Genomic DNA, 227,358 nt, shown 5'->3' with positions numbered 1-227,358 from the left:
GTCGCCCAGCTGGAGCCGCGGATGCTGGCGGCGATGGCGCACGATGAGGCGATGGCCAGAGCGGCGCGGGGGACCGACCTGTATGCCGGTGTCGTCGAGTCCGGTGCCGTCAGCACGCGCGAAGAGGCGAAGTACGCGGTGCTCGGGGCGATGTACGGTGCGACGACCGGAGACAGCGGTCGCCTCGTTCCGCGGTTGCGCAAGGTCTACCCGCGGGCGATGGGGCTCGTCGACGAGGCAGCGCGTGTCGGGGAGGACGGCGGCGTCGTGTCGACCTGGCTGGGCCGCTCGTCGCCGCGTCCGTCCGCCGAGTGGGCGACGCTGCAGTCGCGTGCCACCGCCGCGGATGCCGATGCAGCGGAGGTGAACGTGGCCCGACGGCGTGCGAGGGACTGGGGGCGGTTCACCAGGAACTTCGTCGTGCAGGGCACCGCAGCGGAGTGGTCGCTGATCTGGCTCGCCGAGCTGCGCCACCGGCTGCAGCGCCTTCCCGCTGCGCGGACGCCGGCCCCGGCATCCGGGCCCTTCGCCCACGAGGCTCATCTGGCGTTCTTCCTGCACGACGAGGTGATCCTGCATGTTCCCGAGGAGTGCGCGGATGCCGCCGCCGAGGCCGTCCGTGAGGCCGCGGCCGCCGCGACCCGCCGTCTGTTCGGAGCGTTCCCGATCGATGTGCCGCTTGATCTGCGGATCGCGCGCTCGGCCGAGAAGTAGACTGGGCCTGCGAATGGGTCGACTGGACGGTCGCGTGGCGGGAAACCGCACCGAGGAACGTCCGGGCTCCACAGGGCAGGGCGGTGGGTAACACCCACCCGGAGCAATCCGCGAGAAAGTGCCACAGAGAGTAGACCGCCGGAACCTCGCTCGTCGAGGATCCGGTAAGGGTGAAAGGGTGGTGTAAGAGACCACCGGGGGCCGTGGTGACACGGCCCGCCAGGTAAACCTCGCCCGGAGCAAGGTCAGACAGAGGATGTTGACGCGGCTCGCCGAGTCCTCGGGTAGACCGCTGGAGCGGCACGGCAACGTGTCGCCGAGAGAGATGGCCGTCGAAGGGGCGAAGAACCCCGGAACAGAACCCGGCGTACAGGTCGGCCCATTCGCCTACACACGCAGAAGGCCCCGCTGGATCAGCGGGGCCTTCGTGCGTTCGGATTCGTCTGAGGTCAGTCGCCGGCCAGGGATGCCGCGCCGATGATGCCCGAGTTGTTGCGGTGGATCGCGGGAACGATCGGGGTCTTGAGCTCGAGCAGCGGGAGGAAGTCGCCGGCGTTCTTCGATACGCCGCCGCCGACGACGAACAGGTCGGGGCTGAAGAGGAACTCGATGTGCGAGTAGAACGCCTGCAGGCGCTCGGCCCATGCGGCCCAGCTGAGGCCCTCGCGTTCGCGTGCCGAGGTCGCTGCCCACTTCTCCACGGAGTCGAAGGTGCCGAAATTCAGGTGCCCGAGTTCGGTGTTGGGGATCAGGACGCCGTCATAGAGGAACGCCGAGCCGATGCCGGTGCCGAGGGTGGTCATCAGGGTCAGGCCGCGAACGTCCCTGGCGGCGCCATGACGAGCTTCAGCGACGCCGGCGGCGTCGGCGTCGTTCACGAAGACGATGTTGCGTCCGAGACCGTCGCGGAAGAACCGCTCGGCGTCGAAGTCCACCCATTCCTTGGAGACGTTCGCTGCCGACAGCGTCTTCCCGCGCTTGACGATCGCCGGGAAGGCGACGCCGAGAGGAAGAGTCGAGTCGTGCACGTCAAGGGTCTTGAGGACCGTCTGCACCGCCACGAGGACATCCTGCGGTGATGCGCCTTCGGGGGTGGGGACGCGCACCCTGTCGGATGCCATGGTCCCGTGGTCGAGATTGACGATTCCTGCCTTGATGCCAGTGCCGCCGATGTCGACGCCGATTGCTTGAGCCATGGCCGATAGCTTAGCGAGCGGTGGTACTCCCAGTAGGATCGATGACAGTTGATGAAGGGACTTGGACCATGTCAGACGGCGATCAGAAGTACTGGTACAACCTCAAGACCGCGCAGGTCGAGTTCGGGATGATCTCGCCGGCGGTTGACCGCGTCGGCCCGTTCGACACCGAGGCTGAGGCGGCTCGCGCACCGGAGACGCTGGAGGCGCGTTCGCGCGCCTGGGCCGAAGACGACGCAGCAGACGACGGCTGGGCTCCCGGCAAGGGCGCTGGCGGAAAGTAACCATGGACAAGCAGAGGGATTTCGTGCTCCGCACGATCGAAGAGCGCGGCGTGAAGTTCGTCCGGCTGTGGTTCACGGACGTCATCGGCACTCTCAAGTCGGTCGCCATCGCGCCGGCCGAGGTCGAAGGCGCGTTCGCGGAGGGCATCGGTTTCGACGGCTCCGCCATCGAAGGCCTGACCCGCAGCTTCGAGTCCGATCTGCTTGCGCAGCCGGATCCGACCACTTTCCAGACCCTGCCGTGGCGCGGTGAGATCGACCCGACCGCGCGGATGTTCTGCGACCTCACGACTCCCGACGGCCAGCCGGCAGTGGCCGACCCGCGTCACGTGCTCAAGCGTGCGCTGGCGAAGGCTGCGGACGCCGGTTTCACGTTCTACACGCATCCGGAGATCGAGTTCTACCTGCTCAAGTCTTCCTCGTTCGGTCCTGAGGGGCCGGTCCCCGTCGATTCCGCCGGCTACTTCGACAACGTTCCCGGCGGTACGGCACACGACTTCCGCCGCCGCTCCGTGCGGATGCTCGAAGACCTCGGCATCTCTGTGGAATTCAGCCACCATGAGGGCGGGCCAGGTCAGAACGAGATCGATCTGCGCTACGCCGACGCGCTCACGACTGCAGACAACGTGATGACCTTCCGTACCGTCATCAAGGAGGTCGCGATCGAGCAGGGCGTGTATGCGACGTTCATGCCGAAGCCGCTCGGCGGCCAGCCGGGCAGCGGTATGCACACGCACATGTCGCTGTTCGAGGGCGACCAGAACGCCTTCTACGAAGAGGGCGCGAAGTACCAGCTCTCCAAGACCGGTCGACACTTCATCGCGGGACTTCTCAAGCACGCCAATGAGATGGCTGCTGTCACGAACCAGTTCGTGAACTCGTACAAGCGTCTCTGGGGCGGAGATGAAGCGCCGAGCTTCGTCACCTGGGGGCACAACAACCGCTCGGCTCTGGTGCGCGTGCCGATGTACAAGCCGAACAAGGGCCAGTCATCCCGCGTCGAGTACCGCGGACTGGACTCCGCCGCCAACCCGTATCTCGCATACGCACTCATGCTCGCTGCGGGCCTCAAGGGCATCGAGGAGGGCTACGAGCTGCCACCGGAGGCCGAGAACAACGTCTGGTCGCTCAGCGAATCGGAGCGACGGGCCCTGGGTTACTCGGCGCTGCCGACCAGCCTGGACCACGCCCTGGAATTCATGGAGGGGTCGGAACTCGTCGCCGAGACGCTGGGGGAGCAGGTGTTCAACTACGTGCTGCTCAACAAGCGCAAAGAGGTCGAGGCCTACCGCAGCCAGGTGACGCCGTTCGAGCTGAAGAGCAACCTCGAGCTGCTCTGAGCCCGTATGGCACGCCTGGACGATTCCGTCTCGCTCTCCGCGCTCGCACGCCTCGGATTCGCTGAACTCAGCGCGGCTGCAGAATCCCTCGCTGAACTGGCGACGCTGCTCGGCCGTGAGCGCGCGCTGCTGCTCGAAGATGTCGGAGCCGCCGATCCCGATGCCGCGGTTCTCGGGATGCTGCGTGTCGCTCGCCGCGACCCTGCGCCGCTGCGGGCGCTGAGCGACGACCCGGCTGCCCGGCGCAGAATCTGGCGCGTATTCGGGGCGTCGCAGGGGCTTGCGGACTTCTTCCTGCGTCACCCGGGGGAGATCTCTGTCCTCGGTGAGGCGACGGACGAGCTGCCGACGGCGGAGCAGCTGCGCGACGACCTGCTCGCCTCGGTCGGGGCCCGCGACGGGTTCGCTGAAACCGGCGACGATGCGGCTCTGGTCGCGTTGCGCGTCGCCTACCGCCGCAGCATCGCGGCGATCGCGGCCGTCGACCTCGCGCATCCGGATCCGACCGCCTTGGTGGCTGCGGTGTCGGCCGCCCTGGCCGATGCGGCAGGTGCAGCACTGGAGGCGTCACTCGCCGTCGCCCGTACGCGCCTGCTGGACACGACCGGCCGCGAAGAGATCGCGGCGACGCAGCTCGCGATCATCGGGATGGGCAAGGCCGGTGCGCGGGAGCTGAACTACGTCAGCGACGTCGACGTGATCTTCGTCGGAGGAACCGCGGACGAAGATGTCGTCGCGGAGCCCAAGGCCATCGACATCGCGACCCGCCTCGCCCGGGAGACGATGCGTGGACTCAGCGGCATCGAGGTCGAGCCCCCGCTCTGGGAGGTCGACGCGGCGCTGCGCCCCGAGGGCAAGCAGGGCGCGCTCGTGCGGTCGCTGGCCTCGCATCTGGCATACTACGACCGCTGGGCGAAGAGCTGGGAGTTCCAGGCGCTGCTGAAGGCTCGGCCTCTTGCGGGGGACCAGGCGCTCGGCATCGAGTACATCGCCGCCGTGCAGCCAAAGATCTGGTCCAGCGCGGCCCGTGAGGACTTCGTCGACAGCGTGCAGCGGATGCGCGAGCGCGTTATGGAGCACATCGACCCGGAGGACGCGCCGTACCAGCTCAAGCTCGGCTCCGGCGGCCTGCGCGACATCGAGTTCACGGTGCAGCTGCTGCAGCTCGTGCACGGGCTCACCGACGCCACTCTGCGAACACGCGGGACCCTGGAGAGTCTCGACGCGCTCGTCGAGGGCGGGTACATCGGTCGAGCCGAGGCGGCGACGTTCGCCGACGACTACTGCGTCCTTCGGCTCATGGAGCACCGGCTGCAATTGCGAGAACTCAGCAGAACGCACCTCATGCCGCGCACGCCGGCCGGGCTGCGCATCCTTGCCCGGGGCAGCGGCCTCGCCGAAACGGGCGACGGCATCTGGGAGCGTTGGGAACATGTCCGCCGTGAGGTCCGAGACATCCATACGCGCCTCTTCTACCGGCCGCTGCTGAGCGCTGTCGCCTCACTGCCGGAGGAGGAGCGCACTCTCTCCACGGAGCAGGCGCGCGATCGACTCGCCGCCATCGGATTCCGCGACCCGGCAGGCGCTCTCCGTCACATCGGCGCCCTCACGACCGGTCTCAGCCGCAAGGCGACGATCCAGCGTCATCTGATGCCGATCATGGTGCGCTGGTTCGCGGACGGCAGCGACCCCGACTACGGCTTGTTGGCCTTCCGCCGGATCAGCGAGCGTCTGGGCGACACCCCGTGGTTCCTCCGGATGCTGAGGGACTCATCCGGAGCGGCCGAGAGCCTGACACGACTGCTGTCGTCGTCACGCTACGTCGGCGAGCTCATGGACGGGTTCCCGGAGTCCGTCGCCTGGCTCGACAGTGCAGAGCTTCTCACGCCGCGCGGACAGTCGGCCCTCGACGAGGAAGCCAGGGCCATCCAGACCCGGCATGGCACGACCGGGGATGCGCTGCGCGCGGTGCGTGCGCTGCGCCGCCGCGAGCTGCTGCGCACTGCGATGGGCGGCGTGCTCGACGTCCTCTCGATCGAGCAGATCGCCACCGCGCTCACCGAGATCACGGACGCGACGATCCAGTCCGCCTTGCGCGCCGTTCGTCGTGAGATCGTCCCGCCCGAAGACGATGCGCTGGACTTCGCCGTGATCGGGATGGGTCGATTCGGCGGTGCCGAGCTCGGGTTCGGCTCGGATGCGGACATCCTGTACGTCTATGACGCGAACGGGGTCGATCCCCAGCGTGCGCAGACCCTCGCCGCTCGTCTCGTCGCAGCACTCCGCGAGCACCTCACCGATCATCGTGTGCCTCTCGATCTCGATGCCGACCTCCGACCCGAGGGTCGCAACGGGCCTGTCGTGCGTTCGATCGAGGCGTACGCGGAGTACTACCGCCGCTGGTCGCTCTCCTGGGAGGCGCAGGCGCTCCTCCGGGCGCGCGGCGTCGCCGGAAGCCTCAAGCTGATCGCGAAGTTCACCGCGATGGCCGACGCCATCCGATACCCGGCGACGGTCGATCTCCAGGGCCTCCGCGAGATCAAGCGCATCAAAGCCCGCGTCGAGGGGGAGCGGCTGCCGCAGGGCGCCGATCCTCGACGGCATCTGAAGCTCGGACCAGGGTCGCTCAGCGACGTCGAGTGGCTGGTGCAACTCGTGCAGCTGCAGCACGCCCACGACGTGCCAGGGCTGCGGACGACCTCGACGCTCGGTGCGCTCGATGCCGCTGTCGCATCAGATCTGATCCCGGAGCAGGCCGCGGAGCTTCTTCGGGAAGCTTGGCGCCTCTCCAGTCGGCTGCGTTCCGCGATCACGCTGCTCACCGGGCAGACCAGCGACGTGCTCCCCACGGACCGCAGGCAGCTCGACGCCATCGGCCGTCTGCTCGGATATCCCGATCGCTCGGCCACCGAGGTGGAGGAGGACTACCTCGCCGTCACTCGTCGCGCACGGCGTGCCTTCGAGCAGCTGTTCTACGGCTGATACGGCCGAGTTGCACGGATCGTCATCGTCGCGCAGAGTGGCCTCATGACGAACTCCACCATCGGCGTGATCTGGAATCCCTCGAAGATCGACGAGGAGAAGCTGCGCGCGGCTGTAGCGGATGCCTTCGCCGCAGACGCCGACGTGCAGTGGTGGGAGACGAGCGTCGATGATCCCGGGCGGGGAATGGCGCGGGAGGCCGTGGATGCCGGATGCGACGCCGTGCTCGCCGTCGGCGGCGACGGCACCGTCAGAGCGGTCGCCGAGACGCTCGCCGGCACGGACGTCGCTCTCGGCATCGTTCCTCAGGGCACCGGCAATCTCCTCGCCCGCAACCTCGAGCTTCCGCTCGACGACATCCCTGCAGCACTCGCCCGCGTCGTAGCGGGCAAGACCCGGACCATCGATCTCGGCTGGGTGGAGGTCAACGGCGAGGAACACGCCTTCGCCGTCATGGTGGGCTTCGGCATCGACGCGCAGATGCTGGTCGAGACCAATGATGACCTGAAGGATCGTGCAGGCTGGCTCGCTTACGTCGAGGCGATGGGCCGGGCTCTCGCCGGTACGGAGATGACGCCGATCACGTTGACCCTCGATGACCAGGAACCGCAGACGGTCAAGGGGCATACGCTGCTGATCGGGAACTGCGGGATGGTTCAGGGCGGAATCCGCCTGCTGCCGGATGCGACCCTCGATGACGGGCTGCTCGATCTCCTCCTGATCAGCTCGGACGGAGCCCTGCAGTGGCTCGACACGGTGCGCTCGGTCGTCTGGGACAACGGCATCCGTCGGTTGTTCACCCCTGGCCAGGAGGCGGTGAGCACGGACTCGACCCGCCATCTCTCCGCGAAGCGGATCGTGGTCGAACTGGAGAAGCCTCAGGCGTTCGAAGTCGACGGGGAAGAGCTCGGCGAAGTGTCGGCGTTCACCGTGCGCGTGCAGCCCGCTGCCGTCAGGGTGTACTGACGATCAGATCGCCGTCCGGCGGCACGGTCTTGCTGTCCTGAGCGGGGAACGTCACCTTCTGGATGATGATGATGACGCTCGCGGCGATGGGAATCGCCACGAGTGCGCCGAGGATTCCTCCCAGCGCGCCGCCGCCCACGGCGGCGATCACCACGACAGCACCGGGCACCGCGACAGCCTTGCTCATGATTCTCGGGCTGAGGAAGTATGCCTCGATCTGCATGTAGACGAGGTAGTAGATCGCAGCGATCAGCGCCATCTGCGGGTCGGTGATCAGGCAGACGAGCGAGATGATCACGGATGCGGTGAGCGTGCCCACGAGCGGGATCAGCGAGCCGATGAAGGCCAGGAGGGCGAGCAACGCCGGAACCGGGGCTCCGATGATGCTGAGGAAGAACAGGCTGAGGACGCCGTTGATCAGAGCGAGACTCGCCTGGCCGATGACGTACCGACCGACAGCGCCGGACACGTCCTCGAGGAGTCCGCTGAACCGTTCCCGCTGGTACGCGGGGACGAAGCGGACCGCTGTGCGCTTGATGCTGCGAAGAGACGCCATGAAGTACAGGGTGAGGATCAGGACGATCGTGACGGCGGTGAAACCACCGGCAATGCCGGCGCCGACAGCGAAGACGCCCCCGCTGATGTTCGCGAAGTTGCCCGGATCCTTGAAGAATTCGAGGATGCCGTCCGCGGCGTCCTGGAACACCGAGCCGAACTGGGCGCTCATGTCCTTGAACCAGGCGCTGGCCGTGATGTCGGCGACCATCTGGGGCCCGTCATCGATCAGGTTCGTGATCTGCTCGACGACGATGGGAACGATGGCGACGATGATTCCCGCGAACACGAGCAGCACGGACGCGACGACGATCGTGACGGCGGCCGGGCGGGGCAGCTTGGCTTCGATGAGAGTGACGATCGGGTCGAGACCCAAGGCGAGGAAGAGCGCAACGCCGATGTAGACGAGCACGGTCGCGAGCTGACCGACCATGCTCCCGATGAGCAGCGCGACGAGGACCCCGAGGGCACCGAGCAGACCGAACAGGAACGGGTTGATCTTCCACGCTCCCGAAGGACTGGTCTTTCCGGGCGCGTGAAGGTGATGTTCGACCGTCGTGACGGCAGCCTTGCGTCGACGCATGATTATCCCCCTGGTGTTTCCGATCCCGATGCAACAGTTGAACTCTATGTCGATCCGCGGTCAAACCCCTTGACGAAGCGCCGGGTGCAACGGCGAGAGCCCGCCCCAGCAGGCGCTGGGGCGGGCTCTCTCGGTGCTGCAGTGGATCAGACCCCGAAGTACAGCTCGTACTCGAACGGGTGCGGGCGCTGGGCCATCGGCAGGATCTCGTTCTCGTACTTGTAGGAGATCCAGGTCTCGATGAGCTCCTTGGTGAAGACGCCGCCCTCGAGCAGGAAGTCGTGGTCCTCCTCGAGCGCCGTCAGCGAGTCCAGCAGCGAGTTCGGCACCTGGGGGATGTTCTTCGCCTCCTCGGGGGGAAGCTCGTACAGGTCCTTGTCGATCGGCTCGAGCGGCTCGATGCGGTTCTTGATGCCGTCGAGGCCGGCCATCAGCTGTGCGGCGAATGCCAGGTACGGGTTGCCAGAGGCATCCGGCACGCGGAACTCGATGCGCTTCGCCTTCGGGTTGGAGCCCGTCAGCGGGATGCGGATCGCTGCCGAGCGGTTTCCGGCGGAGTACGCCAGGTTGACCGGAGCCTCGAAGTGCTTCACCAGGCGGTGGTAGCTGTTCAGCGAGGGGTTGGTGAACGCGAGCACGGCGTGAGCGTGCTTCAGCAGACCGCCGATGTACCAGCGCGCGACGTCGCTGAGCTGGCCGTAGCCGGTCTCGTCGTAGAACAGCGGCTTGCCTTCGCTCCACAGCGACTGGTGCGTGTGCATGCCCGAGCCGTTGTCGCCGTACAGCGGCTTCGGCATGAAGGTGGCAGCCTTGCCCCACAGCTCAGCGGTGTTCTTGACGATGTACTTGAACTTCAGGATGTCGTCTGCCGCGTGCACCATGGTGTCGAAGCGGTAGTTGATCTCCTGCTGCCCGGCGGTGCCCACCTCGTGGTGCGAGCGCTCGAGGATGAAGCCGGCGTCGATGAGCTTCAGGGTGATGTCGTCGCGCAGGTCGGCGGTCTTGTCGACCGGCGAGACGGGGAAGTAGCCGCCCTTGTACGGGGTCTTGTTGGCGAGGTTTCCGCCCTCTTCCTCACGACCGGTGTTCCACGCGGCCTCCTCGGAGTCGACCTGGTAGAAGCTCTTGCCTGCCGAGACCTCGTAGCGGACGTCGTCGAAGAGGTAGAACTCGGCCTCGGGGGCGAAGTACGCGGTGTCGGCGATGCCGGTGGAGGCGAGGTACTTCTCGGCCTTCTTGGCCACCTGACGCGGGTCCTTCGAGTAGATCTCGCCGGTGCGCGGGTTGTAGATGTCGAAGAGCATCACGATGGTGCTCGCCTCGCGGAACGGGTCGACATAGGCCGTGGAGACGTCCGGGATGAGCTGCATGTCGGACTCGTGGATGCTCGCGAAGCCGCGGATCGAGGAGCCGTCGAACAGCTGGCCGTTGACGAAGAAGTCCTCGTCGACCGTGCTCGCGGGAATGTTGAAGTGCTGCTGAACGCCAGGCAGATCGGTGAAACGGATGTCAAGGAACTTGACGTCGTTCTCCTTGATGTAGCTCAGCACCTCAGATGAATCTTTGAACATGTGTAACGACTCCTGAATAGCGGATCGGGGTTCACGGCCACTCTGCACAGTACGGCGAGGGGGTTACCTCCCAGTATCCACTTTGTTTCGGGCGTGTTACAGACGCTGGGTAGGCTGGGGAGGTGACGGATGCTGTGAACGCGTACCCCGGTGAACGACTCGGACTCCCGCGAACGGGCAGTGGCAGCGTCGCCCGCGTCGGTCGCCGGATCGGCGCCCTGCTGATCGACTACACAGCCGCGACCATCATCGCGACCGCTTTCCTCGGCTTCAATCAGTTCGCGCTGCCGTCAGAGGCCGGACTCACGCAGTTCACCCCGCTCGTGGTGTTCGCACTGCTGCAGATCCTCTTCATCCCGACTGCGGGTGGCAGCCCGGGTCACCGCATCCTCGGGATGCGTCTGGTCAGTCTCGACGGCGGCTGGGTGGGCCTGTGGCGCCCGATCGTGCGGACATTCCTGCTGATCGTGGTGATCCCCGCCGTGATCTGGGATGAGGATCAGCGCGGCCTGCACGACAAGGCCGTGCGGACCGTACTCGTCCGGACCTGAGACTCAGTCGCGTCCGCGGTTGCGGCGGCGTGCCTCGCGCGGCGCGCGGCCGCCGAGGAACGACCGAGCGGGGTCGACGATGTAGCCGCCGCGGAGTGCCTCCCGGCCGATGAGCATCCGGAATCCCATCTCGTCGCGGTTGCTGAGCGTCACTTCCGCGAGAACCTCGCGGTCGACCAGACGGACCAGCAACTTCACGACGAGCCGCTGCTGCGCGTGGCCGGAGGAGCTGCGGATGGCGCGGCGGTCATGCACCGGGCACTCGACGACCACGGCATCCTCTTGGCTGTCCTGCCAGGGCTTGACCTTGAAGCGCACCCAGGCGACATCGTCGCGTTCGAATTCGTGGATGTCGAAAGCGTGCAGCGACGAGGTGCGTGCGCCGGTGTCGATCTTCGCTTTGAGCCAATCGACACGGAGATCGGGCAGGCTCACCCACTCGCGCCAGCCCGTAAGGGTGTTTGAATGGGTTGACCTACTCACCTGATACATCCTGGCAGGAAAACTTCGTGAAGATCGCCGTGCTCTCCCGTGCCCCGCAGGCATACTCGACTCAACGACTGCGAGCCGCCGCCTTGCAGCGCGGCCACACCGTTAAAGTCCTCAACACCCTGCGCTTCGCCATCGACCTCACCGCTGACGAACCCGACCTGCACTACCGTGGCCGGCAGCTCAGCGACTACGACGCGATCCTGCCCAGGATCGGCAACTCGATCACCTACTTCGGCACCGCTGTGGTCCGGCAGTTCGAGCAGATGGACGTGTACACGCCCAATACGGCGAACGGCATCTCCAGCGCGCGCGACAAGCTCCGTGCCAACCAGATCCTGTCCCGCCACAACATCGCCATGCCGCCGACCGCCTTCGTGCGCAACCGCGCCGATGTGCGGCCGGCGATCGAACGCGTCGGGGGAGCGCCCGTCGTCATCAAGCTGCTCGAAGGCACCCAGGGGATCGGCGTCATCCTCGCCCCGCAGGTGAAGGTCGCCGAGGCGATCATCGAGACGCTGCATTCGACGAAGCAGAACGTGTTGATCCAGAAGTTCATCTCCGAGAGCCGCGGCCGCGACATCCGCGCCCTGGTCGTGGGCGACCGCGTCGTCGCCGCGATGCGCCGATCCGCCGCCGGTGACGAGTTCCGTTCGAACGTCCATCGCGGCGGATCCGTGGAGCGGGTCGAGCTCGACCCGGTGTACGAGCGCACCGCAGTGCGCTCAGCCCAGATCATGGGACTGCGCGTCGCCGGCGTCGACATGCTCGAGGGCGAAGACGGTCCGTTGGTGATGGAGGTCAACTCCTCGCCGGGCCTGCAGGGCATCGAGACCGCGACGAACCTCGACGTCGCCGGAGCGATCATCGACTACATCGCCGGCCAGGTGGCGTTCCCCGAGATCGACGTGCGTCAGCGGCTGACGGTGTCGACCGGATACGGCGTCGCCGAGCTGCTCGTGCACGGTGCGGCCGACCTCGTGGGCAAGACGCTGGGAGAGGCGGGGCTCTGGGAGAGGGACATCACCGTGCTGACTCTGCACCGTGGCGTATCGGTGATCCCGAACCCCCGAAAGCACGTCGTGCTGGAGGCAGAAGACCGGTTGTTCTGCTTCGGCAAGCTGGATGAGATGCGTTCGATGATTCCTGAGCGTCGTCGACGCCGGGCGAAGGTGCGCCGGCTCCCGCGCGAGCCGCTCTCGGAGTGATGCCCTGAGAATGCAGAAGCGCGGCCGCCCTCGAAAGGGGCGGCCGCGCTTCTCTGTCTGCGGGTGAGCGTCAGCGCGGACGCTGCGCCCGGGCCTTGGTCGGGTCGATCCCCTTGGGGATGGGCAACGAAGACAGCGACTGCGAGACGGATTCGATCCGCCGGATGACCGCGGCCATCGTCGTCTTGTCGATCGCCTTGGGCAGCTTCTTGATGGTCTTGGCGAGTTGGCTGATCGGCACATCGTCTTCGCCGTGACCGACGTAGAGCACCGTCACCGGGACGCCCTGCGCGACGCGCTGCACCTTCTGGCGCTCTTCGTTGATGAGGCGGGTGAGGCGGCCACGGGAACCCTCGCCGACGACGACGACCCCGCCGCGCCCGACGGTGCGGTAGACCGCCTCCTGGGTCTTGGGGTTGATGCCGACGGGGGAGTCCGATGCCTGCCAGCTGCGACCGAGGCTGCTGCTGAGCACGTGACCGGTGGCACCGGGCATGCCGTCGATCTTCTTGTACATCGCGTTCGTCGACAGACGCGTCATCAGGAAGAGCGCACCGAGCACACCGAGCATGAGGCCGGTGATGCCCCAGAGGACCAGCGTCCACACCTGGAAGGGCGGAATCACATAGCCGACCACCAGGCCGACGAGGATGCCTCCGAGGAGGATCGCGATCTGGGCCCAGGGCAGCCAGGCATAAGCCTCACGCGTGAACCGGAAGAGGGACTTGATCTGGGAGAAGAACCCAGGACGCTTCTCGGGGTCAGGAGCACGCTTTGCCATAGGTATCAGCCTACCGAGTCCGGGATGCTGCGGATGTCGGCGTTCGCGTCGGGCGGATTCGAATTTCTCTGCACGATCCCGGGACGATCTCTCCGCCACCACTTCTCCTGCACAATGGCGGGTTCGACGGAGTTCGTCCACATCGGGCTCCCGGGCCCCCATCGGATGCGTCGCTGCGCTCTCATGGATCCATGGCAGATCGTGAAACGGACGGCGGCGACCGGACGCTCGTGACCGGCGCGCATCGCGTGATCCGGACGTTGGACGCGCAGGAGGGGCCCTATCCCGGTGCTCTCGTCACGCACGGGGACGGCGTCGCGGTGCAGGCCGATGCCGCCTCGCTCAGTGGATGGGACGGGTGGGCGTATGCCGGCGCAGAGCACGTGGCCGGCCCTGTGGACATGGTGCGCCGTGTCGACGGCCAGGATGTCCTCCTGCCATGGTGTTCCGAGCGGCTCGCGGCCTTCCTGGGGCGGCGTGCAGCCGCCGGCGTCGCCGTGTCGGCCGGGGAGACGGCCACGCTCGTCGGCAGCCTTCTGCGCGGCCTCGACGAGCTCGGCGGCGGGGCGACTGTCGGCGGCAGCTGGTGGCTGACCGACGAAGGACGGCCGGTCTTCGTTCTCGGCGATGGTGAGAGTGCTCGGGAGTCCGCAGCGCGGATCGTCGGACGACTGCAGGAGAGCACCACGGATCGGGCGCTGGGGCGCACGCTCACCACCGTGCAGCAGGGACTTGTACAGCCGCGGGTGCCGCGACGCGTGCAGGACGATTGGGAGCGCGAGCTGTTCGAGAACGCGGCGCCCAAGCCGTTGCGCCGTGAAGTCTTCCCGCCGGAGCGGGCGCGTGACATCGCTCCGCAACACGCCGCTCTCGACGACTTCTCCGAACCGGTTCACGGCCATGGACCGGCGGTGTTCGTCGAGGGGCTGCGCAGCCGCATTCTCGAGCGATGGCGGATGCTGGTGGCTGAGCGTCCGCAGAAGGACCGGGGTCGGAGATCGACGGTTTCTGAGGGTGCGCCGCGACGACGCAGAACTCTGGTCGTGGCGGGTGCGGCTGCCGCTGCGGTGCTCGCAATCGGCCTGCTCTGGCCCACCGGCGGGTCGGACGAGGCCGGTGCGCAGACCGACGGGGCATCGGAAGCGGCGACGCGTGCGCAGGACGACGCGGTGCCGCCCGCCGAGAGCTCGACTCCGAGTTCGGAGACGCACGAGCCGACGGACGAGACGGATGCTGCACCGACCGCGGAGACCAGCGACCCGCTGTACGCCGCCACAGCGCTGCTGGCGGTCATCCGAGCCTGCGCGGAGGCGGAGGACGGGACGTGTGGCGCAGCGGTCGCTGACGGAGCCGCCGGTGTCGTGGAGCGCCTGGGGGCGGTTGCGCAGGATCGGGAACTGGCGCTCGTCGACGAATACGGCGATGTCGCGGTGATCCGACTGACCCCGACGGCGTCGACTTCCGAGCCGGGCGGAGCGGACGAAGAGGAGAAGCCGATGTCAGAGCTGATGATCGTGCTCGTGCGCCTCAACCAGAACTGGCTGGTCCGCGACGTGTACGACGTCGCGGACCAGCCAGGCTGATCGGTTCAGATGTCTGTCGGATCAGGCGCCGAGAGCGGCAGCGAAGTCCGCGGACTCCAGGCGAGCCTTGACCGCGCCGAGATAACGCGCGGCATCCGAGCCATCGATGATGCGGTGATCGTACGAGAGCGCGAGGTACACGTACGAGCGGATGGCGATCGCGTCGGCGCCGTCGACCTTGACCAGACCGGGACGCTTCACGACCGTTCCGGTTCCGAGGATCGCCGACTGCGGCAGGAACACGACAGGCGTGTCGAACAGCGCGCCGCGGGAGCCGGTGTTGGTCAGCGTGAACGTGCCGCCGCCCAGCTCGTCGGGCTTCAGCTTGTTGTCGCGGGTGCGCGCGGCGAGGTCAGCGATCTCATGTGCGATCTGCGCGATGTTCTTCGACGCGGCATCCCGCAGCACCGGAGTCAGCAGGCCGCGCTCGGTGTCGACGGCGATCGAGAGGTTCTCGGTCGCCGGGTACACGATGTCGGTGCCGTCGACCGTCGCGTTGACGATCGGGAACGCCTGCAGCGCCTCGGCGGCCGCAAGAGCGAAGAACGGCAGGAACGACAGCTTGTCGCCGGTCTTCTGCAGGAAGGACGCCTTCACGCTGTCGCGGTACTCGGCGAGCTTCGTGACATCGACCTCGACGACCGTGGTCAGCTGAGCGGTCTGCTGCATCGAGGCGACGGCACGCTCGGCCAGCACCTTGCGCAGGCGCGACATCGGCTGCGTGGTTCCGCGCAGCGGCGAGACCTCGAGCGGCGCGGGAGCCGCAGCGGCGGGAGCAGCGGCCGGGGCGGCGGATGCCGTCTCCGCTGCCTTCAGCACGTCTTCCTTGCGGATACGGCCACCGACACCCGTGCCGGTCACCGAGGCGAGGTCGACGCCCTGCTGAGAGGCCAGACGGCGCACCAGCGGGGTGACGTAGAGGCTGTCGCTCTCGGTCGGCAGCGTGAGCTTCGGAGCAGCAGGCTCGGCCGCGGCGGGAGCCGCCGGAGCGGGAGCCGGGGCAGCAGGGGCGGGAGCCGCAGGAGCAGCGGCTGCCGGTGCCGGCGCGGCAGGGGCAGCAGGAGCTTCAGCGGCCGGCGCGGCAGGAGCTGCGGGCGCGGCTGCCGGAGCGGCACCCGATCCGACTCGGGCGAGGACAGCGCCGACGGCGACGGTCTCGTCTTCGCCGGCGACGATCTCCTGCAGGATGCCGGCGACCGGCGAAGGGATCTCCGTGTCGACCTTGTCGGTCGAGATCTCGAGCAGAGCCTCGTCGACGGCGATGGTGTCACCGACCTGCTTGAGCCAACGGGTGACCGTGCCCTCGGTGACGCTCTCGCCGAGCTCAGGGAGCACGATGTCGGTGGCGTCGCCGGCCGGAGCGGAGGGAGCGGCTTCTGCCGTAGCCGCGGGGGCTGGGGCTTCGGCGGCCGGCGCCGCGGGGGCGGCCGGTGCTGCTGCTTCGGCCGCAGGCGCTTCCTCTGCTGCCGGAGCGGCGGCTTCCGGAGCATCCGCTGCCGGTGCCGCATTCGAACCATCACCGATACGGGCGAGCAGAGCGCCCACCTCGACGGTCTCATCCTCGGCGACGAGGATCTCCTCGATCACACCGCTGACGGGGGAGGGGATCTCGGTGTCGACCTTGTCGGTCGAGATCTCGAGCAGGCCCTCGTCCGCCTGAACGGTGTCTCCCACCTGCTTGAGCCAACGGGTGACCGTACCCTCGGTGACGCTCTCACCGAGAGCGGGGAGGACCACGGATGTGCTCATGACGGAGTCTCCTTCAAGAAGTTGTATAACGCTTGTCTAGCTTAGTGACCTGGTTGGCCGATTGGTGTTCAGAGGGCGTGCAGCGGTTTGCCGGCGAGGGCGAGGAACGCCTCGCCCAGTGCCTCGCTCTGCGTGGGGTGGGCGTGGATCAGAGGAGCGATGTCCTCCGGGTGCGCTTCCCAGGCGACAGCGAGCTGGCCCTCGGTGATGAGCTCGCCGACGCGATCTCCGAGCAGGTGGACGCCGAGCACCGGCCCGTCCTTGAGGCGGACGACCTTCACCAGGCCGCCGGTGCCGATGATCTCGCTCTTGCCATTACCGGCCAGGTTGTACTCGTAGGCGACGACGCTGTCCGCGCCGTGCTCGGCGACGGCGGCTTCCTCGGTGACACCGACGGAGGCGACCTCCGGGCTGGAGTACGTGACCTTGGGGATCTGCACATCGGGGATGTTCGCGGGCGAGAGTCCGGCGATCCGCTCGGCGACGGCGATGCCCTGCTGGAAGCCGCGGTGGGCGAGCTGCAGTCCGGGAACGATGTCGCCGACGGCCCAGACGCCGGCTGCGGAGGTCCGGAGGTCCTGATCGACGGTGACGAAGCCACGGTCCAGGGTCACGCCTGCCTCTTCGAAGCCGAGATCCGCGGTCACCGGACCACGGCCGACGGCCACGAGCAGGTAGTCGGCGGTGAACTCGGTGCCGTCTTCCAGCGTGACCGTGACGGACGCGTCGTCCTGCGCGGCGGTCTGGAATCGCTTGCCCAGCGAGTACTGGATGCCGCGGCGGCGGAAGGCGCGCTCGAGGCCCTTGCTGAGCGCGATGTCCTCGTTCGGGACCAGGTGCGGCAGAGCCTCGATGATGGTGACTTCGGCGCCGAACGAGCGCCACACACTGGCGAACTCGACGCCGATGACGCCGCCGCCGAGAATGAGGACGCGCTCGGGGATGACATCGAGCGCCAGAGCCTGCTCGCTCGTGAGGAGGCGTCCGCCGATCTCCAGACCGGGGAGGGTGCGGCTGTAGGAGCCGGTCGCGAGGATCACGTCGGCACCGACGTACACGTCGTCCCCGACAACGATGCTCCGGTCAGCCTGCAGTCGTCCGAGACCGGGGACCGTCGTGATGCCGCGTGCTTTGACCAGGCCTTCCAGGCCCTTGTACTTCTTGGCGACGATGCCCTCGCGGTACGCCCGGACGCCCGCGGGGTCGATGCCCTCGAGAGTGGCGGTGATGCCGACGTGCGCGGCGTCACGCACGTGCTCGGCGACCTCCGCCGCGTGCAGCAGCGCTTTGGTGGGGATGCATCCGCGGTGCAGGCAGGTCCCGCCGACCTTGTCCTTCTCGATGAGCGCGACGGATTTGCCGAGCTCGCTGGCGCGGATGGCTGCGGCGTACCCGCCGCTGCCGCCGCCGAGAATGACGACGTCGAAGTTGTGAGTGGTCATGTGTCATGCCTCCGTGTGGGATGCTTCGGCGAAGGCGATGATCGATCGGACCATCGCCCCGGTGGGGCCCTTCTCAGTGAAACCGTACGGCGCGCCGTTGTGCTCGCTGGAGCCGGCGATGTCGAGATGCACCCAGGGGATGCGGGGTGCATCGTCCTCGGTCGATGTGCGTCCGACGAACCGGCGCAGGAACAGACCGGCGTACGAGGCTCCGCCCATGCGATCGCTCATGTTGACGTTCTGCAGGTCGGCGATCGGGGAATCCATCGCCTCCTCCATGTGCGCGGGCAGCGGCATGTGCCAGGCCGGCTCGTCCGCGGCGTCGGCCGCGGCGAGGAACCGGGCGACGGTCTCGTCGTCCCCGAAGACTCCGGTGAGGCGGTGTCCGAGCGCGGCGACGATGGCACCGGTGAGGGTTGCGACGTCGATGATGACATCGGGGTTCTCGCGGCTGGCGGCCACGAGCGCGTCGGCGAGGACCAGTCGGCCCTCGGCATCCGTGTTCAGCACCTCGACGGTCGTGCCGTCGAGGATCCGCACCACGTCGCCGGGGCGGATGGCCCCGCCCGACGGCATGTTGTCGGTGATGCCCAGCCACGCGGTCACCCGCACCGGAAGCTGCAGGGTGGCGATCGCGCGCAGCGCGGCGAGACTGGTAGCGGCACCCGCCATGTCGAATTTCATGCCGACCATCGAGGCGGCGGGCTTCAGAGACAGGCCGCCGGTGTCGAAGGTGATGCCCTTGCCGACGAGGGCGATGTGCTGAACGGCGTCGGCGGGGGAGTAGTCGAGTCGGACCAGGCGCGGCGGGCGCTCCGAGCCCTGAGCGACGCCGAGGATGCCGCCGAAGCCCTGCTTCGCGAGCGCCTTCTCGTCGAGGATCTCGACGGTCACGTCGAGATCAGCCACGCTGTCTGCGGCGCTCTGCGCCAGCTGGGCCGGGCTCTGCCATTCAGCGGGGACGAAGACCAGATCCTTCACCAGTGATACGGCGTCGCCCACCGCATTGGCGCGAGCGGCGGCCGCGTCGTCGAGGTCGGCGTGCAGGATGACCGCTGCGGCCCGCGGCTTGCCCTTCTCGGCCTTGTAGTTCTCGAAGCGGTAGCCGCCGAGGACGGCGCCCTCAGCGGCGGCGCCCGCGAACTCATCCACACCGGGCGCAAGCGCCACGGAGACGGTCTCGAACCCGGTCAGAGTGCGAAGCGCTGCTCCGACGGCGTTCCGCACCGCAGCGGCGTTCGGCGTCTTACCGGCGCCGACGACCGCGAACGGGAGAGAGGTCACCTCCGGGGCGTACACGCGTGCGAAAGCGGATGCAGCGCCGGTGAAGCCGATGCCGTTCAAGGCCTCAGCGAGACCGCTGAACGCGCCGATCGACTCTGTCGAATCGGAGAGATCGGGAACGACGAGCACTGCGGCATCTGCGGTGCTTCCGGGAAACGGGTCAGTCGTGTGCGACAGCACGGGAAGCGTCATGCCTCCATCCTAGGTATTCGCGCACCCGTCGGCGCGCGAGCGGCACGAGCTGCGTGTTCGCTCTCAGCATGACCCGGCCAACCCCCGGATGGATGGTGCCTCGTAGCATGGTCATATGCCGTTTTCCGGAGACCTCTACGAACGCGTCGCCAACGCACCGACTGTGCCGCGCGGACTCCCGCTGGTGATGCTCCTGACCGGCTTCACAGATGCCGGGAGCGCTGTTTCCGGCCTGATCGACCACCTCCGCGAGACGACTTCACCGCAGCCGATCGTGGTGTTCGACAACGACGTACTGCTCGATTACCGCGCCCGGCGTCCGGTGATCGTGTTCGAGCAGGATCACCTCACGGAGTTCCGTCCGGCGCGGCTCGAGCTCTCCCTCGCCACGGACGCGCTCGGTCAGCCGTTCCTTCTGCTGGCCGGTTACGAGCCGGACTTCGCCTGGAACGCATTCGCGCAGACGATCCTCCAATTGGCCGCAGACCTCGAAGTGTCCGGGCTCAACTGGGTGCACTCGATCGCGATGCCGGTGCCGCATACCCGTCCGATCGGGACCACAGTCAGCGGCAACCGTCGCGAGCTGACCGTCGCGCATTCGGTCTGGCGTCCCCGCACTCAGGTTCCTGCGACAGCGGGCCACCTGCTGGAGTTCCGCTTCGCCGAGCGCGGCGACCGGGCCGTCGGTTTCGTGCTGCTGGTGCCGCATTACCTCGCCGAGACCGAGAACCCGGATGCGGTGATCACGGCGGCCGAACGCCTGATGGCCGCGACCGGGCTCGTGCTGGTGATGGATGACGTGCAGGAGCGGCGAGACGACTACCTGGCGCGCGTCGACGAGCAGGTCCTCGGCAACGAGGAACTGCAGCAGATGGTGCACACCCTCGAACGGCGCTACGACGCGTACATGGCCGGTCGGAACCCCGACGACGACTCATATGACGATGGTGGCTTCAGCGAGCGCGATCTCCCGAGCGCGGACGAACTCGCCGCTGAACTCGAGCGCTACCTCGCGTCACGGCCCTCCAGTGATGACGAGAAACCGGGCCGGGGCTGACCCGATCTCGACGAACTTCGACGGAATGCGCTCGCTCGGTCTCCCGTGTGCGATACTAGGACTCTGACCCGTTGTCAATCGTTCTTTCCGGAGAACGGACTTGACAAGGGTCTTACTAGTGTCCGAAATGTCCCGGGGCGTATCTGTGGCCCCGTGAAAGGCGAAACGTGACTCCTGCCACGACCAACAGTTCCCGGACGAAGAAGACCGCTGACGAGCCCGCGCTCGACGCGCAGCCCGAGGTTGCAGCGGAGAAGGCTCCGGCGGCGAAGGCTGCTGCCGAGAAGCCCGTCGCCCAGACTGCCGCGAAGCGCGCGGCGGCGAAGCGAGCGCCCGTCAAGAAGAAGAAGGCCGACGACATCGTCGAAGACGATGAGGTTCCCCCTGCTGCAGCCATCGACGTCGATGATGACGACGAGGACAGCAAGCCGAAGTTCACCGAGCCGCTGCCCACGGGCGCGATCGTCATCTCGTCGAACGACGATGAAGACGTCCCGGTCTACTCGACGCAGATCACCGGGGCCACTGCCGACCCCGTCAAGGACTACCTGAAGCAGATCGGTAAGGTCGCACTGCTGAACGCGGCCGAAGAGGTCGAGCTCGCGATGCGCATCGAGGCGGGTCTCTTCGCCGAGGAGAAGCTGTCGACGATGTCCGGCGCAGAACGGACCGGCCAGCTCGGACTCGACCTGCAGTGGGTCGCCCGCGACGGCCAGCGCGCGAAGAGCCACCTGCTGGGTGCCAACCTGCGCCTCGTGGTCTCGCTCGCGAAGCGTTACACCGGCCGCGGCATGCAGTTCCTCGACCTCATCCAGGAAGGCAACCTGGGCCTGATCCGTGCTGTCGAGAAGTTCGACTACACCAAGGGCTTCAAGTTCTCCACGTACGCCACCTGGTGGATCCGTCAGGCGATCACCCGGGCCATGGCCGACCAGGCCCGCACCATCCGCATTCCCGTGCACATGGTCGAGGTCATCAACAAGCTGGCGCGTGTGCAGCGTCAGATGCTGCAGGACCTCGGTCGCGAACCCACTCCGGAAGAGCTCAGCCGCGAGCTGGACATGACGCCGGAGAAGGTCGTGGAGGTGCAGAAGTACGGCCGCGAGCCGATCTCGCTGCACACTCCGCTCGGCGAAGACGGCGACAGCGAGTTCGGTGACCTCATCGAGGACACCGAAGCCGTGGTTCCGGCTGACGCCGTGGGCTTCACGATGCTGCAGCGTCAGCTCGAGCAGTTGCTGGATTCCCTCTCCGAGCGCGAGGCCGGCGTGATCCGCATGCGCTTCGGACTGGGCGACGGTCAGCCCAAGACGCTCGACCAGATCGGCGACACGTTCGGTGTGACGCGTGAGCGCATCCGCCAGATCGAGTCCAAGACCATGGCGAAGCTGCGTCACCCGAGCCGCTCGCAGTCGCTCCGGGACTACCTCGAATGATGACGGGCGCACCTCAGGCGCGCTCCGCAGGCATCCGCTACGTCTTCCCGGTTCTGGCTGGGAAGCTGGCTCGATTCGCGACGCGTCTGCGGGGCGGCGGTTCGGCGTTTCCCGGGTACCTGACGAACAAGCTGTCTCCGTCACTGCTGCCCACTCTGGCTGATCAGTTCCGGTACGGGGTCGTGTTCGTGCTGGGCTCGAACGGCAAGACGACGACGACGCACATGATCAGCGAAGTGCTGCGCGCACACGGGCTGACCGTGTTCACGAACCCCACGGGGGCGAACCTGCCTCAGGGGGTCACGAGCGCGCTGCTGGCCGATGCGACGCTCACCGGTCGCATCCGCGCCGATGTCGCAGTGCTCGAGGTCGACGAGGGCTACGCCGCCGATCTCGCGGATCAGCTGTCGCCCGCGGTGATCCTGTCGTTGAACGTGCAGGTCGACCAGCTGTACCGGTTCTACGAGACCGAGCGCGTCGCCGACATGATGCTCGATGCCTCGACTCGCGCCTCGGGGCATGTCGTCGTCAACCGCGACGATCCCTATCTGAGCAAGATCGACACTGACGCGATGCGCGGCGAGGTCTCGTTCTTCGGCGTCTCGCCGGAACTCGTCGCCGCATCCGCGCACGGTCTCGCCAACGCGGCGGACACCCGCAGCGGCAACACGGGCACGCGTGCCCGCGACGCGTACTCCGAGGTGCTCAGAGCCCAGGGACGCGAGATCGCGGTGCGCGTCGGCGACGTGGAGGCGGAGATCTCGCTTCCGGCCCGCGGCCTGCACTACGCCGCCGACGCCGCCGCCGCGCTCACGGTCGCAGCCCGCGTGCTCGGCTCTGACTTCTCCGCCGCGAAGGCGGCGACCGGATTCGCCAGGATGGCTCCGGCCTACGGCCGTGGCGAAGTCATTCCGCTGCGCCGGGATCCGGCGGGCGAACAGGTCGAATTCGTGATGTTCAAGAACGCGCCGAGCCTGCAGATGAATCTCGATGCACTGGACGGAGCGCCCGAGCGCGCGCTCATGGCGATCGACGAGGGAACTCCCGACGTCTCCTGGCTCTACGATGTCGATTTCGATGCGCTCCCGCGGGTGGATGTCGTCACCGGTGAGAAAGCCAGTCAGCTCGCGTTGAGTCTCGAGCACGCCGGCGTCGAGATCGGCGTCGTCGAACCGGACATGGAGAAGGCTGTCGCGCTGATGCGCGCGCTGGATCCGGCGGCGTCCGGACGTCAGACCTGGTTCGTCAACTACGAGCTGATGATGATCGGCCGCAAGCTGCTCGGTCACGGAGACCAGGAGGTTGCACGCCGATGAGCGAGTCAGTGCGAATCGTCCAGCTGTATCCGGTGGAGCTCGGCATCACCGGAGATCGCGGGAACGTGCGCGCCCTGCAGGTGCGCCTGGAGCGCGGCGGCGTCGCCACGGACGTGCAGACGGTGGGCATCGGAGAGGCGATTCCTGCCGACACCGACGTCCTGGTTCTCGGAAACGGTCCGCTGTCGGCGATGCGCGGCGTGATCGACGACCTGCGCGGTCGTGCCGCAGAGCTGGAGACCTTCGTCGATGGCGGCGGTACGCTGCTCGCCGTCGGCGGCTCGGCCGAACTTCTGAGCGAGGGTGTGGAACCGCTCGAAGGCGCGCCCCTCACGGGACTCGGCATCTTCCCCTTCCGCGTCGTGCGCACGCGCGAGCGCAAGGTGGGATACATCATCGTCGATACGCCGGACGGCCGGGTCATCGGGTTCGAGGATCACGCGTCGCAGTGGTCGCTGGGCAACGGCGCGCTCCCGTACGGAACGGTGGCCGCCGGCCGCGGCAGCTTCGAGCATGCCGGTTCGCGCGGCGAGATCGTCCGTCGTGGCCAGGCTTTCGCGACCAACGTGCAGGGTCCGGTGCTGCCGTTGAATCCACGCTGGACCGATGCGATGCTCACCGCCGTGACGAACCGTCGCGGCATCGATTGGGCTCCTGGCACGGCGCATGCGCCGCTGGACGAGCACGCGGACGGCGCCCGCGCCGCGATCGAGCGGCTCGTGCACGGCAAGGACATCAGCTCGATCGGACTCTGAGGTGACGGGCAGCAGTGCGCTTCCGCGGGCGGTGATCTCACGCTCCGCTCTCACCGCTGCAGCCGCGGCGGCCGTTGCCGCCGGCGGGAGCATCGCGGATCTCCGGCGTGACGCCTGGGGCCACGGGATCCTGTCGGTCGCACACGTCGCCCTGGCGGCGGGCGCAGAGGCCGTTCTCGTCGACTCGTCGGACGAGGTGGACGCGCTCGGAGCCGAGGGGATCACGGCGACCGCGGATGCGGAGGCAGACATCGACTCCCGCATCCTGTACGGCCTGCCGGATGCGGACGGGCAGCTGAGCACGGCCCCCGTGCTGCGTCTGGTCGGACGGGTGCTCTCCACCAAGCGCCTCCTCGCGGGTGAGGCCGTCTCCTACGGGTACACGCACCGTGCCACGACCGACACGACAGTGGCACTGGTCTCGGGCGGGTACGCGCAGGGGATCGTGCGCGCGCTGGGCAATCAGGTCCACGTCGCGGTCGACGGGGAGCAGCGGCCGATCGTCGGGCGGGTCGCAATGGATGTCTGCGTCGTCGACCTCGGGGGGCGCGATGTGCCGGTCAGCACCGAGGTGACCTACTTCGGCGGGTCCGGATCCGCCGCGCCTGCCCTGGCACGATGGGCCGCAGTGACCGGGTTCACCGTCGCTGAGCTCGTGGCCGTGACGGGGATGCACGCCGAGCGGGAGTGGGAAGCATGATTCGACCGACCCTGCAGATCTCGCGTGACCAGTTCCGTACGAACATCGCGGCGGTGGAACGGCGGATCGCCCCCTCCGCGCTGATGCTCGTGATGAAGGACGACGCCTATGGCCACGGTCTGGGCTGGGCAGTGGAGGAAGCCGCCGACGCAGGCGTGACCTGGTTCGGCGGCTACGACATCCGCACGGCGCTGCGTATCCGCCGGCTGTTGGTCGGCTCGCAACGGGTTCTGGCGTGGGCGACGTCCACCGACGAGGAGATCGCCGAAGCGCTTCTGCACGATATCGATCTCGGCATCGGCACGTCCGAGTACCTTCGCCGAGTGATCGCCCAGGCGCAATCGCTGGGTCGACGGGCGCACGTGCATCTGAAGATCGACACCGGGCTGCGCCGCAACGGCGTGCTCCCCACGGAGTGGGACGGCTTCGTCGCCGAAGCCCGCGCGGCGGAGGGCGCCGGCACGCTGGAGGTCGTCGGCGTGTGGAGCCATCTCGCCGAGGCGAGTGACCCGGAGGACGATGAGGCGCAGCAGGTGTTCCTCACCGCGGTCGACGCGGTTCGTCGCGCCGGGAGTTCACCGGAGCTGTTGCATCTGACGGCGTCAGCCGCGTCGTGGTGGCGGCCGGAGCTGCGCGGCTCACTGTCTCGGGTCGGTGCGTTCTGCTATGGCATCCGATCTGCAGACGGCCCGGAGCTCGACGGCATCCGTCCGATCGCCACCCTGAGCGTGCCGGTGGTTCACGTCGACGACGGTGACGCCGTGATCGCGATCGGCAGTTTCGACGGCCTGCCGTCGACGCTCGCCGGCATCGAGGTCGGAACCCCTGCCGGTCTCCGGCTTCTGCGCGAGGTCGATGCGACGACGTCCATCGTCGCGGGGTGGCCGGGGATGCAGTCGGGCGATCAGGTCCGCGTGTTCGGTCCGGGGGACCAGGGTGAGCAGAGCGCGACGACGCTCGCCGAGCGCATCGGCACGGTCGGCGAGGAGATCCTCACCCGACTCACGCCGCGCGTGCGGCGAACGATCGTCTGAGCGGTCAGACCGCGTCGATCAGGCGAGCGGTCTCATCGTGCCAGCTGGTCGCGATGCTGCGCAGCTTCTCTTCGTACTTGCGGCCGTGGTGGGCGCAGAAGAGCAGTTCGGAGCCGTTGACCTCGGCAGCGATGTAGGCCTGAGCGCCGCATGAATCGCATCGATCCATCGCGGTCAGTCGGAACTCGATAACGGAGGCCTCACGTTCGGTCGTAGCGTTCATCTCGGTGCCTCCTCGGGTGTCAGGCTCATTGCTTGAGTGTGCTCAATACAACCACGCCACAGCTGTATGCATGCCCGGATCACGGCGTGTTTCGCTCAGCGCGTACGGCGATGGGCTCGGCCGCATCACGATGGGGAGTGTCTGCGGGGCTGCGGGGCGCCCCGGGAATAGAATTGTTGATTGTGACCGCCGAGTATTCCGCCCATCATCTCCAGGTGCTCGAAGGGCTCGAAGCGGTCCGCAAGCGCCCCGGTATGTACATCGGGTCGAACGGCTCGCCCGGGCTCATGCACTGCCTCTGGGAGATCATCGACAACGCCGTCGACGAGGCCGTCGACGGCAACGGCAATCGGATCGACATCATCCTGCATGCGGACGGCAGCGTCGAGGTACACGACCGCGGCCGCGGCATCCCGGTCGATGTCGAACCGCGCACCGGTCTCAGCGGTGTCGAGGTCGTCTTCACCAAGCTGCATGCCGGCGGCAAATTCGGCGGTGGCTCGTATGCGGCATCCGGAGGACTGCACGGTGTCGGCGCCTCCGTCGTGAACGCGCTCTCGGAGCGTCTGGACGTCGAGGTCGATCGCGGCGGCAAGACCTATGCGATGTCCTTCCATCGCGGCGAGCCCGGCAACTTCAAGGACACCGGCGAGAAGCGTCCGGATGCTCCTTTCTCGCCGTTCGAGGAGAAGAGCGAGTTGCGGATCGCCGGCAAGGCGCCGCGCGGTGTCACCGGCACGCGTGTGCGCTACTGGGCGGATCGCCAGATCTTCACGAAGGATGCCGCGTTCCAGCTCGCCGATCTCGAGACTCGCGCCCGTCAGACGGCGTTCCTCGTTCCCGGTCTCGAAATCGTCATCAAGGACGAGCGCGGCGAGGGATCGAACGAGACCTCGTACCGCTACGACGGCGGCATCGCGGAGTTCGTCGAGTACCTGGCCACGGATGCGCCGGTGACCGACACCTGGCGGATCCAGGGTGAGGGCTCCTTCAAAGAGACCGTGCCGGTACTGCAGGCCGATGGCCACATGATCGCCACCGAGGTCGAGCGCGCATGCGTCGTCGACATCGCGCTGCGCTGGGGAACCGGCTACGACACCACGTTCCGCTCGTTCGTCAACATCATCGCCACGCCCAAGGGCGGCACTCATCAGCAGGGCTTCGAGCAGGAGATGCTCAAGGTGCTCCGCGCACAGGTCGAGCAGAACGCGCGCCGACTCAAGGTCGGCAACGACAAGCTGGAGAAGGACGACGTCCTCGCCGGTCTCACGGCGGTGCTGACGGTGAACGTGCCTGAGCCCCAGTTCGAAGGGCAGACCAAGGAGATCCTCGGAACTCCGGCCGTGCGCCAGATCGTCGCGCAGGTGGTGCGCAAGGAGCTGGGCGAGCGTTTCAGCTCGACCAAGCGCGATGACAAGAGCCAGGCGACGCAGCTGCTCGACAAGATCGTCGCCGAGATGAAGGCCCGCGTCTCTGCGCGGGCCCATAAGGAGACCCAGCGCCGCAAGAACGCGCTCGAATCGTCGACGCTGCCCACCAAGCTCGTCGACTGCCGTACCAACGAGGTCGATCGCAGCGAACTCTTCATCGTCGAGGGCGACTCGGCGCTCGGCACGGCGAAGAATGCCCGCAACAGCGAGTTCCAGGCACTGCTTCCGATCCGGGGCAAGATCCTCAACGTGCAGAAGGCCTCTGTCGGCGACATGCTCAACAACACCGAGTGCGCGTCGATCATCCAGGTGATCGGCGCGGGCTCAGGACGCAGCTTCGACATCAGCGCCGCGCGCTACGGCAAAGTCATCCTGATGAGCGACGCCGATGTCGACGGCGCGCACATCCGCACGCTGCTGCTCACCCTGTTCTTCCGCTACATGCGGCCCCTCATCGAACACGGCCGCGTCTATGCCGCGGTTCCGCCGCTGCATCGTGTGATCGTGATGAATCCCGGCTCGAAGCCGAACGAGACGATCTACACGTACAGCGAGCAGGAGATGCACGCGCTGCTGGCGAAGCTCCGCAAGGCCGGCAAGCGGTGGCACGAGCCGCTTCAGCGCTACAAGGGCCTCGGCGAGATGGATGCCGAGCAGCTGGCGAACACGACCATGGACCGCGGCGGGCGCCTGCTCCGCCGGGTGCGCATGGAGGACGCCGAGGCGGCAGGTCGGGTCTTCGAACTGCTGATGGGCAACGAGGTCGCCCCGCGCCGTGAGTTCATCATCGAGTCATCCGATCGGCTCTCCCGCGAGGCGATCGACGCCTGACCCGTCCGACGGCCCGGGGCGAGCCGCTGCCTCGTAGACCGCGAGCAGGGCCTCGAGATGTGTGTTCTGGGTGACCAGCGGGCGGTGCGCGATCGCAGCGGCGCTCATCTCTCGGATGCGGGCGGGGGAGTCTCGCAGCTGCGACAGGGCGGACGCCACACCGGCGGCATCCGGGGTGTCGGTGACGATGCATCCGTGTTCCGGGAGCGTCTCGGCCAGATCGGGGTCCGTGACCACCACAGGGAGCCCGGACGCGATCGCCTCGAGCAGCACCATCGGCTGGTTGTCGAAATCGAGCGAACTCGAGACCAGGACATGCGCGTCGCGCATCGCCTGCAGGACCGCTGACTGCGGCACGGCGCCGTGCACGGTGAGCCGCTCACGGGGCAGCGCATCGACGCGTTTCGCGATTGCCGCGCGTGCGATGCCGTCGCCGAACATGCCAGCGACGATTCCCGACACCTCAGCTACGGCGTCGACGAACACGTCGGGCCTCTTCTCGGGCGACACTCGACCGCACCACATCACCCGCAGCGCCTCTCCCGGTGTGACGGATCGGGGCATCGGATCGCCGACCGCATCCAGCACGGAATTCTCCAGCCCGTTCGAGATCACGGTGACGGGTGTGGTCACGCCTTGTGCGAGCAGTTTCGCGGCGAAGTGCCCCGAGGGCACGATCACCTGATCCGCGTGGTTGGCCTGACTGACCATCAACCGCCAGATCCGGCGAGCCATCCGGGTCCGGGTGTACGGGGTGTCCGCACCGATCCGCACCTCGCCGTGGCTCAGCTGTCGCCGGTGCAGAGCGGCCAGCAGCACTGTCGTCACCGCCGGCACCGGGAGCACGGAGCGGGTGTAGACGTCGACGCGGCCGTGCATGGTCTGCACGATCGGGATGCCGAGATCCTTGGCCGCGCGGAATCCGGCGAGCGCAGCGAACATCTCGGAGTGCACGTGCACCACCTCGATGCCGCGCACTCTCAGCTCGGTCCGGAGGGTCGCCGCCGCCGCGGACGGGGTCCAGGTGAACGGATATCCATCGGGTGCGAAGCCGCGCGCGGTCGGCAATTCCACCACGGTGGGGTCGCTGCTCGGCGATGTCAGCGGTGAGAACACGGTCACCTCGTGGCCGGCGTGTTCGAGAGCCTCCTTGTGGGCCTTGATCACCGTCTGCACGCCGCCCAGAGTCGGCAGGTAGTAGTCGGTGACCATTGCGATGCGCACCCCACCACATTAGGGGGAGAGGCTCGTGCTGCCCGGCCGACGCCGAACCGTGCCCTAGCATCGGGGATATGTCGATGGCCGCCTCCCGCGTGCTCGTGACGGGGGCCAGCGGGTTCCTCGGCGGGTATGTCGTGCGCGATCTCCGCGCCCACGGACACGAGGTCTTCGCCGCGGGGCGCAACGCGAAGGCCCTCGGCGCAGTGGCCGATTCCGAGCACCGTGTGATCGGCGACCTCGCGTCGTTCGCCGATCTGCGTCTGGACGTGGATGCCGTGATCCATTGCGCCGCGCTCTCTACGCCCTGGGGGCGGTGGCGGGCCTTTCAGGAGGCGAACATCGAGGGTACCGGGCACGTGGTGGAGTTCGCGCGCCGCAACGGCGTGCGACGGATCGTGCACGTCTCGTCGCCGAGCATCTACTCGGCTGCGCGGGATCGGCTGAAGATCAGCGAGGAAGACGTCGATTCGAAGAACCGGCTCAACGGATACATCCGCTCGAAGATCGCCGCCGAGGAGCTGCTGCAGCGCGCCCGGCGTGAAGGAGCCGTCGACGAGCTGATCATCATCCGCCCGCGCGGTCTGATCGGAGTCGGCGATCCGAGTCTGATGCCGCGGCTGCTGGACGTGCACCGCCGTGTCGGCGTTCCGCTGTTCGACGGCGGCGAGAACGTCATCGACGTCACCGCGGTCGAGAACGTGGCGACGGCGCTGCGGCTCGCGCTGACAGCGGGGGACGCCGCGGGCGGCGTCTACAACATCACCAATGACGACCCTCGACCGTTCCGGGAACTGCTCGGCACGCTGTTGCCGCTGCTGGGGGAGACCCCGCGGCTGCGGCCGATGAACCGGCGCGCGGCGTGGGTTCTGGCGGCTGCGCTCGAAGGCGCGTGCAAAGCCCTTCCCGGACAACCGGAGCCCCCGTTCACCCGCTACACCCTCAGCACCATCGCCTACTCGCAGACGCTCGACGTGACGCGGGCGAAGGCGGAGCTCGGTTACCGCCCCGAGGTCGCCCTGGATGATGCGCTCCGCCGTGTCGCCGAGCATCTGCGGGTGGCCGCGTGAACGGGCGGCTCCGCCACTACGGGTGCGGCAGCACGACGCACGACGCCGCCCGGATGTTCCGCGGTGCGCAGCCGGGTGTCCGCACCTTTCCGTCAGGAGCCTTCCTCTACGATGGCGGCGAGGGGCGCCGCGTGCTGTTCGATACCGGATACGCGACCGGGCACTGGGACACCGGCTGGCGAGGCGCCGCGTACCGGCGCTTGCTCCCACCGCAGGTGTCCGAAGAGGATGACATTGCTGCGCGCCTTCGCGAAGACGGTGTGGATCCGGCATCCGTCACCCATGTCGTCCTCTCGCACTTGCATCCGGACCACGTCGGCGGAGCCCGCCGTTTCCCGGACGCGACCTTCGTGCTGACGGCGGGGCACCTGCGCACGCTCGCCTCGCCGCGCCTCACAGCAGGCGTCCTGCCTGGGCTGCTGCCCGCGTGGTTCCCGGGGGCGGCGCGCATCATCGGCGATGACGATTTCGAACAGGTGACGCATGCGGGCACCGTGCTGCGCGCGGTCGACCTCTTCGACGACGGCTCCTACCTCGTGATCGATCTGCCCGGTCACGCCGACGGTCATATCGGCGCCCTCGTCGAGGGCCAGGTGCTGCTGGCCGGCGACGGGGCGTGGGGGTGCGACCTCCTCGACGCCGCACCGCGCATGAAGGCGCTGCCGCGGGCCGTGCAGTACGACTTCGATGCGTACCGACGCACGGGTGACCTTCTCACGGAACTCGCAGCCGCCGGGACCCGCGTGGTGTGCAGTCACGACGCGGTCGGAGAGACGGAGCTGCTGACCTGATGTCGAAGATTCGAATCATCGGCGAGTTCGCCGCCGTGCGGTGGTTCCGGCCGTTGCGCAGCCGCCGTGCCGTCGAGCGGCGTCAGCACCGCCTGTTGAAGCGGCACCTCCGATTCCTGCGCAGGCATTCCGCGTACTTCCGTGATCTCCTCGCGGCGCACGGCGGCTTCGCGGACCTCCCGCTCATGGACAAGAGCGTCATGATGGGGCGATTCGACGAGATCAACACCGTCGGCGCGCACCGTGACGAGGCCCTGGCTTTGGCGATCGCGAACGAACGTTCACGGGAGTTCGACGCCGATCTCGGGACGAATTCGGTCGGACTCTCCAGCGGCACCAGTGGTCATCGCGGACTGTTCGTCGTCAGCGCTGAAGAACGGGACGCCTGGGTCGGCACGGTCCTCGCTCGCACCCTTCCCAAGGGCCGCCTCTTCGGCCACCGCATCGCGCTGTTCCTGCGCGCCGACAACACTCTCTACGAGTCGGTCGGCTCGAAAGCGGTGTCGTTCTCATATTTCGATGTGCACGCCGACATGGCCGCGAACATCGCCCGCCTTCAGGAGTACCGCCCCACGATCCTGGTCGCCCCGGCCTCGGTGCTGCGCCTGATCGCCCGCGCCGCTGACGACGGACGCTTCGACGCGCTTCCGGAGAAGGTCTACGCCGTCGCCGAGGTGCTGGAGATCTCGGACTCCCAGCGCATCCAGGCGTCGCTGCGCCAGCCGCTGCTGCATCAGCTCTACCAGTGCACCGAGGGGTTCCTCGCCCATACCTGCGAGCGCGGCACCTTGCACCTGAATGAGGACAACATCCTCGTCGAGCGCGAGCCGCTCGGCGACGGACGATTCACCCCGATCATCACCGACCTTCGGCGCCGTGCGCAGCCGATCGTGCGGTATCGACTGGGGGATGTCCTTCTCGAACGTGCCGAGCCGTGCCCTTGCGGGAGCGCCCTCGCCGCCATCGAGCGGATCGAGGGCCGGGAAGGGGACACGCTCGTCTTCCGTACGGCCGAGGGCCTCCCGGTGCCGGTGTTCGCCGACGTCGTCACCCGTGCGCTGCTGTACGCGGACGGTTTCGACGAGTACCGCATCGCGCAGACGGGCCCGATGAGACTCGAGGTGTCGCTCGATGTTCTCGATGCGCACACCAGGCAGAGCGTGACCGAGGAACTGCACACGCTGGCGGATCGGGTGGGGAGTCTGCGGCCAGAGGTTTTTTTCACGGCTTATCGGCACGACGGAACGGTGAAGCTGCGCCGCGTGACGCGGACCTGGAGGGGACCTGATGACGAGAAGCTGTGAGATCGCGGGCTGGGGCACGGTGCTGCCGGAGCAGGTCGTGCGTTTCGGTGACGAGGTGCGTTACCGGATCGAGGATGACGTCTCCCACCTCGACATGCTCACGCGAGCGTGCGAACGGGCGCTGGCGCACGCGGGTCTCACTGCTGACGACGTGGATCTCGTGCTCGGTGCCTCTGCAGCCGGCATCCAGCCCATTCCGTGCACGGCAGCCCTCGTGCTCGAACGGCTGACTCTGACCGGACACGCTGCGGCCTTCGACGTGAACTCCACCTGCACGAGCTTCATCACCGCCGTCGACGTCGCTTCCCGCTACCTCGACGCCGGAGATTACGAGACGATCCTGGTGTTCTCCGGCGATGTCGGCACCCGGTTCCTGAACCCGGAGCAGCGTGAGAGCTACGAGCTTTTCAGCGATGCCGCGGCGGCCGTCGTTCTCCGCCGTTCGAAGGACCCGGACCGAGGCGTGATCGGCAGCCTGCAGCAGACCTGGCCGGCGTACGCGCACGACACCGAGATCCGTGGCGGGCTGTCGCGCTCTCCCGCGCAGGTCTATGCCGCATCCGACCCCGCCGACTACCTCTTCGACATGAACGGGCGGCGCGCGCTGCTCGGAATGATGCGGGTGCTCCCCGACTTCTTCGACCGCTTCCACCGGCGTTTCGGGCTCTCCCATGACGATGTCGCGCTGTGGATCCCGCACCAGGCGTCCGCCGCCCTCGGTCCGATGCTCGACCGACTCGGGATCCCCGCCGACCGGCGCATCGATGAGGTCGCCGCCTTCGGGAACATGGTGTCGGCATCCGTACCGTTCATGCTCGCCAGAGCGCTGGATTCCGGCAGGGTGGCTCGCGGTGACACGGTCGTCCTGTGCGGCACGGCGGCCGGACTCACGGCGAACGTGCTGGCGCTCCGGCTCTGAGCACGCCTGACTGCGATGATGGATCGATGATCGCGCTCGTTTCCGCACCGTCGAACCTGGGTCTGCAACCACCGATCGCCGGGGCGGTTCCCGGCACGGCCAAGGCGCCGGAGGCACTTCGTGAAGCCGGCCTCTACGAGGCCTTCCATGTGCGTGGGGCCGTCGACGGTGGAGTGGTCCTCCCCGCGCGATACATCGATGACGTTCGCCGTCGCGAGGGTACGGTGCGCAACCAGGACGCGATCATCGACCACGCCAGGCGTCTGGCGCACCGCTTGGTCGCGCTCCGCACTGCCGGTGATTCACCGCTCGTTCTCGGCGGAGACTGCAGTCTCGTGATCGCCGCGGGCCTGGCCACCAGGGTCACCGGCGGTGGCGGCCTCGTGCACGTGGACGGCCACACAGACTTCCGGCATCCCGGCAACAGCGCGTCCATCGGCGCACTGGCAGGCGAGGACCTCGCCGCCGCGATCGGCCGTCATATCCCCGAGGTCGCTGACATCGACGGGCTCGGTCCGTACTTCGACGCCGCCGCGACCGCGCACGTCGGCTGCCGCTACGACGATCCGCATCTGGCTGAGGTCGATCAGGCGATCGCTCTCGCCGTCCCGGCAGATCAGATCATCCTGCACGGCGCGTCTCGCGCTGCCGCCCGGGTGCTCGCCACTGCCGGCCTCGATCGAGGATTCTGGCTCCAGGTGGACGTGGATGTGCTCGATCCGGCACACATGCCCGCTGTCGACAGCTCGCATTCTGGTGGATTGTCGCCGGAGGAGCTGACGATCTTCCTCGAGATCGTCGCGCCGCGCGCCTGGGGCGCGTCGATCACGGTCTTCGATCCGGACCTCGATCCGGACGGGACCCACGCTCGGACCGTCTCGGACATCGTTTCACAGGGTCTGGTTCGCCTCGGGGAGGATGCCTCGGACCCGGCTGCTGACCAAGCGGATGCCTGGTCGGTCGGAAGGAGAGCGTCCGACCAGCCGTCCCTGATGGCGGACAGCGTCTCGTCCAGGGACAAGGTGCTGGTATCGAGGCGCAGTCCTGGGGAATCCCAGGAATCCTGATCGGCACGCAGATGCGACCAGGATTCCGCGACGTGCTTGTCACGGTCGCCGTCGCGGGAGGCGATCGTCTCGGGCGAGGCGGTGAGAAGGACGAAACGCAGCCCGGTCGCCAGGCTCGCGGCGTAGCGGGCCAGCAGGTCTGCCCAGAGCACGACGTCGGAGATCACGACGTGGAAATCCGCCGCGACGAAGTTCCGCGCGAGGGCGATGATGTTGTCGCGCCGCAGGACGAGTTGCCGTTCGGACTCGTCCTCGGACTCCTCGCCGGGGAGCACGAGACCCGAGACGATGAAGTTCTCGCCGATATCGTCCGTGTCGAGGTGCACTCCGCGGGGGAACGTCGAGGCCAGCGCTCTGGCCACCGTCGTCTTCCCCACCCCGGGGAGCCCGGAGACGAGCGTGACAGACCCGGTCATCAGATCAGGGTTCGGCCGATGGAGCCGATCACCGCGTCGACCGGCTGACCGGAAGCGTCACGGCGCGCGCCGGGTTCCGGCAGCTTGCGTACCGCTCCGGTCGGATCGACGGCCTGTGCGGGAGCGGGGCCGACCCAGGCGACGGTGAGACGATCCTCGCCCTTCAGGAACGAGTGGGCGCGCACGCCGCCGGTCGCGCGGCCCTTGGCCGGGTACTCGGAGAAGGCGCTGATCTTGGCCCGGCCGGCGTCGGTTCCCGGCAGGATGCTCTCGGCGCCCGACACTGTGGCGACCACCGCATCCGAGTCGGCGGGCACCGCACTGAAGAACAGCACGGATGCTCCGGAGCCGAGCTTGATACCCGCCATACCGCCGGCCGCCGCACCCTGCGGACGAACGGAAGAGGCCGAGAACCGCAGCAGCTGGGCGTCGGTCGTCACGAAGACGAGCTCGGCGTCGTCGGCTGCCTCGGCGGCGCCGATGACCGCGTCGCCCGGCTTCATGCCGATGACCTCGAGGTCGGGTCGGACGGGGAGAGCCGTGGGGATGATGCGCTTCACGGTGCCCTGCGCGGTGCCGAGCGCGATCGGGATCTCACTGTCGAAGCGGACGAACGCGACGATCCGTTCGCCGCGGGTCGTGATGCCGAGGTAGTCGCGCAGCGGCGTGCCTGCGGCGAGCTGCACGGAGCTCGCCGGCACCGATGGGAGATCGACAGGGGAGAAGCGCACGACGCGGCCGGTGCTGGTGAGGGCGCCGATCTCGGCGCGCACTGTCGCCTCGATAGTCGTGAGGATCGCATCGTGCTTGCTGCGCCGGGCCGGAACAGTCAGTTCCTGCCCTTCGGCGAGGTCCACGCGCACGGCGCGTCCCGTCGTCGACAGCACCAGCACGGTCGGCGCGTCCGCGATCTGCAGGTCGACGGCGCCCTTCGTGGCGCGCGGCTTCGGGGGAGCAGCGTTCATCAGCAGCGTGCGCCGCGGCGTGCCGTAGGCGTCTGCTGCGGCGTCCAGCTCCTTTGCGACGACGGCTCGCAGCAGCACCGGGCTGCCGAGCAGTTCGCGGAGGGCAGCGATCTCGGCCTTCAACGCATCGCGCTCGGTCTCGAGCTCGATGCGGGAGAACCGCGTCAGGCGGCGCAGGCGCAGTTCGAGGATGTACTCGGCCTGCAGCTCGCTGAGATCGAACACCTCGCGCAGGCGCATGCGCGCCTGCTCCGAGTCGTCGGAGGAGCGGATGACCTGGATGACCTCGTCGATGTCGAGGATCGCGATGAGCAGTCCCTCGACGAGGTGCAGTCTCTCCTCACGACGGGCCAGGCGGTAGCGGCTGCGGCGCGTGATGACCTCGAGGCGGTGCGCGACGTATACGCGCAGCATCTCCTTGAGGCCGAGGGTGCGCGGCTGGCCATCGACGAGGGCGACGTTGTTGATGCTGAAGGAATCCTCCAGCGGCGTCAGCCGGTACAGCTGCTCCAGCACCGCGTTCGGGTCGAATCCGGTCTTGATGCCGATCGCGACGCGCAGCCCGTGGTTGCGGTCGGTGAGGTCGGTGACGTCGCTGATGCCCTGCAGCTTCTTGGCCTGCACAGCATCGCGGATCTTCTCGATGAGCCGCTCAGGACCGACCATGTACGGGAGCTCGGAGACGATGATGCCGGTGCGGCGGGGGCCGAGCGGTTCGACCGAGACCTTGCCGCGCACCTTGAAGGCTCCGCGCCCGGTCGTGTACGCATCCTTGACGCCGTCCAGTCCCATGATCACGGCACCGGAGGGGAAGTCCGGACCAGGGACGAACTCCATGAGCTCTTCGGTGGTGGCATCCGGGTTCTCAAGGAGATGCGTCGCGGCGGCGACGACCTCGATGAGGTTGTGCGGAGCCATGTTCGTCGCCATGCCGACGGCGATGCCGCTGGCACCGTTCACCAGGAGGTTCGGGAACGCGGCCGGCAGCACGGAGGGCTGCTGGAACTGGCCGTCGTAGTTCGGGACGAAGTCCACGACGTCCTCGTCGAGGTTCTCGGTCAGCGCGAGTGCGGCCGGCGCGAGTCGTACCTCGGTGTAACGCGCGGCGGCCGGGCCGTCGTCGAGCGAGCCGAAGTTTCCGTGGCCGTCGATCAGCGGGACGCGCAGTGCGAAGTCCTGCGACAGTCGTACCAGGGCGTCGTAGATCGCAGTGTCGCCGTGCGGGTGCAGCTTGCCCATCACCTCGCCGACGACGCGGGCGCTCTTCACGTGTCCGCGGTCGGGGCGCAGCCCCATCTCGGCCATCTGGTAGAGGATGCGCCGTTGTACGGGCTTGAGCCCATCGCGCGCGTCGGGAAGTGCGCGCGAGTAGATGACCGAGTACGCGTACTCGAGGAACGAGCCCTGCATCTCATGGGACAGGTCTATGTCCTGGATGCGCTCCTCGACGGGCTCGGGCGGCGGGGTTTTCGGCATGTACTTCCTGAGGGCGTGCTGGTGGCCTGTGTCAGACTGGCTCGGATGTCCCTCATGTTACCGTCCGGCTCCGCGACAGCCCGGAGCGTCGTCGGGGTGGCGGATGACCTGTTCTCCTCACTTCGCGGCGAATCGCTCACGCTGCCTCGCGCGGAATCCGTTGTGCTCGTCCTCGTCGACGGGCTGGGGGCCATCAATCTGCGCGCTCACGCCGGTCATGCCCGCACGCTCACCGGGAGCATGGCGAAGAAGGATGTCGCTCGTTCCGTCTTCCCGTCGACCACGGCCGCGGCGCTGACCAGCATCCTCACCGGCGTCTGGCCGGGGGAGCACGGACTCGTCGGATATCGAGTGCTCGACCCGACGCGGGATGTGCTCGTGAACCAGCTGACCGGATGGGAATCCGAAGGAGTCGACCCGGAGAGTTGGCAGGCATCGCCCACCATCTTCGAGCGGGCCAGCGCCGCGAGCAGGGAGAGCTTCGCCATCGGCGTCGCCGCCTACGCGAACAGCGGGTTCACCAGGGCGACCCTGCGCGGTGCGCAGTTCGTCGCTGCAGCCACACCTGCCGAAAGGGTCGCCGCCGCGTACGAGCTCGCCGCACGGCATCCGGGATCATTCGTGTACTGCTACCTGCCCGAAGCGGACAAGGCCGGCCACAAGCACGGCGTCGCGTCCGGGGAATGGGTTTCTGCGCTGGAGGACATCGACGCCGCGCTGTCGGTGCGGGTGCCGCCAGGCGTCGGCGTGCTGGTGACGTCGGATCATGGGATGGTCGATGTGCCGCCGCACCGGCAGGTCGTGCTGGACGACACCGGCGGGCGCTACGCGGGGGTCCGGCACATCGGCGGGGAGCCGCGGATGCTGCACGTCTATCTGGAGTCGGACGCCGACGCAGCCGGTGTTCTCGCCCGCTGGCGGAGCGAACTGGAGGGCACGGCAGACGTCGTGTCGAAGGCGGATGCGATGGCTGCCGGTCTGTTCGGACCGTCTGTGACGGATGCCGCTGCCGCTCGCATCGGCGATCTGATGGTGATCGCTCGCGGCGTCTGGGCAGTGTACGACGGCACGGCCGCCGATCAGCGAGGTCGCACCATGGTCGGCCAGCACGGTGCGCTCACGCCGGAGGAGCAGAACGTGCCGCTGATCAGACTCGGAACGTTCGCGCGCTGAGTGGCGCAGCACGCACTCACTCGTCCGTGCGCGCTCCGAATACGATCTCGTCCCAGGAGGGCATCGCGTTGCGACGTCGTCGGCGCGCCGGGCTGTCAGCGGGCGGTTCGACTGCCGGGGGTGTGTCCGAGCCCTGTTCGCCCGCCTCGGAGTCCTGCTCGAACGCGTCGAACAGTGCGATCGGACTCGAGCCGCGTTCCGGTGCGTCGATGGCGACGTCGTCGGCATCGATGAGGGGTGCGGTCTCACGCTGACCGCGACGGCGGCGCAGCGCCTCGAGCAGGTCGGCGGTCTCCGGATTGGTCGTCGACGTCTCCGGTGCACGATTGATGGCGGCAGCCTGTGCCGCGGCATTCGAGCGCTGGGGAGCCGTGTGGTCGGTGTCGGTGTCGGCATCCGCAGCCGGTGCCGGCAGCAGCCGAGGCCCGAATGCTCCCGAGTCGAAGCGACTCTCGTCCTTGTACGGCGACGTGGGACGATCGGCCTCCACAGCACGCAGTCGGGGGATCAGGCCCTCGGGCAGCGAGCCCTGGCGTGAGAGCTGGGTGGCGTCGGCATTGAGCGGCGACAGCGCACTGCGACGCGGGTCGAAGCTCCATCGCGCGTCGTGCTCGACGTCGCTGGCGGAGAACTCCAGCTTCACGATCCAGCCGGACTCGTCCTTCCAGCTCGCCCAGCGTTCCGCGGTGGCGGACACCTCGGCCAGCTTCGCGCGGATGGCGACGCCGAAGGTCGGCTGCGCGTCCGGCTCCACTTCGCTGCCGATGAGCACGGGGACTGCGAGGGCCTGGTCGATGATGTGCTCGCGTTCGGCGAGCACAGGACTTTCGAAGCGCGCGACGTCTTCGAGACTGATGCCGAGGAGTTCGGCGACCTCTGCGGCAGTGAGACCGGCGCGGATCTGCGCCTGGATGTCGCGGGGACTGGCCGCGAGGCGCTGCGTCGCAGGTTCGCTCTGCCGGGTGGCACGACGGATCTCCCGCTGCAGAACGTCGTCGATGGAGAGCGCGAAGCGCTCGCCCGACTCGGTCGCGAGCACGAGGACTCCTGCTTCGGTGCCGACGATGGTGACGTTTTCCATGCGAATGCCCCTCTGATGGGTGTGGATTCATGGTGTCACGCGTCAGCCCTCAGAGCCGGGAATACCCTGGGCGTGCCGTGAGTTTGCTCTGTCGCACGCCACGGCATTTGCTTATTGCTCCCACGTCGTGCAAACTATGGCCGCCGATCCCTGCGGCACACCACCCACTCGCACCATGAAAGTGGAGATCTACAGCATGGCCACCGATTACGACGCTCCGCGCAAGAGTGAAGACGACTCCGAGTCGATCGAAGCCCTCAAGGAGCGTGTGCCGGACAAGCTCTCCGGCTCCACCGGGGACGAGGACGCCGACAACCCGTCGAGCTTCGACCTCCCGGGTGCCGACCTTTCCGACCTCGACCTCGACGTCGTCGTGCTGCCAGCGCAGCAGGACGAGTTCACCTGCATGAGCTGCTTCCTGGTGAAGCACCGCTCGCAGTTGGACCACGAGGACGCTTCGGGTCCGATCTGCAAGGAGTGCGCTGCCTGAGCGCAGCTTCGCGATACAACGCGCCCCCGACCGCATGGTCGGGGGCGCGTTGTCGTCAAGGCCGGCGTCGGCGTCGAACGTCGGCGTCGAATCGTCGTCAGGGGCGGGCGGCGCGAATGGCGGCGGCCAGACGGTCGGGCGTCCGTGAAGAGATCGTCCAGGTTTCGACCGGATCATCCGGGTCGATGTTCGGAACCACGACGATGCCGTCGATTCCTCCGCGGATGAGGTGCCAGCCGTTCGCCGGAAGTCCTGGCCCGCGCGCGTGTCTCGCCTCTTCGCCCGTCAACGCGACCGGCTCGCCCAGGTGGTGGGCCTCGATGTGCGCGCGGCCGGCGCGGAGCACGGTTCCCTCCACGAGGACGACGGGTGTCATCGCGATGAAACCCAGGACGAGGATGGCCGAGACGGCGCCGCCGATCACGAGTGCGACGGTCGATCCGACCGGAACGAAGATCAGCGAGACCATGGGGCCGGCGAGGGCCACCGTGGCGAGCAGGCGCAGACTCGGCGCCAGGCGTTCGCGGTAGAGCGGACGTGCGTCTGTGCGGGGGTTCTGCATTAGCCTCATGGGGTGACCGATTCCGTTGATGTCCCCATTATCGCTCCTGTCTTGGCCGGCGACGTCGTGATGCCCGGATACGCGCACCCGGGAGACGCCGGTGCGGATCTCGTCGCAGCCGAGGCTGTTCACCTCGCCCCGGGCGAGCGGGCGCTGGTCGGCACCGGCCTGCGGATCGCCCTCCCCGAGGGTTTCGCAGCATTCGTCGTCCCGCGCAGCGGACTCGCCGCGAAGCACGGAATCTCGATCGTGAACTCGCCGGGGACCGTCGATGCCGGCTACCGCGGTGAGATCAAGGTGAGTCTGATCAACACCGATATCCACAGCGCGTACGATGTGGCCGTCGGAGACCGCATCGCACAATTGATCGTCATGCCGGTGACGCGCGCCGTCTTCCTTCCGGTCGAAGAGCTGTCGGACAGCGTCCGCGGCGTTGGCGGATTCGGATCCACCGGATACCAGGCAGAACAAAACCAAACCCCAGCAGGGCAGGGCAATGACTGACAACACCCCCCACACTCAGAAGTCGGCACCGCTGAACCGGGCCACCGACGGCCCCTTCGACGACTCCGAGGCGAACCCGGTTCGCCCGTACATCGATCTCGGCGGCATCAAGATCCTCCCGAGGGAGGGCCTGAACCTGCGCCTCGAGGTCGAGGAGCAGACCAAGCGGATCGTCGCGGTCGGACTCGACTACGCCGACTCGTCGCTCCAGGTGCAGCCGTTCGCCGCTCCCCGCTCCGGTGGGCTCTGGGACGAGACCCGCGTGCAGCTGCGCGATCAGGTCCGCACGCAGGGCGGCCGTGTCGAGGAGCGCGACGGCCCACTGGGCAAGGAGCTTCTCGCTGAGGTCCCCGCCCCGGCGAGCGAGGGCTCCGGACTCCGGCTCGCCCGATTCATCGGCATCGACGGTCCGCGCTGGTTCCTCCGCGGCGTCATCGGCGGAGCCGCCGCATCCGACCCGGAAGCGGCGGAGAAGGTCGAGGACCTCTTCCGTTCGATCGTCGTCGTCCGCGGTGGTTCGCCGATGCCTCCCCGCGACCTGATTCCGCTGAAGATGCCGGCTACTCCGGGTTCCGCGTGAGCGCGAGCGCACCCGATCCCGACGCCGAGCGCGAGCAGAGCGCGACGGAGATCTTCGGCGCGGCGCTCGGCGGTGCTGCACGTCGCGCGGGGCTCGACCCCGCAGACAGCTCGTCGACGCACAAGGTCGTGTGGTCAGCGATGGGCGGATGGCGCGGCATCCTCGAATCCGTCCTGCCCAGCCTCGCCTTCGTCGTTCTCTTCACGGTGAAGCCGGATCCACTGATCCTGGCGCTCGGCGTCTCTGTCGGCATCGCTGCGGTGTTCACGATCGTGCGGCTGCTGCAGAAGTCGCCACCGGCTGCCGCACTGGGCGGGCTCGTCGCGGCCGGCGCCGCGGCTGCCCTTGCGCTGTGGACGGGGCGTGGCGAGGACAACTTCGTTCCCGGATTCATCACGAACTCGTTGTACGGCTCGGTTCTTCTCATCTCCGCGCTCGTCGGGTGGTCGCTGATCGGGCTCGCCGTCGGCTTCCTGATGGGGGAGGGCACGGCGTGGCGCAGCGATCGGCGCAAGCGTCGGGCGTTCTTCTGGCTCGGCATCGCATGGGCCGCGCTGTTCTTCGCGCGTCTCGGCGTGCAGCTGCCGTTGTACTTCGCCGGTGACGTCACGGCGCTCGGCACGTTGAAGTTGATCATGGGATTGCCGCTGTTCGCGCCGATGATCGCTGTCACCTGGCTCGTGGTGCGGGCACTCTATCCCCGCACGCCGTCGGAGGACGTCGCCGTCGAATCGTGATAGATTTATCTTGACGTCAAGATAAATTGAAAGCTTCTGCCGAGAGGCCGAAACGCGCAGACTGGTTAGGTCCGCCTTGCTAGCCGCCGGACCTCAGAGGCGAGCAAGATGGAGACGCCTGCCGCTCCCATCCGATCAGAAGGAGACGCACTCGTGTCGACGGTGAACAGCTTCGGTGCCAAGAGCACCCTGACGGTCGGCAGCACCGACTACGAGATCTTCCGCATCGACACGGTGCCCGGTTTCGACAACCTCCCCTTCAGTCTCAAGGTCCTCCTGGAGAACCTGCTCCGCACCGAAGACGGCGCGAACGTGACGAAGGCGCAGATCGAGGCGCTCGGATCGTGGGATGCCGCCGCTGAGCCGAACACCGAGATCCAGTTCACGCCGGCGCGCGTGGTCATGCAGGACTTCACCGGCGTGCCGTGCATCGTCGACCTCGCCACCATGCGTGAGGCCGTCACGGCTCTCGGCGGCGACGCGAACAAGATCAACCCGCTCTCTCCCGCCGAGATGGTCATCGACCACTCGGTGATCGCCGACCTCTTCGGCAGCGAGAACGCGCTCGAGCGCAACGTCGAGATCGAGTACGAGCGCAACGGTGAGCGTTACCAGTTCCTGCGCTGGGGCCAGACGGCGTTCAGCGACTTCAAGGTGGTGCCTCCCGGCACCGGCATCGTGCACCAGGTGAACATCGAGCACCTGGCCAAGGTCATCTACGACCGTGATGTCAACGGTGTCCTCCGCGCCTACCCGGACACCTGCGTCGGCACCGACTCGCACACGACGATGGTCAACGGCCTCGGCGTGCTCGGCTGGGGCGTCGGCGGCATCGAAGCCGAGGCTGCGATGCTCGGCCAGCCCGTGTCGATGCTCATCCCGCGCGTCGTCGGCTTCAAGCTCTCCGGTGAGATCCCGGCCGGTGTGACGGCGACCGACGTCGTCCTCACGATCACCGACCTGCTGCGCAAGCACGGGGTCGTCGGAAAGTTCGTCGAGTTCTACGGCGCCGGCGTGGCATCGGTCCCGCTTGCGAACCGCGCCACCATCGGCAACATGAGCCCGGAGTTCGGCTCCACGGCGGCGATCTTCCCGATCGACGACGTCACGCTCGACTACCTGCGCCTCACCGGCCGCAGCGACGAGGCCGTCGCGCTCGTCGAGGCTTACGCCAAGGAGCAGAAGCTCTGGCACGACGCCTCGCACGAGCCGACCTTCAGCGAGTACCTCGAGCTCGATCTCGGAACCGTCGTGCCGTCGATCGCCGGACCGAAGCGCCCGCAGGACCGCATTCTCCTCTCCGAGGCGAAGGCGCAGTTCGAGCAGGACATCCTCAGCTACGCGTCGGCATCGACGTCGGATGACATCGTCGATCTCGACTCGAAGCACTCGTTCCCGGCATCCGACCCCGGCTCCGTCCCCGGTGAGGAGGAGACGACCACCCGTCCCGTGCACATCAACAGCGGTGCACCGGCGAATGCCTCGAAGCCGGTGCCGGTGACCACGCCGTCGGGGGAGAAGTACATCCTCGACAACGGCGCTGTCACGCTTGCCGCGATCACGTCGTGCACGAACACCTCGAACCCGTCGGTGATGATCGCCGCCGGACTCGTCGCGCGGAAGGCCCTCCAGAAGGGTCTGAAGCAGAAGCCATGGGTGAAGACCACGCTCGGCCCGGGATCGAAGGTCGTCACCGACTACTACGAGAAGTCCGGTCTCGACAAGGATCTCGAAGGCCTCGGCTTCTACACCGTCGGCTACGGCTGCACGATCTGCATCGGCAACTCCGGTCCGCTGATCGAGGAGGTGTCCGAGGCGATCAACTCTCACGATCTCGCCGTCACCGCAGTCCTCTCCGGGAACCGCAACTTCGAGGGTCGCATCAGCCCCGACGTGAAGATGAACTACCTTGCCAGCCCGCCGCTGGTCATCGCGTACGCGCTGGCCGGTTCGATGCACTTCGACTTCGAGAACGATGCGCTCGGAAAGGGCACCGACGGCGAAGACGTCTTCCTGCGGGACATCTGGCCGACGCCCGACGAGGTGCAGAACCTCGTCGACTCGTCGATCTCCCGTGAGCAGTTCATCAAGCAGTACTCGACCGTCTTCGAGGGCGACGAGCGCTGGAAGAGCCTGCCGACTCCGGATGACGCGATCTTCCAGTGGGATGAGAACTCGACGTACGTCCGCAAGGCTCCGTACTTCGACGGTATGACGATGGAGCTCACCCCGGTGCGCGACATCCAGGGCGCGCGCGTGATGGCGACGCTCGGCGATTCGGTCACCACCGACCACATCTCGCCGGCCGGAAACATCAAGACGGGCACGCCGGCCGCGGAGTACCTCACCGCGCACGGTGTGGACCGCAAGGACTTCAACTCCTTCGGCTCGCGCCGCGGCAACCACGAGGTGATGATCCGTGGCACGTTCGCGAACATCCGTCTGAAGAACGTCATGGTCTCGGCTGTCAACGACGGTCAGGTCGTCGAAGGCGGCTTCACGCGCGACTTCACGAAGCCGGGCGGACCGCAGTCGTACATCTACGACGCCTGCATGAACTACGCCGAGCAGGGCACCCCGCTCGTCGTGTTCGGCGGCAAGGAGTACGGTTCTGGATCATCGCGTGACTGGGCGGCCAAGGGCACCAGCCTGCTGGGCGTCAAGGCGGTCATCACCGAGAGCTTCGAGCGCATCCACCGCTCCAACCTGATCGGCATGGGCGTCGTCCCGCTGCAGTTCCCGGCTGGGGAGAGCTGGGAGTCGCTCGGACTCGACGGCACCGAGATCGTGTCGATCGCGGGCCTCGAAGAGCTGAACTCGGGCGTGACCCCCAAGACGGTGCGCGTCACGGCGACCCCGAGCGAGAACTCGGCCGAGGGCAAGCAGCCGATCGAGTTCGACGCGGTCGTGCGCATCGACACCCCCGGTGAGGCGGACTACTACCGCAACGGCGGCATCCTGCAGTACGTGCTGCGTTCGCTGGTGTAATTTCTCACGACAACGTCACAGCGCCCGCTCCGGTATTCCGGGGCGGGCGCTTCGTCGTCGCGCGGCGCGATGATGGGCGCACCGCGGAAGGCGAGGCTGCTCGCCGCCGTGCGGGAAGACCGTCCGCAATGGCCCGCTCTCCGGGGATTCCCGGAGAGCCGCGATAGGATCGAAGGGTTCTCGTCCGTCCGATCGGACGAGCCGCACAACGCCTGTGAGGAGGTGCAGATGCCCATTCTTCCGAGCATCTCAGGACCCCGGGATCTGGACGCGCTGTCTACCGAGCAGCTGGTGGAACTGGCCGAGGAGATCCGCGCTTTCCTTGTCGAGAACGTTTCGCGGACGGGCGGCCATCTCGGCCCGAACCTGGGTGTCGTCGAGCTGACCATCGCCCTGCACCGGGTCTTCTCCTCGCCGGACGACCCCTTCATCTTCGACACCGGGCATCAGTCGTATGTGCACAAGCTGCTCACCGGGCGTCAGGACTTCTCTGATCTGCGTGTGCGCGGGGGCCTCGCCGGTTACCCGCAGCGCAGCGAGAGCCCGCACGACGTGGTCGAGTCTTCGCACGCCTCGAGCTCGCTCAGCTGGGCGGACGGGATCTCACGTGCGCTGACTGCGACCGGCCGTTCGGACCGTCATGTCGTGGCCGTCGTGGGCGATGGGGCGCTCACCGGCGGGATGACGTGGGAGGCGTTGAACAACATCTCCGATGACAATGACCGCAACCTCGTCATCGTCGTGAATGACAACGGCCGATCCTACGCGCCGACGATCGGCGGCATGTCGCGGTACCTGAACAGGGTGCGCACCGCCGCCGCGTATAAGGACCTGCACCGCAAATCGGATCGCCTGTTCCGCGCCTTCGGGCCCGTCGGGCGTGCCGTGTTCCGGGGTGTGCGTGGCGGAACGCATGGGTTCCTCTCGCGCTTCACGAACAATGAGGCGCTGTACTCGAATCTCGACATCAAGTATCTCGGGCCGGTCGACGGGCATGACCTGGGCGCGCTCCTGGAGACTCTCGAGCTCGCCAAGTCCTATGGCGCTCCCGTGATCGTGCACGCGATCACCGAGAAGGGGCGCGGGTACCAGCCGGCGCGCGACGATGAGGCCGACCAGTTCCATGCTGTCGGGCGCATCGACCCGACCACAGGCGAAACCCTGTCCAGCGGTGGCCAGGGGTGGACGGATGTCTTCTCCGATGCGCTCGTCGACGCAGGTCAGCGTGATCCGAAGATCATCGCGATGACGGCAGCCATGCTCCGCCCGACCGGACTCGCGCCGTTCGCCGAACGCTTCCCCGACCGGGTCTACGACGTGGGGATCGCCGAGCAGCACGCGGTGGCCTCTGCTGCCGGTCTCGCCTATGGCGGCTTGCACCCGGTTGTCGCCGTCTACGCCACGTTCATGGGTCGAGCTTTCGACCAGGTGCTGATGGATGTCGCCCTGCACCGCGCAGGCGTCACGTTCGTTCTTGATCGGGCCGGCGTCACCGGTCCCGACGGGCCGAGTCATCACGGCATGTGGGATCTGGCGATGCTGCAGATCGTCCCGAACATCCGCATCGCGGCTCCCCGTGACGGTGCCCGGCTGCGCGAGGCGCTGGACGAGGCCGTCACCATCGACGACGGTCCCACCGTCATCCGCTTCCCGAAGGGCGAGGTGGCCCCGGAACTTCCCGCGATAGAGCGTCTCGATGACGGCGTCGATGTGCTCGCCCGTGGCGAGTCCGAGGATGTGCTTCTGGTCGGGATCGGCCCCTTCGCCGCATTGGCGATGGACGTCGCTGCGCGATTGCGCGCGCAGGGGATCGGGGCGACCGTGATCGATCCGCGCTGGGCGATTCCGGTGCAAGCATCCGTCGTGACCCTGGCCGCTCGGCATCGTCTGGTGATCACGCTCGAGGATGGCATTCGCGTCGGCGGAATCGGCACTCGCGTTCGGCAGGTGCTCCGGGAATCCGGCATCGATACGGCCGTCGATGAACTGGGCCTCCCGGATCAGTTCATCGACCACGCGTCGCGCGAGCAGATCCTCGCGGATGCCGGCCTCACAGCCTCGAAGATCGCGCAGGACGTCGTGTCTCAGGTCCTCGGCACCCGGATCCCGGTCGCGCGCAACGCCGGCGAGACCGGCGCGATCGACCTCCCGCTGCACGAACGGCGCTGAACGGGCTCAACGGCTCGCCAAGACGTTCTTCGCTTTGCCCTCAGTTCAGGGCGTGCAGCGATGCGACCGCCTGGGCGCCGCGGTCGGTGTCGCGCAGGGCCGTCGACAGCAGGTAGCCGTCCGTCAGCGAGTCGCCGGTGACCATCACGCGGACGAGCTCCACGCCGCAGGCGCGGCGCACTTCCTCAGCGCTGGCAGCGATCACCCGGGTGTTGATCTCGTCGTTGTGCGGGAGCTCTGCGTCATCGAATCCGCGGATCACGTCTCTCAGGGCCGCGCCGACGATGTTCGACGCGCGCTCTTTGACGTTGACGACATCGAGTTCGAAGACGCGCAGATCACGGCCGGTCGGAATGGGTCGCCACTCGAAGGAGGCATGCACCCGGAACTGTCGCCCGGTGGCGCCGCTCATCTCGCGTGCGGGGAGGTCAGTCGCCCGGCACCGCACGTCGATGAGTCGGTACCAGTAGAAGAGCGGGAAGGCGCCGTGCGACCCCGGATCGAGGACGACGACTTCTCCGACTGCGCCGCCGCGGTTCGTGGGACGCCGCTGCGGACGGTTGCGGATGATCGGCTTGCCGTTTCGCGTGCGGATCGCCGCCCAGCCCTCGTCGACGGTCACGATGAAGATCTTCAGGAGAGCCGGAACGACCAGCAGAATCGTGAGGATCGCGGTGCCTGTCTTGAACAGACCCGATATTCCCTTGCCGCCCAGCATCGAGAGGAGCATGTCCATGACACCACTGTGCACGCTCCGCCGCCCTCGCGCGGCGTCCTGAGGCACCACAGCGGTGGTGTTCACACGCTGTTCCGTGCCTGTTCCCTGCCGAGTCGTGCGGTGGAAACGCAACGACAGGCGCCGGTGCTCGATCGTTCAGGTGAGCTGCGCCAGAGTCTCCGCGAGCACGGCTTCCACCGTCGCCGTCGCGCGGACTCGATCGACGGCGACGAGACCCACACGGGAACGTCGATCGAGGATGTCATCGACCGTCATGGCGCCTTCGGCGCGGACGGCGAACTCGATCTCTGCACGTGTGAGTTCAGCATGGGAGGCCGCGCCCGACGTCGGAATCACGGCGCTGTCCACGAGTCGGAGGGATGCCGTCCGGCTCGGGGGTGCGCCAAGTGCGCCGGTGCTCGAGGCGAGGTCGACGGCGTCCTCGGCCATCCGACGGTATGTCGTGAGTTTGCCGCCGAGCACGTTGACGAAGCCGGATTCCGAGACGGCGACGAGATGGCGGCGAGAGATGTCTGCTGTCGAGTCTGCTCCCGTGTCCACCAGCGGGCGGAGCCCGGCGAAAGCGCCGCGGACCTGATCCCTGCGGATGGGGACAGACAGCACCCGGTTGAGATTCGACAGCAGAAACGTGATCTCGCCCTCCGTCGGGACGGCGACCCGAGGCACTGGGCCCGGAGCGTCTTCGTCCGTGAGACCGACGATGACGCGCCCATTCACCTGTGGCAAGGCGAAGACGTAGCGACTGATCGAGCCCTCGTGCGGGATGGTGAGCGCCGCGGATGGGTGACCGAGGTCGGCGGCATCGAGCACGATGTGCGTTCCCCGGCTGGGACGGACCGTGATCGACTCGTCCAGAGTGCCCGCCCAGACGCCGGTGGCGTTGACGACGCTGCGCGCTCGGATCTCGAGGCGTTCGCCGGTCAGCGCATCCTCAGCCTTCGCCCCGCCACCGTGGAGCTCGAGTGCCCTCACCCGAGTGAGGATGCGGGCGCCGAGACCTGCGGCGGTGCGCGCCACCGTCACGACCAGCCTGGCGTCATCCACGAGCTGACCGTCGTACGACAGCATCCCTCCTCGAAGACCGCGCGGGTTGAGGGCGGGAACGAGAGCGTTGGCGGTGCGGGCCGAGACGAGACGTGGCGCAGGCAGTGCCTTTCGCGGGGTGCGCGCCCGCATCCGAAGCAGGTCGCCCATGCCCATGCCGGCTACGCCGGCGGCGCGCTGTCGTGCCGTCACGCCGGGAGCGAAGGGGAGCAGCTGACCGAGGGGCCGAATGAGATGCGGTGCGATGACCGTCATCAGCAGGTGGCGTTCGAAGGCGCTCTCCTTCGCGGTGGCGATGTCGCCGGTCGCAAGATAACGAAGACCGCCGTGCACGAGCTTGGAGCTGAATCTGCTGGTGCCGAACGCCAGGTCGTCCGCTTCGAGAAGAGTGACGCTCAGTCCACGTGACGCGGCGTCGAGCGCGACTCCGACTCCCGTGATGCCGCCTCCGACCACGAGCACGTCGACCATCTCCTGAGCCGAGCGGCGGAGTTCTTCGGCCCGACGCGCGACATTGAGGTCGGGGGAGGGAGAGGTCATGGTCGGAGCAGCCCATCGAGCGCGGCGCGAAGCTCGCGCTCCCACGCCTCCGGGGAGATCAGCTCGGACACTGTGCCGTGCGACAGCACTGCCGATTGCGCGATGAGAAGCAGCATCACTGCGATCTCGTTCGGCTCGCCATCACGAACGGTGCCACCCTGTTGCGCCTCGCGGATGGCGATCGTCAGCCACTGCAGGATCATCCGCTGACTCGATCCGACGCGCTGCAACGTGTAGCGGGTGAAGACCTCGGGCTCGTCCTCGAGCAGTCGCCCGTAGACGGCATCGTTGCGAAAGAGCGAAGAGAACCGAAGCACGTCGTCGACCAGGTTCTGACGCGACCCGGCCTGGGTGGGGAACTGCTCGACGATTCCCGCCACGCGCCGGAGCAGAGCCGCGCGGACCACGTCGTCGGCATCGCTCCAGCTTCGATAGATGGTCGGTCGGCTATGGCCTGCTCGCCGTGCCAACTCTGCGATGGTGACGCCGTGGACCCCGCGGCGGCTGATCAGCGCGTCGGCCGCGTCGAGGATGCGCGATTGCGTGGCATCCCATTGCGGCGACGGGACGATCGGCGGATCGGCGATGACTTGACGTTCTTCCATGATGTGTCACACTGTAACGCATGACGCAGGAGAACGGCAGCGACGCCGCACAGTCGGAGATGCGGTGGAACGGTTGGGGCGACCCGGCCAAGGCGCAGGAACTCCCGCGAGCGGTGCGCGCTCTTCTTCCGTTGCTGCTCGGGCGGATCCGCAAGCCGGATGCACCGGTCGTCCTGGGCGATGTGCACCTCGAACCCTCGGCGCTTCAGTCGGACGATCTCGAGGCGTTCGTCGCGGTCGTCGGGATCGCGCACGTGGATGACTCCGCAGAGGCGCGGATCCGTCACGCCGGGGGGCGCTCGACTCCCGACCTGCTGAGGCGACGCAGACAGCACCAGGCCGCGCCGGATGCCGTGATCCTCCCGGGCAGTCACACCGAGGTCGCTGCCGTGCTCGGCGTCGCGGCCGAGCGTGGTGTCGCGGTGATCCCGTTCGGCGGCGGAACGAGCGTCGTGGGAGCTCTCGCACCTGAGCGCGGCGCGCATCGGGGCGTCATCAGCTTGGATCTGCGGCGGCTCACCGGCCTCATCCATCTCGATGAGGTCAGCGGTGAGGCGCTCCTGGCCGCCGGCACGACGGGCCCGGACGCCGAGGCTCTGCTGACCGCACGCGGATACGAACTGGGTCACTATCCCCAGAGTTTCCGCTATGCCACGATCGGCGGATTCGCGGCTGCGCGCTCATCGGGGCAGAACTCTGCGGGCCTCGGGCGATTCGACGCGATGGTCACGGGGATCCGCGTGGCCACCCCGACCGGCGACATCGAACTCGGTCGTTCACCGGGGTCGGCAGCAGGCCCGGATCTCATCCGCGTGTTCCTGGGGTCGGAGGGCATCTTCGGGGTGATCACGGAAGTCCGCGTGCGCGTGCATCCGGTACCTCGTGATCGCATTCTCGAGTCCTGGAGCTTTCCGGACTTCGCCCGAGGCGCCGACGGACTGAGGCAGGTCGCACAGCACGGCGGAGGACCGACGGTCATCCGCCTGTCCGACGAAGCGGAGACCGCTGTCAGTCTCGCGCAGGTGGGCAGGATCGGGAAGGCGCTCGCGAAGGGCGCCAGCATCGTCACGGTGTACGAGGGGGAGGGCATCTCCGATCGTCGCGCTCGTACGTCAGCACTGCTCACCGCCGCAGGAGGAACGTCATCCGGTGAGGGGGCGGCCGAGGAGTGGCTGGATGGACGCTTCGACGGTCCCTACCTGCGTGACGCGCTGCTGGACGCGGGCGTCTTCTGCGAGACGCTGGAAACGGCGACCACGTGGTCGAACCTGCACGCGTTGCGGTCGGCGGTGACCGCCTCCCTGCACGAAGGAATCACGGATGCAGGTGCGAGGCCGTACGTGATGTGCCACGTCTCGCACATCTACCCGACGGGCGCGTCGCTGTACTTCACGGTCCTGGCCAGCATCCGATCGGATCCTCTCGAAGCCTGGGAGGTGATCAAGGGGCGTGTGAACGATGCGATCATCGCGACGGGCGGCACCATAAGCCACCATCACGCCGTCGGACGCGATCACGCGCCGTGGCTCGAACAGGAGATCGGTGAGACGGGGGTGCGGATCCTCGCCGCGATCAAGCGCGAACTCGACCCCTCTGGGATCCTCAACCCCGGTGCCGTGATCTCGATGGATCGAGCGCGCTGACGTGGCCGAGCACATCGCGGTGCTGTCGAATCCGTTCGCGGGCAAGGGGCGAGGGCGCAGAGAGGCCGACGCCGCCGTTGCCCACCTTCGAGCTGGTGGCGCCGAAGTGAAGGTCTACACAGGGGATTCGGCGGCGTCGAGCCTGGTGCTGGCGGCGCAGGCGCTCGGCGCGAATCCCCGGGTACTCGTGGTCGTGGGCGGCGACGGAACCCTGTCCGGCATCCTCGACCTCGTCTGTGCCGCTTCCGTCCCCGTCGCGCTGGTGCCGGCCGGAACCGGCAATGACCTCGCTCGGGCGCTCGGCCTGCCACGACACGACCCGATCGCCGCGGCGGAACTTGCGCGGACCGGTGTGCGCAGAGCTGTCGACGTCGGCACGATCCGCACGGCGGAGCGCACTGCCTCTTTTCTCACTATCGCAGCTCTCGGGTTCGACGCGAAGGTCAGCGACCGCACGAATCGGCTCCGTTGGCCGCATGGCGCGCTGCGGTACTACGTGGCGTTGCTCATCGAGCTCGCGCGGCTGCGTCCGATGGAGTTCTCGGTCGGATTCGACGGCGCCGCTCCGACGAACGCCGCCGGGACACTGATCGCCGTCGGCAACACCGCCAGCTACGGAGGCGGGATGCCTGTGTGCGTCGGGGCAGCACCCGATGACGGGATGCTCGACGTCGTCCGGGTCGCGCCGCTCTCGCGCATCCGTCTCCTGACTCTCTTCCCCCTGCTCCTGCGCGGGACGCACTTCACGCGCCCGGAGGTACGACACGACCGCGTGCGCGAGGTCACCGTGAGCGCCCCCGGACTCGTCGTCTACGCCGACGGCGAGCGCATCGGCGAGGATGCATGCACCATTAGTGTGCGCCCGGCCGCGCTGACCGTGATGGTGCCAGCGGCACCGGAGGTTTCTGCATGATCGAGTACGACGAAGACGTCGTTGTCATCGGATCGGGTTTCGGCGGCTCGGTCGCGGCTCTCCGACTCGTCGAGAAGGGCTACCGCGTCCTGGTGTACGAGGCGGGACGGCGCTTCGAGGACGACGACTTCGCCAAGACCAATTGGAACGTACGTCGCTACCTGTGGGCGCCTGCGCTCGGCTGCTTCGGGATCCAGCGCATCCATCGCCTCCCGCACGTGATGATCCTCGCGGGCGCCGGCGTGGGCGGCGGATCGTTGAACTACGCCAACACCCTGTACCAGCCCGGCGGCGCGTTCTTCGCGGATCCGCAGTGGGGCTCGCTGGCGGATTGGGAGACGGAACTCGCCCCGCACTACGCGACGGCGAAGAGGATGCTCGGCGTGGTCGAGCGCTACCCGCACACGGGTCCTGTCGAGCGCATCATGGCCGGTGCCGCCGAGGATCTCGGTGTGGGGAGCACTTTCCGCCACGCACCGGTCGGCGTGTGGTTCGGCAGGCCGGGCGAGCGCACGGCTGATCCCTACTTCGGCGGTGAGGGCCCGGCGCGCACCGGCTGCACGCTCTGCGGCAACTGCATGGTCGGATGCCGGGTGGGCGCGAAGAACACGCTGATGAAGAACTACCTGGCTCTCGCCGAGCGCCGAGGTGCGGTCATCGAGCCGTTGCGAACGGTGACGGACGTCCGCGAGCTCGCGGACGGCGGATTCGCCGTCACGACGCAGCGCAGCGGTGCCTGGCTGCGCCGCGGGCAGCGGACAGTGCACGCCCGCCAGGTGGTGCTGGCGGCGGGCACCTGGGGTACCCAGCAGCTTCTGCACCGGATGAAGCAATCCGGTGCTCTCCCGGGAGTCTCGGATGCCGTCGGACGTCTCACGAGGACGAACTCCGAGGCCCTCGACGGAGCGGTCGCGGTCGCCGTACCGGAATCCCTCGAGCTCGCTCGCGGCGTGGCGATCACGACATCGTTCCATGTCGACGAACGTACGCACGTCGAGAACGTGCGGTACGGCCCCGGATCGAACCTGATGGGCGCGCTCGCGTCGGTCATGGTGCCTGGTGACCAGCGACTCGGACGACGTCTTCTCGGGCTCGTCGGCCGGGTTCTTCGTGCGCCGATTCGTCAGTTCCGGCTGGGATCACTCCACCGCTGGAGTGAACGCGGGATCATCGCGCTGGTCATGCAGACCGCAGACAATTCGCTCACGTTGTCGCTGCGGCGACGGTTCGGGCGGTTGGTGATGACGAGTGCGCAAGGACACGGTGAGCCGAACCCGAGCTATCTCCCGCAAGCGCATCGCGCAGCAGCGGCGATCGCCGCGCGGGTGCAGCAGGAAGGTGGCGTGCCCACCGAGGCCAGAGGGTCATGGCCGGAGGTCTTCGGCATCCCGCTGACCGCCCATTTTCTGGGTGGTGCGGTGATCTCGGAGACGCCGGAGACCGGGGTCGTCGACCGCTACCACCGTGTGTGGGGTCATCCGAGGCTGCACGTCGTCGACGGTGCCGCTGTGCCGGCGAACCCGGGCGTGAATCCTTCGTTGACGATCACCGCGCTCGCGGAGAGGGCGATGTCCTTCTGGCCGCGCTCCGGTGAAGAGGACGAGCGCCCCGCGCAGTAGACGCACAGAAGGGGGCCGCGCTCAGCGCGGCCCCCTTCTTCTCAAGCGATCAGCGGTGATCGATCCCGCGGATCTGCGGAGTGTGGAAGGAGCCGCCGAAGGCCCTCTCCGACGCGCCCTCGCGGTCCAGGTACGGCGATGCACCACCGTCGATGAACGGCCAGCCTGCTCCGAGGATCAGGCAGAGGTCGATGTCTTCGACCTCGGGGACGACGCCCTCGTCCAGCATCAGCTTGATCTCCTGCGCGAGCCCATCCTGCACGCGGCCGAGGATCGTCGCGGCGGATGCGGGAGTGGAGCCCACAGCCGACTTGATGACCTTCTCGGCCTGCTTGGTCCAACCGGTCACTCGACCGCCCCTGTCCTTCTCGACGACCGCATCGAGCTGGGCGAGCGCGTGGAAGTTCTCGTTGGCGTAGAAGCGATCCGGGAACGCGTGCACCATGGTGTCCTGCACGTGAGCGGCGACCTTCCAGCCGACGAGGTCGATGAGCTGGAACGGCCCCATCGGCAGGCCGAGCGGTGCGAACGCCTTCTCGACGTCGGCCACCGGCGTGCCCTCGTAGACGGCACGCGCAGCCTCGCCCATGACCTTGGCCAGCAGGCGGTTCACGACGAATCCGGGAGCGTCGGCCGTGAGCACGGCGTTCTTTCCGAGGTTCTTCGCGACGACGAACGCAGTGGCGAGCGCGGCCTCCGAGGTCGCCGGCGTCTTCACGATCTCGATCAACGGCATCACCGCGACCGGGTTGAAGAAATGGAACCCGACCAGACGCTCGGGGTGAGCGAGCTTCGAGCCGATCTCTTCGACGGACAGCGACGAGGTGTTGGTCGCGAGGATGGCGTCCTCCGCGATGATCTTCTCGATCTCTCCGAACACCTGCTGCTTGACGCCGACCTCCTCGAACACGGCTTCGATGACGAAGTCGCAGTCCGCGTAGAGGCTCTTGTCGGTCGTGCCGGTGACCAGCGCACGCAGCTTGTTCGCTGCGTCGGCATCCAGACGACCCTTGGCCTCGAGCTTGCCGATCTCCTCGTGGATGTATGCCACGCCCTTGTCGACGCGGGCCTGATCCAGGTCGGTGATCAGAACCGGCACCTGCAGCTTGCGCACGAACAGCAGAGCGAACTGGCTCGCCATGAGACCGGCGCCGATGATGCCGACCTTGGCGACCTTCTTCGCCAGTTCCTTCGGCGGAGCACCGACAGGGCGCTTCGCCCGCTTCTGCACGAGATCGAAGGCGTACATGGATGCCGCGAACTGATCGCCGGCGACGAGATCGGCGAGCGCTTCGTCTTCACGTGCGAACCCGTCCGCCTTCGTTCCGCTCTTCGCCTTGTCCAGAAGGTCGAGGGCGACGTAGGGGGACTTCGGCACGGTGCCGATCTTCGACTCCAGCATGCCGCGGGCCATCTTGATCGCGATCGGCCACTTCGTCAGCCGCTCGATCTTGCCTGGCTCGTTCTTGCGATCGACCTTCTTGCCGCCGAGGACGGCGTCCGCCCAGGCGAGCGAGTTCTCGAGGTAGTTCGCCGCGGGGAAGATCGCGTCGACGATCCCGAGGTCGAATGCCTGCTGCGGCTTGAGCATCCGGTTCTGCTTGAGAGGGTTCGAGATGACGACCTCGAGAGCGTTCTCGATGCCGATCAGGTTCGGCAGCAGGTACGCGCCGCCCCAGCCGGGGATGATGCCGAGGAACACCTCGGGCAGTGCGATCGCGGCCGCCGAGGAATCGACCGTGCGGTAGGTCGAGTTCAGCGCGATCTCCAGACCTCCGCCGAGGGCGAGGCCGTTGACGAAGGCGAAGGAGGGAACACCCAGATCCGACAACTTGCCGAGAACCTTGTGACCGAGCTGCGCGATCAGGCGTGCGTTGTCGCGCGAGCCGACCTTGCTGATGTCGGACAGATCGGCGCCGGCGGCCAGGATGTACTGCTTTCCGGTGACGCCGACCGCCTGGATCTCGCCAGCGGCGGCGCGCACCTTGAGAGCATCCAGCGTCTCGCCGAGCTCGGTGAGGGTCGCCGGGCCGAGGGTGTTCGGGCGGTTGTGATCGCGGCCGTTGTCGAGCGTGACCAGCGCGAGCACCTTGCCGGAGGCGAGACGGACGTCGCGCACGGGAGAGTGCGTGACGACCTCACCCTCGGTGAGGGCCTGGATGGGGGAGAAGTCGATCTCTTCGTAGTTCGTCATCGCGACTACTTCCTCTTCTTGCCGTTGTAGTGCGGGTTCTCCCAGATGACCGAGCCGCCCTGGCCGAGGCCGACGCACATCGCGGTCAGGCCGTACCGGACGTCCGGACGCTCGGCGAACTGCGCGGCGAGCTGGATCATCAGACGTACGCCGGACGCGGCGAGCGGATGTCCGAGCGCGATCGCCCCACCCCACTGGTTCACGCGGGGGTCATCGTCGGCGATCCCGAAGTGGTCGAGGAGCGAGATGACCTGAATCGCGAAAGCCTCGTTCAGTTCGAAGAGGCCGATGTCGGAGATGTCGAGACCGGCCTTCTTCAGAGCCTTCTCCGTGGAGGGGATCGGACCGATGCCCATGATCTCCGGCTGAACGCCCGCGAATGCGAACGAGACCATGCGCATCTTCGGTGCCAGGCCGAACTCCTTGACTGCGCCGCCGCCGGCCAGCAGCGACATCGTCGCGCCATCCGTGAGCGGCGAGGAGGTACCGGCGGTGACGCGTCCATGCGGACGGAACGGTGTCTTCAGCGCGGCGAGGTCATCCATCGTGGTCTGCGGGCGGCGGCCCTCGTCCTCGGTGGCGAGGCCCCAGGCGCCGTCGGCCGTCTTCGTCGCGACCGAGACGAGATCAGGCTGGATCTTTCCGGCGTCGTACGCAGCCTGCACCTTGTGCTGGCTGAGCATCCCGAAGCGGTCCGAACGCTCCTTGGTGAGGTGCGGGAAGCGGTCGAAGATGCGCTCAGCGGTGACTCCCATGTTGAGGGCGCCGGGGTCGACCATCTTCTCCGCGACGAAGCGGGGGTTCGGGTCGGCATTGCCGCCGATCGGGTGGTGTCCCATGTGCTCGACACCGCCGGCGAGGGCGAAGTCGTACATGCCGATGCCGATCGATGCGCCCATCGTCGTGACGCTGGTCATCGCGCCGGCGCACATGCGCTCGACGGCGAGGCCGGGAACGGTCTGCGGGAGCCCGGCGAGCAGTGCCACCGAGCGCCCGAGCGTGAGGCCCTGGTCTCCGGTCTGCGAGGTCGCGGCGATCGCCACATCATCGATGCGGTCGGTCGGAACCGCCGCGTTCCGCTCCAACAGGCCGATGGTCGCCTTGACGGCGAGGTCATCAGCGCGGGTGTTCCAGTACATGCCTTTTTCGCCGGCGCGCCCGAAGGGCGTGCGCATTCCATCGACGAAGAAGACGTCCGAGATCTCGGCCACTCTGCCTCCAAGTTTGTGCGGAGCCCTCAGTCTATGGAGGCCCGAAAAACCGGGAGGAATCGCTTGGATCGAACCTACGAAGCGGGTGCGTCGGGCTCGGGGGCCGGTTGCGCAGCTTCTACAAAGGCAGCCGCGATCTTCTGTGCAGTCTGTGCAATCTGCCAGGGGCGAGCGCCGAGCGCTGTGAGCGCTTCGCCGATCTCCTCGGCGCTGGATCCCGGCGGCTCCCATGCCACCCGACGGAGGAACTCCGGGGTCAACAGGTTCTCGGTGGGCATTCCGAGTTCCTCCGCGACAGCTTCGACGACGGGTCGTGCAGCCTTCAGCCGAGCATCGGCTTCGGGATTGCGATCCGACCACGCGCGAGGCGGGGGCAGGGCATCGCTGGGCACGCGCTCACGGGGGATCTCGGTCGTCTCCCGACCCGTCGTGATGGCCTGCCACCAGCGATCGAGCTGAGAGCGGCTTGCGCGCCCCTGGAAATCCTTGAGCGCGGCGAGAGCCTGTTTGCTCTGCGGGTTCGCCATCACGGCTGCGACGAGGGAACGGTCAGGAACGAGGCGGCCAGGGGAGACATCCTGATCCTGCGCGAACGTCTCGCGCGCGACCCAGAGCTCCCGCGCGACGGCGAGGTTACGTGCTCCACGGACCTGGTGCAGGCCGCTCAGCCGGCGCCACGGATCTTCCCGCGGCGGCTTCGGAAGGCGGGTGAGCGTCGCCGCGAACTCCTCGGCAGCGAACTCCGTCTTGCTCTGCTCCGCGAGTTCGGCAGCGAGGGCATCACGCACATCGACCAGGTGAAGGACGTCGAGTGCGGCGTACTCGAGCCACGAAGCGGGGAGCGGCCTCGTCGACCAGTCCGCGGCCGAATGCTCCTTCTTCAGCGTGATGCCGAGCGTGGATTCGACGACAGCGGCGAGTCCTACCCGCTCGTGGCCGAGCAGGCGAGCGGCGAGCTCCGTGTCGAAGATCGAGGCGGGGGAGAGTTCGAGTTCCCGGAGGGAGGGGAGATCCTGACTGGCAGCGTGGAAGACCCACTCCTCATCGCCGATCGCCTCTTGCAGCGGCGCGAAGTCGCCGAGCGGCGGCGGGTCGAAGAGGAACACGCCCGCATCTCGGCGGAAGACCTGAACCAGGTAGGCGCGCTGGGAGTAACGGAAGCCGGAGGCGCGCTCCACGTCGACTGCAACCGGTCCGGTGCCTGCGGCGAGTGCGGAACAGGCCGCACGGAACTCCCCGGCATCCGTGATCACGGAGTAATCAGTCACGTGCAGCCTTTCGCGCGCCGATCACGGCGATGTCCTCGGAACCGGGCGGAAGTCCCGCCAGCATCCCGACCAACTCGGCCCATGCTTCGACGTGCGGTCGGAACGGGCCATCCGGTGTCCAGGACGCCCGCAATTCTATCTGTGCACCGTCTCCTTCGACCGCGAGGCCGCCGAAACCCTTCGAGAGGGTCTTCGTGGACGTGCCGGATGCCGAATGGTAGATCGCATCCCTCGAGTCGAGCGCATCGACCAGCCACGACCAGGTGACGTCGGCCAGCAGCGGGTCTGTGCCGATCTCCGTCTCCAGCGGAGCCTGGGCGAACGTGACGATGCGCCAGGCGCCGCCCCACGCATCTGGAGCGTCAGGGTCGTGCAGCAGCACGAAGCGGCCGGTGCCGTACACCGATTCACCATCGCTGCCCGGTCGCACGTCCGCGGCGAGCGCGATCGCGAACGGCGCGAGTCCTTGCGGAGTGGGAATCTCGCGCACGGTGATGTCGGCACGGAAGACGGTCTCACGCAGTTCGGTCGTCGCCGCTTCGAAAAGGGCCCCGGCATCGGGATGTGCGGTCACAGCGACAGGCTAGAGTCAGGAAGCGATGAAGAGTCTCAGGCACGCCGTTGCGCTCCTTGTCCCCGCTCTCCTTGCGCTCGGGGCGGCGCTGGCGTTCATCGTGTTCGGCGTGGCCCGACGTGTCGTCACGCCCATTCGCCGCGCTCCCGACACCGCGATCCTCGCCGTCGACACCGGAGCGCAGACGATCGAACTCACCCGCACCCCCGACACCGAGCTGCCCGGCCGCTACGGCCTGTTCACGACCGGCACCTACGGCTATGTGAAGCTCGGCGCGGTCCTCAGCGCCGACGCGACCACCGTGCGTCGCAAGTTGCTCACGCAGATCGAGTCCGGCGCGCGGGTCGACCGCGATGCAGGGTTCAGCGGGTGGTACTACTCGTCGCCGAGCGAACTGCACCTGCGCTGGGAGAGCGTGCTCATCGGTTCACCGGCTGGTCCGTGCCCTGCGTGGTTCTTCCCCGCGACGTCGTCGACCTGGGTGATCCAGGTGCACGGTCGCGGCGTCACCCGTGCCGAATGCCTGCGCGCCGTTCCGGTGCTGCACGCTCTCGGGCTGCCGAATCTCGTCGTCTCCTACCGGAACGACGGCGAGGCTCCGCGCAGCCGCGGGGGAGCCTATGCCCTGGGCGCCGCCGAATGGCGTGACGTCGACGCGGCAATCGGCTACGCACTGCGTCACGGCGCTGACCGCGTGCTGCTGATGGGCTGGTCGATGGGCGGCGCGGTGTCTCTTCAGGTAGCGGTGAACTCCGGCAATCGCGATCGCATCGCCGGCCTCATCCTGGACTCCCCGGTGATCGACTGGCGCACCGTGCTGCGATTCCAGGCGCGAGAGGCGGGGATGCGTGCGCCGCTGCCCGACCTCGCGATGAGTGCGCTGTCGCTTCCGCTGACGGCGCGCCTGAGCGGTGCGGAGGAGGCGATTCCTTTCGACCGCCTCGACATGGTTGCCCGTGCCGATGAGCTCACCATGCCGATCCTGATCCTGCACAGCGATGACGACGGTTTCGTGCCCTCCGACGCGTCCCACGCCCTGCAGGAGGCGCGGCCGGACCTCGTCACGATGCCGCACTTCTCCGTCGCACGGCACACGAAGCTGTGGAACTACGACCAGGTGAGCTGGACCAGGGCGATCACCGACTGGGTGACCGAGCAGGGCTTCAGCGCTTCTGCCTGACCTGCTTCTTCGCCCGCATGAGCATCCCGGTCATGCCGCCGATGCGAAGCGGGGACACAGCCTTGGTCAAGCCGATGGACTGCGGGTAGTCGTCGGGGATCGCGAGCACCTCGTCGGCTGTCAGACCGGTGAGGCCCTGCACGAGGATGCTGGCGAAGCCGCGTGTCGTCGGCGCCTCGGGCGGTGCGGTCGCGTGCATGGTCACGACGTCGTCGGTGACCTCCACGTAGATGTACACGGGGGACTGGCATTCGGCCACGCGCTCGTACATCTCGGGATGCTGCGCGACCTCGTCCGAGACCGGTGGGAGCTCGTCGGAGAACTCCAGCAGGAGCAGCAGGCGATCGGTCTCCGGGGTCTCCAGGAACGCGTCGCGGATCTCCGCGAGAGAGTCAGGAACGGCGGTGGTACTCATCCCTGACATTCTCCCACGGCCAGCGACTCACATGCTCAGAGTGCGCCAGGCTCCGTGCCCGTGACGATCGGCACGCGCACGGCACTGCCCCACTCCGTCCAGGAGCCGTCGTAGTTGCGGACGTTCTCGAAGCCGAGGAGATGCGTGAGTACGAACCATGTGTGGCTCGAGCGCTCACCGATACGGCAGTACGCCACCACGTCGTCCCCATCGCGGAGGCCGGCACCGTCGCGGTAGATGGCCTCGAGTTCGGCGCGGTTCTTGAAACCGCCGTCCTCAGCCACTGCCTTCGCCCAGGGGACGCTCTGCGCGGTGGGGATGTGACCGGCACGCAGCGCTCCCTCGTCGGGGTAGGCGGGAGCCGTGGTGCGCTCACCGCTGTATTCCTCGGGCGAGCGCACATCGATCAGGGGATTGCCGATGTGCGCGAGAACGTCTTCCTTGTAGGCGCGGATGATCGAATCGTCGCGTTCGACCACCGGGTAGACGGTCGCCGTCGGAGTCGGGTTGTCGCGCGTGATCTCCCGTCCCTCCGAGATCCAGCGGTCGCGGCCACCGTCGAGCAGTCGCACATCCTCGTGTCCGAAGAGGGAGAAGACCCAGAGCGCGTATGCCGCCCACCAATTGTTCTTGTCGCCGTAGATCACGACCGTGTCGTCGCGTGAGATGCCCTTGCGGCTGAGGAGAGCGGCAAAGCCCTCGCCGTCGACGTAGTCGCGCACGACGGGGTCGTTGAGCTCGGTGTGCCAGTCGACCTTCACCGCACCGGGAATGTGGCCGGTCTCATAGAGAAGGACGTCTTCATCGGACTCGACCACGACGAGGCCGGGTGTTCCGAGGCGCTCCGCGAGCCAATCGGTGGTCACGAGTCGGCCGGGTTCGGCGTATTCGGCGAACTTGGCGGAAGTCGTATCGAACTCGATGGCCACGGGGGTCTCCTCAAAGGGTGGGCGAGCGATGGTGCGGATGCCGACGGCGTAAGGTTGGAGCCGTCCCTTCGACGATAGATCCCCGCTGTGTGCGCTGCACCCGATTCGTAAGACTTCGACACAGCCAGCCCCCGATTCAGGAACCGAATGACTGAGACGACGAGCCGCCCAGGCATCGTGCACCTGACCGAGCGCCAGCCCAATGTGACGGGTCCCGAGATGCTGGCGAGCCTCGTGCCGCCCCCGCAGTTCGATACCGCGACGTTCGACAGCTACCGTGTCGATGCTGCCTACCCCTCCCAGGAAGAGGCGAAGGAAACCCTGGCCCGCTTCGCGGGGCGTGGAACGCCTGCGAAGCGAGGCGGCTTCTTCAGCCGGGCGAAGAAGGAACCGGAGCTGAAGCCCGGCGTCTACCTGGACGGCGGGTTCGGGGTCGGAAAGACTCACCTCCTCGCATCGATCTATCACGCGATGCCGGCCCGTCGGAAGTACTTCGGATCCTTCATCGAGTACACCGCACTGGTCGGAGCTCTCGGCTACAAGAACACCGTCGACCTCCTCAAGGGCGCAGACCTGATCTGCATCGACGAATTCGAGCTCGACGATCCGGGCGACACGATGGTGATGACGCGGCTGCTCGGCGAGCTCGTTCCGACCGGCACTCGGCTCGCGGCGACCTCGAACACCCCGCCCAACGCCCTCGGTGAGGGGCGCTTCGCCGCACAGGACTTCCTCCGCGAGATCCACGCGATGTCGGACAGCTTCCAGACGCTGCGCATCGACGGCGTGGACTTCCGCCAACGCGCCCTCGACGGACATGCCGTGGTCAGCGATCAGGAGCAGTACGCCCGCGCGGTGACGGATGCCGGCAGTACGGGGACCGCATCCGACGACGTGTTCGGTGATGTCATCCGCCACCTCGCTCGCGTGCACCCGTCGCGGTACCTGCGGGTGATCGACGGACTGGACCTCGTCGGGCTGCGTGACGTGCATGTGCTCACCGATCAGTCCGAGGCGCTGCGTTTCGTGGCCTTCGTGGACCGCGTGTACGACGCGCAGATCCCGATCGTCGCGACGGGGGTCAGCCTGGAGCAGGTGTTCGCGGACGAGATGCTCGGTGGTGGTTACCGCAAGAAGTACCTGCGCGCCATCTCCCGCCTCAACGCGTTGACGCATTCTGCGCAGGACAGCAGCCCCGCGTAACACGAAGTTCACACGCCGCCGCACGGCGTAACGTTCCCGAAACACACCTCGCTCACATCGGTAACCGGGCATCTCCACACTGAAGCTCTCAGTTACCCGAATGTGAGGTTTGACATGGATTCACCCGGCAACATCTCCTGGGCGATCACCGCGACCGCCCTTGTCCTGCTGATGACGCCCGGCGTCGCCTTCTTCTACGGCGGCCTGGTCAAGGCGAAGAGCGTCGTCAGCATGATGATGATGAGCTTCGGCTCGATCGGGCTGGTGGCCGTGCTCTGGGTGCTCTTCGGATTCTCGATGAGCGCGGTCGAGAGCCCCGGCCAGTTCGCGGGCAATCCCTTCGCCGACTTCGGGCTGAACGGCCTCGCCAGCGGTGAAGGCTCCAACGTCGCACTCATCGGCGTCGCGTACGGCGCGACCTTCGCGATCATCACGGTCGCCCTGATCTCAGGAGCCATCGCGGACCGCGCGCGCTTCGGCCCGTGGCTCATCTTCGCCGGCGTGTTCGCCACTGTCGGCTACTTCCCGGTCGCCGCATGGGTCTGGGGCGGCGGCTGGATCATGAACCTCGGCACCACCCTGTTCGGTGAGGACAGCGGCATCGCCGTGATCGACTACGCCGGTGGCACCGCGGTGCACATCAATGCCGGTGCCGCCGCTCTGGCGCTCGCGCTCGTGCTCGGCAAGCGCATCGGGTTCCAGAAGGGCATCCTCAAGCCGCACAACGTCCCGCTGACGCTGCTCGGTGCGGCGCTCCTCTGGTTCGGCTGGTTCGGGTTCAATGCGGGCGCCGAATGGCTCTCCGAGGACATGGGCAAGGTCGGACTCATCGGCATCAACACCCTGGGTGCCACGGCCGCCGCGATCCTCGGCTGGATCCTGGTCGAGCGCATCAAGGATGGCAAGGCCACCTCGGTCGGTGCCGCCTCCGGTGCGGTCGCGGGTCTGGTCGCGATCACGCCTGCCTGCGCGAACCTCAGCCCCGGCTGGGCGCTGCTGCTCGGCGCGCTCTCCGGTATCGCCTGCGCTCTGGCGGTCGAGCTGAAGTTCCGTCTCGGCTTCGACGACTCGCTCGACGTCGTCGGCATCCACCTCGTCGGCGGTCTTCTCGGGACGCTCTACCTGGGATTCTTCGCCACGGAGCAGGGCCTGTTCACCGGCGGTGATCTGCGGCTGCTCACGGTGCAGGCGATCGCAGCCGGCGGGGTGCTGCTCTACTCGTTCATCGTGTCCTTCATCATCGGCTTCGCCATCGAGAAGACGATCGGCTTCCGAGTCACGAACGAGGACGAGATCGCCGGCGTCGACCTGGTCGTGCACGGCGAAGAGGGCTACGCCCTCGCGGAGTAGGGACCTGCGGCTAGGGTGGCCGGGTGACTTCCTCGAAGAGCATCCTGGCCACCCTCGCCGAGATCCTGCTCAAGGCACTCGGATCTGAGCGGCCGTCTCGGACGCCTGTGCGTCCGAGACGGCCGGATGCGCGTCTGCGGTCGGTCGGCGAGGAGGGCGCTGATCGCGGAAGTGACGGCGACACCGCGACGGTACGCGTCGACCCCGACGGCGTCCGTGATCTGCGGATCGCCTATGCGCCGGACCAGGACGGCGCCCCGGATGCCGGAGAGATCGTCTGGACCTGGGTGCCCTATGAGGAGAATGACGGTCGCGGCAAGGATCGTCCTGTGCTGGTGATCGCTCGCGCGTCAGCGGAGCGCGTGTACGCCGTCCGCATGACCAGTCGCTCGCATGACGGTGACCGCGACTACCTGTCCATCGGTTCAGGTTCCTGGGATGCGCAAGGTCGCGAATCCTGGGTCGACATCGAGCAGCTGTACAGCGTGCACGAGGACGGGTTGCGCCGAGAGGCCGCTGTGCTCGATCCTCAGCGCTACGGTCGTGTGACCGCAGCGCTCAGGAATCGCTACGGGTGGCGAGCGGGGGAGTAGGGGCCTCGCCCCTGGCGCCGGCGCTCAGCCGCGCGTCGCAAGCGGCGCGTGCGCGAGCTGCGGGAAGGCCTGCAGCACCATCTCGACGAGATCGTTCAGGGGCCTGGTCAGCGGATCCGTGGCCGGAAGGCCGAGTTCGAGTTCGATGGCGTCGATGGCCTCGCCGATCTCGTCGGCGGCCATGCCCTCGTGATTGACGGTGATGCCGATGACCTTCGTGTCGGCGAACGCCTCGATCAATGCGACCTCGCTGGCGACTGTGGGCATCTTGACCATGGGGAAGTCGCCGAGCGTGCGCCGTTTCGGAGCGTGCTGGACGATGACGCCTGCGGGCTGGCTGCCGCGGAGGATGTGTGCCGAAGTGATGTAGGCAGGGTGGCTGAGCGCGCCCTGGCCCTCGACGATGATGATGTCGGGATTCTCGCCTTCGAACGCGGCGACGACCTGGTTCTCCACCTCACCCGAGCAGTACTGCGGCACGAGTGCGTCGAGGGCCACGCCGTACTTGCCGCCCTGGATGATCGTCGTCTGCCCGGTGCCGACCATCACGGCGTGGATGCCGCGCGCATTCAGCGCCTGCACCAGGAGAGTCGAGGTCGTGCGCTTGCCGATCGCGCCGTCGGTGCCGAGCACCGCGATGCGCGGGCAGGTGACATCGAAGATCCGACCGGAGAACAGGTGGAGTTCGTGCATGCTGCGCGGGCGACGGACGTCGGTGATGGTGACGCCGGCCAGCAATGCGGCGGCAGCGAACTCGGCATCGTCGTTGAGGAACTCATGCAGCCCGTTGATGATGTGCATGCCGCGGGCGATCCCGTCGAGCAGGACGACGCGCTGCGCGGGCGAGAGGAGACCGTCGGCCGGGGCAACGCCGCAGATCAGGTAGTCCGGGACGCGGTCGGCGTGAACGACGGACTGTGCGAGGTTCGCGAGGATCGGGATGCCGTTGGGGGTGCCGTCGAGGAACATCCCGGCGTCGGCGCCTGCCCGCGTGCTGTCGATCACGCTGAGGATGTCGTACTTCTCGGAGTGGCGGATGAGACCGTTCGCGGTCTTGCCGTCCTGCTCGCCGAACTGGCCTTCGCAGTAGACCACTGCGGTGGCGCCGACGGGAAGGATTGCCGCGTCACTGAGCACGGTCGTATGGACTGGGGACGACGAATTCATCGGGTTCCTCAACGGTCGCACAGAGGAGGCGACAAGAAACGGAGGGCCGTTGAAAGCTGTCGGTCGACGAGAAGTCTTCCCTGATGATCGGCAAAATGCCGACTACTGCACCGTAGCAGGCGCGTATCCGCAGCGGCTGTGAATCACGGACGCACGATCGCGATCCAATCCGATGGGCCTCGCACGCCGAACTCTCTGTGAGTCGCTTCCGCGGCCGCATCCCAAGGAGGAATCATGCGTTTCATCCCGACCAAGGTCCACGGCATTCTCGACTACATCGTCGGCGTCGCTCTCATCGCCGCCCCCTGGGTCTTCGGATTCGCGTCCGTCGGCGGCGCGGCCGTCGTCATCCCGATCGTCCTCGGCGTCGGCCTCATCGTCTACAGCCTGTTCACGAAGTACGAGTGGGGACCGTTCGGGTTCATCCCGATGCCGGTGCACCTCGTCTTCGACGTCGCTGCCAGTCTGTTTCTCGCCCTTTCGCCGTGGATCTTCGGGTTCGCCGGCGAAGCATTGAACGTCTGGCTGCCGCACGTGGTCGTCGGCGCCGCCGTCATCGTCGTCGTGCTGTTCTCACAGTCGCAGCCGGCAGGTGCTCGCACGCGCGTCGCTACTGCTTGAGGGTGGCTTCCCCGGGGCCTCACGGCCCCGGGAGGCCATCCTTTCGCGTGAACTTTGATCGGGTGAGGATCACGATCGCAGCGCTTCGCTCAACCACCGTGCGTAGAGCGACCAGGGGTCGCCGCGTTTCCGAAGGGTACTGATGTGGGCACGGAGGTCGGCGGTGAGCGTGAACCACTCGCCGCCTTCGCGAGCCGCCGCGAACTCCCGATGCCGCCGCTGTTCGACAGGACGACCCCCGCGCTCGAACGCGAGCAGCTCTTCATGCCGGATGCTCGCTAGTCGCTGACGGGGACGTCGACTCGTTCCGATCTTCACCCTGCGGTCGTAGCGGATGTAGTAGACGACCTCGATCACGGGTCGGGGGAGATCGTGGTCGGGAACGTCGCCGTATCGCCAGCCGCATACCGCGCATATCCAGGCCCCGCCAATGCGCGCCCCGAACTCGTTGGCGCAGAGGTTGCAGGGACCGGGTAGTCGGCTGTTCGTCACCACGGGTCGACGGTACGCGCGGGTTGCGACACTGCGTTGACCTGACAGAGTCCTGGACAGCGGAAACCCCCGAAGATCGATGATCTCGGGGGTAGTGGTGGGCGATACCGGACTCGAACCGATGACCTCTTCCGTGTGAAGGAAGCGCGCTACCAACTGCGCCAATCGCCCATGACCCAGGGGGTCGACAACCGATATTACCTGACTCGAACTCGTCTCGCTGACCACTCTGAGAGACACGCGCGAGATACGCGGCCGGTTTGGCCATGCGGCGATCTTCGGCTAATGTTTCATAAGTGCCCGGGACAACCGGGAACAAAATGCGGATGTAGCGCAGTGGTAGCGCATCACCTTGCCAAGGTGAGGGTCGCGAGTTCGAATCTCGTCATCCGCTCGAGTGCAGTGAGTTTCTCTTGGAGACTCGAAGCACGTGGGGTCAATCCACACGGTGGCGTGGCCGAGCGGCTAGGCACCGGCCTGCAAAGCCGTTTACACGGGTTCGAATCCCGTCGCCACCTCGTCGCAAAAATGAATAGCCCAAACGGGCGCGATTGGCGCAGCGGTAGCGCGCTTCCCTGACACGGAAGAGGTCACTGGTTCGATCCCAGTATCGCGCACAGACAAAACCCCCGGTTTTCCGGGGGTTTTTGCGTTTCCGGCGAGAGACCACCTTCGAGTCCTAGCGGTTCGCGCGGCGCGCCCGATGAGATGCGATGAGACCCGAGATCACCGCGCCGATCAACGAGTTGATGGCGAACACAAGGCCGAATGCGAGGCCAAACACCGCGACCACTGCGCCGGCGGCCAGGCCGAGCCAGAACGGCACGGCGATGAACGCGAAGAGAAACGACCCGTTGTCCATGCGCCCAGAGTAAACCCGCGACTGAACTATGCACGCCGCGCCGGTCACCCGTTGTCGCGCGCCGCCCGTTTCACGACGTCGTAGGCGTCGAGCGCCGCATTTCGAGTCTCGCGCAGATCCACGATCGCCTCAGCGCCGGAGTCCGGGGCCCATCGGGAGACATACAGGCTCTGGGCGTCGAACTTCTTCGCCTGCAGCTCAGGGTTGAAGATACGGAAGTACGGTGCGGCATCCGCACCGGAACCTGCCACCCACTGCCAATTGAACGGATTGTTCGCCCCATCGGCGTCGACCAGGGTGTCCCAGAACCACTCTTCACCGCGTCGCCAGTCGATGAGAAGGACAAATCTTCCTCTCTTTACCCATCTCCTCCCGTAATATCCATAATCTTATCTCCTATACAACACAAACCCTTACTCCTATTTTTTCTCCTTATCTACCTTCTTCATTTCAACACTAATCTCCATTAAACCCTCTTTCTTCACTTTAAATCACTCCACATACTCATAAACACTATTCCATTCTTTCCTTATTACCTCTATATCCTTCTCAACCTCCACCCTCTCAACTCCCTTACCCCACTTCTCTACTACTTCTTATTCAAACTATCCATCACCTATCATTTTCACCTCATCCCCCCCACCTCCCTATTTTATCCTCCCTCTACTCATTACTCACTACCTCTTCTTTACTTTTCTTACAATCTACACTCTCTACTACTACTACTCTCTCCTTACTCCTTTCACCCTACACTCCTACCAAACATCCATACTTTACTATTTTCCTTAACCTATACATTCTACTTCATTCACCTCACTCCCATACCTCAACTTCTTACCTCCCTTTTTAACCTTTTACTTCCATTCTCTTCCTCTCCTCCTACTTTTATCACCTACACTATCTACTTCTTACTACCTTACTTCACTATCTCTTCTTCCTTTCCTTCTCTCCCACTCATCCTACCTCCCTCCTCTCTCACATAACTACTCAATTCTAACTTCCCTACTTACCTTAATCCCCCCTCTCTTCCCTCCACTATCTTCAACCTCCTTCATTAATTTCCCACTCTCCTTCACCCTAATATTCCTTAATCTCTCCTCATTCTTTCATCTCCTTCTATCATCTCCCCCTCTCTCCCCTCCTTCTCTCCATTTATCTATATACTCTTCTACTCTCCCTCCATCCCTTCATCCTATCACCTATCTATCCTTTATTAATACTTTCACCTCCTAATTTCCCCCTCTCATCTTTTCATACCCGACTTTACGCCACTCTCTTGATATACTGTGTCCCTCTACTACGCTCCATCAGCGTCTCATCGCACTCGCTCTCATAATCCCCACAAAATAGAATATCCCCCCCCTACGCCGCACTTGTCATCCTGTGTGTTCTCACTCACCTCTATAGATCATTTATCTATTTACTCTTCACCCAACCTCTAAAAACATTCCCTCATCTTTTCCCCTTCCTCACACGCGCACTCTCCTTCTCATATATTCTAACTCAAAAAAAAAAAAAAATATATAAATTTATATCTCCTCCCCTTTCTCTATCTCCACTCTTATATCTTTCATTCTATTTCAAGGGTCAGTCTTAGAAGACGTTTTGTGCGTCACACTCTACCTCCCTCACAAGATAGATATTTCTTTCTTTTTCCCTCCTCTCCCTCCCCTCCACTATCTCTCTCATTTTACTAGCTTGTGAGAGATAGTAGTCATAGTGTCCATACCAATATACACCATGAGAGATATATACCCTCTCACTCTCACATCGCATCGCTGTGTAACCAACAATAACAACCTTCTCTCCTCATATCGTCACTCTCATCTATCTATTTGACGCTCAACGCGTCGCCGATAGAGGTGTGATATTCATTCATCAGACCCAGCAACGTCATTGTTGATAGTGTGTGTGTGTTGTGTGTGTGTGTGATTCTTGGCATCCGCCTCGCCTCGCCACACCCTCGCCCCCTCCCTGCCCCATTGGTGTGTTCGCGCTCACTCTCGCGCTCACATCGCTCGCGCACGCACAGCTCTGCTCAGTCTGACGGCTTTATAGAGATGTGTGTGAGATATGATGGTGGACACACTCCCCCCCCCCTCCCTCTCGCCCGCTCTCAGCCTGTTGTCGTGGGGCACTCGTTCGGAGGCTTCACCGCTCCGCTGGTGGCCGCGCTCCGGCCGGTGGAGCAGATCGTCTTCCTCGCGGGCATGGTGCCGCGGCCCGGCGAATCGCCGGAGGAGTGGTGGGGGAACACCGGCTCCGCCGAGGCGGTGACCGCGCAAGCCGCCGTCGATGGCGGGCTCACGGGCAACAGCGATCCGTTCATCAGCTTCTATCACGACGTTCCTCGTGTGCTTGCCGAAGAGGCGATGTCGCGCGAGCGGGCGCATCCTTCGGCGGCGGCCATGTCGACGCCGTGGCCGCGGGATGCGCTACCGGACGTGCCGGCGGCCTTTCTCCTCTGTCGCGATGACCGGTTCTTCCCTGCCGCTTTCATGCGTCGCATGGTGCGGGGCCGATTGGGTATCGAGCCGGAGGAGATTCCAGGAAGCCATTGCGCTCCGCTGAGCCACCCCGAAGAGGTGGCCGATGCGCTCGAACGGGTATCGGAACGACGAGAATAGGCGTCGGAGTTCCCGGCCTGCATCGCCGCTGCGCAATCGCCCCCATACCCGGGTAGGACGGAGAGTTGATACCCGCGTAGCTGTCGAGGCATCGGAGCGCGAGCCTAGGCTGACGCCCATGCGATCACGTCTTCTCGTCCTCTCTGCTGCCGTCCTTCTCATCGGGTCGGCGCTCACCGGATGCACGTCGTTCGGCGCAGGCCCCAGAGTCACCGAGAGCCTGACGATCGACGATGTGTCCGCTGTCGAGCTGGATACGGGCGGCAGCCTTCACATCACGCTGGGGAACGCACCATCGCTGACGGTGACTGCCGGAGCGAAGGTGATCGATCTGCTCACCGCGGAAGTGTCCGCCGGTGTGCTACGCCTCGGCACGCAAGGGGAGTTCTTCGAGTACCTCGGCGAGATCCGTTACGACCTCACCGTGACCTCGCTGACCTCACTCTCCGTGCTGGGCTCGGGCGACGCCACGGCCGACTTCGCCGGGGCGTCCGACCCGATCATCCTCGTCAAAGGATCAGGGAGCGTCGATGCCACCGGAATCGACGGACAGACTGCCTCGCTCACCGTCGACGGCTCGGGTTCGATAGCCGCGGAAGCGGCAGTCCGCGCACTCACCGCGCGGATCGACGGTTCGGGCGGCATCAGCATCAACGGCAGCACCACGGATCAGATCGTCGAGATCCGAGGGGCAGGCGGTTACGAGGCCCTCGAGTTGCAGAGCGCCAATACGCGGATCGTCACGCGCGGCGCCGGCGATGCCGAGCTGCTCGTCTCCGACACGCTCGACGTGATCATCGACGGGAGCGGCGACGTCGAGTACGCCGGCGATCCGCGCGTGACGAAGAGCATCTCCGGCTCGGGCGACCTCGTGCGGCGCTGAGGCGGGTTCGCGAGGCGAGCCGGCACCGCGCGGGCGAGTAACCTGGAGATGACCCTCTAGATGGAGATTCTCTGTGCCTGAAGATGCCCAGCCGAAAGACGGCTTCGCCCTGTTCTCTGATCGATCCGTCGTCGCCATGCGCGTCAACGGCACTCTCAAGGACCTCGCGACGACACTGACCGACGGCGACGAAGTCGAGCCGGTCACGATCGACAGCCCAGACGGACTGAACATCCTCCGTCACTCGGCGGCGCACGTGCTCGCGCAGGCGGTGCAGCGGATCAACCCGCAGGCGAATCTCGGCATCGGCCCGCCCATCACCGACGGCTTCTACTACGACTTCGGCGTCGAGCATCCGTTCACCCCGGAAGATCTCAAGGCCGTCACCAAGGAGATGCAGCGCATCGTCCGCGAGGGACAGCGGTTCGTCCGTCGCGTCGTCACGGACGACGAGGCCCGCGCGGAACTCGCCGATGAGCCCTTCAAGCTCGAGTTGATCGGACTCAAGGGCGGTAAGGAAGCAGCAGAAGGCGCCTCCGTCGAGGTCGGCGAGGGCGAACTCACGATCTACGACAACACCACCCGCGACGGCGAGGTCGTCTGGAAGGACCTCTGCCGAGGGCCGCACCTGCCAAACACTCGCATGATCGGCAACGGCTGGGACCTCACTCGCATCGCCGCCGCCTACTGGCGCGGCAGCGAGAAGAACCCGCAGCTGCAGCGCATCTACGGCACGGCCTGGCCGTCGAAGGACGAGCTGCGCGCCTACCAGCACCGGCTGGAGGAGGCCGCCAAGCGCGATCACCGTCGCCTGGGCAAGGAACTCGACCTGTTCTCCTTCCCCGAGGAGATCGGTTCGGGCCTGAGCGTCTGGCATCCGCGTGGCGGCATGATCCGCGGCGAGATGGAGCAGCACGCGCGGAAGCGCCACATCGAGGGCGGCTACACCTACGTCTACACGCCGCACATCTCGAAGGAAGACCTCTTCCTGACCTCGAACCACCTCGTCACGTACAAGGAGGGCATGTTCCCGCCGATCGTCATGGACGAGGAGCGCGACGAGAACGGTGAGATCACCAAGCAGGGCCAGGACTACTACCTGAAGCCGATGAACTGCCCGATGCACATCCTGATCTACAAGGAACGTGCGCGCAGTTACCGCGACCTGCCTCTGCGTTTCGCCGAGAACGGCACGGTCTACCGCAATGAGCTCTCCGGGGCGCTGCACGGTCTGACCCGCGTGCGCGGTTTCACCCAGGACGACTCGCACCTCTTCGTCACCCCCGATCAGCTCGAAGAAGAGGTCGCCAAGGTCCTCGAGTTCATCCTCTCGATGCTGCGCGACTTCGGCCTCACCGATTTCGAGCTCGAGCTGTCGATGAAGGACGACGAGAAGTCGAAGTGGATCGGCTCCGACGAGTTCTGGGAGAGCTCGACGGATGCCCTGCGACGCGTCGCCGTGGCGTCCGGTCTGAAGCTGACAGAAGTTCCCGGCGAAGCAGCCTTCTACGGCCCGAAGATCGACCTGAAGACGCGCGACGCCATCGGTCGTGTGTGGCAGCTGTCGACGGTTCAGGTCGACCCGAACCTGCCGGAGCGCTTCGACCTCGAGTTCATGGACAAGGACGGGCAGAGGAAGCGCCCGATCATGATCCACCGTGCGCTGTTCGGCTCGATCGAGCGATTCTTCGCCATCCTGCTCGAGCACTACGCCGGTGACTTCCCGGTGTGGCTCTCGCCGCTGCAGGTGGTCGGCATCCCGATCGCAGACGACTACGCCGACTACCTCGGCGAGGTCATCGATACCCTGCGATCCCACGGCGTCCGTGCGGAACTCGACGTCTCCGACGACCGGATGCAGAAGAAGATCCGCACGCACACCACTGGCAAGGTCCCGCTGCTGCTGATCGCGGGGGAGCAGGATCGGAACGCGGGGACGGTCTCGTTCCGCTACCGTGACGGCACTCAGGAGAACGGAGTGCCGATCGCGGATGCCGTGGCTCGCATCCGTGCCGCCATCGACGCGCACACGCTCGTGCAGACAGTAGGGGATCTGGCGTGACAGATACGCCGGAGCAGCCGCTGGAGGCGTCCGGGCACCTCGCCGGTGTCCCGGACGAGTTCCAGCGGTTGTGGACCCCGCACCGGATGGCGTACATCCAGGCGGGGCCCGAGCCGTTGCGCGAGGAGTGCCCGTTCTGCGAGGCTCCGAAGCACGACGATGTCGACCGGCTCATCGTGGCCCGCGGAGAGACGGCGTACGTGCTGCTGAACCTCTTCCCGTACAACTCAGGTCATCTGCTGGTGTGCCCGTACCGGCACATCGCGACGTACGACCAGGCCACGGCGGAAGAGGTCGCCGAGATCGGCGCGCTGACGCAGACGGCGATGCGGGTCCTCCGCGAGGTCTCGCGTTGCGACGGCTTCAACCTCGGCATGAATCAGGGCGCCGTCGCCGGCGCGGGAGTCGACGGTCATCTGCACCAGCACGTGGTGCCGCGGTGGACATCCGATGCCAACTTCTTCCCGATCATCGCGAAGACCAAGGCGCTGCCCCAGCTGCTCGGCGAAGTGCGGCACGCGGTGGCTGCGGCCTGGCCGCAGTAGCCTCAGCGCACCTGGCGGGCGGTGAACTGCATCTGCGGGTTCGCGTAGAACTCCTGCGCTTCGATGAGCTGGAGTTCCCGTTCGCCGGATTCGAGGGTCGCCTTGAGCAGATCGTAGACGCTGGACGCCGTGCGCTCAAGCGCTGTCTGGGCACTGCCGGTCTGCACGTAGTGCGCTGTGAACAGCGCTGCGGTGACGTCACCTGACCCATTCGCCTTCATCGGCAGATGCGGTGTCTGCACGATCCAGGCGCCCTCATCGTCGACCGCGAGCATCTCGATGGTGCCCTCTTCTCGATCGGGACGCTCGACGCTCGTCACGAGGACGGTCCGCGGCCCCATCGCCCGCGCGACGTCCACCGAGGCAAGGGTGGATTCGAGCGTGTCCGGCTCGGTGCCGGTGAGGAAGCCGAGTTCGAACTGGTTCGGCGTGATGATGTCGGCGACCGGCACGACGCGCTCACGGAGCAGAACGGGGATCGCCGGTGCCACGAAGCACCCCGACTTCGCGTTCCCCATCACCGGATCGCACGCGTAGACGGCCTTCGGATTCGCGGCCTTCACGCGAGATACGGCGTCGATGATCACGTCTCCGATGCCCTCGCCACCCTGATACCCGGAAAGCACCGCATCGATCTCGCCGAAGACGCCGCGCTCCTCGATGCCGGTGATGACCTCGCGAACGTCATCCGGCGCGATCAGCGGACCCCGCCAGGCGCCGTAGCCGGTGTGGTTCGAGAAGTTCACCGTGTAGACCGGCAGCACCTCCACGCCGATGCGCTGCAGCGGGAAGACCGCGGCCGAGTTGCCGACGTGGCCGTAGGCGACGGCCGACTGGATGGAGAGGATCTTCATCCTTCGATCCTGCCATCAGACAGTGCCGGATGACGTCAGCGGATCGCCGCTGCCAGATCGGACACGAGCGTGGCCGTGTCGTCGTCCGACAGGTCATGCACGGTCAGACGAATATGGTGAGATGGTTCTGCGCGGTCGTCGAGAGCGAAGTCGTCGCCGGTGCGCACCAGCCACCCACGGCGCATCAGCCGTTCCGACACGAGCCGGGCCGGTTGCGGAAGCTCCACCCAGAGACTCAGCCCGTCCGTCGACGGGACGCGGAGGCCGAGCTCACGCAGCCGCACCGCGAACGCCTCGTTGCGCTCGGCGTAGTGGCGTCCGGCGGCGGCGATGCGTGCCATCACATCGGCATCGGTCACCTGAGCGAGCGTGAGCCGCTGCAGCAGGTGACTCACCCACGTGGTGCCGGGGCTCAGCCGCATGGCCAGCCGTTCGGCCGTCTCCGGGTCGGTCGCGGCGACGGCGAGGCACATGTCGGGGCCGAGGAACTTCGATACCGACCGCACCAGCGCGTAACGACGATGACCGGGTCCGATCAGGGATTCATGCGGGCGCTGCGACAGCATCGAGAAATGATCGTCCTCGATGATCAGGACGTAGGGGTGATCCGCCAGCACGGCGCGCAGGTCGGCCGCACGCTGCGCGGACATGCTCGCCCCGGTCGGATTCTGCGCGCGTGGCGTGCAGATCACCGCACGGATTCCGGCATCCAGTGCCGCGCGCAGACCGTCGACCGTCATCCCCTCATCGTCCACCGGCACGGCGATCGCTCGGTAGCCGCCGAGGCGCACGGTGTGGATGCTGGCCAGGAAGCAGGGATCCTCCAGTGCCACGGCGTCGTCGCGCATCAACGCCTGCGCGAGAAGTCGTTCGACGGCATCCACCGCCCCGCTGGTGATCGTGATGCGGAAGTCGGACTCGCCGAGGTCGGACGCCACCCAGTTCCGCGCCCACGTCTCGAGCGCGCCGTCGATGACCGGTTCACCGTAGAGCACGGGGCGGCCGGTGACGGTGGCAAGGGCAGGGGAGGGATCGGGGATGAGTCGGGCATCCGGGTTGCCGGTGCCGACATCGCGCAGCACGTTGTCTGCGGCGTATCCCTCCTGGGCGACGGCGTCGACGCCGGCGATCACGGTGCCTGCGCGTCCGCGCGAGATGACCAGCCCGGCTTGCGCCAGCTGTCGATATGCGGCGACGGCGGTGTTGCGATTGACTCCGAGGGTGGCGGCGAGCTCCCGAACCGGCGGCAGCGGGCTCCCCGGACGCAGCGCCCCGCGCTCCCTGAGCCCGCGCACGCTGGCGGCGATATCGGCCGCAGTCGAGCCTGTGATCTCGTGGTTCATGTCACCCCTCGTCATCCGATTCTAGATTGTCGGGACCGGTGCTATCTTTTGACATAGATCAAACACCATCATTGGTTCACCCGAGAGGACCGCAATGACTGACACTGCCCCCACCACCGGTTCCGCACGCGTGAAGCGCGGCCTTGCAGAGATGCTCAAGGGCGGCGTCATCATGGACGTCGTCACCGCGGATCAGGCCAAGATCGCCGAGGATGCCGGCGCTGTCGCCGTCATGGCCCTCGAGCGTGTGCCCGCAGACATCCGCGCCCAGGGCGGCGTCTCGCGGATGAGCGACCCCGACATGATCGACAGCATCATCGCCTCGGTCTCGATCCCGGTGATGGCCAAGGCGCGCATCGGCCACTTCGTCGAGGCGCAGGTGCTGCAGGAGCTCGGTGTCGACTACATCGACGAGTCCGAGGTGCTGTCGCCGGCCGACTACGTCAACCACATCGACAAGTTCGGCTTCACGGTGCCTTTCGTCTGCGGTGCCACCAACCTGGGCGAGGCGCTGCGTCGCATCAACGAGGGCGCGGCGATGATCCGTTCGAAGGGCGAGGCCGGCACCGGTGACGTCTCCGAGGCCACGAAGCACATCCGCAAGATCAAGAGCGAGATCAACGTGCTCCGCTCGATGACGAAGGACGAACTGTTCGTCGCGGCCAAGGAACTGCAGGCGCCGTACGAGCTCGTCGCCGAGATCGCCGAGACCGGCAAGCTCCCCGTCGTCCTGTTCGTCGCCGGCGGAGTCGCCACACCGGCGGATGCCGCGATGATGATGCAGCTGGGCGCGGACGGCGTGTTCGTCGGCTCCGGCATCTTCAAGTCGGGCAACCCCGCGGAGCGGGCGAAGGCGATCGTCAAGGCCACGACGTTCTTCGACGACGCCAAGATCGTCGCCGAGGTCTCCCGTGGACTCGGTGAGGCGATGGTCGGCATCAACGTGACCGATCTCCCGGCGCCGCACCGCCTGTCCGAGCGTGGCTGGTGACCCGCTGAGCGCGTCGAAAGCCCTGAGGGTCGGCGTTCTGGCATTGCAGGGCGACGTGCGTGAGCACGCCACCCTGCTCACCGGGCTCGGTGCCGAGGTGCGTCTGGTTCGCCGACCCGAAGAACTCGCGCTCGTCGACGGCCTCGTGATCCCCGGCGGGGAATCGAGCGTCATCGACAAGCTCTCCCGAAGCTTCGGGATGCAGGAGCCGGTCCGCGCCGCGATCACGGAGGGGATGCCGATGCTCGGCACCTGCGCCGGGCTCATCATGCTCGCCGATCGGCTCGTCGACGCGATCGACGGCCAGGAATCCTTCGGGGGACTGGACGTCACCGTGCGCCGGAACGCGTTCGGGCGGCAGACGGAGTCGTTCGAGGCCCAGCTCGACGTTCCTGCGCTGGGCGCGGAGCCGGTGCGGGTCGCGTTCATCCGGGGTCCGGTCGTCGAAGCCGTCGGCGACGCCGCCTCGGTTCTGGCGAGCCTCGACGACGGCCGGGTGGTCGCGGTCGAGCAGGGAAACCTGCTCGGCATCAGCTTTCACCCGGAGATCACCGGCGAGACCCGCTTCCATGAGCGGTTCCTCGCACGCGTTCGCGCGGCCGCCTAGTCCGTCACGAGCCTCCGGATCGCGGCGACGGTGCGATCGACGTCTTCTGCGGTGGTCACCCACGATGACATCGAGCAGCGCAGCGCCGCGCGTCCGCGCCATTCCGCACCGGTGACGACCGCCGTGCCGTCGCGGAGAATCGCCGCGCCGAGATCACGGGTCGCCTCATCCGATCCGAGGCCGAACATCACCTGCGTGTAGTGGACGTCGTTGCGCACCTCCACGCCCTCGATGGCCGCGAGGCCGGCGGCCATCGACACGGCGTTGGCGTGCAGCCTCTCGATGAGCTCTGCGATTCCCGTGCGACCGAGGCTGCGCATCGCCGCCCAGGCGGGCACCCCGCGGGCGCGGCGCGAGAGCTCCGGCGTGACGTCCCACGGGTCCAACCCGGAGTAGATCAGGTAATCGCCGCCGGTACGGAACGCGGCGATCGAGTGGGCCGGATCGCGGACGATCGCCATGCCGCAGTCATAGGGGACGTTGAGCGTCTTGTGTGCATCCGTCGCCCAGGAGTCCGCCTGTTCGATGCCGGCAGTCAGCGATCGAAGAGACGGGGACGCCGCTGCCCAGAGCCCGAAAGCGCCGTCGACGTGCACCCATGCGCCGTGGTCCCGCGCGATCGGGATCAGGGTCGAGAAGTCATCGAACGCGCCGGTGTGAACCTCGCCCGCCTGCAGGCAGACGATCAGCGGACCCTCGCCGCCGTGGAGCGTCCGCTCCAGCGCATCCGCCCGCATTCGACCTTGGGCGTCGGAATCGACGACGATCATCTCGGCGCGTCCGATCCCGAGGAAGCGTGCCGCGCGGTCCACCGAGCCGTGTCGATCGGCCCCGACGACGAAGCGCAACGACGGGGCGGAGCGCAGACCGTCCTCGGCGAGGTCCCACCCTGCGCGACGCAGGACCTCGTTGCGCGCAGCCGCGAGGCAGGTGAAGTTGGCGATCTGTCCGCCGGTCACGAACCCGACGCTGGCCGATTCCGGAAGTCCGAAGAGAGCGAGCATCCACTGTCCGGCGATGCGCTCCATCGCGACGGTCGCCGGCGTCAGCGTGGACGAGCCGGAATTCTGATCCCACGCCGACACGAGCCAGTCGGCTGCGAGAGCAGCCGGAAGGGTCGACCCGATCACGAAACCGAAGAAGCGCCCACCGGGGATCGCGACCAGTCCCGGCTCGGCGCGTCGAGCGATCTCCTCGATCACCGCAGCAGGGTCGGCGCCCTGCGCTGCCAAGGGTCCGCCGAACGCCTCCAGCATGTCGTCGAGGCTCGCGCGCGGCCAGACGGGCCTGTCATCGAGCGTGCGGAAGAAGTCCGTCGCGCGATCGTGGGCGGCATCGAGAGCACGCTCTCGTTCATCCATGGGCGCAAGTCTTCCACCGAGCGAACGGCCCGACAAGACCGATCCATGCGAGGCTGGCGGACGGGTTCGTTAGAATGGACGACGCCCTGGGCACTGCTCCCGGGCGTGACGACGAGCGGAGAACTATGTCCGGGCATTCCAAGTGGGCGACGACCAAGCACAAGAAGGCGATCATCGACTCTCGCCGTGCGAAGTCGTGGGCCAAGCTCATCAAGAACATCGAAGTCGCGGCGAAGCTGGGCGGTGCCGATCTTCAGGGCAACCCGACGCTGTTCGACGCCATCCTCAAGGCGAAGAAGACCTCCGTCCCGAAGGACAACATCGACCGCGCGGTCAAGCGCGGTGCCGGAATCGGCGGCGAGTCCGTCGAGTATCTGTCGATCATGTACGAGGGCTACGGGCCGAACGGCGTCGCCCTCATGATCGAGTGTCTGACCGACAACAAGAACCGTGCTGCCGCCGAGGTCCGCACCGCACTCAGCCGCAACGGCGGCAATCTCGCCGACCCCGGCAGCGTCGCGTACAACTTCACCCGCAAGGGCGTCATCGTGGTGGGCTCCGAGGGCACCACGGAAGACGACATCATGATGGCCGTCCTCGAGGCGGGTGCCGAGGAAGTCGAGCCGCATGGCGACGGCTTCGCCGTCATCACCGAGGCATCCGACCTGGTCGCGGTACGCACCGCGCTGCAGGACGCGGGCATCGAGTACGAATCGGCCGATGTCGAGTTCGTGCCGAACCTCAAGGTCGAGGTCGACGCCGACACCGCGCGCAAGATCTTCCGGCTCATCGACGCCCTCGAAGACAGCGACGACGTGCAGAACGTGTTCAGCAATTTCGATCTGACCGCCGAGGTGCAGGCCGAGCTCGAGAACGACGAGTAAGGCGAGCCGCACGCTCGATGTCCACCGTCGCGCCTAGCCTGGGGGAGTGACCTCCTCCTCGCTGCGGGTGCTCGGCATCGACCCCGGTCTCACCCGGTGCGGTGTGGGCGTCGTCGACGTCGACCCGGCGCGCCGCGGCACGCTCGTGCACGTCGGCGTGATCCGCTCCTCGCCGGATGCGCCGATCGGTGAGCGTCTCGCGATCATCGCGGCCGGCATCCGCGAGGTCATCGCAGCGCATCAGCCGGATGCGGTGGCGGTGGAGCGCGTCTTCGCGCAGCAGAACAGCCACACCGTGATGGGCACGGCGCAGGCGAGCGGCGTGGCGCTCCTCCTCGCCGCCGAAGCGGGTCTCCCCGCCGCCACGCACACGCCGAGCGAGGTCAAGGCCGCTGTGACCGGCTACGGCTCCGCCGACAAGCGACAGGTGCAGTCGATGATCGCCCGCATCCTGCGTCTCGATGCCCCACCGCAGCCTGCGGACGCCGCCGACGCCCTGGCGATCGCCCTCTGCCACGCCTGGCGGCGGGGGAGCGGTGCCGGCTCGACGCAGGGGGTGCTCACGCCTGCGCAGCGCGCCTGGGCCGACGCGGAGCGTGTCGCTCGAACATATCTACGATCCGCGCCATAGGCTGAAGCAATGATCTCCTCGCTGCACGGTGTCGTCCTGCACACGACGCCCGATCAGGTCGTCCTCGATGTCGGTGGCGTCGGATTCGCCGTCGCCGTGCCCGGCGATGTCGCGCACACTGCCACGGTCGGGGAGCGACTTCTCCTGCACACCAGCCTCATCGTCCGCGAGGATGCGCTGTCGCTTTTCGGATTCGCCGACCGGAGCGAACTCGAGGTCTTCGGACTCCTCATCAGCGTCACCGGAGTCGGACCGAAATCGGCACTCGGCGTGCTCTCCCACCTCACCGTCGACCAGATCGCCGAGGCGGTGACCGCCGAAGACGACGCCCCGTTCCGCCGTGTCTCCGGTATCGGGCCGAAGACGGCGAAGCTCATCGTGCTGCAGCTCGCAGGCAAGGTGCGTGCGGTGGGATTCACCTCGAAGCCGGCTGCCGCCGCAGGTGCAGATGTGGTCACCCAGGTGGCTGCGGCTCTTGTCGGTCTCGGCTGGTCGGAGAGAGTGGCCACCGAGGCGGCAGCGCAGACGGCGGCGGACGCCACGGATGCCGAGCGCGGCTCTGTCGCGGCTCTGCTCCGACGCACGCTGGCGCTGCTCGGGCCCGCGCAGGGCGGTCAGACGCGTGGCTGACGGCCGCGAGGCCGCGGAGCCGGTCGACGACGTCGAGCTCGCGATCGAAGGCGCTCTGCGCCCGACCAGCCTCAGTGAATTCGTCGGACAGCAGAAGGTGCGCGGCCAGCTCGAACTGCTGCTCGAGGCCGCGCGCATCCAGAACCGCACCGCCGATCACATCCTGCTCGCCGGTCCGCCCGGTCTCGGGAAGACCACGCTCGCGATGATCGTCGCGCATGAGAGCCAGCGACCGTTGCGGCTCTCCAGCGGCCCGGCGATCCAGCACGCAGGTGATCTTGCCGCGCTGCTGTCCAGCCTGATCCCCGGCGAGGTTCTCTTCATCGACGAGATCCATCGGATGGCCCGCTCCGCCGAAGAGATGCTCTATCTTGCGATGGAGGACTTCCGCATCGACATCATGGTCGGAAAGGGCGCCGGGGCGACCAGCATCCCCCTGGAACTGTCGCCGTTCACCCTCGTCGGCGCGACCACGCGGTCCGGTCTGCTGCCGAACCCGCTGCGCGACCGTTTCGGTTTCACCGGCCACCTCGAGTTCTACGACGAGTCGGAGCTCGAGCGGGTGATCGCGCGCTCGGCGCTCGTGCTCGGGGTCGATCTGCCGTCGGATTCGCTGTCCGAGATCGCCCGTCGCTCGCGCGGAACGCCCCGCATCGCCAACCGCCTGCTGCGCCGCGTGCGCGACTACGCCCTCGTGCACGGCAAAGGCGCGTCGGCCTCGCTCGGCGACGTGCGTGCGGCACTCGAGCTCTACGACGTCGACTCGATCGGTCTGGACCGACTCGACCGGGCGGTGCTCGAAGCCCTGGTGCGTCGCTTCCGAGGGGGGCCGGTCGGGCTCAGCACGCTCGCGGTCGCCGTCGGCGAGGAAGGCGAGACGGTCGAAAGCGTCGTCGAGCCCTATCTCGTTCGGATCGGTTTTCTCGGGAGGACTCCGCGCGGGCGAATCGCGATGCCGGAGGCATACGCGCACCTCGGGGTGTCTCACCCGGACGGGGCGCTTCGCCTCGATGACCTATAATCGCTGAAGACTTCCCCCCGATACCCCTTGTGCGCCCAAAGGCTGGCGCGTGCACCTGAGAAAGGCGCTTCTCCATGCCCATGGAATTCCTCCTCTTCGGCCTTCTTGCCGTCCTCCTGGTCTTCATGATCTTCAACACGCGCAAGCGCACGAAGCAGATGAAGGCAGAGCAGGAAGAGAAGGCCACCAAGACGGTTCCCGGCGTGAAGGTGCTCCTTCAGGGCGGCATCTTCGGCACGATCGTCGCGTACGACGCTGAGGACCTCGATGCTCCCGCGCTGGTCGAGATCGCTCCCGGAACGGTCATCGAGGTGCACAGCCAGGCGATCCTCCGGATCGTCGAGCCGAAGGACGTCGTCGTCGAAGATGGCGAGGCCGAGCTCGATGGCGATGCCGTCGTCGCGGATGCAGCGGCATCGGACGTCGAGACCGTCGAGACCGTCGAAGAGACTCGCGCCCGCCTGGACAACGACTCCGACGACAAGAAGTAGTCGCGGCGCCGCGCCCGGCCAATTCTTGCACCGCACAACCGGCTACTCAGAAAGCTGAACTCACGTGGCTTCATCCTCTCCGGTCCGCCACGCGTGGCGGGTCCTTCTCGGCCTGCTTCTCGTGACGGCGGCCCTCTTCGGTGTCAACGCGCTCGGCGTGTACGGATTCCAGAAGAGCTCCTGGACACCTGAACTGGCACTCGACCTGCAGGGCGGCACGCAGATCGTTCTGGGAGCAGCCACCGGAGACGGCTCGGCTCCGACCCAGGAGCAGATGGACCAGGCAGCATCCATCATCCGGCAGCGCGTCGACGCCGCCGGTGTCGCCGAAGCCGACATCACCACCGAGGGCGGACGCAACATCGTCGTCCAGATCCCCGGGGTGGCCGACGAGCAGACGCGTGCCCGGATCCAGGCCAGCGCCCAGCTCGAGTTCCGTGCGGTGATCGCCACGAACGCAGGCACGAACGAGTTCGTCGGCGAAGACGGCAAGAACACGCCGTATCCGACACCGGACCCCTCGCTCAACGCCGTTCCGACGCCGGAACCCACGGACGCGAGCGACATGGCCTGGGCCACGCCGAAGCTGACGGCTGAGTTCCTCGCCTACGACTGCGCCAACCCCACCGGTGACCCGGCCAATGCGCCGGAGGATCAGCCGCTGATCACCTGCGACGAGACCAAGCAGTTCAAGTACCTCCTCGGCCCGGTCGAACTCACCGGTGATGTGATCGAGGACGCGACCAACGGTCGTGACCCGAAGACCGGGGCATGGCTCGTGCAGCTGACGATGGACGACAAGGGCACCGAGGCCTTCGGCAAGGTCAGCCAGCGTCTGAACGAGAACCGGATCGCCGGTCTTTCGCCCCGAGACCAGTTCGCTTTCGTGCTCGACGGCGATGTGATCTCCGCACCGCGGATGAACGGCCTCATCCAGGACGGCCGCCCCAGCATCTCGGGCAGTTTCACCCTGGAGACGTCCAAGACGCTCGCCGACCAGCTCAAGTACGGTGCACTGCCGCTGAGCTTCACGGTGGAGAGCTCCGACACGATCTCGGCGACCCTCGGCACCCAGCAACTGCAGATCGGTCTCATCGCCGGTCTCATCGGACTGGCACTGGTCGCGGTGTACTCGCTGATCAGCTATCGAGCACTCGGCACCGTGATCATCGCCTCGATCGCCGTGATGGCCGTGCTCACCTATGTGATCATCTGCATCCTCGCGTGGCGCCTCGGCTTCCGGCTCTCGCTCGCCGGTGTCGCTGGACTCATCGTGTCGATCGGATTCACGGCCGACTCGTTCATCGTGTATTTCGAGCGCATCCGTGATGAGCTCCGCGACGGCAAGTCGATCACGTCGGCGGTCGAAGACGGATGGGGGCGTGCCAAGCGCACGATCTACATCTCGAAGTCGATCAACATCCTCGCCGCCGTCGTTCTGTACATCCTCGCCGATGCCACGGTGAAGGGCTTCGCGTTCACGCTCGGCCTCACCACCCTGATCGACGTCTTCATCTTCGTGATCTTCACGCACCCGGTGATGCAGCTGCTCGCGCGCACGCGCTTCTTCGGAGGTGGCCATCGCCTGTCGGGTCTCGATCCGGAGGCGCTCGGCTCTGTGTACCGCACTCGCTCGCAGTACCGCGAGGTGGCCACGTCGACCGCCGGTCGCGCCGCCAAGAACGCCCGCTCGCGCGGGGAGGCGGATCGTCGGCAGACCATCGCCGAGCGCAAACGCGCCGACGCCCTCGCCGGCGATAGAACCACGAGCTCCGGAAATGAGGGAGACGCCTGATGGCTTCCATGAGTGAGTTCGGCAACAACCTGTACTCGGGAAAGACCTCTTTCCCGTTCGTCGGCAAGCGGCGGTTGTGGTTCATCATCGCGATCGCGCTCGTCGTCGGCGCGGCCCTCGTGCCGGTGTTCCGCCCGATCCAGTTCTCGATCGAGTTCACCGGCGGATCGCAGTTCACGATCGTCGCTCCGGAGAGCACCGACCAGGCGCGCGCCACCGATGCGGTCCGTTCCGTGGCCCCCGAGGCCACGACCAAGGTCGTCATCGTCGGCGGAGCCGACGTGCGCGTGCAGACCGATCAGATGAGCGCGGAAGAGACGCAGCAGGTCGCGAGTGCTCTCGCCGACGCCTACAAGGTGGAGGCAGAGAGCGTCACCTCCTCGTTCATCGGCCCGGCCTGGGGTGAGAACGTCACGAAGCAGTCGCTGTGGGGCCTGGCGATCTTTCTCGCCCTGACGTTCCTGATCCTCGCGATCTACTTCCGCACCTGGAAGATGTCGGCTGCGGCCATCATCGGTCTGCTCGATGTGCTGGTCATCACCGTGGGCGTGTATGCGCTGGCGGGCTTCGAGATCTCGCCGGCCGCTGTGATCGGATTCCTGACGATCCTGGCGTACTCGCTCTACGACACCACCGTGGTCTTCGACAAGATCCGCGAGAACACGCTGGAGGACGGCGAGCGTACGTCGCGTCTGTTCGGCGAGTCCGTGAACCTGGCCGTCAACCAGACGCTGATCCGCTCGATCAACACGTCTGTCGTCGCGGCCCTTCCGGTCGGCGCGATCCTCTTCATCGGCGCGTTCTGGCTGGGGGCCGAGACCCTCACCGACATCTCGCTGTCGATCTTCGTCGGCATCATCGTCGCGACCTACTCGACGCTGTTCGTCGCGGCCCCGTTGTACTCGCTGTTCCGCGAGAAGGAACCGCAGATCGCCGAGCGCGACGCGAGGATCCTCGACGCGCGGAGCCGTGCCACGGTCGACGCCTAGACAGTGCTTTCGCTGGCGGGGCTGAGTCCCCGCCAGCGCGCGTAGGATGATCTGACCCGGAGGTGATGGATGGCGGAGGCGAACCCGTCGGCGCAGGGCTCGAGTCTGCGACGGCTCGTGCCCCGTATCTTCTCGCGCGCTCCGCGGATCAATGACCTCGACAATCTGATCAGGACAGTCAGGGCGAACCATCCGCGTGGCGACTTCTCGGTCATCGAACGGGCCTACGCCGTCGCGAAGGACAAGCACTCCGGGCAACTGCGCCAGAGCGGTGAACCGTACATCACTCATCCGCTCGCCGTGGCCCAGATCCTCGCCGAACTCGGCCTCGGTCCGCGTGCGATCGCTGCTGCCCTGCTGCATGACACGGTCGAGGACACCGGCTACGCACTCACCGATCTGACGGCGGAGTTCGGCGACGAGGTCGCCATGCTGGTCGACGGCGTCACGAAGCTCGACAAGGTCAAGTACGGCGAGAGCGCACAGGCCGAGACGGTCCGCAAGATGATCGTGGCGATGTCCAAGGACATCAGAGTGCTACTGATCAAGCTTGCCGATCGTCTGCACAACGCTCGGACCTGGGGCTTCGTCCCCCCGGAGAAAGCGGCTAAGAAGGCCAAGGAGACGCTGGAGATCTATGCGCCCCTGGCGAATCGACTCGGCATCCAGGCCATCAAATCGGAGCTCGAGGATCTCTCCTTCGCGGTTCTGCATCCGAAGATCTACAACGAGATCCACAGCCTCATCGCGCAGCGCACGCCGCAGCGAGAGCAGTACCTGCAGAAGGTCGTGGAGGAGATCGATGAGGATCTTCGTGACCTGCGCATCCGCGGCAAGGTCGTAGGCCGGCCCAAGCAGCTGTATTCGGTGTACCAGAAGATGGTCGTGCGCGGTCGCGAGTTCGACGACATCTACGACCTCATCGGCATCCGGGTCCTGGTCGGCTCCGTGCGCGACTGCTACGCCGTGCTCGGTGCGATCCACGCCCGCTGGACGCCTCTGCCCGGGCGCTTCAAGGATTACATCGCCACCCCGAAGTTCAACCTCTACCAGTCGCTGCACACCACGGTGATCGGCCCTGGTGGCCGGACGGTCGAGATCCAGATCCGCACCAACGAGATGCATCACCAGGCCGAGTACGGCGTCGCCGCTCACTGGATGTACAAGGAACGGATGAACGGCGGCAAGACCGAGGTCCGCGCCTCCGATGCGGACATGGCGTGGCTTGCGCACATCTCGGACTGGCAGGCGGAGACGGCGGATCCCGGCGAGTTCCTCGATTCGCTGCGCTTCGAGATCGGGGCGAAAGAGGTCTACGTCTTCACGCCGAAGGGGCGTGTCGTCGGCCTGCCCGCCAGCGCGACTCCGGTCGATTTCGCGTATGCCGTGCACACCGAGATCGGCCATCGCACCATGGGCGCGAAGGTCAACGGACGGCTGGTGCCGCTGGAGTCGGAGCTGAAGAGCGGCGATGTCGTCGAAGTCTTCACCTCGAAGAACCCGGATGCCGGACCGAGCCAGGACTGGCTGGGATTCGTGCGCAGCACACGTGCGCGCAACAAGATCCGCGGCTGGTTCACCAAGGAGCGTCGCGAAGAGGCGATCGAGCAGGGCAAGGAAGCCATCGCCAGGGCGATGCGCCGGCAGAATCTGCCGCTGCAGCGTCTGATGAACCAGGACTCCTTCGCGGAGGTCGCCCATCAGCTGCGCTACGAAGACGTCTCGGCGTTGTACGCGGCCGTCGGCGAAGGCCATGTCTCCACCCAATCGGTGCTCGAGAAGGTCACCGCGCTGGTGGCCGACAACGACACCACCACGGGCGCGATCGACCTTCCGGGCAGCGTACCGACCAGGGAGCCGCGCAGCGGCGACTCCGGCATTCTGGTCCGCGGTGCCGCCGACATCCTGGTCAAGCTCGCGAAGTGCTGCACCCCGGTACCCGGCGACCCGATCGTCGGCTTCGTCACCCGTGGCAGCGGAGTATCAGTGCACCGCGCCGACTGCGTCAACGTGAAGGCGTTGAGCGGGGAGCAGGATCGTTTCGTCGAGGTCTCCTGGGCGCCGACGACGAAGAGCGTGTTCCGGGTCCACATCCAGGTCGAAGCGCTGGATCGCTCCGGTCTTCTCTCGGATGTCACTCGTGTTCTGAGCGAGCACCACGTCAACATCCTCTCGGCAACGGTCTCGACGACCGACGAGCGTCTCGCGATCAGCCGTTTCGTGTTCGAGATGGGCGATGCCGTGCATCTGGATCGGGTGCTCAACGCGGTGCGAAGGATCGATGCGGTCTACGACGTCTACCGGGTCACCACCTCGTAGCCGCTTCTTCATTCCCGCCGTTCGATCCACGTCAGGGCGGCGCGGGTTCCGGGCACCCGGTGCAGAGTCCGCACCTCGTTCGCGGCGGCCGCAATGAGCCCTGGGGTGAGCTCTGCGAGGGCCGCCGCCCACGTCGCCGAGGCAGGATCTCGGTGGATGCCGAGGATCAGATCGATCATGGTGCGCTGTGGCGTCGATACCGGCAGCCCGGCGATCTGCGTGAGATCACCGGGCGCGAGAAGCACATCATGGAAGATCAGTCGTGCGCTGACAGCAGGGCGCAGGCGTCTGGCGACGGCACGTCGTGCGTGATGGGGCGACGGCGGACCGTCACCCGCTCCGTGGATCCAGGCCGCGGAAGGGCCGGACGCCGCCATGCCAGGCATGATCAGCGAGCGGAGGCCCGCAGCCCGCACCTCGGGTCCCTCGACGAGATCCGCCGGGATGTAGCCCTCTCCGAGTTCGACGACGTGGCCGTCCAGTCGCGCCGCACTCAGCTCCGGCTGTGCGAGCCGGTCACCGGGCAGATAGAAGAGCGCGGGGTGCATCACGCCAGTGTGGCGCAGCGCACCCCGCGCTCAGATCCTCCGCAGAGGATCTGTGGATAACGTCAGGAACCCAGGGCGTTCAGCCAGGCGCGACGCGCCTCCAGAGCATCCGCCGCGGCCTTCGCCGCCTTCTTGTCGCCGGCCTTCTCCGCCGCAGCCAGTTCGGCCTCGAGCTTCTCGATGGCCTCGAGCAGCTGCGAACTCATGTCGTTCGCCCTGGCCGTGGTCGTCGGGTTGTTCTTCTTCCAGTCGACGTCTTCGCGGGCCTTGAGCGCCTGCTCGATGACGCGCAGGCGGTCGTCGAGGGCACGTTCCTTCTCGCGCGGGAAGATCCGTCCGCCGTCGTCCCACTGGCGCTGGATACGAGTGAGCAGGGCGCGAGCGCGCTTGATGTTCGACTCGTCGGCAACCGCCTTCGCCTCCTCGAGAAGCGCTTCGCGCTCCTCGATCCGGGGAGCGGATTCGGCTTCCTCGGCCGCTGCCTGCTCGCTGCGCGCGGCGTAGAGGGCGTCGCCGGCGGCCTTGAACTTCGCCCACAGTGCGTCATCGACCTTGCGGCCGGCCCGTCCCGCTGCCTTCCACTCGTCGAGGAGCGTGCGGTAGGAGGGGATGCCGTCGACACCACGAGGGGCCAGAGCCTCTGCGCGCTCGACGAGACGAGCCTTCACATCGCGTGCGGCCTTGTGCGTGTCGTCGAGTTCCGAGTAGAACGCGCGGCGCTGCTTGTCGACCACGGCGCGAGCATCACGGAAACGCTTCCAGAGCTGCTGAGAGATGCCCTTGGACAGTCGCGGGCCATTCTGCTGCTGAGCCTGCCAGGTGTCGAAGAGCTCGCCGAGCTCAGCGGTGACCTGCTTCCACTGCACCTTGGTGAGGTCTCGCGCGGCGATCTCCTCGGCGCGCTCGACCAGAGCGGTGCGCTCGGCCACGGCCTGGTCGACGAGTTCCTTCGCCTGCTGCGCCTCCTGAGCGGTCGCCTCGGAGAGAGAGGAGGTCAGCGCGTTGAGGCGCTCGCGCAGCGAGGCGAGGTCGCCGACAGCGGCCGCATCCGTCGCCTCGTCGAGGAGGTGACCGGCCTGCTTCACCAGGTCGCTGGCGGTTGCGCCGCCGGCCTTGTGGCGCTGCTCGAGCGTGTGCACCTTGAACGCGATGTCATCGAACTTGCGCACGAAGTAGGCGAGAGCCTCGTCGGATGTGCCGTCCGGGTACTGTCCGACGACCCGCCACTCGTCGCCCTCGCGCACTTCGACCGTGCCGTCCTCCGCGACTCTGCCCCACTGGGCTGCGCCGCTGGTCGCGGGCGCGGTCGGCGTCACCGGGGCGACGGCCGCCGGTGTCGGGATCTTCCGCGGCAGAGGAGCAGCCGGGGGAGCAGGAACGGGTGGAGTCGGCTTCGAAGGCTCGTTGGCAGACACAGTGAATTCTCCTTGCGCGGTCAGCCCGCGGGAGGCGGAAAGGACGAGGTTCAGCCTAGTACGTGACGACTCCACGAACAGGGCACGCGTGTTCACACGACCGTCACCGGATTGTGAGGAGATCGTTCGACGGGTGAAACACAGACCGTCACGTCCGGGAAACACCGTGCTCCTATCGTCGCCAGCACGACATATCCATCCCGGTCGACAGGAGCGATGATGAACGACACCGCGAGCACGCAGCAGGAGATCCTGGTCGTGGGAGCCGGAATGGTGGCGCACCGCTTCGTGGAGAGCCTGCTCACCCGCACCGATGCGGCACTGCGGGTCACCGTGGTCGGCGACGAAGGACGACACCCCTATGATCGCGTGGGGCTGACCGGCTTCTTCTCGGGGGCATCCGCCGACGATCTGGTCCTGGATCGCGCCGTGTTCGACGATCCTCGGGTCCGTCTCATCCCGGACGACCGTGTGCTGCGCATCGATCGGGCCGCCAAGACGGTCTCCACCAGGGCCCGGCGCACGCTGAGTTACGACTCGCTGGTGCTCGCGACCGGGTCGTACGCAGCCAGGGTGGCTGTGGACGGCGCCGACCTCCCCGGATGCTTCGTGTACCGGACACTGGACGACGTGCAGGCGCTGCGCGACTTCGTCCAGAAGCGCGAGCGGATGCTGGGGCGCCCTCTGCGCGGCGCGGTGATCGGCGGCGGCCTGCTCGGCCTCGAGGCTGCTGGTGCCCTGCAGGGGATGGATGTCGACGCCACGGTCGTGCAGTATTCGGACCGGCTGATGTCCAACCAGCTGGATGCCGCCGGTGCCGGCATGCTGCGCCGCCTCCTCGAGGCGCGCGGCATCTCGGTACGAACCGAGGCGCGCACCACGCGACTCGACCCTGACGATTCCGGTGCGGTCACGGCGCTCGAGTTCCAGGACGGATCCTTCCATCGCGCGGACGTGGTCGTGTTCACGGTCGGCGTGCGGCCACGCGATGAGCTCGCCCGCGGCGCGGAGCTGGCGGTGCACCCGCGGGGCGGCGTCGTCATCGACGAGCGCTGCTCCACCTCTGACGCCCACATCCTCGCGATCGGCGAGGTCGCGAACTACGAGGGGCGCTGCGTCGGTCTCGTCGCTCCCGGCTATGCGATGGCCGAGGTCGCGGCGACCAGGCTGCTCGGCGGTGAGGCGACGTTCCCCGGCTACGACGAGTCAGCGAAGCTCAAGCTCTCGGGTGTGGACGTGGCCAGTTTCGGTGATGCGATGGCAACCACGCCCAACGCGCTCGACGTCGTCTACGCCGATCCGGTCGCCGGCGTCTACAAGAAGCTCGTGCTCTCCGACGATGCGCAGACGCTGCTCGGCGGCATCCTGGTCGGGGACGCCGCGGCCTACGGCTCTCTGCGTCCGCTCGTCGGGGCCCGGTTGGGCGCGGATCCGGCCGCCTATCTACTGCCCGAGGGCGGCGTCGAGGCTCCGGGCGGGGAACTGCCCGACGAAGCCGTCGTCTGCTCCTGCTCCAACGTGACGGCTGGTCGCATCCGCCAGGCCGTGCACGAGGAGGGCTGCGCCGACGCGGCAGCGGTCAAGGGGTGCACGAAGGCGGGCGCGACCTGCGGCTCCTGCGTGCTGATGGTGAAGAAGGTCGTCGGCCAGGAGCTCACCAAGCTCGGTCAGACCGTGTCGAACGCGCTGTGCGAGCACTTCGAGATGTCGCGGCGTCAGCTGTTCGACGCCGTGCGGGTCGCGCAGCTCACCACCTTCAGCTCGATCGTCGAGCGATTCGGTCACGGCCGCGGCTGCGACATCTGCAAGCCGGCCATCGCCAGCATCCTCGCGGTTCTCGTCGGCGCCCACGTGCTCGACGGCGAGAATGCCACGCTTCAGGACACCAACGATCACGTGATGGCCAACATGCAGAAGGACGGCACCTACTCGGTCGTGCCCCGGATGCCCGGCGGCGAAGTGACCCCGGACGGCCTGCTCGTCATCGGCCAGATCGCCAAGGACTTCGCGCTGTACACGAAGATCACCGGCGGACAGCGGATCGACATGTTCGGTGCGCGGATCGAGCAGCTTCCGGCGATCTGGGGCCGGCTCGTCGACGCCGGCTTCGAATCCGGGCACGCCTACGGGAAGTCGCTGCGCACGGTGAAATCGTGCGTCGGCTCGACATGGTGCCGGTTCGGGGTGCTGGACTCGGTGGGGATGGCCGTGCGCCTGGAGCTGAGGTATCGCGGACTGCGCGCTCCGCACAAGCTGAAGGTCGGAGTATCGGGCTGCGCCAGGGAATGCGCCGAGGCGCGTTCGAAGGACGTCGGGGTGATCGCAACCGAGACCGGGTGGAACATGTACGTCGGCGGCAACGGCGGCTTCTCACCACGGCATGCCGAGCTGCTCGCCACCGATCTCGATGACGAAGGGCTGATCCGCGCGATCGACCGCTTCTTCATGTACTACATCCGCACCGCCGACCGGCTGCAGCGCACCGCTCCGTGGTGCGAAGAGCTCGAGGGCGGACTCGACGGCCTGAAAGCGGTGATCTTCGACGACAGCCTCGGCATCTGCGCGGATCTCGACGAGGCGATGGCCGGGCACGTCGACCGCTACGAGGACGAGTGGGCGGCCACGCTTCGCGACCCCGCGAAGCTGGCGCGCTTCCGCTCGTTCGTCAATGCGGGGGACACCCCGGATCCCTCGCTCGCCTACGTGGCCGAGCGCGGGCAGATCCGCCCGGCGACGAACGAGGAGCGCCGCACCGGTGGCGTCCTGATCGCGGGTACGGCATTGGAGGTCAGACGAGGATGAGCACGGTGATCGATATGACGATGGTACGAGTGTGCACGCTCGACGATCTCGAGGTGGAGCGCGGCAGGGCGGCCCTGATCGATGGCGACCAGGTGGCGCTCTTCCTGCTGGCGGATGGCACGGTGCATGCGGTCGACAACCTCGACCCGTACAGCGGTGCGCAGGTGATCTCGCGGGGAATCGTCGGCAGCAGGGGAGAGGCGCCGACGGTCGCCTCACCCCTGCACAAGCAGGTGTTCGATCTCCGCACCGGGAAATGCCTCGACACCCAGGGCAAGGCGGACGCCGAGCTGCGGGTGTGGGGCGTCCAGGTGATCGACGGCGCCGTGCACCTGGAGATCGGACGGGAGCGGTCATGACGACGATGCTCGGCCTTTCGCTACGCGGCCGCGAGGTGCTGATGGTCGGCGGAGGTGCGGTGACGGCCCGCCGGCTGCGCCGTTTCCTCGCGGACGGTGCACGGGTGCGCGTCATCGCACCGGAGCTTTCGGACGAGACCCGCGATCTCATCGCGGAGAACACCGTCACCTGGTATCCGCGGCGCTTCCGCCGTGGGGACATCGCCGGCGCCTGGATCGTGCACACCGCCACCGGCGACAGGAAGGTCGATCGAGCCGTCGCCGCTCAGTGCGAGCGTCGACGTGTGATCTGCATCGACGCCTCGGACCGCACCATCGGCTCGGCACGGCTGACGGCTCAGACGTCGTCCGGTGACGTCGTGATCGGAGTGACCGGCGAGCTCGGCGTCGACCCCCGGCGTTCCGTCGAGGTCCGCGACGCTGTCGCCGGGTTGCTCACCTCGGGTCGACTGCCCGTTCGACGGCATCGGCCGGGACTGCTCGGACGCGTCGATCTGATCGGCGGCGGCCCCGGCCCCGCTGACCTGATGACGGTGCGGGCGCGGAGACTTCTCGCCGAAGCCGATGTCGTCATCGCCGATCGGCTGGGCCCGGCGGCGGAACTGCGCTCCGAACTGGCCCCCGGCGTGTTCGTGATCGACGTCGGCAAGCGTCCGGGGCACCACCCGGTGCCCCAGCATGAGATCAACGCCCTGCTTGTCGAGCACGCGCGAGCCGGGAAGCGAGTGGTCCGTCTGAAGGGCGGCGATCCCTTCGTCCTCGGTCGTGGTGGCGAGGAGGTCGTGGCCTGCGTCACGGCCGGAGTGCCGGTGGACGTGACGCCCGGCGTGAGCAGTGCGATCTCCGTGCCGCAGTCGGCCGGAATCCCGGTCACTCACCGGGGTGTGGCATCCGCCGTGCATATCGTGAACGGCCAGGGCGAGATCACCGATGCCACCTTGGCCGCGATGAAGGATGACTCGGTCACCACTGTCGTACTGATGGGGGTCGCGGCGTTGCCGCGGATCGTCGCGGCAGCGCTCGCGTACGGCATCCCCGACCAGCAGCCTGTGGCTATTGTGGAGAACGGCCATACCCCCATTCAGAGGACGATCCGGAGCACACTGATGAACGTCGTCGCCGAAGCGGATGCAGCGCAGGTGCAGCACCCATCCGTGATCGTGTTCGGCGGCGTTGCCGCGGCCGGCGTGCTGCTGCCGGTCACTGGACAGCTCGCCGAGAGCACCGCGTGACGAAGCCGCGAGCCACAGGGACGCGGGTGCTCGATGCCGCACTCGCCGGATGCACCATCATCGTCGCTGCGGATCGCCGCTCTGCAGACCTCGCCACGGCGCTGGAACGACGTGGCGCGCAGGTGCACCGCGCCCCGGCGCTGAGTATCGTCCCCAACGCGGACGACGCTGAGCTGCTGCGACGAACCGAGCAGCTGGTGGCATCTCCTCCCGACATCGTGGTCGTCACGACGGGCGTGGGCTTCCGCGGCTGGATGGATGCCGCGCACGAGCACGGCCTCGACGAGCGTCTGGACGCCGCGCTCGCGGATGCGCAGTTCGTCGCGAGGGGGCCGAAGGCGCACGGGGCGATCCAGCAGGCCGGATTCACCGCCGACTGGGTCGCGGAATCGGAGACCTCCGCCGAAGTGGGCGAGTATCTGCTCGCCTCGCGTATCGCCGGCAAACGGATCGCCATCCAGCACCACGGCGCGGGCGCCGACGGTCTCGATGAGCTACTCGCCGCCGAGGGCGCCGACGTCGTCAGCATCACGGTGTATCGCTGGGGACCGCCGCCCGACCCCGAGATCGTGCGGCGATCCGCGCTGCAGGCGAGCTCCGGTGAAGCGGATGCGGTGCTGTTCACCTCGGCGCCGGGCGCGGCATCATGGCTGCGCGTCGCCGAGGAAGTCGGTGCTCTTGACGAGATCCGAGTACGCGCGAGCACGGGCCGCCTGCTGCTCGCGGCGGTCGGACCGATCACCGTACAGCCCCTGCTCGACGCCGATCTGTGCGCGACGGTCGCTGACCGCGGACGCCTCGGCTCGTTGGCGCGATGCGTCATCGGTCATTTCGGCGGTGGTCGGGCCCCATCCCGATACACGGCGGCAGGACGCGTGGAGGTGCGCAGCGGCGGCATCCTGGTCGACGAGACGTTCATTCCCTTGTCGCGCACGGCGGCCCGGCTCATCGAGGCGCTCTTCCTCGCGGGCGGGAACGTTCTCTCGCGGCAGGAACTCGGCCGGATCCTTCCCGGTGCCGAGCGCAACCCGCACGCGGTAGAGGTGGCGATCGCGCGCCTGCGTGACGCTCTCGGTGATCTCGATCTGGTCCGCACCGTCGTCAAGCGCGGCTATCGCCTCGCCGTCGAAGACTGACCGCAGACGCGACGATGCCCGGTGAGCGAAGGCTCACCGGGCACCGTCATGCGTCAGATCAGCCGACGTTCACCGGCTCAGCATTCACCGGCTCGACGATACGATCCGCCGGTGCGACCTGCTTCGGCGTCCGGACCCGGGGAGCGGAGCCGTCCACCCGCGCAGCGCGAGCCCTGCGCGCCGACGGGCGACCGTGGGTCAGGTAGAGCGGGAGCCCGACGAACAGCAGGCCGCCGACGAGGTTGCCGACCACGGTGGGGATCTCGTTCCAGATCAGGTAGTCCATGATCGTGAAGTCGGCGCCGAGGAGCAGCCCGGAGGGGAACAGGAACATGTTCACGATCGAATGCTCGAAGCCCATGTAGAAGAACAGCATGATCGGCATCCACATCGCCACGATCTTCCCGAGCACGTTGTCGGAGATCATCGCCATGACGACGCCGGTGGACACCAGCCAGTTGCACAGCACACCGCGGATGAACAGGGTGAGCATCCCGGCAGCACCGTGATCGGCGTAGCCGACGGTCCGTCCGTGGCCGATCTCGCCGATCGCGAGTCCGACGGCACTGGGCTCGGTGGAGAACCCGTAGGTGAAGTACACCGCCATCAGGACGGCGACCATGAACGCGCCGCCGAAGTTGCCCAGGAAGACCAGGCCCCAGTTGCGGAGCATTCCGCCCACGGTCGCCCCTGGGCGCTTGTCGAGGAGCGCGAGCGGAGTGAGCGTGAAGACTCCGGTGAGCAGGTCGTATCCGAGCAGGTAGAGCATCACGAAGCCGACCGGGAAGAGCAGCGCACCCAGGAGTGGCTGGCCGGTATTGACTGAGACCGTGACCGCGAACGCGGCGGCGATCGTGAGGAGGGCGGCGCCCATGAACGAGCGGATCAACGTGTCCCGGGTCGACATCTGCAGCTTGTAGGCGCCGGCGTCGACCATGCGGGTCACGAGTTCCGCGGGCTTGACGTAGGACATGAGAGACCTCCAGAGGGACAGGGAGCCACGAGTTCGGCTGTGGTCAGCATGACTCAACGGCGTTTCCCGGAGGGACCAGGCGCGTTACGCCCGTGCACCGGGCGGCTCACAAACGCCTGCGAGGCGGTGTGAGCGTCGCTGCGGCTACGGAGCCGGCGTCTCCGCGGGAGTATCGGACGGAATCGGAGCGGGTGTCTCCACCGGAGTCTCGCTCGGGGTCGGGGCGATGCTCTGGGTGGGCTCCGGCTCGGGTGCGGTGACCTGGGCGTGCACGACCTGGCTGGCGATCACGCCGGCGATGAGGAGCCCGCCGGCGACACCGGCGACGATGTTGTCGCGTACGCGTCGGCGTTCCTGGCCCTGGTGCCACTCGCTGCGAGCCGTGTACAGACGGGCGCGTTCCGCTGCGGCGCGTGCCCGCTGATCGTTCTTCGAACCACGTCCGGCCATGCCGCTCACACCTCTCCCTGCACCCCCGCTGGGCGCCGCCTGCGAGCCTACCGCCGCGAACGTCGCAGACCCGCATTAGCCTGGGGGGATGACCTCCGCCGCCGCGCTGCTCTCCGGGCAGACACCTCTCGCCGTGCGGATGCGACCGGTCGCACTCGCAGAGGTCGCCGGACAGCAGCATCTCCTGCGCGCCGGGTCTCCGATCGTGGCCCTCGCCGACCCGGACGCGACGTCGCCCGGTGCTGTCTCGATCATCCTCTGGGGGCCGCCCGGCACTGGCAAGACGACCCTGGCGCAGGCGATCGCCCGGTCCTCGGGCCGCCGCTTCGTAGAACTCTCCGCCATCACAGCCGGGGTGAAGGACGTCCGTGAGGTGATGCAGGAGGCGATCACCCAGCGCGACCTCTACGGGCAGACGACGATCCTCTTCCTCGACGAGATCCACCGGTTCACGAAGGCTCAGCAGGACGCACTGCTGCCGGGCGTCGAGAACGGCTGGGTCATCCTGATCGCTGCCACCACCGAGAATCCGTCGTTCTCGGTGATCTCGCCGCTGCTGTCGCGTTCCCTGCTGCTCACTCTGCATGCACTCACCGACGACGACATCGGCATGCTCGTCGATCGCGCCGTCACCGACCCGCGAGGTCTGAACGGCACTGTCGCGCTCTCCGACGAGGCACGCGGAGCGCTCATCCGACTCGCATCCGGCGACGCGCGACGCGCACTCACGGGGCTCGAAGCGGGAGCGGCTGTGGCATTGTCACACGGCGTGGACGACACCGCTGACGCCGGGTCCGCGCCAGAAGTCACCGCCGACGACGTCGCGCAGGCGGTCGATCGCGCACTGCTGCGCTACGACCGGCAGGGCGACGAGCACTACGACGTCATCAGCGCGTTCATCAAGTCGATCCGCGGTTCCGATCCGGATGCCGCTCTGCACTATCTCGCCCGGATGATCGAGGCCGGTGAGGACCCTCGTTTCATCGCCCGCCGCCTCGTCATCTCGGCCTCGGAGGACGTCGGGCTCGCAGACCCGCAGGGACTCGTGATCGCTGTGGCAGCCGCCGATGCGGTGGCGTTCATCGGAATGCCGGAAGGGCGGATTCCCCTGGCGGAGGCGACGGTCTATCTCGCGACGACGGCGAAGTCGAACGCCGCATACAAGGGAATCGATGCGGCGATCGCCGACATCCGTTCCGGAGGCTTCGGCCGGGTGCCGCTTCATCTGCGCGATGCGCATTACCCGGGTGCGAAGAGGCTCGGACACGGCAAGGGCTATGTCTACTCGCACGACAGCGATTACGGCGTCGTGCCCCAGCAGTACCTTCCGGATGAGCTGGACGGACGCCGGTACTACGAGCCCAAAGAGCTCGGCGCCGAACGCGACATCTCCGCTCGACTCGAGAAGATCCGCCGGATCCTCGGCGACCGCTGACCCGCTGCTGAGGAGCGGTTCCCCGATCTGTTAGACTTGATCGGCTCGAAACACAGTTTTCGGGCATCCCCTCGCTCTTACTCACCTTCCTCCGTGCCCCGGCGTGCACCTGGAAGGGCCGGCGGGGGAGATACGTCCGTGAGTCGTGAAAGACGCGACCACGTCATCGGAAGGAAAACTTCGTGACCACGAAGTCCCAGGACCGCCGCAAGGTCCGCCTGTCCCGCGCGCTCGGTATCGCGCTCACCCCGAAGGCAGCCCGCTACCTCGAGAAGCGTCCCTACGCTCCGGGCGAGCACGGCCGCACCAAGCGCAAGGCTGACAGCGACTACGCCGTCCGTCTGCGCGAGAAGCAGCGTCTGCGCGAGCAGTACGGCATCCGCGAGAAGCAGATGCGCAATACGTTCAACGAGGCACGTCGTCAGGACGGCCTGACCGGTGAGAACCTGGTCGAGCTGCTCGAGATGCGTCTCGACGCTCTCGTCGTGCGTTCGGGCTTCGCCCGCACGACCGCGCAGGCTCGCCAGCTCGTCGTGCACCGTCACATCCTCGTCGATGGCCAGCTCGTCGACCGCCCGTCCTTCCGCGTGAAGCCGGGTCAGCTCATCCATGTCAAGGCCAAGAGCGAGGGCACCGAGCCCTTCCAGGTGGCAGCAGCCGGCGGTCACGCCGAGGTCCTGCCCCCGGTTCCGGGCTACCTCGAGGTCGAGCTCGACAAGCTCCAGGCTCGCCTGCTGCGTCGTCCGAAGCGCGTCGAGGTCCCCGTGACCTGCGAAGTGCAGCTCGTCGTCGAGTACTACGCAGCTCGCTGATCGAGTTCATTCACCAAGAGGCGTCGGGGCAACCCGACGCCTCTTGGCGTTTCCGCTTACGATGGAGGCACCGCGTCTCCGCGGACCAAGGGCAAGGATGACGACATGAAGACTGTGCTGTGGTTCCTCATCGGTGTGATCGGCGGATTCGTCGCCGCGCACTTCATGGACAAGGATCCCCGCGGCCACGACATCCTGGCCGATGTGGACGCGAGGATCAACGAGTTCACCGGCATCCTCGGCGACGCATATCGCGAGCAGCAGGCGCGGCTCACCGAGCCCGGCAACAACTGATCCAGCGCGCAGACGCGCGGCTTCTTCACCCTTCACGCAAGGACACTCACTACCCCTATGAATACTGCGGAGATCGCGCAGCGCTATCTCGATTTCTTCGAGAAGAACGACCACGTCATCGTCCCCTCGGCCTCTCTTGTCAGCGATGATCCGTCATTGCTGTTCACGGTTGCGGGAATGGTGCCGTTCATCCCGTATCTGACCGGCGTGGTGCCGGCACCGCATCCGCGGATCGCCGATGTGCAGAAGTGCATCCGCACCAACGACATCGAAGAGGTGGGCAAGACGGCCCGTCACGGGACGTTCTTCCAGATGATGGGGAACTGGTCGTTCGGCGACTACTTCAAAGAGGGCGCGATCCGCTACGCCTGGGAGCTGCTCACCAGTGCCGAGTCCGACGGCGGTTACGGCTTCGAGGAGAAGGATCTCTGGGTCACGGTCTACGAGACCGACGACGAGGCCGAGGCGATCTGGCGGGACATCATCGGTCTGAAGCCGGAGCGCATCCAGCGCCTCGGCCGTGCCGACAACTACTGGAACACCGGACAGCCCGGGCCCGGCGGTCCCGATTCGGAGATCTTCTTCGATCGTGGCCCCGCCTATGGCAAGGACGGCGGCCCCGCTGTTGATGACTCGCGGTTCCTGGAGATCTGGAACCTCGTCTTCATGCAGGACTTCATCGAGAACGTCCGCGGCAAGACAGAGTTCGACATCGTGGGGGAGCTGCCCCAGAAGAACATCGACACCGGAATGGGCCTGGAGCGCGTCGCGTTCCTCAAGCAGGGCGTCGAGAACATGTACGAGACGGATCAGGTGCGCCCGGTTCTCGACCGTGCCGTCGAACTCTCGGGTCGCCGCTACGGCGCGGTGCACGAAGACGACGTGCGCTTCCGCGTGATCGCCGACCACGTCCGCTCGTCGCTGATGCTGCTCTCCGACGGCGTACGGCCGTCCAACGAGGGCCGCGGCTACATCCTGCGGCGTCTGATGCGCCGCACCGTCCGCGCGATGAAGCTGCTCGGCGTGGACGAGCCCACCTTCCCGGAGCTGTTCACCGCGTCGCGCGATGCGATGCAGACGGCGTACCCGGTGCTCGCGAAGGAGTGGTCGACGCTGTCGGCTTCCGCCTTCGCCGAGGAGGAGACGTTCCGCCGCACGCTGGCACAGGGGTCGACGATTCTCGACCTCGCGCTGGATGAGACGAAGAAGGGCGGCGGAGCCACGCTCAGCGGCCCTGAGGCGTTCCTGCTGCACGACACTTACGGGTTCCCGATCGATCTCACACTCGAGGTCGCCGAAGAAGCCGGACTGTCCGTCGACCGCGCCGCGTTCGACTCGCTCATGCTGGAGCAGCGCACCCGCGCGAAGGAAGACGCGCGCAACCGCAAGCGCCAGCTGGCCGACGTCTCGGTCTACCGGGAGCTCCGCGGACTCGGCGAGACCGGGTTCGATGGCTATACCGAGCTCGAGGTCGAGTCCCGTATCCTCGGCATCCTCGTCGACGGCCAGCCCGTCCGCACCGCGAGTGAGGGACAGATCGCCGAGGTGGTGTTGTCCGAGACCACGCTCTACGCGGAGTCCGGCGGCCAGGTCGCCGACAAGGGCACCATCGTGGGTGCGGGCTTCGTGCTCGAGGTCCTCGACGTGCAGCGACCCGTCGCCGGTCTGATCAGCCACACGATCGAGGTGGCCAGCGGCAGCGTCTCGGTCGATGACGCCGCAACAACCGTGGTGGACGCCGCGAACCGTCGTGCCGCCCGACAGGCGCACTCCGCGACGCACCTCGTGCACGCGGCGCTCCGCGACACGCTCGGGCCGACGGCGACCCAGTCCGGCTCCTTGAACCGTGCCGGCTACATGCGGTTCGACTTCGCCTGGTCGCAGGCGCTGTCGGCCGACACGCGCACCGAGATCGAAGAGATCACGAACCGCGCTGTGCAGGACGCACTCGAGGTCACCACACGCATCATGTCGCTCGACGAGGCGAAGGAAGCCGGCGCCATGGCGCTGTTCGGCGAGAAGTACGGCGACCGTGTGCGGATGGTCGACATCGGCGGTCCCTGGTCGCGCGAACTGTGCGCGGGCACACACGTGAACACCAGCGCCGAGATCGGCATCGTCAGCGTCGTCGGAGAATCCTCAGTGGGCGCATCCAACCGCCGTATCGAGGCCCTGGTCGGTCAGGACGCGTTCCGCGAACTGGCCGCGGAACGCGCTCTCGTCTCGCAGCTCACCAGCGCCCTGAAGACGCCGCGTGACCAGCTCTCCGAGCGCATCGCAGACCTCGCGGCGAACCTCAAGGCAGCGGAGAAGCGCATCGCGCAGTTCGAGGCCAAGGAACGCGCAGGACAGATTCCGGCGATCGCCGAGGCCGCCGTGCGCGTCGGTGCACATCGGGTCGCGGCGTTGTCACTGGGCGAGATCGCCTCGGCGGACGACGTCCGCGAGCTCGCGCTCGGCGTGCGAGAGCGCCTCGGCGCGGATGCTGCTGTCGTCGCACTCGGCGGGATCGTGGCCGGACGCCCTGTCGTCGTCGTCGCGACGAACGACTCGGCACGCGCTGCCGGCGCGAAGGCCGGAGCGCTCGCGAAGCGTGCGGCCGGTGTGCTCGGCGGTGGCGGCGGCGGTCGTGACGACGTCGCGCAGGGCGGAGGCACTGACGTGTCGGCACTGGCGTCGGCGCTGGAGGCCATCAGCCAGGAGCTTCGCGGCGCGTGAGCGGTTTCCGACGGGGTGTGCGGCTCGGCATCGATGTCGGCAAGGCCCGAATCGGCGTCGCCCGCTGCGATCCGGACGGGATGCTCGCCTTTCCGATCGAGACGGTGCCCCGTGCCGAGACGTCGCTCGGCCGGATCGCGGAGCTCGCAGACGAGTACGAGCCCATCGAGTTCGTCGTCGGTCTGCCCGTGAACATGCAGGGTACTGACACACCGTCGACGGCAGATGCGCGGACTTTCGCTGCCGATCTGCAAGCCCGCACGAAGATCCCGGTGCGCTTGGTCGACGAACGGCTCAGCACTGTTACCGCACACGCGGCCCTGCGTTCTTCGGGCAGAACTCAGAAGAACTCTCGTAGCATTGTGGATCAGGTCGCTGCCGTGGTGCTTCTGCAGCAGGCGATCGACACGGAGAAGAGCACCGGAAACCCGGCCGGTGTGGCCGTCCCGCTTGACGAGGAGTCCGCCTGAACATGGCTGAACGCGAGAATCATCCCCCCCAGCATGATTCGGATGCCCGTCTGGGCGCCCTGTTCGGGAACCTTCCGGAGCCGACAGCGCAGCTGCCGACGGTCGACACCAGCGCCCCTGTGCCCGGTTCCCGCCGGGCGGCCAGAGAGGCCGCAGAACCGCGACAGGCATCGCCGATCCCGCCGGTCGTCTCTGAAGACCCGTTCGTGACGGCCACCGCCCCGGCGCCGGTGGCCGTGGCGGAGAAGCAGGGAGGGCGTCTCGAAGACCTTTTCGATGCCCATCACGACGACATCGATTCTCACGCACCCCCCAAGAAGCGACGCCGCGGATGTCTGATCGCATTGATCATCGTCCTCGTGATCGTGGGCGGCATCGCGGGCGCGGGCGTCTGGGCCTGGAACACCTACGGCGACAAGATCAGCGACGCCATGGGCTGGGGCGAGCCCAAGGACTGGGAGCCGGGCCTCGCGACCGGTGAGGTCTTCGTGACGATTCGTGAAGGAGACACCGGTCGCCCGGTGTCCACCGCCCTCCACGAGGCCGGCGTGACCAAGACGGAGGACGTCTTCTACGACTACCTCATCGAAGAGGCCATCGCCGTCACGTTCTACCCGGGGGTGTACCGCCTTCAGGAGAAGATGACCGCCGAGGCCGCTCTGGCAGCGCTTCGAGACGAAGCCAACAAGCTGGAGAACACGGCAAGCGTGATCGAGGGCAGCACGATCAAGGCGATGCTGCCGGGGATCGCGGAGAGCATCGGCATCCCGCTCGCAGATTTCGAAGCCGCCGTCGCCGACCCCTCCGCCTACGGAGTGACCGCGGAGTCTCTCGAAGGCTGGCTGTTCCCGGCCGTCTACACGTTCGACCCGGAGGTCACCGCCACCCAGGTGATCCAGCGGATGGTCGACCGCACCCGGGAATCGCTCACGAAGGCAGGGGTCCAGGCCGGAGACGAGCAGCGCGTGCTCACGATCGCCTCGATCATCCAGCGCGAGGGCAGCACCGCCGACTTCGACAAGGTGTCTCGGGTGATCGAGAATCGCCTCGAGGAAGGCAATCAGGAGACGCACGGGCTGCTGCAGATGGACTCGACCGCCCAGTACGGATACGGGCTTACACACGAGGGTCCCGTTTCCAGCTGGGACTGGAACGCCGTCGTCGGCGATCAGAACCCGTGGAACACGTACAAGCACGCGGGACTGCCCACCGGTCCGATCTCGGCCCCCAGCGATGCCGCCATCGACGCGGCTCAGAATCCCGCGGATGGGCCCTGGTTCTATTTCGTCACCGTCAATCTGGATACCGGCGAGACGGTCTTCTCCGCGACGTACGCGGAGCAGCAGCAGGCCGAGGCCCGGTACAAGCAGTGGTGCCAGGACAACCCTGACGGCGGCTGCTACTGATGCACGGCGCCTGACATGGTGGATCAGCGCCGTCTCGCCGTCTGGGGTGACCCGATCGCGCACTCGAAGTCGCCGGCGCTGCACGCCGCCGCCTATACGGTGCTCGGCCTGGACTGGGAGTACGGGCGCCGGCAGGTGACCGGAGACGCTTTCGCGGATGAGCTCGGCTCGCTGGATGAGTCGTGGCTCGGCCTCTCGTTGACGATGCCGCTCAAGGAGCATGCGTTCCGCGCGGCCGCGACGCACGACCGGCACGCGGAGATGACGGGAGCCATGAACACCCTGCTCCTGGGCGAGGAGCTGGCCGGGTTCAACACCGATGTCGGGGGCATCATCGATGCCCTGGCCGAGCGCAGCATCACCGAAGTCCGCACGGCGCGCATCCTCGGCGCCGGCGCCACTGCGGCCTCGGCGCTGGTCGCCGTCGCCGAGATCGGCGCCATCCGGGTGGACGTGCGCGCCCGCAGGCCCGAGCGCGCGGCCGGTCTCGTCGAGCTCGGAACGCGGCTGGGCATCGATGTCCAGGTCGCGCCGCTCGATGACGCAGCGGAAGCGGTCGACATCACCGTCGCGACCCTCCCCAGCGGGACGGTGCTCGCGGAGGAGTCGGCCGCGCGTCTCGCTCATGGCGGCGGCGCGCTGTTCGACGCCGCGTACGCACCGTGGCCGTCGGCGCTGGCGACAACGTGGGGGGATGGCGTCGTCGTCTCCGGCCTCGGGATGCTGCTGCACCAGGCGGTGCGGCAGATTCGCATCTTCCTGAATGGCGACCCCGCGCACGTGCTGCCGGATGAGCCGGCCGTCATAGCAGCGATGCGCGCGGCACTCGATCATCCGAGCTCGTAGCCCCGCCGCGGAACGACACGCGGACAGCATCCGGTCGGATCGCATGGGAGACTAGAGCAATGCTCCGCGTGCTCACGGCCGGCGAATCCCACGGCCCAGAACTCATTGCCGTCATGGAGGGTCTTCCCTCCGGCGTTCCGGTGACGGCCTCGGCCATCCAGGCCGATCTCGAGCGTCGCAAGCTCGGCTACGGCCGCGGCTCGCGCATGAAGTTCGAGCAGGACGAGCTCACGATCTCCGGCGGTGTACGCCACGGTAAGACGCTCGGCAGCCCGATCGCCCTGCGCATCGGCAACACGGAGTGGCCGAAGTGGGTCGAGGTCATGAGCCCCGAGCCGGTGGAGCTCACCGACAAGTCCCGTGGTCGTGGCGCTCCGCTGACGCGCCCGCGTCCCGGCCATGCCGACCTGGTCGGCATGCAGAAGTACGACTTCGATGAGGCACGCCCGATCCTCGAGCGCGCGAGTGCCAGAGAGACCGCCGCACGCGTGGCACTCGGCGCCATCGCCCGGTCCTTCCTGGGCGAACTCGGCATCCGCCTCGTCAGCCACACGCTCTCCATCGGTCCTGTGCAGGTGCCGGCCGGATCGGCGCTCCCTACGCCGGACGACGTCGATGCCCTGGACGCCGATCCGCTGCGCTGCTTCGACGCGGCCACCTCGGCCCTGATGGTCGCCGAGGTCGACGACGCCAAGAAGGAGGGCGACACACTCGGCGGCATCGTCGAGGTGCTCGCCTACGGCCTTCCGCCGGGACTCGGCTCGCACGTGCACTGGGACCGTCGCCTCGACGCGCGGCTGGCGCAGGCTCTGATGAGCATTCAGGCGATCAAGGGCGTCGAGGTCGGTGACGGCTTCGAGACCACCCGCCGCCGCGGCTCGGCAGCGCATGACGAACTCTTCGCGACGACCGACGGGATCACGCGCGGCTCTGACCGCGCCGGCGGCACCGAGGGCGGCATGTCGACCGGCACCGTGCTGCGCGTGCGCGCAGGCATGAAGCCGATCGCCACCGTTCCGCATTCGCTGCGCACCATCGACGTCGCAACCGGAGACGTCGCCACGGCGCACCACCAGCGCTCGGACGTGTGCGCAGTGCCCGCCGCCGGAGTCGTCGCCGAGGCGATGGTCGCGGTCGAGCTGGCCAACGCCGTCTTGGAGAAGTTCGGCGGCGACAGCATCCGCGAGACGCGGCGCAACCTCGACGGCTATCTCGCCGGCATCCCGGCAGAACTGCGCACTGCGCCGGCCTCCGAGGCAGCGCTCATCGCGTCTGATGTCGGAGACTGAGCCGCTCACGCTGGTCCTCGTCGGCCCGATGGCCGCGGGTAAGACCAGCATCGGCAGGCGGGTCGCTCGTCGGCTCGCTGTGCCGTTCATCGACACCGACAAGCGGATCGTGGCCGCGCACGGGCCCATCCCGGTGCTCTTCGCCGAACAGGGTGAAGCGCATTTCCGGGAGCTCGAGCGCGCCGCGGTGTCGGCGGCGCTCGATGAGGGCGGAGTGATCTCGCTGGGCGGCGGAGCGGTGACGGATGCGGGGACGAGGGAGCTTCTGCGCCCCCATCCCGTCGTCTTCCTCACGGTGTCGCCTGAGGCCGTCGCCGACCGGATCCGCGGCGGAAGCAGGCCGTTGCTCGCGGGAGACGACCCGCTTGAGCGCTGGACGAGGATCTTCGAGGAGCGCCGCGATTGGTACGACGAGGTGGCGAGCACAGTGTTCGACACCTCTCGTCGCCCGATGCAGCGCATTGCCGACGAGATCGTGACATGGAGAAGAGAGCAGCGATGAGCACGACGACCATCAGCGTCACCGGGAACGATCCCTACGAAATCACCATCGGACGCGGCATCCTCGATCGCGTATCGGCGGCGCTCGCGCCGACCGTGCGGAAGATCCTCGTCGTGCACCCGCCGACGCTCGCCGCCCGAGCCGCGGAACTCAGGGACCGGTTGCTCGCCGACGACGAGAACGGCCCCCGTGAGGTGCTCCTGGCCGAGATCCCCGACGCCGAACAGGGCAAGCGCATCGAGGTCGCCGCGTTCTGCTGGCAGGTCATGGGACAGTCTGACTTCACCCGCACCGACGCCGTCGTCGGTTTCGGCGGGGGAGCAGTGACCGACCTCGCCGGTTTCGTCGCCGCGACCTGGCTCCGCGGCGTGCAGCTCATCCAGGTGCCCACCACGGTGCTCGGACTCGTCGACGCATCGATCGGCGGCAAGACCGGTGTCAACACCGCTGAGGGGAAAAATCTCGTCGGCGCGTTCTGGGCACCGCGTGCAGTGATCGGCGATCTCGACGAACTCGCCAGCCTCAGCGAGAACGAGGCGACAGCGGGCTTCGCCGAGGTGGTCAAGGCCGGTTTCATCTGGGCTCCCGAGATCCTCGACATCGTCGAAGCCGATCCCCGGCGCGCAGTCGACACGAAGACCGAGGAGTTCCGGCGGGCGATCGAGCTGGCGGTCGACATGAAGGCGCGCGTCGTCTCCGAGGACTTCCGGGAGGCGGGCCAGCGCGAGATCCTCAACTACGGACACACGCTCGGCCACGCCATCGAGCACGCCGAGCGCTACCGGTGGCGCCACGGCGCAGCGATCTCGGTCGGGATGCTGTACGCCGCCGAACTCTCCCGGCTCGCGGGGCGTCTCTCCGATGACGCCGCGAACCGGCACCGCACCGTGCTCGAGTCGCTCGGTCTGCCGACGTCGTACCGGGCCGGTGCCTGGAAGCAGCTCCTCGCCACGATGCAGCGCGACAAGAAGAGCCGCGGCGGGATGCTCCGCTTCGTCCTGCTCGACGACATCGCGAAGCCCACGATCCTGCAGGCGCCGGATGAATCCCTGATGTTCGCGGCCTACCAGGAGGTCGGTGCGTGAGTTTCACCGTTCGTCGCGTCCGCGCTGACGAATGGGAGAAGGTGCGCGACCTGCGCCTGGATGCCGTGCGGGATCCGGCCGCCGCGATCGCGTTCCTGCATTCCTACACCGCCGAGGCTGCGCATCCGGACGAGTTCTGGCAGGAGCGTACCGCTGGCAACGCGGCCGGTGACTCGGTCGCCCAGTTCGTCGCGGAGGCGGAGGGGGAGTGGATCGGCACCGTCACGGTTCTCCGTTGGCGCCCGGGAGCGACCGACCATCATGCGCGTGCGGTGCTCGAAGCGCGTGGTGATGTGGTGGGCGTGTACGTGCGCCCCGGGCATCGCGGAGCCGGAACGGTCGATGCACTGCTCGATGCGGCGGCCGAGTGGGTGCGCGCCTTCGGCGACCCCGCGCTGACCCTCGACGTGCACGTGGACAATGCCCGCGCTCAGGGAGCGTATCGGCGCGCCGGATTCGTCGATACGGGTCTGCGTTTCACCGGTGTGATCGGCCCGGAACTGGAGATGCGACGCGCTCTCGATTGATCCGGCGCGGAGCGCTGGACTACGGAATGAGCCATCCCTCATAGACGGAGGCGGTGTCCGCCTGGCTGGCGGCGTCGTTCCAATGGATCAGCCACTGGCGGCGCACCTCGGTCGGTGGCCATGGCGTGTCTCTGAGCTCTGGCGGAATGAGCGGGTCGTCCCGGAGGGCGCGGTCGAGAGCGTCGGCGAGCCGGAGCTGCCGGACGAGCGCCGGCAACGACGCGTCATCGCGCTCGATCTCAGTGCCGAGCGCCGCGTATGCGTCGAGGGTCGGCGCCGCGTCCCATAGGGACGAAGCGATCTCTCTTGATCCGGTCAGGCCCCGAATCGCCAGCTGCTCGGCAACAGCGGTGACGAGGTACGGCGTGGCATCGGACGACAGGAGCCCTGTCAGGTCATGCGGGCTGGCGTAGAGCCCGGTCGAGATCGGGGCGGCTCCCAACCCGAGCAGGTCTCGACGCAACGAATCGCGAATCGCCCGCTCGCTCTCCGGTGCACTGATCGCCATGAGATGCCAGTGTCCGTTCCACGGCGCTCGCCCTGCGTCCTGTTCGAATGCGAGGTTGAGCCCGACTCGATCGCGATGCACGCGCCGTTGTCCCTCATCGGTCAAGAAGATCGCTCCTGAGCGTCCGCGTCCCCGCTGCTCGATGTCGCCGCTGCCGATGAGGCGTCGAAGTGCGAGGCGGACGGGCTGGTCATCGACCCCCAGCTGGTTGGCGGTGTCGTAGATGACGGCCAGGCTCACGTCGCCGTCGAGGGGGAGGAACGCCTCGATGATCGTACGAGGTGCGATCATCGAGTTCACGCGAGTACCGCCTTCTCCATGACGGTGTACCGTTCGAACCCGTAGACGTAACCGAGCAGTCCCAGGGAACCGGTATCGGTGGGCGAGAACCCTTGACGCCGGTACAGTTCCTCGGCGCGGACATTCGAGTCGATCACGGACAGCTGCACTGATCGCAACCGGCGCTGGCGTGCGGCCTCGACGGCAGCCGCGAGCAGCGCTGTTCCCGTCCCCTCACCGCGGCGCGCCGAATCGACGCAGATCCCGTCGAGAACCAGCGTGTGGTCTTTGCTGTTTCGTGCCAGCACGCTCAGGACGAGGGACGCACGAATGGCTTGCCAGGTCGGCAACAGGTGGCGAAGCAGCGCCCAGGACAGATTCGCGGGGCCGAGCCCCGTCTCGAAGAAGCCGCACACCCCGGTGATGACGCCCTCGGTGCGCGCAACGAGCATGCGGTCCGGACGCATTGCGGCCTGCACGACGCGTCTACCGTTGTCGTCGCTCGTGAATGCCGGACGGAGCTTCCGATGAAACGCCTCCCAGTAGAGCGCGCCGACTTCAGCACGTTCGTATTCTTGGAAGCCGAGGGCGATCTGGTGTGCCTGCATGGCACCAATCTATCATGTACGCTACGACCGTGCATAGAAAGACCCTTAAGCGACTCGCCCTTTCCATCGCCGTCGTCGCTGCGATCATCGTCGCGGCTGTCGGAGTTGCCGCCGTGGGGAATGACTATCGCTTCACACAGACCGCGGTGCAGATTCCGATGGGTGTCGGGCACCTCGAAGGGGTCCTGACGACGCCGCGACAAGGCGAGGCGAAAGGACTCGTCGTCGTGGTCCACGGCGACGCTGCAGTGGAGGCGACACAGGACGGCCTCTACTTCCCGTGGTTCGAAGGTGCAGCGGATGCGGGATGGGCCACGTTGTCGTGGAGCAAACCCGGGGTCGGAGGATCCAGCGGAAACTGGCTGGACCAATCCATGGATGACCGTGCGGCGGAAGTCAGCGCAGCGATCGACTGGGCGCTGGGAGAGCAGCAGGTGCCCACCGACCGCATAATTCTCTGGGGCGCGAGCCAAGCAGGCTGGGTGGTTCCGAAGGTCGTCGCCGAACGCGACGACATCGATGGCGTTGTCGCCGTGGGCACGGCGATCAACTGGCTGTCGCAGGGACGCTACAACCTCCTCGCCGAGCTTGATCGCCGAGGAGCGACGACGGCGGAGCGCGACCAGGCGATCGCAGAAAGTGATCGAGTGCGCGAACTGCTCGCAAGAGGCGCGAGCTACGACGAGTATCTGGCGGTCACGACGGAGCAGTCGCCGATGTCGGCCGATCGGTGGGCATTCGTCGGACGCAACGCGAAGGCCGATGCCACGGACGATCTTCGCGCGGCAGCCACGCGCGAGATCCCCGTTCTCCTCATGGTCGGCCTGCATGATCGGAACGTCGACGTCGGCGAGACCGAAAAGGTCTATCGTGACGTCTTCGGCACAGCGCTGACAGTGAAATCCTTCGACTCCGCGCATTCCATGGCGAGGCCCATCGTCGAAGACAACGCCGTCGTGGGCACGACCGTCGGGCTCCTCTGGCCTCGCGCGCTCCTCGCGCCGGACGTCATCGACGGGTACCGCGACTTCCTGCGAGAGATCGGCTGATAGTGTGCCGGACGTGACGATGCCCCACCGCCTGCTCCTGGTCAATGGCCCGAACCTCAACCTGCTCGGCACGCGTGAGCCCGAGGTCTACGGCACGGCCACCCTCGCCGATGTCGAACGACTCACGACGGATGCGGCGGCCGCGCTCGGATTCGAGGTGCGTGCCATCCAGAGCAACCACGAGGGCGTGCTCATCGACGCCATCCACGCGGCGCGCGAGGATTGCGCCGGAATCATCATCAATCCGGGCGGCCTCACGCACACGTCTGTTGCGCTGCGCGATGCGCTCACGGGTATCGGGCGCCCATTCGCAGAGGTGCACATCTCCGACGTGTACAAGCGCGAGGAGTTCCGGCATCACTCCTACCTGCATGACGTTGCAGCGGTGCGCGTGATCGGTCGGGGCGTCGACGGCTACGCGGATGCCGTGCGCGAACTGGTCGCTCAGCTGTAGAACCGCGGAACGCCAGGTCAGAACGGCGGGGGAGAGTTGCTCACGAAGCCGGTGGGCGTGGTGACTTCCACGGTGCGGTCGGGGCGGGTGCGGTAGACGGCTCGGGTGCGATGTCGGTGCTTGTGGTCTCGTGGGCAGAGCGGCCGGAGATCGTCGAGATTCGTCAGCCCGCCGTGCGCCCATGGCCTGTCGTGGTCGAGGTCGGCATCGACGGCGAGCCGGGAGCATCCGTCGCGGGAGCAGGTGCCGTGTTGGAGGATCAGCCAGTCCCGTTGCGCTCGTGTCGGACGGTATGTGCGGCGATCCATGTCGATGACCACGCCCTTGATCGGGTCGGTGATCACACGGTGGAACGTCGGGTTGTCGAGGAAGAGCTGTTTCGCGGTGAGGGGGTCGATGGCGTCGCCGCCGAGGACCGTGGCTTGTTCGACCGGAACCGGTTCGCCGGCGAGGAGCTGCACGGGCACGGTGATGAAGAGCTTCGTCTTCACTGCGGTCGCGGTGCCCTTGCCTGTGAGCCAGGAGATGAACAGATCGGCGCGGATCTGATCCCGCGTGCGCCCCTCGCGCTTGTCTTTCTGCATGTGCTTCGCCGTGGCGGTGAGGCGCCCCATCGCAGCGACGGCTTCATGGGTGGGCACCAGTGCTCCGAGCCACGACATGCCATCGCTGTCGGGCGTGCGAACGACTTTGCGGTCGGCCATCGCCCTGGTGTGACGACGCGCGGCCAGGTCTCCGCTGATCACGTCGATCAGTCTCTTCACCCGGCGGCGGAACACTTCCGGCGGGCAGGTGAGCACCCATTCGGCGGCAGCATGGTCGACCTTCGCGAACACCGCGGCCGCAGCATCCCGCACCTCTTCCGGGGCATCCACGGGCGGGACGACGAAGTGGAGCAGGGTGACCACCTGGCGGACGGCCGCCATCGAGGCGAACCCAGTGCGCGCCTGCGCCCACACCTCGGGGAGGTGCCGCATCGCCCACCGCGTGGTCGACTGCACCTCCCGCACCTGATCCTCAGACAGACGCAACCGCAGCGCGATGTCGAGCATCGCCGAACGCTCCGCCATCGCGGGATCCGCATCATGGGCGTAGATCTCGGGATGCCGGCGCGCCAAATCCAACGCCTCCACGATCCGTTCACCTCGCAGTGATGCCTGCCGGTTCACTTCGTTGTCCGTGCAGGTCAGATCGTCCAGCAGCACCGCGACGACATCGCCCGCCGTGCGCGGCATGGGGGTGAAGTCGTCGACGAGTTCCATGCCCCCATTCTAGAACAAAGCTTCGAAAGTGGCAACAGTTTGAACCGCTGATCGGGAGTAATTCCGAGGGGGACACCGACGAAGGAGCGTACGCACTCGCGGCCCACCCAGCCTCCGTTCCCGACGCGGAAACCCCGGATGACATCGAAAGAAGTCGGCCCCCGCACAGCCATCCCGTAGAATCGACTGTCGGTCCTTCCTGACCCGGTTGCAGGGCGACCCGCGGACAACCACACACGAACGGAACTCTCAGCGCATGGCATCTACCGCAGACATCAAGAACGGCGTCGTCCTCAGCATCGATGGACAGCTGTGGAACGTCATCGAGTTCCAGCACGTCAAGCCCGGAAAGGGCGGCGCGTTCGTCCGCACGAAGCTCAAGAACGTCATCTCAGGCAAGGTCGTCGACCGCACCTACAACGCCGGCGCGAAGATCGAGATCGAGAACGTCGACCGCCGCGACTTCACGTACCTGTACGCCGACGGCGACGGCTTCGTATTCATGGACACGTCGGACTACGACCAGATCACGGTACCCGGGCCGACTGTCGGCGACGCGAAGAACTTCCTGCTCGAGAACCAGCAGGTGACCATCGCGCTCAACAACGGCAACCCGCTCTACATCGACCTGCCGGCATCCGTCATCCTCGAGGTGACGTACACCGAGCCGGGCCTCCAGGGCGACCGCTCCTCGGCCGGCACCAAGCCCGCCACGGTCGAGACCGGCTACGAGATGCAGGTTCCGCTGTTCGTCGAGACCGGAACGAAGATCAAGGTCGACACCCGCACCGGTGACTACCTCGGTCGCGAGAAGTAAGGCGTGGGCGCTCGTACGAAGGCGCGCAAGCGCGCACTCGACATCCTCTTCTCCGCCGATGTCCGAGGCGACGACGTCGCCGTGGCTCTCGCCGCCGAAGCCAAGCGCGCTGTCAGCGAACCCGCCCGCGAGGGGTCGTGGCTGTACGCCCGCGAGGTCGTCGACGGCATCATCGACCACAGCGACGAGATCGACGAGCTGATCACCACGCACAGCCGTGACTGGAAGCTCGAGCGGATGCCCGCGGTTGACCGCGCGCTGCTGCGGATCGGCACCTGGGAGATCATCTACAACGCCGAGGTGCCCACCGCGGTCGCCATCGACGAGGCCGTCGAGCTCGCCAAAGAGTTCTCCACCGACGATTCCGGCGCCTTCGTGCACGGTGTGCTCGCCCGGGTGGCTCGCGCCGCCTGAGCGGACACCGCAATCCGGATGTCGGATGCGGTGGGGAGGATGAAACCATGTCCGCACCCCACGTCGATCTCCGAGATCTCCTGCGGATCACGGATGCCGGCGGCTACAAGCGCGGGCTCGCGTACTTCCGCGAGGGGAACGTGCTCCGGGTCGTCTGGGATGAAGAGACCCAGCAACTCGGTGCACAGGTGCGCGGAAGCCACGACACTCCGTACCGCACAGAGGTGCGTTTCTCACCGACCGGCGGCAAGAGGGCGATCCGATCGACGTCGTGCACCTGCCCGCTGCGCTCCGGGTGCAAGCACGTCGTGGCGACGCTGCTGTCGTCGAACACAGGGGCCGACGCGGACCGCGCTGCGGCGCTGACGGTACCGCCTTCGCAGCCTCCGCAGCCCTCCGCACCCGCCTGGAAGTCGCTCCTCGGCCGCACGGCGGTCGATCGAACCGTGCCTCTCGCCCTCGGCGTCGAGCTGCGTCACCGCGCGGCCAAAGGCGACAACCACTGGGCACCGCGTCCGGTGAGGTCCGCCACCGCGCGAGACGTCGCGAAGGCGGAAGGGGAGCTCCTCCTCGGCATCCGTCCGCTGATGCGGAGCAATTCGACCGGCGCCTGGATCCAAGGCCATGCCGCGTGGGACGTCGTGCGTCGTGATGCGATCCAGTTCGGTCGGACTCAGACCCGCTGGTTCGCCGACCTCCTCAGCATCGCCCGTGATTCGCTGCTCTCCGGAAACGCCGGTGAATGGCTGATCGTGGATCAGATCGAATCCAATCTGCTCTGGGCGCACCTTCGCGCAGGATCGGCCGCCGGTATCCGGCTGGTACCGAGCCTGAAGAGCACGACGGTGGCCATCGCCGATTCCGGGTCGATCTCCGCCCGCGTCACCCGCGCAGATGATGGCGGTCTCGCTGTCGACGCGGACATCGTCATCGACGGCAGTGAAGTTCCGTCAGCGACCGTGCACGCCATCGGGCACTCCGGCGTCTATGCGGCGACTGTGCGGGGGAGTCGCATCGAGGTCACTCTCGCCGAGGTCCCGCTCAGCGATCCGGTGCGTGCCCTGCTCGACGCAGCTGGGTCCATTCCCGTCCCGGCCGCCGACGAGGCGGCTTTCCTGCACGACGTGTATCCGGCGTTGGCGCGACGGGTGCGGGTTGAGGCGGTCGGAGCCGTGCAGTTGCCGGTCATGCCACTCCCGCAGCCGACGCTGGTCCTCTCGTTCCATCGCGGCGATGTGGTGAAGTTCTCCTTCGAGTGGACCTATGAGGGGCACGGCCGCGTACCGTTCGCTCCGTCGGCGGATGCGGTGCGCGACCAGACCCTCGAGATCGAACGCCGTCGCGTGCTCGAGACGCTCTGGCAGGAGCAGTACGGCGAGCCGTTCGCGGAATCAGGGTCCTTTGCAGACGTCGACGCTGCCGAATTCGTCACACACGTCGTACCGGGGCTCGAGGCGCACGGGGTTCTCGTCGTCGCAGACAAGCGCAAGACCTATCAGGAACTCACCGGTGATCCCGAGATCACCGTCTCGACGGTCGAGAGCACCGATCCGGACTGGTTCGACCTCGGTGTCATCGTCAAGATCGACGGACGCAATATTCCCTTCGGGCCGTTGTTCACCGCGCTCAGCAAAGGGAAGAAGAAGCTCCTGCTCGTCGACGGCAGCTATTTCTCGCTGAACCATCGAGCCCTCGACCAGCTGCGCGAACTGATCGACGAGGCAGCCGAGCTGAACGAGTGGGAGACCGGACCGCGGATCAGCCGCTATCAGACCGATCTCTGGGAGGAGTTCGAGGATCTCGCCGACGAGGCTCTTCCTGCCGTCAGCTGGCGTGCGACGGCGGACGGCCTGCGGGCGGCGACCGAGGTACCCCCGAGTCCACTCCCGAGCGGACTCCAGGCCGAACTGCGGCCGTACCAGAAGGCCGGGTTCGACTGGCTCGCCTTCCTCTGGCAGCACCGGCTCGGCGGGATCCTCGCCGACGACATGGGGCTCGGCAAGACGCTGCAGCTGCTGACACTCGTGCTGCATGCGCGCGAGTCGGGGGAGCGTCGCCCCTTCCTGGTCCTTGCTCCCACGTCGGTGCTCGCGACCTGGCACGCAGAGGCCGAACGATTCGCGCCGTCGCTGCGGGTGCGCATCCTGGAGAGCACGTCGGGCAAGCGCGACGACTCGCTCCGCGAGGCTGCGGCCGAAGCCGACCTCGTCGTGACGTCGTACACGCTTGCGCGGCTCGACGAGAGGGAGTTCTCCGACATCGAATGGGCCGGGCTCATTCTCGACGAGGCTCAGTTCGTGAAGAATCCGAAGACGAAGCTGCATCGCTCGATCGCCGGATTCCGAGCCGACGTGACCTATGCCGTCACCGGCACCCCGCTGGAGAACAGCCTCAGTGAGCTGTGGGCGCTGCTCAAGCTCGCGGCCCCCGGTCTGTTCGCGTCGGCGCGGAAGTTCCGCGAGGAGTACATCCAGCCGATCGAGAAGGGCAAAGTCCCGGAGAACGAAGAAGGCGGGGAGTACCGGCAGCGCCGGATCGAGCGGCTGCGCCGTCGCATCCGTCCGCTCATGCTGCGCCGCACCAAGGAACTCGTCGCACCCGATCTGCCGGAGAAGCAGGAGCAGCTGCTCGAGGTGGAACTGAGCCCAGCGCATCGCGCCCTCTACGACGTGGTGCTGCAGCGTGAGCGGCAGAAGGTGCTGGGGCTGCTGGCAGATCTCGATCGCAACCGCTTCATCGTCTTCCGCTCGCTCACGATGCTGCGGATGCTGAGTCTCGCGCCCGGTCTCGTCGACGAAGCCGACGCGAAACTGGGCTCGCAGAAACTGGACGTTCTCTTGGAACGGGTCATCGAGCTGCAGGCCGAGGGGCACCGCGCTCTGGTGTTCAGCCAGTTCACCTCGTTCCTCGCTCTCGCCGCCGCACGTCTGGAGCAGGCCGGAATCCCTTACGCCTACCTCGACGGTTCCACGCGCAAACGACAGCAGGTCATCGACGGGTTCCGGTCGGGAGAGCAGCCGGTGTTCCTGATCAGCTTGAAGTCCGGCGGGTTCGGGCTGACGCTGACCGAGGCCGACTACGTGTTCATGCTGGACCCGTGGTGGAATCCGGCAGCCGAGGCTCAGGCGATCGACCGTACGCACCGGATCGGCCAGACAAGGCCGGTGATGGTCTACCGGATGATCTCGAGCGGCACCATCGAGGAGAAGGTGCTGGCCCTGCAGCAGCGCAAGGCACGGCTGTTCACCGCCGTCATGGACAACGAAGCGCTGTTCGCGCAGACGCTGACGGCAGACGATATCCGCGGCCTGTTCGACTCCTGATTCGTGCAGCCGACGTGTTTCCGGCATGTGACGGGACGCTAACGCCGCGGCGCTGACCGGCGTGACATGGAAGTGACACAGCGGTAACTCGCGGTGCGGGGTGCCGAAACACGCGCTCCCTAGCATCGGTCTCGAGCCCCCCGGATGCCCCGCATCCGGTCGACCCCCGCTCGATCGCACCGCTCGTCCAACACAGGGAGCCCGCATGGTCAGCACTGAAACCTCGCACCCCATCGACACCTCCGGCATCGCAACAGCCTCCTCGACCACGCTCACGCGTCGGCCAGGGCGCTGGATCGACGGATTCGACCCCGAGAACACCGACTTCTGGGAGTCGGAAGGGCGCTCGATCGCCCGTCGCAACCTCGGCTGGTCGATCTTCGCCGAGTTCCTCGGCTTCATCGTCTGGCAACTGTGGAGCATCGTCGTCGTGATGCTCCCGGCAGCGGGCTTCGCCTTCACCAGCGCCGAGACGTTCTGGCTGATCTCGCTGCCGAGCCTCGTCGGCGCGACGCTCCGCTTCCCGTACACGTTCATGGTGCCGAAGTTCGGCGGGCGCAATTGGACGATCGTGTCGGCCGCGCTGCTGCTCATCCCCGCCATTCTGCTGAGTTTCGCCGTCGGCAACCCGGAGACGCCGTTCTGGGCGATGCTCGCGATCGCGGCCCTCGCAGGCTTCGGCGGCGGCAACTTCGCGAGCTCGATGGCGAACATCACCTACTTCTTCCCGCAGAAGGAGAAGGGGTGGGCGCTCGGCCTCAACGCCGCCGGCGGAAACCTCGGCACCTCCGTCGCTCAATTCGTCGTGCCGATCGTCGTCACCGCCGTCGCCGGTGTGACTCTCCTCCCGCTGGCCGGCTGGATCTGGGTGCCGCTGATCCTGATCGCGATCTGGGGCGCCTGGCGGTACATGGACAACCTGTCGTCCGCCAAGGCCGACTTCGCCGGCTCCGCCGCCGCCCTTCGCGAACCGCACCTGTGGCTGCTCGCTCTGCTCTACATCGGCACGTTCGGCTCGTTCATCGGGTTCGCGAGCGTGTTCCCGAAGCTGATCGCCGATCAGTTCCCCGAGTTCTCCGCGATTCAGATCGGGGCGGCCGGAGTGTCGCTCGCCTTCCTCGGCGCGCTCGTCGGCTCGCTGTTCCGTCCGCTCGGTGGTCGGCTCTCTGATCGCTTCGGCGGAGCGCGGGTGACGATCGGAGCATTTGCGGTCATGGCGGCCGGCGCCTTCGGAATCATCGGCGTTCTCGCGCTCAACGAGTTCTCTCTGTTCCTCGCCTGCTTCCTCGTGCTGTTCGCGGCCACCGGGATCGGCAACGGCGCGACGTATCGGATGATCCCCAGCGTGTTCCTCGCCCGCGCCGCAGCCACCGGCATGACCGACGTCGGAGCGACCCAGCGCAAGGCCGCAGCTGCCCTCGGACTGATCTCGGCGATCGGCGCCTACGGCGGGTTCGTGATCCCGCAGGTGCTGAACGCCTCGCAGCAGGCATCCGGCGGCTACCAGCCCGCCTTCGTGGGCTTCGGCATCGCCTACCTCCTGCTGCTGACGCTCACGGTAGTCATGTACGTGGTGCCCCGCGCATCGCTCGCCCAGCGTCAGGTCTGACCGTGACGGCGCCGGATGCAGCGCTGCGGGTGGTCGTGGTCGGATTCGGCCCGGTCGGCGCACGGTTCTGCGAGGAGCTGCTGCCCGGCGTGCGATCAGGGAGCATCGAACTCACCGTCGTCGGTGCGGAGTCGGAGGCTCCGTACAACCGGGTCCTCATCGCCGAGGTGGCGGTCGGACATGCCGAGTTCGACGACATCGTGCTGCACGACCCGGCCGAGATCGTCGAGGCGGGAGCCCGGGTCCTTTCCAGCACCCGGGTCGTCCGCATCGACCGAGAGCAGCACGAGGTCGAACTCTCCACCGGTGAACTGCTGTCGTACGACCGGCTCGTCCTCGCGACAGGCGCGCGATCGAACATCCCGACGCTCGTCGGCGTCGAACGCCGGGCATACGACGCCGCAGCACTGGCACGTGCGGGGGCCGGCGTGATCGGAGCCGACCCCGCACTGCCGGAGGGCGTGACGGTGCTGCGCGACCTGGCGGATGCCGACCGGATCGGGTCGGCCATCCGGTCCGGCGCCCGCATCGTCGTCCTCGGCGCCGGGGTGCTCGGCCTGGAGTTCGCCCTCCTCGCCGCCCGCGCCGGGGCGCAGGTCTGCGTCGTGCATCACGGTCCCACCCCGATGCCGCGCAACCTCGACCGCGGTGCCGGTGCGGTGCTCGCCAGAAGTCTGCGCGAGGCAGGTGTCGCCGTGCTCGCGCACAGCGTCGCCGAGTCCGTCGCCTTCCATGCGGAGGAGGCCGGTGTCCGCCGCTTCGACGCACTCGTCACCGCCGATGGAAACTATGTGCGCGGCGATCTGCTCGTGATGTCGTGCGGCGTCGGCGCGAGGGCAGAACTCGCCACCGCGGCGGGGCTCCGCACCGCGGCCGGCGTCGTGGTCGACAGCTCACTGCGCTCGTGGACCGATCCCGATGTCTACGCGATCGGTGACTGCGCGCATGTCGTCGATCCGGAGCTCGTCCGCGATGCGGGGGACCGCCTGCCCGGCGCGCCGTCCGGACTCATCGGACCGGGCTGGCGCCAGGCCGAATGGCTGGCCGCGCAGCTCAGTGCGGAAGCCGACGGTGGATCCTTCCAGGACGGTCCGCCGGTGGAGCGCCCGGCGGTCGTCATGCTGAAGGGTGAAGGCGTCGACGTGGTCGCGGTCGGCGACGTCAGCATCGAACTCTGGGACACCCCGCCCTACGGGGAGTCCGGACCGCATCGGCACGTGGCGCAATGGGCTGATCCGCAGCATGGCCGCTACGTGAAGATGGTCTCGCGAGACGGAGTCCTCGAGGCGTTCGCCAGTGTGGGGATGCCGCGCACGGCCGCCGAGCTGACAGTGCTCTACGAGCGCGGCGGCGAGCTTCCCTCCGACCGCTCGCTCCTGCTGCGTCTCGACGGCCCCGATGACGACCCGAGCACAGGTGGCGACGCATTCGCGCCGACCGCGACCGTCTGCTGGTGCAACGGCGTCACCGTCGAGCGTGTGGAGGCCTCCGTCCACGCAGGGAACGCCACGGTCGCCTGCGTCGGCAAGGACACCCGCGCCGGCACGGGATGCGGCGGCTGCAAGGGCCGTCTGGCCGAGCTCATCGAGCGCTTCGATTCGCCGCTTCTGGCGCCGTCCGCATGACCGCCGGCGTCGAGACCCACTGCCCGTACTGCGCTCTGCAGTGCGCGATGACGCTCCTGCCGAAGCTGCCGGGAGCGCCGGATCACGATCCTCGTCTGACCGTCGAAGGTCGCGCCTTCCCGACGAACAGGGGAGGCCTCTGCAAGAAGGGCTGGACGTCGTCGACCCTGCTCGACGCGGCCGACCGCGTCATGCAGCCCCTCGTCCGCAACGACGACGGCGAGCTGCGGCCCGCGACCTGGGACGACGCCCTCGATCTCGTCGCCGAGACGCTCCGCCGCGTCCGCGCACAGCATGGCGCCGACGCCAACGGAGTGTTCGGCGGCGGCGGCCTCACCAATGAGAAGGCCTACCAGCTCGGCAAATTCGCCCGCATCGCGCTCGGCACCTCGCGCATCGACTACAACGGCCGCTTCTGCATGTCTTCTGCGGCCGCGGCATCGAATCGCGCGTTCGGAGCCGATCGCGGCTTGCCGTTCCCGTTGACCGATCTCGACGCCGCGCACACCGTCCTGCTGCTGGGGTCGAACGTGGCCGAGACGATGCCGCCGTTCCTGTCGCACATCGAGGGGGCGCGCGCGGCCGGCGGGCTGATCGTCGTGGATCCGCGCCGCAGTTCCACCGCACGTCTGACGGACGACGACCAGGGGATCCACGTCGCTCCGGCCCCCGGCACCGATCTCCCGCTGCTGCTCGGGCTGATCCACATCGTCATCTCCGAGCGGCTCCACGACGCCGAGTACATCCACGACCGAACGGTCGGCTTCGCCGCGCTCCGTCGCTCTGTCGCCGGCTGGTGGCCGGAGCGGGTGCAGCAGGTGACAGGTGTGCCGGTCCCCGTGCTGCGACAGGTGGCACGTCGGCTCAGTTCGGGACTGCCCACTTACATCCTGACCGGTCGCGGCGTGGAGCAGCATGTCAACGGCACCGACACCGCCACGGCCGCCATCAACCTGGCGCTCATCCTGGGCCTGCCCGGTAAGCCGGACTCGGGATACGGCACGCTCACGGGACAGGGGAACGGTCAGGGCGGTCGCGAGCACGGCCAGAAGTCCGATCAGCTGCCCGGCTACCGCAAGATCACAGACCCAGAGGCGCGGGCACACGTGGCGGCGGTGTGGGGTGTGCATCCGGACGACCTCCCAGGACCCGGGCTGCCGGCGGTGCAACTGCTGGCCTCCATCGGTTCTTCTGAGGGCATCCGCACGCTCCTCGTGCACGGATCGAACCTGTCTGTCTCGGCGCCGAATGCCGGAGACGTCCGTGAACGGCTACGCAGTCTCGAACTGCTCGTCGTCTGCGACTTCTTCCTCTCCGAAACCGCCAGGCTCGCCGACGTCGTGCTCCCGGTCACGCAGTGGGCCGAGGAGGAAGGGACCATGACGAGCCTCGAAGGGCGCGTCATCCGGCGCCGGAAGGCGATCGATCCGCCCTCCGGAGCGCGCAGCGAACTGTGGATCATGGCCGAGCTCGCCAGACGGCTGGAGGCACCTGGACGCTTCGACCTGAACCCGGCGGATGTCTTCGACGAGCTCGCCCGCGCATCAGCCGGCGGCATCGCGGACTACTCCGGCCTGAACCATGCACTGCTCGACGAGGGAATCGCGGCGTACTGGCCGTATCCGGTCGGCTCCGTCGGCACCCCGAGGCCGTTCGAGAACCGCTTCGCGCATCCCGACGGCCTGGCCAGGATCGTCGCCGTCTCGGTCGCGCGCCCTGCCGAGTCCGCGGCGACCGGAGACGAGCTCACGCTCATCACCGGCCGACTCCTCGAGCACTACCAGTCCGGCGCTCAGACGCGCCGCGTGCCGGAGCTGATGGCCGCGCGCCCACGGCTCGAGGCGACGCTGCACCCGGCGACGGCCGCCGATCGCGGTCTGGCGGACGGCGACGACATCGAGGTGTCCAACGCCCGCGGCGTGGTCCGCGCACGGGTGACGACGACCACCGGCATCCGCCCTGACACGGTGTTCCTGCCGTTCCACTTCCCTGACGAGCACAGCGCGAACCTCCTCACCAGCGACGCCACCGACCCGCTGTCGTCGATGCCGGAGTTCAAGAGGGCGGTCGTGCGGATTCACGCCGCCATCGACGGCGCACCCTGATCCCGGCTCGGTCTCCGCGGTCGCACAGAGAGGCCTGGGTAGAATCGAGCGGTCCACTTCAGAAGGAGCGCAATGCGGATCACGGGACTCGGCCACGCCGGGATGTTCATCGAGACGGTCGGCGGAAACATCATCTGCGACCCCGTGCTCGGGCCCTCCTTCTTCGGCTCCTGGTTCCCGTTTCCCGACAACCGCGGCCTCGACTGGGAGCGCTTCGGACGCGAAGCGGACTTCCTCTACATCTCGCATCGTCACCGTGACCACTTCGACCCGAAGCTGCTGGAGCGGTACATCCGCAAGGACATCGAAGTGCTTCTTCCGGAGTACCCGATCGACGACCTGGAAAAGGACATCCGCGCGCTCGGCTACGAGAACATCACCTACGCGCCGGCTGGCGAGGTCATCCAGCGCGGTGACCTGAAGATCATGATCACCCCGTTGCGTGCGCCCAGCGACGGCCCGATCGGCGATTCCTCGCTGAGCGTCGACGACGGCACCGGGTCCGTGCTGAACCAGAACGACTCGCACCCGCTCGACCTGGAGAAGCTGTTGGACTTCGGCACGCCGGACGCGTACTTCACGCAGGTGTCCGGTGCCATCTGGTGGCCGATGGTCTACGACCTGCCGCTGGACGCCAAGCAGAACTTCGCCCAGCTCAAGCGCGACGCGCAGAACAAACGCGCGATGTACTACATCGAGAAGGTCGACGCTCCGCACGTCTTCCCGATGGCGGGCCCGCCGATGTTCCTCCGTGACGAACTGTTCGACTTCAACGGGCTGGGCAGGAACGGCGAGTCGATCTTCACCGATCAGAAGCAGTTCCTCGCGCACATGAAGGAATTGACGCCGCAGTACGACGGACACTTGTTCGTCCCCGGTACCGTGGTGACGGTCGCCGGCGGTGAGGTCTCAACCGAGCAGACCCTGTACACGGATGCCGAGATCGCGCACGTCTTCGACGAGAAATGGGAGTACCTCGAAGCGCAGCGCGCGAGCCGCCAGCAGGAGATCCGCGACGAGGAAGCATCGCGCGCGGAGATCATCCCACCCGCCGAGATGCTCGAGGCGCTCAAGACCTGGTGGGAGCCGCTGCTGAAGAAGTCGCGCACCATCCGTCTCGGTGTCGGCGGATGCGTGCGGTTCCGCATCGGCGACCTCGACATGGTCGTCGACTTCCCCCGCGCGAAGGTCCGGGAATACGCGGGGGAGGAGTGCATCTACTGGTACACGATCCCCGCCGATCTCGTTTCGACGAACATCCGCGACCACGAGATCGACTGGTCGAACTCGATCTTCCTGTCCATGCAGTTCCAAGTGGGCCGCAGCGGCAAGTTCAACGAGTTCCTCACGACGTTCCTCAAGTGCCTCTCGGTCGACCGCATCGAGTACGTCGAGAACTGGTACTCCGAGCAGACCGATCAGACCGAGGACGCCGAGGTCGGCGACTGGATCGTGCAGCGCCGCTGCCCGCATCTGCGCGCTGACCTGACGAAGACCGGAAAGGTCGATGAGAACGGCATCCTCACCTGCAGCATGCACGACTGGAAGTGGGACCTGAAGACCGGTCGCTGCCTCTCGACGAGCGGTCATGCGATCCGCTCGACGAAGATCGACGACGTCACCGATGAGGCGTTGCGTCCGGCGGTCTGATCCGCAGGTTCGCGTTCCGGTAGACTCGACCACGCAAGCAACCTTTAACACCGTCCTGTGAGGCGGAGAAGGGAGCGGCCGATGAGCACGCGCACTGTGCTGCATGAAGCCGATATCTCGCGGGCATTGACCCGTATCGCACATGAGATCCTCGAATCCAATCGGGGGGCTTCCGACCTCGTCCTGCTGGGGATTCCGACCCGGGGCGTCACGTTGGCTCACCGCCTCGGAGCGCTGGTCAGCGACATCGCGCAGACCACCATCCCGGTCGGGTCGCTCGACATCACGCTCTTCCGCGATGATCTGTCCAAGCATCCGACGCGGTCCCCGCACCCGACGGACATTCCCGCCGGCGGCATCGACGGCAAGACGGTCGTGCTCGTCGACGACGTCCTCTTCTCCGGCCGCAGCATTCGCGCCGCGCTCGACGCGATTCAGTCGATCGGCCGACCCGCAGCGGTGCGACTGGCGATCCTCGTCGACCGGGGGCACCGCGAACTGCCCATCCGACCCGACTTCGTCGGCAAGAACATCCCGTCGGCTCGGACCGAGCGGGTGAACGTGCGCCTGCGCGAGAACGACGGCGCCGAGGAGGTGACGATCGGCGAATGAGACACCTCCTCGACACCCGCATGCTCGACAAGGCGACCGCCCTGCAGATCCTCGATGTCGCCGAGGACATGGCAGACACCCAGTCCCGCGAAGTCAAGAAGTTGCCCACCCTGCGCGGCAAGACGGTCGTGAACCTCTTCTTCGAGGATTCCACCCGCACGCGCATCTCCTTCGAAGCCGCAGCGAAGCGTCTCTCCGCAGATGTCATCAACTTCGCAGCCAAGGGCTCCAGTGTCTCCAAGGGCGAGAGCCTCAAGGACACGGCGCAGACCCTGGAGGCCATCGGAGCGGATGCCGTCGTCGTGCGCCATCCGGGTTCCGGCGCCCCGCAGACCCTCGCCACCAGCGGCTGGATCTCCGCCGGCGTGGTGAATGCCGGCGACGGCACGCACGAGCACCCGACCCAGGCCCTGCTCGACGCGTACACGATCCGCAAGCGTCGCTTCGGCGCATCCAGCCGAGGCCGCGACCTCTCTGGGATCCGCGTCGTCATCGTCGGCGACGTGCTGCATTCCCGCGTCGCACGCTCCAACGTCTGGCTCCTCGCCACGCTCGGCGCCGAGGTGACGCTCGTCGCTCCTCCCACGCTGGTGCCGCAGAACGTGTCGCTCTGGCCGGCGCGCGTCGTCTACGACCTCGACGAGGCTCTCGCCGAGGCGCCGGATGCCGTGATGATGCTGCGGATTCAGCTCGAGCGCATGAATGCCGCATATTTCCCGACTGAGCGGGAGTATTCCCGACGCTGGGGCTTGGACGCACTGCGTGTCGCCCGGCTACCGGAAGGTAGCATTGTGATGCACCCCGGTCCGATGAACCGAGGACTGGAGATCTCCTCCGAAGCCGCTGATTCGCCCCGCTCGACGGTGCTGGAACAGGTGGCGAACGGAGTCTCCGTCCGGATGGCTGTGCTGTACCTGCTGCTGGCAGGAGAACGATACGACGAACGAGGGGGAGACCTGTGAACGAGACCCTCGTCATCACCGGCGCACGACTTCTCGGCGCGGAGAGCGCCGACATCATCATCGAGAACGGCACGATCGCCGAGATCGGCGCAGGCCTCAGCAGGGCAGGTGCTCGCACCATCGATGCAGACGGGCTCGTGGCGCTGCCCGGCCTGGTCGACCTGCACACACATCTGCGTGAACCCGGCTACGAAGCGTCCGAGACGATCCTCACCGGCACCAGAGCCGCCGCCGCCGGTGGCTTCACCGCCGTCTTCGCGATGCCGAACACCTCCCCGGTGGCCGACACGGCCGGCGTCGTCGAGCAGGAACTCGCCCTGGGCGAGGCCGCAGGCTACGCCACCGTGCAACCCATCGGCGCGGTCACCGTCGGCCAGAAGGGCGAGCGCCTCGCCGAACTCGGCGCCATGGCGTCCTCCCGTGCGAAGGTGCGCGTCTTCAGCGACGACGGCTTCTGCGTGTTCGACCCCCTCATCATGCGCCGGGCTCTCGAGTACGTGAAGTCCTTCGGCGGCGTCATCGCGCAGCACGCGCAGGACCCGCGCCTCACCGAAGGCGCGCAGATGAACGAGGGTACGGTCTCGGCAGAGCTCGGCCTCGCCGGCTGGCCCGCCGTCGCCGAAGAATCGATCATCGCTCGAGACGTTCTGCTCGCCGAGCATGTGGGATCGCGTCTGCACGTCTGCCATCTCTCCACTGCGGGCTCCGTCGACATCATCCGCTGGGCCAAGAAGCGCGGCATCAACGTCACCGCTGAGGTCACGCCGCATCACCTGCTCCTCACGGACGAGCTGGTGCGCGGCTACGACGCCCGGTACAAGGTGAACCCGCCGCTTCGTCGGGAAGAGGACGTGCTCGCCGTGCGCGAGGGCCTCGCCGACGGCACGATCGACATCGTCGCGACCGACCACGCCCCGCATCCCAGCGAGCACAAGGCGTGCGAGTGGCAGGCGGCCGCCAACGGCATGGTGGGCCTGGAGAGCGCCCTGCGCGTGGTGCACCAGTCCATGGTGCAGACCGGCCTCATCGGCTGGGCGGACGTCGCGCGGGTGATGAGTGCTGCCCCGGCGCGCATCGGCATGCTCGCCGGACACGGCACACCGCTCGAGGTCGGCGCACCCGCGCAGATCACTCTGTACGACGCGTCGGTCGACGGCGTCTTCACCGAGGCCGACCTGCACGGGCGCAGCACCAATTCGCCCTACCTCGGCCGACCGCTGCCCGGTCGCGTGCAGTACACGGTGCACGCCGGCACCGTGACGGTGGATGCCGGCGCTGTCGTCGAGGAGCTGAACGGATGAGCGTACGCGACATCGCCATCGCGATCACGATCGCCGTGGCACTGCTCGTGCTGCTGACGATGTACTTCGCTTGGCGACGACGTCTGCGTCGCGATTCCGGCCTCACCGCCCCGCTGGGCGTCCCCGAGCACGCCGAGGTCGACAGCCGTCACGAAGTCCTCTACGTCTCGACCACCCAGCACGACAAGCCGCTGGAGCGTCTCGCGATCTCGCCACTGGCGTATCGTGCGCGGGGCGAGCTCGCGATCACCGATCGCGGAGTCGCGCTCTGCCTGGACGGCGCCCCGACGGTGTTCCTCGCCTCGCCGAAACTCCGCTCAGTCGACCGCGCCACCGTCACCATCGACCGTGTCGTCGAACCCGGCGGGCTCGTCCGCATCGCCTGGAATGTCGACGACGACACGATCGTCGACTCCTACCTTCGCCTCACCACCGGCGACCCGAAGAACCTGATCTCCGCACTGCAGCGACTCGTCGCCGCATCCGACGGCCCAGCCGCCCCCGACACAGGAGCCGCACAATGACCTCTCTGCCAGAACCCGCCGTCCTCGTCCTCGAAGACGGCACCCGTCACACCGGACGCGCCTATGGCGCGCTGGGCACCACGCTCGGCGAGGTGGTCTTCGCCACCGGCATGTCGGGCTACCAGGAGACGCTGACCGATCCGTCCTACGCCGGGCAGATCGTGCTGCAGACCGCACCGCATATCGGCAACACCGGCATGAACGACGAGGACCCCGAGTCCCGCCGCATCTGGGTGTCCGGCTACATCGTCCGCGACCCTTCGCGTGTCGTCTCGAACTGGCGTGCCGACACCTCGCTCGATGCCGCGCTCATCGCAGACGGCATCGTCGGCATCAGCGGCATCGACACCCGGTCGATCACCCGGCACATCCGCGCGGCCGGATCCATGCGCGGCGGGATCTTCTCCGGCCCGGCCGCCGGGCTCGACCCGGAGGAGCAGCTGCGCTCCGTGCAGGAAGCCCCGCAGATGGCCGGCCGCAACCTCTCGGCCGAGGTCTCGGTCGACGTCGCGACGATCACCACGGCGCTGGGAGACCGGATCGGCGACCTCGCCGTCCTCGACCTCGGGGTCAAGCAGGCCACGATCGACAACCTCGCCGCTCGTGGTTTCGACGTGCACGTGCTGCCGCAGAACGTCACCATCGATGAGATCCGCGCGATCGATCCGGTCGCCGTGTTCTACTCCAACGGTCCCGGTGATCCGGCTGCGTCAGACGGGCACGTCGAACTGCTGCGCGAGGTGCTGGATGCGGGCCTGCCGTTCTTCGGCATCTGCTTCGGAAACCAGCTGCTCGGCCGCGCTCTCGGCCTCGGCACCTACAAGCTGCCGTTCGGCCACCGCGGCATCAACCAGCCGGTGCTCGACAAGACCACCGGGAAGGTGGAGATCACCGCGCACAACCACGGCTTCGCCGTCGACGCCCCTCTGGACGGCCCCTTCGACAGCCCGAACGGCTACGGCAAGGTCGAAGTCAGCCACATCGGGCTGAACGACAACGTGGTCGAAGGACTGCGTGCCCTCGACATCCCCGCCTTCTCAGTGCAGTACCACCCCGAGGCCGCTGCCGGCCCGCACGACGCCAACTACCTCTTCGATCGCTTCGCGGCAATGGTCCGCGAGAACAAGGACGCCAAGTAATGCCCAAGCGCGACGACATCCGCTCCGTCCTCGTCATCGGCTCCGGCCCCATCGTCATCGGCCAGGCCTGCGAGTTCGACTATTCCGGCACCCAGGCGTGCCGTGTGCTCCGCGAGGAGGGCGTCCGCGTCATCCTCGTCAACTCCAACCCGGCCACGATCATGACCGATCCGGACTTCGCCGACGCGACCTACGTCGAGCCGATCACCTGGCAGGTCATCGAGACCATCATCGCCAAGGAGAAGCCCGACGCGATCCTCCCGACTCTCGGTGGCCAGACCGCGTTGAACGCGGCGATCGAGCTGCACACCCACGGCATCCTCGAGAAGTACGACGTCGAGCTGATCGGCGCCAGCTTCGAGGCGATCAACAAGGGCGAAGACCGCCAGATCTTCAAGCAGCTCGTGCTCGACGCCGGAGCCGATGTCGCGGACAGCCGCATCGCGCACACGATGGACGAGGTTCTCGCCGCTGCCGGCGAGCTCGGCTATCCGCTCGTCGTGCGCCCCTCGTTCACGATGGGCGGTCTGGGCTCGGGCTTCGCGTACGACGAGAACGACCTGCGCCGCATGGCCGGGGCAGGGCTTCACGACTCGCCGACCAACGAGGTGCTCCTGGAGGAGTCGATCCTCGGCTGGAAGGAGTACGAGCTCGAGCTCATGCGCGACACCGCCGACAACACCGTGGTCGTCTGCTCCATCGAGAACGTCGACCCGGTCGGCGTGCACACCGGCGACTCGATCACCGTCGCCCCCGCGCTGACGCTGACCGACCGCGAGTACCAGAAGCTGCGCGACATCGGCATCGACATCATCCGCGCCGTCGGCGTCGACACCGGCGGCTGCAACATCCAGTTCGCCGTCAACCCGGAGAACGGCCGGATCATCGTGATCGAGATGAACCCGCGCGTCTCACGCTCGAGCGCCCTCGCCTCGAAGGCGACGGGGTTCCCGATCGCCAAGCTCGCCGCCAAGCTCGCGCTCGGCTACCGTCTCGACGAGATCCCGAACGACATCACCGGAGTGACGCCGGCGAGCTTCGAGCCGACACTCGACTACGTCGTCGTCAAGGTGCCGCGCTTCGCCTTCGAGAAGTTCCCGGCCGCCGATGTGACGCTGACCACCACCATGAAGTCCGTGGGCGAGGCGATGGCGATCGGCCGCAACTACGCCACGGCGCTGCAGAAGGCGCTCCGCTCGCTGGAGAAGCGCGGCTCGAGCTTCCACTGGGGCACCGAGAACCGCAGCGTCGAGGAGCTCCTGGAAATCTCGAAGACCCCGACGGACGGCCGCATCGTGGTGCTGCAGCAGGCGCTGCGCAAGGGCGCCACGATCGAGCAGGCATTCGACGCCACCGCCATCGATCCCTGGTTCATCGACCAGATCGTCCTCATCAACGAGGTCGCCGAGATCGTGCGCACGGCAGACGAACTGGATGCCGCCACGCTCCGCTACGCGAAGGAGCACGGCTTCTCCGATGCGCAGCTGGCCGAGCTCCGCGGTACCACCGAGGCCGAGGTGCGCGGAGTGCGCCACGGCCTCGGCATCCGCGCGGTCTACAAGACGGTCGACACCTGCGCCGGCGAGTTCCCGGCACTGACGCCGTACCACTACTCGAGTTACGACTTCGAGACCGAGGTCGCGCCGTCCGATCGCACCAAGGTCGTCATCATCGGCTCGGGTCCGAACCGCATCGGACAGGGTGTCGAGTTCGACTACTCCTGCGTGCACGCCTCGTTCGCGCTCTCGGATGCCGGATTCGAGACCGTCATGGTCAACTGCAACCCGGAGACGGTCTCCACCGACTACGACACCTCCGACCGCCTCTACTTCGAGCCGCTCACCCTGGAGGACGTTCTCGAGGTGCTCGATGCGGAAGCCGCCAGCGGCACCATCCTTGGCGTCGTCTGCCAGCTCGGCGGCCAGACCCCGCTGGGGTTGGCGAAGGGCATCGAAGCGGCCGGTTACGCCGTGCTCGGCACCAGCCCCGAGGCGATCGATCTCGCCGAGGAGCGTGCGCTGTTCAGCGGCATCCTGGATGCCGCAGGGCTCGTCGCCCCGCGTCATGGCACCGCAACCGATGTCGATGGCGCCGTCGCGGTCGCCGAGGACATCGGTTACCCGGTGCTGGTCCGCCCGAGCTTCGTGCTCGGCGGGCGGGGCATGGAGATCGTCTACGACACCGAGAGCCTGCGCGACTACTTCGTGCGCACGGCTGGCGAGGTCATCATCGAAGAGGGCAAGCCGCTCCTGGTGGACCGGTTCCTCGACGATGCGATCGAGATCGACGTCGACGCGCTGTACGACGGCGTGGATCTGTACATCGGCGGCGTCATGGAGCACCTCGAAGAGGCCGGCATCCACTCCGGAGACTCCAGCTGCACCCTGCCCCCGATCTCGCTCGGTCGATCCGACATCGACCGGGTGCGCACCGCCACGCTGGCGATCGCCGAGGGCGTCGGCGTCCGCGGCCTGCTGAACGTGCAGTTCGCGATCAGCGCCGGCGTGCTCTACGTCATCGAGGCGAACCCGCGCGCGAGCCGCACGGTGCCGTTCGTCTCGAAGGCTCTGGGTATCCCGCTCGCGAAGGCCGCCAGCCGGATCATGGTCGGCGCGACTGTCGCCGAGCTGATCGGCGAGGGGATGCTGCCGGAGCGCGATGGCTCGCGCGTGCCCCTGGGCGCGCCGGTCGCCGTCAAGGAAGCCGTGCTGCCCTTCAAGCGCTTCCGCACCAAGGACGGCAAGATCGTCGACTCCGTGCTCGGCCCGGAGATGCGCTCCACCGGTGAGGTGATGGGCATCGACAAGGACTTCCCGACCGCGTTCGCGAAGAGCCAGGCCGCTGCCTACGGCGGCATGCCGACATCGGGAACCGTGTTCATCTCCGTCGCCGACTCCGACAAGCGCGCCGTGATCCTGCCGGCTCACCGGCTGCAGCAGCTGGGCTTCACGATCGTCGCGACCGAAGGAACGGCCGAGATCCTGTCGCGCAACGGCATCGCGGTGACGGTGGTCGAGAAGTACAGCGAGACGCAGACCAGCGGCGCGCAGAACATCGTCGACCTCATCAACGACGGGCAGATCGACATCGTCGTGAACACGCCGTCCGGTGGCACGGCGCGCGCTGATGGTTACGAGATCCGGGCGGCCGCCGTCGCCGCGGACAAGGCTCTCTTCACGACGATGGCGGTGCTCGGTGCTGCGGTCAGCGGAATGGATGCCGCGCACAAGGGCTTCGACGTCCGCAGTCTCCAGGAGTACGCGCTCGATCGTCAGGCGGCCCTGTGAGCGCACGTTTCGGGGAGCGGGTTCGCGCGGCGCTGCTCGCGCGCGGACCGCTCTGCGTCGGCATCGATCCGCACGCCGGCCTCCTCGACTCCTGGGGGCTGTCGTACGATGCGGCCGGCGCCAGGGAGTTCGGTCTTCGAACGGTGGATGCCGCGGCCGGCCGTGCAGCGATCGTGAAGCCGCAGGTGTCGTTCTTCGAAAGGTTCGGCTCGGTCGGCATCGCCGCCCTCGAGGACGTGCTCGCGGCCGCCCGCGCAGCCGGCCTCATCGTGATCGCGGATGCGAAGCGCGGTGACATCGGGTCGACGATGGACGCCTACGCCGCCGCCTGGTTGACCCCGGGTTCGCCGTTGGAGGCCGACGCCGTCACCGTGAACCCGTTCCTCGGTGTGGGAGCGCTCGACGGCGCCTTCGCGCTCGCGGAGCGAACCGGCAAGGGGCTGTTCGTCCTGGCGGCGACCAGCAACCCGGAGGCCGAGGTTCTGCAGCGCTCTTCGAACGAGCGGGGCGAAACCGTGTCGTCCGCGGTGATCGCCGAAGTCTCGGCACGGAACGAACAGGCCTCGCCGACGGGGGAGTGGGGGAGCTTCGGCTTCGTCATCGGCGCCACGGTCGACTGGACGGATGCCGGGCTCACGGCCTTCGCGCCGCCCGCACCGATCCTCGCCCCCGGCTTCGGCGTGCAGGGTGCCGCACCGGAGGACCTCCGCGCGCGGTTCGGCACGATGAGCGATTGCGTGATCGCGAGCGAGAGTCGCAGCATCCTGATGGCGGGCCCGGCGGGTCTCGCCGCGGCCATCGACGCGCGCAACGCGCAGTATCTCGAGGTGACCCATGGCTGAAGTCAGGACCGTCCCCGATGTCGACCGCGCAGCGGCGGCACGGAAGGCCGTCGAGCGTCGGCGCGCGCGCGCCGCGCTCAAGCGTGACCTCACGATGCGGGTGACGACGCCGCAGACGGTGCTCTCACACGCCATCGCCGATGCCGACTCCGTCGCCGGCTCCATGCGCATCACCGACTTCCTGCTGGCGCTGCCGGCGATCGGTTCCGGAAAGCGCGATCGGATCCTCGACGAGCTGCATATCTCCCCGGTGAAGCGGCTCGGTGGACTCGGCGTGCGCCAGCGCGTGCTGCTCAGGGAATGGCTGGACGGGCGATTCCCGGAAGCGCAGCCCCGTGATGGCCGCAGTCGTCTGCTCGTGCTGGCCGGCCCCACGGCCGTCGGCAAGGGCACGGTCGCAGCGCACATCAGGGAGAACCACCCCGAGATCCATCTCTCGGTCTCGGCGACGACTCGGGCACCTCGACCGGGGGAGATCGACGGCGTGCACTACTACTTCGTCGATGACGCCGAGTTCGATCGCCTCATCGCCGACGGAGAACTCCTGGAGTTCGCCATGGTGCACAACCGCTCCCGCTACGGCACGCCGCGGGCGCCGATCGACCTCGCCCTGAGCCAGGGAAAGACCGTGCTGCTCGAGATCGACCTGCAGGGAGCACGCCAGGTGCGCAAGGCCGAGCCGTCCGCGACGCTGATCTTCCTGCTGCCGCCGAGCTGGGACGAACTGGTCCAGCGACTCGTCGGACGCGGCACCGAAGAGGCGGAAGAACGGGCCCGTCGACTCCGCACGGCGAAGGTCGAACTGGCCGCCCAGAGCGAGTTCGATCACCGCATCGTGAACGAGGACGTCGCCGTCGCCGCGCGCGAGGTCGTAGAATTGTCTTCAAGCTCTGCGCGCTGAACGTCTCCCGCGCCTATTGCACCGTCTTCGCGACGATCCCGTCGCCTGATCAGGAGGTCTCACCATGGCCGGACACCACACCAACGGAATCATCGATCCCCCCATCGACAACCTGCTCGACCGCGTCGACTCGAAGTACGAACTGGTCATCTACGCGGCCAAGCGCGCCCGTCAGATCAACGACTACTACTCGGACCTGCACGAGGGCAACCTGTTCGACAACGTCGGCCCGCTGGTCGACTCGTCCGTCGAGGACAAGCCGCTTACCATCGCGCTGCACGAGATCAACGAGGACAAGCTCCGCCTGCGTCACGCAGAGTGACATTCGGACCGCGCCTCCCCGTTTGTCGGAGGCGCGGTTCAGAATGGGTGCATCCACCCTTTCCCCGTCCGTCCCCGTTCTGGAGCACCGATGAGCGCGCTGCGTCTGTTCACGTCCGAGTCCGTCACCGAGGGGCATCCGGACAAGATCTGTGACCAGATCTCAGACAGCATCCTCGATGGCCTCATCGCCAAGGACGCGGAATCCCGGGTCGCTGTGGAGACTCTCGTGACCACGGGGCTCGTGCACGTCGCCGGCGAGATCCGCACCGAGGCCTACGTCGACATCCCGACGATCGTCCGCCAGGTCGTGAACGGCATTGGCTACACCTCCAGCGACACCGGCTTCGACGGCGATTCCTGCGGCGTGAGCATCTCGGTGGGGGAGCAGTCGACCGACATCGCCCACGGGGTCGACAACGCGCAGGAGCATCGCGACGGTTCCTCGAGCGACCCACTCGACGCGCTCGGCGCCGGCGACCAGGGCATCATGTTCGGTTTCGCCACGAATGAGACGCCGCAGCTGATGCCGATGGCCGCCTGGACGGCGCACCGCCTCGCGGAACGCCTCGCCGAGGTGCGCCGCTCCGGACTGCTCCCGTTCCTGCGCCCCGACGGCAAGACCCAGGTCACACTCGGCTACGAGGGCTTCACTCCGAAGACCGTCGATGCGGTGGTGCTGTCGACGCAGCACAATCCGGATATCTCCCAGGATGAGCTGAAAGCACAGCTGCGCGAGCACGTCATCGCTCCGATCCTGGCGACCACGGGCCTCGACCTCTCCGATGTGACGTACTACATCAACCCGGCCGGCCCGTTCGTCACGGGTGGCCCCAAGGGCGACGCCGGCCTCACCGGCCGCAAGATCATCATCGACACGTATGGCGGGGCCGCGCGCCACGGCGGCGGGGCCTTCAGCGGCAAGGACCCGTCGAAGGTCGACCGGTCCGGCGCCTACGCCACCCGCTGGGTCGCGAAGAACGCGGTGGCCGCAGGTCTCGCCGACCGACTCGAGGTGCAGATCGCCTACGCCATCGGGGTCGCCCGTCCGGTCGGCCTGTACGTCGAGACGTTCGGTACCGGCAAGGTCTCCGACGAGGCGATCATCCAGGCGATCAGCACGGTGTTCGACCTCCGTCCGCAGGCGATCATCGAAGAGCTCGACCTCCTCCGGCCGATCTACGCGCAGACCGCCGCCTACGGGCACTTCGGCCGCGAGCTTCCCGACTTCACCTGGGAGCGCACCGACCGCGCCGAAGAGCTGCGCCGCGCTGCCGGGCTCTGATGGGGAATCGGTTCCCCCGGATACCTCAGCCCTCATGAGCACCGAGAGCCGACGCATCGCGCGAGTTCTCCTGGACTCCCCGCTGCCGCAGCTCGACCGGCTTTTCGACTACGCGCTGCCTGCGGAACTCGGCGAGGTGCCGCTCGGCGTCCGCGTTCGCGTCCCGCTGCGCACTGCGGGCCGGGTGATCGACGGGTACGTCATCGAGGTCGACACCGAAGATGACGCGGATCGTGCGCTCTCCGAGGTGGAGAGCATCGTGTCGACGGCCTCGGTGCTGCCGGAACGGCTGTATCGCCTGGCCCGGCGTGCCGCTGATCGGGCCGCGGGTTCCGCCTCGGACGTCCTGCGCCTCGCCATTCCCAAGCGGCAGGTCCGAGTCGAGAAGGCATGGACGGCGGATGCTCCTGCCGTCCGCCCGCACGAGACCGCGCTCGCTCGTGCCGCAGAGGTCATCGGGCGCTACGAAGGTCTCGAGGCTGTACTTGCGGAGCGCGGACGCGCCGCGGTCGAGGCGATCCCTGCGCTGGATGACGATTCTCCGGCATGGGCGCAGCTGCTGGCGGCCGTGGCGGTGCGCACCCTGTCGTCGGGGTCGTCTGCGGTGCTCGTCGTCCCGGATCACCGTGACGTCGACAGCCTGCTGAAGACGCTTTCGGTTCTGGTGCCGGACGAAGCCGTGGCGCGCCACGACTCGAGACAGTCGAATCCTGATCGCTATCGGGCGTTCCTGCGCACCCTCGAAGATGCGCCGTGCATCGTCGTCGGCAACCGCTCGGCCGTCTACGCGCCGGTCGAGGCCGGACTGGTCGTCATCTGGGACGACGGAGATCCTCTGCTCGGAGAGCAGCTCGCGCCCTACATCAACGCGCGCGACGCGGCGCTGCTTCGCCAGGAGCAGGAGGGGTCGGCCCTCCTGATCGCCGGAAACACCCGCACCACCGACACCGAGCGGCTCGTGCTGCACGGCTGGCTTCAGGACGTTCGTGCGGCGCGGCGCGTGCTACCGCGCGTGCTGTTGAGCACTCCGCAGGAGATGGAGCAGCCACAGGGGCAGCGACTGCCGTCGTCGGCCTTCCTCGCCGCACGGACAGCCGCGGCGGAGGGACCGGTCCTCGTCCAGGTGTCACGCCCGGGCTTCTCGCCGTCACTGGTGTGCGCAGGATGCCGCACGCCGGCCCGGTGCGCACATTGCGGCGGGCCGCTCGGAGCGCGACACCGCGGAGCCGTGCCGGTCTGCGGCTGGTGCGGGCGGTCGGCGCGCGCCTGGGCCTGCCCGTCGTGCTCCGGGGTGCAACTGCGCCTGGCGTCGTCAGGAAGCGAGCGCACGGCAGATGAGCTCGGTCGCGCGTTTCCGGGCGTGCGTGTGATCGTCGCCGATGGCGCACACCCCGTCGCCAAAGTCGATGCGCGGCCGGCGCTGGTCGTCGCCACCCGCGGAGCGGAGCCGCTCGCCGAGGGCGGCTATCGTGCCGTGGTGCTCCTGGACGGGGCACGGATGCTGCAGGCCCCCGATCTTCGTGTCGGCGAGGCATGCCTGCGCTGGTGGTCGAACGCGGCCGCTCTCGCCGCACCCGGCGCGCCCATTCACCTGGTCGGTGTCAACGGCCCGGTGGCGATGGCGCTCGCGACCTGGAACCACGCGGGGTACGCCCGAACGGAACTCGAATCCCGTGCTCCGCTGCACATGCCTCCGATCATGAGGGTCGCGCAGATCGAGGGCACCACCGACGCCATCACTCGCGCCCTGGAGGCGGTGCGGGAACTCGCTCTGCCCGCCGACGCGCTGCTCGGACCGGTGCCGATCGAATCGAACGATGACCCTCCGCGCCTGCGCGCCCTGCTCCGGTTCGACTACGGGTCGGGCCAGCGCGTCGCCACGACACTTCGCGCCGCCGCCGTCGCCGAGGCCGTTCGTCACCGCCGCGGCCGCGGACGTGCGACCCGCAGCACTCTCACGGTGCGCCTCGATATCCTCGACCCAGAGCTTTGACCTTCCGGAGAACCTTCATGCGCCTCGTCTTCGCCGGCACACCAGCCGCCGCCATCCCGACACTCCGCCGCTTGGCGACGGAGCACGACATCGCCGCGGTGGTGACCCGACCGGATGCGCCCCTCGGTCGCAAGCGCGTGATGACGCCCTCGCCTGTCGCGGCGGTCGCAGGCGAACTCGGCATCCCGGTGATTAAGGCGGCTCGCCTGGACGAGGAGGCTTCGGCGCGCATCGCCGCGTTGCGTCCGGACCTCGGCGTGATCGTCGCATACGGCGGTCTGGTGCGCGAGCCGCTGTTGTCGACGCCGACTCGGGGCTGGATCAACCTGCACTTCTCGCTGCTCCCGCAGTGGCGGGGCGCCGCGCCTGTCCAACGTGCCCTCATCGCGGGTGACGCAGAATTCGGAGCGAGCGTGTTCCAGCTCGTCGCCGAGTTGGACGCCGGCGACGTCTTCGCCACGCGGACGATCGCGATTCCGGACGGAGCGACGGCGGATGCCGCCCTCGACGCGCTTGCCGTCGGGGGCGCCGAGCTCACCGCAGAGGTCGTCGCCGGCATCTCGACCGGCACGGCGCACGCCGTGCCTCAGACCGGCACGGCGACCGTCGCTCCCAAACTCACCCTGGAGGACGGGTTGCTGGACTGGTCGCAGACCCTCGACCTCGTCTATGCGCGGTTCCGTGGCGTGACCCCCGAGCCCGGGGCCCACACGACCATCGGCGGATCGCGGGTGAAGATCCTCGAAGCCCAGAGAGCCACCGACGTCGAAGCGATGCCCCCGGGGACGATCGCGGCGGGCAAGGCGGCACTGCTGATCGGCACGTCCACCGCCCCGCTCGCCGTGACGCGCGTCCAGCCGGCCGGAAAGGCGGCCATGAGCGCCGTCGACTGGTGGCGCGGTCAGCGCGGTGCGGAAGATCTGCGAGCAGGCGCATGAGCGGTCAGCAGCGTCGCCCGCGGCACCCGCAGGGCCAGGGCGCACCCGGATCCGACCGCCGGGGTTCGAGCCGCAGTGGCGGTCAGCCGTCCCGCACGGTGCAGCCTTCCCGGGCTGTCCAGCCCGCACGCCGCGTCGCCTACGACGTGCTGCGCGCGGTCAGCGACTCCGACGCCTACGCGAACCTCCTGCTGCCGTCGGCCATCGTCGATGCAGGACTCTCGACGCAGGATGCGGCTCTCGCCACCGAACTCGCCTACGGGACGCTCCGCCGACGCGGCATGTACGACGCGATCATCGAGGCGGCAGCGGATCGCGACACCGCATCGATCGATCCGGCCGTGCTCGATGCGCTGCGACTCGCGGTGCATCAGCTCCTGGCGACGCGAGTGGCCTCGCACGCCGCTGTGAACGAGTCGGTGAATCTCGCCGCAGACGCTCAGGGCCGGGGGGCGGCGAGCTTCACGAATGCGGTGCTCCGGCGGATCGCGAGGGAGACACCGGGGGAGTGGCAGGAGCGGATCGAGCGGTCGGCGCGGTCCGACGACGAGCGACTCAGCCTCCGCACGGCGCATCCGGTGTGGGTGATCCGCGCGCTGCGCAGAGCCCTCGCCGCTGAGGGTCGCGCGGACGAACTGGAGGCGCTTCTCGAGGCCGACAACGTCTCACCCGAAGTGACGCTCGTCGCCTTGCCGGGACTGGCCGAGCAGGGGGAGCCGCGCCGCCCGTACGCCGCGACCGCCTTCGGCTCGCCCGGCGGCGATCCCCATCGGATCGTGGCCGGCTCCGGAGGCAAGGTCCGCGTCCAGGATGAGGGATCCCAGCTCGTGGCTCTCGCCCTTGCCGCGGCGGCGCCGATCCGCTCGGGGGAGCGCTGGCTCGACCTGTGCGCCGGCCCCGGTGGCAAGACCGCACTGCTGGCGGCCATCGCCGCGCAGCACGGCGCTCTTCTCGAGGCCAATGAGATCATCCCCGCGCGGGCGGGGCTCGTGCGCAACGCTCTCCGCCCTGTTCCCGGTGACGTCGTCGTGGACGAAGAGGACGGCCGCACGCTCGCTCGCGACCGCGCCGGGCAGTACGACCGCATCCTGGTCGACGCACCGTGCACGGGCCTCGGCGCCCTTCGCCGTCGGCCTGAGGCTCGCTGGCGGAAGACTCCGGCCGATGTCGCCGAGCTCGTTCCGCTGCAGGAGGAGCTCCTGTCGGCCGCTGTGGAGGCGCTCGCACCCGGTGGCATCGTCGCCTACGTCACCTGTTCACCGCACCTCGCTGAGACCACCGGAGTCGTGCAGGAGGTCCTGCGCGGGCGCACTGACCTCCACGAGCTCGACGCACGGGCGGTGCTGACGCACATCGCGCAATCGCCGATCGATCTCGGGACGCGCGACGACCAGCCCGATGGCGGATCCGCGCAGCTTTGGCCGCACCGCCACGGCACCGACGCGATGTTCCTCGCGCTGCTGCAGCGCACCGCAGCAGATCCGGCCGCGACAGCTCCCGGCGATGCCGCCGGGAAGGGAGAATAGACCCGTGGACCTTCGCCGCGCCCCGCGCATCAATCCCAGCATCCTCGCCGCCGACTTCGTCAACATGCAGCGCGATCTCGCGAAGATCGCCACCGCCGATTTCGCCCATGTCGACGTGATGGACAACCATTTCGTGCCGAACCTCACGTTCGGGACGCAGATGGTCGAGCGCATCCAGGCGACCAGCCCCATCCCGCTCGACGTCCACCTCATGATCACCGACCCCGACCGCTGGGCGCCGGCGTATGCCGAGCTCGGAGCGGCGAGCGTCACGTTCCACCTCGAAGCGGCCGCCGATCCAATCTCGCTCGCGCGGCGCCTGCGTGACATGGGCACCCGCGCCGGAATAGCCATCAAGCCGGGCACTCCGGCCGAAGGCCTGTACGACGTACTCGATGAGTTCGACCAGATCCTCGTGATGACGGTGGAGCCCGGATTCGGCGGGCAGGGCTTCATGCCCGAGACGATGCCGAAGCTGCGCTCGCTGGCCGACGAAGCACGACGACGCGGCTCGAACGTCTGGCTGCAGGTCGACGGCGGTATCTCGGACAGCACCATCGAGCTGGCCGCCGCCAGCGGAGCCGATACGTTCGTCGCCGGCTCCGCCGTCTATGGGGCCGACGACGTGGAGGCCGCCGTCACGCGGCTCAGGGACGCCGCACGAGCCGCTAGCCTGGAATCGTGAAGACTTTCGACGAGCTGTTCGCCGAGCTCAGCGTCAAGGCCGAGACTCGTCCGGCAGGATCGGGCACGGTCGCCGAGCTCGACGGCGGCGTGCACACGATCGGCAAGAAGATCGTCGAAGAGGCCGCCGAAGTGTGGATGGCCTCCGAGTACGAATCCGACGAGGCAGCGGCCGAGGAGATCTCCCAACTGCTGTACCACGTGCAGGTGATGATGATCGCGAAGGGCTTGAGCCTGCAGGACGTCTACCGACATCTCTGATGCGCTCCGCCCCTGTCGACCCCATCTGAAGGTTTCCCATGCTGCGCATTGCTGTTCCGAACAAGGGCTCGCTCTCCGAGACCGCCGCCGAGATGCTCGCGGAAGCCGGCTATGCCGGACGCCGTGACGCCAAGACCCTGCACCTGATCGACGCCGAGAACGACGTCGAGTTCTTCTTCCTTCGTCCCCGCGACATCGCCACGTACGTCGCCTCCGGTGCACTCGACGTGGGCATCACCGGCCGCGATCTGCTGCGCGATGTGCCGCAGCAGGCGAGGGAGATCGAGTCGCTCGGCTTCGGCGGCTCCACGTTCCGCTTCGCGGGTCCTCCCGGGAGATTCCACACGGTCGCAGACCTCGCAGGCGTTCGAGTCGCCTCTGCCTACCCCGGCCTCGTCGGTGATTTCCTGCGTGAGCACGGCGTCGCCGCAGAGCTCGTCCAGCTCGACGGAGCCGTCGAATCCGCGGTGCGACTCGGTGTCGCGGATGCCGTCGCCGATGTCGTCTCCACCGGAACCACGCTCCGACAGGCCGGACTCGACATCTTCGGTCCGGTGATCCTGGAGTCCGAGGCGGTGCTGATCAGCCGCCCAGGCGATGCCGAGGGCACCGAGACCCTGCTGCGGCGCCTGCGCGGCGTGATGGTCGCTCGGCGCTTCGTGCTGATCGACTACGACCTCCCGGCGGAGTTGGTCGATCAGGCCGTTCAGATCGCTCCCGGCCGTGAGTCGCCGACGATCTCCCCGCTCCGCGATGCCGCCTGGGTGGCCGTGCGCGTGATGGTGCCGAGCCGCGGCGTCAATCAGGTGATGGACGATCTGTACGCACTCGGCGCTCGCGCCATCCTCGTGACCGCGATCCACGCCGCGAGGCTCTGATGGCACTCGCCAGTCGCGTCATCCCCTGCCTCGATGTGGCCGCGGGCCGCGTCGTCAAGGGCGTGAACTTCGAGAACCTCCGTGACATGGGCGATCCCGTCGAGCTCGCTCGCCACTATGCCGAGCAGGGTGCAGACGAGATCACGTTCCTCGACGTGACCGCCACCGTCGATGCCAGGGCCACGACCTACGACGTCGTGCAGCGCACGGCAGAGCAGGTGTTCGTTCCGCTCACCGTCGGCGGGGGAGTGCGCAGCGTCGACGACGTCGCCCGGCTGCTCGCGGTCGGCGCGGACAAGGTCGGCGTGAACTCCGCCGCGATCGCTCGCCCCGGACTCATCGACGAGATCGCCGACCGTTTCGGCGCGCAGGTGCTGGTGCTGTCCCTCGACGTCAAGCGCGCCGCAGGCACGCACTCGGGTTTCGTCGTCACCACCCACGGCGGGCGTACGACGACGACCCTCGACGCGATCGCCTGGGCACGGGAAGCCACCGAGCGCGGTGCGGGCGAGCTGCTGGTGAACTCGATCGACGCGGACGGCACCCGCGACGGTTTCGATCTGGAACTGGTGCGTCTGATGCGCGAAGCGTCGACGGTTCCGGTGATCGCGTCCGGCGGCGCCGGGAAGGCGTCCGACTTCGCTCCGGCGATCAAGGCGGGCGCCGATGCCGTGCTCGCCGCGAGCGTCTTCCACACCGGAGCCCTCACCGTGGGAGACGTCAAGGACGCTCTGCGGGCTGAGGGGGTGCTGGTCCGATGACGGAGTTGGAGACGCGGATCGCGCAGGTCGCCTGGAACAGCGACGGACTCGCCCCGGTGATCGTGCAGCAGTGGGACACCCGCGAGGTGCTCATGTTGGCCTGGGTGGATGCCGAAGCGCTCCGCCGCACCCTCACCTCGGGTCGCGTCACGTACTGGTCCCGGTCACGGCAGGAGTACTGGCGGAAGGGCGACACGTCCGGCAACATCCAGACCGTCCACGAGGCACGTCTGGACTGCGATGGAGATGCGATCCTGCTGCTGGTCGACCAGACCGGTCCCGCCTGCCACACGGGTACGCGAACCTGCTTCGACACCACGGACCTCGAGGCGGTTCCGGGCCAAGGCGGAGCATGAGCATCGCACGACGCGGCCGTTCGCTCGGGGTCTCCGGCTTTCTGCTGGCCGGAGCGGTCGGCATCATCTCCTCGACCCAGACGTGGCTCACCGTCGAGCGCGCGGATGCCGGTGCGGCCATCCTCGTCCCGGGCGCAGATGCGCTCCAGCTGCTCGCCCCGCTCAGTCTCGCCGTGCTCGCTCTCGGCGCCGCGCTGTCGATCGCCGGACGGATCGTGCGCCTGGTGTTCGCGGTGGTCGCTGCGGCGACTGCCGTCCTCCTGGGGTGGTCGATGATTCCGCTGCTCGTGAGCCCACCGCTCAGTGCCGTCGCTCCGAGCATCACGGACACGACCGGGCTCGCCGGGTCTGCGGCGCTGTCCGACGTCGTCGCCTCGATCACCCCGACGTTCTGGCCGTTCCTCGCCCTCGCCGCCTGGGTGCTCCTGTTCGCCACCGCCGTGCTTGTTCTGCTGACCTGGCGGCAGTGGAAGACCGGAGGCCGCAGATACCGCACCGAGGGGGTCGCCGCCGATCACGGCGATGGAGCGGTGGACGCCGTCGATTCCTGGGACGAGCTGTCGCGTGGCACCGACCCGACTCGATGACCCCGATAGACTGAGCCGACCCCCGCACGTCGTCCCCCGGAGGAGAACATGACCAACCCGATCGCCGACCCCGGCCACGGACACTCGCCTGCGGCTTGGGCCGCCGTCGTGATCATGCTCGTCGGCTTCACCGTCGGCACCGTCGCGTACTGCCTGGCCGAGTTCAGCCCCGTCTGGGTCGCACTCATCTGGGTGGGGGCTGCCATCGTCCCGGTCGGTGCGATCGTCGGCTGGATTCTCGCCAAGGCGGGTTACGGCGTGAAGGGCCCCAAGTACTCGCCGAAGGCGCACTAATGGTCCTCGCCGACCTGACGGCCGGCGCTGTCGCAGACGCCGAGCGTCGCGCCCTCTCCCGACCGCTGGCCGCTGTCGAGAAGGCGGCGCTGGCGCGCCCGGCGGCGAAGGATGCCCTCGCGGCACTTGCACCCGCAGAACAGGTCAAGGTCATCGCCGAGGTCAAGCGGGCGAGTCCCTCCCGCGGCGCTCTGGCCGAGATTCCGGATCCTGCCCACCAGGCATCTCTCTACGAGATCGGCGGCGCCTCCGCGATCAGCGTCCTCACCGAGGAGCGCAGGTTCGGCGGCAGCCTCGCCGACCTCGAAGCGGTCACCGCCCGCGTCTCCGTCCCCGTGCTCCGCAAGGACTTCATCGCGACGCCCTACCAGGTGCTCGAAGCCCGTGCCGCCGGTGCCGACCTCGTGCTGCTCATCGTCGCCGGTCTCGAGCCGGCCGAACTGCGCGATCTGTACGCGCTGATCGGCGAACTCGGCATGACGCCGCTCGTCGAGACGCACTCGGCCGATGAGCTCGAACAGGCCATCGATCTGGGTGCGCCGCTCATCGGGGTCAACGCGCGCGACCTGAAGACCCTCGAGCTCGACAGAGATCTCTTCGGGCGGCTCGCCGGCCGCATCCCGAGCACATCCGTGAAGATCGCCGAATCCGCCGTGCTCACCCCCGACGATGTCGCCCACTACCGCTCGGCAGGTGCCGATGTCGTACTCATCGGCGAGGCGCTCGTCACCGGCGATCCGGTCGCAACGCTGAAGAGCTTCCTGGAGGTGAAGGGATGAGTCTGCGCGACCAGCAGGGACCGTTCTTCGGTGAGTACGGCGGGCGTTACATGCCCGAGTCGCTCATCGCCGCCATCGACGAGCTCAGCGCCGCCTACACCGCCGCTGTCGCCGACCCGGCGTTCCGCGCCGAGCTCGCGTCGCTCCTGAGCTCATATGCCGGCCGTCCGTCCGCGCTCACCGAGGTGCCCCGTTTCGCCGCACACGCCGGCGGGGCGCGGGTCTTCCTGAAGCGCGAAGACCTCAACCACACCGGTTCGCACAAGATCAACAACGTGCTCGGGCAGGCGCTGCTGACGAAGAGGCTCGGCAAGACCCGGGTCATCGCCGAGACCGGTGCAGGCCAGCACGGTGTGGCCACCGCAACGGCAGCCGCGTTGTTCGGGCTGGAATGCACCATCTACATGGGCGAGGTCGACACCGAGCGCCAGGCGCTCAACGTCGCCAGGATGCGGCTGCTGGGCGCGGAGGTCGTGCCCGTCACCACGGGCTCGCGCACCCTCAAAGACGCGATCAACGACGCGTACCGCGACTGGGTCGCCTCGGTGGAGACCACGAACTACATCTTCGGAACGGCCGCAGGCCCGCATCCGTTCCCCGCTATGGTCCGCGACTTCCAGAAGATCATCGGCGAAGAGGCGCGCCAGCAGCTCCTCGATGAGATCGGCCGGCTTCCGGACGTGGTCGTCGCCTGTGTCGGCGGCGGGTCGAACGCGATCGGCATGTTCGACGCGTTCCTCGACGACGAGGGCGTCGCGCTCTACGGCGTCGAGGCGGCAGGCGATGGCATCGACACCGCTCAGCACGCTGCCTCCATCGAACGCGGTCGCCCCGGCGTGCTGCACGGCGCGCGGACGTACGTGCTGCAGGACGAAGACGGCCAGACCATCGAATCGCATTCGATCTCCGCTGGACTCGATTACCCGGGGGTCGGACCGGAGCATTCCTGGCTGGCCGACATCGGCCGAGCCGAGTACATCCCGGCGACCGACGACGAAGCCATGCAGGCACTGCGCCTGCTCAGTCGTACCGAGGGGATCATCCCCGCGATCGAGTCCGCGCACGCGCTGGCCGGTGCCCTGCGACTCGGACGCAAGCTCGGTCCGGATGCCGTGATCGCGGTATGCCTCTCGGGCCGTGGCGACAAGGACATGGACACCGCCGCGCGCTACTTCGACCTCTACGATTCGACCACCGAGGCGCAGGAGGGCAACGCATGAGCCGCGTGGAACAGGCGATCCAGAAGGCGCACGACGCCGGGCGGACCGCCTTCATCGGCTACCTGCCCGTCGGGTTCCCCGACCTGGACACCAGCATCCAGGCCGCCATCGCGCTCGCTGAGAACGGCGTCGACATCATCGAACTCGGCCCGCCCTACAGCGACCCGGTGATGGACGGAGCGATCATCCAGGAGGCGACCAGAACCGCTCTGGCTGCCGGATACCGCACCGCCGATCTTTTCACCGCTCTTCGCGAGATCACCGCCGCGACGGATGTCCCGGTCGTCGTGATGACTTACTGGAACCCCGTGCTCCAGTACGGCGTCGACCGTTACGCGGATGACCTGCTCGCCGCCGGCGGTGCGGGCCTCATCACGCCGGACATCACCCCCGAGTCCGCAGCGGAGTGGATCGCGGCCAGTGAGCGCACCGGCCTCGACCGTGTCTTCCTCGCGGCTCCCACCTCGACCGATGCGCGTCTCGACCTCGTCGTCGCGTCCTCGACCGGCTTCGTGTACACCGTCTCGACGATGGGCATCACCGGTGAGCGCGCCGACCTCGATCGTGCCGCGCGCACCTTGGTCTCCCGCCTCCGCGAGCACGGCGTCGGTCGCGCCTGCGTCGGCATCGGCATCTCCACGGCAGACCAGATCGCCGCTGTGGGGGAGTACGCCGATGGCGCGATCGTCGGCACCGCGCTCGTCCGCGCCCTCCGTGACGGCGGCGTTCCCGCCCTCGCCGAGGTCACCCGTACCCTGGCCGCCGGCGCTGCGTCGGCACGCCCCGCACTCGAGAACTAGAATCGCAATCATGTCCCTCGCGCTCCACAGCACCGTCAACGGCGTGCTCGCCAGCATCCCGAGCCCCCCGGTCTCGTTCATCGACCTGGGCCCGGTCCGCATCCACTTCTACGCGCTCTGCATCATCACCGGCATCATCGCCGCGGTGCTGCTGACGAATCATCGCCTCACCAAGCGTGGCGCGGAGCCGTGGGTCGTGATCGACATCTCGATCCTCGCGGTACCGTTGGGCATCATCGGCGCCCGGATCTTCCACGTGCTCACCCACCCGAACGACTACTTCGGTGAGGGCATCAACACGTGGAACCCGTTCGAGCCCGGTTCCGTGTGGGCGATCTGGGAGGGCGGCATCGCCATCTTCGGTGCGCTCATCGGCGGTGCCGTCGGTGCATACCTCGGATGCCGGTGGACCGGCATCCGCTTCTGGACCTTCGCCGACGCGTTGGCACCGGGACTGCTGCTCGCTCAGGCCTTCGGACGCTTCGGCAACTGGTTCAACCACGAGCTGTTCGGATTGCCGACGGATCTGCCCTGGGGCCTCGAGATTGAATCCACGAACAGCGCCTTCCCCCCGGGACTGCCTGAGGGCACGCTGTTCCACCCCACTTTCCTCTACGAAGTGATCTGGAACGGTCTCGGCGTCATCGTGCTGCTCTGGATCAGCCGCAAGGCGACCGCATTCCAGTGGGGCCGGCTGTTCGCGATCTACCTGATCTGGTACAGCGCCGGCCGTGTGGTGTGGGAATCGATCCGCATCGACCCGAGCGAGATCATCCTCGGCCTGCGCAGCAATGTCGCGGCCGCCATCATCGGTGTCGTCGTCGGTCTCGTGATCCTCGTTGTACAGACTCGCCGCCACCCGGGCCTCGAGCCCTCGCCGTACATGACGGGTCGGGGCCGGAAGGATCTCGAGGCTGATGTAGTATCGCTAACGAATCCCTCCGAATTCGTGGACCTGAGTGAGCCTCCGTCCGACGAAGTCACCGCAGGAGCTACCGCCACAAGCACCGCTCCCACGGACACCGAAGGTTCCCGATAGCCTTCAGGTCCGTGAGGACCCATCGCATCGCCCGGCCAATGACGTCCCCGGGTCACTTGAAGATCTGAGGACGGTACCGCATGGAATCGAGCGACCTCCGCACGCCCCCCGGCTTCCCTGTCAAACAGGGCATGTACAACCCCGCGTTCGAGAAGGACGCGTGCGGTCTGGCAATGGTCGCCACGCTGCGTGGCGAGGCAGGGCACGACATCATCGCGCTGGCACTCGAGGCGCTCCGCAACCTCGAGCACCGCGGCGCGATCGGCTCGGATGCCGGAACCGGAGACGGTGCCGGCATCCTCACCCAGATGCCCGACGAGTTCCTGCGCGCCGTGACCGGATTCGAGCTTCCGCCGGTCGGCGAGTACGCAGCGGGCCTGGCGTTCCTTCCTCGCGATTCCGGACAACGTCGCCAGCAGAAGGCCGGCATCGAGAAGATCGCTCGCGCGGAGGGCCTCCGCGTCCTCGGCTGGCGTGAGGTCCCGACCGTGAACGAGAACCTCGGCAAGCTCGCCGATGAGGCTCGTCCCGCGTTCGAGCAGTTGTTCGTGAGCGCCGGGGGAGCGACCGTCGAAGAGGCACCGCTCACCGGCATCGCCCTGGATCGGGTCGCTTACCGTCTGCGCAAGCGCGCCGGTCACGAGCTCGGCGCCTACTTCGTCTCGCTCTCCTGCCGCACTCTCGGCTACAAGGGCATGGTCACCACGCTCCAGCTCGAGCCGTTCTACCCCGATCTGCAGGACGAGCGCTTCGCCTCGGAACTCGCGGTCGTGCACTCCCGCTACTCGACGAACACCTTCCCGTCGTGGCCGCTCGCGCAGCCGCTGCGCATGCTCGCGCACAACGGCGAGATCAACACCGTCGGCGGCAACCGCAACTGGATGCGCGCACGCCAGTCGCAGCTGGAATCCGAGCTGCTCGGCGACATGGCACCGCTGCTGCCGATCTGCACCGATGGCGCCAGCGACTCGGCATCCTTCGATGAGGTGCTCGAGCTGCTCACGCTCACCGGACGCAGCCTGCCGCACGCCATCATGATGATGGTGCCTGAGGCGTACGAGAAGCAGGCCGACATCACGCCGGAACTCCGGTCGTTCTACGAGTACCACTCCAACCAGATGGAGCCGTGGGACGGACCGGCTGCGCTCATCTTCACCGATGGCACGCTCGTCGGCGCGACGCTCGACCGCAACGGGCTTCGCCCCGGACGCTGGACCGAGACGACCGACGGGCTGATCGTGATCGGTTCGGAGACGGGCGTTCTCACGTTCGAGCCGGAGCGGATCAAGCGCCGCGGGCGCCTGCAGCCGGGCAAGATGTTCCTCGTCGACACCGCGCAGCGACGCATCGTCGAGGACGAAGAACTCAAGCAGGACCTCGCCACGCTCCATCCGTGGCAGGAATGGCTGGATGCCGGAGCGGTCCGCCTCGCGGATCTGCCGGAGCGCGAGCACATCGTGCATCCGCCGGCATCGATCACTCGGCGTCAGCGCACCTTCGGCTACACCGAGGAGGAAGTGCGCATCCTGCTCACCCCGATGGGACAGAACGGCGTCGAGCCGCTCGGCGCCATGGGGTCTGACACGCCGATCGCCGTGCTCAGCAAGCGCCCGCGTCTGCTCTTCGACTACTTCACGCAGCAGTTCGCCCAGGTGACGAACCCGCCGCTGGACTCGATCCGCGAAGAGGTGGTGACGAGCCTGAAGCTCGGCCTCGGACCGGAGTCCAACCTGCTCACGTGGGGTCCGGAGCACACCCGCACGGTGTCACTCGACTTCCCTGTCATCGACAACGACGAGCTGGCCAAGATCCGGCACATCGACAGGGCGCTGCCCGATCGCTCGAGCGTCACGATCCGCGGGCTCTATCACTTCGACGCGGATGCGCAGAGCCTGCAGAACCGGCTCACCGAGATGTGCGCCGAGGTCGATCAGGCCATCGAGGACGGAGCGGAGTTCATCATCCTCTCCGACCGCGACTCGAACAAGGACCTCATCCCGATCCCGTCGCTGCTCATGATCTCGGCAGTTCATCACCACCTGATCCGCCGTGAGAACCGGATGAAGGTGGGTCTGATCGTCGAGGCCGGCGACGTCCGCGAAGTGCACCACGTGGCCACGTTGATCGGCTACGGCGCATCTGCGGTCAACCCGTACCTCGCGATGGAGACGGTCGAGCACCTCGTTCGGACCGGGTACATCACCGGCATCGCCCCCGAGAAGGCCGTACGCAATCTGATCTATGCGCTCGGCAAGGGCGTGCTGAAGATCATGTCGAAGATGGGCATCTCCACGGTGTCCTCGTACGCCGGCGCACAGGTCTTCGAGGCGGTCGGTCTCAGCCAGGAGTTCATCGACTCGTACTTCACGCGCACCGAATCGAAGCTCGGCGGAATCGGCATCGAAGATGTCTTCGCCGAGAACCAGGCACGCCACGACTACGCCTATCCCGAGGATGCCGCAGCACGGGCGCACGAGCGTCTGTGGACGGGCGGCGAATACCAGTGGCGTCGCGACGGATCGCCGCACCTGTTCAGCCCGGAGACGGTGTTCAAGCTGCAGCACGCCACACGCACGCGCCGCTACGACATCTTCCGCGAGTACACGAAGCTCGTCGACGACCAGGCGTCCGAGCTGAAGACGCTCCGTGGTCTGTTCAAACTGCGCACCGGAACCCGCAAGCCGGTACCGCTGGACGAGGTCGAGTCGGTCTCCGACATCGTGAAGCGTTTCTCCACCGGCGCGATGAGCTACGGCTCGATCTCACGCGAGGCGCATGAGACGCTTGCGATCGCGATGAACCGGATCGGCGGAAAGTCGAACACCGGCGAAGGCGGAGAAGATGCTGATCGCCTCGTCGACCCTGAGCGCCGCAGCGCCATCAAGCAGGTGGCATCCGGCCGATTCGGCGTGACCAGCCTGTACCTCACCGAGGCCGACGACATCCAGATCAAGCTCGCCCAGGGTGCGAAGCCCGGCGAGGGCGGACAGCTGCCGCCGACGAAGGTGTACCCGTGGGTGGCGCGCACGCGTCACGCGACCGCCGGCGTCGGGCTGATCTCCCCGCCTCCGCACCACGACATCTACTCGATCGAAGACCTCAAGCAGCTGATCTTCGATCTGAAGAGGGCCAACCCCGAGGCGCGCATCCACACGAAGCTCGTCAGCCAGTCCGGCATCGGCGCGGTCTCGGCCGGTGTCGCAAAGGCGCTCAGCGACGTCATCCTGGTCTCCGGCCACGACGGCGGCACAGGCGCGAGTCCCCTCAACTCGCTCAAGCACGCCGGAACGCCGTGGGAGCTCGGACTTGCCGAGACTCAGCAGACCCTGATGCTCAACGGCATGCGCGACCGTGTGGTCGTGCAGGTGGACGGCCAGCTGAAGACCGGCCGCGACGTGATCATCGGCGCCCTCCTGGGTGCCGAGGAGTTCGGCTTCGCGACCGCGCCCCTGGTGGTCAGCGGCTGCATCATGATGCGCGTCTGCCACCTCGACACCTGCCCGGTCGGCGTCGCCACGCAGAATCCTGCTCTTCGGGAGCGGTTCACCGGCAAGCCGGAGTTCGTCGTCAACTTCATGGAGTTCATCGCAGAAGAGGTGCGCGAACTGCTGTCCGAGCTCGGCTTCCGCTCGCTCGACGAGATCGTCGGTCGCACCGAGTTCATCGAGGTGAACGGCGCGATCGAACACTGGAAGGCCGAAGGCCTGGACCTCAGCCCGGTACTGGACGGACCGGCGTTCCCCGCCGGCGAGCCCCGCCGGAGCGGACGCAGCCAGGATCACGAACTCGACAAGCACTTCGACGTCGCCCTGATCGACATCGCGAAGGATGCGCTGCTGAACGGCGAGCCGGTGCTGGTCGAATTGCCCATCAGCAACACCGAGCGAGCCGTCGGGACGATGCTCGGCCACCAGGTGACCGCGCGGCACGGCGCCGGGGGTCTCGCTCGCGAGACCATCGACATCACGCTGCACGGCACCGCCGGTCAATCGCTCGGCGCGTTCCTGCCGCCTGGCATCATCCTCCGACTCGAGGGCGACGCCAACGACTACGTCGGCAAGGGCCTGTCCGGTGGCGACATCACGATCCGGCCGCCGCGCGGCTCGGTGATCGCTCCGCACGAGAACGTCATCGCGGGCAACGTCATCGGTTACGGTGCGACGTCGGGCACGATGTTCATCTCGGGTGTCGTCGGCGAACGGTTCCTGGTGCGCAACTCCGGAGCGACGGCAGTCGTCGAAGGCGTCGGCGATCATGCCCTCGAGTACATGACCGGCGGTCTCGCCGTGATCCTGGGCACGACCGGACGCAACTTCGGCGCCGGCATGTCCGGGGGAGTGGCGTACGTTCAGTCCCTGCGCACCGAGAAGATCAACGCGCAGTCCCTGGACAGCGGTGAGCTGCTGCTGGAGCCACTCGACCGGGCAGATCTCGAAGTGCTGCGGAGTCTTCTCGTCGCGCACGTCGAGCGCACGGCATCGCCGCTGGCGGCCGGCATCCTCGAACAGTTCGAGACCGCCGCATCCGAATTCGTGAAGGTTCTCCCGCGTGACTTCGCCGCTGTGCGCAGCATGCGTGAGGAAGCAGTGGCCGAGGGCATCGACCCCGACGGCGACATCGTGTGGAACCGCATCCTGGAGGTGACCGGTGGCTGATCCCAAAGGTTTTCTGAAGGTCACCGAGCGTGAGCTTCCTGCCCGTCGCCCGGTGCCGGTGCGCATCATGGACTGGAAAGAGGTCTACCAGCCCGGCGATCAGGCGGTGCTGCGACGCCAGGCCGGCCGATGCATGGACTGCGGTGTGCCGTTCTGCCACTCCGGCTGCCCCCTCGGCAATCTCATCCCGGAGTGGAACGACCTGACCTGGCGCGGCGAAGGCCGTGCGGCGATCGAACGTCTGCACGCGACGAACAACTTCCCGGAGTTCACCGGTCGCCTCTGCCCGGCCCCGTGCGAGAGCTCCTGCGTGCTGGGGATCAACCAGCCTGCGGTCACGATCAAGCAGATCGAGGTCTCGATCATCGACGAGGCCTTCGCGAAGGGCTGGGTCGACGCACAGCCGCCGGCACGCCTGACCGGCAAGACCGTCGCCGTCGTCGGCTCGGGCCCCGCCGGACTCGCCGCCGCGCAGCAGCTGACCAGGGCCGGTCATACCGTGGCCGTCTTCGAGCGCGATGACCGCATCGGCGGACTGCTGCGCTACGGCATCCCGGACTTCAAGATGGAGAAGACCCACCTCGAGTCCCGCCTGCGGCAGATGCAGGAAGAAGGCACGCGTTTCCGCGCCGGTGTCGAGATCGGCAAGGACATCTCCTGGGCCGACCTCCGGGCCCGCTACGACTCCGTGGTCATCGCCACCGGGTCGACCGTGCCCCGCGACCTGTCGATCCCCGGCCGCGACCTCGCAGGTGTGCATTTCGCTATGGAATACCTCGTCGAGTCGAACCACGCCGTCGCCGGCGACACGGTGCCGGAGCAGATCACGGCCGAGGGCAAGCACGTCATCGTCATCGGCGGCGGCGACACCGGCGCCGACTGCATCGGAACCGCTCACCGCCAGGGTGCGCTCAGCGTCACCAACCTCGCGATCGGCAAGCAGCCGGGCGAAGAGCGTCCTGACCACCAGCCGTGGCCGATGATGCCGACCATCTTCGAGATGCAGTCCGCGCACGAGGAGGGCGGAGAGCGGGTCTTCCTCGCTTCCACCGTCGAGTTCCTCTCAAACGAGGTCGGCGAGCTTCGCGCCCTGCGTGTTGCCGAGACCGAGTACATCGACGGGCGCCGCGTCCCCAAGAGCGGCACGGAGCGGGAGATCCCCGCTGACCTCGTGCTGATCGCCATGGGCTTCACCGGCCCGGAGCAGGATGGCTTCACCGAGGACACCCGTCCGCAGGTGACCGACCGTGGCGCGTTCCAGCGGGATGCCTCGTACGAATCGACCGTTCCTGGCGTCTTCGTCGCCGGTGACGCCGGGCGCGGGCAGTCCCTGATCGTCTGGGCGATCGCCGAAGGACGAGCCGCCGCTGCGAACGTCGATCGGTTCCTCATGGGCTCCACCGTGCTCCCCGTGCCGGTGGGCCCGAATGATGTCGCGCTCGGCCTTCAGCCCGCGTAGGCTGAGCCGCGGCACCGTCGCCTGATTTCTATCCCCCTCTAATCTGGAGTATCTGTTGAGACGCGCGAAAATCGTCGCCACCCTGGGCCCTGCCACTTCCACCTACGACACCGTGCGCGCACTGATCGACGCCGGAGTGGATGTCGCCCGCCTGAACCTCAGCCACGGTGACTACTCCGTGCACGAGAACAACTACGCGAACGTCCGTCGCGCTGCCGAGGACTCCGGTCGCGCCGTTGCGATCCTCGTCGACCTCCAGGGGCCGAAGATCCGCCTCGGCAAGTTCGAGGGCGGCCCCTACGAGCTCGAGGTCGGTGACATCTTCAAGATCACCACCGAAGACATCATCGGCAACAAGGACATCTGCGGCACCACGTTCAAGGGCCTCCCGCAGGACGTCAACGCCGGAGACTTCCTCCTCATCGATGACGGCAAGGTCAAGGTCGAGGTCGTCGAGACCGACGGCGTGACCGTGACGACCCGCGTGGTCGTGGCCGGAGCGGTCTCGAACAACAAGGGCATCAACCTTCCCGGCGTGGCTGTGAACGTGCCGGCGCTGAGCGAGAAGGATGAGGACGACCTGCGTTGGGGCCTGCGCATCGGCGCCGACCTCATCGCACTGTCGTTCGTGCGCAATGCCAGCGACGTCGAGCGCGTGCACGAGATCATGGCCGAGGAAGGCGTGAAGATCCCGGTCATCGCCAAGATCGAGAAGCCGCAGGCGGTCGACGCGCTCGAGGGAATCGTCGACGCGTTCGACGGCATCATGGTCGCCCGCGGCGACCTCGGTGTGGAACTTCCGCTTGAGGCAGTGCCGATCGTGCAGAAGCGCGCCGTCGAGCTCGCCCGTCGCATGGCGAAGCCCGTCATCGTCGCCACGCAGATGCTCGAGTCGATGATCAACAGCCCGGTGCCGACGCGCGCCGAGACTTCCGATGTCGCCAACGCCGTCCTCGACGGCGCCGACGCGGTGATGCTCTCCGGTGAGACCAGCGTGGGTGACTACCCGGTCATCGTCGTCGAGACGATGGCTCGGATCATCGAATCCACCGAAGAGCACGGTCTCGAGCGCATCGCGCCGCTCAACACCAAGCCGCGCACGCAGGGTGGCGCGATCACTCTCGCGGCGCTCGAGGTCGCCGAGTTCGTCGATGCGAAGTTCCTCTGCGTGTTCACGCAGTCCGGGGATTCCGCCCGGCGCCTCTCGCGACTGCGCTCGCGCATCCCGATGCTCGCATTCACGCCGGAGCCCGGCATCCGCCGTCGCATGGCACTGACCTGGGGCATCCGCTCGACGCTCGTCGATCTGGTCCAGCACACCGACCTCATGTATCTCCAGGTGGACACCTATCTGCTCACCAACGGCCTCGCGGAGACCGGTGACCGGGTCGTCGTGATCTCGGGATCCCCTCCCGGAATCGTGGGTTCCACGAACGACATCCGCGTCCACAAGGTCGGGGACGCCGTCGGCGGCGCCGCCCCCATCTACAAGGCTGTCATCTGACGCACTGACGCGAGGAGGGTCGGGACCAGACGGTCCCGACCCTCTTGCGTGTCGCGGCCACGAACGTCAAGCCCCCGACGCCGTTCTTCCTGGCGGGAGTACGGTGGCAAACATGGTGAACCACCCGCACGATGCCGGTCGCATTTTGCCGATCACGGAACGCGTGACGGAGTGCTGAAAGCGGCAGCCTGGTGGCTCCTGGACTATGTCTATGCGGCCTACTGGCAGACGCGCGCGCTGATGAGCCGAACGGATGCATCGACATTCCGTACCGGGCATCGCGCGCCGATCATCGTCCTGCCCGGTATCTACGAGACCTGGCGGTTCATGCAACCGATCGTCGAAGCGCTGCATGCGCGCGGGCATCCGGTGCATGTCATCGAGACGCTCGAGCGGAACCTGCACTCCGTGGCCGAGATGGCGGACCAGGTCACGGATTACCTGCAGCGGTACGACCTGGGCGACGCGGTTCTCGTCGCCCACAGCAAGGGCGGCCTCGCCGGCAAGCTCGTGATGATCAGCGCGGCATCTGATCGGGTGCGGGGCATGATCGCCGTCGCCACGCCGTTCGGTGGATCGAGGTATGCCCGAATGATGCCGACACGCACCCTGCGAGCATTGTCGCCGGATGATCCGTCGATCGTGGGTCTCACGCAGGACCGCACGGCGAATTCGAGGATCATCTCGATCTTCGCGCGCTTCGATCCGCACATTCCGGAGGGGAGCGAGCTCATCGGAGCGACCAACATGCGTCTCGAGACGGGTGGTCATTTCCGGATACTCGCCCACCCGCGCGTCGTCGCCGAGATCGCCGTCTTCGCGGGCTGAGGAAAGCGGCTGTGCACGGCATGACAGGTCGCCCCATTGAAGTGCCGGCGGTGGGACTCGAACCCACACGCCCTTTCGGACAAAGCATTTTGAGTGCTCCGCGTCTGCCATTCCGCCACGCCGGCTCGTGTGTCGCGTCTTCGACTTTAGCGCAGCGAGCGCCCTGCTCTGCTCAGCACGGTCGCCCACCGTCCGTTCAGCGGCCTCTCCAGTAGGATGGGTCTGTGACCGAGCAAGAACAGCAAGAGCATGTTGAGCCGTCTGAGCAGCCGACAGCATCCGCACCCCGACGCGTCGTCGTCGCAGAGGACGAATCGCTGATCCGCCTCGACATCGTCGAGATCCTCCGTGACAACGGCTTCGACGTCGTCGGCGAGGCCGGTGACGGCGAGACGGCCGTTCAGCTGGCGACCGAGCTGCGCCCGGATCTCGTCATCATGGATGTCAAGATGCCGCAGCTCGATGGCATCAGCGCCGCCGAGAAGCTTCACAAGGGGAACATCGCCCCCGTCGTGCTGCTCACCGCGTTCAGCCAGAAGGAACTCGTCGAGCGCGCGAGCGAGGCGGGCGCTCTCGCCTACGTCGTCAAGCCGTTCACTCCGAACGACCTCCTCCCGGCGATCGAGATCGCGCTGGCCCGTCACGAGCAGATCATCACGCTCGAGGCCGAGGTCGCCGATATGGTCGAGCGCTTCGAGACCCGCAAGCTGGTCGATCGTGCCAAGGGCCTGCTCAACGAGAAGATGGGCCTGAGCGAGCCGGAAGCATTCCGCTGGATTCAGAAGGCGTCCATGGACCGCCGACTGACCATGCAGGATGTCGCCAAGGCGATCATCGAGCAGCTCGCACCGAAGAAGTAGTGTTCGCACTCGACGCGGAGCACATCCTGCGTCCGGTGCACACCGGTGACGGGGTGGCGCTCGCGCGCGCGTACACAGCCAATCGAGCGCATCTGGCGCCCTGGGAGCCGACGAGAAGCGAAGCGTTCTTCACGTCCGAGGACCAGGAACGGCATGTCGCAACCTGCCTGGAGGATGCAGCGACGGGTCGCGGCGTTCGATTCGTGATCGAATCAGCCGATGGCGAGATCCGCGGCCGCGTGAACCTGAACAACATCGTCCGCGGCGCCTTCTGGAGCGCGGACCTCGGCTACTGGGTCGACGGCGCGCGTCAGGGGAGGGGGCTCGGCACGAGAGCTGTCGCTCAGGTCGTTTCCTACGCTCGGGACGAGGTGCGTCTGCATCGGCTGCAGGCGGCGACTCTCGTCCAGAATCACGGTTCGCAGCGTGTGCTGGGCGCGAATGGATTCGAGCGGATCGGCGCGGCTCCTCGCTATCTGAAGATCGCGGGGAAGTGGCAGGACCACATCCTGTTCCAGCGGATCCTCGAGGAGCCGCTCAGCGTGCCGCCGGCACGTCCTTGATCATGTTCGTGATGCGGATCGTCGAGCAACGGCGGCCCTGATCGTCGGTCACGACGATCTCGTGCACAGTGACGCTGCGGCCGAGGTGGATCGGCGTGCAGATGCCGGTGACGACCCCCGAGGTCGCGGATCGGGTGTGCGTGGCGTTGATGTCCACACCGACTGCCAGGCGGCCAGGGCCCGCGTGCAGGTTCGCAGCCATCGATCCGAGCGATTCGCCGAGGACGACGTACGCGCCGCCGTGCATCAAGCCGACGGGCTGCGTGTTGCCTTCAACCGGCATGGTCGCGACACAGCGCTCGAGGCTGAACTCGAGGAACTCCATGCCCATCTTCTGGGCGAGCGCGCCCATCCCGCGGGCGGTGGCCCAGTCGAGTCCTTCGGTCGTCGCGGTCTCGCTCATCGATCCTCCTCAGCGGGTGTCTGTCGTCCTCGTTAGGCTGACAGGGTGACGGACTCCGCAAAGCCTACCCTCATGGTCGTCGACGGCCATTCGCTCGCCTATCGTGCATTCTTCGCCCTCCCGGTCGAGAACTTCACCACGAAGGACAATCAGCACACGAACGCCATCTACGGCTTCCTGTCGATGCTGGTGAACCTCATCAAGGCCGAGCAGCCGACGCATATGGCGATCGCGTTCGACACCTCCCGCCATTCCTTCCGTACCGACGTGTACCCCGAGTACAAGGCGACCCGATCGGAGAGCCCGCAGGAGTTCCGCGGACAGATCCCGCTCCTGCAGGACTGCCTCGCGGCGATGTCCATCCAGGTCCTCACAAAGGAGGGGATCGAGGCCGACGACATCCTCGCAACTCTCGCGAGCCAGGGCGCTGAGCAGGGATTCGAGGTTCTCGTCGTCTCCGGCGATCGTGACACGATCCAGCTGGTGACGGATGACGTGACCCTGCTGTATCCGTCGGTTCAGGGCGTCTCGCAGCTGAAGCGCTACGACCCGACGACGGTTCAGGAACGCTACGGAGTGCGCCCGGAGCAGTACCCCGACATCGCCGCGCTCGTCGGCGAGACCAGCGACAATCTGCCCGGCGTCCCCAAGGTGGGGGAGAAGACCGCAGTGAAGTGGCTGACGCAGTTCGGTTCGCTCGATGAACTGCTGGAGCGCGCAGGCGAGATCAAGGGTGTCGTCGGCGGAAATCTCCAGACCCACATCGACGATGTCCGCCGTAACCGACAGCTGAACCGGCTGCTCCGCGATGTGGAGCTTCCGGTCGGCCCGGCGGACCTCGAGGTCGCTCCGATCGATGCGCAGGCCGTGCGTGACATCTTCGCGCGCCTCGAGTTCCGCACGCTGCTGCCCCGCGTCTTCGAGGCGGTCGGTGCCGGAGAGGTCGCCGAGGATCCGGCATCCGTCGTCGTGCTGCCGACACCGGTCGAAGTGACGCCGGCAGAGCTCGCCGCCTGGGCGCAGGCGCAGTCCGGTGACGTGGCGCTTCGGATGAACACCGCGGGAGGCCTCCCGACGCGCATCGGCGCCGCCACTGAGACGGAGCTGCGCGAGACCGACTGGAACGACGACAGTGCCGAGTCGATGCGCGCCTGGCTCGAGTCCGATGCCCCGAAGGTCTTCCACGATGCCAAGCCTCAGGTGAAGTCGCTGCGCCGCGTCGGCATCCAGCTCGCCGGGCTGGCGTACGACACGAATCTCGCCGGTTGGCTGCTGCGGCCGAGCTACCCGGACAAGACGCTCGCCGACCTCGTAGAGCGATACCTCGGCGAAAAGCTGCCGCAGGCGGATCCGACGCAGCTCGTCCCCGAGACCGAGGGAGCCACCCCCGCTCAGGAGGCGTGGTTCACGCTGCGAACGGCGGCCGCCCTTCGCGAGGACATTCCGGAGAGCGTGTCGCAGGTGCTCATCGACATCGAGCTGCCGACTCTGCTCACGCTCGCCGATATGGAGGTCGCCGGGGTCGCCGTCTCCCATGACGTGCTCTCGACGTTCTCCACCGAGCTGGCCACGCGCGCCGAGGCGCTCGCCCAAGAGGCATTCACGGTCGTCGGACGCGAGTTCAATCTGGGGTCCCCGAAGCAGCTGCAGGAAGTGCTCTTCGAAGACCTTCAGCTTCCCAAGACCCGCAAGACGAAGACCGGTTACTCCACGGATGCCGCGGTTCTCGTCGACCTGCAGGAGACGAATCCGCATCCGTTCCTGAACCTGCTGCTCCAGCACAGGGAGGCGACGAAGCTCCGGCAGATCATCGAGTCGCTCGACACCGCGATCGGCGATGACCACCGGGTGCACACGACCTACGTGCAGACCGGGAGCCAGACCGGCCGGCTCTCCAGCACCGACCCGAACCTGCAGAACATCCCGGTGCGCACCGAGGAGTCGCGTCACATCCGCAGCGCCTTCCAGGTGGGCGACGGCTATGAGACCCTGCTGACCGCCGACTACTCGCAGATCGAGATGCGCATCATGGCTCATCTCTCCGGCGACGAGGGACTCGTCGAGGCCTTCAACAGCGGAGAGGACCTGCACCGATTCGTCGGTGCGCGGGTGTTCGGTGTCGAACCGAGCGATGTCACCTCGGCGATGCGCACGAAGGTCAAGGCGATGTCGTACGGCCTCGTCTACGGTCTGTCGGCGTTCGGACTGTCCAAGCAGCTGCGCATCGAACAGTCCGAGGCGAAGCAGCTCATGGTCGAGTACTTCGCACGATTCGGTGCCGTGCGCGATTATCTGCGCGCCTCGGTGATGAAGGCGAAGGAAGTCGGTTACACCGAGACGATCTTCGGACGACGTCGTCCTTTCCCCGACCTCGCCAGCCCCAACCGAGTACTGCGCGAGAACGCCGAGCGCGCAGCGCTCAACGCACCGATCCAGGGCAGTGCGGCCGACATCATGAAGATCGCGCTGTTCCGTATCCACGACGATCTACGCACGGAGGGCCTCGCCTCGCGCGCTTTGCTCCAGATCCACGATGAGCTCGTCGTCGAGGTCGCACCGGGGGAGTGGGATGCGGCGGAGCGCATCGTCCGCACGCGAATGGGCGGCGCCGCGGAGCTGTCGGTTCCGCTCGACGTGCAGGTCGGACGCGGACAGAACTGGAACGAAGCGGCGCACTGAGAGCAGAGACACGACGGGCGACCGGGGCCTGCTGGCGCGGGGGGCGAGGGATAGGCTGGAGGGATGACTTCAGCCCCCCGTACTCCCTCTGCCATCGACAAGGTCGCCGATGAATGGGTCGACACCATTGCCGTGCTGTCTCCGACGCTCGGCACCTACATCGGACGCACTGAGGCGGGCGATCGCTTCGGCGATCTCAGCCCTGCCGGACTCGAGGAGATCACCGAGGCGACCCGCGCGACCCTCGGCAAGCTCTCGGCATTGGAGCCCGTCGACGCGATCGACGAGGTCACGAAGACCGATCTGAGCGCCGAACTGCAGCTCGACCTCGACCTCCACGACGCGAATTGGCATCTGCGCGACCTGAACGTGATCGCCTCCGCCGCCCAGGACGTCCGAGCGGCCTTCGACCTGATGCCGACGGCCACGGCCGACGACTGGAGCGTCATCGCGAAGCGTCTCGCCGCCGTTCCTGATGCACTGCGCGGCTACACCGAGACGCTTCGCGAGGGGATCGCCCAGGGCGTGACCCCGGCCCGACGGCAGGTCGTCGAGGTCGCCTCGCAGATCGTTCGGTACACGGCAGACGACGGATTCTTCGCCGCGTTCGTCGCGGAGGCCACGCCGGACGAGGGGCAGCTGCCCGCGTCGCTCGCGCGCACGCTCGCCGACAACTCGGCCGCAGCACGCGTCGCCTACGACGACCTTGGTCGATTCCTCGCCGACGAGCTGGCGCCCGTCGCCGGTGGCGTCGACGCGGTCGGCCGCGAGCTGTATGCCCTCAACTCGCGTCGGTTCCTCGGCGCGACGATCGACCTCGACGAGACCTACGAGTGGGGTCGTGAAGAGCTGGCCCGCATGGTGGCCGAGCAGACCGCCATCGCCAACGAGATTCTGCCCGGCGCATCGGTCGAAGAGGCCGTCGCGCACCTCGAGGCGGATCCCGCCCGCAAGCTCGTCGGCACCGAGGCGCTGCAGCGCTGGATGCAGGAGACCAGCGATCGTGCGGTCGCCGAGCTCGGTGCGACGCACTTCGACATCCCGGAGCAGATCCGCACGCTCGAGTGCATGATCGCCCCGACACAGGAAGGCGGGATCTACTACACCGGCCCGACGGATGATTTCTCCCGTCCCGGGCGGATGTGGTGGTCGGTGCCCGAGGGCGTCACCGAGTTCGACACCTGGCGTGAGCTGACCACGGTCTACCACGAGGGCGTTCCGGGACACCACCTGCAGATTGCGCAGGCGGTGCACAACCGCGCAGAACTGAACTCGTGGCGTCGTCTTCTCGCCGGCACTTCTGGGCACGCCGAGGGCTGGGCGTTGTACGCAGAGCGCCTGATGCAGCAGCTCGGCTATCTCGACGATCCGGCCGATCGCCTGGGCATGCTCGACGGCCAGCGGATGCGCGCGGCCCGCGTCGTCCTCGACATCGGTGTGCACCTCGGCAAGCCCCGCCTTGACGGAACGGGTATCTGGGACGCCGAGTACGCGCTGGACTTCATGCGACGCAACGTCAACATGTCGGACCAGTTCGTGCAGTTCGAGGTAAACCGCTACCTGGGGTGGCCGGGCCAGGCCCCGTCGTACAAGGTGGGACAACGCATCTGGGAGCAGGTGCGTGACGTGTACCAGGCCGAGCGAGGCGCAGACTTCGATATCAAGGAGTTTCACAAGCGCGCTCTCGACATGGGCGGCGTCGGGCTCGACACGCTGCGCACCGCGCTGCTGCGCTGACCGGCACTCGGCGCGGTCTCCCTGATCTCGGGAACCGTGCGGGTCGTTGCCGGGAATGCCGGAGCGATCCGCACGGTTCATTCATGTGAATACGAAAGGCTGACGCACATGGATATCGAGTTCGGGCTGGACACATTCGGCGACATCACCCGCGACGCGGACGGAACGCTGCTCACCGCAGCGCAGACGATCCGCAACATCGTGGCTCAGGCCGAGTTGGCAGACGCCGTCGGCGTCGACTTCTTCGGAGTGGGGGAGCACCACCGCACCGAGTTCGCCGTCTCTGCGCCGGAGATGGTGCTCGCAGCGATCGCCGCGCGCACGAAGAGCATTCGTCTCGGCACGGCGGTGACCGTGCTGTCATCGGATGACCCGGTGCGCGTGTTCGAGCGGTTCTCCACGTTGGACGCGCTTTCCGGCGGTCGCGCAGAGGTGGTGCTGGGCCGCGGATCGTTCACGGAGTCCTTCCCGTTGTTCGGATACGACCTGCGAGACTATGAGGCTCTTTTCGAGGAGAAGCTCGACCTCTTCGTGGAGCTGCTCAAGGAGCAGCCGGTGACCTGGTCCGGAACGATGCGCGCGTCTTTGGAGAACGCGGATGTCTTCCCAAAGACCGAGAACGGCCTTCGTGCGTGGGTCGGGGTCGGTGGCAGCCCGGAGTCGGTGGTGCGGGTCGCTCGTCACGGTCTCGGTCTGATGCTGGCCATCATCGGCGGGCCGGCCGTGCGCTTCAAGCCCTTCGTCGAGCTGTACCACCGCTCGGTCGCCGCATTCGGGACGACCTCGCATCCGATCTCCGTGCACTCACCCGGGCACATCGCCGCCACCGACGCGGAGGCGTGGGACGCCGCGTACTCCGGATTCGAGGCGATGAACAACACCATCGGGCGCGAACGCGGCTGGCCGCAGTACAGTCGAGCGCGGTTCCAGAATGACGTCGGCCCGGAAGGCGCGCTGTACGTCGGTTCGCCGGACCGGGTCGCGCAGAAGATCGCAGACACCGTCACGACGCTCGGCCTCGGCCGATTCGATCTGAAGTACGCGACCGGAACGCTCTCACACGACGCGATGATGCGCAGCATCGAGCTCTATGGCACCGAGGTGATCCCGCGAGTGCGCGCCATCCTCGACGCAAAGAACTGAGCCGTCACGGCGCAGCGCGTGGCCTCGGCGCACGTTTACGATGAGGAGCATGGCCAACACCGCCTTGCCGAGTCGTGCTTCGCTCGCCGAGCGTCTCGATGAGCTCCCGTTCACCCGCAGGCACGCCCGGCTTCTGACCGGTTCCGGCCTCGGGTGGGCCCTCGACGCCATGGATGTCGGGCTGATCTCGTTCATCCTCGCCGCGCTCGTCCAGCAGTGGGATCTCACCCGGACGGAAGCGGGGTGGATCGCTTCGGTCGGATTCGTTGGCATGGCGGTCGGCGCGACACTGGGCGGATTGCTCGCCGATCGTCTGGGGCGACGCCAGGTGTTCGCCATCACCCTTCTCGTCTACGGCATCGCAACGGGTGCCAGCGCGTTCGTCGGCGGCCTCGCCGCCCTGCTCGCGCTCCGGTTCTTGGTCGGCCTGGGACTGGGCGCCGAACTGCCGGTGGCCTCCACATACGTCAGCGAGTTCGCTCCAGCCAGGATCCGCGGGCGACTGATCGTGATCCTCGAGGCGTTCTGGGCGGTCGGGTGGACGGCGGCCGCCCTGATCGGCTACTTCGTCATCCCTGCATCCGCCGACGGCTGGCGCTGGGCATTCGCGCTCGGCGCGATCCCCGCGCTCTACGCGCTCGTCGTGCGCTGGGGGCTGCCCGAGTCGCCACGATGGTTGGCATCGCGCGGTCGCATCGCCGAAGCAGAACGCATCGTTGCTGCTTTCGAGGCGGATGCCGGCGTGGTCGCAGAACCCGCGATCCGCAAGGAGCCGCCGTCCCGTTCCATCGCGGTGACCGCACGTGCGCGCCTGCAGACCCTCTGGAACCCGGAGTTCAGCAGAAGGACGATCTGCCTCTGGCTCGTGTGGCTCACCGTCAACTTCGCGTACTACGGCGCGTTCATATGGATCCCCAGCATCCTCGTCGAGGCGGGATTCGATCTCGTGAGATCCTTCGGCTTCACGCTCATCATCACCCTCGCCCAGCTCCCCGGTTACGCGGTCGCGGCGTGGCTGATCGAGGTGTGGGGGAGACGCACCACCCTCTCCGTCTTCCTCGTGGGCTCAGCCGTCTCGGCGGTCTTCTTCGGCACCGCGACGACAGAGCCGGCGATCATCGCCTCCGGCATGGCACTGTCGTTCTTCAACCTGGGCGCCTGGGGCGCTCTCTACGCCGTGACTCCGGAGATCTACCCGACGTCGCTGCGCGCCACCGGTGCCGGCTGGGCCGCGGGTGTCGGTCGGATCGCGTCGATCGTGGCTCCGCTCGTGGTGCCGATCCTGCTGGTCGCGGGCGGCGCACCGCTGCTCTTCGCGGTCTTCGGCGCGTGCTTCCTCATCGCAGCAACCGCCGCCTGGGGCCTTGTCGATCGCAAGGGTGTCGCGCTCGACGACCGCTGATCCCGGTTCTGGGCGGTCGCTGCCGGGCATATTCTGGACGGGTGACTGACGTGCGTTTCGTGGCGATCGGCGACTCCTTCACCGAGGGCGTCGGCGACGTCCTACCCGATGGCCGGGAGCGAGGCTGGGCCGACCTCGCTGCACAAGGCTGGGCGAACGCCGCGGGACACTCGATCCAGTACGCGAACCTCGCCATCCGGGGCCGGCTCGCCTGGCCGATCGTCGAGCAGCAGCTCGAACCTGCGCTGGCTCTTCACCCCACTCACCTCTCATTCAACGGCGGCGGCAATGACATGCTGCGTCCGCGCACCGACGTCGAACATATCGCCGACGCGTTCAGCCGGGTCCTGCGCCGGTGCGACGAAGAGGGAGTCACCATGATCCTCCTGTCGGGGGCGAACCCCAGTGGTCAGCTCCCGATGGGCAACGTCGTGCAGCGACGCGGCGACCTGCTCTCCGAAGCCGTGCTGCGTCGCGTGGAGCATCGCCCCGATGTGATCCGCGCCCTCAACTGGCCGGATAACGAGTTGGCCCGCGCCCCGTACTGGTCCGAGGACCGTCTGCACATGAACGCCGCCGGGCACCACCGAGTGGCGGCACGCGTGCTGCACGCGCTCGGATTCGAGCCACCGGAGACGTGGTGGGCACCGCCGGAGCGCACAACCACCGGTCGCTCCGGGCTCGCCTACTACCGTGAGCACGTGGGGCCGTGGGTCAAGCGTCGCGTGACCAGGACGTCGTCAGGCGATGGACGCGCGGCCAAGTACCCCACGTGGGTCGACCGAGTGCCGCAATGAACCAGGTGGCAGCCAGGTCATGACGGGCGACATCGAACTCGCGCGGATTTCCGAAGGATCGGTCACGCTGCACGACGCGCGGCGGAAGATGCAGCGCGTCGTAGAACTCGCAGAGTTCGAGATCGGGGTGTATCCCATCACGGAGGAGCAGCTCGCAGAGATCCTGGGGATATCGGCACGGAATCCACGCCATCCCGCGGGCGATGTCAGCTGGCTGCGCGCTGTACGAATCTGCAACGCCGTGTCCGATTGGGAAGGCCTGGATCCGGCCTACCGATTCGACGGCGAGGACGTCACCTGGGACGTGACCGCAGACGGTTATCGGCTTCCCACCGAAGCCGAGTGGGAGTTCGCATGCCGTGCCGGTTCGACCGGCCCCCACTACGCACCGCTCACGGATGCCGCGTGGACGAGCGCCGACGGTGTGAACACGCCGCAGCCCGTGGGTCTCAAGCTCCCCAATCTCAACGGCCTGTTCGACACGCTCGGCAACGTGTGGGAATGGTGCTGGGATCTGCTTGATCCCGCGCGATACGACGACTATCGCGTGTTCCGCGGCGGCGGCTTCGCCGACGACGCCTGGAGCGTGCGCGCATCGGTGCGCCGAGGAGGTGCTCCGCGCATGCATCACGAAGACGTCGGGTTGAGGCTCGCGCGCGGCGCCTTCGACACACCCGGTGAGGCACAGGGCTGGTCGGCGCGAGCCGACCGGGAGCGGGCGTTGATCGACGGGGCGCTCCCGTCCGGTTGGACGCCTCGCGGGCAGTGAGAGCGCGGGTCAGGGCCGCATCTGCTTGATCATGTAGCGGTTCGGATCTTCGGCGGGGGCGAATCCGTACTGGGCGTAAAGGCCATGGGCATCTGCTGTTGCCAGGAGCACCCGGGTGAGGCCGAGCGGCTGCAGATCCGCGATGACATTCTCGATGAGCATCTTTCCGATCCCGCTTCCGCGTGCCTCCTCCGCGACGAAGACATCACACAGCCACGCGAAGGTGACGGCATCCGTGACCACGCGCGCGTAGGCGACCTGTTCACCGGATGTGTTCCAGATCCCATAGTTACGGGACCCGTCGATGGCGGCATCCTGTACCTCACGCGCGCGGCCGGCGGCCCAATAGGACTGTTCGCTCAGCCAGGCGTGCACGCGCTCGCGATCGATACGGGAGGTGTCATTCGAGAAGGTGTAGGACGAAGGCATGATCCATCCTACGAACCCGGATCAACGGCGACGGACGCGTTCGGGGTCGAGTCCCATCCGGATGCGGGTACGCTTACGTTCGATCACGATGAAGACCACCCCGATGATCCACAGGGGGATCGGCGTCAGGAAAGCGATGCGGAACGCGTCGAGGGAGTAGGTCTCCGGGGTCCCTGCACCTTGCATGTCGAGGGCGAGTCCGATGAGGAAGATCGCGATGAGCGCAGCGATGAAGCCACCCGCGTTCGTGACACCGGTCGCGGTGCTGAGGCGATGAGACGGGTTGTGCGTTCGAGCGTGGTCGAAGGCGATCATCGATGCGGGTCCGCCGGTGGCGAGGGCGACAGCAAGTGCGTACAGGAGCCAGACGGGCGCTGGGCCAGGGAATGCGATGACGCTCACCCAGGCGACCAATTGCACGGCGACGGCGGGCAGCACGAGGGCGTACGAACGCTGGTTGGGGATGCGCCGGGACAGCTCGCCGATCACCGGACCGAGTGCCATACCGGCGATGACATAGACCGAGATGATTCCGGCCGCGTGCGCGGTGCTGAGGCCTTGGCCTGCAGTGAGGAAGGGCATTCCCCAGAGCAGCACGAACGCGGTTCCGGCGAACGGCGTGGTGAAATGCGACCAGAACGCGAGGCGTGTACCGGGGTGGGCCCAGGAGGCACGGATGCCGACTCCGGTGTCGATCGCGGAGGTGACGACGCGGATGACTCCGGTGTCGGTGTTGACGGACACGTCGGCACCGCGTTCCGGCGGGTGATTCCGGATGACCATCGCGACGAGGATCGAGAACAGCACACCGAGCCCGGCGATACTCCCGAACGTGATGGTCCAGCTCGTCGCGTGCAGGAACGCGGCGAGCGGGACGAGTGCCACCAGCTGACCCGCTTGACCGATGATCCCGGTGAACTGCACCATGAGCGGGGCGCGTTGGGCGGGAAACCAGGTCGCGACCAGCCGGAGAACGGCGGGGAAGATCGCCGCGTCACCAGCGCCGAGCAGGATGCGGGCAATGAGCGCGACACCGATGCTGGGCGAGAGCGCCATCGTCAGCTGACCGGCCGCCATGAGGAGCATGCCGATCGTCATGATCGGCCGAGATCCATAGCGGTCGAGCAGCACGCCCACCGGGATCTGCATGCCTCCGTAGACCGCGAGCTGGACGACGGCGAAGAGCGCGAGAGTGGCGGCGTCCGCCTGGAAACGATCCGCGGCGTCGACGCCGACCGCGCCGAGCGAGGTGCGATTCGTGATGGCGAGGACGTACGCGGCGACGCCGACGGACCAGATCAGCCACGCACGCCATCCCGGTCGCGCAGTGGGGGAGACGGGGATGGTGCGCACAAGTCAACGCTACTCCTGGCGCGGAGCCCTACGCGGGCGCTGCAGCCCGCGTTGCTGCGTGTGACTCGCGGTGCAGCTGCCATTCCCGCAGCGTGAGAGCGACGATGAAGAGATCGAACAGGGTCAGCACGACCATCGCCCACGTGAAGTGCACCAGGATCTCGTACACCTGATAGATGATGAAGACCACGAGAGCGACGATCATCCACGGGTACGCCCAGAGTTGCTGCTTCAGGAGTGCCCACACCAGCACCACCTTGATCACGCCATGGAGGATCAGATACACCGCGGCGAAGATCGTGGCGTCTGTCCCGAGGTTGTCGGCAAGGTGGTCGAACCACATTGCGAGCGGCGAGTGATCATGTCCGACGAGCAGGTGGGCAGTCAGCCATCCGAGCGACTGCCGGATCATTTCCGGGTTCACGAAGAACAACGCGAAACCGCCGACGAGTTCGGCGATTCCGACGATGCCCTTGAGCGCGATACTGACATCGAAAACTCGATCGAGCAGGGTGTGGTCCGGTGACTCGGGCATGCGGCGATCGTATCGAAAGGGCTATCTGCGCCGCGGGAACACCCGACCGTTGAAGTGCAGGTAGCGAGCGCTTCCCTGATCGTCGAAGTCGTAGATCGCCAGTGTCTGCGGGTCTTCTTGGGCAGATGTCGGCGGCAACAGAAAGTGGCTCGCACTGATCGGCAAGAGGTCGTAGGTGATCCGATCAGGCAAGCCCATCAGCTCTGCGTGCATCGGGTCCAGCCCCATCGTGAGGATCATTCCACCCCGGACAGCTCTGACCTCGAACTCTGTCCCCGCACGCTCATACAGCCCGACGTACGGTGCCGGGTCGAGAGCGAGCGTGGGATCGGGGTCAGGGAGCGGCGGAATCGCCGGGATACCGAGTTCGGTGAGAATCGTATCGAACAGTTCCTTGCACATCGATTCACGCTGTCCTCCGTTCGTCAGAATCACGATTGCGAGATCCTCGTCGGGAAGAATGCGCAGCCGGGCGTTCTGGCCGATCGTGCTGCCGTCGTGCGCGTACACCGTCTTCCCCGCCCAGTCGCTCACGATCAGGCCGAGTGCCCATTGCGGTCCGAACATGTACGGGTCAGGGACAGGAACGCGCGAGTGCATCATCTCGTGAACAGCCGCTTCCGTCACGATCCGAGTACCGTTCGGTGCGACGCCTGTGCGGAGGAAGACGTGCGCGAGCGCCAGAACTTCGGCAGCCGTGGAGGTCACGTTGCCACCAGGGCCATACGCACGCGGGAGGTGGTCGATCGGAGTCGACAGGGGAGCATCCGTCTCCGACAGGATGAGGTGTCCGGCTGCAGCGCGGTTCGGATCAACCTGATCGTGTCTGCTGTTCGTCCCGGTCAGGCCCATCGGCACGAAGAGCCGCGTTCTCATGATCTCGTCCCACCTGCGCCCATCGATCACCTCCATGATGCGCGCCAGGATCGCGTAGCCGAGAGCGGCGCTGTATCCGTGTGTGTGACCGACCGGACTGACCTGTGGCGCGTCGGCGATCTCAGCGATCATCCGCTCGTAGACGTCATCGCCCTCGCCGGGGTCACCGTACTCCTCCTCGATGCCACTCGTATGGTTGAGCAGTTGACGCGGTGTTGTGAACGCGCTCGCGTTCGGGTCGCTGACCCGAAAGTCCGGAAGATACGTCCTCACCGGCTGATCGAGATCGACCCTGAGTTCGTCGACGAACTGCATGAAAGCCAGCGCGGTCCACGTCTTCGTCAATGAGCCGCATTGGAAGATCGTGTCGGTGCGCACCGGGTCACCGGTGCGCACGTCCGTGATTCCGAAAGCGAGCTCTGTCAGGACGCTCCGATGCAGGATGCCGACGGAAGCGCCTGGCGTCCCATGGACTGCGAAGATCGAGGTGAGCCGGGCTCTCAGGTTCTCCGTGTTCACGTCTGGTCACTTGCCCAGGCCGACAGCGTTCGCCGCGTCGGCTTCGAAGAACTGAGTGATCGCGGCGTTGCCGACCTGCTCTTCGAAGAATGAGCGAGCCGCGTCCAGCGAATCATGCTCGAAGACATTGACCGCTTTCGCGCCGTCCTTCGAGGCGACCGCGAGCACCCATTTCCCGCTCGCCGGCAGTCTTCTGTGTGCCTTTTTGAGAGCGTTCCAGAACTGGTTCTCGTCGGTCAGATCTGAGATTGCCATGATGTGCATGTGAACTCCAGACGTTTCATTTGGCTGAAACGCTACGTATCGACCGACTCTGGGTCAACTCAATTCGTTCGATTCTGGCGTATCGTTGCGTTGGCCAATCGCTGAACGCAATCACGCGTTGCATTCGGCACGAGGGAAACGAACAGGAGGCGCCCATGACCTCGGGACGGCTCACACTGACCGATCGCCGTGAGATCGCGGCCGGGGTCAGCGAAGGCCTCAGCTTCGCCGAGATCGGCCGACGAGTGGGACGCCCCACGTCCACGATCAGTCGCGAAGTGGCTCGGAACGGACACAATCTGTACTCGGCCGAGAACGCGCATGACAGCGCGAAGCGCCGCCCGCGCGCACTGCATCCGCCTGAGTACCCTCACGAGCTCCACGACGAGCGGCGAACATTCGCCGAGGAATTCTCGAGCCTGCTGACCGCGACGGGCATGCCCCGCACGGCCGCACGTGTCTTCACGGTCGTGCTGACGTCTGATGCCGGGGCTCGCACCGCCGCCGAACTTGTCCGCGAACTGCGGGTGAGCCCTGCTGCAGTCTCGAGAGCGGTTCGATACCTCGAAGAGATGCGGCTGCTGACGAGGAGGCCGGACCGTGGACGCAGGGAGATCTACTCCATCGACGAAGATGTCTGGCTCCATGCACTTCAGAGCGATTCCACAGCCCACGCGCGCGTTGCCGCCGCCTCCGCCCGGGGAACAGCGGTGTTCGGCGGGCAGAGTTCAGCGGGGCGACGATTGCTGGCGATGAGCGATTTCTTCAGTGGGCTCACCGAGCAGATGCGCGGAGGCGATCTGACCGATACGGACACTCGAGACGCGAAGACGGTGCTCGCCGCCCTCATCCACACGGGAACGGCCCTCACATCCGAAGACATCGCGCTCGGAATGGGGTGGCCAGCGACACGCGCAGCCACTGCATTAGACCGGCTCGTGAGTCGCCCAGCGCTGGCGGATCCCTTCATCGTGCAACGCGTGGGTGAGAGCCACACGGCGGAGCTCCGTGTAGACCGGCTGTCTCCGCAGCAACAAGCCGCATTGCACTGCCCGCGCTCCCTCGGCGCTGGGAGCGAAGCTAGGGTGCATTCATGACCACCGCCGCAATGCATCATTCGATCAACTACGTCGAGATCACCGTCACCGACCTCGACGCCGCCAAGTCTTTCTACGCCCGCGCCTTCGGGTGGGAGTTCGTCGACTACGGCCCGGGGTACGCAGGCATCGCCTCGCGGGCGGGCGGAGTCGAAGTCGGTGGTCTTCTGGTCAGTGAAGAAGCGCGTCCGGTCGGAGGTCCCTTCGTGCTGCTCTACTCCGACGACCTCGACGGCTCGGCCCGCGCTGTCGTAGAGTCCGGGGGCACGATCACACAGGGGCCGTACGCGTTCCCGGGCGGACGACGCCTGCATTTCACAGACCCGAGCGGAAACGAACTCGGTGTGTGGGCGAGGGACTGACACGACAGCAAGCGAAAACGGAGCCCCGCGATTTGCGGGGCTCCGTTTCGTTCAGGCAGTGATCAACCGGCGCAGAGTTCGCCGACTGCAGCGGCCGATTCCTGGATCTCTGTCGCGACGGCGCCGAGCTCGGCGACCGCGGCCGTGTCCTGGTCGATGAGTACCTTCGAGAGGATGTCCGTCATGGACGAGAAGTCCTCGTGGAATGCGCTGACGGCGGCCTTGACCTCTGGATTCGAGATCGATTCGGCGGCAGCACCGACGGCCTCGGCGGCCTCGGTGTATGTCGCGATCGTTCCCTGCGGGTCGGCTGCCGCGGCCGCGACGTCCAGATCGTTCAGACCGGAGGTAGCCTTCTGCACCTGAGCGCCCGCCTCTGCACAGGCATCGGTCAACGACTGGTCGCTGCTCTGCTCCTGCGCGGGGGCGGAGTTCCCAGCGTTCGGAGTCGATTCGCCGGAGGACGACGGCGACCCAGAACATGCGGTGAGTCCGAGGACGGCGACGGTGGCGATGGTCAGCGCTGCGATACGACGATTCATTGATTCCCCCATAGTGCGTTTCAGCGTCTGCGCACGTGCACGCAAACGTCGCCCAGTAAACCACACGAAGATACCGGGACTGTCGTCGAGTCAGCTGTGCGCGGGATGTGTCGGAGGTCAGCGAAGTCGTCGGCCGAGAATCTCCAGCGCGGGGGAGGCGCCGATGTGCACGCCCGATTCAATCGGGTCCCACGCGAGCCGCGAATAGAGCCGTCGAGCCGGGAGCGCATCGGCGTAGCATCCCAGGATCGCCGTCTCGTAGGGCAGGTTCTCGAGTACCGCATCCATCAGCTGCTCAGCGGCACCCTCGCGCCGAAAATCGGGGGAGACCGCGAGCTCCGCGATCGAGAAGCAGGCCTCACCGAGCCATTCCTCCTGCTGCTCGTGACTGAGCACCTCCGTCAGGCGGTCCCGCCACCAGTCGCCTTCGGCCGCCCCTGTGCCGAGCACCAGCCCGATCACGTCGTCACCATGAGTAGCGATCAGAAATCGGAAGTCTGCGTGCGACAGGGCGTAGCGCTGTACGCGCTCGATGAACGAAGAGCGACTCGTCCCCGGATCCTCGCCGTACGGGGGTTCGGCGAAGACCGAGGCGTAAAGTTCGGCGCTTCTCTCGAGCTGCGTGTCCGTGGCATCCCACGCCGTGATTCGGATTTTGCTCACACGACCAGCATCTCAGGTGCGCGGGGGCTTCCGCCGGAACCATCGCCCACGGAAATCGTGACCGGCGTGCAGGTGCGGGGCTACAGTGGGCGCCATGCGAGCGCACGCGAGAGGTACCTGGAGCATCTGATGAATCCGGCTCCCTGGGTGCTGCACGTCGACATGGATCAGTTCATCGCCGCCGTCGAGGTGCTGCGCCACCCGGAACTCTCCGGCAAGCCCGTCATCGTCGGCGGCAACGGCGATCCGACGGAACGGGCCGTCGTTTCCACCGCCTCGTACGAAGCTCGTGCTTACGGGATCGGCTCGGGGATGCCGTTGAAGATCGCTGCCCGCAAGGCCCCGGATGACGCCGTGTTCCTCCCTGTCGATCACGAGGCTTATGAGGCGGCATCCGACGCAGTGATGATGACGCTGCGCGCTCGACCAGGAGTCGTGCTGGAGGTCATCGGCTGGGACGAGTGCTTTCTGGGCGTGAGCACCGATGACCCTGAGACCGTCGCGCGCGACGCCCAGGCCGCTGTCCTCGAGGCGACGCGTCTGCACTGTTCCGTGGGCATCGGCGACAACAAGATCCGCGCCAAGATCGCGACCGAGTTCGGCAAGCCGGGCGGGGTCTTCCGTCTGACGGAGAAGAACTGGTTCGAAGTGATGGGGGAGCGACCGACCCGCGACCTCTGGGGCGTCGGCTCCAGGGTGCAGACGCGGCTCGCGGATCTCGGCATCCATACCGTCCGTGAGCTCGCCGACGCTGAACGGGACGATCTGGTCGCCGAATTCGGACCGAAGATGGGCGTCTGGTATCACGGACTCGGCTCGGGAGACGGGCCGAGCGTCGTCGACGACACACCATGGGTCGCGCGCAGCCACAGCCGGGAAACGACGTTTCAGGCGAATCTGACAACGGCGCGAGAGATCGAGGAAGCCATCCGCGGGCTGGCGGAAGAGGCATTCGACGATTGCGCGGCAGAGGGACGAGCGGTCATCCGCGTTCATCTCAAGGTGCGCTACGCGCCGTTCGTCACCAAGACGACTGGACGCAAGCTCGCTGAGCCGACGACCAGTCGCGAAACCTTCATCGCTGCGGCACTGGCTCTCGGCGGCACACTCGACGAGGGACGCGAGGTGCGCCTGCTCGGTGTACGCGCCGAGATGGAGATGCCCGTTGACGGTGACGCTGCCGAGCGAACGCCGGTGCGCGGGAGGATCTGAGCGGTGATTTCACCCCGTGGGTGGTGTCCGGTCACCACGGAGTGCCGTGCAGGTCGACCTCGCCCTCAGGCCACTCCTGCAGGGACGAATGGACGGGATAGATCAGGATCGGGGAGTCGCGAGTGGTGATGATCTCATGGGGTTTCTGCCAGGAAACGCAGTGTTCGACGACCTGGATCCGGCGCCACCCGGTCGCTTCGTAGAAGGCGATGACCTCGTCCCGGCAACCGAGATATCCGAAGGAGACAAACGGGTTCGCGCGCATCGCGTCCTGGGCGTGTTCCATGGCTCGCGTGCCCAGCCCCGTCGCGCGCCGGGTGGCGTCCACGAGCACGCCACCGGTTCCGGCCACTGTCACGGTGGCGCTGCCCACGAAGATGGTGCGGATCTGGTGGCCGACGTGAGCCACCAACTCCGCGCCGTCGAAGACCATCGTGTGCACGTCGGCCGGCGCGTAGCCGTACGGTGCATCGGGTTCCCAGGGCCCGAACGCCGCGGCATACTCGCGGTCGAAAAGTGACCGTAACTCAGCCGTGTCGCCTGCCGAAAGCGAGTCGTGCGGGACGTTCCTGACGTGTTCAACCACGAGACGAGAGTCTACGAGCCCCGCACGGCAGCGGGCGACGATGACGGGTGCGGAGTCAAGACCTCCAACCGATTGCCGAATCCGTCGCGGGCATGGAACCGGATGTATCCCTCAAACGTTTCACGATCGGCCCAGGACAGGTCGAAGCCGCCTGCCTCGATCCGTTGCGCCATCGCTTCGAGCGCCGCGACGCTCTCGACCACGAGCGCGGGGTGCGCCTTCTTCGCCGGCATGAACGGGTCATCGACGCCGACGTGGATCTCGGCGTTCACGCCTCCATCATCAACGCTGCGAAACCAGCATCCTCCCCGTCCCGCGAGCGATGGCGGCTTGTCGACCTCGGTCAACCCGACAGCATCTCGATAGAAGCGACGTGTCGTCTCCTCGCCGCCGGGAGGCATGGACACCTGTACGTGATGTAATCTCACTTGATCTCCAGATTTATCTTGACGTCGAGATAAATCTAGCACCGGCCACGTTCATCCTTCGGGATCTTCGATCGCCGCGCTGACACTTCTGATACCGCTGCTGAGACAATGCGCGTATGTCGAAGGCACCCGATCCGAACACCCTCGAGACCGACCGACTCATCCTCCGACCACAGCGAGTGGGGGATGCGGCCGTCTTTCATCAGTTGTGGACCGAGCGGGATGCACGCGTGCCACCGCACCGACAGATCGGCCCGGACGGGCGGCCAACGGAGGCGGATATCGTGTCGCATATCCGCGAACAGCAGGGCGACTCGGGACTGGGCCTTCTCACCGTGGAGCGTAAGGGCGCGGCCGTCATCGGATACTGCGGGCTGGTCTTCAATGGCAACGGGGAGGCCGACGAACCCGAGTTGGCGTTCGAGTTGCTGCGCGACTTTCACAATCACGGGTACGCGACCGAGGCGGCGTGGGCCGTGATCTCGCGGTCGGCGGACTTCGGCTATCCGCGGCTATGGGCGACGGTATGGGACTGGAATGTCTCGTCGCGGCGGGTCCTCGAGAAGCTCGGGTTCCGCGACACCGGACGCGTGAATGCCGATTCCATGCACGGTCGCAGTCTGCTGACCGTACGGGACAGCTGACGCCATGATGTCTGAGATGTCGATCGGGCGCCATCTCGTTCGACGTAGTAGTGAGGGCGACATGACGTCGTCCCGGAATGAAAGGATCCGACCATGTCGCAGTACTTCCTGACCGTGCCTCACGACACGGCGACAGAACCGACCATGGCCTCGATGCAGGAGTTCGCCCCGGCAGAACTCGCAGCCGTCATGGCAGCCGTCGATGCATTCAACACCGAACTGAAGAATGCCGGCGCCCTTCTCTTCGCCGGCGGCCTCAACCCGCCGTCGACCGCGAAGACGGTCGACGTCTCATCGGGGGAGACCCGAGTGCTCGACGAGCCGTTCGTCGTGGCAGATTCTTACGTCGGGGGCTTCTGGGTGATCGAAGCGGCCGACGACGATGCCGCCATCGAGTGGACGATCAAGGCCGCAACCGCTCTGCAGGGCCGCATCGAGGTGCGCGCCCTGCAGGAGGCACCCACGGAGTAGCCCGCGAAACGAGGCGGCGTGCGATGTGCCGGCTCCATTCGTGTCACGTGCGGGGAGGGGAATACTGGGGTGATGGCACCCTTCCCACGAATCGTTGTTCCCCGCATCACGGGGACCAGCGTTCTCCTCCGCCCGTTTGAGGAGACGGATGTCGAGGCCGTGTTCGATGCGTCGGCGGACCCGGCGATCACAGCTGTCACCACGGTTCCTGACGTCGTCGATCCTGGTCTCGCCGCGGAATGGATCGCCAGGCAGCATGAACGCGCGAGCACCGGCCCCGGCTACTCGTTCGCAATCCAGTCCGATCACGAATGCGTGGGGCAGATCGGGCTCTGGCTGCGGGATCTGCATCACGGACGCGCAACGATCGGCTACTGGATCCGCCCAAGCCGTCGCCGTCGCGGGCACGCCTTCAGCGCGCTGCAGACCCTTTCAGAGTGGGCGTGGAGCATCCCCGAGCTTCATCGGCTGCAACTCCACGTTGAGCCGGCGAACGAGGCATCATGTCGGACGGCTGAGCGCGCCGGATTTGAACGCGAAGGGTTGCTCCGCTCCTGGCAGGCGATCGGCGATGAACGCCGCGACATGGTCGTGTACGGGCTCATCAGGCCGCAGTAGCTGAAGTCAGCGACCGATCCCCGGACCGGAACTTCCTCACCACCGCCCTCGGTTGCCGCTCGCCGCTGCCCGCGCCCGGATGAAGTCGCACGGCTACCGGTTGATGAGCCGCATAAAATGGCGGGCCTGAGCTTCAGTTGTGCCAGGCGGGTTGCGGCGGAAAGCGCTGTTGCCTGGGAGGAGCATCGCCAACCAGAAGGCTGCCCAGAGCGGTCGGTATGCACGCATCCGCTCCCGCTCTTCTTCTGACAAGCCGACAGCGGCGGTCAGCGCTTCGGCATCGAACACGCCATCGAGGCGAGCGGCAATGTGCTCGACGTGATCGGCCAGGTCGTATGCCGGATCTGTGAGGCCACCGTCTTCGAAATCAACAAGGCGGCATGTACGACCATCCCAGAGGATATTCGCGGGGTTCAGATCCGCGATCCCGAGTGCCACGAGCCGCGGGTCTGGGAGTACATCGGGTCGAGCCAGCCATTCACGCGCGGCTTCGATTCCGTCCGCCACCTGTAACGAATCCTGGCAGGGGGAGAGGTCGTAGGTGCTGCTCAGCCAGCCCGTGAGGGCATGAGGAAGCGACGACGGGCCGTAGCGGCGCTCTGTGATCCCCGCGGCCGCGATGTGCTCGACGGGAATGCTGTACAGGCGCTGCAACGCCCGCCCCAGAGACACTGTCTGCTCAGATGTCAGCGGCGTGTGGCCGAGGGGCTCTCCAGCCAGCCGTTCCATGATCACGACCGGATGGCCTTCGATAGTCTCTCGTCTCAGCGGTCGGGGAGTGATCCCGGGCGCGTGTTCCCAAATGAGGCGGAGGCAGTTCCACTCACGATCAGCTTCTCCGTCAGCCCAATGCAGAAATCTCTTCCGGACCTCGGTGTCGCTGAAGCGCAGATCGTGAGTCCGAGACGGCATGCCACACAGCCTATGGGGCTTGTAGGCGACTCTTTCAAAGAAGCGCCTGGCCGTCCGAGATAGTGTCGCGGTATGGAACTGGAAGAGATCTGGCCCCTGTTCGGGCTCGAGATCGCCACGCCGCGACTCGTGTTGCGACCCGTCCGAGACGACGACCTGCCGGAACTGGTGCAGGCCGCGCTCGACGGTGTGCATGATCCCGAACGCACGCCTTTCAGCATCCCGTGGACCGATGCTGCTCCCAGCGAGCTTCCGGGTAATCTCGCGTCTTTTCAGTGGAGCCTGCGCAACCGGGTCCATGCGCACAATTGGGCGATTGCGTTCGCTGTCCACTACGAAGGTCGCGTGGTGGGATCGCAGGACCTTTCCGCATACGACTTTGCGAATCGACGCACCGTGAACACCGGGTCGTGGCTCACCAAATCGGTGCATGGCCACGGCCTCGGGACCGAGATGCGTGCGGCGCTGCTGCTATTCGCCTTCGACACGCTCGGTGCGGAGTGGGCCGAATCAGGCGCCGCGAGTTGGAACGAAGCGTCCCTCAAAGTCTCGAAGAAGCTCGGCTACGAGCTGAATGGTGTGACACGCGTCTCTCCGCGCCCGGGGGAGTCGGTCGACGAGCAACGCGTGCGCCTTGAGAAGAAGTCTTTCGTCCGGCCCGATTGGTCGATTTCCATTCGCGGCGCAGCGCCGGCCCTTGCCCAGTTGGGAATCGACGGATAGTCCTGCCGCAACTGCACCGCTATCTGATCAGTCGAACGCGAACGGCATCCTCAGTGCACCTCTGAGCTGCAACGCGAACGGTTCCCGCTCCGAAGGGGGAGTGGCACCTCGGCTCCCGGTCGGGACCCGGCGGAATGGACGGTTCATCAGTTCGGCGACCACAAAGCTACGCTGCATCAGCGGAGATCGCTATGGTTGCTTGCATGGCGATCGTTTCGGTGTATCTCGACGGCTCTGGAGTGAGCCCTCGGCGCGCGCATCGCTGATCCCAGACACACGGCACACCCCAGAGCCTCAAGGTGAAGACCATCCGGTCTTCACCTTTCTTGCGTTCCACGCGAGCGGGGTCTGCTGGGAGTTCTCGCTCACAGATCGAGGGAGAATTCCATGACCACACCTGACCAAGTGCTCGACCGACTGAGCCGCACGACTGAGCAGATCTTCGGCCGTGAAGACCTGCTGGAACGGCTCTCCCTCGGGAGGCCGCTCCGGATCAAGTTCGGCGTCGATTGCACTGCGCCCGACCTGCATCTCGGCCACGCAGTGAATCTCTGGATGATGCGGTACCTGCAGGATCTCGGTCACGTCGTCGTCTTCCTTCTCGGCGACACCACGACCCGAGTCGGCGACCCCACCGGCCGCAGCAGCACCCGCCCCGTGCTCACCACGGACCAGATCGAACGAAATGCTCAGGCATTCCTCGATCAGGTGAGCCTCGTCCTGCGACAGGAGCCGGACGTGCTCGAGATCCGTCGCAACTCGGAGTGGTACGACTCCATGTCGATCAGCGACTTGATCGGCGAGCTGAGCCTTGTCACACACAGTCAGCTGATGGCCCGCGACATGTTCCAGAAGCGGCTCGAGGAGCGTCGTGAGATCGCGATGCACGAACTGGTCTACCCGGTGCTGCAGGGCTTCGACAGCGTGGCGCTGCAATCGGATCTGACGATCGTCGGCTCCGATCAGCTTTTCAACGAGAACATGGGGCGAGAGCTTCAGGTGAAGCACGGCCAGCGGCCGCAGACCGTCATCACAAGCACCATCACTCCGGGTCTCGATGGGGGCCCAAAGCAATCGAAGTCGTTGGGAAACTACGTCGGGCTCGCGCAGGTGGCGGACGACAAGTTCGGACGACTGATGACCTTGAACGACGATCTCATCGGCGTATGGGCGAAGGTTTACACCGAACTGCCGCTCGCCGCCGTACGCGAACTTGCGCAACGATCCGACCTCGGTGGCGTGGACGCTCGCAACGCCAAGCTGGACCTTGCGGAGGCGATCGTTGCGCGCCACCATTCCGTCTCGGAGGCTGAGCGAGCGCGGCGTACGTTTCTCGAGGTGTTCTCAGAGCGCGCGTTTCCCGACGGGATGCCGCAACTCGATGTGCTCCACCATGCGACCGTACTTCAGCTCGTGGAGGCTGCGCGTCCTGAGCTCACACGGTCAGCTGCCCGGAGGCTCATCGCCGATGGAGGCGTACGGATCAATGGTGTGAAGTGGCTCGATGGCGAAGAACTCGTGTCCGTGGGAGCGGAGGATGTGCTGCAGGCCGGGCGGCGGCGCTGGTTCAGGCTGGCTGTTCACGGTGGTTGATGCAGACCAGGAAAGGCAGAGGGCGGCTTCTCATCGCAACCGGGGGAGGAGTCGCTCGTGTTCTCTTCGCGTGCTCGTGGCTTTCCATCGCAGAGTCCGTCCAGCAACTGGAATCGAAATCACGCAGCCGTCGCCTTGCGAACGCCCTGCGGCACCGCCACAGATCATTTCTCCAACGAATGTGCTGAGGTCAGAATCGAGAGACGCCGTTTCGAACGACGGTTTCCGTCGCCGCCCATCCGATCCCGGAGCTACTTCCCCCGCGTGCGCCAACCGCAAGATCCACTCCGGAGGGGAGTCGCGCCATCCGGCGTACGCGCATCCAGGGCGGGTCGACAATCATCAAGCTGACATAATGTGCATTATCGGCTACAACCCGATATGGTGCGGCAGCCGCAACACGTCGCTGAACGCAACCTCAGGAGGCGCCGTAAAGGTGGTCGCGAAGAACGCTCATGGCTTCTGACGCGGTGCTCGCCCCAGGGACAGCTTCTCTGCCAGCGACGAAGATCACATCGTCATGATCCGCGTAGACAGACCATTCGGCCGAGAACACATCGTTACCGCCGTCGTGCCAGTAAAAGCGCCCAATGTCCGCGACGTCCTGAACGACGAGCCCATAGCCGTAGAAACTCGCGCCGGAAGGGTCTTCCGCGATGTGAGGATGCAGGAGCCGTTCCACGGATGATTTGGAAAGGAGCTTTCCATTGAAAATGGCCTGGAGGAAGCCGATGAAGTTCTCGGCGGTCGTGACCAGCCCACCGTTGCCGATAAGGTGCCACGATGCGTCATGACCTCCCCAGCTGGCGTCGACGACACTCTTTCCTTCCGTGGATCGAAGCGAGCGTCCGTCGTCATAGGACGACAAGTAACCGATGCTGTCCAGCCCTGCCGGCGCCAGTACCTCGTCGCGTAGGTATTGCTCGTACGATCGGCCGCTGCGCACTTCGATGATGGCAGCGAGTATCGAGTAACCGACGTTCGAATAGGCGTATTGCGTACCAGGAGTCCCGACGAGTGGAGATGCGAATGCTCGCTGGAGAAACTCGTCTCTGTTGATCTCCTCGGCGTCGTCACCGACGGATTCGGTGAAGCCGCCGGCATGAGTAAGAAGCTGCTCGACCGTGATCATCGCTTTGTCACTGGGTACCTCGTGAAAGATGTCCGAAAGCGTCTCGTCGAAGCGCACTCCGGACTGTTCGACAAGTTTCGAGACCGCCACCGCCGTCACCGTCTTGGTGATCGACCCGATGTCGACGAGAGACTTCTCGGGAGCCACGGCGTCATCTCGAAGCGCACCGAACTCTCGCACGACCGCGGGCGCTCCGTCGTGGGAAAAGGCCACGATCACGGGTGCCATCTCACGCTCGAGGACGTCGAAAGCCGCGGCGAGCCGGTCGTCCGTCGCCGAGGGCAGCGCCTCGTCAGGCTCGCGCTCGGCGCTACTGCAGCCGGCAATCGATAGCACCAGAACGACGCTGGAGATGGCACAGAGCAGTCGACGCACGTGTCGACGTTAGAAGAGAGCAGGCGGCGCCGCGACCTTTCAAAGGGAACCGAGAACATCCTGTGGGCGGGACCACAGGACCGATCCGGCCGGCTACTCCCCCGCCCGTGCCCACAACGCCATCCACACGGTCCCGGTTACGAGCCGACGTACTCCGCCAGATGCTCCCCCGTCAGCGTCGATCGATCCGCCACGAGCTCTGCCGGAGTCCCCTCGAAGACCACACGCCCGCCGTCGTGACCGGCCCCCGGTCCGATGTCGATGATCCAATCGGCGTGCGCCATGACAGCCTGGTGATGCTCGATGACGATCACGGTCTTGCCGGAGTCGACGAGGTGATCCAGCAAACCGAGGATCTTCTCCACATCGGCCAGGTGCAGACCGGTCGTGGGCTCGTCGAGCACGTATACATCACCCTTCTCCCCCATCTGGATCGCCAGCTTGATGCGCTGACGTTCTCCTCCGGACAGGGTCGAAAGCGGCTGACCGAGCGACAAGTAACCGAGCCCGACGTCCTCGAGCCGACCGAGAATCGCCGCGGCCGCTGGAATCTTCGCCTCCCCTTCCGAGAAGAACCCGCGGGCTTCTGACACCGACAGATCCAAGACCTCGGTGATGTCACGCCCCGCCAACTTGTACTCGAGCACGCCCGCCTGGAAGCGCTTGCCACCACAGTCCTCACACGGGGTCTCGATGGTGTCCATGAAGCCGAGCTCGGTGATGATGACGCCCGCGCCCTTGCAACTCGGGCATGCGCCCTCCGAGTTCGCGCTGAACAGTGCCGGCTTCACGCCGTTCGCCTTCGCGAAGGCCTTTCGGATCGGCTCGAGCAACCCCGTGTACGTAGCCGGGTTGCTGCGCCGCGAGCCCTTGATCGCGCCCTGGTCGATCGACACGACGCCCTCGCGCTTCGAGACGGAGCCGTGGATGAGCGAGCTCTTCCCTGAGCCCGCCACTCCGGTCACGACCGTCAGCACGCCCAGGGGGATGTCGACATCGACGTCCTGGAGATTGTTCGCCGTGGCGCCGCGCACCTCGATCGCACCGTCGCCGGTGCGGACCTCTGCCTTGATCGCAGCACGATCTTCCAGATGGTTGCCCGTGAGCGTGCCACTGGCCTTGAGACCGGCGACGTCGCCCTCGAAGCAGATCGTTCCGCCGCGGCTTCCGGCGCCGGGGCCGAGGTCGACGACGTGATCCCCGATCGCGATCGTCTCTGGCTTGTGCTCGACGACCAGCACGGTGTTGCCCTTGTCCCGCAACTTCAGCAGCAGCGAGTTCATCCGCTGGATGTCATGCGGGTGCAGCCCGATCGTCGGCTCGTCGAAGACGTAAGTGATGTCGGTCAGCGACGAACCCAGATGACGCAGCATCTTGATGCGCTGCGCCTCTCCCCCGGACAGAGTGCCTGACGGCCGGTCGAGACTGAGATATCCGAGTCCGAGAGTCACGAATGCGTCGAGGTTCGCGCTCAACGCCTGCAGCAGAGGCGCCGCCTCGGGAAGCTTCAGCCCACGCACCCACACGGCGAGATCGGTCACCTGCATCCGGCAGGCATCCGCGATGCTCACCCCGTCGATCTTCGACGATCGCGCTCCTTCAGTGAGCCGAGTCCCCTCGCATTCAGGGCAGACGGCAAACGTCGCGACGCGCTGCACGAAGGCGCGGATGTGGGGCTGCAACGCGTCGATGTCCTTCGAGAGCATCGATTTCGTGATCTTCGGGATCAGGCCCTCATAGGTCATGTTGATCCCGGAGATCTTGACCTTGGTGACCTCGCCGTAGAGGAACAGATGGCGCTGCTTCTCGGTGAAATCGGCGATCGGCTTGTCGGCGGGATAGAAGCCGGAGGCCGAGAACCCCTTCACCATCCAGCCGTCCGCTGTGTATCCGGGGACCATGATGGCGCCGTCGTCCAGCGACTTCGATTCGTCGACGATCTGTGCCAGATCAAGATCGGAGACCGCTCCCCTGCCCTCGCATCGCGGGCACATGCCGCCGAGATAGATGGCGTCCTTGACGATCTTCTTCTCGCCACCGGGCCCCGTCATCACACCGCTCGCTCTTTGCGTGGGGATGTTGAAGGAGAACGCCGTCGGTCCACCGATATACGGATGCCCGAGCTTGCTGAACAGGATGCGCAGCATCGCGTTCGCGTCGGTCACCGTGCCGACCGTCGAACGCGGGTTCGCGCCGAGACGCTCCTGATCGACGATGATCGCGGTCGTCAGCCCCTCCAGCACATCGACATCCGGACGCGGCACCGACGGCATGAACCCCTGGACGAAGGCGCTGTACGTCTCGTCGATCATCCGTCGCGACTCCGCGGCGATGGTGTCGAAGACGAGTGAGCTCTTCCCCGACCCTGATACCCCGGTGAACACGGTGAGCCGCCGCTTCGGGATATCGACGCTGATGTCCTTCAAGTTGTTCTCGCGCGCGCCCTGCACACGGATCAGGTCATGGGTATCGGCTGCATGGGCGGCAGAGCTCATCAGTGTCCTTCTGGTTCGAGAGTGAGAGGGGAAGGTCAGGCGGTCTGATTGATGCGGAGCAGGTTTCCCGCAGGATCGCGGAATGCGCAGTCACGGACACCATAAGGCTGTTCCATCGGCTCCTGAACGACGTCGGCGCCCTTCTCGACGAGGCGTTCGAACAGGGCATCCAGATCGTCACTTGCCAGCGTCAGCGCCGAGTAGCTCCCCTTGGCGATGAGCTCGAGAATCGTCTGACGCTCAGCGTCGGTGATTCCCGGGTCCGTTGCCGGTGGATGCAGGACGATCGATGTGTCGGGCTGCCCCTCGGGGCCGACGGTCAGCCAGCGCAGGCCGTCGTAACCGACGTCGTTGCGCACCTCGAACCCGAGGGCGTCGCGATAGAAAGCGAGCGCGGCCTCGGCATCGGTGTGCGGGAGGAATGCGTAATGGATGCTGATATTCATGGTGTTCACACTATGTTCGCGTCGGTGCGGGGCGCTTCTTGATTCCTGATCGGTCGGATGACCTGCTTCGCCTGGAACGTCGGGATCCCGTTCACGTTGGCGGCGCGTTCACGGTACACGCTGGGTGAGACACCGACCAGTTCGGTGAATCGGGTGCTGAAGGTGCCGAGCGATGAGCATCCGACCTCGAAGCACACGTCGGTGACGCTCAGATCGCCGCGTCGCAGCAACGCCATGGCCCGCTCGATACGTCTGGTCATGAGATAGGAGTATGGCGACTCGCCGTAGGCCTCACGGAACTTCCGACTCAGATGCCCCGCCGAGATATGCACGCCCCTCGCCAGAGCCTCCACGTCGAGCGGACGCGCGTAGTCCCGATCGATTCGATCACGCACCTTCCGCATGACCGCGAGTTCACGGAGTCGGGCATCGTCGACAGGTGTCACGAATCGATCCTGGCACGCACAGGCGTCTCCGCCTATGACGTCTTGCAACGCCCCGAGACGCCCACTCCCCTGTTCTTGGCCCTTTCGGCGCTACGCTGAGGCCAACCTCACAGGATGTTCTCAGAAAGGGCCCAAAATGTCCGAATCATTCACGGAAGCGCGGTCGGCTCTCAAGTCGATCCGCATCACGCTCGCGATCTCCGGTGCACTTGCACTGATCGCCGGCCTCGTGCTCCTGATCTGGCCGGTGAAGTCGGCGGTCATCATCACCGGGATCTTCGCTTCGTATCTGATCATCGCCGGACTCGTCTACGTCGGGATCGGCATCTTCTCCGGCAACAAGGGATGGGCGCGTATCGGGCACCTCGTGCTCGGACTGCTGTACATCGTCGCGGGCGTCATCGCCTTCACGAACCTCACCGCGGCCGCAGCGAGCCTGGCGATCATCGTCGTGATCTTCATCGGCATCAGCTGGATCGTGGACGGAGTCGTCTCCCTCACGCTGCTCGGTCAGGACGGCTCCCGCGTCTGGACGCTGCTCTACGCGCTTCTGAGCGTCGTGGCCGGCATCGCCGTCCTCACGCTCGGGTTCGCAGCCGTGCCGCTCTTCTGGCTGCTCCTTGCCGCTTCGCTGATCGCGCTCGGCATCGTGCAGATCGTTCGCGCGATCACCCTCGGCAAGGCGGCGTAACAGCCCCTGCGACGCGAATCGGCCCCGTTCTGCACAACAGCAGACCGGGGCCGATTCCGTTGCCGATCAGCTCGGCGCCGGTCGGTGGCGTTCAGTTCACTCAGCCGCGAATGCACTCACATCGCCGACGAGGCGCGTGTTGTCGGCCGGCACAGGATCGACGGCCGCCTGCGCGACCTCGGCCGCGAACTCGGAGACGTTGTAGAGCTTGCCGGCCGATTCGCGCCGCTCGGCGATGGCGCCAGGATTGGCGCGCTCGAGAAGCGTGGCCGTGATCGTGCCTTCGATCATGTCGCCGGAGACGACCGTGAAGCCGACGCCCTTCTCGGCGAGGCCAGGGATGAGCTCGCGCAGTGCGTCTTCTCCGGCACGCTTGGAGAGGGCGACCGGCTCGTATTCCGGCATGGTCGGCGTCGTCCGGATGAAATGAGCCTGGTGGCTGGTCACGAAGACCACACGGGCCCCATCACCCAGAAGCGGGAGCGCAGCGTTCAGCACGTTGAGCTGAGCGTCGCGATTGAGCGTCAGCGCGTAGTCCTCGGCCATGCCGGATTCCATGCCCCCGGACGCGTTGAGCACGAGGATGTCGAGACTCCCGAACTCCTCGCGTACCGCGTCGAACATGTCGGAGACGGATGCGGGATCGGTGAGGTCGGCGGCCACGGTGAGGACGCGCCGCCCGAGAGCGCGCAGTTCGACGGCGAGCTTCTCAGCGCGCGGCGCCTTGTTGCGGAAGTTGATGACGACATCGGCGCCCGCTTCCGCGAGATACCGGATGGTGTCGGCGCCGATCCCCCGGGATGATCCGGTGACAAGGGCGACCTTGCCGTCGAGGGAACCTGCGGGGAGAAGCTCGGTCACGGTGACTCCTTGTGATGCGTGAGACGCCGCGATCACGCGGCATCCTCACACTATCAATCCCCACTCCCGACACCCGATCCGAGCCAGGGCGCGTGATAGGTTGACCGCAAAGGAGAGCGCATGGACACTTTCGCCACATTCGTTCAGTTCATCGACCAGTGGGCATGGATCGGCTGGCTCGTCCTGATCGCCGCTTTCCTGGTGATCGAGATGCTGACACTCGATTTTACCTTCCTGATGCTGAGTTTCGGCAGCGCGATCGGTCTCGTCACCGATCTCATCGGGCTTCCGGTGTGGCTGCAGGTGATCATCGCCGCCGCAGCCGCCGCGATCTTCATCCTCTTCCTGCGTCCGCCGCTGCTCAAGCGCCTTCGTCGCGGCGAGGACCCGACCAAATCGAACGTCGACGCCCTCATCGACCTCCGTGGCATCGCGCTGCATGAGATCACGCAGGTATCGGGACAGGTGAAGCTGAGCAACGGCGACACCTGGACCGCACGAACCCCCGCCGGTGTGCCCATTCCGCAGGGCGCGACGATCGCGATCACCGCGGTCAGCGGCGCGACCGCCATCGTCCGACCCGTCAACGACTAGGAGACTTCAGTGAACGATTCCTCGTTCATCCCGACCGCGATCCTCTGGATCCTGGTGGTCGCGATCATCATCTTCGTGGTGGTGACGATCGCCCGATCGATCCGGATCATCCCGCAGGCGACTGCGGGAGTCGTCGAGCGGCTCGGCCGGTACCACAAGACCCTGATGCCCGGTCTGAACATCCTGGTGCCCTTCATCGATCGCCTCCGCCCGCTTATCGACATGCGTGAGCAGGTCGTCTCCTTCCCTCCGCAGCCGGTGATCACGGAAGACAACCTCGTCGTCTCGATCGACACGGTCGTGTACTTCCAGGTGACGGATGCTCGAGCGGCGACCTACGAGATCGCGAACTACCTCGGCGCCGTCGAGCAGCTCACGACCACCACGCTCCGCAACGTCGTCGGTGGACTGAATCTCGAAGAGGCGCTCACCAGCCGTGACAACATCAACGGCCAGTTGCGCGTCGTCCTCGATGAGGCCACGGGCAAGTGGGGAATCCGCGTCGGCCGCGTCGAGCTCAAGGCGATCGACCCGCCCCTGTCCATTCAGGACTCGATGGAGAAGCAGATGCGCGCCGAGCGTGACCGCCGCGCCGCCATCCTGACGGCCGAGGGAACCAAGCAGTCCGCGATCCTCGAGGCTGAGGGCGCACGGCAGGCAGAGATCCTCCGCGCCGAAGGTGACAAGCAAGCCGCCGTCCTCCGCGCCCAGGGTGAGGCGGAGGCGATTCAGAACGTCTTCACCGCCATCCACCAGGGTGCTCCGGACGACAAGCTGCTCGCGTATCAGTACCTGCAGATGCTGCCGAAGATCAGCGAGGGCCAGTCCAACAAGCTGTGGATCATCCCGAGTGAGCTCACCGAGGCGCTCAAGGGCATCGGCACCGCTTTCACGCCGCGTCCCGGATCCGGCCAGCCACCGACCAGCCCACCTCCGGGCGTGTGACGCACCCCTATTTCGGCAAGGCGCGGCATCCTCGAGTCCTCGCCCATCGTGGTCTTCTCACCGCGGCGGGCGAGGATTCCGGTGTCTGGGACAACACGGCCGCCGCCTTCGCAGCCGCTCATGCCGCGGGAGCCGAGTACATAGAGACCGACTGCCAGGTCACCGCAGACGGTGACGTCGTGCTCTTCCATGACGCGACACTTCAGCGCCTTACCGGCGATCCACGGCGAGTCGATGAGGTGAGTACGGTCGAACTCGCCCGACTGTTCGCTGACCACGGCGGCCTTCTGACGGTGGCTGAGGCTCTGGACTCCTTCCCCACTGCGCGGTTCAACATCGATGTGAAAACCGCCGCCGCCGTGGAACCGTTGGGCCCGATCCTCGCCGACCATACTCATCGCGTCCTGGTCACGAGCTTCTCCGACGCGCGCCGACGCGCGACGATCGCTGCGGTGCTACGTGCCGGCGCCGCCCTGCCTCCTGCCAGCTCAGCCGGAAGCCGCACCATTGCGGCGCTTCGCGGGTTGTCCTCGGTGCGCCTCTCCCCCGCGCGACTCCTCCGCGACATCGACGCGCTGCAGATTCCGGAGAAGCACGGCACGTTACGCGTGCTCACACCGGCCCTCCTGCGTGCCGCACATCGGCACGGCGTGGAAGTCCACGTCTGGACCGTCAACGAACCCTCAGACATGCAACGGCTCGTGAGGCTCGGCGTCGACGGCATCGTCTCGGACCGTGCCGACATCGCGGTGAAGACCCTCCAATCGTTCTGACGCCTCCGCACGTCCCTGGGCGCTGAGATTCGACTGTGAATCCAGGCCAAAGGTCGCTGACATGGATGAAGCGCACAGGCTGAGGCGTTATACCTGACAACGACGAGAGGACCACACAATGGCAGATCGCAGCCTGCGCGGCATCCGACTCGGCGCCCAGAGCCTACAGAGCGAAGAGGGCGTCGTTTTCATGGAACGCCGCGAGACCATTTACACATGTGACGAGTGCGGACACGTCACCAACCTGATGTTCTCGGCCGAGGCCGAGCCGCCGCAGACCTGGGAGTGCCGCTCGTGCGGCGCCGACGCGCGTCTGAACATCGACGGTCAGGCCGTGACCCTCGAGGTCACCGACGAGAAGGCTGTGCGCACGCACTGGGACATGCTCATGGAGCGCCGCACCCGGGCGGAACTCGAGGAACTGCTCGAAGAGCGCCTCGCCTTCATCCGCGCCCGCCGCGGTGCCGGTGAGGACCCGACCAGGGAGAAGATCGGCGCCTAACGCCGACGTGCGCGCCACCCACTGAGGATGAGCGCGCCCAATCCGCCCCACATCAGCAGTTGCTGAACCCAGGGGCCCAGCAGCACACCAGCCGTGAGGCCGGAGCGGAGCTCGACATCCTCGAGCATCGCCCCGGCCTCATCTGCGTTCAGCGACACCACCGTCGAGCCGTCGGGGCGAATGATCTGGCTGGTGCCGACCGTCGAGATGTTCACCACGGTCCGGCCGGTCTCGATCGCCCGCATCCGCGCGATCGCGAGCTGCTGGAGATTCTCGTCGGTGCCACGGAAGTCGGCGTTGTTCGTCTGGAAGACCAGCACTTGCGCACCGGCGTTCAGTCCTGCGTTGATGACATCGTCGTAGATCACATCGAAACAGATCGCCAGCCCAACCGTCGCGGAGTCCACCTCGACGACCGGCGGGTTCGTGCCCGGCGTGTATTCACGTTGGAGCAGACCGATCAGATCCGGAGCGAGTGCGTTGAAGAACGCACGATCAGGCACGTACTCCCCGAACGGAACCGGATGCCGTTTGTCGTGCAGTTGATCCGCCGTGCCTGCCTGTGTCCACAGCAGCGAGGTGTTGAAGTATCTGTCGTCGCGCGCCGTCGCCGCGTTCACCAGAAGCGGCGCGTCGAGTCTGGTCGATAGCAGCGTCAGACGCCGAGCCAACGTCGGGTCCGCGGTGGGGTCGCCGTCGAGTGACCCTTCCGGCCAGACCACGAGGTCGACGTCCTCGCCGATGAGCGGCTTCGTCGCATCGGTCTGCGTCTGGATCACCGAGTACGGCTCACGGACGTCGAAGTAACCGGTCGGGCCGTTGCCCTGCACGGCGCCGATCCGCAGCGTGCCGGTGGGCGACGTCGGGAACAGCGGGGTGAAGAGCATCACCAGCACGAGGACGACCGGCGCGATGAGCCGCACCGGCCGCTGCCAGGCGCGCAGGCGGACGACTTCGATGAGCATCGCGACGAGCAGGATCATGAGGAAGCTCACACCGCTCACGCCGAGCCAGGATGAGATCGGCGTCAGCGGGCTCTGCGCCTGACTCATTCCGATGCGTGCCCATGGAAAGCCGCCATACGGCCAGGAGCCGACGAAGAGCTCACGACCGACCCAGAGGGCGGCGATGACGGCCGGAAGCCCGAGGAGACGCCCTGAGGTGCCGGGGAAGGCACGTGGCATCCAGCGATAGGCCAACGCGATCGGAATGATGCCGACGGCGGTGAGGACGCCTTCCACGACGCTGAGGGCGGCCCACGGTACCGGACCGAGATAACGCGAGGTCCAGGAGACCAGCAGGGTGAAGAAGACCACGCCGTACACCGTGCCGACGAGCAGTGCTCCCCCGGCGCGCCGACCGATCAGTGCCAGCAGCAGAAACGCCGCGGCGGGGAAGGCGAGAATCCAGGCGGCGACGTCCGGGTAGGCGAGATCCATCAGTCCGCCGGCGACCGCCGCGAAGACTACGGCAGCCCAGAGCGGCAGGAGCGGCTTCAGGCGCGCGGGAGCGTTCGGCATCCGCTCCTCCTCACATCGACGAGTAAGCGACGATGCCACGGCGCACGCCGTCGAGTGCGGCCCGGGCGGTCCGCGCAAGGGCAGCATCCTCGGCCACGATCGAGAGCTGGTCGAGCAAGTCGATCGTCTGCTTCGCCCACCGCACGAAGTCGCCCGCTGCCATGTCGGCGTCGATGAGCACTCGGTCGAGCATCCCGCCGCGCGCCCAGCTGTGCATCGCTCCGGCGAGACCCGCAGCCAGAGGCTCGCTCCCAGGCAGATGATGGTCCTTCTCCAGGTCGTCCAGCTGAGCCCACAACGTCGACGTCTTCTCGTACGCCGCACGGAAGGCCCCTCGTGGAAGACCTCGCTCCCCCGAGTTCGCCTCATCGCGTCGGGGTTCGTAGACCAGGCAGCAGGCCATCGCGGCGAGCGACGGCGCGTCCAGTCCCGTCCACAGGCCCTGGCGAAGAGACTCCGCGACGAGCAGGTCGCGCTCACCGTAGATGCGGCGCATCGTACGCCCGGCATCCGTCAGGCTCGTCTCGGCGCCTGATCCGGTGACGTAGTCGAGGGTCTCGAGCACTTCGACCACACGGTCGAAGACGCGCGCGACCGTACCCGTCCTCGTCTCGATCTGCCGGCGGATCCGGTCGTTCTGCCGCTTGAGCTTCCAGTAGCGCTCGGCCCAGCGGGCGTGCGTCTCTCGGTCGGGACAGTTGTGGCACCCGTGCCGCTGCATGCGTGTGCGCAGGCTTTGGATGCGCTTGACCCTCTTCTCGCGCTCTGCGCGCGAGCCATGGGAGTCCTGACGGTTCTTCTTCTCCAGATCGCTGAGCTCACGGCGGATCGCCGCATACTCGGGGAAGTCGCCGTGCTCGCACGCCATCGACTTCTGATAGCCGGCGAGGGACTCCTCGGCTTCGCGCACCTGGCGCGCCAGACCCACCACGGCGCGGTCGGCTTGGAACTGGGCGAACGAGGACTCCAGGATCTGCCTGGCTCGCGTCTTCCCGAACAGGTCGATGAGGTTGACGGCCATGTTGTAGGTGGGACGGAAGCTGGAGTTCAGCGGATAGGTGCGCCGCGATGCGAGAGCGGCGACCGCCTGCGGATCCATCCCCTCGGTCCATTGCACGACCGCGTGGCCTTCGACGTCGATGCCGCGACGCCCGGCGCGACCGGTGAGCTGCGTGTACTCCCCCGACGTGATCGCCACGCGCGCCTCGCCGTTGAACTTCTCCATCTTCTCGAGCACCACGGTGCGCGCAGGCATGTTGATCCCGAGCGCCAGCGTCTCGGTGGCGAAGACGGCCTTGACGAGCTTGAGGCGGAAGAGCTCCTCGACGACCTCTTTGAACGCCGGGAGGAGTCCGGCGTGGTGGGCGGCGACGCCGCGCTCGAGGTTGTCCAACCAGTCCCAGTACCCGAGGACACCGAGGTCCTCCTCCTGAAGCGCACGGGTGCGCTCCTCGACGATCGCGCGGATTTCGGCGCGCTCCTCGACCGTGGTGAGGCGGATGCCGGAACGGCGCACCTGCTGCACGGCGGCGTCGCACCCGACACGGCTGAAGATGAAGAAGATCGCGGGCAGAAGATTCGCGCGCTCGAGCAGTCGCACGACATCCGGGCGATCCATGCGCTCGATCCGCCGCACGTTGGCCGCGCGTGCCGGTTTCTGGCCTCCACGCGGTCGTTGCGCGTGCCTTCCCGCATGACGTTCGCTGCGATACGTCTGCGCCTCACGGTTGCTGTCGTACCTGGACCCGGTGAAGGAGCGGATGCGCATCAGCTCTTGATTCACCTGAGCGGTCGCGATGCCTGCACGGTCGTCGAAGAGCGGGAGCAGGTCGTCGCGGACGAGCACATGCTGTTCCAGCGGCACCGGCCGGATCTCGGAGACGATCACTTCGGTATCGCCGCGAACCGTGTCGAGCCAGTCGCCGAACTCCTCTGCGTTGGAGACGGTGGCGCTGAGGGACACGAGCCGCACCTGCTGCGGGAGGTGGATGATGACCTCTTCCCAGACAGCTCCGCGGAAACGGTCCGCGAGGTAGTGGACCTCATCCATCACGACGTAGCGGAGATCGCGAAGGGCGGCGGAATCCGCATAGATCATGTTCCGCAGCACCTCGGTGGTCATCACCACGATCCGGGCGTTGCCGTTGATGTTCGTGTCACCGGTGAGAAGGCCGACCTGATCGGCGCCGTACACCTCGACGAGCTCACGGAACTTCTGGTTCGAGAGCGCCTTCATGGGCGTCGTGTAGAAGGCCTTGTCGCTCGGCGTCTGCATCGCGAGATGGATCGCGAACTCGCCGATGATGGTCTTTCCCGCGCCGGTGGGAGCGGCGACCAGCACGCTGTGACCGCGCTCGAGTGCGTGGCATCCGGCGACCTGGAAAGGATCCAGGTCGAAACGCTGGACTGCCGCGAAAGCGGTCGTCTCAGGATGATCGGTCGCGTCCCGTGCGGCGGAGTACCGCTCGGACGGCGAACTCATGCGGTGTCCGGGATGAGCCCGGCCGCCGCATTGCGCTTGTGCTTACGCCGATCGAAGAGCATGGACAGTCCAGCGGCCGCGAAGTACAGCACGATCAGGATGCCGGCGAGCATCAGCATGCTCACCACATCGGCTGCGGGAGTCGCCAGCGCCGCGAACACCGTCGCGATGATGATCGCGATCCGCCATCCCTTGAGGATCGCACGGCCGGACATGATCCCTGCGAAGTTCAGCGCGACGAGGAAGACCGGGAGCACGAACGAGATGCCGATCACGATCATCAGTTTGAAGACGAAGTCGTAGTACTCCTGCGCGTAGTAGAAGTTCGTCGCGCCGTCAGGTGTGAAGCTCCACATCAGTTCGATGACGTGAGGCATGATCATCACGCCCAGGTAGCAGCCCCCGAAGAAGAGCGGCACGGCCGCGAGGACGAACCCGACGGTGTACTGGATCTCCTTGCGAGTGAGCCCCGGCATGATGAACGCCCAGACCTGCCACAGCCATATCGGCGCGGACAGGAACAGTCCGATCGAGAACGCGATGCGCATACGCATGTCGAACGCGGACGTGATCGTGCCGAAGTTGAGGGCGCTGAAATCGTCACCGCGCTTCTCAGTGATGATGCGGATCGGCTCGGTGATGAAGTGGATGATGGGATCCGCGACGATGAACGCGATCACCATACCGACCAGCAACGCGAGCGCTGCCCACATCAGGCGCTTGCGCAGCTCGACGAGGTGCGCGCCTAGCGACATCCTCCGGTCGCGGTGCGGCGTCTTACCTTTGTCCGCGGTGGATTCTGAGACTTCCACGGACGGTCAGGCGCGCGGCGGAGTCTCAGGCTCGGAACCGGGGTCCTTGACCGTGCTCTGCTCGGCAGAGGTGGAATCGGCGCGCGCGCCGTCCTCTTCCTTCATGGCCTTCATCTCGCCCTTGAACACGCGAGCGGACTGCCCCATGCTCTTCGCAAGTGCCGGGAGCTTCGCTGCTCCGAACAAAAGAAGGATCACAGCGAGGACGATCAGCAGATGCCAGCCTTGCATTCCAGCGAACATGTCTTCTTCCCGTCGTAGGTGGTTTCGATCAGTCTAATGGTCAATCATCGTGCTGCGGATGCCGATACAGTGCGAGTCCCGCCGCCGCCCATTCTCGGGTGGCCGTTCGCGCGATGCCGGGGTCTTTCACCTCGAGTGCGCCGCCGAAGCGGGCGGCGATGCGCTTGATGCCGCGCGGGTCGGCCAGACGCAGGCGGGCTTCGAGGACTCCGTCGCGTGTTTCGACGTTGTCCGCGGAGAGGAATCCGCCGAGCAGGGGTGCGAGTCGCTCAGGGAGCACTACCCGAACCTCGCCCTCGTCATCGACGGCGGAGAACGCCTCGGGGACGGAGTCGCCCGCGTGGGTGATCGGAATATCTGTCAGCTGCGGGTCACTGACGCGGTCCAGGTGGAAGGTGCGCATCGCCTCGCGCAGATGACACCAGCCCTGCAGATACCATTGCGCGTTGGTGATCAGGATCTGCACAGGGTCGACCGTGCGCGTCGTCGGTGCGGCATCCGGCGCCTGATACGTGAAGGAGACGGCTACGCCCTCCTGCACTCCCCTGGCGACGACCTGCCGCACGTGATCGACGGCGCTCGGGGCGACGACCACCTCGGCCGGCGCGTTCGCCGCACCTCGGGACAGCTTGGAGATGAGTCCGGCGATGAGGCCCGAATCGGAGACCGCAGGCACTGCTGCGACCATCTGAAGCCCGGCGAGCAACGCGGCCGCCTCCCTCGCGGTGAACCGAGGCACTCTCCGCAGGGCGACGTCATTGGTGATCTCGATGACGTCGTCCTCGTCGAGGAGATCCCAGTTGATGTCGAACATCTCCTGAGGCTGCTGCCAGTAGCCGGAGTCGCCCGGCAGCCCGATAACGGTGAGCTTCTCCACCATCCCGCGCATCTCCTGGGGCGTCACACCGAACTCCTCGGCGGCCTCGGCGAGCGATACCTGCCCGTGCTCGAGGAGGTACGGCACCAGTGTGAGGTAGAGCCGGACTCGGTCGGCTGCGAGCAGCGGCTTGGTCTGAGCGCTCATCGTGCCTCCTCCGGATCCGTATGGCTCTCGATGACCGCACGCAGACGGGCGATCACCGCATCGCGTAGCGGGGCGGGTTCCACGACTCTGACCTCAGGACCATAGGACGCGATCTCGTCGGCGAGGATATGAAGATCCACGAACGGCACGCGGATGCCCTGCGGTGCCGCCGTCGCTCGGCGCCCCAGCCGCAGCGCGGCCTCCGTGCCCGGTGTGACCTCCAGCAGAGCCGTGTTCTCCGCCGCAACACGATCGAGACCGGCCAGCGCGCGCTCTCCCGCCCCGTCACGCAGTCCAGGAGCGAAAGTCTCGTTCGTGATGGTGACATCGCCAGTGATCCGGCTGAGCAGGAACATCCGATCGGCGTCGGCATCGACATCGATGCCGAAAACATGCCATCGCGCCGCATAGTCCACGAGCGCCAGAGGGCGGATCCGACGGCGCCGCGGAGCATCCTCACCCGGCTTGAGATAGTCGAAAACGACCACTCGGCATTTCTCGATCGCGTCCTGAAGGGGCGCAAATCCGGCGTCGCGTGCGGTGATCCGCGGCGCGAATCCGATGATCGGCTCGTCTCCGTCGATTCCGAGCGCACGGATCTTGCGCACTCCGGACTGCGCGTCGGCCGAAACGGATTCCGCGCTCCAGACGCTGCCGGCCAGTCGCAACACGGCAAGCTCGGCGGAACTGAACTCGATATCGCTGGGCAGATCGTATTCCGCCTGCGGTATGCGATACCGAGCCTCGCGGAGGTCATTCGGGTCGGACGGATCTCCGATGGTCTCGATCGGCACACCGAGTGTGCGCAGCTCATCCTTGTCGCGCTCGAACATCTTCTCGAGAGCATCCGCGCGCGTTCCGGCATCGGCACGCTGCCGATAACCGGAGACGTTATCGAGGATCTGCTGCTTGGTGAGCCCGATCTCCGTGGCCATCAACGCCACGACGAGATTCGTCAGGCGCTCCTCCGCGGGAATCCGGGCAGCCATCACTGCGTCGGTGCCGAGGTGACACCCAGAACATCGACGACGACCGCGATCGCGGGCGAACCGTCGGTCGCCGGCAGCACGACCATCACCTGGGAGCCGACCGGCTGGCCGACGAGAGCGTCAGCCACAGGAGCGGCGATGTCGCGAAGCTGCGCACTTGGCTTGTCGCCCCACGTGGTCTGCAGAATCTGCTTGTCGTCCCAGCCAATGGCGGTGAAATTGACCAGCGGAGTCTGCTCGGCCGTCAACACTTCACCTTCACCCTTGATGAGCGTCTGCACCGTCTGCTTCTCGGGTGCTGCACTGTCCGGAATGATGATGCCGGGGGTGCCGTCTGTCGCGCGGACGACGGTCGGCAGGCCGCGCGCATCGTTGAACTGGAGAGCGCCCTCGGCCTTCGGCAGGAATGCGTCCAGCACGTCGATCACGAAGATCGCGGTGTCGTCGGCGGCCAGGCCGAGTCCTTCGATGTTGGCCGGTCCGAAATCATCCGCGGTGAGCGCGGCGAGGATGCGTGTACCGGCGGTGGCGCACTGCAGGACGTCGCCGAGACCCGGCGAGCGTTCCGCCCACTCGTTGATGGTCATCGCCGGCGCTGCGGCGTTCGAGTCGTAAGGCGTGGCGAACACCTGCTTGCCGGTTTCGCCGCTGTAGATCGACAGCTCGAGGTTCAGCGCCTGCTGCGCACTCACCAGCGCGCGGCCATCACCCGTTGCGACGTCGGTGAAAGACGTCTTCTTGACGTGAACCGGCGAGAACACCTCGACTTCGGGCGCTTCGCCCACTTCGCCTTCGACTGTGACAGCCTCGCCGATGCCGCTCGCCGACGCCGTCCGATCGCAGGAAGCACCGTTGAAGGTCGGAGCCGCGGTGCACCCGGTCAGGGCGAGGACGGCAAGGCTGAGGGTGGCCAGAGCGGCGGACGTTTTACGCACGCGCTCCAGTCTATTCCGTCCCCTGCTCGGTTTCGCGCGATGCCGAGGCGAGACGCGCCCCGTCGGCCGCCTTCGCAGCCTCCCTGGCACGCTTGCGCAGATTCTTATCGGTGATCTCCCGGTCCCCCACGGCCCCGGGGGTCCACTGCTCGACATCGGCGTCACCGTAGCTGCTCTTGGACGCACGGCGCTTGACAGAGGGAGCGATGGCTCCCGGTGCCAGACGACGCGCGGTGAGCAGGAAACCGGTGTGCGCGACCATCCGGTGGTCTGGTCGGACAGCGAGCCCTTCGACGTGCCAGCCGCGGACCATGGTTTCGGAGGCGTCCGGATCGGTGAAGAGTCCGGTGCCACGGATGTACTCGGCAACCCTCGACAGCTGCGTCGCGGTCGCGACGTAGCAGAGCACCACGCCACCAGGGGTCAGAGCCTCGGCGACAGCATCCATGCATTCCCAGGGCGCGAGCATGTCGAGCACCACGCGATCGACACTCGCAGACGGCTGCTCGAGCGGAAGAGCCTCGGTCAGGTCGCCGACGACGACGCGCCAGGTATCCGGGGTTCCGCCGAAGAAGGTCGCGACGTTGCCCTTGGCGACCTCGGCGAAATCGTCGCGACGTTCGAAGGACACGAGCTTTCCGGCCGGGCCGACCGCACGCAGCAGCGAGAGCGACAGCGCACCGGAGCCCACCCCGGCTTCGACCACGGTGGCACCGGGGAAGATGTCGGCCTGCATCACGATCTGCGCGGCATCCTTCGGGTAGACGATCGCCGCGCCGCGCGGCATCGACATCGCGAAGTCCTTGAGCAGTGGGCGAAGCGCGAGGTACTCGTGCTCCGAACTGTTCGCCACGACAGAACCGTCTGGAAGGCCGATGAGATCCCGGTGCCGCAGGACGCCGTGGTGGGTGTGGAGCTCGCCGTCCTCCTTGAGGGTGACGGTGTGCAGGCGGCCCTTGGGTCCCGTGAGCTGCACACGATCGCCCTCGCGGAACGGCCCACTGGGGCGCTGTGCGCTCGCTTCGGTCATCGGGTGACTCCTGTCATTGCGGTCATTCGGCCGAAGAGGTCGACCAGATCGGCGGCTTTTCGCTCATGCAGCGTCGGCCAGAGTTCGTGGGCGCCGAGATCGTCGAGGGAGACGATGTGCGGCACGCCGAGCACCACGGCGCCCGATGCGATTCCGGAACGCAGCCCAGTCGGGGAATCCTCGATGACGACGGCGTGCGCGATGTCGATGTCGAGCAGCTCAGCGGCTCGGAGGTACGGCTCAGGGTGCGGCTTCGGTTGCTCGACATCATCGCCGGCGACCACGATGTCGAACGCGTCGAATTCGATGAGCTCGACGACGCTCAGCGCCATCCGCCGCAGCGACATGGTCACGAGGCCGGTGCGGATGCCCGCATCCTTGAGGTCGCGGAGAAGCTCACGCGCGCCGGGGCGGAACGGCACGCCATTCGTCCGCAGTGACTCCTGCACCTGGTCCGTCAAGTACTGGATGATGGCCTCGGGGTCCATCTCGACGCCCGCGTTCCGCAGAATCACGGCACTGTCGTGGAGGCCGTTGCCGACCAGCTGCAGCGCATCGGCGTGGCTCCACGTTCCGCCGAACGACTCCACCAGCACCGTCTCCGCAGCCATCCAGTACGGTTCCGTGTCGACGAGTGTTCCGTCCATGTCCCAGAGGACTGCCTTGGGCTGTCTGATCACTGAACCCATGTTAGCCGCGGCCGCGCCCACACCCCCGCCGACGCCGACTAGCCTTGGGGTACCTGTCCACGACCTCGAAGGGAGCCCACGATGGATGTTCTCGGTTCGCGCATCATCATCGCCGCCTTCGACGGCTGGAACGATGCGGGCGAGGCGGCGAGCGGTGCGATCGAGGCGCTGCGGTCGATGACCGACTACGACCTCGTGCACTCGATCGACCCCGAACTGTACTTCGACTACCAGTACACGCGCCCGGCCACCCGGATGGATGCCGAGGGCAGACGTCAGCTGCGATGGCCGGAGGCCGGACTGTGGCGACCGCGCGATGCCGGCACCGGTCCCGAGTTCTGGCTGCTCACCGGCGTCGAGCCGGCACGCACCTGGCAGGCGTTCGCCAGCGAGTTCATCGACGTCGCACTGCGCGACGACGTATCCGGTCTGGTGACGCTCGGTGCCATGCTGTCGGATGTTCCGCACACGCGCCCGATCTCGATCTTCGCATCGAGCCAGAACGAGCAGGTGCGCGAAGCCCACGGTCTGGAGCGCTCGCTCTACGAGGGACCAGTAGGCATCCTGAGCGTCTTCGAGCACTTCGCCGAGCATGCCGGCATCCCCACGGCCAGCCTCTGGGCAAGCGTCCCCCACTACGTCGCCACGGCGACTCCCTCGCCGAAGGTCACCCTGGCACTGTTGGACCGGCTCGAAGAGCTGACCGGTGTCAACGTCCCGCGGGATCATCTGCGCACGGAGGCAGCGGCCTGGGAGGCCTCGATCGACGCGGCGGCGGCAGAGGACGAGGACATGGCCGAGTACATCCGCCAGCTCGAGCGCACCCGCGACACCTGGGACTCCCCCGACGCCTCCGGCGATGCCATCGCCCAGGCCTTCGAGCGCTACCTGCGGCGCCGCGGCGACGGGCCGGGCGACTTCAAGCGCTAGACGCTCAGGCGGCGATCACTCCGGTGCCGAGCAGGACGAGCAGCACGACGCCGAGCAGGATCCGGTAGATCACGAACGGCAGGAAGCTGCGCTTCGAGATCCAGTTCATGAAGAACGCGATCACGCCGAGGGCGACGACGAACGCGATTCCGGTCGCGGCCAGGGTGTCGCCCAACGAGAAGATCGACGGTTCATCCCAGCTCTTGAAGAGCTGATAGAAACCGCTGCCGAAGACGGCAGGGATCGCCAGCAGGAACGCGTAGCGCGCGGCAGCCGCGCGCTCGTAGCCCAGGAACAGCCCGATCGTGATCGTTCCGCCCGAGCGCGAGACACCGGGGATCAGCGACAGCGACTGCGCGAGACCGAAGGCGATGCCGTGCGGGACGGTGAGCTCGTTCAGCTTGCGCCGCTTCGCCCCGACGTAGTCCGCGATTCCGAGCAGGATGCCGAAGACGATGAGCATGATGGCGATGAGCCACAGCGAGCGGAAGACGGTCTCGATCTGATCCTGGAAGAGCAGGCCGAGCACGACGATCGGGATGCTGCCGATGATGATCAGCCATCCCATGCGTGCATCCGGGTCGTTTCGCGGCGCCTTCCCGGTCAGGGACCGGAACCACTGCGAGATGATCCGCACGATGTCGCGCCAGAAGAACACCACGACGGCGGCCTCGGTGCCGATCTGCGTGATCGCGGTGAAGGCGGCCCCCGGGTCCTCACCGGAAGGCAGGAACGTTCCGAGAATGCGCAGATGCGCGCTGGAGGAGATCGGCAGGAACTCGGTGAGTCCCTGGACGATTCCGAGGATGAGCGCTTCAAGCAGGTGCATGGAGGAGCCTTCTGTGTTCGTGGAGCGGCGCAGGTGCGGTGGATGCGCGCTCAGTAATGGCGCAGCAGATCGGTCAGCACCTGCTCGCCGAAGACAAGTGATTCTACGGGCACGCGTTCGTCGACTCCGTGGAACATCCCGGTGAAGTCCAGATCGGCCGGCAGCCGGAGAGGGGCGAAGCCGTACCCGGTGATGCCGAGGTAGGACAGCGCCTTGTTGTCGGTTCCGGCGCCCAGCAGGTACGGAATCACCGGGACACCGGGATCGTGCCGTCCGAGGCTCGCGACCATCGCCTCCACGAGATCGCCGCTGAAGGGCGTTTCCATGCCGATGTCGCGGACCACCGTCTCGATGGTGATCTCGTCGCCGACGATCTCCTGCAGTTGAGCGAGCACATCGTCCTCGGTGCCGGGGATGACGCGCACGTCGATGAGCGCCTCTGCGCGCTCTGGGATGACGTTGTGCTTGTATCCGGCGGTGAGAACGGTCGGGTTCGTGGTGGTGCGGAACGTGGAGCGCAGGAATGCCTCGGCGGGGCCGGCGGCGGCAGCCAGAGCGTCCGGATCGTCCACGGGGCGACCGCTCAAGGCACTGAGACCGTCCAACAGCGCCTCGGTCGTCGCTGTGAGCCGGATCGGCCAGCGGGTGCGCCCGATCGCGGCGACCGCCTCGGCGAGTTTGGTGACGGCGTTGTCCTCGTGCAGCCTGCTCCCGTGGCCTGCTCGACCCTTGGCGACGAGGCGGATCCAGATGAGCGCCTTCTCGCCGACCTGGAGCAGGTACGCGCGCCGGTCGTCGACCGTGATCGAATATCCGCCGACTTCGCTGATGGCCTCCGTCGCTCCGGCGAACCATTCCGGCCGGTTCTGGACGACGAGCGCCGAGCCTTCGACTCCGCCGTTCTCCTCATCGGCGAAGAACGCCAGAACGAGGTCGCGCTCCGGCTGCTCCCCCGCACGCAGGATGTCAGCGACCGAGGTGAGGATCATCGCGTTCATGTTCTTCATGTCGACCGCTCCGCGGCCCCACAGCATCCCGTCCTGCACGATGCCGGCGAACGGGTCAACGCTCCAGTCCTCCGCCATCGCGGGCACGACGTCGAGGTGGCCGTGCACGACCAGCGCCGGCTTCGTGCGGTCACGGCCGGGGACGCGCGCCATGACGTTGGTGCGCCGCGGGATCGGCTCGTAGTACTCCGGCGTCAATCCGAGCGATTCCAGGTACGCGCCGACGTACTCGGCTGCCTCGCGCTCACCCTTCGCGTTGCCACCTCCGAAGTTCGAGGTGTCGAAGCGGATGAGTTCGCTCGCGATGCGGACGACCTCGGGGACGGAAGGATCGATCATGCATCCCAGGCTATCGAAACGACGTGCCACGCCCGGGCGCTGCCCCGGTTCGAACAGTCTCGCGGATCGTGCTAGTGTCATTCTTCGGTCGGCAACGATCATCCAACACCTGCGCGGGTGGCGGAATGGTAGACGCGCTGCGTTGAGGTCGCAGTGCCCGCAAGGGCGTGGGGGTTCAAGTCCCCCTCCGCGCACAGGTATGGAGAAGGCCCCCGAGAGGGGGCCTTCTTCGTATCCAGGGTGATCGGAGTCGCCATGCCAGGACCGAAACGCGGGATGCTCTCCCTCTTCGTCGTGTCAGCGGTGCTGCTCACAGCGTGCACGCAGCCGGTTCTGTCCGGGAACCCCGGTTCCTCCTCGTCGCCCGGTCCGACAAGGTCATCGCCTGGTCCGATAGACACGGGAGAACCGACCGTCATCGCCTCCGGTCTCGATGCGCCGTGGTCGGTCGTCTTCGCGGGCGATACCGCACTCATCAGCGAGCGCGACACGGCGATCGTGCGCGAACTGCTCGCCGACGGCTCGACGCGCGAGGTGGGCACCGTAGGCGGCGTCACCGCCAGAGGCGAGGGCGGCCTGCTCGGACTCGCCGTGCACGACGACGCCTCCCTCTACGTCTACTCGACGGGCAGCGACGGCAATCGCATCCAGCGTTTCCGCCTCACCGGCGAGCCGGGATCCCTGTCGATCGGCGCAGCGGACACGATCATCGATGGACTGCCATCGGCCGGAAATCACAACGGCGGCAGGATCGCCTTCGGCCCCGACGGGATGCTGTACGCCACGACCGGCGACGCCGGGGATCCGGACAGCGCGCAGGATCGCGACAGTCTCGGTGGAAAGATCCTGCGGCTCACACCGGATGGCGCAATCCCCGCCGACAACCCCTTCCCCGACTCCCCCGTGTACAGCTACGGCCACCGCAACCCGCAGGGCATCGCGTGGTCGGAGAACGGCACCATGTACGCCTCGGAGTTCGGACAGGACACCTGGGATGAGCTGAACGTCATCGCTGCCGGGGAGAACTACGGGTGGCCCGAGGTCGAGGGCATCGCCGGCGCACCGGACTATGTCGACCCCGTGCAGCAGTGGGCGCCGGCTGATGCGAGCCCGAGCGGCATCGCCATTCGCGGAGGAATGCTCTACATCGCGAATCTGCGCGGTGAGCGACTCCGTGTCGTGCCCCTGGACGATCCGTCGACCTCGTCGGAGATTCTCGTCGGCACGCATGGGCGGCTGCGCGATGTCGTCGAGACCCCGGACGGTGCCCTGTGGGTGCTCACGAACAACACCGATGGGCGCGGGGACCCCGGCGAGGACGACGATCGGTTGCTTCAGCTCGACTGAGCGACGTCAGAGCGCTCCGACGCCGAAGACCAAGCCGAGCACGTAGGTGACGGCAGCTGCCCCGAACCCGATGGCCAGCTGGCGGAGTGCGCGACGCAGAGGGGGGCCGCCGGAGAGGATGCCGACCATGGCTCCCGTCGACAGCAGCGCTATGCCGACGAGCACGAGTGCCACGATGATGGCTGTGGTTCCTTGCAGGCCGAACAGCCACGGCAGAACCGGAATGATCGCCCCCGACGCGAACAGCAGGAAACTCGAGATCGCCGCCGTCCAATCTCGGCCGACGATCTCATGGTCATCGGATGCACCGTGGACGCGGACAGGTCCGGTGACCGTTCGACGCACGCCTTCCTGCGCCGCCGCAACGACGCGGCGCGCCCGCGCCAGCGCCTCCTCCTGGGCCATCCCCCTTGCCCGGTAGACCAGCGCGAGCTCGTTCTCGTCGATGTCGAGGTCGGCCGCGGCATCCGCTGCGTCCTCATTCGCCTCCGTGGATGCGAGGAGCTCGCGCTGGGAGCGCACCGACACGAACTCCCCCGCGCCCATCGAGAGCGCTCCGGCGAGCAGACCGGCGATGCCGCTGAAGAGCACGAATCCCGAACTCACCCCGGTCGCACCGATGCCGAGTACCAGGGCCAGGTTGCTGACCAGTCCGTCATTCGCGCCGAACACGGCGGCACGGAAGGAGCCGGAAAGCCGCCGTCGGCCCCGCGCGGCGAGTCCTCGGACGACCTCGTAGTGGACCTTCTCATCTGCCCGCATCGCCGGTGTGGCGTACTGCTCAGCGTCGTAGGGCGAGCGTGCCTCAGCGTTCTGCGCGAGGGCCAGAACGAAGATCGAGCCGAAGCGACCGGCCATCCAGCCGAGCATCCGAGAACGCGCGCCGGCTCTGGGAAGACGTGCGGGTTCTCCGCCGAGCAGGTCGAGCCAGTGCTGCTCGTGACGGCGTTCGGCATCAGCGAGATGGAGCAGGATCTGCTGTTCTTCGCCGGTTCGTCGCGCGGCGAGCTTCTGATAGACGAGTCCCTCCGCTCGCTCTTCCACCAGGTAACGGGCCCAGCGGCGGCGATCGGCTGCGGTCGGCTCGGCGGCAGCGGGCGCGGTCATGGAACCTCCAGGTCGATGGGCAACCGTTCCACGCTATCCGCGCGCCGGGGCCGGATATGGCTGGATGCCCGGATTGCCAGCATTTCGGGCATCCGAACGGGCCGGCGGACGGCTCTGCTCGAGGCCGGAACTACGACCGCACGCGTTTGCGAAGGACATCGATCCGTGACTGCAATTGCGTCACGGTCGCCTGTGCGACGGCGGGACCGCCGCAGATGCGCCGAAGCTCGGCATGCACCGCACCGTGCGGTTCGCCGGCCTGGCGGGCGTAGAGCCCGACGAGGCTGTTCAACAACTGTCGCTGCTCTCGAAGGGTGCGGTGCAGCGGCGCGGGCAACGTGGAGGTCGCGGTGGGTTCGGTGTTCGCTTCGCGTGTCTCGCGCAACCGTGATTGACGCGCCTGTCGCTGCATCAGCAGCTCGTGCACGTGCTCCGGCTCGAGCAGGCCGGGGAATCCGATGAACTCCTCCTCCTCGGGCGTACCGGGCTCGGCGAGCTGGCCGAACTCGTCGCCGTCGAAGACGACACGGTCGAAGTGGGCGAGCGACGAGATCGCCTTGTAGCTGAACTCCTGCGTCAGGGCGTCTGAGGCGTCTTCTTCGCGGTTCGCACTGTCCAGGAGCGAGTCGTCGAGACCGTCCTCGTCTTTGCTCTGGCGATCCAGCGCGTGATCGCGCTGCTTCTCCATCTCGTTGGCGAGGCCCATCAGCACGGGGACGTTGGGAAGGAACACGCTCGCGGCCTCGCCTCGGCGCCGCGCACGCACGAAGCGTCCGATCGCCTGTGCGAAGAACAGCGGCGTCGACGAAGACGTCGCGTACACGCCGACGGCGAGCCTGGGCACATCCACGCCCTCGGAGACCATGCGCACCGCGACCATCCAGCGGTCGGTGCTCGCGCTGAACTTCTCGATGCGCTCCGAGGCCGTCGCGTCGTCGGAGAGGACGACCGTCGGATGCTGACGGGTGATGCTGTGCAGGATCTTCGCGTAGGCCCGCGCCACCGTCTGGTCGGTGGCGAGGACCAGTCCCCCGGCATCCGGCACGTGATGGCGGATCTCGGTGAGCCGGCGGTCCGCAGCCGACAGCACCGCGGGCATCCAATCGCCCTCAGGGTCCAGAGCCGTCCGCCACGCCTGCGACGTGACATCCTTCGTGTTGTCCTGGCCGAGATGCGTCTCGATCTCGTCGCCCGCGCTGGTGCGCCAGCGCATCTTGCCCGCGTACATGTGGAACAGCACAGGCCGCACGACGCCGTCCGCGAGAGCGCGTCCGTAGCCGTAGCGGTAATCAGTGCTGGAGACGCGCGCGCCGGATTCGTCCGGCAGGTAGTCGACGAACGGAATCGGCGCGGTGTCGCTGCGAAACGGCGTTCCGGACAGCAGCAGACGGCGCCGCGCCGGGCCGTAGGCGTCGCGAATGGCATCGCCCCAGCTCAGCGCGTCGCCACCGTGATGCACCTCGTCGAGGATCACCAGCGTCTTGGCGTCTTCGGTGAGGTGACGGTGCACGGATGACTTCGCCGCGACCTGGGCGTACGTGACGACCGCACCGTGGTAATGCCGCGCCGGCGCCCAGTGACTGTTCTTGAACCGCGGGTCGAGCCGGATGTGGACGCGAGCGGCGGCATCCGCCCACTGGGTCTTCAGATGCTCGGTCGGCGCTACGACGATGATCCGGTCGACCTCACCGATGCGCAGCAGCTCGACGGCGAGCGTGAGTGCGAAGGTCGTCTTACCGGCGCCCGGTGTCGCCGCCACCAGGAAGTCGCGCTGATCGGCCTGGAAATACGCGTCGAGCGCCTCCCGCTGCCACGCGCGGAGCTTGTCGGCCGTCCCCCACGGGGCGCGCTGGGGGAAAGACGGAGAGAGCATCGAGTCAACGATAATCGCTGTGTCCGACATTCCTCGCGCGCGCTCCCCCGGCGCTCCGGTGCGAGGTAGGCTCGGTCACTGCGCCGTGGCCACCGCCGGACGGCGTTCGTTCGCGAAGGAGAGCTGGATGACCGACCAGGATTCGACTCGGACCTCACCCCTCGACAACGAGACGGTCCACCCGTGGCGACGTTTCGTCGCCGTCGGGGATTCATTCACCGAGGGAATCGGCGACCCCGATCCTGCTGCCCCTGGCGGACACCGCGGTTGGGCCGACCGCGTCGCCGCGGTTCTCGCCCAGCAGGTAGACGACTTCGCCTACGCGAACCTGGCGGTGCGCGGGAAGCTGATCGCTCAGATCGTCGCGGACCAGATCGAGCCCGCCGTCTCGCTGCGCCCAGACCTCGTGTCGATCTGTGCGGGCGGGAACGACGTCATCCGGCCCGGCACCGATCCGGACGCCATCGCCGCCCAACTCGAGGACGCGGTCGCGCGCCTCGCCTCGACCGGCGCATCCGTGCTCTTGTTCACCGGCATCGATACGGGGTTCACGCCGGTGTTCCGTCCGTTCCGAGGAAAAGTCGCGATCTACAACGAGAACGTGCGCGCGATCGCCGATCGGCACGACTGCATCATCGCCGATCAGTGGGCGCTCAAGGTCGTTCAGGATCTGCGTTTCTTCGACGACGACCGCCTGCACTACAACGCACTCGGCCACCACGAAGTGGCGCGGATGGCGCTGCGCGCCCTGAACGTCCCGAACGACCTCACCGCCATGCAGCCGGAAGCCATCCCGATGCGCACCTGGCGCGAGGCCCGCTCCGAAGACCTCGGCTGGGCACGCGAGCACCTGGTGCCGTGGGTGCTCCGGCGCATTCGTCACCAGTCATCTGGGGACAACATCGGGGCCAAGCGACCCGATCCCGCGCCGGTCGTCTGGCCGCAGGCCGACTAGACGTCAGACCCGCCGAGCGAGTGAGACCTCGATCAGCGGGAGGAACTCGCGTGGGATGACCGCGGTGACGACGAGGTCGTCGGCCATCCGGACCCCGATCGCGTAGACGAACGGGTCTGTGTCGATCTCGACGGACGGGATTCGAGTCCCGTCGACCACGACGGATGCCGCGGTGTTCACCGCCGCCGGCGTCACCTGCCACCCGGTCGTCTCGAAAGGTCCAGGTGGGCCGGCGGGTATGCCGAGCTCTTCCCGGAATCGGTTCATCAGAATGTGGTTCGTATGGTGGATGATCTGGTTGCCGAGATCCTCAGGGGTCGGATCTCGGCGCCACGTCGTGCGCACCGCCTCCCAGATGCGGGGATAGCGCATCTTCTCGGCCCCCCGGACGAGCCAGTCCGGCCGGGGCCAGGGCGGAACCTCGTCGAGAGCCGCGCGGGTCTGCTCGTCGAGTTCGGCGAGATTGACAGGATCGTCACGGTCCTGCGGGTTCCGCCAGACGGTGTACCCAACCGCAACCTCGAGCTCTCCGGGTCCGCCGGAACCCCCGACAGTTCCGAGACCCGGTGAGCGATCGTCCTCGAGCGAAGACTGCGCGCCGAGCCCCCAGACCGGAAACGGAAGCGCCCGTACCCTCGCTTCAGCCTGGGCGAACGGATCCGGTGCATCCGGTGGCAGAACTCCCGCGAACTCCATCATCCGAGTCTGCGGCAGTCCCCTCGTTGGGGCAAGAACGTCAGCGCGACAGCGCCCACAACGCCACCGCCGCCGCTGAAGCGACGTTGAGGGAATCCACTCCCCCACGCATCGGGATCGTGACGACCGCATCCGCGACCTCCAGCGCGCGCTCCGAAAGACCGTGGCCTTCGGACCCCATCACCAGCGCCACCCGGGGCGGGCGATCCGCCGCATACGCGTCAAGCGTCACCGCGCCATCGCTCAGCGCGAGGGCCGCGAGCTCGAAACCCGCTGCATGCAGTTCCTCCGCCGCGGCATCCCATTCTCCGAGCCGTGTCCACGGCACCTGGAACACCGTGCCCATGCTCACTCGTACGCTTCGCCGGTACAGCGGATCGCTGCACCGCGGAGACACGAGCACGGCATCCGCTCCGAGCCCCGCGGCCGCGCGGAAGGCGGCGCCGACATTCGTGTGATCCGCGAGGTCGTCCAGGATCAGAACCAGGGAGGCGTCTTTCACGACTTCGGAGACAGACGGGAGCACGGGCCGGTGCATCGAAGCGATCGCGCCTCGATGCACGGCGAACCCGGTGACGCTCTCCGCCACGTCGTCCGGAACCACGTAGACCGGAACCGGCGCACCATCAAGGATCGTCCGGATCTCGTCGACTCGACGCTGCTGCACCATGACCGACCGGGGACGATGCCCCGCGGCGCACGCGCGGGCGATGACTTTCGCTGATTCCGCGATGTACAGGCCTCCCGCGGGCTCCACAACGCGGCGCAGAGCGACCTCGGTCAGCGATCGATAGTCGTCCAGGCGCGGGTCGTCCGCGGTGTCGACGTGCACGAGTTCCATAGGCGTCCAGCCTGACACGTCCCGCGGGCATCGTAGAATCACTCGAGGAGGTGCCGTGAGCGCGATGACAGACGAAGAGCTTCAAGCTCGCCTCGTCGAATCCGCTGATCTGCTCCGCGGGCACCGGATCGCACTCCTCACCGGAGCGGGCATCTCGACGGATTCCGGCATTCCCGCTTATCGTGGCGAGGGCGCACGTCCCGGCAGCGATCCCATGACGATCCAGACCTACCTGGGCGATGAGGCTGCTCGCCGCCGGTACTGGGTCGGTGGGCATCTCGGCTGGCGCGCGTTCGCGAATGCGGCACCGAACGCCGGCCATGTCGCGCTCGCCGAGATGGAGTCATCCGGCGTCGTCAGCGGCGTGATCACGCAGAACGTCGACGGACTGCACCTGCGCGCCGGGAGCTCGCACGTCATCGAGGTGCACGGGACGATGCGCCGTGTCTTCTGTCTGCACTGCGGTCAGGTCTTCGACCGTCGTGACGTCGCTGTGCAGATCGAAGAACGCAACCCTTGGATCGCGGTGCCGGAGAACGTGGCGCTCGCCCCGGACGGCGATGTCCTGCCGGAGACGACCGCGGGCTTCGTCATCCCGACGTGCACGGTGTGCGACGGGATGCTCAAACCGGACGTCGTCTTCTTCGGCGAGTATGTGCCGCCGGATCGGTTCCGCGCCGCCGAGTCGCTGCTGCGCGCCAGCAGCGCCCTGATCGTGGCCGGCTCCTCGCTCGTCGTCAACTCGGGCGTGCGTCTCATCGAACGCGCTCGCCGCCGCGGCATTCCGCTGATCATCGTCAACCGAGAGCCGACTCGCGCGGACCCGTGGGCGAATGTCACCATCGCCGCGGGCACCAGCGATGTGCTCCCTGCCCTCCAGGAGCTGTTGAAGTGACCCTGCTCACGCTCGTCCGCCACGGTCAGACCGATTGGAACCTCGACCGCCGTATCCAGGGCACCACGGACATCGCCCTGAACGACACCGGACGCGCCGATGCGCGCACGGCGGCCGCGCTCCTCGCCGATGGAACGCACCACACGATCTATGCCAGTCCTCTGGTGCGCGCACACGAGACCGCGCAGATCATCGCTGCGGAGCTCGGCCTCGACGCGCCGCTGCTCGTGCCCGACATGCGGGAGCGGGAGTTCGGTGCGGGCGAGGGGATGCTGGTCACCGACTACATCCAGACCTACGGCGATTGGCTCTCCGACGTGCCTGGTGCGGAGTCGCTCGCCCAGGTTTGCGAGCGCTCCATGTCGGCGCTTCATCGGATCGCGAGGGACGCGCGTCGCCGCTCGGCGCCCCTCGCCGAGTCCGTCATCGTCGTGACCCACGGCGGCGTGATCCGTTCGCTGATCGACCATGTCTCGGGCGGCACTCTGCCTCGGGACGGCGAACCGCTCCGCAACGGCTCAGTGCACCGATTCGAGGCGTCCCCCGGATCGCTGCGCCTGCTCGAGCACGCCGTCCTCTGACAGATCGTCAGCTGAGCAGCATCGCCCGCCCCGGTTCCTCCAGGATGTCGGCGACATCCTTGAGGAATCGCGCCCCTTCCGCGCCGTCCACGAGACGGTGATCGAAGGAGAGGCTCAGTGTCATCATCTGGCGCAGCGCGATCTCGCCGCGGTACTCCCACGGCTGTCGGCGGACCGCGCCGACCGCGAGGATTCCGGACTGTCCCGGCGGCAGGATCGGAGTGCCCGCATCGACGCCGAAGACGCCGATGTTCGAGATCGAGAAGGTCCCGCCGGCGAGTTCCGCCGGTGACGTCTTCCCGGCGCGCGCGGTCTCCGCGAGGGAGCGCAACGCATCGGCGAGTTCGACGAGTGTGAGCCGTTCCGCGTCTCGGATGTTCGGGACGATGAGCCCTCGCTCCGTCGCTGCGGCGATGCCGAGGTCGACGAAGTGGTGCTGCACGATCTCTGCCGCAGCTTCGTCCCAACTCGAGTTCAAGCCCGGGGTGCGCCCCAACGCGAGGCACACGGCTTTCGCGATAATCGCGAGAGGGCCGATCCGATGACCGGAGAGCGAGCGGTCCTCGCGCAGTGACGCGAGCAGATCCATCGTCGCCGTGACGTCGACCGTGTGGAAGACCGTCACGTGCGGCGCGGTGAAGGCGCTCTGCACCATGGCCGCGGCCGTGTGCTTACGAACCCCGCGGATCGGGATCCGCGTCTCTCGCTCCGCGTCGGTGAAGGATCCGACCGACCGCGGTGCCGCGAACCCGATCGCTTCGGCAGCGGGAGTTTCGACGGCCGTTGCAGCGCCGACCCGCTCAGCGTAGACATCGACGTCGCGGCGGGTGATCACCCGATCGCCGACCTCCGCAGCCACCAGGACGAGATCGATGCCCAGACGCTTCGCGTGAGCGCGCACGGGGGGCGTGGAGCGCGGGCGCTCGAGGACCTGCTCCGTGGTCGCTCGGGGACTGGCGTCGTGCGGGGCTGCTTCGAGCACTGCGGTGTCGGCCGAGACGGACACCGCCGAAGCGCGGCGGGTTCGACGAGCGGGGCGACCGGAAGACGACGGTGCTGCACCGTAACCGACGAGGTTCGGCTGCGCCTTCTCCTGCGGTTTGTCCTGGGCAGGCGCATCCGTCGTTGACGGCTCCTCACCGACCACGTCGAATTCGATCAGCGGAGCGCCAACGGCGACGGTCTCCCCCGCCTCCGCATGCAGCGCAGACACCGTTCCCGCATAGGGCGACGGAAGCTCGACCACGGCCTTCGCCGTCTCCACCTCGGCGAGCGTCTGGTTCAAGGCGACGGCGTCGCCGGGTGCGACCAGCCACTGCACGACCTCGGCCTCGGTGAGTCCTTCACCGAGGTCGGGAAGTCGGAACTCGGCGATCATGCTTCGGCCCCCGTCAGGCTGTTCGGACGGTCCAGAACCCGGTCGACGGCATCGAGGAGCCGGTCGAGATCCGGGAGGTGGTACTTCTCCAGCTTGGCCGGCGGGTACGGGATGTCGTGGCCGGTGACCCTGAGGGGTGCGGATTCCAGGTATTCGAAGCAGCGCTCGGTGATGCTGGCGATCACTTCGGCGGCGACTCCTGCTTCTCGCGATGCCTCGTGAGCGACGACGACGCGCCCGGTCTTGCGCACGGATGCAGCGACGGAGTCGTAGTCGATCGGCGACAGAGAGCGCAGGTCGATGACCTCGATCGAGTTGCCGTCGTCCTCGGCCGCCTCGGCCGCCTGCAGCGCGGTGGAGACCATGGCGCCGTAGGTGATGAGCGTGGCATCGGTGCCTTCACGCACCACACGGGCGAGGCCCATCGGAGGTGCGTCCGCGAGCGGGGCATCGAGGTCGACCTCCCCCTTGTGGTGATAGAGCCGCTTGGGCTCGAAGAAGATCACCGGGTCGTCGGAGGCGATCGCCTGGCGGAGGCTGCGATAGGCGTCCTCCGGGTTGGACACGGCGATCACGCGAAGCCCGGCCGTGTGCACGAAGTAGGCCTCCGGCGACTCGGAGTGGTGCTCGGCCGCCCCGATGCCGCCCGCCCACGGAATGCGGATGGTGATCGGCATCCGCACGCGGCCCTGCGTGCGATAGTGCAGCTTGGCGACCTGAGCGACGATCTGGTCGAACGCCGGGTAGACGAATCCGTCGAACTGGATCTCGACGACCGGGCGATACCCGCGGAACGCCAGACCGACGGCGGTGCCGACGATGCCGGACTCCGCCAGTGGTGTGTCGATGACGCGCTTCGCCCCGAACTCGTCGAGCAGACCGTCGGTGATGCGGAACACGCCGCCCAGCTTGCCGATGTCCTCACCGAGGAGCACAACCTTGTCGTCGTCGCGCATGGCCTGACGCAGGCCGGCGCCGAGGGCCTTGCCCAGAGTGAGCTCGGTCATCGTCACACCTCCCCGTCGAACGTCGCGAGGTAGGCGGCGTACTCGCCGCGCTGACGCTCGAGCCCGGTGTGCGGTTCGGCGTAGACGCCGTCGAACACCGCGAGCGGCGGGCGCGTCGTCATGCCGAGGCAAGCCGCACGCATGTCCCGCGCCACGTCGTCGGCCGCGGCCTGAGTCTCGGCGAGATGCTCATCGCTGAGCTCGCCTGCTGCGCGCAGATGCGCCTCGAGGCGCGCGATCGGGTCGCGCTGGCGCCACTGATCCAGCTCGGCACTCTCCCGGTAGCGGGTCGGGTCGTCCGCCGTGGTGTGCGGGCCCATGCGGTAGGTGACCGCTTCGATGTAGGCAGGGCCCTTGCCGGCGCGGGCGTGAGCGAGCGCCCAGCGCATCGCCGCCATGCACGCCAGGACATCGTTGCCGTCGACACGGAGGCTCGGGATTCCGAATCCCGGCGCTCGGCCGGCGATCGGATACTGGGACTGCAGCGCGACCGGCTCGGAAATCGCCCAGTGGTTGTTCTGGCAGACGAAGACGACAGGAGCCTGGTACGACGAGGCGAAGATCATCGCCTCGTTCACGTCGCCCTGGCTGGTGGCTCCGTCGCCGAAGTAGGTCACTGCGACCTCGTCGGCGCCGTCGTGCTTGATGCCGAGCGCGTAGCCGACCGCGTGCAGGGTCTGCGCGCCGATGATGATCTGCAACGGTGCGACGCGCAGACCAGACGGGTCGTGGCCAGCGCCTTCCTCACCACGCCACATCCGGACGTAGTCGCCGGGGGCCGCACCGCGTGCGTAGATCACGCCGGTCTCCCGGTAGCTCGGGAAGATGTAGTCCTGCGGAGCGATCGCGCGGGCAGTACCGATCTGAGTCGCCTCCTGACCCTGGCACGGCGCCCAGAGACCGAGCTGCCCCTGGCGCTGCAGGGCGACGCCCTCGGCGTCGATGCGGCGAAGAATGATCATGTCTCGGTGCAGCGCCCGCAGCTGTTCTGCATCGACGTCGGCGACGTATGCATCCAGCTGGGGGTTCGAGATGCGAGTGCCGTCCGGTGTCAGGATGCGCTCAGTGAGCTCCAGATCCTGTGCGGTGTCGGCGATCGGCGTGATCTGCGGTGACATCGTCGTCCTCCCAAGTCTCAGCGGGCCCTTGTGGGGCGCAAACGCTGCGGCCCGGCGTCTTCACCGGATGCTCTGAGCGTACGACCGTTGAACACCTCGCTCAAGCAATGGAAAAGCTCTTGAGCATGTTGCTCAATTCTGCCGGTTCACACCCTGCTAAGGTTTGGCACTATGCCCGGACTAGACCGCATCGACCTCGAGCTGCTCGCCGCGCTCGCCGACGATCCACGGATCACGATCGTCGCCCTCGCCGAGAGTCTCGGCCTCTCTCGAAACACCATCCAGGCCCGAATGGCGCGGCTGGAGCAGAGCGGGATATTCCTCTCCTACGAGCGCTCGTTCTCCACCGACGTGCTCGGCTTCCCGTTGCAGGCTTTCGTCAGCATCGGCGTGCGTCAGACCGAGCTCCCCCGCATCATCAGCGAGCTCGCGCGCATCCCCGAGGTCGTGCAGGCGCACGGCCTCAGCGGCTCGATCGACCTGCTGGCCCGAGTGGCGTGCCGCGACGCGCGGCACCTGTTCGACACCGACGCGCGCATCCTCTCGATCGAAGGCGTGGAGCGCACCGAGACGTCCCTCGCGATGGGCGAGGTCATCCCGTTCCGGGTCGCCGGACTCATCGGCCTCGCTCGACGGGAACCTTGAGGAAACGCCGGATCGCGCCGGCCGCCTCTGCCGGCGTCTCGTAGTGGATGAGATGCCCGACGTCGGCGATCTCCACGAGTGAGGCGTCGTCGAACAGGGTCGCCAGCGTGCGCTCGGCCTCGATGGGCGTGATGTCATCGTGCTGAGCAGCGACGAGCAGGGTCGGCACCGAGATCGCCGGCGCGAACGCCCGCACATCATGCGAGACACTCGCGACGAATGCGTCGCGCAGCACGTCGCGGTCGGCGAACCGGGAGAAGTACGTGTCGTGCTGATCATGGATGAAACGGCGGAGCGCAGCATCCTTCGTCTTCGCCATCGAGATGCTCATCACCCGGACGATCAGACGATTGCGCAGCAGCGCGGTACCGAGGCGGGCAGGGAGCCAGGCGCCGAGATCGTAGTAGAGCACGGCAAGCCTCGTCATCAGACCCTTGGGTCCTTCCAGCGCCGGCGCTCCGATCGGGTTCAGCAGAATCAACCGGGGCGTCTCCAGCCCGCCGGCGACGGCAGCAGACGTGACGATCGACCCGAAGGAGTGACCGAGGATGATCGCGCCGGGCGCGACCTGAGCGGCGAACTCAGTCAGCCACGCCGCGTACTCGTCGAGATCGTGCGTGCGCCCCGGGATCGGGCCGGTCTCCCCGAAACCAGGAAGATCCGGGGCGATCACGCGGATCTCGGGAAGGTAGGCGAGCACGGGTTCGAGCCCGTGATGCTCGCCGCGGAAACCATGCACGGCGATCACCGTGGTCTCGGCGTCGGCGGGGCCGTACACCCAGTACGCCGTGGTGCCCCCGCGTACCGTCGCTTCGAGCCGCTGCACCGGAAGTCGGTTCAGACGGTCGGCGTACGGCGAGGGCACAGTCATCCTTCGAGTCTACGGAGTGGCCGTGCGCCTTCCTGGCAATGTCTGCGGCCCGCTCTACCGTGAGTCCATGGCCCCCGCGTCCCCTCTCCCGCCCTGGCTCACCCGCGTCGGCGTCTTCGACTTGGAGACCACGGGAGTCGACGTCACAGCGGATCGCATCGTCACCGCCTACGTCGGCGTGCTGGATGCGAAGGGCCATGAGATCGCGGCCCGATCGTGGATGGCCGACCCCGGTATTCCGATTCCGGATGGCGCCGCTGCGATCCACGGTGTGACGACAGAGCACGCGAGGCGAGAGGGGCGCCCCGCCCGCGACGTCGTTGCCGAGATAACTGCTGCCCTGCGTGCGCTCTTGGCACAGGGCATTCCGATCGTCGCGTACAACGCCTCGTACGATTTCTCCCTGCTGACGCATGAGGCGCTCCGCCACGGCGTTGCCCCGCTGGTGGATCCGACGCCGATCATCGATCCGCTCGTGATCGACAAGGCTTTTGACCGATACCGGCGCGGTAAGCGCACGCTCGAAGTCGTCGCGGCCCATTACGCGGTGCCCTTGGACAGCGCCCATGAGGCATCCGCAGACGCCATCGCTGCCGGGCGCGTCGCTCAGGCGCTCGGCCGACAGTTCGAGATGCCGGACACGCCGCACGAACTGCACACCCGCCAGATCGGTTGGGCGCGGTCGCAGGCGGCGAGCCTGACCGAGTACTTCGTCAGCATCGGCCGCCTTGACCCGGAGAGCGCACTGGACGGCGCCTGGCCGATCCGCGGCTAGAACGCCAACGGCAGGCGGAAGCAAGAACGTCGTTCCTGCTTCCGCCCGTCGGCCTCAGACGACGTCGTCGTTGGTAGACGTGACCGTGCGGCGTGATGTCGGCTGTCCCGTCGCAGGATCGACGCTGGTGTGCGTCACCGCTTCGGAACGACGACGGCGAGCGAGCAGCACGATTCCGACGATGAAGACGACGACGCCCGCTCCCATGAGGATGTACCCGATCATGTCGAGATCGACGTACTCGACCTCCACGTTGACGGCGAACACGAGGATCGCGCCGATCACGAAGAGTACTACTCCGGTGCCAATGCTCATGATGTCCTCCACTTCTTGCGGCGCTGTGCCGCGGACCTCCACATTCGGGGGCGGACGCGGAGACCGGAAGGGGCTTGACAGCGCTCGGCAGGTGCTTGATATCACGCGCGCAACGTACGGCGAAGCCGAGAAGTCGATGGTGGGGCGGGCGGGACTTGAACCCGCGATCGTTGGGTTATGAGCCCACTGCCTTGACCAGCTTGGCCACCGCCCCGTATGCATCCAGCCTAGTGCTGACTCTGCATCGTCGCCGGAGTCAAACCGGAGTGGCCTCGCTGTGCGTCTGCAGATGCGAAAGATAGATGTCGGCGTTGGCGAGGAGCCCGGCTCGCTCCTCGTCGCTGAGGACGCGTCGTACCTTCGCTGGTACACCGGCCACCAACGACCCGTCCGGGATCTCGGTGCCACCGAGCACGACAGCGCCACCGGCGATGAGGCATCCGGCGCCGATCACCGCGCCGCTGAGCACGACCGCTCCCATCCCGATCAGAGAACCGTCTCCGATCGTGCATCCGTGCACCACAGCGTTGTGGCCGATCGAGACCTTTTCGCCGATCACGACGGGGTGACCGGCGTCGACGTGCACCGAGACGTTGTCCTGCACGTTGCTGCCCGCACCGATCGCGATTCCGGCTGAATCGCCACGCAGAACGGCGTTGTACCAGACGCTCACGCCGGCCGCGAGTGAAACGTCGCCGACGATGCGCGCGCCCTCGGCGACGAAGGTCGCGTCGGCGATCGACGGAGTGCGGCCCGGCAGGGCGAGAACGGATGCTCCTGGTGCGATACTCATGAGGCGAGACTACCCTCGGTGACCCGGAATCCCGCGTGATTCCGGGCCGGTAAGCGGAGCCTCAGCTTGCTTGCGGAATGTCTGAGGCTGAGTAGCGTTGTCTTCATCAGGTACGAAGAAGCCATGTCAAGGAGCGCACAATGAGCAAGGCACAGACTGTTTCCACCACCGCCAGCGACCCGACCGTGGCAGCTGCCGCAGCCCAGTTCCTCTCGCCCGTGGTGCTGGGTCTCGAAGCCCTCACCGTGAACGGCAAGCAGGCGCACTGGCACGTCCGCGGCGCCAACTTCGTCGGCGTGCACGAGCTGCTCGACACCATCGTCGCCCACGCCGGCGACTTCGCCGACACCGCCGCGGAGCGCATCGTCGCTCTCGGCCTCCCGATCGACGCTCGACTGAGCACGGTCGCCGAGAAGGCCGGCACGACCTCGGTCCCCGCCGGCTTCACCCAGTCCGACGAGCTGGTCCGCGCCGTGATCTCGGACATCGACGCCATCCTCGTCGACGTCAAGGCCGCGATCGATGGTCTCGATGAGGTCGACCTCACCAGCCAGGACGTCGCGATCGAGATCATGCGTGGTCTCGAGAAGGACCGTTGGTTCCTCGTCTCGCACATCGCGGCATAAGCACCACTCAAGGCAAGGGAGGGTACCCGGGATTCGTCCCGGGTACCCTCCCTGCTGCATGCGTCAGTTCAGGTGAGTGATCCGGCCCGCGAGCACCGTCGCGAACACGGGCATCTGCCGCAGAACCTCGGCCGAAGCGGTCTGGGGGGCGTAGCCGCAGAGCACGAGGTCGGCAGGTTCTCCGGGGCGCAACGAGGAACGCACACTCGCCTGCAGCGCGTCGTCGACGCTGAGGCTCTCTTCCGGGTGCCACGGCGCACGGTCGCCCTCGGTACGCGTCACGGCGGCGGCGATCGCCTGCCAAGGGTCGAGCGGCGCCACCGGCGCGTCGGACCCGAATCGCAGTTCGACCCCGGCGTTGCGCAGAGCGGCGAGCGGATAGCCGATCGCTGTCTGCTCGGCCCAGAGGCCATCCACGAGATCGCGGTCGTCGAGTGCGTGCTGCGGTTGCACGCTCGCGATCACGCCGAGGCGGGCGAAGCGTGCAAGATCTGCGTGCCTCACCAGCTGAGCATGCTCGATCGTGCCGCTCGCGCCGGAAAGAGTGAAGGCGTCGAGCGCCGTCGTGGTCGCCCGGTCACCGATGGCGTGCACCGCGGCAGAGAGTCCTGCGCCCGCTGCTCGGATGAGAAGGTCGACGAGTTCGCCGGGCTCGACGTTGAGGACGCCGAAGTTGCCCGCATCGCCGGCATACGGATGAGAGCATGCTGCTGTGCGCGTTCCGAGAGAGCCGTCGGTGATGACCTTCAGAGAACCCACTCGCACGAGCCCGGCGCCGTCGACGGTGGCATCCGCTGTCTGACGGAGGTCTCCGGTGCGGAGCCCGGCCGCCACCGCGCGTTCCAGGTCGAACGGGTAGATCGCGAACTCCACGCGATGCGCCGCGAAGCCGGCCGCGATCCGGCGCGGCCAGGCGTCGGCGTTCCAGGCCATGTCGAAATCGACCAGCCCCGTGACACCACGCGCTGCGGCCTGCTCCCCCGCCAGTCGCACCGCACGATCACCCCGCTCCGGATCCGCCGCGTTGAGGCGTCGAGAGATCTCGAACGCGTCCTCCTCGCGGAGAATTCCGTCGGGGCTGGTGAAACCTTCCCGGCGGAGCGCCGCAGAGTTCAGCCAGACACTGTGCACATCCGCGTTGATCAGATACGTCGGCACCTCGCCGGTGCGGGAGTCGAGCAGGTCGAGCGTGGGATCGTCTGCCCACAGGGCGTCCCGGAATCCGCTGCCGACACGACGCCCGTCAGGCAGTGCCGCCACCGATGCCATACGCACCGCGGCCTCGGACGCCGACGACACTTCGCCCAGGCTCTCGCGCTCGGCGGCCAGCGCCCATTGCACGGTGTGCACGTGGTTGTCCCAGAGGCCCGGCACGACCCAGCTGCCGTCCGCCTCGAGCACATCACCGCTGGTGGGAAGAGCACCTGTCGGCGCGATGTCGGAGATCACCCCGCCGTCGATGTGGATGTCGACCGGCTCGTCCGACGGGAGAAACTCGCGTCCGGGGCCGGCGATACGTGCACCCCTGACCACTCTGATGTGCGCGCCGAGTGCCGTCACAGCTGGACTCCGGTGCGCGCATCCTGGGCGCGTCGCATCTCGGCGGCCAGCGCGGCATTCGCATACGGGCCCTGCTCCGAGAGCGCCTCGATCACGGTCTCGATGGTCTCGGCCGGCTTGTTCTGACTGAGCTTGCGCTTCGCAACGACCCTGGTGGGTGTGAGCCGGAAGCCGACTGTCCCTGCCGCCATCCGGTTGACGAAGGCCTCGTCGTTGGGCCGCTCCCACATGCGCCGCGGTTCCGGCATCCGGCCTTCGAACCGGTCAACCAGCCGGTCGAGCACGGCAAGGTTCTCGTCCGCGTTGAGGATCTCAGGGATGCCTGCGAGATGCACCGCGGTGTAGTTCCACGTCGGCACTGCTTGGGCGCCCCCGTACCATCCAGGAGAGATGTACCCATGCGGGCCCTGGAACATGACCAGCAACTCGCGCTCTCCCATGCCGTGGATCAGGTCGTCCGGGCGGCCGACGTGTCCCACGATCGTGAGGTCGTCGCGATCCTCATCGAGCAGGACGACATAGTGTGAGGCGACGAGGCCATCCGGAGCTGCGCTGACGATCGTCGCCCACGGATTCCCGTCGATCACACGACGGATCTCTGCGATATCGGCGAGCGTGAAACTGGGATTCTGACGCATCCTCTCAGCCTACGGCCGAGACAAGCGGGACAGGCTTGGTCAGGCCTGGCAGCGCGGACACCAGTACAGTTTGCGCGCGCCGATCTCCTCGAGGGCGATCTCGGTGCCGCAGATACGGCAGGGCAGACCTGCGCGGTGATACACCCAGTGTCGATCATCCCGACTCGCCATCGCCGCTCGATACTGCACCGGGTCCAGATCGTCCATGGTCATCATCTGACCGGTCTCCACGCCGATCGCGAGGAGACTCACCCAGTCGCGCCACAGTGCACGGATCGTGTCCTCCGGAACATCACGACCAGGAGTGTGGGGGTTCAGCCGCTCTCGGAACAGCATCTCCGCACGGTAGACGTTGCCGATGCCGCTGACCACCGACTGATCCATCAGCAGCAGCGCGATCACGGTCTGCTTCTTCCGCACCGTGCGAACGAACCGCTCCTCATTCGCGATCGGATCGCCGACGAGCGGGTCGGGTCCGAGCTTCGCGACGGTGGTGAGCATCTCCTCGGGGGTCTGCAACACGCATGCAGTCGGACCGCGCAGATCTGCGGCCGTGATGTCGGTCATCAGCCGCAATCGCACCTGCCCGACGACCGGCGGCGGCCACTCGATGCCTTCGTCGGCAAGACCCTTGGTCTGCTCGGACATCCGCACGCGCACCCGGGTGCGCCGGGGCGCACCGATCGAGGACAGCGAGTTCTCCCCCGCGTCGTCCAGGATCACGGCTTCGAGATCTGTGCCGCGCTGGTTGGTCTGCCCCATTCGCCCGTTCGCCGAGGCGATCGTCGGATCGACGAGGATGTCTCCCGCGAAATCCCAGGCGCCGTAGAGACCGAGATGAACCCGCAGCCACACGTCGCCCTCGAATTCGAGGAACATCTGCTTGCCGACGGCCTGGACGCTCACTGCCTCACGCCCATCGAGAACCGCTGCGCCTTCGGCGAAGCGGCCCTGCGGGCTGGACGCCGAGATCGGCTTGCCGATGAAGTTGCGATCGAACTGTCGAGCGATGCGGTGGACGGAATGCCCTTCGGGCATCTCAGGCCCTGGGGTCCGGCAGCAGCGATCCGTCGCGCTCGTAGTCCGCGATCTGCGCGATACGGCGCACGTGACGCTCTTCGTCGGTGAACGGCGTCATGATGAATCGGTCGATGAAGCTCGTCACTTCGTCGAAGGTGTGCTGGCGGGCGCCGATCGCGATCACGTTCGCATCATTGTGCTCGCGGGCGAGCTCGGCGGTGGAGAGGTTCCAGACGAGGGCAGCGCGGATGCCCTGCACCTTGTTCGCCGCGATCTGCTCGCCATTGCCGGATCCGCCGAACACCACGCCCAGAGCCTCGACTCCGGCAGCCTGGTCGGCCACGACAGCCTGTGCGGCACGGATGCAGAACGCCGGGTAGTCGTCCACCGCGTCATACTCGATCGGCCCGTGATCGATGACGTCGTGGCCGGCGGAGCGCAGGTGCTCCTGCAACTGGGTGGAGAAATCGAGACCGGCATGGTCGGTGGCGATGTGGATGCGCATGGGTTCCATCCTAGAAGTCGGCGGGCCCGACCGGTGGGATCAGGGAGCGAGACCTGCGGCGGCCGGTTTGAATCCGGCACGCACGTTCTCGCAGCACCCGGGACGGCAGACGTCGAAGCTCGGCCCGAGGGCGGTCACGTGCTCCCGCTCGGATGCTGCTCGCCCCTCGAGCCGCTCCTGGATGAGATCGACGATCCCGGCGACGAACGACGCGGAGACACCGGGGGTCGGGGTGCGTACGAAGGCCAATCCGGCATCCGATGCGACCTCCGCGGCCTCGGTATCGAGGTCCCACAGCACCTCCATGTGGTCGCTCATGAAGCCCACCGGCACCACGACGACGGCCGTGCGCCCACGAGCGGGAAGTTCTCCGATCACGTCGCAGACGTCCGGCTCCAGCCACGGCTGGCTCGCGGGCCCGGAGCGCGACTGATAGACGAGTTCCCAGGACACATCGGCCGCAGTGGGGAGAACGTGCGCGACGCGATCCATGACCCACTCCGCGACGGCCTCATGCTGGGCCGCATAGGCGCCGCCCGGCCCGAAATCGACGTCGCGTGGGCCGGAGCGCTGCGCGTCGGCGGTCGGGATGCTGTGCGTGGAGAAAAGAACCTGGATCGCGTCAGCCGGGATGCCATCGGCGAGGAAGGCCTCGACAGCGGTGCGCACGCCCGTCTCGAAAGCCGCGACGAAGCCGGGGTGGTCGTAGAACGGACGAATCTTGTCGACCGTGACGGTCCCACCGAGTCCGGTCTCCTCCAAGACCTGCGCGAAATCTTCGCGGTACTGCCTACAGCTCGAGAACGAGCTGTAGGCGCTGGTGGCGAAGGCGAGCAGGGTGTTGTCTCCCTGCGCGGCGGCTTCGGTGACAGCGTCACCCAGGTACGGAGCCCAGTTGCGGTTACCCCAGTAGACAGGCAGATCGACGCCGCGCTCGGCCAGTTCCGCCTCCAGCGCCTGCTTCAGAGCGCGATTCTGGCCATTGATCGGGCTCACGCCGCCGAAGTGACGGTAATGGTGCGCGACCTCCTCGAGGCGTTCATCCGGGATGCCCCGTCCTCGCGTCACGTTGCGGAGGAAGGGAATCACATCCTCCTGCCCCTCGGGTCCGCCGAATCCGGCGAGCAGGATGCCGTCGTACGCGACGGGGCTCGTCACGTAGGGGGCGCCACCGGCAGCGGCGGCAGAGGCATAGGGAACGGCATCCGAATCGATCGCAGTCACCGTCCCATCCTTCCACTCGAAACCTATGGGTATCCCCTCATCGCTCGCCCGGCGCGGCTCCTGGCGTAGGCTGTCATGGTTGCCGTCGACGCCAGCCGCGTCTCATTGCGGTGACATCCCCTCACCCCTGGGAGTACAGCTGTGCCTGGAGAGAACCTCACCCGCATCGAAGCGCAGGAGCGCCGCGACGTCATCGACACGCAGTCGTACGAGGTCGCACTCGATCTGACGAAGGGTGCTGAGGTCTTCGGTTCCCGGAGCGTCGTGCGCTTCACCGCGACGCCGGAGAGCTTCACATTCATCGACCTCATCGCCCGCGAGGTGCGCGAGATCTCGCTCAACGGCGAACTGCTCGATCCGGATGAGGTGTTCGCCGACTCCCGCATCGCGCTGGCCGGCCTGCAGGCCGAGAACGTGCTCGTCGTCGACGCCGACTGCGAGTACACGAACACCGGCGAGGGCCTGCACCGCTTCGTCGACCCGGTCGACCAGGAGGTCTACCTCTACTCGCAGTTCGAGGTACCGGATTCGCGACGCGTGTTCGCGGTGTTCGAGCAGCCCGACCTCAAGGCCACGTTCCAGTTCACGATCACGGCTCCCGCCGCGTGGAAGGTCGTCTCCAACTCCCCCACGCCCGAGCCGATCATCCACGACGGCTCCACCGGCTCCGAGAGTGTCGCCACCTGGGGGTTCGAGCCCACGCCGCGCATCTCCTCGTACATCACCGCGCTGGTCGCCGGTCCTTACGAGTCGACGTTCTCCGAGCTCACCAGCTCTTCCGGCGAGGTCATCCCGCTCGGCGTCTACGGCCGCAAGAGCCTCTGGCAGCACCTCGATGCCGACTACATCTTCGACAAGACCCGTCAGGGCTTCGAGTACTTCGAGTCGAAGTTCGGCGTTCCGTACCCGTTCGCCAAGTACGACCAGCTCTTCGTCCCGGAGTTCAACGCCGGCGCGATGGAGAACGCGGGAGCCGTGACGTTCACGGAGTCCTACGTCTTCCGCAGCAAGGTGACGGATGCCGTCAAGGAGCGCCGCGTCGTCACGATCCTGCATGAGCTCGCGCACATGTGGTTCGGCGATCTCGTCACCATGAAGTGGTGGAACGGCCTCTGGTTGAACGAGTCGTTCGCCGAGTGGGCATCGACCATCGCCACGGCCGAGGCCACGGAGTGGACCGAAGCGTGGACGACCTTCAACGCGATGGAGAAGACCTGGGCGTACCGGCAGGACCAGCTCCCGTCGACGCATCCGATCGTCGCCGAGATCAACGACCTCGAAGACGTGCAGGTCAATTTCGACGGCATCACCTACGCCAAGGGCGGGTCGGTTCTCAAGCAGCTCGCCGCCTGGGTGGGCATCGAGGCGTTCTTCGCCGGTGTCTCGCAGTACTTCCAGAAGCACTCGTGGGGCAACACCGAATTGAGCGACCTGCTGGTCGAACTCGAAGCCACCAGCGGCCGCGAACTCAGCTCGTGGTCGAAGAAGTGGCTGGAGACCGCCGGAGTCAACACCCTCGAGCCGGTCATCGCCGATGACGCCGACGGCACGATCACCCGGTTCGCCGTGACGCAGACCGCACCGGCCGATTACCCGACCATTCGCCCGCACCGTCTGGGAATCGGCTTCTACTCGCTGCAGGAGGGCGCGCTCGTGCGCAGCCACTACGTCGAGGTCGACGTCGACGGCGATCGCACCGAGGTGCCGGAGCTGCACGGCCTGAAGCGCCCCGACCTGGTGCTGCTCAACGACGACGACCTCGCCTACGCGAAGATCCGTCTCGACGAGCGTTCACTCGCCACCGCGATCGCTCATCTCGCGGACATCAGCGCACCCCTGGCACGCTCGCTCGTGTGGGGCGCGGCCTGGGATCAGACCCGCGACGCCGAGAGCGCCGCGTCGGACTACATCGATCTGGTCCTCGGCAACATCGGCCGCGAGACCGAGTCGACCACCGTGCGCACCACACTCGCGCAGCTGCGCACCGCTGCGAACCTCTATGTCGCACCTGCAGACCGCACCGCGGCCCGCCAGAAGGTCGCCGACGGCCTGTGGGCGCTCGCCGAGTCGGCCGAGGCCGGCAGCGACAGCCAGCTGCAGTTCGTGACAGCGTTCGCGAACGCGCTGGTCACCGCGGAGCACGCCGGTATCGTCGGCCGTCTGCGCGCGGGTGAGGAGACGTTGCCCGGCCTCGAGATCGATGCCGACCTCAACTGGCAGTTGCTCGTCGGCCTCGCCTCCATCGGCGCCACGGACGCAGCCTCCATCGATGCCGCCCTCGCCGCAGACAACACGTCGAAGGGTGCGGAGTTCGCGGCTCAGGCTCGTGCCTCGCTTCCGGATTCGGAGTCGAAGAAGGCGGCATGGGCGTCGCTCATCGAGCGCGATGACGCACCCAACACGATCGTCCGCGCCGCGGCCCTCGGTTTCGTTCACCCGGCGGGCGTCGGCGTGCTCGGCGAGTTCGTTCCGGCGTACTTCGACATGCTGCTGCCGATCTGGGACTCCCGCAGCTACCAGATCGCTCAGTACCTCATCACCGGGCTCTACCCGACGGCGCTGGGCAACATCGAACTCCGTGATGCGACCCGCGCCTGGCTCTCGGCGAACCAGGATGCCGCGCCCGCGCTGCGTCGTCTGGTTCTGGAGAACCTCGCCGACGTCGAGCGGGCGCTGGCCGCTCAGGCGCGCGACGCGGACGACTGAGTCCTCTCGCCTCGAATCGGGCCTCTGCCGCAGCGCTTCCAGCCTGCGCAGAGGCCCGATCAGTAGGATCGGGAGTGATGTTGATGCCTTTTGAGACTGATCCAACGGCTCCCCCGACCGACCTCGGCGGATGGGGCGACGTGCTCGCCGTATTGGCCCAGATCGGCGGTAAGGCGCTCACCGTCGCACTGATCATCGTCAGTTGCGTCGTCATCGCCCTGCTGCTGCGTCTGGTGATCCGCCGCGTCGTCCACCGCATCGTCGACAGCGCCAAGAGCAAGGCCGCAGTCGACGACACCCAAGCCCTCGAGCGATCGCCCCTCGCGGACATGAGACTCGTGCAGCGCACTCGCACGCTCGGCAGCATCCTGCAGAACATCGTCAACGTGATGCTGGTCGTGATCGCTCTGGTGTTGACCGTGAACGCTCTCGATCAGAGCCTGCTCGGTTCCCTCACTCTGCTCACCGCTGCGGTGGGCGCTGGCCTCGGCTTCGGCGCGCAGAACATCGTCAAGGATGTGCTGAACGGTATCTTCCTCGTCGCCGAGGATCAGATCGGCATCGGCGATGTCGTCGACCTCGGCCTCGCCAGCGGTGTCGTCGAGTACGTCAGCGTTCGCATCACCCAGGTTCGGGATGTCAACGGAACGCTCTGGTACGTGCGCAACGGCGAGGTGCTGCGGATCGGCAACATGTCGCAGGGGTGGGCACGGGCCATCATCGACCTCGGCGTCCCGACCGATGCCGACCTCGATCTAGTCGAGCAGACCATGCTCGAGACGGCGCAGGGTCTCGCCAAGGATCCCAAGTGGCGCACGCGCATCGTGGAGAAGCCCGAGATCTGGGGCCTGGAGTCGATCGGCGGCGACGCGCTGGTCGTGCGCGTCGTGATCAAGGCGCGCGCGAACGCGAAGGACG

The 227,358-nt window shown here is 66.9% G+C and carries 209 protein-coding genes, 7 tRNA genes, 1 other RNA gene and 2 pseudogenes (2 of these 219 running past the window's edge); 137 read left to right on the top strand and 82 right to left on the bottom strand.

The window, feature by feature from the left end:
* Positions 1 to 714 carry the end of a bifunctional 3'-5' exonuclease/DNA polymerase gene (locus tag MRBLWH12_RS05650; RefSeq protein WP_363547031.1) on the top strand. The gene continues 942 nt to the left of window position 1, outside the view, so only the last 714 of its 1,656 coding nucleotides appear in the window; the start codon falls outside the window, past its left edge; its stop codon occupies positions 712 to 714.
* Positions 715 to 728: 14 nt separating this feature from the next.
* Positions 729 to 1,100, top strand: an RNA gene (gene rnpB / locus MRBLWH12_RS05645) — RNase P RNA component class A.
* A gap of 63 nt (positions 1,101 to 1,163) precedes the next feature.
* Here rnpB and ppgK read toward each other — a convergent pair.
* Entirely contained in the window at positions 1,164 to 1,910 is a 747-nt protein-coding gene (ppgK, locus tag MRBLWH12_RS05640; protein WP_363547028.1) for a polyphosphate--glucose phosphotransferase, read from the bottom strand.
* Positions 1,911 to 1,978: 68 nt separating this feature from the next.
* Here ppgK and MRBLWH12_RS05635 point away from each other — a divergent pair, with 68 nt between their 5' ends.
* Genes MRBLWH12_RS05635 through MRBLWH12_RS05620 form a run of 4 tightly spaced genes read left to right on the top strand, consistent with a single transcriptional unit; the run spans position 1,979 to position 7,482 of the window.
* Positions 1,979 to 2,194, top strand: a complete 216-nt coding sequence (locus MRBLWH12_RS05635; RefSeq protein ID WP_363547025.1) for an SPOR domain-containing protein — start codon at positions 1,979 to 1,981, stop codon at positions 2,192 to 2,194.
* 2 nt (positions 2,195 to 2,196) lie between these two features.
* Positions 2,197 to 3,534: a type I glutamate--ammonia ligase gene (glnA, locus tag MRBLWH12_RS05630; protein ID WP_341974580.1), complete on the top strand. Its 1,338-nt coding sequence runs from the start codon at positions 2,197 to 2,199 to the stop codon at positions 3,532 to 3,534.
* 6 nt (positions 3,535 to 3,540) lie between these two features.
* Entirely contained in the window at positions 3,541 to 6,516 is a 2,976-nt protein-coding gene (locus MRBLWH12_RS05625) for a bifunctional [glutamine synthetase] adenylyltransferase/[glutamine synthetase]-adenylyl-L-tyrosine phosphorylase (protein WP_363547022.1), read from the top strand.
* 45 nt (positions 6,517 to 6,561) lie between these two features.
* Positions 6,562 to 7,482, top strand: coding sequence for a diacylglycerol/lipid kinase family protein (locus MRBLWH12_RS05620; protein WP_363547018.1), 921 nt, complete (start codon positions 6,562 to 6,564; stop codon positions 7,480 to 7,482).
* Here MRBLWH12_RS05620 and MRBLWH12_RS05615 read toward each other — a convergent pair.
* Positions 7,469 to 8,626, bottom strand: a complete 1,158-nt coding sequence (locus MRBLWH12_RS05615) for an AI-2E family transporter (protein ID WP_414685036.1) — start codon at positions 8,624 to 8,626, stop codon at positions 7,469 to 7,471. The two genes, MRBLWH12_RS05620 and MRBLWH12_RS05615, sit on opposite strands and share 14 nt — an antisense overlap.
* Before the next feature lie 140 nt (positions 8,627 to 8,766).
* A complete protein-coding gene (gene glnA / locus MRBLWH12_RS05610; protein ID WP_341974585.1) occupies positions 8,767 to 10,191 on the bottom strand; it encodes a type I glutamate--ammonia ligase in 1,425 nt (474 codons plus the stop codon).
* A gap of 122 nt (positions 10,192 to 10,313) precedes the next feature.
* On the opposite strand from glnA (MRBLWH12_RS05610), the gene MRBLWH12_RS05605 reads away from it, so the two are divergent.
* Positions 10,314 to 10,742, top strand: a complete 429-nt coding sequence (locus tag MRBLWH12_RS05605) for an RDD family protein (protein ID WP_363547012.1) — start codon at positions 10,314 to 10,316, stop codon at positions 10,740 to 10,742.
* A 3-nt stretch (positions 10,743 to 10,745) separates the two neighbouring features.
* On the opposite strand, the gene MRBLWH12_RS05600 is transcribed toward MRBLWH12_RS05605, so the two are convergent.
* Positions 10,746 to 11,234: an ATP-dependent zinc protease gene (locus tag MRBLWH12_RS05600; RefSeq protein WP_363547009.1), complete on the bottom strand. Its 489-nt coding sequence runs from the start codon at positions 11,232 to 11,234 to the stop codon at positions 10,746 to 10,748.
* A gap of 17 nt (positions 11,235 to 11,251) precedes the next feature.
* Here MRBLWH12_RS05600 and MRBLWH12_RS05595 point away from each other — a divergent pair, with 17 nt between their 5' ends.
* Positions 11,252 to 12,439: a RimK family alpha-L-glutamate ligase gene (locus tag MRBLWH12_RS05595; RefSeq protein ID WP_341978409.1), complete on the top strand. Its 1,188-nt coding sequence runs from the start codon at positions 11,252 to 11,254 to the stop codon at positions 12,437 to 12,439.
* A 70-nt stretch (positions 12,440 to 12,509) separates the two neighbouring features.
* Here the strand turns inward: MRBLWH12_RS05595 and MRBLWH12_RS05590 are convergent, their stop codons facing one another.
* On the bottom strand, positions 12,510 to 13,220 hold the full coding sequence (locus tag MRBLWH12_RS05590; protein ID WP_341974588.1) for a DUF4191 family protein: 711 nt from the start codon (positions 13,218 to 13,220) through the stop codon (positions 12,510 to 12,512).
* Positions 13,221 to 13,411: 191 nt separating this feature from the next.
* Between MRBLWH12_RS05590 and MRBLWH12_RS05585 the strand changes: the two genes are divergently transcribed.
* Entirely contained in the window at positions 13,412 to 14,803 is a 1,392-nt protein-coding gene (locus MRBLWH12_RS05585) for a hypothetical protein (RefSeq protein ID WP_363547006.1), read from the top strand.
* A gap of 21 nt (positions 14,804 to 14,824) precedes the next feature.
* Here MRBLWH12_RS05585 and sucB read toward each other — a convergent pair whose 3' ends face one another.
* The 3 genes from sucB to MRBLWH12_RS05570 all read right to left on the bottom strand — a co-directional run bounded on the left by sucB (position 14,825) and on the right by MRBLWH12_RS05570 (position 19,470).
* Complete coding sequence (sucB, locus tag MRBLWH12_RS05580) at positions 14,825 to 16,552, bottom strand: 2-oxoglutarate dehydrogenase, E2 component, dihydrolipoamide succinyltransferase (protein ID WP_363547003.1); 1,728 nt, start codon at positions 16,550 to 16,552, stop codon at positions 14,825 to 14,827.
* A gap of 68 nt (positions 16,553 to 16,620) precedes the next feature.
* The gene (gene lpdA, locus MRBLWH12_RS05575) at positions 16,621 to 17,994 is read right to left on the bottom strand and encodes a dihydrolipoyl dehydrogenase (protein ID WP_363547000.1); all 1,374 of its coding nucleotides are present in this window, start codon (positions 17,992 to 17,994) and stop codon (positions 16,621 to 16,623) included.
* A gap of 3 nt (positions 17,995 to 17,997) precedes the next feature.
* A complete protein-coding gene (locus MRBLWH12_RS05570; RefSeq protein WP_363546997.1) occupies positions 17,998 to 19,470 on the bottom strand; it encodes a leucyl aminopeptidase in 1,473 nt (490 codons plus the stop codon).
* Between the two features lie 115 nt (positions 19,471 to 19,585).
* Here MRBLWH12_RS05570 and MRBLWH12_RS05565 point away from each other — a divergent pair, with 115 nt between their 5' ends.
* The 6 genes from MRBLWH12_RS05565 (at position 19,586) to MRBLWH12_RS05540 (ending at position 25,768) form a co-directional block, all read left to right on the top strand.
* On the top strand, positions 19,586 to 20,527 hold the full coding sequence (locus MRBLWH12_RS05565; protein ID WP_341974593.1) for a PAC2 family protein: 942 nt from the start codon (positions 19,586 to 19,588) through the stop codon (positions 20,525 to 20,527).
* 167 nt (positions 20,528 to 20,694) lie between these two features.
* Positions 20,695 to 21,963, top strand: a complete 1,269-nt coding sequence (locus tag MRBLWH12_RS05560) for an RNA polymerase sigma factor (protein WP_363546994.1) — start codon at positions 20,695 to 20,697, stop codon at positions 21,961 to 21,963.
* A complete protein-coding gene (locus tag MRBLWH12_RS05555; RefSeq protein WP_363546991.1) occupies positions 21,963 to 23,279 on the top strand; it encodes a MurT ligase domain-containing protein in 1,317 nt (438 codons plus the stop codon). The genes MRBLWH12_RS05560 and MRBLWH12_RS05555 overlap by 1 nt, the downstream gene beginning before the upstream one ends.
* Positions 23,276 to 24,034 (top strand): glutamine amidotransferase, encoded by a 759-nt coding sequence (locus tag MRBLWH12_RS05550; protein WP_363546989.1) that lies wholly within the window; start codon positions 23,276 to 23,278, stop codon positions 24,032 to 24,034. The genes MRBLWH12_RS05555 and MRBLWH12_RS05550 overlap by 4 nt, the downstream gene beginning before the upstream one ends.
* 1 nt (position 24,035) lies before the next feature.
* Positions 24,036 to 24,734 (top strand): alanine racemase, encoded by a 699-nt coding sequence (locus MRBLWH12_RS05545; RefSeq protein ID WP_363546986.1) that lies wholly within the window; start codon positions 24,036 to 24,038, stop codon positions 24,732 to 24,734.
* A complete protein-coding gene (locus MRBLWH12_RS05540; RefSeq protein WP_363546983.1) occupies positions 24,731 to 25,768 on the top strand; it encodes an alanine racemase in 1,038 nt (345 codons plus the stop codon). Before MRBLWH12_RS05545 ends, MRBLWH12_RS05540 begins: the two co-directional genes overlap by 4 nt.
* A gap of 4 nt (positions 25,769 to 25,772) precedes the next feature.
* Here MRBLWH12_RS05540 and MRBLWH12_RS05535 read toward each other — a convergent pair whose 3' ends face one another.
* Positions 25,773 to 25,991: a DUF7455 domain-containing protein gene (locus MRBLWH12_RS05535; protein WP_102192227.1), complete on the bottom strand. Its 219-nt coding sequence runs from the start codon at positions 25,989 to 25,991 to the stop codon at positions 25,773 to 25,775.
* Between the two features lie 182 nt (positions 25,992 to 26,173).
* Here MRBLWH12_RS05535 and MRBLWH12_RS05530 point away from each other — a divergent pair, with 182 nt between their 5' ends.
* On the top strand, positions 26,174 to 28,252 hold the full coding sequence (locus MRBLWH12_RS05530) for a DNA gyrase/topoisomerase IV subunit B (RefSeq protein WP_414684933.1): 2,079 nt from the start codon (positions 26,174 to 26,176) through the stop codon (positions 28,250 to 28,252).
* Here the strand turns inward: MRBLWH12_RS05530 and MRBLWH12_RS05525 are convergent.
* Positions 28,214 to 29,476 (bottom strand): glycosyltransferase, encoded by a 1,263-nt coding sequence (locus MRBLWH12_RS05525; protein ID WP_363546980.1) that lies wholly within the window; start codon positions 29,474 to 29,476, stop codon positions 28,214 to 28,216. The genes MRBLWH12_RS05530 and MRBLWH12_RS05525 overlap by 39 nt on opposite strands.
* A 68-nt stretch (positions 29,477 to 29,544) precedes the next feature.
* On the opposite strand from MRBLWH12_RS05525, the gene MRBLWH12_RS05520 reads away from it, so the two are divergent.
* From MRBLWH12_RS05520 to MRBLWH12_RS05500, 5 genes are read left to right on the top strand one after another with little or no spacing between them, the layout of a single operon-like run.
* Positions 29,545 to 30,540 carry an NAD-dependent epimerase/dehydratase family protein gene (locus MRBLWH12_RS05520; RefSeq protein WP_363546977.1) on the top strand — a complete coding sequence of 332 codons (996 nt, stop codon included), beginning with the start codon at positions 29,545 to 29,547 and terminating at the stop codon, positions 30,538 to 30,540.
* The gene (locus MRBLWH12_RS05515) at positions 30,537 to 31,331 is read left to right on the top strand and encodes an MBL fold metallo-hydrolase (protein ID WP_363546974.1); all 795 of its coding nucleotides are present in this window, start codon (positions 30,537 to 30,539) and stop codon (positions 31,329 to 31,331) included. The genes MRBLWH12_RS05520 and MRBLWH12_RS05515 overlap by 4 nt, the downstream gene beginning before the upstream one ends.
* A complete protein-coding gene (locus MRBLWH12_RS05510) occupies positions 31,331 to 32,635 on the top strand; it encodes a F390 synthetase-related protein (RefSeq protein WP_363546971.1) in 1,305 nt (434 codons plus the stop codon). Before MRBLWH12_RS05515 ends, MRBLWH12_RS05510 begins: the two co-directional genes overlap by 1 nt.
* A complete protein-coding gene (locus MRBLWH12_RS05505; protein ID WP_363546968.1) occupies positions 32,619 to 33,554 on the top strand; it encodes a 3-oxoacyl-ACP synthase III family protein in 936 nt (311 codons plus the stop codon). Before MRBLWH12_RS05510 ends, MRBLWH12_RS05505 begins: the two co-directional genes overlap by 17 nt.
* A gap of 26 nt (positions 33,555 to 33,580) precedes the next feature.
* Positions 33,581 to 34,621, top strand: a complete 1,041-nt coding sequence (locus MRBLWH12_RS05500) for an arginase family protein (RefSeq protein ID WP_363546965.1) — start codon at positions 33,581 to 33,583, stop codon at positions 34,619 to 34,621.
* Between the two features lie 77 nt (positions 34,622 to 34,698).
* Here the strand turns inward: MRBLWH12_RS05500 and MRBLWH12_RS05495 are convergent.
* Both MRBLWH12_RS05495 and MRBLWH12_RS05490 read right to left on the bottom strand, forming a co-directional pair.
* Positions 34,699 to 35,037, bottom strand: a pseudogene (locus MRBLWH12_RS05495) (AAA family ATPase); the annotation flags it as partial.
* The gene (locus tag MRBLWH12_RS05490) at positions 35,037 to 37,478 is read right to left on the bottom strand and encodes a DNA gyrase/topoisomerase IV subunit A (protein ID WP_363546963.1); all 2,442 of its coding nucleotides are present in this window, start codon (positions 37,476 to 37,478) and stop codon (positions 35,037 to 35,039) included. The gene MRBLWH12_RS05490 and the pseudogene MRBLWH12_RS05495, both read right to left, overlap by 1 nt.
* Before the next feature lie 45 nt (positions 37,479 to 37,523).
* Between MRBLWH12_RS05490 and MRBLWH12_RS05485 the strand changes: the two genes are divergently transcribed.
* Positions 37,524 to 38,651, top strand: coding sequence for an alkaline phosphatase family protein (locus MRBLWH12_RS05485; RefSeq protein ID WP_363546960.1), 1,128 nt, complete (start codon positions 37,524 to 37,526; stop codon positions 38,649 to 38,651).
* Positions 38,652 to 38,667: 16 nt separating this feature from the next.
* On the opposite strand, the gene sepH is transcribed toward MRBLWH12_RS05485, so the two are convergent.
* Positions 38,668 to 39,732 carry a septation protein SepH gene (gene sepH / locus MRBLWH12_RS05480; protein ID WP_363546957.1) on the bottom strand — a complete coding sequence of 355 codons (1,065 nt, stop codon included), beginning with the start codon at positions 39,730 to 39,732 and terminating at the stop codon, positions 38,668 to 38,670.
* Positions 39,733 to 39,928: 196 nt separating this feature from the next.
* Here sepH and MRBLWH12_RS05475 point away from each other — a divergent pair, with 196 nt between their 5' ends.
* On the top strand, positions 39,929 to 40,222 hold the full coding sequence (locus MRBLWH12_RS05475; protein ID WP_102192284.1) for a DUF4193 domain-containing protein: 294 nt from the start codon (positions 39,929 to 39,931) through the stop codon (positions 40,220 to 40,222).
* Between the two features lie 97 nt (positions 40,223 to 40,319).
* Here the strand turns inward: MRBLWH12_RS05475 and MRBLWH12_RS05470 are convergent, their stop codons facing one another.
* On the bottom strand, positions 40,320 to 40,793 hold the full coding sequence (locus tag MRBLWH12_RS05470; protein ID WP_363546954.1) for a DUF3093 domain-containing protein: 474 nt from the start codon (positions 40,791 to 40,793) through the stop codon (positions 40,320 to 40,322).
* Positions 40,794 to 40,796: 3 nt separating this feature from the next.
* Between MRBLWH12_RS05470 and dut the strand changes: the two genes are divergently transcribed.
* The 5 genes from dut to dxs all read left to right on the top strand — a co-directional run bounded on the left by dut (position 40,797) and on the right by dxs (position 47,762).
* Positions 40,797 to 41,288 carry a dUTP diphosphatase gene (gene dut, locus MRBLWH12_RS05465; RefSeq protein ID WP_363546951.1) on the top strand — a complete coding sequence of 164 codons (492 nt, stop codon included), beginning with the start codon at positions 40,797 to 40,799 and terminating at the stop codon, positions 41,286 to 41,288.
* Entirely contained in the window at positions 41,281 to 41,868 is a 588-nt protein-coding gene (locus MRBLWH12_RS05460; RefSeq protein ID WP_363546948.1) for a DUF3710 domain-containing protein, read from the top strand. The genes dut and MRBLWH12_RS05460 overlap by 8 nt, the downstream gene beginning before the upstream one ends.
* Positions 41,865 to 42,605, top strand: a complete 741-nt coding sequence (locus MRBLWH12_RS05455; protein WP_363546945.1) for a DUF3159 domain-containing protein — start codon at positions 41,865 to 41,867, stop codon at positions 42,603 to 42,605. Before MRBLWH12_RS05460 ends, MRBLWH12_RS05455 begins: the two co-directional genes overlap by 4 nt.
* A gap of 153 nt (positions 42,606 to 42,758) precedes the next feature.
* Positions 42,759 to 45,593 carry an aconitate hydratase gene (locus MRBLWH12_RS05450; RefSeq protein ID WP_363546942.1) on the top strand — a complete coding sequence of 945 codons (2,835 nt, stop codon included), beginning with the start codon at positions 42,759 to 42,761 and terminating at the stop codon, positions 45,591 to 45,593.
* 228 nt (positions 45,594 to 45,821) lie between these two features.
* Positions 45,822 to 47,762 carry a 1-deoxy-D-xylulose-5-phosphate synthase gene (gene dxs, locus MRBLWH12_RS05445; protein WP_363546939.1) on the top strand — a complete coding sequence of 647 codons (1,941 nt, stop codon included), beginning with the start codon at positions 45,822 to 45,824 and terminating at the stop codon, positions 47,760 to 47,762.
* A gap of 40 nt (positions 47,763 to 47,802) precedes the next feature.
* Here the strand turns inward: dxs and MRBLWH12_RS05440 are convergent, their stop codons facing one another.
* The 3 genes from MRBLWH12_RS05440 to MRBLWH12_RS05430 form a co-directional block, all read right to left on the bottom strand.
* The gene (locus MRBLWH12_RS05440) at positions 47,803 to 48,498 is read right to left on the bottom strand and encodes an SPFH domain-containing protein (protein WP_341974627.1); all 696 of its coding nucleotides are present in this window, start codon (positions 48,496 to 48,498) and stop codon (positions 47,803 to 47,805) included.
* Between the two features lie 138 nt (positions 48,499 to 48,636).
* On the bottom strand, positions 48,637 to 50,085 hold the full coding sequence (locus MRBLWH12_RS05435; protein WP_363546937.1) for a glycerol-3-phosphate dehydrogenase/oxidase: 1,449 nt from the start codon (positions 50,083 to 50,085) through the stop codon (positions 48,637 to 48,639).
* Positions 50,082 to 50,690 (bottom strand): TetR/AcrR family transcriptional regulator, encoded by a 609-nt coding sequence (locus MRBLWH12_RS05430; protein WP_341974631.1) that lies wholly within the window; start codon positions 50,688 to 50,690, stop codon positions 50,082 to 50,084. The genes MRBLWH12_RS05435 and MRBLWH12_RS05430 overlap by 4 nt, the downstream gene beginning before the upstream one ends.
* A gap of 20 nt (positions 50,691 to 50,710) precedes the next feature.
* On the opposite strand from MRBLWH12_RS05430, the gene MRBLWH12_RS05425 reads away from it, so the two are divergent.
* Genes MRBLWH12_RS05425 through MRBLWH12_RS05415 form a run of 3 tightly spaced genes read left to right on the top strand, consistent with a single transcriptional unit; the run spans position 50,711 to position 54,865 of the window.
* Complete coding sequence (locus MRBLWH12_RS05425; RefSeq protein ID WP_363546933.1) at positions 50,711 to 52,333, top strand: FAD-binding oxidoreductase; 1,623 nt, start codon at positions 50,711 to 50,713, stop codon at positions 52,331 to 52,333.
* A gap of 1 nt (position 52,334) precedes the next feature.
* Entirely contained in the window at positions 52,335 to 53,246 is a 912-nt protein-coding gene (locus tag MRBLWH12_RS05420) for a YegS/Rv2252/BmrU family lipid kinase (RefSeq protein WP_363546930.1), read from the top strand.
* Positions 53,243 to 54,865, top strand: coding sequence for a GMC family oxidoreductase (locus MRBLWH12_RS05415; protein WP_363546927.1), 1,623 nt, complete (start codon positions 53,243 to 53,245; stop codon positions 54,863 to 54,865). Before MRBLWH12_RS05420 ends, MRBLWH12_RS05415 begins: the two co-directional genes overlap by 4 nt.
* A 49-nt stretch (positions 54,866 to 54,914) precedes the next feature.
* On the opposite strand, the gene MRBLWH12_RS05410 is transcribed toward MRBLWH12_RS05415, so the two are convergent.
* The 4 genes from MRBLWH12_RS05410 to MRBLWH12_RS05395 form a co-directional block, all read right to left on the bottom strand.
* Positions 54,915 to 57,059, bottom strand: a complete 2,145-nt coding sequence (locus MRBLWH12_RS05410; protein WP_363546925.1) for a 3-hydroxyacyl-CoA dehydrogenase NAD-binding domain-containing protein — start codon at positions 57,057 to 57,059, stop codon at positions 54,915 to 54,917.
* Between the two features lie 5 nt (positions 57,060 to 57,064).
* The gene (locus MRBLWH12_RS05405; protein ID WP_341974637.1) at positions 57,065 to 58,270 is read right to left on the bottom strand and encodes a thiolase family protein; all 1,206 of its coding nucleotides are present in this window, start codon (positions 58,268 to 58,270) and stop codon (positions 57,065 to 57,067) included.
* Positions 58,271 to 58,344: 74 nt separating this feature from the next.
* Entirely contained in the window at positions 58,345 to 59,538 is a 1,194-nt protein-coding gene (locus MRBLWH12_RS05400; protein ID WP_363546922.1) for a ribonuclease D, read from the bottom strand.
* Positions 59,531 to 60,112, bottom strand: coding sequence for a DUF3000 domain-containing protein (locus MRBLWH12_RS05395; RefSeq protein ID WP_341974640.1), 582 nt, complete (start codon positions 60,110 to 60,112; stop codon positions 59,531 to 59,533). The genes MRBLWH12_RS05400 and MRBLWH12_RS05395 overlap by 8 nt, the downstream gene beginning before the upstream one ends.
* Before the next feature lie 25 nt (positions 60,113 to 60,137).
* Between MRBLWH12_RS05395 and MRBLWH12_RS05390 the strand changes: the two genes are divergently transcribed.
* Positions 60,138 to 61,292 (top strand): alpha/beta hydrolase, encoded by a 1,155-nt coding sequence (locus tag MRBLWH12_RS05390; protein ID WP_363546919.1) that lies wholly within the window; start codon positions 60,138 to 60,140, stop codon positions 61,290 to 61,292.
* Here MRBLWH12_RS05390 and MRBLWH12_RS05385 read toward each other — a convergent pair.
* Positions 61,276 to 61,707: a SufE family protein gene (locus tag MRBLWH12_RS05385; protein ID WP_341974643.1), complete on the bottom strand. Its 432-nt coding sequence runs from the start codon at positions 61,705 to 61,707 to the stop codon at positions 61,276 to 61,278. The two genes, MRBLWH12_RS05390 and MRBLWH12_RS05385, sit on opposite strands and share 17 nt — an antisense overlap.
* 35 nt (positions 61,708 to 61,742) lie before the next feature.
* A complete protein-coding gene (locus MRBLWH12_RS05380; RefSeq protein WP_363546916.1) occupies positions 61,743 to 62,636 on the bottom strand; it encodes a sulfurtransferase in 894 nt (297 codons plus the stop codon).
* Positions 62,637 to 62,783: 147 nt separating this feature from the next.
* On the opposite strand from MRBLWH12_RS05380, the gene zapE reads away from it, so the two are divergent.
* The 3 genes from zapE to MRBLWH12_RS05365 all read left to right on the top strand — a co-directional run bounded on the left by zapE (position 62,784) and on the right by MRBLWH12_RS05365 (position 65,782).
* The gene (gene zapE, locus MRBLWH12_RS05375; protein WP_363546913.1) at positions 62,784 to 63,839 is read left to right on the top strand and encodes a cell division protein ZapE; all 1,056 of its coding nucleotides are present in this window, start codon (positions 62,784 to 62,786) and stop codon (positions 63,837 to 63,839) included.
* 114 nt (positions 63,840 to 63,953) lie between these two features.
* Positions 63,954 to 65,189, top strand: a complete 1,236-nt coding sequence (locus MRBLWH12_RS05370; RefSeq protein ID WP_363546911.1) for an ammonium transporter — start codon at positions 63,954 to 63,956, stop codon at positions 65,187 to 65,189.
* Positions 65,190 to 65,212: 23 nt separating this feature from the next.
* Positions 65,213 to 65,782: a type II toxin-antitoxin system PemK/MazF family toxin gene (locus MRBLWH12_RS05365; RefSeq protein WP_363546908.1), complete on the top strand. Its 570-nt coding sequence runs from the start codon at positions 65,213 to 65,215 to the stop codon at positions 65,780 to 65,782.
* Positions 65,783 to 65,806: 24 nt separating this feature from the next.
* Here MRBLWH12_RS05365 and MRBLWH12_RS05360 read toward each other — a convergent pair whose 3' ends face one another.
* Positions 65,807 to 66,949, bottom strand: a complete 1,143-nt coding sequence (locus tag MRBLWH12_RS05360; RefSeq protein WP_363546905.1) for a DUF1611 domain-containing protein — start codon at positions 66,947 to 66,949, stop codon at positions 65,807 to 65,809.
* A 234-nt stretch (positions 66,950 to 67,183) separates the two neighbouring features.
* Here MRBLWH12_RS05360 and MRBLWH12_RS05355 point away from each other — a divergent pair, with 234 nt between their 5' ends.
* Positions 67,184 to 67,570 (top strand): SPW repeat domain-containing protein, encoded by a 387-nt coding sequence (locus tag MRBLWH12_RS05355; RefSeq protein ID WP_363546903.1) that lies wholly within the window; start codon positions 67,184 to 67,186, stop codon positions 67,568 to 67,570.
* A gap of 69 nt (positions 67,571 to 67,639) precedes the next feature.
* On the opposite strand, the gene MRBLWH12_RS05350 is transcribed toward MRBLWH12_RS05355, so the two are convergent.
* Both MRBLWH12_RS05350 and MRBLWH12_RS05345 read right to left on the bottom strand, forming a co-directional pair.
* A complete protein-coding gene (locus tag MRBLWH12_RS05350) occupies positions 67,640 to 68,065 on the bottom strand; it encodes a GIY-YIG nuclease family protein (RefSeq protein ID WP_363546900.1) in 426 nt (141 codons plus the stop codon).
* A gap of 92 nt (positions 68,066 to 68,157) precedes the next feature.
* Positions 68,158 to 68,233 (bottom strand) — tRNA-Val (locus tag MRBLWH12_RS05345).
* A 151-nt stretch (positions 68,234 to 68,384) separates the two neighbouring features.
* Between MRBLWH12_RS05345 and MRBLWH12_RS05340 the strand changes: the two genes are divergently transcribed.
* From MRBLWH12_RS05340 to MRBLWH12_RS05330, 3 genes are all read left to right on the top strand, one after another.
* A tRNA-Gly gene (locus tag MRBLWH12_RS05340) sits at positions 68,385 to 68,456 on the top strand.
* Between the two features lie 53 nt (positions 68,457 to 68,509).
* Positions 68,510 to 68,580: transfer RNA gene (locus tag MRBLWH12_RS05335), tRNA-Cys, on the top strand.
* Positions 68,581 to 68,607: 27 nt separating this feature from the next.
* Positions 68,608 to 68,679 (top strand) — tRNA-Val (locus tag MRBLWH12_RS05330).
* A gap of 62 nt (positions 68,680 to 68,741) precedes the next feature.
* On the opposite strand, the gene MRBLWH12_RS05325 is transcribed toward MRBLWH12_RS05330, so the two are convergent.
* Together MRBLWH12_RS05325 and MRBLWH12_RS05320 are read right to left on the bottom strand one after the other, a co-directional pair.
* Positions 68,742 to 68,924 carry a hypothetical protein gene (locus MRBLWH12_RS05325; protein WP_341974677.1) on the bottom strand — a complete coding sequence of 61 codons (183 nt, stop codon included), beginning with the start codon at positions 68,922 to 68,924 and terminating at the stop codon, positions 68,742 to 68,744.
* 44 nt (positions 68,925 to 68,968) lie between these two features.
* Positions 68,969 to 69,265, bottom strand: a pseudogene (locus tag MRBLWH12_RS05320) (FAD-binding domain-containing protein); the annotation flags it as partial.
* Between the two features lie 1,719 nt (positions 69,266 to 70,984).
* Between MRBLWH12_RS05320 and MRBLWH12_RS05315 the strand changes: the two are divergent.
* From MRBLWH12_RS05315 to MRBLWH12_RS05300, 4 genes are all read left to right on the top strand, one after another.
* Positions 70,985 to 71,551, top strand: coding sequence for an alpha/beta fold hydrolase (locus tag MRBLWH12_RS05315; protein WP_363546897.1), 567 nt, complete (start codon positions 70,985 to 70,987; stop codon positions 71,549 to 71,551).
* A gap of 118 nt (positions 71,552 to 71,669) precedes the next feature.
* Positions 71,670 to 72,434, top strand: a complete 765-nt coding sequence (locus MRBLWH12_RS05310) for a GIN domain-containing protein (RefSeq protein ID WP_363546894.1) — start codon at positions 71,670 to 71,672, stop codon at positions 72,432 to 72,434.
* Between the two features lie 136 nt (positions 72,435 to 72,570).
* The gene (gene thrS / locus MRBLWH12_RS05305; RefSeq protein ID WP_363551306.1) at positions 72,571 to 74,496 is read left to right on the top strand and encodes a threonine--tRNA ligase; all 1,926 of its coding nucleotides are present in this window, start codon (positions 72,571 to 72,573) and stop codon (positions 74,494 to 74,496) included.
* Positions 74,493 to 75,041 (top strand): HIT family protein, encoded by a 549-nt coding sequence (locus MRBLWH12_RS05300; protein WP_341974683.1) that lies wholly within the window; start codon positions 74,493 to 74,495, stop codon positions 75,039 to 75,041. Before thrS ends, MRBLWH12_RS05300 begins: the two co-directional genes overlap by 4 nt.
* A gap of 2 nt (positions 75,042 to 75,043) precedes the next feature.
* Here MRBLWH12_RS05300 and pdxY read toward each other — a convergent pair whose 3' ends face one another.
* Together pdxY and MRBLWH12_RS05290 are read right to left on the bottom strand one after the other, a co-directional pair.
* Positions 75,044 to 75,895 carry a pyridoxal kinase PdxY gene (pdxY, locus tag MRBLWH12_RS05295; RefSeq protein WP_363546890.1) on the bottom strand — a complete coding sequence of 284 codons (852 nt, stop codon included), beginning with the start codon at positions 75,893 to 75,895 and terminating at the stop codon, positions 75,044 to 75,046.
* Positions 75,896 to 75,930: 35 nt separating this feature from the next.
* Complete coding sequence (locus MRBLWH12_RS05290) at positions 75,931 to 77,238, bottom strand: aminotransferase class I/II-fold pyridoxal phosphate-dependent enzyme (RefSeq protein WP_363546887.1); 1,308 nt, start codon at positions 77,236 to 77,238, stop codon at positions 75,931 to 75,933.
* Between the two features lie 94 nt (positions 77,239 to 77,332).
* On the opposite strand from MRBLWH12_RS05290, the gene pdxS reads away from it, so the two are divergent.
* Both pdxS and pdxT read left to right on the top strand, forming a co-directional pair.
* Positions 77,333 to 78,229: a pyridoxal 5'-phosphate synthase lyase subunit PdxS gene (gene pdxS, locus MRBLWH12_RS05285; protein WP_341974686.1), complete on the top strand. Its 897-nt coding sequence runs from the start codon at positions 77,333 to 77,335 to the stop codon at positions 78,227 to 78,229.
* Positions 78,219 to 78,836, top strand: a complete 618-nt coding sequence (gene pdxT / locus MRBLWH12_RS05280) for a pyridoxal 5'-phosphate synthase glutaminase subunit PdxT (RefSeq protein WP_363546884.1) — start codon at positions 78,219 to 78,221, stop codon at positions 78,834 to 78,836. Before pdxS ends, pdxT begins: the two co-directional genes overlap by 11 nt.
* Here pdxT and MRBLWH12_RS05275 read toward each other — a convergent pair.
* Entirely contained in the window at positions 78,833 to 80,197 is a 1,365-nt protein-coding gene (locus tag MRBLWH12_RS05275) for a pyridoxal phosphate-dependent decarboxylase family protein (protein ID WP_363546881.1), read from the bottom strand. The two genes, pdxT and MRBLWH12_RS05275, sit on opposite strands and share 4 nt — an antisense overlap.
* Before the next feature lie 125 nt (positions 80,198 to 80,322).
* On the opposite strand from MRBLWH12_RS05275, the gene MRBLWH12_RS05270 reads away from it, so the two are divergent.
* The 8 genes from MRBLWH12_RS05270 (at position 80,323) to MRBLWH12_RS05235 (ending at position 88,957) form a co-directional block, all read left to right on the top strand.
* On the top strand, positions 80,323 to 81,081 hold the full coding sequence (locus tag MRBLWH12_RS05270) for a YebC/PmpR family DNA-binding transcriptional regulator (RefSeq protein WP_341978420.1): 759 nt from the start codon (positions 80,323 to 80,325) through the stop codon (positions 81,079 to 81,081).
* Positions 81,082 to 81,127: 46 nt separating this feature from the next.
* Positions 81,128 to 81,712, top strand: a complete 585-nt coding sequence (ruvC, locus tag MRBLWH12_RS05265; protein WP_363546878.1) for a crossover junction endodeoxyribonuclease RuvC — start codon at positions 81,128 to 81,130, stop codon at positions 81,710 to 81,712.
* 9 nt (positions 81,713 to 81,721) lie between these two features.
* Entirely contained in the window at positions 81,722 to 82,342 is a 621-nt protein-coding gene (gene ruvA / locus MRBLWH12_RS05260; RefSeq protein ID WP_363546875.1) for a Holliday junction branch migration protein RuvA, read from the top strand.
* Complete coding sequence (ruvB, locus tag MRBLWH12_RS05255) at positions 82,335 to 83,363, top strand: Holliday junction branch migration DNA helicase RuvB (RefSeq protein WP_341974694.1); 1,029 nt, start codon at positions 82,335 to 82,337, stop codon at positions 83,361 to 83,363. The genes ruvA and ruvB overlap by 8 nt, the downstream gene beginning before the upstream one ends.
* A 74-nt stretch (positions 83,364 to 83,437) precedes the next feature.
* Positions 83,438 to 83,854 (top strand): preprotein translocase subunit YajC, encoded by a 417-nt coding sequence (locus MRBLWH12_RS05250; RefSeq protein WP_363546872.1) that lies wholly within the window; start codon positions 83,438 to 83,440, stop codon positions 83,852 to 83,854.
* A gap of 64 nt (positions 83,855 to 83,918) precedes the next feature.
* Positions 83,919 to 85,649: a protein translocase subunit SecD gene (gene secD / locus MRBLWH12_RS05245; protein ID WP_341974697.1), complete on the top strand. Its 1,731-nt coding sequence runs from the start codon at positions 83,919 to 83,921 to the stop codon at positions 85,647 to 85,649.
* Positions 85,649 to 86,638 carry a protein translocase subunit SecF gene (secF, locus tag MRBLWH12_RS05240; RefSeq protein ID WP_341974698.1) on the top strand — a complete coding sequence of 330 codons (990 nt, stop codon included), beginning with the start codon at positions 85,649 to 85,651 and terminating at the stop codon, positions 86,636 to 86,638. The genes secD and secF overlap by 1 nt, the downstream gene beginning before the upstream one ends.
* Before the next feature lie 69 nt (positions 86,639 to 86,707).
* On the top strand, positions 86,708 to 88,957 hold the full coding sequence (locus tag MRBLWH12_RS05235) for a RelA/SpoT family protein (protein ID WP_341974700.1): 2,250 nt from the start codon (positions 86,708 to 86,710) through the stop codon (positions 88,955 to 88,957).
* An 8-nt stretch (positions 88,958 to 88,965) separates the two neighbouring features.
* Here MRBLWH12_RS05235 and MRBLWH12_RS05230 read toward each other — a convergent pair whose 3' ends face one another.
* Both MRBLWH12_RS05230 and MRBLWH12_RS05225 read right to left on the bottom strand, forming a co-directional pair.
* Positions 88,966 to 89,505, bottom strand: coding sequence for an SAM-dependent methyltransferase (locus tag MRBLWH12_RS05230; RefSeq protein ID WP_363546867.1), 540 nt, complete (start codon positions 89,503 to 89,505; stop codon positions 88,966 to 88,968).
* A 62-nt stretch (positions 89,506 to 89,567) separates the two neighbouring features.
* Entirely contained in the window at positions 89,568 to 90,920 is a 1,353-nt protein-coding gene (locus MRBLWH12_RS05225) for a DUF349 domain-containing protein (RefSeq protein ID WP_341974704.1), read from the bottom strand.
* A gap of 219 nt (positions 90,921 to 91,139) precedes the next feature.
* Between MRBLWH12_RS05225 and nirB the strand changes: the two genes are divergently transcribed.
* From nirB to MRBLWH12_RS05205, 4 genes are read left to right on the top strand one after another with little or no spacing between them, the layout of a single operon-like run.
* Complete coding sequence (nirB, locus tag MRBLWH12_RS05220) at positions 91,140 to 93,722, top strand: nitrite reductase large subunit NirB (protein WP_363546864.1); 2,583 nt, start codon at positions 91,140 to 91,142, stop codon at positions 93,720 to 93,722.
* Positions 93,719 to 94,081, top strand: coding sequence for a nitrite reductase small subunit NirD (gene nirD / locus MRBLWH12_RS05215; RefSeq protein ID WP_414684932.1), 363 nt, complete (start codon positions 93,719 to 93,721; stop codon positions 94,079 to 94,081). The genes nirB and nirD overlap by 4 nt, the downstream gene beginning before the upstream one ends.
* Entirely contained in the window at positions 94,078 to 95,313 is a 1,236-nt protein-coding gene (cobA, locus tag MRBLWH12_RS05210) for a uroporphyrinogen-III C-methyltransferase (protein ID WP_363546858.1), read from the top strand. Before nirD ends, cobA begins: the two co-directional genes overlap by 4 nt.
* A complete protein-coding gene (locus MRBLWH12_RS05205; protein WP_363546856.1) occupies positions 95,310 to 96,449 on the top strand; it encodes a uroporphyrinogen-III synthase in 1,140 nt (379 codons plus the stop codon). Before cobA ends, MRBLWH12_RS05205 begins: the two co-directional genes overlap by 4 nt.
* A gap of 58 nt (positions 96,450 to 96,507) precedes the next feature.
* Here the strand turns inward: MRBLWH12_RS05205 and MRBLWH12_RS05200 are convergent, their stop codons facing one another.
* On the bottom strand, positions 96,508 to 97,422 hold the full coding sequence (locus MRBLWH12_RS05200; RefSeq protein WP_363546853.1) for a formate/nitrite transporter family protein: 915 nt from the start codon (positions 97,420 to 97,422) through the stop codon (positions 96,508 to 96,510).
* A 144-nt stretch (positions 97,423 to 97,566) separates the two neighbouring features.
* Positions 97,567 to 97,872, bottom strand: coding sequence for a hypothetical protein (locus MRBLWH12_RS05195; RefSeq protein ID WP_341974712.1), 306 nt, complete (start codon positions 97,870 to 97,872; stop codon positions 97,567 to 97,569).
* An 88-nt stretch (positions 97,873 to 97,960) separates the two neighbouring features.
* On the opposite strand from MRBLWH12_RS05195, the gene MRBLWH12_RS05190 reads away from it, so the two are divergent.
* From MRBLWH12_RS05190 to MRBLWH12_RS05140, 11 genes are all read left to right on the top strand, one after another.
* On the top strand, positions 97,961 to 99,307 hold the full coding sequence (locus MRBLWH12_RS05190; protein WP_363546849.1) for a replication-associated recombination protein A: 1,347 nt from the start codon (positions 97,961 to 97,963) through the stop codon (positions 99,305 to 99,307).
* A gap of 182 nt (positions 99,308 to 99,489) precedes the next feature.
* Entirely contained in the window at positions 99,490 to 100,119 is a 630-nt protein-coding gene (gene rpsD, locus MRBLWH12_RS05185) for a 30S ribosomal protein S4 (RefSeq protein WP_341974715.1), read from the top strand.
* 105 nt (positions 100,120 to 100,224) lie between these two features.
* Complete coding sequence (locus MRBLWH12_RS05180; RefSeq protein ID WP_102192160.1) at positions 100,225 to 100,413, top strand: hypothetical protein; 189 nt, start codon at positions 100,225 to 100,227, stop codon at positions 100,411 to 100,413.
* Between the two features lie 57 nt (positions 100,414 to 100,470).
* Complete coding sequence (gene alaS / locus MRBLWH12_RS05175; RefSeq protein ID WP_363546845.1) at positions 100,471 to 103,131, top strand: alanine--tRNA ligase; 2,661 nt, start codon at positions 100,471 to 100,473, stop codon at positions 103,129 to 103,131.
* A complete protein-coding gene (gene ruvX, locus MRBLWH12_RS05170; protein WP_363546841.1) occupies positions 103,128 to 103,601 on the top strand; it encodes a Holliday junction resolvase RuvX in 474 nt (157 codons plus the stop codon). The genes alaS and ruvX overlap by 4 nt, the downstream gene beginning before the upstream one ends.
* Before the next feature lie 2 nt (positions 103,602 to 103,603).
* Positions 103,604 to 105,007, top strand: coding sequence for an endolytic transglycosylase MltG (mltG, locus tag MRBLWH12_RS05165; protein WP_363546838.1), 1,404 nt, complete (start codon positions 103,604 to 103,606; stop codon positions 105,005 to 105,007).
* Between the two features lie 15 nt (positions 105,008 to 105,022).
* Entirely contained in the window at positions 105,023 to 105,853 is an 831-nt protein-coding gene (locus MRBLWH12_RS05160; protein ID WP_363546835.1) for a shikimate dehydrogenase, read from the top strand.
* 59 nt (positions 105,854 to 105,912) lie between these two features.
* Entirely contained in the window at positions 105,913 to 107,142 is a 1,230-nt protein-coding gene (aroC, locus tag MRBLWH12_RS05155) for a chorismate synthase (protein ID WP_363546832.1), read from the top strand.
* Positions 107,129 to 107,644 carry a shikimate kinase gene (locus MRBLWH12_RS05150; protein ID WP_363546829.1) on the top strand — a complete coding sequence of 172 codons (516 nt, stop codon included), beginning with the start codon at positions 107,129 to 107,131 and terminating at the stop codon, positions 107,642 to 107,644. The genes aroC and MRBLWH12_RS05150 overlap by 14 nt, the downstream gene beginning before the upstream one ends.
* Positions 107,641 to 108,729: a 3-dehydroquinate synthase gene (gene aroB / locus MRBLWH12_RS05145; protein ID WP_363546826.1), complete on the top strand. Its 1,089-nt coding sequence runs from the start codon at positions 107,641 to 107,643 to the stop codon at positions 108,727 to 108,729. The genes MRBLWH12_RS05150 and aroB overlap by 4 nt, the downstream gene beginning before the upstream one ends.
* Positions 108,726 to 109,256: a GNAT family N-acetyltransferase gene (locus MRBLWH12_RS05140; RefSeq protein WP_363546823.1), complete on the top strand. Its 531-nt coding sequence runs from the start codon at positions 108,726 to 108,728 to the stop codon at positions 109,254 to 109,256. Before aroB ends, MRBLWH12_RS05140 begins: the two co-directional genes overlap by 4 nt.
* Before the next feature lie 19 nt (positions 109,257 to 109,275).
* Here the strand turns inward: MRBLWH12_RS05140 and MRBLWH12_RS05135 are convergent, their stop codons facing one another.
* Both MRBLWH12_RS05135 and MRBLWH12_RS05130 read right to left on the bottom strand, forming a co-directional pair.
* Positions 109,276 to 110,055, bottom strand: coding sequence for a PaaX family transcriptional regulator (locus tag MRBLWH12_RS05135; RefSeq protein ID WP_363546820.1), 780 nt, complete (start codon positions 110,053 to 110,055; stop codon positions 109,276 to 109,278).
* Positions 110,056 to 110,060: 5 nt separating this feature from the next.
* Complete coding sequence (locus MRBLWH12_RS05130) at positions 110,061 to 110,651, bottom strand: GNAT family N-acetyltransferase (RefSeq protein WP_363546817.1); 591 nt, start codon at positions 110,649 to 110,651, stop codon at positions 110,061 to 110,063.
* 29 nt (positions 110,652 to 110,680) lie between these two features.
* Between MRBLWH12_RS05130 and MRBLWH12_RS05125 the strand changes: the two genes are divergently transcribed.
* Entirely contained in the window at positions 110,681 to 111,700 is a 1,020-nt protein-coding gene (locus tag MRBLWH12_RS05125; protein WP_363546814.1) for an alpha/beta hydrolase family protein, read from the top strand.
* Positions 111,701 to 111,719: 19 nt separating this feature from the next.
* A complete protein-coding gene (gene aroQ / locus MRBLWH12_RS05120) occupies positions 111,720 to 112,154 on the top strand; it encodes a type II 3-dehydroquinate dehydratase (protein WP_341978422.1) in 435 nt (144 codons plus the stop codon).
* 17 nt (positions 112,155 to 112,171) lie between these two features.
* Here the strand turns inward: aroQ and MRBLWH12_RS05115 are convergent, their stop codons facing one another.
* On the bottom strand, positions 112,172 to 113,416 hold the full coding sequence (locus MRBLWH12_RS05115) for an HNH endonuclease signature motif containing protein (protein ID WP_363546812.1): 1,245 nt from the start codon (positions 113,414 to 113,416) through the stop codon (positions 112,172 to 112,174).
* A gap of 256 nt (positions 113,417 to 113,672) precedes the next feature.
* On the opposite strand from MRBLWH12_RS05115, the gene efp reads away from it, so the two are divergent.
* From efp to MRBLWH12_RS04940, 35 genes are all read left to right on the top strand, one after another.
* Positions 113,673 to 114,233: an elongation factor P gene (gene efp / locus MRBLWH12_RS05110; protein ID WP_341974740.1), complete on the top strand. Its 561-nt coding sequence runs from the start codon at positions 113,673 to 113,675 to the stop codon at positions 114,231 to 114,233.
* A gap of 3 nt (positions 114,234 to 114,236) precedes the next feature.
* Positions 114,237 to 114,647 (top strand): transcription antitermination factor NusB, encoded by a 411-nt coding sequence (gene nusB, locus MRBLWH12_RS05105; RefSeq protein ID WP_341974742.1) that lies wholly within the window; start codon positions 114,237 to 114,239, stop codon positions 114,645 to 114,647.
* 47 nt (positions 114,648 to 114,694) lie between these two features.
* Entirely contained in the window at positions 114,695 to 117,970 is a 3,276-nt protein-coding gene (locus tag MRBLWH12_RS05100) for a DEAD/DEAH box helicase (protein WP_363546808.1), read from the top strand.
* A gap of 205 nt (positions 117,971 to 118,175) precedes the next feature.
* On the top strand, positions 118,176 to 119,579 hold the full coding sequence (locus MRBLWH12_RS05095; RefSeq protein WP_363546805.1) for an MFS transporter: 1,404 nt from the start codon (positions 118,176 to 118,178) through the stop codon (positions 119,577 to 119,579).
* A 2-nt stretch (positions 119,580 to 119,581) separates the two neighbouring features.
* Positions 119,582 to 121,204, top strand: coding sequence for an FAD-dependent oxidoreductase (locus tag MRBLWH12_RS05090; protein ID WP_363546802.1), 1,623 nt, complete (start codon positions 119,582 to 119,584; stop codon positions 121,202 to 121,204).
* Positions 121,201 to 123,309: a molybdopterin oxidoreductase family protein gene (locus MRBLWH12_RS05085; RefSeq protein WP_363546799.1), complete on the top strand. Its 2,109-nt coding sequence runs from the start codon at positions 121,201 to 121,203 to the stop codon at positions 123,307 to 123,309. Before MRBLWH12_RS05090 ends, MRBLWH12_RS05085 begins: the two co-directional genes overlap by 4 nt.
* A 72-nt stretch (positions 123,310 to 123,381) precedes the next feature.
* Positions 123,382 to 124,959 carry a Rieske 2Fe-2S domain-containing protein gene (locus tag MRBLWH12_RS05080; RefSeq protein WP_363546797.1) on the top strand — a complete coding sequence of 526 codons (1,578 nt, stop codon included), beginning with the start codon at positions 123,382 to 123,384 and terminating at the stop codon, positions 124,957 to 124,959.
* An 81-nt stretch (positions 124,960 to 125,040) separates the two neighbouring features.
* Positions 125,041 to 125,571, top strand: coding sequence for a bifunctional pyr operon transcriptional regulator/uracil phosphoribosyltransferase PyrR (gene pyrR, locus MRBLWH12_RS05075; RefSeq protein WP_363546794.1), 531 nt, complete (start codon positions 125,041 to 125,043; stop codon positions 125,569 to 125,571).
* On the top strand, positions 125,568 to 126,533 hold the full coding sequence (locus tag MRBLWH12_RS05070) for an aspartate carbamoyltransferase catalytic subunit (protein ID WP_363546791.1): 966 nt from the start codon (positions 125,568 to 125,570) through the stop codon (positions 126,531 to 126,533). Before pyrR ends, MRBLWH12_RS05070 begins: the two co-directional genes overlap by 4 nt.
* Positions 126,530 to 127,834 carry a dihydroorotase gene (locus MRBLWH12_RS05065; protein WP_341974757.1) on the top strand — a complete coding sequence of 435 codons (1,305 nt, stop codon included), beginning with the start codon at positions 126,530 to 126,532 and terminating at the stop codon, positions 127,832 to 127,834. The genes MRBLWH12_RS05070 and MRBLWH12_RS05065 overlap by 4 nt, the downstream gene beginning before the upstream one ends.
* Positions 127,831 to 128,358: a hypothetical protein gene (locus tag MRBLWH12_RS05060; RefSeq protein WP_363546788.1), complete on the top strand. Its 528-nt coding sequence runs from the start codon at positions 127,831 to 127,833 to the stop codon at positions 128,356 to 128,358. The genes MRBLWH12_RS05065 and MRBLWH12_RS05060 overlap by 4 nt, the downstream gene beginning before the upstream one ends.
* Positions 128,355 to 129,497, top strand: a complete 1,143-nt coding sequence (carA, locus tag MRBLWH12_RS05055; protein ID WP_363546785.1) for a glutamine-hydrolyzing carbamoyl-phosphate synthase small subunit — start codon at positions 128,355 to 128,357, stop codon at positions 129,495 to 129,497. The genes MRBLWH12_RS05060 and carA overlap by 4 nt, the downstream gene beginning before the upstream one ends.
* Entirely contained in the window at positions 129,497 to 132,784 is a 3,288-nt protein-coding gene (gene carB / locus MRBLWH12_RS05050) for a carbamoyl-phosphate synthase large subunit (RefSeq protein WP_363546783.1), read from the top strand. The genes carA and carB overlap by 1 nt, the downstream gene beginning before the upstream one ends.
* Entirely contained in the window at positions 132,781 to 133,626 is an 846-nt protein-coding gene (gene pyrF, locus MRBLWH12_RS05045) for an orotidine-5'-phosphate decarboxylase (RefSeq protein WP_363546780.1), read from the top strand. The genes carB and pyrF overlap by 4 nt, the downstream gene beginning before the upstream one ends.
* Entirely contained in the window at positions 133,619 to 134,527 is a 909-nt protein-coding gene (gene gmk / locus MRBLWH12_RS05040; RefSeq protein ID WP_363546777.1) for a guanylate kinase, read from the top strand. Before pyrF ends, gmk begins: the two co-directional genes overlap by 8 nt.
* A 64-nt stretch (positions 134,528 to 134,591) precedes the next feature.
* A complete protein-coding gene (gene rpoZ, locus MRBLWH12_RS05035; protein ID WP_042536631.1) occupies positions 134,592 to 134,849 on the top strand; it encodes a DNA-directed RNA polymerase subunit omega in 258 nt (85 codons plus the stop codon).
* A gap of 90 nt (positions 134,850 to 134,939) precedes the next feature.
* Entirely contained in the window at positions 134,940 to 136,133 is a 1,194-nt protein-coding gene (gene metK, locus MRBLWH12_RS05030; protein WP_363546774.1) for a methionine adenosyltransferase, read from the top strand.
* A gap of 34 nt (positions 136,134 to 136,167) precedes the next feature.
* A complete protein-coding gene (locus tag MRBLWH12_RS05025; RefSeq protein ID WP_363546771.1) occupies positions 136,168 to 138,126 on the top strand; it encodes a primosomal protein N' in 1,959 nt (652 codons plus the stop codon).
* A 17-nt stretch (positions 138,127 to 138,143) separates the two neighbouring features.
* Positions 138,144 to 139,064, top strand: coding sequence for a methionyl-tRNA formyltransferase (fmt, locus tag MRBLWH12_RS05020; RefSeq protein ID WP_363546768.1), 921 nt, complete (start codon positions 138,144 to 138,146; stop codon positions 139,062 to 139,064).
* Complete coding sequence (locus tag MRBLWH12_RS05015) at positions 139,061 to 140,590, top strand: RsmB/NOP family class I SAM-dependent RNA methyltransferase (RefSeq protein WP_363546764.1); 1,530 nt, start codon at positions 139,061 to 139,063, stop codon at positions 140,588 to 140,590. The genes fmt and MRBLWH12_RS05015 overlap by 4 nt, the downstream gene beginning before the upstream one ends.
* 4 nt (positions 140,591 to 140,594) lie before the next feature.
* On the top strand, positions 140,595 to 141,275 hold the full coding sequence (gene rpe, locus MRBLWH12_RS05010) for a ribulose-phosphate 3-epimerase (RefSeq protein WP_363546762.1): 681 nt from the start codon (positions 140,595 to 140,597) through the stop codon (positions 141,273 to 141,275).
* Positions 141,272 to 141,535, top strand: coding sequence for a phosphoribosyl-ATP diphosphatase (locus MRBLWH12_RS05005; protein ID WP_341974777.1), 264 nt, complete (start codon positions 141,272 to 141,274; stop codon positions 141,533 to 141,535). The genes rpe and MRBLWH12_RS05005 overlap by 4 nt, the downstream gene beginning before the upstream one ends.
* A 38-nt stretch (positions 141,536 to 141,573) precedes the next feature.
* Positions 141,574 to 142,413, top strand: coding sequence for an ATP phosphoribosyltransferase (hisG, locus tag MRBLWH12_RS05000; RefSeq protein ID WP_341974779.1), 840 nt, complete (start codon positions 141,574 to 141,576; stop codon positions 142,411 to 142,413).
* Positions 142,413 to 143,174, top strand: a complete 762-nt coding sequence (gene hisF / locus MRBLWH12_RS04995; protein ID WP_341974781.1) for an imidazole glycerol phosphate synthase subunit HisF — start codon at positions 142,413 to 142,415, stop codon at positions 143,172 to 143,174. The genes hisG and hisF overlap by 1 nt, the downstream gene beginning before the upstream one ends.
* Positions 143,171 to 143,530: a phosphoribosyl-AMP cyclohydrolase gene (gene hisI / locus MRBLWH12_RS04990; protein WP_363546757.1), complete on the top strand. Its 360-nt coding sequence runs from the start codon at positions 143,171 to 143,173 to the stop codon at positions 143,528 to 143,530. Before hisF ends, hisI begins: the two co-directional genes overlap by 4 nt.
* Positions 143,527 to 144,117 (top strand): Trp biosynthesis-associated membrane protein, encoded by a 591-nt coding sequence (locus MRBLWH12_RS04985; RefSeq protein ID WP_363546754.1) that lies wholly within the window; start codon positions 143,527 to 143,529, stop codon positions 144,115 to 144,117. Before hisI ends, MRBLWH12_RS04985 begins: the two co-directional genes overlap by 4 nt.
* A gap of 48 nt (positions 144,118 to 144,165) precedes the next feature.
* Positions 144,166 to 144,411, top strand: a complete 246-nt coding sequence (locus MRBLWH12_RS04980; RefSeq protein ID WP_341974788.1) for an HGxxPAAW family protein — start codon at positions 144,166 to 144,168, stop codon at positions 144,409 to 144,411.
* On the top strand, positions 144,411 to 145,190 hold the full coding sequence (gene trpC, locus MRBLWH12_RS04975) for an indole-3-glycerol phosphate synthase TrpC (RefSeq protein WP_363546751.1): 780 nt from the start codon (positions 144,411 to 144,413) through the stop codon (positions 145,188 to 145,190). Before MRBLWH12_RS04980 ends, trpC begins: the two co-directional genes overlap by 1 nt.
* Positions 145,187 to 146,410 (top strand): tryptophan synthase subunit beta, encoded by a 1,224-nt coding sequence (trpB, locus tag MRBLWH12_RS04970; RefSeq protein WP_363546749.1) that lies wholly within the window; start codon positions 145,187 to 145,189, stop codon positions 146,408 to 146,410. The genes trpC and trpB overlap by 4 nt, the downstream gene beginning before the upstream one ends.
* Complete coding sequence (trpA, locus tag MRBLWH12_RS04965; RefSeq protein WP_363546746.1) at positions 146,407 to 147,210, top strand: tryptophan synthase subunit alpha; 804 nt, start codon at positions 146,407 to 146,409, stop codon at positions 147,208 to 147,210. The genes trpB and trpA overlap by 4 nt, the downstream gene beginning before the upstream one ends.
* Before the next feature lie 10 nt (positions 147,211 to 147,220).
* Entirely contained in the window at positions 147,221 to 148,249 is a 1,029-nt protein-coding gene (gene lgt / locus MRBLWH12_RS04960; protein WP_341974797.1) for a prolipoprotein diacylglyceryl transferase, read from the top strand.
* A gap of 80 nt (positions 148,250 to 148,329) precedes the next feature.
* On the top strand, positions 148,330 to 152,904 hold the full coding sequence (gltB, locus tag MRBLWH12_RS04955; RefSeq protein WP_363546743.1) for a glutamate synthase large subunit: 4,575 nt from the start codon (positions 148,330 to 148,332) through the stop codon (positions 152,902 to 152,904).
* The gene (locus MRBLWH12_RS04950; RefSeq protein ID WP_363546740.1) at positions 152,897 to 154,363 is read left to right on the top strand and encodes a glutamate synthase subunit beta; all 1,467 of its coding nucleotides are present in this window, start codon (positions 152,897 to 152,899) and stop codon (positions 154,361 to 154,363) included. Before gltB ends, MRBLWH12_RS04950 begins: the two co-directional genes overlap by 8 nt.
* Before the next feature lie 55 nt (positions 154,364 to 154,418).
* The gene (gene pyk, locus MRBLWH12_RS04945) at positions 154,419 to 155,867 is read left to right on the top strand and encodes a pyruvate kinase (protein WP_341974803.1); all 1,449 of its coding nucleotides are present in this window, start codon (positions 154,419 to 154,421) and stop codon (positions 155,865 to 155,867) included.
* Between the two features lie 171 nt (positions 155,868 to 156,038).
* Positions 156,039 to 156,695 (top strand): esterase/lipase family protein, encoded by a 657-nt coding sequence (locus MRBLWH12_RS04940; protein WP_363546737.1) that lies wholly within the window; start codon positions 156,039 to 156,041, stop codon positions 156,693 to 156,695.
* A 42-nt stretch (positions 156,696 to 156,737) separates the two neighbouring features.
* Here the strand turns inward: MRBLWH12_RS04940 and MRBLWH12_RS04935 are convergent.
* Positions 156,738 to 156,820, bottom strand: a tRNA-Leu gene (locus tag MRBLWH12_RS04935).
* 99 nt (positions 156,821 to 156,919) lie between these two features.
* Between MRBLWH12_RS04935 and MRBLWH12_RS04930 the strand changes: the two genes are divergently transcribed.
* Both MRBLWH12_RS04930 and MRBLWH12_RS04925 read left to right on the top strand, forming a co-directional pair.
* Entirely contained in the window at positions 156,920 to 157,555 is a 636-nt protein-coding gene (locus tag MRBLWH12_RS04930; RefSeq protein WP_341974806.1) for an ANTAR domain-containing response regulator, read from the top strand.
* On the top strand, positions 157,555 to 158,118 hold the full coding sequence (locus tag MRBLWH12_RS04925; protein WP_363546734.1) for a GNAT family N-acetyltransferase: 564 nt from the start codon (positions 157,555 to 157,557) through the stop codon (positions 158,116 to 158,118). The genes MRBLWH12_RS04930 and MRBLWH12_RS04925 overlap by 1 nt, the downstream gene beginning before the upstream one ends.
* Here the strand turns inward: MRBLWH12_RS04925 and MRBLWH12_RS04920 are convergent.
* On the bottom strand, positions 158,093 to 158,521 hold the full coding sequence (locus tag MRBLWH12_RS04920; protein ID WP_341974809.1) for a hotdog fold thioesterase: 429 nt from the start codon (positions 158,519 to 158,521) through the stop codon (positions 158,093 to 158,095). The two genes, MRBLWH12_RS04925 and MRBLWH12_RS04920, sit on opposite strands and share 26 nt — an antisense overlap.
* Positions 158,522 to 158,566: 45 nt before the next feature.
* Between MRBLWH12_RS04920 and polA the strand changes: the two genes are divergently transcribed.
* The 6 genes from polA to MRBLWH12_RS04890 all read left to right on the top strand — a co-directional run bounded on the left by polA (position 158,567) and on the right by MRBLWH12_RS04890 (position 167,048).
* A complete protein-coding gene (gene polA, locus MRBLWH12_RS04915) occupies positions 158,567 to 161,200 on the top strand; it encodes a DNA polymerase I (protein WP_363546732.1) in 2,634 nt (877 codons plus the stop codon).
* 63 nt (positions 161,201 to 161,263) lie between these two features.
* Complete coding sequence (locus MRBLWH12_RS04910) at positions 161,264 to 162,937, top strand: DUF885 domain-containing protein (RefSeq protein ID WP_363546729.1); 1,674 nt, start codon at positions 161,264 to 161,266, stop codon at positions 162,935 to 162,937.
* A gap of 108 nt (positions 162,938 to 163,045) precedes the next feature.
* A complete protein-coding gene (locus MRBLWH12_RS04905; RefSeq protein ID WP_363546726.1) occupies positions 163,046 to 164,080 on the top strand; it encodes an LLM class flavin-dependent oxidoreductase in 1,035 nt (344 codons plus the stop codon).
* 49 nt (positions 164,081 to 164,129) lie between these two features.
* Positions 164,130 to 165,482 carry an MFS transporter gene (locus MRBLWH12_RS04900; protein WP_341974814.1) on the top strand — a complete coding sequence of 451 codons (1,353 nt, stop codon included), beginning with the start codon at positions 164,130 to 164,132 and terminating at the stop codon, positions 165,480 to 165,482.
* Between the two features lie 50 nt (positions 165,483 to 165,532).
* On the top strand, positions 165,533 to 166,279 hold the full coding sequence (locus tag MRBLWH12_RS04895) for an SGNH/GDSL hydrolase family protein (protein ID WP_341978424.1): 747 nt from the start codon (positions 165,533 to 165,535) through the stop codon (positions 166,277 to 166,279).
* Positions 166,280 to 166,298: 19 nt separating this feature from the next.
* The gene (locus MRBLWH12_RS04890) at positions 166,299 to 167,048 is read left to right on the top strand and encodes a formylglycine-generating enzyme family protein (protein WP_363546722.1); all 750 of its coding nucleotides are present in this window, start codon (positions 166,299 to 166,301) and stop codon (positions 167,046 to 167,048) included.
* Between the two features lie 9 nt (positions 167,049 to 167,057).
* Here the strand turns inward: MRBLWH12_RS04890 and MRBLWH12_RS04885 are convergent, their stop codons facing one another.
* From MRBLWH12_RS04885 to MRBLWH12_RS04865, 5 genes are read right to left on the bottom strand one after another with little or no spacing between them, the layout of a single operon-like run.
* A complete protein-coding gene (locus MRBLWH12_RS04885) occupies positions 167,058 to 167,477 on the bottom strand; it encodes a GNAT family N-acetyltransferase (protein ID WP_341974818.1) in 420 nt (139 codons plus the stop codon).
* 21 nt (positions 167,478 to 167,498) lie between these two features.
* On the bottom strand, positions 167,499 to 168,830 hold the full coding sequence (locus MRBLWH12_RS04880) for an MFS transporter (protein WP_363546719.1): 1,332 nt from the start codon (positions 168,828 to 168,830) through the stop codon (positions 167,499 to 167,501).
* 28 nt (positions 168,831 to 168,858) lie between these two features.
* The gene (locus MRBLWH12_RS04875) at positions 168,859 to 169,365 is read right to left on the bottom strand and encodes a DUF2127 domain-containing protein (protein WP_363546716.1); all 507 of its coding nucleotides are present in this window, start codon (positions 169,363 to 169,365) and stop codon (positions 168,859 to 168,861) included.
* Positions 169,366 to 169,386: 21 nt separating this feature from the next.
* Positions 169,387 to 170,760 (bottom strand): serine hydrolase domain-containing protein, encoded by a 1,374-nt coding sequence (locus MRBLWH12_RS04870; protein ID WP_363546713.1) that lies wholly within the window; start codon positions 170,758 to 170,760, stop codon positions 169,387 to 169,389.
* A 6-nt stretch (positions 170,761 to 170,766) separates the two neighbouring features.
* Positions 170,767 to 171,015, bottom strand: coding sequence for a hypothetical protein (locus MRBLWH12_RS04865; RefSeq protein WP_363546710.1), 249 nt, complete (start codon positions 171,013 to 171,015; stop codon positions 170,767 to 170,769).
* Between the two features lie 164 nt (positions 171,016 to 171,179).
* On the opposite strand from MRBLWH12_RS04865, the gene MRBLWH12_RS04860 reads away from it, so the two are divergent.
* Together MRBLWH12_RS04860 and MRBLWH12_RS04855 are read left to right on the top strand one after the other, a co-directional pair.
* Positions 171,180 to 172,121: a GbsR/MarR family transcriptional regulator gene (locus tag MRBLWH12_RS04860; protein WP_363546707.1), complete on the top strand. Its 942-nt coding sequence runs from the start codon at positions 171,180 to 171,182 to the stop codon at positions 172,119 to 172,121.
* Positions 172,118 to 172,483, top strand: coding sequence for a VOC family protein (locus tag MRBLWH12_RS04855; RefSeq protein WP_363546704.1), 366 nt, complete (start codon positions 172,118 to 172,120; stop codon positions 172,481 to 172,483). Before MRBLWH12_RS04860 ends, MRBLWH12_RS04855 begins: the two co-directional genes overlap by 4 nt.
* 62 nt (positions 172,484 to 172,545) lie before the next feature.
* On the opposite strand, the gene MRBLWH12_RS04850 is transcribed toward MRBLWH12_RS04855, so the two are convergent.
* Together MRBLWH12_RS04850 and MRBLWH12_RS04845 are read right to left on the bottom strand one after the other, a co-directional pair.
* Positions 172,546 to 173,025, bottom strand: coding sequence for a hypothetical protein (locus MRBLWH12_RS04850; protein WP_363546701.1), 480 nt, complete (start codon positions 173,023 to 173,025; stop codon positions 172,546 to 172,548).
* A gap of 117 nt (positions 173,026 to 173,142) precedes the next feature.
* Positions 173,143 to 173,688 (bottom strand): GNAT family N-acetyltransferase, encoded by a 546-nt coding sequence (locus tag MRBLWH12_RS04845; RefSeq protein ID WP_363546698.1) that lies wholly within the window; start codon positions 173,686 to 173,688, stop codon positions 173,143 to 173,145.
* A gap of 129 nt (positions 173,689 to 173,817) precedes the next feature.
* On the opposite strand from MRBLWH12_RS04845, the gene MRBLWH12_RS04840 reads away from it, so the two are divergent.
* Positions 173,818 to 174,900 (top strand): DNA polymerase IV, encoded by a 1,083-nt coding sequence (locus MRBLWH12_RS04840; protein ID WP_363546695.1) that lies wholly within the window; start codon positions 173,818 to 173,820, stop codon positions 174,898 to 174,900.
* A gap of 31 nt (positions 174,901 to 174,931) precedes the next feature.
* On the opposite strand, the gene MRBLWH12_RS04835 is transcribed toward MRBLWH12_RS04840, so the two are convergent.
* Both MRBLWH12_RS04835 and MRBLWH12_RS04830 read right to left on the bottom strand, forming a co-directional pair.
* The gene (locus MRBLWH12_RS04835; RefSeq protein WP_363546692.1) at positions 174,932 to 175,486 is read right to left on the bottom strand and encodes a GNAT family N-acetyltransferase; all 555 of its coding nucleotides are present in this window, start codon (positions 175,484 to 175,486) and stop codon (positions 174,932 to 174,934) included.
* An 11-nt stretch (positions 175,487 to 175,497) separates the two neighbouring features.
* A complete protein-coding gene (locus MRBLWH12_RS04830; protein WP_363551305.1) occupies positions 175,498 to 175,887 on the bottom strand; it encodes a VOC family protein in 390 nt (129 codons plus the stop codon).
* Positions 175,888 to 176,030: 143 nt separating this feature from the next.
* On the opposite strand from MRBLWH12_RS04830, the gene MRBLWH12_RS04825 reads away from it, so the two are divergent.
* From MRBLWH12_RS04825 to MRBLWH12_RS04815, 3 genes are all read left to right on the top strand, one after another.
* Complete coding sequence (locus MRBLWH12_RS04825) at positions 176,031 to 176,558, top strand: GNAT family N-acetyltransferase (protein ID WP_363546689.1); 528 nt, start codon at positions 176,031 to 176,033, stop codon at positions 176,556 to 176,558.
* Positions 176,559 to 176,651: 93 nt separating this feature from the next.
* Complete coding sequence (locus tag MRBLWH12_RS04820) at positions 176,652 to 177,029, top strand: YciI family protein (RefSeq protein WP_363546686.1); 378 nt, start codon at positions 176,652 to 176,654, stop codon at positions 177,027 to 177,029.
* A gap of 72 nt (positions 177,030 to 177,101) precedes the next feature.
* Positions 177,102 to 177,647 (top strand): GNAT family N-acetyltransferase, encoded by a 546-nt coding sequence (locus MRBLWH12_RS04815; RefSeq protein ID WP_363546683.1) that lies wholly within the window; start codon positions 177,102 to 177,104, stop codon positions 177,645 to 177,647.
* Positions 177,648 to 177,740: 93 nt separating this feature from the next.
* On the opposite strand, the gene MRBLWH12_RS04810 is transcribed toward MRBLWH12_RS04815, so the two are convergent.
* Positions 177,741 to 178,559: an aminoglycoside phosphotransferase family protein gene (locus MRBLWH12_RS04810; protein WP_363546680.1), complete on the bottom strand. Its 819-nt coding sequence runs from the start codon at positions 178,557 to 178,559 to the stop codon at positions 177,741 to 177,743.
* Between the two features lie 72 nt (positions 178,560 to 178,631).
* Between MRBLWH12_RS04810 and MRBLWH12_RS04805 the strand changes: the two genes are divergently transcribed.
* A complete protein-coding gene (locus MRBLWH12_RS04805; RefSeq protein ID WP_363546677.1) occupies positions 178,632 to 179,282 on the top strand; it encodes a GNAT family N-acetyltransferase in 651 nt (216 codons plus the stop codon).
* Positions 179,283 to 179,669: 387 nt separating this feature from the next.
* Complete coding sequence (gene tyrS, locus MRBLWH12_RS04800; RefSeq protein WP_363546674.1) at positions 179,670 to 180,875, top strand: tyrosine--tRNA ligase; 1,206 nt, start codon at positions 179,670 to 179,672, stop codon at positions 180,873 to 180,875.
* Between the two features lie 418 nt (positions 180,876 to 181,293).
* On the opposite strand, the gene MRBLWH12_RS04795 is transcribed toward tyrS, so the two are convergent.
* The 4 genes from MRBLWH12_RS04795 to MRBLWH12_RS04780 form a co-directional block, all read right to left on the bottom strand.
* Positions 181,294 to 182,382 carry a serine hydrolase domain-containing protein gene (locus MRBLWH12_RS04795; RefSeq protein WP_363546671.1) on the bottom strand — a complete coding sequence of 363 codons (1,089 nt, stop codon included), beginning with the start codon at positions 182,380 to 182,382 and terminating at the stop codon, positions 181,294 to 181,296.
* Positions 182,383 to 182,519: 137 nt separating this feature from the next.
* On the bottom strand, positions 182,520 to 184,877 hold the full coding sequence (locus MRBLWH12_RS04790; protein ID WP_363546668.1) for an excinuclease ABC subunit UvrA: 2,358 nt from the start codon (positions 184,875 to 184,877) through the stop codon (positions 182,520 to 182,522).
* 35 nt (positions 184,878 to 184,912) lie between these two features.
* The gene (locus tag MRBLWH12_RS04785; protein WP_341974856.1) at positions 184,913 to 185,323 is read right to left on the bottom strand and encodes a VOC family protein; all 411 of its coding nucleotides are present in this window, start codon (positions 185,321 to 185,323) and stop codon (positions 184,913 to 184,915) included.
* A 5-nt stretch (positions 185,324 to 185,328) separates the two neighbouring features.
* Positions 185,329 to 185,727 carry a helix-turn-helix transcriptional regulator gene (locus MRBLWH12_RS04780; RefSeq protein WP_363551304.1) on the bottom strand — a complete coding sequence of 133 codons (399 nt, stop codon included), beginning with the start codon at positions 185,725 to 185,727 and terminating at the stop codon, positions 185,329 to 185,331.
* Positions 185,728 to 185,905: 178 nt separating this feature from the next.
* Here MRBLWH12_RS04780 and MRBLWH12_RS04775 point away from each other — a divergent pair, with 178 nt between their 5' ends.
* Positions 185,906 to 186,460 (top strand): HdeD family acid-resistance protein, encoded by a 555-nt coding sequence (locus tag MRBLWH12_RS04775; RefSeq protein ID WP_363546664.1) that lies wholly within the window; start codon positions 185,906 to 185,908, stop codon positions 186,458 to 186,460.
* Between the two features lie 96 nt (positions 186,461 to 186,556).
* On the opposite strand, the gene MRBLWH12_RS04770 is transcribed toward MRBLWH12_RS04775, so the two are convergent.
* Positions 186,557 to 187,321, bottom strand: a complete 765-nt coding sequence (locus MRBLWH12_RS04770; protein WP_341974859.1) for an SDR family oxidoreductase — start codon at positions 187,319 to 187,321, stop codon at positions 186,557 to 186,559.
* Positions 187,322 to 187,441: 120 nt separating this feature from the next.
* On the opposite strand from MRBLWH12_RS04770, the gene MRBLWH12_RS04765 reads away from it, so the two are divergent.
* From MRBLWH12_RS04765 to MRBLWH12_RS04750, 4 genes are all read left to right on the top strand, one after another.
* Positions 187,442 to 187,915 carry an NfeD family protein gene (locus MRBLWH12_RS04765; RefSeq protein ID WP_363546661.1) on the top strand — a complete coding sequence of 158 codons (474 nt, stop codon included), beginning with the start codon at positions 187,442 to 187,444 and terminating at the stop codon, positions 187,913 to 187,915.
* A gap of 9 nt (positions 187,916 to 187,924) precedes the next feature.
* Positions 187,925 to 188,860, top strand: a complete 936-nt coding sequence (locus MRBLWH12_RS04760) for an SPFH domain-containing protein (RefSeq protein WP_341974863.1) — start codon at positions 187,925 to 187,927, stop codon at positions 188,858 to 188,860.
* Complete coding sequence (locus tag MRBLWH12_RS04755; RefSeq protein WP_363546658.1) at positions 188,857 to 189,633, top strand: glycerophosphodiester phosphodiesterase family protein; 777 nt, start codon at positions 188,857 to 188,859, stop codon at positions 189,631 to 189,633. Before MRBLWH12_RS04760 ends, MRBLWH12_RS04755 begins: the two co-directional genes overlap by 4 nt.
* A gap of 118 nt (positions 189,634 to 189,751) precedes the next feature.
* Positions 189,752 to 190,135, top strand: a complete 384-nt coding sequence (locus tag MRBLWH12_RS04750) for an RNA polymerase-binding protein RbpA (protein WP_341974867.1) — start codon at positions 189,752 to 189,754, stop codon at positions 190,133 to 190,135.
* Here MRBLWH12_RS04750 and lnt read toward each other — a convergent pair.
* The 9 genes from lnt to MRBLWH12_RS04705 form a co-directional block, all read right to left on the bottom strand.
* Complete coding sequence (gene lnt / locus MRBLWH12_RS04745; RefSeq protein ID WP_363546655.1) at positions 190,132 to 191,655, bottom strand: apolipoprotein N-acyltransferase; 1,524 nt, start codon at positions 191,653 to 191,655, stop codon at positions 190,132 to 190,134. The two genes, MRBLWH12_RS04750 and lnt, sit on opposite strands and share 4 nt — an antisense overlap.
* 10 nt (positions 191,656 to 191,665) lie before the next feature.
* Entirely contained in the window at positions 191,666 to 194,137 is a 2,472-nt protein-coding gene (locus MRBLWH12_RS04740; protein WP_363546652.1) for a DEAD/DEAH box helicase, read from the bottom strand.
* Positions 194,134 to 194,892 carry a twin-arginine translocase subunit TatC gene (gene tatC / locus MRBLWH12_RS04735; protein WP_341978430.1) on the bottom strand — a complete coding sequence of 253 codons (759 nt, stop codon included), beginning with the start codon at positions 194,890 to 194,892 and terminating at the stop codon, positions 194,134 to 194,136. The genes MRBLWH12_RS04740 and tatC overlap by 4 nt, the downstream gene beginning before the upstream one ends.
* A gap of 63 nt (positions 194,893 to 194,955) precedes the next feature.
* Entirely contained in the window at positions 194,956 to 195,192 is a 237-nt protein-coding gene (tatA, locus tag MRBLWH12_RS04730) for a Sec-independent protein translocase subunit TatA (protein WP_363546648.1), read from the bottom strand.
* A 40-nt stretch (positions 195,193 to 195,232) separates the two neighbouring features.
* A complete protein-coding gene (locus MRBLWH12_RS04725) occupies positions 195,233 to 196,216 on the bottom strand; it encodes a helix-turn-helix transcriptional regulator (RefSeq protein ID WP_363546645.1) in 984 nt (327 codons plus the stop codon).
* Complete coding sequence (locus MRBLWH12_RS04720; protein WP_363546642.1) at positions 196,213 to 197,205, bottom strand: helix-turn-helix transcriptional regulator; 993 nt, start codon at positions 197,203 to 197,205, stop codon at positions 196,213 to 196,215. The genes MRBLWH12_RS04725 and MRBLWH12_RS04720 overlap by 4 nt, the downstream gene beginning before the upstream one ends.
* The gene (locus MRBLWH12_RS04715; RefSeq protein ID WP_363546639.1) at positions 197,205 to 198,140 is read right to left on the bottom strand and encodes a hypothetical protein; all 936 of its coding nucleotides are present in this window, start codon (positions 198,138 to 198,140) and stop codon (positions 197,205 to 197,207) included. Before MRBLWH12_RS04715 ends, MRBLWH12_RS04720 begins: the two co-directional genes overlap by 1 nt.
* Positions 198,141 to 198,150: 10 nt before the next feature.
* Positions 198,151 to 199,170, bottom strand: a complete 1,020-nt coding sequence (locus tag MRBLWH12_RS04710; RefSeq protein ID WP_363546636.1) for a tRNA (adenine-N1)-methyltransferase — start codon at positions 199,168 to 199,170, stop codon at positions 198,151 to 198,153.
* Positions 199,167 to 199,850, bottom strand: a complete 684-nt coding sequence (locus MRBLWH12_RS04705) for an HAD family hydrolase (protein ID WP_414684926.1) — start codon at positions 199,848 to 199,850, stop codon at positions 199,167 to 199,169. The genes MRBLWH12_RS04710 and MRBLWH12_RS04705 overlap by 4 nt, the downstream gene beginning before the upstream one ends.
* A 90-nt stretch (positions 199,851 to 199,940) precedes the next feature.
* Here MRBLWH12_RS04705 and MRBLWH12_RS04700 point away from each other — a divergent pair, with 90 nt between their 5' ends.
* On the top strand, positions 199,941 to 200,789 hold the full coding sequence (locus MRBLWH12_RS04700) for a PAC2 family protein (RefSeq protein WP_341974883.1): 849 nt from the start codon (positions 199,941 to 199,943) through the stop codon (positions 200,787 to 200,789).
* 4 nt (positions 200,790 to 200,793) lie between these two features.
* Here MRBLWH12_RS04700 and MRBLWH12_RS04695 read toward each other — a convergent pair whose 3' ends face one another.
* Together MRBLWH12_RS04695 and MRBLWH12_RS04690 are read right to left on the bottom strand one after the other, a co-directional pair.
* Positions 200,794 to 201,618 (bottom strand): undecaprenyl-diphosphate phosphatase, encoded by an 825-nt coding sequence (locus tag MRBLWH12_RS04695; RefSeq protein ID WP_363546633.1) that lies wholly within the window; start codon positions 201,616 to 201,618, stop codon positions 200,794 to 200,796.
* Positions 201,619 to 201,668: 50 nt separating this feature from the next.
* Positions 201,669 to 202,964 (bottom strand): M20/M25/M40 family metallo-hydrolase, encoded by a 1,296-nt coding sequence (locus tag MRBLWH12_RS04690; protein ID WP_363546630.1) that lies wholly within the window; start codon positions 202,962 to 202,964, stop codon positions 201,669 to 201,671.
* Between the two features lie 111 nt (positions 202,965 to 203,075).
* Between MRBLWH12_RS04690 and MRBLWH12_RS04685 the strand changes: the two genes are divergently transcribed.
* Positions 203,076 to 203,158: transfer RNA gene (locus MRBLWH12_RS04685), tRNA-Leu, on the top strand.
* A gap of 61 nt (positions 203,159 to 203,219) precedes the next feature.
* Entirely contained in the window at positions 203,220 to 204,311 is a 1,092-nt protein-coding gene (locus MRBLWH12_RS04680; RefSeq protein ID WP_363546627.1) for a PQQ-dependent sugar dehydrogenase, read from the top strand.
* 6 nt (positions 204,312 to 204,317) lie between these two features.
* On the opposite strand, the gene MRBLWH12_RS04675 is transcribed toward MRBLWH12_RS04680, so the two are convergent.
* Entirely contained in the window at positions 204,318 to 205,418 is a 1,101-nt protein-coding gene (locus MRBLWH12_RS04675) for a VIT1/CCC1 transporter family protein (protein ID WP_363546624.1), read from the bottom strand.
* 130 nt (positions 205,419 to 205,548) lie between these two features.
* Positions 205,549 to 207,291 (bottom strand): DEAD/DEAH box helicase, encoded by a 1,743-nt coding sequence (locus MRBLWH12_RS04670; RefSeq protein WP_341974888.1) that lies wholly within the window; start codon positions 207,289 to 207,291, stop codon positions 205,549 to 205,551.
* Positions 207,292 to 207,418: 127 nt separating this feature from the next.
* Here MRBLWH12_RS04670 and MRBLWH12_RS04665 point away from each other — a divergent pair, with 127 nt between their 5' ends.
* Positions 207,419 to 208,246: an SGNH/GDSL hydrolase family protein gene (locus MRBLWH12_RS04665; protein ID WP_363546621.1), complete on the top strand. Its 828-nt coding sequence runs from the start codon at positions 207,419 to 207,421 to the stop codon at positions 208,244 to 208,246.
* 3 nt (positions 208,247 to 208,249) lie between these two features.
* On the opposite strand, the gene MRBLWH12_RS04660 is transcribed toward MRBLWH12_RS04665, so the two are convergent.
* Both MRBLWH12_RS04660 and MRBLWH12_RS04655 read right to left on the bottom strand, forming a co-directional pair.
* Complete coding sequence (locus MRBLWH12_RS04660) at positions 208,250 to 208,942, bottom strand: hypothetical protein (protein WP_363546618.1); 693 nt, start codon at positions 208,940 to 208,942, stop codon at positions 208,250 to 208,252.
* Positions 208,943 to 208,982: 40 nt separating this feature from the next.
* The gene (locus MRBLWH12_RS04655; RefSeq protein ID WP_363546615.1) at positions 208,983 to 209,783 is read right to left on the bottom strand and encodes a TrmH family RNA methyltransferase; all 801 of its coding nucleotides are present in this window, start codon (positions 209,781 to 209,783) and stop codon (positions 208,983 to 208,985) included.
* 64 nt (positions 209,784 to 209,847) lie between these two features.
* Between MRBLWH12_RS04655 and MRBLWH12_RS04650 the strand changes: the two genes are divergently transcribed.
* Entirely contained in the window at positions 209,848 to 210,678 is an 831-nt protein-coding gene (locus tag MRBLWH12_RS04650) for a Sir2 family NAD-dependent protein deacetylase (protein ID WP_363551302.1), read from the top strand.
* Positions 210,675 to 211,259 (top strand): histidine phosphatase family protein, encoded by a 585-nt coding sequence (locus MRBLWH12_RS04645; protein WP_363546613.1) that lies wholly within the window; start codon positions 210,675 to 210,677, stop codon positions 211,257 to 211,259. Before MRBLWH12_RS04650 ends, MRBLWH12_RS04645 begins: the two co-directional genes overlap by 4 nt.
* Before the next feature lie 7 nt (positions 211,260 to 211,266).
* Here MRBLWH12_RS04645 and MRBLWH12_RS04640 read toward each other — a convergent pair whose 3' ends face one another.
* From MRBLWH12_RS04640 to pdhA, 3 genes are read right to left on the bottom strand one after another with little or no spacing between them, the layout of a single operon-like run.
* Entirely contained in the window at positions 211,267 to 212,637 is a 1,371-nt protein-coding gene (locus MRBLWH12_RS04640) for a dihydrolipoamide acetyltransferase family protein (RefSeq protein ID WP_363546610.1), read from the bottom strand.
* Positions 212,634 to 213,644 (bottom strand): alpha-ketoacid dehydrogenase subunit beta, encoded by a 1,011-nt coding sequence (locus MRBLWH12_RS04635; RefSeq protein WP_363546607.1) that lies wholly within the window; start codon positions 213,642 to 213,644, stop codon positions 212,634 to 212,636. The genes MRBLWH12_RS04640 and MRBLWH12_RS04635 overlap by 4 nt, the downstream gene beginning before the upstream one ends.
* A gap of 2 nt (positions 213,645 to 213,646) precedes the next feature.
* A complete protein-coding gene (pdhA, locus tag MRBLWH12_RS04630) occupies positions 213,647 to 214,762 on the bottom strand; it encodes a pyruvate dehydrogenase (acetyl-transferring) E1 component subunit alpha (RefSeq protein WP_341974895.1) in 1,116 nt (371 codons plus the stop codon).
* Between the two features lie 171 nt (positions 214,763 to 214,933).
* On the opposite strand from pdhA, the gene MRBLWH12_RS04625 reads away from it, so the two are divergent.
* The gene (locus tag MRBLWH12_RS04625; protein WP_341974896.1) at positions 214,934 to 215,407 is read left to right on the top strand and encodes an Lrp/AsnC family transcriptional regulator; all 474 of its coding nucleotides are present in this window, start codon (positions 214,934 to 214,936) and stop codon (positions 215,405 to 215,407) included.
* Here MRBLWH12_RS04625 and MRBLWH12_RS04620 read toward each other — a convergent pair.
* Positions 215,379 to 216,278, bottom strand: a complete 900-nt coding sequence (locus MRBLWH12_RS04620; RefSeq protein ID WP_363546604.1) for an alpha/beta fold hydrolase — start codon at positions 216,276 to 216,278, stop codon at positions 215,379 to 215,381. The genes MRBLWH12_RS04625 and MRBLWH12_RS04620 overlap by 29 nt on opposite strands.
* A 67-nt stretch (positions 216,279 to 216,345) precedes the next feature.
* Here MRBLWH12_RS04620 and MRBLWH12_RS04615 point away from each other — a divergent pair, with 67 nt between their 5' ends.
* Positions 216,346 to 217,053, top strand: a complete 708-nt coding sequence (locus MRBLWH12_RS04615; protein WP_363546601.1) for an exonuclease domain-containing protein — start codon at positions 216,346 to 216,348, stop codon at positions 217,051 to 217,053.
* Positions 217,054 to 217,107: 54 nt separating this feature from the next.
* Here MRBLWH12_RS04615 and MRBLWH12_RS04610 read toward each other — a convergent pair whose 3' ends face one another.
* The 3 genes from MRBLWH12_RS04610 to MRBLWH12_RS04600 all read right to left on the bottom strand — a co-directional run bounded on the left by MRBLWH12_RS04610 (position 217,108) and on the right by MRBLWH12_RS04600 (position 218,161).
* The gene (locus MRBLWH12_RS04610; protein ID WP_341974899.1) at positions 217,108 to 217,368 is read right to left on the bottom strand and encodes a DUF6458 family protein; all 261 of its coding nucleotides are present in this window, start codon (positions 217,366 to 217,368) and stop codon (positions 217,108 to 217,110) included.
* A 137-nt stretch (positions 217,369 to 217,505) separates the two neighbouring features.
* Positions 217,506 to 217,582: transfer RNA gene (locus tag MRBLWH12_RS04605), tRNA-Ile, on the bottom strand.
* A 42-nt stretch (positions 217,583 to 217,624) separates the two neighbouring features.
* Positions 217,625 to 218,161, bottom strand: a complete 537-nt coding sequence (locus MRBLWH12_RS04600) for a gamma carbonic anhydrase family protein (RefSeq protein WP_363546597.1) — start codon at positions 218,159 to 218,161, stop codon at positions 217,625 to 217,627.
* A 140-nt stretch (positions 218,162 to 218,301) separates the two neighbouring features.
* Between MRBLWH12_RS04600 and MRBLWH12_RS04595 the strand changes: the two genes are divergently transcribed.
* Positions 218,302 to 218,787 carry a Dps family protein gene (locus tag MRBLWH12_RS04595; RefSeq protein WP_363546594.1) on the top strand — a complete coding sequence of 162 codons (486 nt, stop codon included), beginning with the start codon at positions 218,302 to 218,304 and terminating at the stop codon, positions 218,785 to 218,787.
* Between the two features lie 63 nt (positions 218,788 to 218,850).
* Here the strand turns inward: MRBLWH12_RS04595 and MRBLWH12_RS04590 are convergent, their stop codons facing one another.
* The 5 genes from MRBLWH12_RS04590 to MRBLWH12_RS04570 are packed head-to-tail and all read right to left on the bottom strand — an operon-like array spanning position 218,851 to position 223,734.
* On the bottom strand, positions 218,851 to 220,347 hold the full coding sequence (locus tag MRBLWH12_RS04590) for an amidohydrolase (RefSeq protein ID WP_363546591.1): 1,497 nt from the start codon (positions 220,345 to 220,347) through the stop codon (positions 218,851 to 218,853).
* Complete coding sequence (locus MRBLWH12_RS04585; protein ID WP_363546588.1) at positions 220,344 to 220,985, bottom strand: FMN-binding negative transcriptional regulator; 642 nt, start codon at positions 220,983 to 220,985, stop codon at positions 220,344 to 220,346. The genes MRBLWH12_RS04590 and MRBLWH12_RS04585 overlap by 4 nt, the downstream gene beginning before the upstream one ends.
* A 39-nt stretch (positions 220,986 to 221,024) precedes the next feature.
* Entirely contained in the window at positions 221,025 to 222,023 is a 999-nt protein-coding gene (locus tag MRBLWH12_RS04580; protein WP_363546585.1) for an Fpg/Nei family DNA glycosylase, read from the bottom strand.
* Position 222,024: 1 nt separating this feature from the next.
* Entirely contained in the window at positions 222,025 to 222,510 is a 486-nt protein-coding gene (locus tag MRBLWH12_RS04575) for a ribose-5-phosphate isomerase (RefSeq protein ID WP_363546582.1), read from the bottom strand.
* Between the two features lie 39 nt (positions 222,511 to 222,549).
* Positions 222,550 to 223,734 carry a ferrochelatase gene (locus tag MRBLWH12_RS04570; protein WP_363546579.1) on the bottom strand — a complete coding sequence of 395 codons (1,185 nt, stop codon included), beginning with the start codon at positions 223,732 to 223,734 and terminating at the stop codon, positions 222,550 to 222,552.
* Positions 223,735 to 223,875: 141 nt separating this feature from the next.
* On the opposite strand from MRBLWH12_RS04570, the gene pepN reads away from it, so the two are divergent.
* Both pepN and MRBLWH12_RS04560 read left to right on the top strand, forming a co-directional pair.
* Entirely contained in the window at positions 223,876 to 226,440 is a 2,565-nt protein-coding gene (gene pepN / locus MRBLWH12_RS04565) for an aminopeptidase N (protein WP_363546576.1), read from the top strand.
* A 77-nt stretch (positions 226,441 to 226,517) separates the two neighbouring features.
* On the top strand, positions 226,518 to 227,358 hold the 5' portion of the coding sequence (locus tag MRBLWH12_RS04560; protein WP_363546573.1) for a mechanosensitive ion channel family protein. 236 nt of this gene lie beyond the right edge of the window; only the first 841 of its 1,077 coding nucleotides appear in the window; it begins with the start codon at positions 226,518 to 226,520; its stop codon lies off the right edge, out of view.

Source organism: Microbacterium sp. LWH12-1.2, from assembly GCF_040675825.1.
Lineage (GTDB): Bacteria > Actinomycetota > Actinomycetes > Actinomycetales > Microbacteriaceae > Microbacterium.
This window is presented reverse-complemented; position numbering and strand designations above follow the sequence as displayed.

Excerpts from the sequence above, each read along its gene's own strand:
- MRBLWH12_RS04575 (WP_363546582.1), bottom strand. The coding sequence starts at position 222,510 with ATGCGCATCCACATCGCCACCGACCATGCCGGTCTCGATTTCTCCACC.
- MRBLWH12_RS05390 (WP_363546919.1), top strand. The coding sequence starts at position 60,138 with ATGAAGAGTCTCAGGCACGCCGTTGCGCTCCTTGTCCCCGCTCTCCTT.
- MRBLWH12_RS05270 (WP_341978420.1), top strand. The coding sequence starts at position 80,323 with ATGTCCGGGCATTCCAAGTGGGCGACGACCAAGCACAAGAAGGCGATC.
- aroC (WP_363546832.1), top strand. The coding sequence starts at position 105,913 with ATGCTCCGCGTGCTCACGGCCGGCGAATCCCACGGCCCAGAACTCATT.
- glnA (WP_341974580.1), top strand. The coding sequence starts at position 2,197 with ATGGACAAGCAGAGGGATTTCGTGCTCCGCACGATCGAAGAGCGCGGC.
- MRBLWH12_RS05460 (WP_363546948.1), top strand. The coding sequence starts at position 41,281 with ATGACTGACAACACCCCCCACACTCAGAAGTCGGCACCGCTGAACCGG.
- MRBLWH12_RS04580 (WP_363546585.1), bottom strand. The coding sequence starts at position 222,023 with ATGCCCGAAGGGCATTCCGTCCACCGCATCGCTCGACAGTTCGATCGC.
- MRBLWH12_RS04665 (WP_363546621.1), top strand. The coding sequence starts at position 207,419 with ATGACCGACCAGGATTCGACTCGGACCTCACCCCTCGACAACGAGACG.
- MRBLWH12_RS05355 (WP_363546903.1), top strand. The coding sequence starts at position 67,184 with ATGCGTTTCATCCCGACCAAGGTCCACGGCATTCTCGACTACATCGTC.
- pdhA (WP_341974895.1), bottom strand. The coding sequence starts at position 214,762 with ATGTCACCGCAGATCACGCCGATCGCCGACACCGCACAGGATCTGGAG.
- fmt (WP_363546768.1), top strand. The coding sequence starts at position 138,144 with ATGCGCCTCGTCTTCGCCGGCACACCAGCCGCCGCCATCCCGACACTC.
- MRBLWH12_RS04830 (WP_363551305.1), bottom strand. The coding sequence starts at position 175,887 with ATGCCTCCCGGCGGCGAGGAGACGACACGTCGCTTCTATCGAGATGCT.
- MRBLWH12_RS05360 (WP_363546905.1), bottom strand. The coding sequence starts at position 66,949 with ATGAATTCGTCGTCCCCAGTCCATACGACCGTGCTCAGTGACGCGGCA.
- MRBLWH12_RS05415 (WP_363546927.1), top strand. The coding sequence starts at position 53,243 with ATGATCGAGTACGACGAAGACGTCGTTGTCATCGGATCGGGTTTCGGC.
- MRBLWH12_RS04670 (WP_341974888.1), bottom strand. The coding sequence starts at position 207,291 with ATGCTCTCTCCGTCTTTCCCCCAGCGCGCCCCGTGGGGGACGGCCGAC.
- gltB (WP_363546743.1), top strand. The coding sequence starts at position 148,330 with ATGGAATCGAGCGACCTCCGCACGCCCCCCGGCTTCCCTGTCAAACAG.
- MRBLWH12_RS04825 (WP_363546689.1), top strand. The coding sequence starts at position 176,031 with ATGTCGAAGGCACCCGATCCGAACACCCTCGAGACCGACCGACTCATC.
- MRBLWH12_RS05435 (WP_363546937.1), bottom strand. The coding sequence starts at position 50,085 with ATGACCTCTCCCTCCCCCGACCTCAATGTCGCGCGTCGGGCCGAAGAA.
- MRBLWH12_RS05590 (WP_341974588.1), bottom strand. The coding sequence starts at position 13,220 with ATGGCAAAGCGTGCTCCTGACCCCGAGAAGCGTCCTGGGTTCTTCTCC.
- lgt (WP_341974797.1), top strand. The coding sequence starts at position 147,221 with ATGTCCCTCGCGCTCCACAGCACCGTCAACGGCGTGCTCGCCAGCATC.
- MRBLWH12_RS05550 (WP_363546989.1), top strand. The coding sequence starts at position 23,276 with ATGAGCGAGTCAGTGCGAATCGTCCAGCTGTATCCGGTGGAGCTCGGC.
- MRBLWH12_RS04820 (WP_363546686.1), top strand. The coding sequence starts at position 176,652 with ATGTCGCAGTACTTCCTGACCGTGCCTCACGACACGGCGACAGAACCG.
- MRBLWH12_RS04640 (WP_363546610.1), bottom strand. The coding sequence starts at position 212,637 with ATGATCGCCGAGTTCCGACTTCCCGACCTCGGTGAAGGACTCACCGAG.
- MRBLWH12_RS05180 (WP_102192160.1), top strand. The coding sequence starts at position 100,225 with ATGAAGACTGTGCTGTGGTTCCTCATCGGTGTGATCGGCGGATTCGTC.
- MRBLWH12_RS04840 (WP_363546695.1), top strand. The coding sequence starts at position 173,818 with ATGAATCCGGCTCCCTGGGTGCTGCACGTCGACATGGATCAGTTCATC.
- MRBLWH12_RS05620 (WP_363547018.1), top strand. The coding sequence starts at position 6,562 with ATGACGAACTCCACCATCGGCGTGATCTGGAATCCCTCGAAGATCGAC.
- MRBLWH12_RS04910 (WP_363546729.1), top strand. The coding sequence starts at position 161,264 with ATGACTTCAGCCCCCCGTACTCCCTCTGCCATCGACAAGGTCGCCGAT.
- MRBLWH12_RS05195 (WP_341974712.1), bottom strand. The coding sequence starts at position 97,872 with ATGGCCGGACGTGGTTCGAAGAACGATCAGCGGGCACGCGCCGCAGCG.
- MRBLWH12_RS05600 (WP_363547009.1), bottom strand. The coding sequence starts at position 11,234 with ATGTATCAGGTGAGTAGGTCAACCCATTCAAACACCCTTACGGGCTGG.
- MRBLWH12_RS05490 (WP_363546963.1), bottom strand. The coding sequence starts at position 37,478 with ATGCCGAAAACCCCGCCGCCCGAGCCCGTCGAGGAGCGCATCCAGGAC.
- MRBLWH12_RS05585 (WP_363547006.1), top strand. The coding sequence starts at position 13,412 with ATGGCAGATCGTGAAACGGACGGCGGCGACCGGACGCTCGTGACCGGC.
- MRBLWH12_RS05115 (WP_363546812.1), bottom strand. The coding sequence starts at position 113,416 with ATGGAACTCGTCGACGACTTCACCCCCATGCCGCGCACGGCGGGCGAT.
- MRBLWH12_RS04860 (WP_363546707.1), top strand. The coding sequence starts at position 171,180 with ATGACCTCGGGACGGCTCACACTGACCGATCGCCGTGAGATCGCGGCC.
- MRBLWH12_RS04905 (WP_363546726.1), top strand. The coding sequence starts at position 163,046 with ATGGATATCGAGTTCGGGCTGGACACATTCGGCGACATCACCCGCGAC.
- MRBLWH12_RS04700 (WP_341974883.1), top strand. The coding sequence starts at position 199,941 with ATGGATGTTCTCGGTTCGCGCATCATCATCGCCGCCTTCGACGGCTGG.
- MRBLWH12_RS05475 (WP_102192284.1), top strand. The coding sequence starts at position 39,929 with ATGGCCACCGATTACGACGCTCCGCGCAAGAGTGAAGACGACTCCGAG.
- carB (WP_363546783.1), top strand. The coding sequence starts at position 129,497 with ATGCCCAAGCGCGACGACATCCGCTCCGTCCTCGTCATCGGCTCCGGC.
- MRBLWH12_RS04810 (WP_363546680.1), bottom strand. The coding sequence starts at position 178,559 with ATGCCGTCTCGGACTCACGATCTGCGCTTCAGCGACACCGAGGTCCGG.
- gmk (WP_363546777.1), top strand. The coding sequence starts at position 133,619 with ATGGCTGAAGTCAGGACCGTCCCCGATGTCGACCGCGCAGCGGCGGCA.
- MRBLWH12_RS05520 (WP_363546977.1), top strand. The coding sequence starts at position 29,545 with ATGTCGATGGCCGCCTCCCGCGTGCTCGTGACGGGGGCCAGCGGGTTC.
- lnt (WP_363546655.1), bottom strand. The coding sequence starts at position 191,655 with ATGCCGAACGCTCCCGCGCGCCTGAAGCCGCTCCTGCCGCTCTGGGCT.
- MRBLWH12_RS05410 (WP_363546925.1), bottom strand. The coding sequence starts at position 57,059 with ATGACGAACTACGAAGAGATCGACTTCTCCCCCATCCAGGCCCTCACC.
- MRBLWH12_RS04985 (WP_363546754.1), top strand. The coding sequence starts at position 143,527 with ATGAGCATCGCACGACGCGGCCGTTCGCTCGGGGTCTCCGGCTTTCTG.
- aroQ (WP_341978422.1), top strand. The coding sequence starts at position 111,720 with ATGCCCCACCGCCTGCTCCTGGTCAATGGCCCGAACCTCAACCTGCTC.
- MRBLWH12_RS05085 (WP_363546799.1), top strand. The coding sequence starts at position 121,201 with ATGACCGCCGGCGTCGAGACCCACTGCCCGTACTGCGCTCTGCAGTGC.
- MRBLWH12_RS04855 (WP_363546704.1), top strand. The coding sequence starts at position 172,118 with ATGACCACCGCCGCAATGCATCATTCGATCAACTACGTCGAGATCACC.
- MRBLWH12_RS05440 (WP_341974627.1), bottom strand. The coding sequence starts at position 48,498 with ATGGACATGCTCCTCTCGATGCTGGGCGGCAAGGGAATATCGGGTCTG.
- MRBLWH12_RS05315 (WP_363546897.1), top strand. The coding sequence starts at position 70,985 with ATGTGTGTGAGATATGATGGTGGACACACTCCCCCCCCCCTCCCTCTC.
- MRBLWH12_RS05430 (WP_341974631.1), bottom strand. The coding sequence starts at position 50,690 with ATGGAAGAACGTCAAGTCATCGCCGATCCGCCGATCGTCCCGTCGCCG.
- secF (WP_341974698.1), top strand. The coding sequence starts at position 85,649 with ATGGCTTCCATGAGTGAGTTCGGCAACAACCTGTACTCGGGAAAGACC.
- MRBLWH12_RS05470 (WP_363546954.1), bottom strand. The coding sequence starts at position 40,793 with ATGAGGCTAATGCAGAACCCCCGCACAGACGCACGTCCGCTCTACCGC.
- MRBLWH12_RS04680 (WP_363546627.1), top strand. The coding sequence starts at position 203,220 with ATGCCAGGACCGAAACGCGGGATGCTCTCCCTCTTCGTCGTGTCAGCG.
- MRBLWH12_RS05325 (WP_341974677.1), bottom strand. The coding sequence starts at position 68,924 with ATGGACAACGGGTCGTTTCTCTTCGCGTTCATCGCCGTGCCGTTCTGG.
- MRBLWH12_RS04710 (WP_363546636.1), bottom strand. The coding sequence starts at position 199,170 with ATGACCGAAGCGAGCGCACAGCGCCCCAGTGGGCCGTTCCGCGAGGGC.
- MRBLWH12_RS05535 (WP_102192227.1), bottom strand. The coding sequence starts at position 25,991 with ATGAACGCTACGACCGAACGTGAGGCCTCCGTTATCGAGTTCCGACTG.
- mltG (WP_363546838.1), top strand. The coding sequence starts at position 103,604 with ATGGCTGAACGCGAGAATCATCCCCCCCAGCATGATTCGGATGCCCGT.
- tatC (WP_341978430.1), bottom strand. The coding sequence starts at position 194,892 with ATGTCGCTAGGCGCGCACCTCGTCGAGCTGCGCAAGCGCCTGATGTGG.
- efp (WP_341974740.1), top strand. The coding sequence starts at position 113,673 with ATGGCATCTACCGCAGACATCAAGAACGGCGTCGTCCTCAGCATCGAT.
- MRBLWH12_RS04635 (WP_363546607.1), bottom strand. The coding sequence starts at position 213,644 with ATGACCGAGCTCACTCTGGGCAAGGCCCTCGGCGCCGGCCTGCGTCAG.
- MRBLWH12_RS05230 (WP_363546867.1), bottom strand. The coding sequence starts at position 89,505 with ATGCACCCCGCGCTCTTCTATCTGCCCGGTGACCGGCTCGCACAGCCG.
- cobA (WP_363546858.1), top strand. The coding sequence starts at position 94,078 with ATGACGACGATGCTCGGCCTTTCGCTACGCGGCCGCGAGGTGCTGATG.
- MRBLWH12_RS05060 (WP_363546788.1), top strand. The coding sequence starts at position 127,831 with ATGAGCGTACGCGACATCGCCATCGCGATCACGATCGCCGTGGCACTG.
- MRBLWH12_RS05310 (WP_363546894.1), top strand. The coding sequence starts at position 71,670 with ATGCGATCACGTCTTCTCGTCCTCTCTGCTGCCGTCCTTCTCATCGGG.
- MRBLWH12_RS04920 (WP_341974809.1), bottom strand. The coding sequence starts at position 158,521 with ATGAGCGAGACCGCGACGACCGAAGGACTCGACTGGGCCACCGCCCGC.
- MRBLWH12_RS04600 (WP_363546597.1), bottom strand. The coding sequence starts at position 218,161 with ATGAGTATCGCACCAGGAGCATCCGTTCTCGCCCTGCCGGGCCGCACT.
- MRBLWH12_RS04815 (WP_363546683.1), top strand. The coding sequence starts at position 177,102 with ATGGCACCCTTCCCACGAATCGTTGTTCCCCGCATCACGGGGACCAGC.
- MRBLWH12_RS05200 (WP_363546853.1), bottom strand. The coding sequence starts at position 97,422 with ATGTCCTACGTCAAGCCCGCGGAACTCGTGACCCGCATGGTCGACGCC.
- hisF (WP_341974781.1), top strand. The coding sequence starts at position 142,413 with ATGGCACTCGCCAGTCGCGTCATCCCCTGCCTCGATGTGGCCGCGGGC.
- MRBLWH12_RS04805 (WP_363546677.1), top strand. The coding sequence starts at position 178,632 with ATGGAACTGGAAGAGATCTGGCCCCTGTTCGGGCTCGAGATCGCCACG.
- MRBLWH12_RS05100 (WP_363546808.1), top strand. The coding sequence starts at position 114,695 with ATGTCCGCACCCCACGTCGATCTCCGAGATCTCCTGCGGATCACGGAT.
- metK (WP_363546774.1), top strand. The coding sequence starts at position 134,940 with ATGAGCGCGCTGCGTCTGTTCACGTCCGAGTCCGTCACCGAGGGGCAT.
- MRBLWH12_RS04900 (WP_341974814.1), top strand. The coding sequence starts at position 164,130 with ATGGCCAACACCGCCTTGCCGAGTCGTGCTTCGCTCGCCGAGCGTCTC.
- sepH (WP_363546957.1), bottom strand. The coding sequence starts at position 39,732 with ATGGAAAACGTCACCATCGTCGGCACCGAAGCAGGAGTCCTCGTGCTC.
- pyrR (WP_363546794.1), top strand. The coding sequence starts at position 125,041 with ATGAGCACGCGCACTGTGCTGCATGAAGCCGATATCTCGCGGGCATTG.
- rpoZ (WP_042536631.1), top strand. The coding sequence starts at position 134,592 with ATGGCCGGACACCACACCAACGGAATCATCGATCCCCCCATCGACAAC.
- pdxY (WP_363546890.1), bottom strand. The coding sequence starts at position 75,895 with ATGAAGATCCTCTCCATCCAGTCGGCCGTCGCCTACGGCCACGTCGGC.
- MRBLWH12_RS04585 (WP_363546588.1), bottom strand. The coding sequence starts at position 220,985 with ATGCGTCAGAATCCCAGTTTCACGCTCGCCGATATCGCAGAGATCCGT.
- MRBLWH12_RS05625 (WP_363547022.1), top strand. The coding sequence starts at position 3,541 with ATGGCACGCCTGGACGATTCCGTCTCGCTCTCCGCGCTCGCACGCCTC.
- nirD (WP_414684932.1), top strand. The coding sequence starts at position 93,719 with ATGAGCACGGTGATCGATATGACGATGGTACGAGTGTGCACGCTCGAC.
- dxs (WP_363546939.1), top strand. The coding sequence starts at position 45,822 with ATGCCCATTCTTCCGAGCATCTCAGGACCCCGGGATCTGGACGCGCTG.
- MRBLWH12_RS05505 (WP_363546968.1), top strand. The coding sequence starts at position 32,619 with ATGACGAGAAGCTGTGAGATCGCGGGCTGGGGCACGGTGCTGCCGGAG.
- MRBLWH12_RS05095 (WP_363546805.1), top strand. The coding sequence starts at position 118,176 with ATGGTCAGCACTGAAACCTCGCACCCCATCGACACCTCCGGCATCGCA.
- MRBLWH12_RS05540 (WP_363546983.1), top strand. The coding sequence starts at position 24,731 with ATGATTCGACCGACCCTGCAGATCTCGCGTGACCAGTTCCGTACGAAC.
- MRBLWH12_RS04625 (WP_341974896.1), top strand. The coding sequence starts at position 214,934 with ATGCCCGGACTAGACCGCATCGACCTCGAGCTGCTCGCCGCGCTCGCC.
- MRBLWH12_RS04620 (WP_363546604.1), bottom strand. The coding sequence starts at position 216,278 with ATGACTGTGCCCTCGCCGTACGCCGACCGTCTGAACCGACTTCCGGTG.
- MRBLWH12_RS05190 (WP_363546849.1), top strand. The coding sequence starts at position 97,961 with ATGACCTCCGCCGCCGCGCTGCTCTCCGGGCAGACACCTCTCGCCGTG.
- MRBLWH12_RS05635 (WP_363547025.1), top strand. The coding sequence starts at position 1,979 with ATGTCAGACGGCGATCAGAAGTACTGGTACAACCTCAAGACCGCGCAG.
- MRBLWH12_RS05290 (WP_363546887.1), bottom strand. The coding sequence starts at position 77,238 with ATGAACCACGAGATCACAGGCTCGACTGCGGCCGATATCGCCGCCAGC.
- MRBLWH12_RS04660 (WP_363546618.1), bottom strand. The coding sequence starts at position 208,942 with ATGGAGTTCGCGGGAGTTCTGCCACCGGATGCACCGGATCCGTTCGCC.
- MRBLWH12_RS05275 (WP_363546881.1), bottom strand. The coding sequence starts at position 80,197 with ATGGATGAACGAGAGCGTGCTCTCGATGCCGCCCACGATCGCGCGACG.
- MRBLWH12_RS04750 (WP_341974867.1), top strand. The coding sequence starts at position 189,752 with ATGGCAGATCGCAGCCTGCGCGGCATCCGACTCGGCGCCCAGAGCCTA.
- MRBLWH12_RS04725 (WP_363546645.1), bottom strand. The coding sequence starts at position 196,216 with ATGAGCGCTCAGACCAAGCCGCTGCTCGCAGCCGACCGAGTCCGGCTC.
- carA (WP_363546785.1), top strand. The coding sequence starts at position 128,355 with ATGACCTCTCTGCCAGAACCCGCCGTCCTCGTCCTCGAAGACGGCACC.
- MRBLWH12_RS04850 (WP_363546701.1), bottom strand. The coding sequence starts at position 173,025 with ATGAATCGTCGTATCGCAGCGCTGACCATCGCCACCGTCGCCGTCCTC.
- sucB (WP_363547003.1), bottom strand. The coding sequence starts at position 16,552 with ATGAGCACATCCGTGGTCCTCCCCGCTCTCGGTGAGAGCGTCACCGAG.
- glnA (WP_341974585.1), bottom strand. The coding sequence starts at position 10,191 with ATGTTCAAAGATTCATCTGAGGTGCTGAGCTACATCAAGGAGAACGAC.
- trpA (WP_363546746.1), top strand. The coding sequence starts at position 146,407 with ATGAGCCGCGTGGAACAGGCGATCCAGAAGGCGCACGACGCCGGGCGG.
- MRBLWH12_RS04980 (WP_341974788.1), top strand. The coding sequence starts at position 144,166 with ATGACCAACCCGATCGCCGACCCCGGCCACGGACACTCGCCTGCGGCT.
- pdxS (WP_341974686.1), top strand. The coding sequence starts at position 77,333 with ATGACTGACACTGCCCCCACCACCGGTTCCGCACGCGTGAAGCGCGGC.
- MRBLWH12_RS04610 (WP_341974899.1), bottom strand. The coding sequence starts at position 217,368 with ATGAGCATTGGCACCGGAGTAGTACTCTTCGTGATCGGCGCGATCCTC.
- MRBLWH12_RS04695 (WP_363546633.1), bottom strand. The coding sequence starts at position 201,618 with ATGCACCTGCTTGAAGCGCTCATCCTCGGAATCGTCCAGGGACTCACC.
- MRBLWH12_RS05570 (WP_363546997.1), bottom strand. The coding sequence starts at position 19,470 with ATGACGCTTCCCGTGCTGTCGCACACGACTGACCCGTTTCCCGGAAGC.
- MRBLWH12_RS05485 (WP_363546960.1), top strand. The coding sequence starts at position 37,524 with ATGTCCCTCATGTTACCGTCCGGCTCCGCGACAGCCCGGAGCGTCGTC.
- hisG (WP_341974779.1), top strand. The coding sequence starts at position 141,574 with ATGCTGCGCATTGCTGTTCCGAACAAGGGCTCGCTCTCCGAGACCGCC.
- MRBLWH12_RS04775 (WP_363546664.1), top strand. The coding sequence starts at position 185,906 with ATGTCCGAATCATTCACGGAAGCGCGGTCGGCTCTCAAGTCGATCCGC.
- MRBLWH12_RS04885 (WP_341974818.1), bottom strand. The coding sequence starts at position 167,477 with ATGCCTTCGTCCTACACCTTCTCGAATGACACCTCCCGTATCGATCGC.
- MRBLWH12_RS05250 (WP_363546872.1), top strand. The coding sequence starts at position 83,438 with ATGCCCATGGAATTCCTCCTCTTCGGCCTTCTTGCCGTCCTCCTGGTC.
- MRBLWH12_RS04655 (WP_363546615.1), bottom strand. The coding sequence starts at position 209,783 with ATGGAACTCGTGCACGTCGACACCGCGGACGACCCGCGCCTGGACGAC.
- MRBLWH12_RS05160 (WP_363546835.1), top strand. The coding sequence starts at position 105,023 with ATGGTGGATCAGCGCCGTCTCGCCGTCTGGGGTGACCCGATCGCGCAC.
- ppgK (WP_363547028.1), bottom strand. The coding sequence starts at position 1,910 with ATGGCTCAAGCAATCGGCGTCGACATCGGCGGCACTGGCATCAAGGCA.
- MRBLWH12_RS04615 (WP_363546601.1), top strand. The coding sequence starts at position 216,346 with ATGGCCCCCGCGTCCCCTCTCCCGCCCTGGCTCACCCGCGTCGGCGTC.
- MRBLWH12_RS05080 (WP_363546797.1), top strand. The coding sequence starts at position 123,382 with ATGCGGATCACGGGACTCGGCCACGCCGGGATGTTCATCGAGACGGTC.
- MRBLWH12_RS04785 (WP_341974856.1), bottom strand. The coding sequence starts at position 185,323 with ATGAATATCAGCATCCATTACGCATTCCTCCCGCACACCGATGCCGAG.
- MRBLWH12_RS05425 (WP_363546933.1), top strand. The coding sequence starts at position 50,711 with ATGACGCAGGAGAACGGCAGCGACGCCGCACAGTCGGAGATGCGGTGG.
- MRBLWH12_RS05565 (WP_341974593.1), top strand. The coding sequence starts at position 19,586 with ATGCCGTTTTCCGGAGACCTCTACGAACGCGTCGCCAACGCACCGACT.
- tatA (WP_363546648.1), bottom strand. The coding sequence starts at position 195,192 with ATGTTCGCTGGAATGCAAGGCTGGCATCTGCTGATCGTCCTCGCTGTG.
- hisI (WP_363546757.1), top strand. The coding sequence starts at position 143,171 with ATGACGGAGTTGGAGACGCGGATCGCGCAGGTCGCCTGGAACAGCGAC.
- MRBLWH12_RS05135 (WP_363546820.1), bottom strand. The coding sequence starts at position 110,055 with ATGATCGCACCTCGTACGATCATCGAGGCGTTCCTCCCCCTCGACGGC.
- nirB (WP_363546864.1), top strand. The coding sequence starts at position 91,140 with ATGAACGACACCGCGAGCACGCAGCAGGAGATCCTGGTCGTGGGAGCC.
- MRBLWH12_RS04875 (WP_363546716.1), bottom strand. The coding sequence starts at position 169,365 with ATGCCCGAGTCACCGGACCACACCCTGCTCGATCGAGTTTTCGATGTC.
- MRBLWH12_RS04650 (WP_363551302.1), top strand. The coding sequence starts at position 209,848 with ATGACAGACGAAGAGCTTCAAGCTCGCCTCGTCGAATCCGCTGATCTG.
- ruvA (WP_363546875.1), top strand. The coding sequence starts at position 81,722 with ATGATCTCCTCGCTGCACGGTGTCGTCCTGCACACGACGCCCGATCAG.
- MRBLWH12_RS04890 (WP_363546722.1), top strand. The coding sequence starts at position 166,299 with ATGACGGGCGACATCGAACTCGCGCGGATTTCCGAAGGATCGGTCACG.
- MRBLWH12_RS04675 (WP_363546624.1), bottom strand. The coding sequence starts at position 205,418 with ATGACCGCGCCCGCTGCCGCCGAGCCGACCGCAGCCGATCGCCGCCGC.
- lpdA (WP_363547000.1), bottom strand. The coding sequence starts at position 17,994 with ATGACCACTCACAACTTCGACGTCGTCATTCTCGGCGGCGGCAGCGGC.
- alaS (WP_363546845.1), top strand. The coding sequence starts at position 100,471 with ATGAATACTGCGGAGATCGCGCAGCGCTATCTCGATTTCTTCGAGAAG.
- MRBLWH12_RS04595 (WP_363546594.1), top strand. The coding sequence starts at position 218,302 with ATGAGCAAGGCACAGACTGTTTCCACCACCGCCAGCGACCCGACCGTG.
- MRBLWH12_RS05500 (WP_363546965.1), top strand. The coding sequence starts at position 33,581 with ATGATCGCGCTCGTTTCCGCACCGTCGAACCTGGGTCTGCAACCACCG.
- MRBLWH12_RS05015 (WP_363546764.1), top strand. The coding sequence starts at position 139,061 with ATGAGCGGTCAGCAGCGTCGCCCGCGGCACCCGCAGGGCCAGGGCGCA.
- MRBLWH12_RS04780 (WP_363551304.1), bottom strand. The coding sequence starts at position 185,727 with ATGCGGAAGGTGCGTGATCGAATCGATCGGGACTACGCGCGTCCGCTC.
- MRBLWH12_RS05235 (WP_341974700.1), top strand. The coding sequence starts at position 86,708 with ATGGCGGAGGCGAACCCGTCGGCGCAGGGCTCGAGTCTGCGACGGCTC.
- MRBLWH12_RS05070 (WP_363546791.1), top strand. The coding sequence starts at position 125,568 with ATGAGACACCTCCTCGACACCCGCATGCTCGACAAGGCGACCGCCCTG.
- MRBLWH12_RS05370 (WP_363546911.1), top strand. The coding sequence starts at position 63,954 with ATGGATTCACCCGGCAACATCTCCTGGGCGATCACCGCGACCGCCCTT.
- MRBLWH12_RS05385 (WP_341974643.1), bottom strand. The coding sequence starts at position 61,707 with ATGAGTACCACCGCCGTTCCTGACTCTCTCGCGGAGATCCGCGACGCG.
- MRBLWH12_RS05025 (WP_363546771.1), top strand. The coding sequence starts at position 136,168 with ATGAGCACCGAGAGCCGACGCATCGCGCGAGTTCTCCTGGACTCCCCG.
- MRBLWH12_RS05510 (WP_363546971.1), top strand. The coding sequence starts at position 31,331 with ATGTCGAAGATTCGAATCATCGGCGAGTTCGCCGCCGTGCGGTGGTTC.
- MRBLWH12_RS05130 (WP_363546817.1), bottom strand. The coding sequence starts at position 110,651 with ATGCAGGCACACCAGATCGCCCTCGGCTTCCAAGAATACGAACGTGCT.
- tyrS (WP_363546674.1), top strand. The coding sequence starts at position 179,670 with ATGACCACACCTGACCAAGTGCTCGACCGACTGAGCCGCACGACTGAG.
- MRBLWH12_RS04740 (WP_363546652.1), bottom strand. The coding sequence starts at position 194,137 with ATGAGTTCGCCGTCCGAGCGGTACTCCGCCGCACGGGACGCGACCGAT.
- trpC (WP_363546751.1), top strand. The coding sequence starts at position 144,411 with ATGGTCCTCGCCGACCTGACGGCCGGCGCTGTCGCAGACGCCGAGCGT.
- aroB (WP_363546826.1), top strand. The coding sequence starts at position 107,641 with ATGAGCACGACGACCATCAGCGTCACCGGGAACGATCCCTACGAAATC.
- MRBLWH12_RS05150 (WP_363546829.1), top strand. The coding sequence starts at position 107,129 with ATGTCGGAGACTGAGCCGCTCACGCTGGTCCTCGTCGGCCCGATGGCC.
- MRBLWH12_RS04790 (WP_363546668.1), bottom strand. The coding sequence starts at position 184,877 with ATGAGCTCTGCCGCCCATGCAGCCGATACCCATGACCTGATCCGTGTG.
- MRBLWH12_RS04720 (WP_363546642.1), bottom strand. The coding sequence starts at position 197,205 with ATGGCTGCCCGGATTCCCGCGGAGGAGCGCCTGACGAATCTCGTCGTG.
- MRBLWH12_RS04765 (WP_363546661.1), top strand. The coding sequence starts at position 187,442 with ATGGACACTTTCGCCACATTCGTTCAGTTCATCGACCAGTGGGCATGG.
- zapE (WP_363546913.1), top strand. The coding sequence starts at position 62,784 with ATGACTGAGACGACGAGCCGCCCAGGCATCGTGCACCTGACCGAGCGC.
- MRBLWH12_RS04690 (WP_363546630.1), bottom strand. The coding sequence starts at position 202,964 with ATGATCGATCCTTCCGTCCCCGAGGTCGTCCGCATCGCGAGCGAACTC.
- MRBLWH12_RS05555 (WP_363546991.1), top strand. The coding sequence starts at position 21,963 with ATGACGGGCGCACCTCAGGCGCGCTCCGCAGGCATCCGCTACGTCTTC.
- thrS (WP_363551306.1), top strand. The coding sequence starts at position 72,571 with ATGCGCGTCAACGGCACTCTCAAGGACCTCGCGACGACACTGACCGAC.
- trpB (WP_363546749.1), top strand. The coding sequence starts at position 145,187 with ATGAGTCTGCGCGACCAGCAGGGACCGTTCTTCGGTGAGTACGGCGGG.
- MRBLWH12_RS04865 (WP_363546710.1), bottom strand. The coding sequence starts at position 171,015 with ATGGCAATCTCAGATCTGACCGACGAGAACCAGTTCTGGAACGCTCTC.